Genomic DNA, 221,296 nt, shown 5'->3' with positions numbered 1-221,296 from the left:
GGGCGGAGGGAAACGGTGAGACTCCTATGGGACGTGTGGGACAGGTGAGGCCCCGGAAGGCGTAGCCTGAGGAGACTCAGCGCCCGCCCCATGGAAAGCGAACCTTTTCCCGGAGCCCTGCACGCATACAAACATTTTGTAATGAATTCTTTTTTTGATGGATATATCAACACTAAACTTTAACAGAGGCATTCTTTTAAAAGAAATTGAACTCTCTCATTGAAAACGATTACAATGTGTTATAGAATAAAAAACAATTGTTGAAGAAGAACAATTTCAGGTTATTGAACACCTGATTTTTTTAGAACTAAATTGCCAACGTTGGCAAAATGTAATGAGGGGTGAAGAAATGAAAATTGCATTGGCTCACTTTAGAGTAGGCGAAACCGATGGGGTTTCATTGGAAATGGAAAAATGGAAGACGACTTATGAAAGTATGGGGCATGAAGTCGTCATGTTGGCAGGAAGTGAAGGCCAATCAGAAGCTTATGTGATCGAAGAGATGCACTATAAGCATCCGGAAAACTTGAAGTTTGTTGAAAATGCTTATAAAAAAATAAAAGATTATTCATCTGCAGACGCCATGAAAGAAGACATGTTGGATTACGCAAATAGAGTCGAAGAGAAACTTGTCGCTTTCATCCAGGACGAAGAAATCGACCTATTGATTCCAAATAACATTTTATCGCTTGGCTGGAACCTGCCGGCAGGATTGGCATTTACCAATGCGATTGAACGGACAGGGGTAAGGACGATCTGTCATCACCATGATTTTCACTGGGAGAGGGACAAGTATCAGAACCCGACGGCCGATTTCGTAAAAGAGTGGCTTGGACAGTATTTCCCTCCTGTTTCTCCGCGCATCAGCCATGTGGTCATCAACAGCCTGGCTCAAGATGAGTTGAAAAAGCACTATGATATCGATGCGACGGTTGTCCCGAACGTCTTTGATTTTCAACGAGAGCCATGGAGCATAGATGATTATAATGAGGATTTTCGTGAGACGTTCGGCATTAAAAAAGAAGATGTCCTCATTCTGCAGGCGACTAGAATTGCAGAAAGAAAAGCGATTGAATTAGGCATCGACTTTGTCGCCAAATTACAGGATCAACTGCAGGAAGGAACCACCTTATATAATGGTCAGCCTTTCACTGCATCGAGTGAGGTCGTGTATGTACTCGCAGGGCTTGATGAAGCAGAACCGGAATACATTCAAGCTTTAAAACAAAAAGCTGAAGATCTTGGTGTAAAGATGAAATGGATCAATCATTCCATTGACCATTCGAGGTGGCAGAAAGAAGACAGAAAAGTTTATTCCTTATGGGATGCTTATGCTGCCTGTGATTTCATTACCTATCCGAGTATTTTAGAAGGTTGGGGCAATCAGCTGCTTGAAGGAATGTTTGCTAAAAAGCCGCTTCTTGTATATGAATATCCAGTTTTTGAACGTGATATCAAGCAGAGCGGAATCAAGTACCCTTCCCTCGGAGCTGAACATCAAACAACTTCCCAAGGGCTTGTCGAAGTGGATGATGAGGTGATGACTCAGGCAGTACGAAATTCAGTAGAAATCTTGACCAGCCCTGATGTTTATGAGGAAGTGGTCGAAACCAATTTCCGAATCGGGAAAGAATTGTATTCCTATGAAGCCTTACAAACTTATTTATCCAATGTTTTACAAGAAAAATTAAAACAATAATATTCTGAAAAGAACCTTGACACTTCTATTTGAAAACGCTATCATGAAGGCAAGATAAATGCCAACGATGGCAAAAGGAATGTTCTCGAGATGAGCAAAGTAACAATCAAGGATGTTGCTAAAAGATGCAACACTTCCGTGCGCACAGTGTCAAGAGTCGTGAACAAGGACCCGAACGTCAAGAAAGAAACGCGGGAGAAAATCCAAGCCGCGATTGATGAAATGGGATTCCAAGTCAATGCGATTGCACGATCTTTGAAAGCGAAGAAAACGAATCAAATCGTTGCTTTCGTCGATCGTCACCATGGATTATATTGGGGAGCATTTCACAATGAAGTTTTACAAGAGCTCCATAAGCTTGCTAAAGAGAATAACATGAGGATGGTCATCTCCTCTTCTTCAGCAGATAGTTTCGAAGAGGATGAAAACGATGGTTTTTATCTAGTCAAGCACAGCTTATGTGATGGGGCCGTCATGTTCGACACGAAGCCAGGAGATAAACGGGTGGATTACTTGAAAAAGTATAATGTTCCATTCGTCATCGTGGGGAAAGACACAGGGAATTATGACACGCCATTTGTGGATTTGGATAACGAATATGCGGGCTACTTAGGTGCGAAGCATATGTTTGAAAAAGGATATCGCAGCTTCGACTTCCTTCTCGGGGACGGAGCATTCACAGTCAATCATGACCGGGCTGTCGGTTTCCGACGCTTCTGCGAAGAAAAAGGACTGCAGACGAATGAAACCCACTACGATGTGTCCAGTATGGAGAGTGCCTATCACATCACAAAAGAGATCGTGCAGAAGAAGAAGCTTGAAGGGCTGTTCGTTTCAGGAGATGAAAGAACCCTCGGTGTCTATCGGGCATTGAATGAGGAAGGGTACACGATTGGCGAGAACTTTGGCGTCATGAGTATCGATAATGTGAGGATGAGTGAGTACATATATCCACCGCTCACGACCATCGATCAGTCGATCCCCACTTTCATCAAACAGGCCTTTGATATTCTGATGACTCAGATCAAAGACGTAAAGCCTGCTGCAAAACGTATTTTCATTACACCGGAAATCGTAGATAGAGAGTCTCTTTGAAGGGATTCTTTTACTAATTAAATGCCAACGATGGCAATAAATTTCAAAGGGGATGTAAGTGTGAAGCATACGAAGTTGTTTTTAGTCTTGTTGCTCAGTTTGACTGCATTAGTGGCTGGATGTTCTTCTTCTGGTGAAGAAACCTCTGGTAATGATGATTCCAGTGGTGAAACGGACATTAAGATGCAAATCGTCTGGGGTACCGACTCTGGACGTGGAGAAGCAATTCAGACGATCGTCGATGAGTTTGAAAAAGAAAATGAGGATATCAATGTAGAATTGGTTTCAACGACACAGAATAACCAGAAATTATTGACTCAGGTCCTTAGTGGACAGGCTCCGGAAGTTCTTCAGGTTCCATACCGTGAAGTTCGTAACCTCGCTTCTGAAGGCGCATTCATGGATTTGACGGATGAGTTCTCTGATGATGCAGAAAACTTCTATGATGAACTGGTCAACCTTGGTACAGTCAACGATAAGCTTTACGGTTTCCCTTGGTTGGGACACACAATCCAGTTGGTTTATAACAAGACGATGTTCGAAGAGGCTGGAATCGACGGCCCTCCTGAGAACTGGGATGAACTCTATGAAACTGCCAAAAAGCTTACAAAAGATACAGATGGTGACGGAAAAATCGACCAATACGGTCTAGGTCTTGTAGGAAAACAGCACCCGGATGTTGCGTGGCTGACAAACATGTTCGTCAATCAGGCAGGCGGTGAAATTGTTAAAGAGTCAGGCGATGGATACAAAGTTGCGCTGAACTCTCCTGAAGGAAAAGAAGCGTTGAAGTTTTATAAAAAATTAGTCAATGAAGTAGCTCCACCGGATACAGGAAACAAAGATGGCGGCGGCGTCATGGCCGACTTCCGTAACGAAGTGGTCGCTATGGAATTCCAGGGCCCATGGGGAATCACGGATATTTGGAAAAACGGCAATCCATTCGAGGTTGCAGCTGCTCCCGTACCAGCTGGACCAGAAGGACGTGCAGCTGACTTAGGACCATATATGCTGTCTATCCCTGATACCGTTTCAGGTGATAAAGCAGAAGCTTCTAAGAAGCTGATTGAATTCCTAGGTTCCAAGAAAGCACAGGAAATGATCATGCTTGGTGAAAAAGGTGATGATGGCGAATATTATCCATTCCGTGTTCCGATGCGTAAGGATCTAGCTGACTCTGATTACTTCCAGGAGCACCCTGAATTTTTAGTCTTCATCGAAGGGCTGAAGTACCCGAGTATTTCTTCTCCGGTAGAGGCATGGGCACGTGTAGAACAGGAAGTCTACCAATCTCAGCTTAACCAAATGGTGACAGGAGAGAAATCAGTGGAAGAAGCTCTTGAAACCGTCGAAGAAAAAGGGAATAAGATTTTAGATTCTAAATAATAGGCAGTAAGGAGTGAAAGGAGCTAGGGCAGGGTTCTAGCTCCTTCCTTATTTGCCCTTCACCAAAGAAAAGGAAGTGAGCTGGTAACATGAAGCGATTTGATTTGCGTAAAACGGATTGGACTGGCTATGCTTTTTTGGCACCAGCCCTTCTCATCCTTTCCTTATTTGTCATGTATCCGATTGTCTGGGCATTCATTGCCAGTTTCAAAACCATCAATCCGATGGAGATGAGACAAACCGGACTGTTCAATATACCGGGTGAATTCGTAGGCCTGAACCAATATATCGAAGTTTTCAAAAATGACTTATTCATCAAGTCCCTATGGAACACGGCCTATTACGGAATCGTCTATATTCCGATTACTCTAGTCAGTTCAGCTCTATTGGCGATTTTCGTAAACCGTCAGTTGAAAGGGATCAATTTTTTCAGAACGGTCTTATTCATTCCATACATCATTTCCATTGTAAGTGCCAGTTTGATTTTCCTGTTCATTTTCAACAGTGATCAAGGGCTCGTCAACGCGCTGCTTTACAAATTCGGAATTGATGGACCGAACTGGTTTTCCAATTCATTATTAGCGATGCCGGTCATCGCCATCATGAGTGCTTGGAAGAAAATCGGTTATTTCATGCTTATTTACTTAGCTGGATTGCAGAATATCCCTCACAGTCTTTATGAGTCTGCGGATATTGATGGTGCCACTCCGTTCAAGAAGTTCTGGTATATCACATGGCCGTTGCTCGGACGTATTACCCTTGTCGTATCCGTCCTGCTTATGATTGATACGTTGAAAGTCTTCCAGGAAATTTACGTCATGACAGGAGGAGGACCTGGGGATTCAACAACGACGGTTCCATTCCTGATTTATAACGAAGCCTTCCAGTTCTTCCGTATCGGAACCGCATCCGCAATGTCTTACATTTTGTTCTTGATCATCATCGTCATTACGGTGTGGCAGAAACGCGCAGTGGATAAGAAGCTTGGATAAAGGCGAGGAGGATTGTACTTATGAAAACGAAACACCCGATTTTATTGCAAGTATTCATGTGGACGTTAACGGTCATCTTCTTGATGCCGATCTATTGGCTGTTCATCTCCAGTGTGAAGTCGGATAGAGAAATCACTCAATTTCCTCCGACCTTTTGGCCGAAGGAATTCCATTGGGAAAACTTCCCGTTGATTTGGGATCGCTTGGACTTTACACAAACGTTCTGGAACTCGATACTCGTAACGGTTTCCGCAACGATTTTAATTACGATTTTTGCGACTATGGCTGGATATGCCTTATCGAAAAAGCATATTTTCGGTAAAAACGTGTTGTTCATGATTTTGGTCGGAACGATGACGGTGCCACCTCCGGCACTGCTGCTGCCTTTGTATTTCATCATCATCAAGCTCGGCATGTATGATTCATTGATCAGTTTGATCATCCCGTTCGGGGTCACTGTGTTCGGAGTATTCTTCATGAAACAGTATATCGATGATGTTCCTGATGAGTTATTGGAAGCCGCCCGGATCGATGGCTGCGGTGAATTCCGCATATTCTTCCAGGTCGTCCTGCCTGTCATCAAGCCGGCCATTACGACTCTAGTTATCATCGAATTCGTCAATAACTGGAACTCGTTCACGATGCCGCTTGTTTTGCTTCAGTCCGAGGACAAGTTCACCCTCCCTCTGAAGCTTGCGATGCTGTCCAGTGAGTCGGTTGCGATTCCTTGGTCACAAGTCCTTGCTGCGAACTTGCTGACGATTGTTCCAGTCGTCGTCTTGTTCATCGTGTTGCAGCGTTTCTTCATAAAAGGAATTATGGATGGAGCTGTTAAAGGGTAAAGAAAGAAAGACTGTCTCTAAGGAGGCAGTCTTTTTTGTGTCGCGATGATTGTAAAGGGGTATGCTTTTCATAGAGGAGGATGTTACATGAAGAAGTTGCTGCTTACAGGTTTCGAACCTTTTTTGAATTTTTCTATCAACCCTACGATTCCGATCGTAAATGAGATGGATGGGAAGGTGATCGGTAAGTTTACAGTGGTCGGAAAAATACTGCCTGTAGATTTCGAGAGAGCAGGCGGGGACCTTGTCGGGTACATAAAGGAGCTGCAGCCGGATGTGGTGGTTTCTTTAGGTCTTGCTACCGGCCGTCATAAAATGACTCCAGAACGGATTGCAATCAATTGTAACGAAGGAGAGGCGGATAACGAGGGAAGGGTTTTATCAGGGGAGAAGATTCAGCCTGACGGTCCGGATGGGATTTTTTCTACGCTTCCCATCAAGGATACTGTTGAGAAATTAAATGAAGCAGGTTTCCCGGCTGGGATTTCCAATAGTGCCGGTACGTATTTATGCAATCACATCATGTACCAGGGACTCTATCATCTGCAAAGCCAGAGTAAGAAAATTCCATTCGGATTTGTTCATATCCCTGCTTCTCATGGATTAGCAGTGCAACATAAAGAGCTTCCAAGCTGGTCGCAGGATGATTTAACAGAGGCTGTGAAGGTAATGATTGAAAGTTTATAATTAGGAAAACCCTCATCCGTTCGTTGGATGAGGGTTTTGTTTATGCATCATGTTCTACTAAAGAGAAGCCGATATATTCGAGAGCGGACTGAAGACTGTTCACTGTTTTGACATTTAACTGTAAGAGCTGTACGTTGTCAGCCTCGTGTTTAGCAAAATGGGGTGTGATTCCGGTAATGATCGGTTCGACTCCCATGATCTCAAGTGACTTGACCATGTTGATAAGCTCTTGAGGAAAGTTTCCATCCACGACAATCAGTCCTGAGACATCGATGACGAAGTATTCCGTCTCTTGTTCAGTCGTGTAGGTGAGAACATCGCTGGTAATTTTATCTGACCGGTGTTGATCGATGATTCCCTGTACAGAAAGGACTGCAATTCCTTCCGTTATAGGTATGATCGGCACATTCAGTAGTGCCATGTTATACTTTGTCTCATCCAACTCGATCAGGTGAGAGAGTACACCAGCCATGGACTTCAGAAAATCGATATCTTCGCCGTCGAACTCTTTTTCTTCTTCATCCATCACACACAATGTACCAAAAACTTTGCCATGCGTATCGTTCAGTGTGACACCGAGGAATCCTTTGACGTTCAATTGAGAGGTCGCTTCCATCTCTCGTGTCAGTTCATCCGTAGTTAGATCCGTGGTGGTCATGGCGTTGTCTTCATTGGAAATGACATATTGACAATATGTACCACTGTGCTCAACCTCGTATCCTTCAGGGATGATGACTTCATCATCGTTATAGGAACTGAGAATTGTAGTCGACTGATCGCCGCGCTTCGTCACGTAAGCTGTATTGACATTCAACTGTTTACTGATGATTTTGAAAATCTTTTTCGAAACTGTTTTCAACGAATCGAAGTCTGAGAGTTCTAAATTGTATTCACCGGGCAAATATTTGCCTCCTTAAGTGTTTCAAGCGATTTGGTCATTTACGGCCATTAGTCCAGTCTAACATATTCACTTTGGGGTCTGATAAGGGGGCAGAGGAGGATATTGGTGGAAAAGGAAGTATATCAGCGGAATTTTGTATATATGAGCGAAAAATACATTTTATCGGCAAGAAAAGATTTTTATCAGCCAAAATAGAAATATATCGACCACACCTAATAAAAAAGAGTGGGCCGAAGCCCACTCTTCCAATTTATGAAGTTACTGCTTCCTGTTTGCCTGAGTCATCTTTCTTACTACGAGCCATCTGCCATACAGCAATACCTGCAAAGACAGCCAGCCCGATAAGGGAAATGACGATGTTCGGGTAAACAAGCATCAGACCACCGACAATCATGGCGATTCGCTCAAACCAATTGACTTTGGTTATGAAGTAGCCGATCATGGCGGCACTGATACTGGCCATACCGAGCATAGCGGTCGTAAGGGCCAGTGTGACATTCAAGAAGTTTGCATCACCTTGTAGCAGTAGTATCGGGTTCGATACGAATACATAAGGGATGATAAAGGCGGCAATCGCCAGTTTGACGGCGGTGACACCGGCCTTCATCGGATTCGCTTTCGCGATACCTGCTCCTGCATATGCAGCGAGACACACAGGTGGAGTGATATCGGCAACAATACCGAAGTAGAATACGAACATGTGTACAGCGATGACTGGAACGTCAAAGGCAAGCAACGCTGGTGCAGCCATCGTTGCGGTTACAACGTAGTTCGCAGTCGTCGGCAGACCCATACCAAGGATAATACAAGCGATCATTGTAAAGAACATGACAAGGAAGAATTGACCTTGTGCAAGATCGATGATTCCACCTGCAATTTTTGGTCCAAGACCTGTCGTCGTCACAGTTCCCGCAATGATTCCTGCAGTCGCACAGGCTGCGATGACGGGAAGGGCGACACGTGCACCTTCTTCTAGAATCTTAATGATTTCTTTTGGTGACATCCGTGTTTCTTTACGGAAGAAACTGATGACAAACGCTGTTCCGATTGCGAAAAGAGCTGCGTATGTCGGTGTAAATCCTGCTAATAGGAAACCGATGATGATCACCAAAGGAAGGAACAAGTCAAGTCGCTTTACGAGATTACTCGTTTTTGGAAGTTCCTCTTTAGACAATCCGCGGATTCCTTGTTTACGAGCTTCGAAGTGGGTACCTAAGAATACCCCACTGAAATAAAGGACCGCCGGAATAATGGCAATGACGATGATATCGTTATAAGGAATTCCTGTATACGATGCCATGATGAAGGCAGCAGCACCCATGATCGGTGGCATCAATTGTCCACCTGTAGAAGCGGATGCTTCGGATGCAGCGGCAAAGTGAGGCTTGAAGCCTGCATTTTTCATCATCGGAATCGTAAAGGATCCAGAACCTACGGTGTTGGCAACGGAACTACCGCTGACCATTCCTTGCAGTCCACTTGCTGCTACGGCAGCTTTTGCCGTTCCGCCGGTGTACTTACCAGTCAGACGCAGAGCGATGTCATTGAAGAATTGACCAATGTTCGTTTTGACCAAAATGACACCGAAGAAGAGGAATAAGAAAATGTAGGTGGATGAAATTTGAATCGGAATACCGAAGATTGCACTGGAGCTGAAGAACATTTCAGATGCAAGCGTCGGCCAATCATTCCCCGCATGTCCGATGACCGGGATGTAGTTTCCGAAAAGACCATATAAAAGCGCCAAAATCGCAATGATGACGATTGGCAGTCCAACGACACGGCGTGTGGCTTCAAGTAATAGAAGAATACCGGCCGTGGCTACGATCTGGTCCATATAGGTGAAGCCGAAAATGATGGCTTCGTTAATTAAACGGTCGTAATTTTGAATGATGTAAAAGTTCGTATAGAGTGCAGCACCTGCAAATAGAACATCATACCAAGGGATTCCTTTTTTCTTCGTCCATGTAGATTTCATTGGATAAAGGAGATAAACCAAACACAATGCGGCACCTAGGTGGACCGCTCCTTGGATCAATGATACGTATGCGCCGCGATAGGCCGTATATAATTGGAAAATAGTCAAGGCGGACCCTAGGACAAGGATGACCCATCCCCATGTACCTAAGTTCGTTCGAAAGGCACTTTCCTTATCATATTTGGCCATCAATTCCTGCTTGTCGACTTCTGGGTTATCGTGTGTAGTCAAGTGTCTTTCCTCCGTTTCCCACTTGGTAGTCTAAGGCGAAAGAACCGGACAAATGAATATGTCCGGTTCCATCTATCATCGACTATTATTCAAGAATCCCTGCTTCTTTGAAGTACTTCTCAGCACCTGGGTGAAGCGGAAGGTCTTGTGCACCTTTCAATGCACTATCTTTTGTAATCATGTTAGCTTGAGCGATTGTCATTTGATCTGCATTTTCGTAAAGAGATTTTGTAATCTCATATGCAAGGTCTTCACTGATTTGTTCAGTAGAACCGATCAGAAGTGCCATCGCAGTGATGGTTTGAACCGGCTCTTCCTGCCAATCATAAGTTCCCGGCTCCATTGTGTACGCTTCGTACTGGCTGTTTTCAACAACTTTATCAAGAGCTTCTCCTTCGATGTTCAGGAACTTCACGTCTTTCGTAGCTGCGTGCAATTCGTCTGTTGTAGAAGATGGAACACCTACAACCGCGAATGAAGCATCGATTGTACCGTTTTGAAGTTTACTTTTCGCATCGCCGAATCCTTCTTCGAACGCTTTGTAGTCGCCTTCTTTAAGACCGTATGCTTCAAGAACCATTGTTGCAGCTTCACGAGTCGCTCCACCTGGAGGTCCTACCGCTACACGCTTGCCTTTAAGGTCTTCGATTGACTCAATTCCTGTATTTCCAAGAGTTACGACTTGAAGTCCTTCAGGATAAAGGGATCCGATGACACCGACTTTGCTGACATCTTTTCCTTCGAAATCTCCGTTACCTTCAACTGCATTGATCATCGTCGTGTTCTGAGCGATTCCCAATTGGAATTTACCAGCTTGTACTTTAGCGATGTTCTCAACAGAAGCACCAGATTCAACTGAGCTTACGTCAAAGCCTTCTGTTTCAATCGTATCTTTCAAAAGGTTGGACATTTCTCCGCCAAGTGGGTAGTAAACACCGCCGACACTACCTGTACCCATAGTAAGGTTTGTCTTAGCATCTCCACCGGCTGCTTCTCCGCCTTCACCTTCGTCAGCAGATCCGCCACCGTTTCCGCCTTCGCCGCAAGCAGCTAGAAGCATGCTCAATGCAATCAGAGTAATTAAACTGAATAATGAGAATTTCTTCATCTTGTTACCTCCTAATTTTTTATGTAGTTTTGACTGTTTGGCAGGATCGGTTAAAGACCGCCAAATCAATGGATATCGCTTTCATCATTTTTTAGTTTACCGTTTTTTTTGAAAAATTACAAGAATAGAGTGAATTCGGGAAACGCTTTCAAATATCCTTTTAGATTATAATGATTATTGGTAATTTTTCGACAAAAGTTGTACTATGCAAAGTGAAAGGGTTTTTAATGGTTACAAAATTAAACAATTGACTTTTTCAAGTATCTGCATTAAAGAAAAATTTTATTCAAAAATCTTTGCTACTATAAAAAATTACGACGTTTTCATAAGGGGTATATTGAATGAATAAACAGGTTTCATTGAAAACGAAAATCAGTGCACTTGTCATAACGTTGATTGTTTCCATTGTCTTAATTCTTTCCGGAGTCTTTGCCTATTGGGAAAAAAGGGAGACAGAAGAGAAAATGGGTCAGCTGGCTCTTCAGGCAGCGACAACCATTTCTTTTATGCCGGCCATTCAAAAAGCCTTCGATCGGGAAGATCCTTCTGAAGTGATTCAGCCGATTGCACTGAGTGTTCAAAAACAAGTCGGCGCGGAGTTCGTAGTGGTAGGAAATGAACAAAGCGTACGCTATGCCCATCCCGACGCGTGGAAAATCGGAAAAAGGATGGTGGGAGGAGATAACGATCGTGCATTGAAAAACGGGGAGTATTATATATCCAAAGCAGAAGGGACTCTCGGTCCATCACTACGGGGAAAAGCTCCGATCATAGATGAGAATGGAGAAATCATCGGTATCGTTTCTGTAGGATTTTTAATTGAAGATATCAATTCAGCCATTTGGTCGAAGCTGATGGATATTGCAGGTATCTCAGTCGGGACACTTCTATTGGGGATGATGGGAAGTTTTGCACTTGCGAAAAGTATCCGCAAAGACACGATGGGACTGGAACCGTTTCAAATCTCATCTTTATATAGGGATAGGGAAGCTATCCTATCTTCTATTAAGGAAGGAATCATCTCCATTGATGAGGACGGGCACGTATCCATGATCAATCAGTCAGCAATGAAACTGCTCGACATTGATGAGGACACGACTCAAAAACCTATAAAAGAGGTCTTTCCGAATACCGAGCTCATGCGTGTGTTAGAAACAGGAGCACCGGAAATGGACCAGGAAATGCGATTGAAAGACAGGGTCGTCATCGTCAACCGCACACCGATCATGGCGGAAGGGCGTGTAGTTGGAGTCGTAGCAAGCTTCCGGGATAAAACCGAAGTCAGGGAAATGGTCAATGCTCTTTCAGAGGTGAAAAGATATTCTGAAGACTTGAGGGCTCAAACACACGAGTATACGAATAAAATGCATGTGCTGCTTGGATTGTTGCAGCTGCAAAACTATGAAGAAGCCTGCAGTTTGATTGAAAGTGAATTCGTAATGACCCAGTCACAGAACCGAATTCTATTCGATCAAATCGAAGATGATACAGTTCAGGCCATTTTGCTTGGAAAACTGAGTAAAGCTTCTGAAAAGAAGGTGGAGTTTTCCATCGATGATGAATCATCGATTCAGAGTATACCTGCGCATATCAATCGGTCCAAGCTGGTGACTATCTTGGGAAATGTCATTGATAATGCTTTCGAAGCGCCCAAGAATCAGGTTGATAAACAGGTAACTTTCTTTGCGACGGATGTTGGGAATGAGCTTGTTTTCGAGGTGAAGGACAATGGTCCGGGAATATCGGAGAAAATGATACCTTATTTATTCGTTCGTGGTTTTTCAACTAAAGAAGGAGAGCACAGAGGATTCGGACTTGCCAATGTCAATGAAATTGTAGAGGAGTTGGGAGGAACCATTGAATTGTCCGGATCAGAGAATGAAGGTACGATATTTTCTATTTTTATACCGAAAGAAAAAGGAGAGGTTTCATGATCACCGTTGCTATAGCCGAGGATGATTTCAGAGTAGCGCAGCTTCACGAAAAGTTCCTGGCAGAAGTGGAGGAAGTAGAAGTGGTTGGAAAAGCGTTGAATGCAGAAGAAACTTTAAATATGGTGAAGGCGCACAATCCTGATCTACTCTTATTGGATGTGTATATGCCTGACCGCCTAGGAACGGAGCTTTTACATACATTGAGGGAACAGGCTCCTTCACTCGATATCATGATGATCACTGCGGCCAATGATAAAACCATGATTGAAAAATCTATGAAGTATGGAATCATCGACTACATCATCAAGCCTGTTTCCATGGATCGGTTCAGAAAAACCTTGGAAGCTTATAAGGAAAAGAAACGGATGATCGAGTCAGCTTCAACGTTCGACCAGACGATGGTGGATCAGTTGATCGGAAATACGAAATCGACACACGCTTCGAATTGGGCAGATGTCCCTAAAGGTATCGATCCTCTGACACTGGATAAAATGAGGGAAATGTTGAATTTGGAAGCCTCCGGGGTGACAGCCGAACAGGCGAGTGAAAAAATGGGCGTTTCCAAAACGACAGCAAGAAGATATTTGGAATATCTCGTTTCATTAAATGAAGGAAAAGCAGAAATGCGCTATGGAAAAGTAGGAAGACCGGAAAGGAAATATATGATGAAATGACAACCTCAGCAAAGAGGTTGTTTTTTTGTGAATTTTATTTGGTTTATTCATTTAATGTTGTTTAAACGGGTTATTTTGAAAACGGTTACATAAGGCGGTTTCCCTTTTATGATGTATGTACAACTAATTGAAAAGGGGAGAATCATATGAAGAAGCTTTGGGGTCTTGCCATTTTATCTTTACTTGTATTTACGGTCGCTTGTGGGGAACAAAGTTCCGGTACCACGGAAAGTGACGGAGAGTGGAAACCGGACGGAAATATTGAAATCGTCGCACCAGGTGGCGCTGGTGGTGGCTGGGATACGACCGCCCGTAGTGTAGGAAAAGTATTGGAAGATCAGGAGATTGTAGAAAATGATGTTGCTGTCGTAAACAAACCTGGCGGTGGCGGAGCGGTCGGCTGGTCGTATATCAATAGTACGAACAGTCCTGAGAATATCTTCGTCTCTTCTCCTCCACTGATTTTTGTTCCATTGAATGGTCAGTCGGATTTGTCTTATGAAGATTTTACACCTCTATCCAACATGATTGCCGATTACGGTGCATTTGCAGTTGCGGATGATGCGAAATGGAACAACTTGAATGAACTGTTTGAAGATATGAAAGCAGACCCATCGAGTGTGACTGTAGTGGGCGCATCTTCTCCTGGTTCCATGGACCATATGCAGTTCGTCAAAGTTGCTAAAGCAGCGGGTGTCGATATTCAGAAGATCAAATATGTTTCTGCACAGGACGGTGGTGCATTGACACAAATTTTGAATGGTAGTGCAGATGTGTATTCCACTGGTGTCGCTGAAACCATTGAACAAGTGAAAGCCGGGAAAATCAAAGTATTGGGTGTCACGTCTGAGGAACGTTTAGAAGGAGAAGTCCTGTCCACATTTGAAACAGCGAAAGAACAAGGAATTGATACGACGTTCGTCAACTGGAGAGGTTTCTTCGGACCGAAAGATATGTCGCCTGAAGCCGTGGCTTATTACGAAGAAAAGTTCAAAGAAGTGAGTGAATCTCATGCATTCGCCGATATCCGTAGTAAGTATGGATGGGATGAAATGTACATGGATAGTGAAGCGTACAAAGAATTCCTGAAAGAACAGACAGAAGAACTAGGCAGCCTGCTTGAGGAATTAGGACTTGGCAAATAAACGTTGGAAATGATCGGGAAGGTCTGACGATGGTCAGGCCTTTTCGTTTAAAAAACTCTCGTCTCGAAAGTAGGTGAATGGGATGTTGAAAACGATGAACCGAAAAATCAGTGTGGTGCTAATCTTATTCAGTGCCGGTTATCTTTATTTAAGTTATAACTTGAAGGAGTATCCATACGTACCCGTAGATTCTGACCTTGTTCCGAAAGCATTGGGATTTGTATTGATTGGGCTTGCTGTCCTCTTGTTTTTCGATAAATCTTCAGAAGAAGAAGGAGAGAAGAAAAAGCGGACTGTCCCGAAAAAGGAAATAGGTGTCATGGCTGCTGTCGGCGGAATGATTTTTATTTATATCCTATTATTCGAGGTAATCGGATTTTTACTTGCGACAGCTTTATTCATCTTCTTTTGTTCATGGTTTTTAGGTTATGACAAATGGGTGAGCAATGTATTGGTCTCGCTCATATTTCCTTCAGCTCTCTATTATTTGTTCAATTACTTGCTACAGATCCGCCTGCCGCAGGGGATCTTACCATTTTAAAAGGTGTTGATGAAACATGGGTGCTTTAGATGGCTTGATGCAGGGGTTTCAGGTCGCATTCAGTTGGGAAGGAATTTTGTTTGTATTAATAGGTGTCGTTACAGGCACGTTGATTGGTATGATGCCGGGACTTGGGCCGATCAGTGCGATTGCTATCATGATTCCGGTGACCTATGGAATGAATCCATCCAGTGCGCTGGTCATGATGGCAGGTGTCTACTACGGAGCTGTATTCGGTGGGTCGACGTCATCGATTTTATTGAATGCCCCGGGAATATCCGGTACGGTCGCGACGTCATTCGACGGCTATCCGATGGCCCAGAGGGGAGAGGCAGGAAAAGCGCTGGCCGTCGCGGCCATCTCTTCTTTTATCGGAGGAACAGTTTCAGTTGTATTATTGATGTTATTTGCGCCGGCGCTCGCGAGTGTAGCGATTTCCTTTGGACCTCCGGAGTATTTTGCTCTGATGTTCCTGGGATTGACGGCGATTTCAAGTCTCTCTGATGGTTCTACTGTAAAAGCGTTGATTTCAGCGACCCTCGGATTCATGGCTGCGACGATCGGAATTGATGCTCAAACGGGGACGAACCGTTTTACATTCGGGAATCCGAATTTGATGGAAGGCATCGATTTTCTAGTGATTGCGCTCGGACTTTTCGCTTTGGCGGAAGTGTGTTTTTTGATTTTGAACCGGAAGGACAAATCACTGAGCAAGCAGAGTGATATCGGAAATTTGAAACTCAGTCGTGACGATTTCAAGGAAATGAAAGGTCCTATGACGCGTCAATCGTTTTTAGGATTTCTATTAGGCGTCCTTCCTGGTGCAGGTGCGACCATCGCGTCCTTCATCGGATATATTACGGAAAAAAGAATTACGAAAAAGCCTGAGGAATTCGGGAAAGGATCGATCAAAGGCCTTTCCGCTCCGGAAACGGCAAATAACGCAGCGACGAGTGGTGCGTTCGTTCCCTTGTTGAGTCTTGGTATCCCAGGTTCAGGGACGACCGCTGTCATGCTTGGAGCGTTTCTTGTCATGGGAATCCAGCCAGGGCCTTTGCTGGTACAGGATCGCCCGGACGTTTTCTGGGGAATCATTGCCAGTATGTATATCGGAAACGTCTTCTTATTAATTTTGAACCTGCCGTTGATTCCATATATCGCGAAGATCTTGAAAATTTCACGCCCATTGCTGATTTCACTGGTCATCATTTTCAGCTTGATCGGCGTGTATTCGATTAGCTTCAGTACATTTGATTTGTACTTGCTGCTTGCTTTCGGCTTACTGGGCTATTTGATGAGGCTCTTTTCATTTCCGGCCGCGCCGTTCATTCTCGCATTCATCTTAGGTGGCATGATGGAACAGGCCCTTCGTCAAGCACTGACGGCTTCAGGAGGCAGCCTGCTGGTACTCGTCGAAGACCCGATTTCGGTCGGACTGCTTGCTGTAAGTTTTCTATCGTTTATCGTCCCGTTCATTCGTAAGAAAAGGGAAGACAACAAACAGAATCAAGACGCAGCGTGAATCAATCCTCTCTGTCCTTTGGATGGAGGGGGTTTTTTCTGTGCAATGCTCCTCCTATGATTCACTTTAATAGATGGCTCTGTTAAAGACTGTTGTTGATATTTTAATTGATATCTAAATCGTCGACACGTCTGGGAACGTTCTTTAACCAGAGTATGGGAGGGAAGGGAAAACAGTCCGCTTTCCGCGGGGAACGCTGAGCCTCCTCGAACTTTTCGTTCTCCGGGGTCTCACCATGTTCCTTATTCCCGCAGGAGTCTCCCTGTTTTCCCTTCCCTCCCATTCATAGCTAGTGTAATGGGTCTCCATTTATAAAGGTATATGGCCTTTCCGTTCCACCTATTTTGAAGAGGTGGACTTTTAGAATGGCGAGACTCCTGTGGGATGAAGGTACATCGTGAGACCCCGGAAGGCGTCAGCCTGAGGAGACTCACGGTACCCCACGGAAAGCGAGTCATTCTAAAAGTCCGCCTCATACAAATTCAAGGACGGATTGAGCTGATACAAGCTCACATGAGAAATAACAACACTAAGCAAAAACAGAGGCTAATAAATAGTATATTGTAAAAAGATTCATAACTTTATATAATGAAGAGAAGTGTTGAACTAGAAAATTTTGGAGTGGATGATGAATGAGTCGTGCTTTAAGAAAGAAGAAAAAGAGCTGGTGGTGGAAACTCCCTCTTTTATTAGTCGCTTTGGTCGTTGGAGCCGGTGCTGTTTATACGTATACCATTTATAGTGGGGCAAAAGAGACGGTCGATGCGAGAATGCATAAAGAAGTGGCTTCGATCGATCATGTCGTAACGAAGAAAAAGCTGAAAAATAAAGAACCATTGAACATACTTTTATTAGGCGTCGATGAAAGGCAGAATGACCGCGGACGTTCCGATGCCTTGATGGTGCTTTCCCTTGACCCGGATAACGATCGGAGTCAATTGGTCAGTATCCCGCGTGATACGCGTACGGAAATGGTCGGCGATTCGTCCCAGGCTGGAAAACTGGACAAGATCAACCATGCTTATGCATTCGGTGGAGCAGATATGGCGATCAGTACGGTTGAGAACTTTTTGGATATCGAACTGGACTACTATGTGAAAGTGAACATGGAAGGACTGGCTGATCTTGTTGATGCTGTGGGCGGCATTACGATTGATAATCCGATTTCATGGACAGAGGGGAACGGCGAAACGTTTGCAAAAGGCTCTTTGACTATGGATGGGGATAAAGCTCTCCGTTACGTGAGGATGAGATATCAGGACCCTAAAGGGGATTTAGGCCGTAACGAAAGACAGAGACTGGTCATTAAAGGAGTCATCGATTCCGGAGCTCAAGTCGGAGCGGTGAATAAAATCGGTGATGTCATGGATGCTCTGGGTCATAACGTAACGACGAACATGGATTTCGGCACTATGAAAGATTTGGTATTGAATTATCGTACTGCTCAGAAAAACATGACGACGTATCAAATGACAGGGAGCGGCACGAAGATCGGCGGAATTTACTATCTGCAGGTGTCGGATTCCGAGATTCATAATGTTCAACAGATGATCAAAGAATATAATTCATAGGATGGACTGCCTCTTCGCAGGCAGTTTTTTTGTTGGATTTTTTTAACCTCTATTCTGAAGTGCTTGACCTTCAAGGTACTCTACTTCCTTATGAATTATATACTTAATATTTTCAGCTGAAGACATCGTTATAAGGCAGTTGTAGGATTTTTTGTGACAGATGGAGAAGAATTCGGTATAATCGTTTGATGGACATCTAGAGAGGAGAATCAACATGGCGAAAATTGGACGCAACGAGCCTTGCCCGTGTGGAAGCGGGAAAAAGTATAAACAATGTTGTAGAAATAAAAAGGTAGTCGAACTGCCGAAAAAAATTGTGAAAGAGGAACTGAACCAGCACTATATGCAGTTCCAGGAATACGTAAGAAAACATTATCCTTACCTTCTTCCAGCGCATGCGCCGCGTACGGATGAAGAAAATATAGAACAGCACCTTTTCTTGATTTATAAAGGGATTGTTGAACCGTTGGAGGAAGGCGGAACAATTGTTGATCCGTTCATTGAAAAGCTTGAGAAAACGGTAACCCGACCAGCAACACTAGAATCTCTTCAGCAGTGGAGACAACCTGTAGTAAGTATGTTTGAGTTGAAGGAAGAAGGTTCAGAGAATATCACAGTAGAGGACTTATTTGACGGCGAAGTTTATGAAGTCACTCGTGACAGCATTCCTGTCGACCATATTCCAGACTCTCCTTATTACTTGGGAATTCTGATGAAGTGGGGAGACGTCTATCAATCCATGCCGCTTGCTGTTCCAGATGTAAAAGCATCTTATGACCAGTTCATGGAAGCATTCGAACAGGAATACAAAGAAGCAGAAACTTCTTTGAGCAAGCACGAATATTTCGTTCAGACATTCCTGGAGCAAATGAAAACATGGCTCTACCGCGAACACTTCAACGAATTTGAACAAGTGGAAGAAGTGTGGGAAGGCCGTCCTCAGGAAGTGGAAGTTCTCAATCAGTTGAAGGAAAACGTAGATGAAGAGGTACAGCAGGAAAATGCCTTCACCTCCCTGAAAAATCTATGGATCACGTACTGTGAGGAGAAACGTCCGACAATCCGAAAAGCTGGGGTGTTCGCCGCAGCGTTGGATTATCTAATGATGGCAACGCCTTATTTTGAATTCAATAAAGATGTAACGAAAAAAGAAATTGCTGAAAAATACGGTGTAAGTCCGAACAGTATCACGAAACGAACGAAAGAGTTCGATGAATATATCGGAGAACTGACTGCACGCAATCAACAGCAAGCATAATGAGAGCTCTGCCTTAATGGCAGAGCTTTTTTTGTGGGGCGGGTGGCTTTTTATCAGCGGAAAGGTGGAGGTTATCGGCGGAAATTTGATTTTATCAACCAAATTCGACTGTTTATCAACCAAACTCCACTATTTATCAGCGAATAAACAAATTTATCGACCAAACTCTCTTGATGGCTAGGCGGATAGTTCCATTCTTCTCCACCATATGATGAAATTCATACTATTTTTCCCAAAGTTGGTTTTTGTTTCCTGGAGTTGGGAAGTAAGGATAAAAAGCGTGAATTTCCAAAAGGATGGTAAGTGTGTCTGTAAAGAACCGAGAAACGAATGAATCCATCATCGACAAAGTTGAGGGAGGTGTGAAGGAGTCCGCACGCTTCATTCGAGAAAAGGCACCGACAGTTTCTAAAATCATTAAAAAGTCGGACGACCCTGAGGAAGCGAAAGAACGAACCCAGGAAGAAGCGGCTGAAATGATGAAGGATCAATTCCAGTCCCATTTGCAGAAAAAGGCGGAGAGGAATGCAGAAAAGGTACATTCGAAAGCTGAAGAGGCGAAAGAATCTGTGCAGGAAAATCTGCTTCAGCTGCGAGAAAGAATGGCTGCCTTAAAAGATTCCGGGCAGGAACTTCAAAAGAGAATGCGTCAGAGCAGCTCGGACAGAAGAGTCAAAGGTGTGCAGGACATTAAAGGGATCAGCCATGTGAAAAGTGCCACCCAGATAAAGGGACCGAACGAAGTCAAAGGATTGTCGGATATCAAAACCTATCATTCTTAAAAACTCGAAAGGAGAATGGCATTGGCTATACAAAAATCAAATGATAGCTCCAGCCTTGCAGAAGTCGTTGATAGAATTTTGGATAAAGGAATCGTCATTGATGCGTTTGCGCGGGTATCTGTGGTAGGGATTGAACTGATCACGGTAGAAGCTCGCGTCGTGGTGGCTAGTGTAGACACGTGGCTTCGATACGCGGAAGCGGTCGGGCTGCTTCGAGATGAAGTAGAAGAAGAAGGTTTAGGAGGACGTTTAGGTGAAGGCGGCTCTTCTTCCTACCAATCATCTAATCAACAAAGCGGATTCAGTATATAAGAGGAGTGAGAGTTGGCGGCGGACGTCAACTCTCACAGTCTATGAGAAAGGTGTTTCTTGTTTATGAAAATACTTGATACGGTGACTACATTTTTTCAAGATAACATAGCTCCGCCTCACAAAATCATTTCGGCAAAAAAGAACGAGGAAGGGTGGAGAGTACTGGTAGAGGTCATAGAAGAAAAAGATTATATGCGTAAATACGCCAGAGACCAGATGATCGGCCTTTATGAAGTGTTCCTTGACGATGACCATGAAGTGACCGGGTTCTCAAGGGTGAGTTTAAGATACCGCAGTGAAATAGAAGAAACGGTTGAGCAATAAGGGGGACGGTTCTGTATGTCACGATTGACCCGAATGAAACAGAAGGCATCCAATCAGCAAGACGTCTATGACCACCCCTTTTTTCGTAGTTTGATCCGCCGCTCCCACCGTTATTTATCTGCTGGTTACCCGATTCATTACACGGGTCCTTCCGGGATTGGGAAGACGACGCTGGCCGTGCATGTGGCCAAAAGTCGAAACAGACCAGTGACGCTGATCAATGGAAACAGGGATATGTCCAATGAAGATTTAATCGGTGCTTTTAAGGGCTATAACCGTAAGAAACTGAACGATAATTTTGTAAAACAAGTTCATAAGGTCGAAGAAAACGTGACGGAAGACTGGGTGGAAGGGAGATTGTACGAAGCGGTGAAAAATGGTCATACCGTCGTTTATGATGAATTCACCCGCTCCAGTCCAGATACAAATAATCTTTTTTTGTCCGTCATTGAAGAAAAAATCCTGCCCTTATACGGAGCAAAACGAAAACAATCTCATATTGAGGTCCATCCTCATTTTTCGATCATTTTCACTAGTAACCCTTCGGAGTATGTGGGAGTCTATGAAACTCAGGATGCCCTTCTTGATCGGATGATTTCTCTGCCGTTTGAGACGATGGGTAATGAAACAAGAGCTGAGATACTCATGCAGCAGACGTCCATTGGAAAAGGAGAGGCGGGAAAAATCGTCGATCTCATTGGAAACGTGAATGCGTTATGTCGTGAAGGGAGTCAGACCGTAAGTTTGAGAGCTTCTCTCATGATGGCGGATGTGATCATGAAAAATGATATACCTGTGGATGGTGAGAATGAGGAGTTTCAGCAGTTGGCCTTGGATGTGTGTTATTTTCATTTGAAGTTATGTTCAAAGCGCGAGGAAGATGTAAGGAGCCATATTTTAAACGTTTGCAAGCAGGTGTAGGAGGAAAAAGGATGGAAGATCGAACAGGAATATATGTATTTTGTTGTATACAGACTGAAGAGGAAAAAGACTTTGGAACGATCATGTTTCAAGATGAGGAGCGGGCCGTTTTTACGATTCACCATAAGGATGCAGCTATGGTGGCTATGGAAGCCCCGGTAAAAATCTATCACCCTGACAAAACCAACTTGATGATGCACCAGCAGGTGATTTCACGTGTGATGAATACAGAAAATACGGTCGTTCCCATCAGTTTCGGAAATGTGTTTCATACGGTAGAGGATACAGAAGTTCTGCTTGAGAATTTATATCCTCAATTAGAAGAGTTGTTCCCTAAAGTGAAAAACAAGATTGAAATCGGTTTGAAAGTGATTGGGAAACAAGAATGGCTGGAAGAACAAATCCATCAGGATGAACGAGTTATCAAGCAAAAAGAAACGGTGGAAAGAAAGTCGGAAGCAGCCGGTTATTTCGATCGGATCAAGCTTGGTGAAATGGCAGAAGACTTTTTCAAAGAAACTCAAAGAAGAGTGGAAAACAGCATTCATCACCCGCTCGTCCAAATTTCTGAATCCTCGAAAACGAACGATACGCTGGGGGAGAAAATGTTGTTAAATGGCTCTTACCTGATCGATCGTGAGAAGGAAGAAAAATTCGATCGGGTTGTCAATGAATTGCACGATGAATGGAAGGAAAGTGTTGATTTTAAATATACAGGACCTTGGCCTGCGTACAATTTCATTAACATCAAATTGAAAGTGGAGGAACCTACATGATCCACAAATTGTTCACTTCCCCGATCGATCTCGTGGTCAGAGTCGGCAAACATGTGAAAGAAGAAGTGGATAAGGAATTGTACGATTTAGAACATATTCAAAAAAAGCTCGTTCAACTGCAGATGATGTATGAGCTTGAGGAAATATCAGAGGAAGTTTATGAATCTCAGGAAGAAGAATTGCTGCTGCGTTATGAAGTGGCGAAAAGAAGAGAGATGGAACAGTGGGAAAAAATGACGAAACGCAACTAGGAACGAGGGATGTCTTGCATGGCGGAACTATTATACTTATACGGGGTTGCTCCGGCCGGTAAAAATAATGAAGCTTTTTCAGATTTAATGGGGATTGATGGTGAGCATCCGCTTTTTACCATTGGATTCGAGGATTGTATGGCTGTCGTTTGCCGGCTGGATGAAAGCGATTATGGTGAAGAAATAATTGAAAAGAAGACGAAGGAGCTTGACTGGATTCAGGAAAAAGCTTTTCACCATCATGAAACATTGTTGAAGCTGAGAGAACGTACGAATATTGTCCCAATGAAGCTTTTTACCATTTACCAAAGTCAAAATCGATTGTCTGATGTGGTTCAGGCACATCGTGAAGATTGGAATGAACTTCTGACTGAGATTGCAGGCAAAGAAGAGTGGAACTTGAAGATATACTGCGACCCAAATCGGTTGAGAGGAAATATAGAAAAAAATCATCCTGATGTTTTGAAAAAACGGGAAGATATCGCCGGTATGAGTCAGGGCATGCAGTACTTACAGAAGAAGAAGCTCGACGGGTGGATCGATCAAGTGGTCGAAGAGGAACAGCTGACTTTTTCTAAACAAATGCATGACACGTGGAATGGATGGGCGGACCGTTTTATGGAAAAGAAGATTTGGAAAAAGGACGTGACGGGAAAAACGGAAGAGATGTCCTGGAACGGGGCTTATCTTATTTCTTCGGAGAATGTAGAAACTTTCCTGGAGCTCGTTACGGAGGCAAACGATCGCCATAGAGAATCAGGATGGAAAATTGAGGTGACGGGTCCTTGGCCCGCCTATCACTTTGTGACTCTCGCAAAAAGTGAGGTTTGATGGATGTCACACAGAGAACAGTATGAAAACAAGGAAATCGCTTTGATCGATATTCTGGATACAGTTTTGGATAAAGGGGTGGCAATCCAAGGAGATATCGTCATATCCATTGCAGGCATCGATCTCGTTTATTTAGATTTACGTATTTTAGTGTCAGCGGTAGAAACGCTGGTTGCCGAAGAAAAAGACCCGTTGACCTCAAAGAAACTCAAAGAAGAAATGGAGGCGCTTAGTCATGTCACAAAGTAACTTCGAACAACAACCTTTGAAAAGCGGGCGGATCAACCTGGATCCTGAAGGGGCAGAACAAGGACTGGGGCAGCTGGTTTTGACAGTGATCGAACTGCTGCGTCAATTGATTGAGCGTCATGCCATCCGCCGAGTGGACGGGGGGACGTTGAGTGATGAGGAGATTGAGAAGCTGGGTCTCGCTTTAATGAATCTGGAAGTGAAAATGGATGAGTTGAAGGAAATCTTCGACTTGGAAGATGAGGATTTGAATATCGATCTCGGTCCTCTAGGAAACTTATTGTAGAAAAGGGGGAAAAACATGTCCATCGAACACCCCACCCAATCCAACAGCATTGTAGACGTTTTGGAAACCGTATTGGACAAAGGTGTCGTCGTAGCCGGTGATATCAAGGTCGGGCTTGCTGATGTTGAACTTCTGACTATAAAAATCCGCCTGATCATCGCCTCTGTCGATAAAGCCAAAGAAATCGGGATGGACTGGTGGGAAACCGATCCTTATTTGAGCTCTAAAGCGGCTGAGCAAAGTACGGAAGCTTTGGAAAAAGAAAATAAAGAGCTCAGGCAACGTCTGGAACATCTGGAAACAAAAATGCACAACCATACTTATGCTGAGAAAGGATGATTCAAATGGAAGAAACAAAAACAGTGTTGAACCAATCCGCGCATCAAAAAGAGAGTGGGATAAGTGAGACGAATAAAAAAATAATCGGAGCAGTGGTAGGAGGTGTCCTCGGCGCTGCCGCAGGATGGTTAACTCAGTGCTCCTCTCAATCTAAAGATGGAGAGGCTCCTACATTGAAGGCGCGGGCACGTTTTGGTCTTGCAAACTTGAAGAATAAATCCAAGCAGGTAGTGGAACGTTTCCGAACTTCAGGTGACCCAGCGACTCCTCTTTTAGGTGAAGCTTCAAACGCTCAGGAAGCTCTCCCGGAAGTGGCAGCTTCCAAAGAAATGGAGGAAATGCATGCCCCTACAGTAAAGCCGAAAACAGAGCTTTCCCAACAGGATGATACTGAAAAATCATAACCAGGAGGAATCCTTATGGACGATTTACTTTTGACTTATGTGAAAGCGGCCAATCAGAAAGACTTTTCTATCGACCTTACACTTAATGTGAATGGAGCCCTTGTGACAGGGACGACGGTTTCAGCGAGTAAGTATCTGCAATCGCTCAGTGAATCACTGGAAGAGGGCGATGAAGTTTCCCAGGCCATCAGTGAAAAATTGGCGGAAGCCAGTCAGTCCGCGGAAGAGCGTGATCAAGAAGATGTGCGTTTCGTCCACTTGAAAAACGCGCAGGTCTATAATGGTGATGCTCAACCGACGCCTTCAGAAGAAGAGTTTTATTGGCGCGGCAAGGTTGAAGAGGTGGATGGATTCTTTTTAGGTAAAATTGACGCGAAGGATTAGGCGCTGGACCTTTGGGTATCAGCGAAAAACTGGATTTATCAGCTGAAAATTAAATATATCAGCGAAAACTCTAATTTATCGACCAAACACAAAAAGGCCCGTACCTGACATCCAGGCACGGGTCTTGTGCTTACAATACTTTACTTAAAAACTCCTTCGTACGAGGGTTGGTAGGATTTCCGAAAATGACATCCGGTGTGTCCTCTTCCATTATGATTCCCTCATCCATGAAGATGACACGGTCGCCCATTTCGCGTGCGAATCCCATTTCGTGAGTCACCACAACCATGGTCATTCCCTCTTTAGCGAGGTTTTTCATAACGGCGAGAACATCTCCGACAAGCTCGGGGTCAAGGGCGGAGGTCGGTTCGTCAAACAGCATGATTTTCGGTTCCATCGCGAGCGATCGTGCAATGGCTACCCTCTGCTTTTGTCCGCCAGATAAACTTTCAGGATACATCTCAGCTTTGTCTTCCAGGCCTACTTTCTCAAGCAGCGGCATCGCAGCTTTGATGGCATCATCTTTTTTGACACCTTTGATCTTAATTGGACCTAGTGTAATGTTTTCAAGCACGGTCATGTGCGGGAACAAGTTGAAGTGCTGGAACACCATTCCGACTCGGGAGCGGATTTCGTTGATATTTACTTTCTTGTCGGTCAGGTTGTCGTTTTCGATGAAAACATCTCCTGACGTCACTTCCTCAAGTAGGTTGAGGCACCTCAACAACGTACTTTTACCGGAACCGGAAGGGCCGATGACACAGACGACTTCTTGTTCTTTCACTTCCAAGTCGATGCCTTTCAACACTTCGTTTTTACCGAATGATTTATGCAAATCTTTGACTGTGATCATCATACGTCAAGTCTCCTTTCGACTTTTCTCAAGTAAAGCGCGGTTGGAACCGTGATGGCTAGATACATGAGACATACCATCGTCAGCGCTTCGAAAGCTGCGAATGTAATCCCGTAGTATTGCTGCCCCATGTAGAGCATCTCACCAACGGCGATTACAGAGAACAAGGACGTATCCTTCAAACTGATGACGAATTGGTTACCAAGAGGTGGAATCATACGGCGGAACGCTTGTGGCCATATGATATAACGCATCGTCTGGCCGCGTGTAAGTCCGATAGACCGGCCGGCTTCGTTTTGACCTTTGTCGATCGAGTAAACCGCACCACGGACGATTTCCGCGATATACGCTCCTGCGTTGACCGCAATAGCAATGATTGATGCGGTAATTTTATCAATGTTGAAGCCGAGTAAATCGGGTAGACCAAAATAAATGAATAAGATCTGTGCTAAAATCGGAGTTCCCCGCAGTGCTTCTACATAAATGGAGGAAAGTACATAAATGATTTTGTTTTTTGATAGACGCGCAAGTCCTACGATGGCTCCGAGGATGAAGCCGAAGAACAGGCCGACGCCGGTGATGAGCAGGGTATAGACCAAACCTTCCAATAGGAAGGGCATGACCCTGACATAGTGCGACTCTAAGAAAGCTTCCATATCCAGTGACTCCCCTTATCTATGACTGTTTTGTATTGCTGGGTAAGTGTTCTTTACAGGGTAGAAAAGCGTAACAAGTTTGACACCTGCTACGCTTTTCCGGTTATGCTATCATTCAGATGATTCTGTACCGTACTTACGCTCACCAAACCATTTCTCATAAATATCATCGTATTTCCCGTTGTCGATCAACGTTTGAAGTGCTTCGTTCACATCTCCAACAAGTTCAGAACCTTTCGGGAATGCGATTCCGTATTGTTCACCTTGTAGAATGTCTCCGACAGTTTTCAGTTCACCTTTAGAGTCGTTGGCTACATAGTATTGAACGTTCGGAACATCATACATAACCGCGTCGACACGACCGGACTGAAGATCCATGTACGCTTCCACAATACCTGGGAAAGTTACGACTTCAGCTTCCGGGTGATTGTCTTTTAAGTACGTTTCACTTGTCGTACCGGAACGGGTAGCGACTTTTTTACCAGCCAGATCATCTTCCGATTTGATTTCTGTGTTATCTTTTTGAACAGCCAGCATCAAACCAGCATCATAGTAAGGATCAGAGAAATCGATTGTTTCTTTACGTTCTTCTGTAATCGTCATTCCTGCAATACCGATATCATAACGTTCGGACTGCATTCCAGTAACAACACCATCAAACTTCATCGACTCGATTTCAATATCGATTCCCGCTTCATCAGCGATGGCGCGGATCAAGTCCATATCGAATCCTTCCATTTCTCCTGTTTCTTCATTCAGGAATTCGAACGGAACGAAGTTGTTATCTGTTGCGACGGAGTATGTTTTATTTTCTGAATCTCCGCCTCCACATGCAGCTAAGAATAAAACTGCAATCAAACTAATAATAAGTGCGTACATCTTTTTCATAAATCGTGCTCCCCCTTCAGTTAGTCATATACTATTATCTCAAATTGTGTAACAAATACAAAAATTCAGAAATATCAGCAAAGTGGAGAAAAACATTGAAATACTAGAATCCATGCAAAAATATAGCTAATTTTCTTTCAATTTCGCTTTATTCTACTAAAATACTCCTTATTACTCATTTAGTAGTGCATTTTATACCATATTTTTCTTTTTATTATGAAAAATTTGTAACTAAAATCTAGGTCTGAACGACTAAGATAGTGAAAGGGGGATACGTATGAGAGCGCTATATTTAGGACTGATATTGTTATTACTGGCTGGTTGTGGGACATCATCGAGCAATCCGGATGAAGACAATGCAGCAAAATCAAATACTTCGGAGAAAAAAGAAATCACCTGTGATCGTTCGTCGATCGAAGGACAGACCTTTGAAGATTTATCTGAAGAAGAGCAGAAGATGTATCCGATCGATCAGGTTGATTCAGCTATTAAGAATGAAGAAATGTATAAAGTGAGTGCGATTCAAAATGTAAGGCAGGAATTTTTACGGGAGAAATTGTCGGAGCAAGGTTTGGATGTTCCATCACTGTTTGAGATTGGGAACATGTATATGGTGAAAGGGACGATCGTCATTCAGTTGAAGGAGAATGTGGAAAAAGAAGACGCCGTTATAAAGGTTGTAGAACAAGTGAAGCAGCACTTTAATGATGACGCCATAATTGTCCAGAAGGTAGATTTTTCGCAGCGAGAGTTAGAAAACATGCAGGATCAGTTATATGAAGCGATTGAAGATCGCCCTTCTATTAAAGAGGTGTGGAATTCGCTTGGCACCTGCACTCCTGGAAATGCTATTGAAGTAGGCGTAAAGGAAGAGTTGAGTGAAGAGGATTTATCTTATTTGAAAGAACAAGTCGAAGCCAGGATTTTACTCGATGTGTGGGTCGATGAACTGATAGGGTATGTCGTAGATACTCGAGACGATGAAATGCTCGTGAATTCCATCTGGTTCTCGAATGCACCTTCAGGGGTGGAAGTCGGCGATCGAGTTCATGTGAAGTTCGGGAACGTTGCTGAGTCCTTACCTGCTCAATCTTCAGCATGGAAAACTGAAATTCTTGAAGAAGATGCTTGGGGAGAGGCTGATTTGAGTGTCGGTGAAGTGATCAAGGAAGCCAAGGATAAAGCTGAGAAAGAGATTTATGGCATCAGTGAATTAGAGTATAAGATAGATGACGATGTTTGGGTTGTGTACGCTCAAGGCGATGGAGAGTTCACTGTTGAAGTGGAGGATCAGTAGATAGGAAGAGTCTTGCGTAGGGGGCGCAGGGCTCTTTTTTATGTTTATCAGCGACTTTTTAATTTTATCGACCAAATGGGCAGGTTTATCGGCGGAAAATTAATTTTATCAGCGCAAATCAATTTTTATCGACCAAACTGTCCAAATCCAGTTCATAGACGCTGCTTTTTCTCATGCCTACCCTACGTGAGCCAGTAGCCTGCAGGATGCGCTTGGTAGTCGAAGGCGATGACAATTGTAAAAAGCGTCTTGCTTGAGCGTTGGTAATTTTCTTACCTAAAAGTAGAGCATAGTCTCTCAGGGAGTGAATATGAGCATTTTTACTTTTATGCTTACACTTCCCGCAGTACCAGCCCCCGTAAAGTCGAGTCATTCCAAGAGTTCCGCAGTCCTGGCAGTGTACTCCGGTCATCACATCCCGCTTGCCTATTTGAAAATGCGCTGCAAAATCATATGAGAATGGTTGATGGTGGTGGAGTAATGCTTGAGATAGCTCGTGGATATCTTGGTGAGTACGTTTTTCATGTAAACGTTCAATGATTTCTATATTCTCTGGCAGATTATAAGTGCGGATTACTTCGGGGGCGGCGGAATGAATGACGCAGTGTGGATGACTGTTGGCAACGAGGCAATGAATGGGGAGAAGGGGAAGGTTTCGATTAATCAGCCACTTTTCCAACTGGCGTTTATGACGTTTGACTTGTATTAATGGATCATTGAAACCCTGCACCTCATCATTCCATTCCCGCCGTACTTGGTTATTCTCATAAAATAGTTCTCCAGCATAGTATTTCGCTTCAATCAATAAAATCCACCGGGAGGTAAGAATGAGAGCATCATTTTGAAAGTAGTGAGTACCGTCGAAGAGTCTCAAGTCATAGTAAATAGAGAATTGGTCAGGGAGGAAAGACAGAGGGTGGCGCAAGGCGTTTTCTCCTTTATAGCCTGCAAATTCAATCGCTAGTTTTTCTTTTACAGCTGGGAGATGAGTATGAGAGCAAGGGAGTCTTCTTTCCAACGCTTGGAGCTGCTCGATGCGGAGAGGGAATATGAGGTCTTTTCTAATCATGACATCACACCTTTCTGATCTCTATCTATTAGACGGCTAAGGTGTGTTTTCCTTTTTATCGGCGGAAATTGCATTTTATCAGTCAAACCGGTCCTTTAATCAGCGATTCACCCCTGTTTATCAGCGGAAAACAAATTTTATCGACCAAACCACAAAAAGTGATCCAAAACGGACTCCAATCCGATAGCTTAATACAGAACTCCTACTCTGAGTGTGGTAAGATGGCGATATCTATGAGTTAAAGGGGTGTGCTATGAGTAATCGTGATGCAGAGCTCTATCAGAAGATGATCGACGGCGACAAGCAATCACTTGAAGCCCTCTACGATAAATATGAAAAGCTATTATATTCATTTGTCATCAAGCTGTCTTCTGATGAGACGTTAGCCGAAGAAGTGTTACAAGAAGTATTTATAAAACTGTGGACACAAAAAGCGAAGTACGACAACACGAAGGGGAAGTTCTCGTCTTGGCTTGTGACCATCACTCGATATACAGCGATCGATCAAATACGAGGAAACAAAAAGCACAATGTTTCCTTACAGGAAGAAACCGATGTGCCTGAAGAACAGACGCAATCCACGGAAGACCTGGTGGAATGGAAAGAAAAGAGTGCTGTCATGAAACAGGCGGTCCAGAAATTATCCGATGACCAAAAACAAATGGTGGACCTATTTTACTTCAAAGGATTAAGCCAGAGTAAGATCGCTGAACAGTGTAATCTCCCTCTCGGTACGGTAAAAGGGAGACTGAGGCTTGCCTTGAAGCATCTGAAAGAGCACGTATCAGCATTGGAAGGAGGGATACGCGATGCGTAACGAATGTGATAAGGTGTTGGATTACTTCAATGATCAACTATCAGAGAATGAAAAAGCACAGTTCGAGCAGCATTTGGAATCTTGTTCAGAATGTCGTGAAGAGCTCGAAGAATTGCGTGAACTTACTGCAGATCTGCCGTTCAGTTCTGAACCTGTCGACCCTCCGGAAGGTATGAAAGATCGAGTGCTGGGTGCTGTATTTGAAGAAGATGAGCCTGTTTCAAACGAGGAAGATCCGGTTGTCTACATGGACGAGCACCGAGAACAAAAACAGGAACAGGTGCCAAAACAGTCGAAGCGGCCATGGGTGGTCCGTGGATTGGCAGCCGCACTCATCCTCTCATTAGTAGGAAACCTCTATGCTTTAACTAATAATGGACAAGAACAGGTTTCCGACCCGGAACCCGAACCGCCTCAAATAGAGGAAAGTACCGATCAAGTGGCTAAGCGGGTACAGTTGAAGGGTGAGAATACACAAGCGAACGCCACTGCTGCGATGATCCGCCAAAATGAGAAAGAATTGTTGACGATACAGGCTGAACAGCTCACGCCTCTACAAGGGGAAGAAGTTTATCAAGTCTGGTTGATTCAAGGAGAAACGCCTTACCGCGCAGGTACATTTGTCGCCAATGAAAATGGCGAAGGGGCTGTCGCCTTTTCCATGGACCAATTGCCTGAGGACGTCGAGTGGGATGCCGTTGCCGTATCTAAAGAACCGGATGCGAACAGCGAAACGCCACAGGGCGAAGTCGTCATGAGTTCAAGCTTATAATAGATGAAATCCTGAAATCGTATAACGGTTTCAGGATTTTTTTATTTGCCACGAACCGTTGCCGTGACAGCGTTCTAAGAAGTTGAGAATCTTAAATTCAAAATTTTTTCAGAAAAAAGTGATCCAATCTATGATCTCTCTCGATAGCTAAGTGAATAAAAAAATAACAAGGAGAGTGGATCGATTGAATATGAACATGAAAAACGCATTTCTAGCTGTACCGTTGAGTGTATCCCTATTAATACCTACTGGATTGAACGTCGTAAGTGCCGAGGACCATGCGAAGCCATCCGTTACGACTGAAGCTGTTGAGCTTCGTTCTACATTAGACAATCTACTTAGTGAACACGCCTACCTTGCTGTTGAAACGATGAGAAAAGGTGCAGAAGGTGCCCCGGACTTCAAGGAAGCGGCTGGAGCTCTTTCAGCGAATACGGAAGACTTAGCTGGAGCGATTTCATCTGTATACGGTGAAGAAGCTGGAGAGAAATTCAGCAAAATGTGGACAAGCCATATCGGATTCTTTGTGGACTATGTAAAAGGAACAGCTGAAAACGATGAAGAGAAGAAACAAAATGCATTGGATGAATTGAGTCAATACCGCCAGGACTTTTCACAATTCCTTGAGTCCGCTACAGGTGAGCGCCTGGAAGCTGATGCATTAGCGGAAGGACTGCAAATGCACGTCAACCAGCTGATCGGAGCTTTTGACAGCTATGTAGTGGGAGACTATGCAAAAGCGTATGAATATGAACGTGAAGCGATCAACCACATGTACGGTGTGAGTAAAGGTCTATCAAGCGCGATTGTGAATCAATTCCCGGACAAATTCAACAATACGAAAGCAGTCACACCTGCAGCCGACCTTCGTTCCAACTTGAACCACTTGCTGAGCGAGCACGCAGGACTTGCCATGATGGCGATGCAGAATGGAATCGAAGGATCTGAAGACTTTAAAGCTTCCACTGAAGCTCTCGCTGCCAACACGGATGACCTTGCTGCTGCAATTTCATCCATTTATGGTGAAGAAGCAGGGCAGCAATTTGAGAAAATGTGGACCGGTCACATCGGTGACTTTGTAACCTACGTCCAAGGAACGGCAAAAGATGATGCAGCACAAAAAGAAAAAGCGATGGAAGCTTTGAAAAACTATCGTGCTGACTTCTCTCAATTTTTAGAAACAGCAACGGAAGGCCGTCTTGATGCCGATACACTATCCGGTAATCTGCAGCAGCACGTAGATCACTTGATCAACACGTTCGATAGTTATGTTGAAGAAGACTACGCTGCGACTTATGAACAGTTGAGAGAATCTTATGCTCACATGTTCGGTGCTTCCAAAGCCCTATCTGGAGCGTTCGTCAGCCAGTTCCCTGATAAGTTCGCTATGGAAATGCCTTCAGAAATGCCGGATACCGGAATGGGTGGTACAGCGGATTCCAACAGTGACCTGTGGATCTTCGCTTCTATTCTGGCATTGATCAGTGCATCTGCACTATTCTATCGCAAACAAGCGAAACAATAAGGGTAAAGAGAGGTGAGCCTCTCTTTCCTTCTTAAATAAAGGAGCATGCAGCTATGAAACGGTATCACTTATCGATCCAAATCCTGATGGGGGTGATCCTCACCCTGTTAGTCGCGTGTGGCGGCACTGACTCCCAGGTGGTGTCAGACACTGCTGAACAGGTCTCTGCAAAAGAAAACGATCAATCCTCTGAAAATGTAAGAGAAGAAGCAACCATGCAGAAAAAAAAGCAGGGAACCTATGCAGACCCGATCATTAAGGATGAAGATGTAAGTGTATCGCCCAAACGGCTGCAAATTCCTGCTATTGACGTCGACACCGATATTGAAAATGTCGGGCTCCTCGATAACGGGCAAATGGGAGTCCCGGAACAAGTCGAGAATGTAGGATGGTTTGAACCAGGGGCCAAACCAGGAGCACGTGGCAGCTCTGTCCTTGCGGGTCATGTGGACAGCAAGACAGGCCCGGCCGTGTTTTATAACTTGCAGAAGTTGAAAAAAGGAGATGAGATCTTTGTGACCGGCGAGAGCGGTGAACGTCTCACCTTTGTCGTTACAGGTAAAGATGTCTTTCCTCAATATGAAGCACCTGTAGAAGATATTTTCGGCTATACGGCTCGTCGCAGTCTGAAGTTGATTACTTGTACAGGAGAGTTCATCCGTTCCAAAGGCGGGCATCAGGATCGCCTCGTCGTTTATACAGAACTGAAGCAAAGTGAATCATGAAATGGGGGTACCACCTTGAGCATAAGGCATGCTTGAGGTGGTATTTTTTTATCAAACTAAAGGCATGTATTGGGTGGATTCGAATTATATCCTTAGGCTTTTTTACCTTAGCTGGCTCTTGAAATCCTTAACCTCTTTGTTTTCAGAAAAATAAAAAAACTACATTGATGGTTTGGGGAACAATGTAGTATACTGTCAGAAGTATGTAAACGCATACATAGAATACCAATTTCATAAGAGGAGGGTTTTTGTGAGTGGAATATGGCTTGCGGTTGTAGGGATGCTTGTTTTTTTCTTAGGGTATAAATATTATTCCAAGTTCATCGCTGAAAAAATCTATCGTTTGGATCCGAATTATGTCACACCTGCTCATCGGTATAAGGATGGCGTGGACTTCGTTCCGACAAATAAATTTGTCTTATGGGGGCACCATTTCACATCTGTAGCTGGAGCAGCACCGATTGTCGGTCCTGCGATTGCTGTTTACTGGGGATGGCTTCCCGCAGTGTTGTGGGTGCTGCTAGGTACGGTGTTTGCAGCGGGGGTTCATGACTTCGGAACATTGGTGTTATCGGTCCGTAACAAAGGGCAGTCTGTCGGTACTTTAGCAAGCAAACTGATCGGGCAGAAAGCGAAAGTCTTGTTTTTATTCATCATTTTATTGTTAGTTCTTATGGTCAACGCTGTTTTTGCGTGGGTCATCGCTAAATTGTTCATTTCCTTCCCGGCAAGTGTCGTTTCGGTTTTCATCCAAATCCCATTGGCGATATGGATCGGGTACAGTGTTTATAAAAAGAAAGGCAACATGCTGCTGCCATCGATCGTCGCATTGGCGGTCATGTATTTGGCGGCGGTTGTCGCAAGCTATGTTCCAGCTATGCAAATCGACCTCGTTAAATATTTCGGAGGCGAAGGGGCCACTTCATTCTTCGGATTGAGTGCAACTTCCATGGCGTTTTTCGCCTGGATCATCGTGTTGATGGTGTATGTATACATTGCATCCACTTTACCGGTATGGAAGCTGCTTCAGCCCCGTGATTACATCAACTCCCACCAGTTGATCGTCGGACTTGGCTTGCTTTATCTGGGGCTTTTGTTTACAAATCCGGAAATTACCGCTCCTGTGACCAATGCGTCTGCGGATACTTCCTGGTTCCCGTTATTGTTCATCACGATCGCTTGTGGAGCCATTTCCGGGTTCCACGGATTAGTGTCATCAGGAACTTCGTCCAAACAATTGAATAATGAAGCAGATGCGCGTTTCGTCGGTTATCTCGGGTCAGTCGGAGAAGGTGCACTGGCTTTAGTCGCGATCATAGCCGTTGTCACATTCTTCCCGACAGCTGAACAATTCACGGCGACTTACAGCGGCTTTGCTGCTGCGAGCGGAGCCGGCTTGGGTGTATTCGTTCAAGGAGCTGGACAGCTCGCTGCTGGATTAGGCATCCCGGCTACGGTTGCGTCGACGATCGTATCCGTCATTGTCGTCAGCTTCGCGGCTACAACGCTTGATTCATCCGTCCGTCTGATGCGCTATATCATTTCTGAACTAGGCGCGGAATATAAAATCACACCGCTTACGAAGATGCATGTGGCGACGACGACAGCGGTCGTTTCCAGTGCTGCTTTGACATTGATTCCTCAAGGGCCGAGAGGTTTTGGTTCAGGAGGGTACCTGCTTTGGCCGTTATTCGGTACATCCAACCAGCTGTTAGCCGGAATCAGTTTACTTTTGATCTCTATATGGCTGAAACGTCAAGGAAGGAACTACCTTCCAACAGTCATTCCGATGGTATTCATCATGTTCATGACTTTGTGGGCCATGATTTCACAAGTGGTGACGAAATGGGCACCTTGGGCGGCTGAGAGTGACTGGATGCTCTTCACATTTGGTGCTATCATCCTCGTATTCACTTTCTGGATTTTGGTAACGGCTGTTGCTGCTTTAAGAAAAGGTGACCAGGATCAAATACAAAGAAGTGCGTAATAAAATTGAGAACAGCCGTACACCTTCGTACGGCTTTCTTTTATTCGAGGAGGGGGTTCTATCATCGAAGTGATGATCATCCGTCCGGAAAAAGAAATCGGTATGGGGTGTTGTGGAGGAGTCTGCAGTGATGAAGATGGACTCGTCCACATGGAGGATGAGTTCAAACATCATGATGAAGAGCGCATGCGGCTCGGGGAAATTTATCAGCGAACTTTAAATGAGTATGGAGATCGTGTCGATATCATATTTTTAGATCCGAGAAATCTTCTTGCCATCCTTATGTACTTTGTAAAACAAGCGAGGAAAAAGCAGATAAACAAGAGAACAGCTCTTAAGAATATCCTATTTCACATGAAATATGGAGCCATTTTTATAAATGGTCGAATGACTGAGAGTTTTTCCGATTATGAGAGACAGCTGAGAATTCAGATCCAGGAGTAAGGAGGAAAAGGCGTGAAAAAGAAGCCTACGTTGAAGAGACTGATCGAACTATATGACGAAATGCTGAGTCTCCCTCATAAACAGGAAGTAGCGAGGGAACTGCGGGATGAAGATGATTTGTTTCTTCTTCTCGTTTATTCAGACATGCTCGGTATACCGAATCCAGCGTTTTATTACACGCTGGAGCTTTATCCTCACATCGTCGAGAAGTTCCATGACTGGCATTTGAGGATGGGGATGGAAAAGTCCCCATTGGACGGAATACGCTGCTGTTAATAGAAAGGTTGGTAACTTCATGAATCATTTGTCGAAAAATCAAATTCTGTTTGTCGGGGGGAAAGGTGGAGTCGGAAAGTCGACCACTTCGGCTGCAATAGCGATGGCTTTTGCCAGGGAAGGGTTCAAAACTTTAGTCGTATCGACGGACCCCGCCCATAATCTCGGGGATATTTTTCATAAAAAAGTGAATCACGAGAAAACGAAGCTTCAAGAAAATTTATGGGGAATCGAAGTTGACCCAGCGCGTGAATCTAAACGATATATTGAAGGCGTAAAGGAAAACCTGCAGGGTCTTGTGAAGTCGAAAATGATTGAGGAAGTCCATAGGCAGATCGATATGGCGAGTGCATCTCCCGGTGCCGATGAAGCGGCTTTGTTCGACCGTTTGATTTCTATCATCCTGGATGAAGCGGAAGACTTTGATAAAATCGTTTTTGATACAGCACCTACAGGACATACAGTCCGATTACTGACATTGCCGGAGCTGATGGGAGTATGGATCGACGGGATGCTTGAAAGGCGGAAGAAAATCAATGATAACTATACCCAGCTCCTTAATGACGGGGACCCGGTCGATGATCCAATTTATGATATTCTGCAGAAAAGAAAAGAGAAATTCGCAGCCGTTCGAGAAATCATTCTCGATGAAGAAAGGACAGGGTTCATCTTTGTGTTAATTCCTGAACGCCTGCCTATATTGGAGACCAAACAAGCGATTCAGCAGCTTGGAAAGCACGACCTTCCTGTTCATACGCTGGTTGTCAATAAAGTGCTGCCTGAACATGCAGATGGAGTTTTTCTAGAGAAAAGAAGGCAGCAGGAAAAAACATATTTGAATGAGATTGAGCGTACATTTGCGAAGCAGGAATTGATACAGGTTCCTTTGTACGAGGAGGATGTATCGGATTTAGAGAAATTAGGGGTTTTTGCTGATCAATTGAGGCATATGGTAATGGTATAGCAAAGCAAAGACATGACATGAATTTGGTCATGTCTTTTTGTTTTACTATAGTAAATCTAATTTGGGTATAGATCTATTCGAATTAGGTATAATTAACTACCAGCATGACATTGGAATGATTTTTGTCTTTTTTTGTCGGGTTATATAGGATTTATTTCATATAAACAGAAATTATATAGTAGTATTTTTTTCTAAATTCAGGGAGGGGTGTTTTTGAATAGTGGAAAGATCCGGATTAACCAATGCTTATCTTGATATAGAGAGCTGGATGAATGAAAACGAATCAGTCATTTCCTACAAGGGTACAAATGATAAACAGTTACTGGATTTAATGAAAGATTATCAGTCAATTTTTACAGAGCACCTGAATCTCCTTCCTATGAAAGATTATTTTCAATTCATTGAGGCTCTGAACTTAGAAGCGGAGAAGGAATCTTACGAAAGGTTACTCTTTCTTTATGAAAGAAAACGAATGATCAAAGATCTGCTTGAAAGGTGGAACGAATTTACATCAAAAAGGGTGGAAGGTTTTTATACGTTCAATGAACACTTGAACCCTTTGAAAAAGTTATATGATGATACTTATCCTAAAAGTGAAAAGCAGAAAGAATCATTCCAATCTTTGATGATCCGTTATGATGGTCTCCATGTACTGTACGAATCAATTACGAAAGAAGTGATTCCCAACTATGAAGGCAAGCTATCTACTTGTTCGTACAATAAAAGAGAAGTAGAGAAAATGAAAGAAAGACACCTTAACTTAGAGAATTTCAGCAAAAGAAGTAAATTCGTATATGAATCATACGTAAAAGACTATCATTCCTCGGTTGAAGAATTGAAATCATCCTATTCATCCTATTACCAGGCAGTGAATGACTTCAATTTGAAATGTATCAAGTATAGGATTGATTTGAATGAGTGGATAAGAGATCTAATTCGGTCTATGGAAAATTATTATGATCACACTAAAAAATCATTATTAAAACAAATAGCAGAACATCTAAATGACCATTTAACAATCGTAAAGTTAAAAGAGATTTCATATCTTCTCACACTAGATGAACAAGTTCGTGATCTTCTTCACTCTGTTTTCGATAATAGTATACAGGAAGAGTCCGATTCAGAGTGGCACGATAAGGTAAAGGAGCAATATGACAGCCTTTATGTGAATCGACATTCTCACCTTACAGACCTGACGAAAAAATGGGTGGGATCATTATTCACTGAACCGGAGTGGGAAAATAAAGGTTTGGACATAGATCGAAAAGCATTTCAAATTGATATGAAACTTACAGAAGAAGAACGGGAATTCCTGGACGAAATCTATTTGAAAGCTTGAAAGATAATACAAAAAAAGAAATCCGCTCTGTTCATCTCTCTTAAGGATGACTGGAGCGGACTTCTTTTTATCAATCTTATTCTTTTTCATATACAAAGTAACCGTATGGGGCGATGGTTACATGAGATTCATTCACCGTCGCTCTTTCTTCCATTTCCAATTTCCGTTTCACTCTATTGTCAAGAGTAACTGATTTCAGCTGCTGCGTCGGATTCATGATGAAGACGATGGTCTGCTCCTCTTTCTGCTTCTCATATACAAGAACATCCTCGTGTTCCTTGAAGCGGAAGCGGCTTTCATTACCGAAGGCTTTTTCGGATTTTCTGAGGGAAATCAGTTGTTGGACAAATTGGAATAGATCCGTGTCCTGTTCGTCTTTTTCCCACACCATACACTTCCTGCAGTCAGGGTCTTCTCCGCCGGTCATACCTATTTCATCCCCATAGTAGATACAAGGGGTTCCTTCAAATGACATTTGGAAAAGGTACATCAGTTTGACGGCATCTTTGTTTCCCTCAGCAAAGGTCAATATTCTCGGCGTGTCATGGCTGTCCAGCAAGTTGAAGGAAACCTCGTTGACGTTTTGAGGGTACATATGTTGAACATGAGTGATTTGATCTTTGAACTGTTCGAGAGAATACTGTTGTGTGAAATACTTCAAAACCGCATTGGTAAATGGATAGTTCATCACAGCATCGAATTGATCCCCCTGCAGCCATGGCATGGAATCATGCCAGATTTCACCTAAGATGTAAGCTTCCGGTTTAACAGATTTGACTGTCCGTCTGAAATCTCTCCAAAACGCATGGTCCACCTCATTGGCCACATCGAGGCGCCACCCGTCAATATCGAATTCTTCAATCCAATATCGTGCGACATCAAGAAGGTATTTTTTTACCTCCGGATGTTCTGTGTTCAGTTTCGGCATATGTGATACAAAAGCAAAGGCGTCATAGTTTGGGTGTGGTTCTGTTTTCACTTCCTGCTCCCACATGTGGAACCATTGGTAATAAGGTGAGTTTACGCCATTTTCCAAAACATCCTGGAATGGAGCAAAATAATAACCGCTGTGGTTGAAAACGGCATCCAGCATCACGCGGATACCCCGCTTGTGACATTCCTGGACGAGGGTACGAAACGTCTCTTTATCACCGAACTGAGGGTCGATTTCCATATAATCAATCGTATCGTATTTATGATTGGAGTACGCTTTGAATATGGGGGTGAAGTATAGACCGTTGATCCCGAGTTCTGTTAAATGATCAAGATGATCGATCACTCCTTGGAAATCACCGCCGAAGAAGCTGTCCGGTTTCGGATCTTCGCTTCCCCATGGCACTGTTCCTTCAGGATTCAATTCTGAATTACCATTTCCAAAACGTTCAGGGAAGATTTGATACCAAACAGTGTCTTTCACCCATTGAGGAGAGGTGAAAACGTCCTTCCTATTTAGGAATGGAAAGCAGAAATGGTAGGCGATATCATCAAGCGGAACTTCCTCGTAAAATCCTTTTTCCGTGTAAACAGCTTTCTCCTTTTCTGTTTCCAACACAAAACAATACCTTAAACGACGGTACTCTGGTTTGATTTCAACGAACCAGTAATCGAACAGCTGGTCACTCCCGCTTTTTTCCATGGTGGTTTCATCTGTCTGCCATTCTCCATCTTCCCAAATATAAGGATCTCCGTGGATGAGGACCACATGATCAATATCATCTTTTTTCGTCCTTAATTGGATATGCAGGGTATTTTCATCGTACGGATACGCATAATTGTTTTTTGGTCGGTGGTACACGGCTTCTTTGAACATCAATGAACACTCCTTATGAACAATCGCTTGCACAATCATTTATCTATCATTCTTTTATCTTCTAAATTATAGAAAGTGAGATAGGAAGTCAATCTATTCAATGGAAGCGATTTATAATTATAGGGACGGTAGTTACAGGAAACGATCATAGTAGAGAAAAATTTATAAGAAAACGCTTGCAATAATAATAGAGGTTAGTATAATGAGAATTACGAAGTGTGCAATCGGTTTCACAAATATGGCACACACTTCATAAACAGGTTTCATTTATTTAAGGGGGAAAAAAGGATGAAGAAGTGGTTAAGTGTTTTGTTCATAGCTTTTCTTACGGTCGGGCTGCTTGCTGCATGTGCACCTGAGCGTGAAGAAGAAGCAAATTCAAGTGGTTCCGAGAATGAAGGAACAACTTCTGAAGATGGTATGCCGGAAAAACCAGAAAAGCTGGTCATTTGGGAAGACAATGAAAAAGGTGTAGGTCTTGAACCGGCTATCGCAAGCTTCGAAGAAGAGCATGGCATCAAAGTAGAATTCAAAGAATTGGATATGTCAGATAAAATGCGTGAGCAGCTGCGCCTGGATGGTCCAGCTGGTAAAGGTCCGGATGTATTGACGCTTCCACACGACCAAATCGGTCAGTTGGCGATTGAAGGATTGATTTCTCCATTAGAATTCGATAGTTCTGTAACAGATATTTACACAGATGCTTCTATTTCTGCTCAAACATACGATGGTAAGCTTTACGGTCTTCCGAAAGCTACAGAAACACCAGTATTCATTTACAACAAAGAACATATGGAAGAAGCTCCGGAAACATTTGAAGAGCTTTTTGAATTCTCCAAAGAATTCGGAGAAGAGAAAGAATATGGTTATCTAGCCCTTTGGGACAACTTCTATTTCGGTAACGCAGTCATCGCTGGTTACGGCGGCTATGTTTTCGATAAGACTGACGGGAAGTACAACCCGCAGGATCTTGGTTTGAACAATGAAGGCGCTGTTGAAGGTGCTGCGTACATCCAGAAATGGTATGAAGAAGTCTTCCCATCTGGAATCGTAGGCGAAAGCGGCGGTTCTGCGAAAGATGGTCTTTTCCAAGAAGGTAAAGTCGCTTCCATGATGGACGGCCCTTGGGCGTTCCAGACATTGAATGAAGCTGGAATCGATTATGGTGTCGCTCCACTTCCGAAGCTGCCTAACGGTGAGTATCCGGAAACATTCGTAGGGGTGAAAGGCTGGCACGTTTCTGCTCAATCTGAAAACAAGAAATGGGCAGAAGAGTTGGTGAAATGGATTGCGAACGAAGAAAACGCAAAAATCCGTTTTGAAGAAACAAACGAAATTCCACCGGTCAAATCTTTGATTGAAGATCCGGTTATCGCAGACAACGAAAAAGCTCGTGCTGTTGCCGTTCAATCTGAGCGCGCGACTCCAATGCCGAACATTCCAGAAATGAGTGAGGTTTGGGAGCCGATGGCACAAGCACTTCAATTGGTCGCAACAGGTAAGTCTGAACCTGAAAAAGCTTTGAATGAAGCGACAGAAACAATCAAGAGTCAGATTGAATTGAATCACTCAGGAAATTAAAGATGAAGAGCAGTGCCCGGCTCTCGGGCGCTGCTTTCATTTTTCAAAGGGTATGAAGAACTTATATGTCTTTTATAAAGAGAAAGGAGACTGAAGATGGGGGATCAGGGAAATCAATATTCCGGCAATCATCGAAAAATCGCCCTGGCGTTATCGGTAATTCCTGGACTTGGACAGTTTTATAATAAGCAATGGCTCAAAGGAATAGTCTTTCTCGTTTTGACAGCATCTTTTTTCATTGCTTTCTCAGATTTGATCCAGTACGGTTTTTGGGGATTAGTTACACTTGGAACGGATACACAGTTCGATCATTCCATCGTTCTTTTAGTGGAAGGAATCCTGACTTTAATCGTCACTGTGCTGGGATTAGGAATTTATGTATTCAACTTAAGAGATGCTTTCAAAGTGGGCAAGCAGAGGGATAAAGGAGAAAAGCCAAACTCCGTGCGCTCCCAATATCAAAACTTGGTCGGCGGTGGTTTTCCGTATTTAATGATGACACCAGGTTTTTTACTGCTGATCTTCGTGGTCATCTTCCCGATTTTATTTGTCATCTTATTATCTTTTACGAACTATGACTTATATCACTCTCCACCGGCAAACTTAGTCGACTGGATCGGATTCCAAAACTTCATTGATATCTTCAAGATTCCGATTTGGCGGGAAACGTTCTTCAGTGTTCTTGCCTGGACAGTAATATGGACATTCGGAGCGACCACACTTCAAATTGCGTTAGGGATTTTCCTTGCTGTTTTGATGAACCAGAAAGGAATCATTTTCCAAAGAACGATCCGTACGATTTTCATTCTGCCTTGGGCTGTTCCAGCATTCGTATCCATCCTCGTATTCGCTGGAATGTTCAATGAAACATTCGGAACGATCAACAATGATATCCTGGCCATTTTCGGACTCGGGAACATACCTTGGCTGACGGACCCGACCTATACGAAAATCGCTTTGATCATGATTCAGACATGGCTCGGTTTCCCATTCATTTTTGCCATGGTGACCGGCGTTCTGCAATCGATTCCAAATGAATTGTATGAAGCGGCAGACGTTGACGGAGCAACAATCATGCAGAAGTTCAAGAGCATCACCCTGCCACTGGTTCTTTATGCAACGGCTCCAATATTAATTACTCAGTATACGTTCAACTTCAACAACTTTAATGTCATCTTCCTGTTCAACGGCGGTGGTCCTGCAGTTCCCGGCCAAAACGCCGGCGGGACGGACATCTTGATTTCCTGGATCTACTCGTTGACGATGACATCCGCACAATACGGGAAAGCAGCTGCCATCACGATGATCCTATCCTTGATTGTCATTGTGGTCGCATTGTGGCAGTTCAGAAGAACAAAATCATTCCAAGAAGAGGATATGATGTAATATGACTACTCATAAAAAACAAAGAATTGTACAATTGACCTTGTCCTATCTTGTAATTGTGGCGATGATCGCGATCATCTTATATCCGATTCTCTGGATTGTAGGCTCTTCTTTCAATCCGGGGAACAGTTTGTCCGGCTCGTCCATCATTCCTAAGGATGCGACGCTCGCCCATTATAAAGAGTTGTTCGACCTTGAGAAAAGCGATTACTTACGCTGGTACTGGAATACGATGAAGATTTGTATTCTGACTATGATATTCTCTGTGATTCTCGTTTGTTTGACGGCGTACTCTTTTTCACGTTTCCGTTTTGTGGGTCGTAAGAATGGATTGATGACGTTCTTAATTCTCCAAATGATTCCGAACTTCGCAGCGTTGATCGCTATTTATGCCCTGGCGAACCTGACAGGACTTTTGGATACACATTTGGCGCTTATCCTCGTTTATACAGGTGGAGCGATACCGATGAATACGTACTTGATGAAGGGTTACTTGGATACCATCCCTAAGGAGTTGGATGAATCCGCGAAAATCGACGGTGCAGGAAACTTCCGTATCTTCTGGCAGATTGTCATGCCGTTGGCAAAACCGATGATTGCCGTTATTTCACTATTCACATTCATCATGCCGTTCACGGACTTCATCCTGGCTCGGATTTTACTTCGTACAGAAGAAAAATTCACGTTGGCCGTCGGTCTTTACGAATTGATTGCCGATCAGTTCGGTAACGAATTCACGAAGTTCGCCGCTGGTTCTGTGTTGATCGCTGTGCCGATCTCTCTCTTGTTCTTGTCATTACAGAAATATTTCGTTTCTGGATTGACTGCAGGAGGAACGAAAGGATAAGTTGTTTAAAGAAACGGAAGGGAGTTGAAAAACCTGCCTTCCGTTTCTTTTGATTTGGGGTTTCGGTCCGCTTGGTTATCAGAGGTTGGGAGGGAAGGGAAAACAGTCCGCTTTCCGCGGGGAATGGTGAGCCTCCTCGAACTTTTAGTTCTCCGGGGTCTCACCTTGTTCCTTAATCCCGCAGGAGTCTACCTGTTTTCCCTTCCCTCCCATTCGAAGTTGATGTGGCGGACTTCGCTTTATAAGGGTTTTGGAGAGTCATTTCCAAAGCCGCCTCACATGAATTTTTCGACAGAAAGAGCTGACCCAACTGACATGTGAGATTACCCCACCAACCATTAACAGACCCTTTGTCTTTTAAAAAGGTGTGCAACAGTGGAAAGAACATTTTCTTATCCTTAAGTGTATGAGTTGAAAAGAATCAACGATATAAATAACAATATTGATGAAGAAAGCTTTAAAACTATGAAGTTAGGTTACAATGATAGATAGATATGTACATTGGATTTAGCTTAAGAAATTGTAGGTGATGGAAATGGCAGTGACTATTAAAGATGTGGCCAAAGTGGCGGGGGTCGCCCCTTCTACGGTGTCACGTGTAATCGCTGATCATCCGAGAATCAGCCCGGCTACGAAAAAGAAAGTGAAAAAAGCGATGAAAGAGATGGGGTACCACCCTAATGCAAGTGCAAGAAGTTTGGCGAACAGATCGAGTCAATCGATAGGCGTCGTCATGCCTTCAAGTGCAGATAAATCATTACAAAACCCTTTTTTCCCGGAAGTACTTCGTGGTCTAAGCAGTGTAGCCCATCAAACGGACTACTCACTCGTACTATGTACCGGTGAGACGGATAAGGAGATGCTCGAAGGGGTGGAGCGGATGGTATATAGCAACCGAACCGATGGTATCATTCTTCTTTATTCACAGGTAGATGATCCGATTGTAAACTTTCTACTCGCCCAGGACTTCCCTTTCTCCATCGTAGGAAAGCCTTCCGACCGGGTGGATGAAATAACCCATGTGGATAACGACAATGTCCGTGCCGGCAAGGAGATTACCAAACATTTAATCGATCTTGGACATGAATGTATTGCTTTCATTGGTGGTTCAATGGACAGGGTTGTAACTGTGGATCGAATGCGTGGGTACCAGCTGGCTTTAGAAGAAGCGGGGCTTCCTTATCTGGAGGAGTATCGAGTACACACCGAGTTCCTTAAATCCGGAGGACAAAGAGCAGTGGAAGAGCTGCTCTCACTACCTGAACCTCCGACAGGACTGGTAGTGGTCGATGACTTGATGAGCATCGGGGTCATGAACATGCTTGAAGAATGCGGGAAACGTGTCCCGGAAGATGTTTCTTTAGTGAGCTTCAACAACGTTTACTTATCTGAACTGACCAGACCTCCACTTACCACTGTGAATATCAACATTTATGATTTAGGTGTACAGGCAGCCAAAGGTTTGATTGCAAAGGTGAAGGATAAGTCCGAGCCAGCTAAAAGAATCATCGTTCCTTTTGATATTGTGCATCGTTCGTCAGCAAAAGAAAAAGAAAAAACGTCTCCAAGCCCTTGAACAAGGGAGGAGGCGTTTTTTATATTGTCATGGAATAACTGATATTTTCCGGGTGGTGAGCATAGGGTATTAACAGACTTCCTGTAAGGAGGGAGCTGTCCATGCACAACCGAAACTTCATTGTTTTTATTACATTATTTGTTTTGATTCTGATCGGGGGATCTATAGCTGCCTATCTTTATACAAGCCCGAGCAATCAGGCGAAAAATACAGTTGAAACCTTTTATGACTTTGAAAAGGAAGGGAATTTCTCAAGCTCATGGAAACTTTTCCATCCATACATGAAAGAACGGTTCGATAAAGGACACTACATACAAGACCGGGCGCATGTGTTCATGAACCATTTCGGGGTAGAGACGTTTACGTATACTCTCAAGAGCAGTGTTGAGAAAATCAACAGTTGGAAGCCGGATAAGGAAGCTAAAGCGATAGGACCGGTTTATGCTGTAACAGTCGTTCAAACGTTCAAAGGAAAGTATGGCCATTTTTCGATTCAACAAAAAGTCTTTGTAAAAAAGGAAAAGAAAGAGTGGACAATTCTCTGGGATTATAATAAATAGTTTACCTCTTATAAAAAAGGAAGTAATAAAAAGGGGTTTTCTGGGAATGGAATTATATTCTATTATGCTGAATAATCACTTTTACAAGAATAGTTACAAAGGATTGCTTCTATGAGTTCTAAGGTTCAAACTAAAAATGTTAGAAAGTACGCCTATCCTGGTAGATGTGACCACCTATCATCTCAGATATAAATTTTAGGCAAGGGAGAATATATGAAGAAAACACTTATTTTTGCAATAGCTATACCTATCATTTTAACGGTAGGCTTCAAAGGTTATAAAATGGCTTCAGGTTTCTTAAATGCCCCTCGTTTAGGTGAAGATAAAATACATGAGGTTTTAGAAGAAAATATAGATGGTGATTTCATAATAGGAAAGATCGATAGACTTCCGGAGGCTGGAGAATACGTTGTTAAATATGAAATCAAAAATGATGAATGCAAATATAACAGTGCCTGGATAAATCTTTATGAAGAGATAACAGAAAATATTTCGTATATTTGCTATTAATTTAATTATTGATGCGAAACGTTAAATCTGAACGGAGTAAAATAAAATTGGCAATGAAAAATAAACATCGGTTGAACTGTAACCCTTAAAATGGACAGTTTAATGAAAAGCGCTAAGCTACTAATAAGTGACCTCGGTATCAAACCGGGGTCATTATTTTGTAGAGGGCATCAATAACATTTATGAATATAGTATTGCGAGATGTAGATCGTAGTTTTAAGTATGATTTACAATAGTTTTACATTTTGTTAGAAAAATATAACATTTCATATTACAATGGTGGAGCGTGAAAAACATAATAATAATAAATTTTTTAGGGTGAATTAAAGTGTATAAAAAAGTTTTTCAAACATTTCCTTTACTACTTGTATATATTTCAGTATTTTCACTACTTTATGCAGGTGTCAGCTTGGCAGGAAACTCTAGCTGGGGAAGTGTTGTAGATTCGGTGCAATTACATACGTTTTCTATAGTAGGATCCATAGTAGGAATATCTTTAATTGTTTGGTGTTTAACTATTTGGTACTTATCTAAATACGAATGGTTTGTTAGAATAATTGACTCTAAATTTTTTAAATTGCTATCTACTATAGTTTTTTCTATATATGTAGGTGGAATTTCAGCCTACCTATTCCTTGCTTTTCATATTGATATCGAAAATATAGGACGTACAACAGAGTGGCTGCAACAATATCCTCAACGATTTGGTTTTACATGGTTTATATTGTCCTTGCTTACTTTGGGGCTGATCCTCTTAATTGGTGAAGTGTATATGGGGGCTGGAATATCTTTGGTCATTTATTTTGTAATAGCCATTGTCAACTATTACAAAAAAATTTATCGAAGTGAGCCACTTTTTCCAAACGATTTCACTCAAATAGGTCAATTGAATGAAGTAATTCCATTCGTTTCAAAGTCTATTCCACTTTTGTACACCTTGATGATCATTTTGATCTTAGTCTTCTCTATTTTTGTCTGGTATAAGTCCCCTAAATTGAAAGTAGGATGGATTACAAGGCTCTTTTTATTAATTCCAATTGCTTATCTTATCTATTCTTTTTTATTATATGAAGATACATTTACTGAAAAATATTACGATAAATACACATCGATAATGCCATGGAACCAGCAAAACAATTATTATTATAATGGTCCTGTCATAGGTATGATATCCAATATCAAACTGGACATTGTAGAGAAGCCTGGAAAATATAATCGTGAAGTTATGGCAAATACGCTCAACGAAATTAAGGAAGTCGCAAAAGATGATAAGGGGAGTCAAAAAGAATTTCTTCCAAATATAGTTTTTCTAATGAATGAAACATTCTGGGACCCTACACAACTAGATGTTAAATTTTCTGAGGATCCAATGCCGAATATCAGAAGGCTTATGACCATAAATCCCTCAGGAACATTATTCAGCCCTTCGTTCGGCGGGGAAACTGCTAATGTGGAATTTGAAGCATTGACGAGTTATTCTATGGACTTCATCAATCCAGGCGGTAATCCTTTTAACCAGTTATTAGCTAACCAAAAATATCCTTCATTCGTAACTTATTTGAATAACAGAGGTTATTTTAGTGAGGCTATTCATCCTAATAGTGGGAATTTATATAGGCGTAAACGTGTCTATCCTAATTTAGAGTTCAATCGATGGAAGTTCCTTGAAGATATGACTTATACAGAAAAAGATAACAAGCAATTCGTTTCGGATGAGTCTGTTGTTAAAGAATTGCTATCGACAATTGAAGAGAAAGATCAGCCCGCATTCATCCATGCTGTGACTATTGCCAATCACCTGCCTTATGATGCTGATAAATATAAAGGTGGTAGTACAATTGAGGTAGAAGGCGAGGGACTGTCTCAAGAATCAAAGACGAGGATAGAAGTCTATGCTGAGGGAATAAAACGGTCAGATACAACCATTCAGAGGTTATATGAAAAGATTCAATCGATGGAAGAGCCGACATTAGTGGTATTTTTTGGAGACCATCTACCTTCTATTGGTGCGAATTTGAAAGCATTCAAAGAAACCGGATTCGGAGATGAAGAGAGTCAACAAAAGATGTCAAAATTTTATGAGACACCTTTGTTATTCATGTCTAACTTTGACACTGGTTTACCTCAAGAAATTGGAACGGTAAGTCCGATTTATATAGCCCCTATGGTAACAGATTCATTGGACTTTAAAACTCACTTGTTTTATGAATATATGAATGAGATGAAACAAGAAATCCCAGCTTTCAAAGATCTTATTTATATTGATAAGGAGGCAGGTACAGTTCATTCCATGGGTGAACTCCCTTCAACAACGAAATCATTGTTACAAGATTATCATAGGATACAATACGACACATTAGCAGGCAAAGAGTATATACTTGATACTCTATATGACTGAAAAACAGAAATAGAAATGCGCCCTTCGGTACAAAACCGCAGGGCGCATTTTTTAAGCTGCATCTTCCTCGTCTTCCTCATTTTCTTCATCATCATCTTCTAAGCTTTCAAAACCATCGACTTCAAAGATTTCAACAGTGTTTGATGGTAGAGGAATAGACAAGATGCCTTCTTCATTTTCGTATTCTTTTTCGGAAAGCAATGACTCCAGCTCCAGATCATCACTGCCAGAATAAAAGCCAGCTATATTTAAACTGCGTTGATTAGAGCTTTTATTAAACAGGATAAGCACTCGTTCATCTTCCAGCACACGTTCTAAGACCATGACATCTTCATCTGAATAAAGAATGTTCATGTCACCGTGTGTCAAAGCTTCATTGTCTTTTCTTATCTCGATCAATTGCTCGTAATAGGCTTTTAAGTCTTGATTTTGTTTTTCTTCATCCCAAATCATCATTTCACGGTAGTATCTGTCCTTCCACTCATTGACTGCGTTATGATCTCCACTTTGAGATAATCCTACTTCATCCCCGTAATAGATGATCGGGGCGCCTGGCAGGGTAAATTGCAGGGTGGCTGCCATTTTCATCGTTTCCACATTTCCATCAGCTTCATAGATAAAGCGAGGCATGTCGTGGCTGTCGAGGAATGTGGCAGGCAGATATTCCTGGCCATATGTGCTGCGTATCGTTTTCAATGAGTCAGCCAGCTGATCCATAGAATCATTTTTTATAAAAGTATCATAGATGGCCGATTGAGTAGCAAAGTCAATCGCCCCATCCAGTTTGCCTGTGTAGGAATCGATGGTATCCAGGTTGTCCCAAATCTCACCAAAAATGAATGCTTCTGAATCAATCTCTTTCACTTTATGACGGAAATCCACCCAGAAGCTTTGGCTCGGTCCTTTTGCATAGTCTAAACGGAAGCCATCCACACCGATGTCCTCCATCCAGAAAGAAACGACTTCATTCAGCATGTAGTCCCGCACTTCCGGGTTGTCGTTGTTCAGTTCTGGAAGTTCTTGAATGCCATAAAACGTTTCATACCTTTCCGGCCATTTCAAGAATGTATACCAGTCATAGTACCGGCTGGACTCTCCATTATCCAAAGCATCCTGGAAAAACGGGTGTTGATTGGAGGTGTGATTCGGTACCAGGTCGTAAATGACTTTGATATCCCGCTGATGGGCTTTGTGGACGAGTTCCTTCATTAACTCATTGTTCCCAAAGCGTGGGTCGATGTTCATAAAGTCCGTCGGATGATACCCGTGAGAATATGGCCCTTCATAGATCGGAGAAACCCAAATGGTGTTTATTCCTAAGTCATCAATGTAGTCAAGCTTTTCTAGTAACCCTTGAAGGTCTCCTCCCATCCATCCTTTCAACTGCTCATCGTAAGGAATGGTCTCATTCACGGAGGTGTTGTTTTTGCTGCTTCCATCATGGAAGCGATCGACGAACACCTGATAGATGATAGATTCTTTCGCCCATTCTGGTGATTGGAAGTCGTCCACGTAATAGGCGAACTCCGTAGCTTTTTGAGAATAAAGAACGTCATTATCTGCAAATTGAGAGCCTTTGATAGCAGAATTCCATACATCAATTTTGTATTTGACTCTCGTTTCATTCGCTTGTGCAGGAATCGTGCCTGTGAATGTTGTCGTGTGTAAGCCATCTTTAGTGGTTTTATCAATGACGCTCAGCGCTGAGACCTGCCCACTTTGAGCTTGTCCGCGTTTTCCTTTTGGTGTCGTACCATCAGTAGTGAAATAAATAGCTCCATTGTCCACATTTCCGTAATGATCCACTTTGACTGTCACTTCGACAGCATCATTCTGATCAGGGGTATATGGGGAATAATTGAAATCATGAGTGATGTCCTTGGCAATCGGAATATTCACCCAGTCTTGTATGCGATCTTCATACGTTTGGTTTTCTTCAGCGAATGTGACTGTCCTGGGTTGGTCTCGTTCTTCTTTGTAAGGTTCTCCACCAAGACTGTATAAATAAGATAAAGTTTCACCGGGTTCTCCATAAACGGTTACTTCATATTTTCGTTCACCGGTTTTAGTTAAGGGGGCCGCTGTATAATTGAAATTATTTTTACTAGAAGCAAGGGTAGGGGTTACCCAGCCCGGTGTTTCTTCAGGCACAGTCACCTCTAACGTAAGACTTCCAGCTTGTGTAGCTGCAAAATCTACATCTACTGTTCGCATTTCTTGGGGATAAAAGGTGAAAACATAATCCCCATCCTGTGGAGGGGTATAGGACAAGTTGCTTCCACTCATCCAGTTTCCATCATACACATACTTGAATTGAACCTCTTTTCCACCTTCTAATGCAATAGGTTCACTTTTCCATACACCATTTGCGCCGTCATAATGAAGAGGGTTATCATTTGAACCCCAATCAAGCGACGCTGCGTTTCCGCGTAAGACGACGGAAGAGTACTGTTGTTCTTCAGCCTTTACCACCTTTTGTGCAACCGGTTGCGCAAATGACACTAAAAAAACTAATAAGCTTATAAGCAAAATCCAACTTTTTTTCAAGGCAGCTCCCTACTTTCTAAATGGTTTCTTTGCAATCGCTTACATTATAAAGGAAATGATTTCCTTTGTCTACAAGGCTATGGTTATATCTTCCTCTCAAATGAGAGTGTGAATCAGGGGGAGAGCACAGGGCCTCAGACAAACAACAGCCTGGGCCAATACCCGAATAGCTTCACATATTCAGAGAAAGCTATAAATTCTTCTACTTTAGATAGACCATCTTTCGGATTGAAGAATGATGATGCGAAGGAATAGGTAAGTTCAATCTGGTGATCGTAGATATCGTCAAAAGTCATTCGGGTTCTCCGCGAATGATAGTCACTGGTCACGATGATTGCGGATTTGATATTTTTTCTTTCCACAATCTCTTTGGAGAAGAGTGCATTATCGAATGTGCTTGTAGCATGAGGCTCTGAAATCAAGTCGTCCTCAGGAACCCCGAGCTCTGTTGCCTTTTTAACAGTAGTCCATTGGTGTTTCGAATTGGTAAGGATGATTTTCTCTCCCCATCCATTTTCATAAAGTTCTACGGCTTTCTCCATCCGCTCTTTACTGCCGCTGAGAAGGATGATTGCTTCAGACGGCTTCGCATCGCTTTTTATTTCCAGGTAATCAGCGCCGAGAATGAACGGGAGCATTAAAATCAACACACATAGCATAAAGGTGGAGGCTAGTGTAAGAAGTATGTATTTCTTTATTTGTCGGATGGAAAAGTTCAATGGATGACCGCCTCTCTACATTATGGAATATTTTACTATAACTCTTTAGACTTAACATTAAACCATATTTTGAAAATTTATAGGGATTTGACACTTGTAATTTCTTGTCGATTAGAGTAACATTATCTGTAAACCTTTTTATTAGAATTGTTTGTTAATTTGATGAAAGCCGATTCAACGCTGTTGAAAATGTGGTAGAGGAAGGGTAGGAAAATTATGATCAAGCCTGATGAACGAGTAGCAACACCTGGTCAAGTCGTAACTTTTGAACGGAATGATATCACTTTTACAGGGAAAGTCATCCCTAGTCAATGCCAACGGTCGGTTATTGTTGATTTGACAATCATGGATAACTTGGATGAAATCGATTTTGAATACGATCGTACGGTGGTTGCCCATACAAATTACCGTATTATAGACTAATAAATCACTGTAACCCCCTCTCCTCTGAGAGGGGGTTATTTATAGTGAAGGTCTGCTGTCATAAAAGAATATATTGTAAAATATTAAGCTTAACCTGAATATAGTGCAAAATGCTGTAGGAAGTTATAGGAAATTGTACTACTATAATAGATGAGGATTAGGAGATGTGCGAATCGCTTCTGAATCAACAAGGGAAGGGTGAAGTGGGTTGGCACAACTAAGCAGACTATTTTTAGACATGGAAGAGTTATCTGTTTTTGGCAGGTACAGTGTTCGTATTGATCAGACGATTGTCATCGAACCGAAACGCCAATTGACGGAGACTACATTCAGGAGAATTCAGGAAACGAAACCAGTCATTCATCATATCAGTATCAAGGACGCAGGAGTGAAGCCTTTTCTTGAGTTCAAAGGTCCTTACAGATTCAAGAAAGTGAATGGCGTGCTGGTTTTTGAGAGAGTTGCTTCCTGATGATGAAATGATGAAAAAGCCCGTTTGAGAGTAGATCTCAAACGGGCTTTTTACGTTCAGGCAGAAGTTTGGTTAGATTGTTCTTTATCCGGGGCTTTGACCAGCCCCAGCTCTTTCTTCAATTTCGTTTGAATTTCTTTCAGCCCTTCATCTGAGGGGACAAAATAATACAAACCATTTTCCAGGCGTTTATTCTCTCCTTCAATCGAGTAGGATTGTGTCGTTGATTTTTTCGATGAAAAAACTTTTTGGATTGAATAAAGTTCTCTCGGTGATAAGTTTGTGGACACATTCTCTCCCAGTACATCCGCGATGTCTCCGGCTTTGAACAGTGTACCTGCAGAAATCGCTTCATTGATGGCCGCTCTTATGAACTGACGCTGACGTTCTTCACGAGGATAAACCAAGTTCGCTTCCCTTTTCCTCATACGTACAAAGGCAAGTGCTTCTTCTCCATCCATCACCATCGGGCCTTCATCGAACTCGATTTTCTTATACCAATCCAGGCTGCTTCGTTCCCAGAAAGATTCTTTGACATCCACTTCTACCCCATCCAATAAATTCACAATCTCTATGAATCCATCAAAATTGACTGTTGCGAATTTATCAATTGGAATGTCGAGATATTCTTCTACGGTTTCGACCGTCAATCTTTCACCACCATACCCCGACACTTCTCCCATTGAGTAGGCGGCATTGATTTTATGCTGACCTGCATATTTTCTTCCGACTTTCTCCTCTGGAATCGTGACTCTAGTGTCGCGCGGGACGCTGGTCATAGTGATTTTGTTCGTTTTAGGATCGAGGGTCATCACGATTTGCGTGTCTGCCCGTCCGGCTTCGCCGTTTGTCGAATAATCTTCAACGCCCATTAATAAAATAGAAATTGGGTCATCACCGATATCTACGGCTTCTTCTCTTTTGTCTGATTTGTCTCCTCGATTTAAATCCGTAAACGCTGCTGTATAGACTTGAGAAACGAAGTAAAATCCGCCACCGATCAACAGGGCGAACATGATCAATATTGTTGCAATACGTCGTCTTTTCTTTTTTATATTACGTCTTCGAATACGTTCCATTCTTTTGCTCATGGTGTTCACCTCACATACTAACCAATCTCTCAACTTCTTATTCTATCATATATGAAAACACCCGAAGGACATATTTCTATGGAAGGAAAAAGTGTAAACCGCTTGTCATATATAGGTATTTGGTATCGGATAATTGGAATGAATTATCGTTTTTAACAAGAAAATCATACTAATTGGATTTTTTGTTCTTTATAGTGGGAATGAAATCCATGTAGGAAAATGTTGAAGGAGGAACCGTATGTTTCGAAAATCGTTTTTTTATAGTCTTTTTATTTTGTTTTTGGTCTGTACATTCATAACCCCTGTGTCCAAAATGAGCGCGGCGGAAGAAGTACAATCTATAGCGGATGTGAGAAAAAGCAAAGGTGGAGCTCAGGTAGCTGCCAAAGGTGTTGCAACAGCCTCATTTGATGTAGGAGGGGAAACCAACCTCTACATACAAGATGATACTGCGGGTATTGTCGTGAGAGCAGAGGGATTGAATATTGAGGTTGGTGATCGAGTTCAAGCGAGTGGAGAATTCTATGTACATTATGGTTTAGAGCAAATCCAGTCTGACTCTTCCCAAGTGAAGGTTCTAGAAAAAGCAGGAGAACCCGAAGTTAAGAAAATCACTTCTTCTGATTTTGGAGAAGAAGTGGAGGCGGAGCTTGTTCAGGTAGGACCGGTGGAAATTACACAGGTCGATCAATATGGGAACTACACAGCTGAAGATAAAGAAGGAACATTCATAATTCAGCCTCAAGTCGAAAAAAGTCTTGAAGTCGGGAAGACTTATGAACAGATTCAAGGAGTAGTCAGTTACAGTTACGGAGATTACAAGCTGCTGCCCCGCAGCTCCTCCGATATCGTTGAAAAGATATTTTCTGTGACAGCGACCCCTGATTCCGGTGGAGTGGTTACAGGAGAAGAAGTAGCCCTGAACACAGCGGAACCTGGAGCAAGCATTCATTACACGGTAGATGGCTCGACTCCGAATGCAGACAGTCAGAAATACACAGGTCCAATAGAAATCCAGGAAGACGTTAAAATTAAAGCAGTAGCTGTCCGTGAAAACGGGGAGCTAAGTGAAGTCTCTACCTTTGCTTACACGGCTTTAGAGCCTTTGGATGAACTGGAGATCCATGACATCCAGGGGGCAGGACATATCTCTCCTTATGCAGGGAGTGTCGTTGAAGGAGTCGAAGGTGTGGTGACAAAAGTCGATGGAAAAAACACTTTTTACATGCAAAGCCTGAACCCCGATGATGATATCGCCACATCAGAAGGGATTCTTGTATATAACAAGTCGCATTCTTTAAAAGTAGGCGATCATTTAGAAATCACAGGAAAAGTCAAAGAATGGCGTGAAGATGGTTTTAACGATGCTGATGATTTGCTGACGACTGAAATATCAGCGTATGACGTCAATGTATTGTCATCCAGCCATGATCTCCCTGCCCCTGTAGTCATTGGAGAAGACCGTGAACAACCGACAGAAGTGATAGAAAACGATGGAATGGATTCATTCGATCCAAAAAAAGACGGATTGGATTTCTATGAAAGCCTGGAGGGGATGTTAGTCGAGCTTCCTGAGCCGAAAGTGAGCGGCCCGGTCAAATATGATGAGCTCCCTGTGTTTGTCGAAGCAAGTGAAGATCAACTGTTTACCAGAGCGGAAGGGTTATTGATTTCTGAAGAAGATCTTAATCCGGAACGTATTTTAGTGGATGTTAAAGGCTTAGGGGTCCAGGCGAAGACCGGTGATTATTTTGAAGAAAGTATCACAGGGATAGTCAGTTACGATTATAGTAATTTCAAAATTCGTCCGACCGGTGATTTCCCTTCTATAAAAGATGGAGGAACAGAGCGGCAGGAAGCGAAATTGAAAAACAATAAAATCAAACTGACTGTAGCCAGTTATAATGTTGAAAATTTCTCAGCCGAAACCAAACCTGAAAAAGTGAAGAAAATCGCTTCTTCCATTGTCGATCGATTGAATACTCCCGATATCATCGGACTGATTGAAATGCAGGACAATAATGGTCCTGGAGATGATGGAACGGTGGATGCAAGTGAGAGTTATCAAAAGTTGATTGATGCGATTAAAGAAGCTGGTGGACCTTCCTATGAATTTACTGATATCGCCCCTGAAGACAAAGAGGATGGCGGGCAGCCCGGTGGAAACATTCGTGTCGGATTCCTTTACAATCCCGATCGAGTTTCTATGCCGGAGAAGCCTGATGGGGACGCGACTACAGCAGTAGATGTGAAAGAGGATGGCTTAACTCTAAACCCTGGAAGAATTGATCCGACAAACGGAGCTTTTTACGACTCCAGAAAACCGCTGGCAGCTGAATTTGTATTCAATGGTGAAAAAATTGTTGTCGTTGCCAATCATTTCAATTCCAAGGGTGGAGACGACGCTTTATTCGGATCTTCTCACCCGGTAGAATTGAACTCTGAAAAGCAGCGCCTTCAGCAAGCGATTGTCGTCAACAAGTTCGTGAATAAAGTGGATGAAAAAATGAAAGATGCGAAAGTTGTGGTTCTAGGGGACCTGAATGACTTTGAATTCTCTTCCCCTATTGATACCCTTGAAGGCAATGTGCTGAAGAACATGATGGAAGAAGTTCCTCATGAAGAACGGTATACGTATATTTATCAAGGCAATTCACAAGTGCTGGATCACATATTAGTCAGTCACAATTTGAAAAAAGACACCAAAATCGAAACCGTAAACATCAACTCGGATTTTTCTAAGGAATCCGGCCGGGCAAGTGACCACGATCCAGTCCTTGCTCAAATCAAAATCAAGAAAAATAAAGCCAAGGATGATGAAAAGTGGTTCAGCTGGTTTGATGATTTTTGGAATCAATATTTCGGTGAAGTGGAATTTGAATGATAAAAAAACTCCCCGTGCTGCACGGGGAGTTTTCTCTTTATATTTCTTCTCGTTCTAGGATGAGATAGTTCATTTCTTTTTTATCGATGCTGTTGTAGCGCTTGGCGTTGAAAGCGTAGAAAATGATTCCTATCAAGATCCATATTCCAAGTGCCATATACGATTCTTTTCCTAAAGAGGCCGGTGAACCTGGGAATAACAGCAGTACAAGGAACCCTAGTGCGCTGATGACCCCGATCAATGATAAGAGTTTCTTACCTGGAGCCACGACATCTTCCTTACTTTTGGAAGCCTGGCTTGGGGACCAGCGGAAGAATTTATAGGCCGTCGCTGTACAGAAGAAATAAGCGATGGCTACACCGGTGGCCGACATATCCACTACCCAGAGCAGCGCCTGTCTTCCGAACCAAGGGGCGATCAGACAGACCACCATCGTAAATAGTATTCCTACATAAGGCGTGTGATATTTGGAATGAAGCTTTCTGAACATGTTCGGTAAAATCCGGGCACGGCCCATAGCAAATGTCAAACGGCTGGCTGAGATGTAGAAACCGTTCAGTCCAGTAAAGATTCCCATAGTAACAGCGATGCCGATGACAAATACACCGATTCTTCCCATATAGCTTTCAATGGCGTCTCCTGTACCCCAGACAGAATTACTGGCTTCAATATCAGCGAGCAGCTGCTGCCAAGGCATCGTACTTGCCGTGATTAAAATCATTGCGCTGTAGGCAAGGCCGGCAGCTAAAAGTGACCAGATGATCAGACCGAACGCTTTTTTAGGTTCGAATTTGAATTCTTCAGCCGCCTGCGGGATATTATCGAAACCGACGTAGGCGAAAGGTGCGAGCGCCAGAATCGATAGGATGGATGCGATGGCAGCCTGGTCAGGTTTGAAGGCCGGCGTGATATTTTGGACACTCGGTCCTTCTGTAAAGATCGCACCCAAGGCTAAAAGTGTAATGCCTGCAATTAAGATTAAGCTGAATACAAACTGCGTCCGACCGGAAAAGCTTGCTCCGCGAATGTTTAAAAAGGCAAATAAGATAAGTGCAATACTTGCAATCGCGATTTGAATAATGGAAACTTCATATCCTGCGACAGTGTATAGATTACCTGTCCGGACAAGCTCCGGGAATAGAAATTTAGCTAAAAGTGCCAAAGCAGATGCGTTCAAAGCGACGATACATATATATCCGAGCGTCAAAAACCATCCGGCAATAAATGCGAAACTCCGTCCGAATCCGATATAAGCGTATGCGAATTCTCCCCCTGTGACGGGGAATTTTTCAATAAGGAAGCCATAACTTACTCCGATCACCATCATAAGGGCTGCGCCTAACAAGATACCAATGACAACTCCGAGAGGTCCTGCCTGGCTGATCCAGTCCGTCGGAAGGACGAAGGCTCCCCAGCCAATCGCAGATCCAAAGGCAATGGCCCAGACCCAGTGAGGCTTCAAAGATCTTTCAAGTTTTTTTCGTTCTCTTTTTTCCATGTGACGTTAATCCTCCTATTTGTTAACCATACGCACCGATTTTACGTATACTTCCGGCTGTATGCAAATGTTCTTTTGTATATAACTCCATTAGGGTTATATTGACTACTTGATTAACGTTCAAACATAAAATGATGATTTTCTTTAAAAATCGTCATTTTTTTGATGACCCCCTCAAAGTGTTACAAGGGTAGCGAAGAAGTATAGAGATTTTCATGCCACCAAAAAAATAATGCTGAGTAGTGAAACTTTAACCAGTTTGAATCGTCTAGAATATAGAAGGTTTATATATGGAATAAATTTACTTTTTTCTATTCGTTTGAAGTTTATTTACTCGCAAATTCGGCTAACGGGTAATGAAGAAAAAAATATATATTCGATTGCCCGTTCTTGTGCTATAATCTTCTAAGATTTAGTGTTCGACAATAACCAACATCTATGCAATGCATGATGGAAAAAATATATCAGCTTACAACGTGTCGGAGAGGACATAATAAACCTGAGGAGGGTCTTTATGGAGTATAAGGCCTTGTTATTCTGCTTTATTGCTTCCATTTTAATCACACCGCTTGTTAAAAAAATCGCAATTAAAATCGGTGCGACCGATCAGCCCAACCATCGTAAAGTGCACAAGATCGTAATGCCCCGTTTAGGAGGCTTGGCGATATTCTTAAGTTTTGCGGCGGGCCTGCTGTTTTTCTTCCCGGAAAGCAATTATACATGGCCTGTATTCATAGGAGCGACAATCATCATCATCACGGGTGTCTTAGATGATATGAGAGAGCTCTCCGCTAAAGTGAAGTTAGGTGGACAACTCCTCGCTGCTGTTGTCGTCGTTCTTGGTGGTGTCCAAGTGGGGTACATCAACCTTCCATTCGGCGGGCAGCTGGAATTCGGTTACCTCAGTATTCCGATCACGATCCTTTGGATTGTCGGGATAACCAATGCCATCAATCTGATTGATGGTCTCGATGGACTTGCTGCCGGAGTTTCATCAATAGCTCTTCTTACGATTTCAGGAATGGCGATCACCATGGGGAACGTATTCGTAGTTTTCGCAGGGTTAATGATGTTAGGAAGTACCTTAGGTTTTCTTATCTACAACTTTTACCCAGCCAAAATATTCATGGGGGATACCGGCGCATTATTTTTAGGTTTCATGATCAGTGTCCTGTCCCTGCTGGGCTTTAAAAATGTAACTTTATTTTCTTTCATCATTCCAGTTATTATACTAGGTGTTCCGATTTCAGATACACTATTTGCCATCGTTCGCCGTGTAATACAACGTAAACCGTTATCAGCACCGGACAAGTCCCATTTACACCATTGTTTGATCAATTTAGGTTACAGTCATCCGGAAACTGTATTGATGATATATGCTGTTAGTGCCTTATTCAGTCTAGCAGCTGTGATTTTCTCACAAGCAACCATGTATGGGTCCCTGCTGGTCATTGGAATGCTGTTCCTGATGATTGAACTGATTGTCGAAATGACAGGTTTGATCGGTAAGGATTATAAGCCGATTCTCAACTTTATCAGGGATTATCGTAAGCGATAAAAAAGCTGTCTCTTTTGAGACAGCTTTTGTCATTCCCCGGGAAATATTTCGTCGTAAATTAAGGAAATTTGAAAAGGTGTTCCTGAATGTTGAGGAACGCCTTTGTATTACATAGAGGAATCTTGTTCGTCATCTTCTGCAAATGAATTCATATTTCCTTGATTTTCTGGGGATTCTATATCCAGATGGGTCCTTAATTGTTGTTGTGCAGTCAAAAGGCTGTCTTCCTGTACGTTGTAATACCAAACGCCATTTTTCCTCATTCCTTCACCTTTAATCTGCATTTTGTTAAAAGATAACCCTTCTTTGGTAAGGAAGTAATCTTTATAACTGATCATTTCATCGAAGGATAAATTTGTTTTGAGGTTGTTATTGATGGAGTCGATAATCCCGCTGAAATTACCAATCGCATTTTCTGACATTGCCTGGCGGATGATTTCCTGTATCAAGTCCATTTGACGCTGGCCACGGGCCAGGTCACTGTCATACTTTCTCGTCCGTGCAAGCGCTAAGGCTTCTTCACCATTCAAATGCTGGTATCCTTTTTTCAGTTCAATAGCTCCTGATTGGTCTTTACTATTTTGTTCTTTGATATCAAAAGGAACATTATACGTAATCCCACCTATGGAATTGACGACTTCTACAAATGAGTTGAAATTGAGCCTCACATAATAATCGACAGGGACATTAAACATGCGCTCGACCGTTTCCACAGTCGCATCGATACCTCCGAAAGCATGGGCGTGGGTGATTTTATCCTTGTAGCCGACTTCAGGAATGTAGGTGTAGGAGTCACGGGGGATACTGACCATTTTGATGGATTTTTCATCGTCATTGAACGTCGCTAAGACGAGTGCATCAGACCTTGCATGTTCTGAAGTGCGCTGCTCACTGTCATCAATACCTACAAACAGAACGGATGTGTGATCTTTAGCAGGGTTTACGACTTTCACGCGCTTGTCCGATTTTTTACCCCGGTCCAGAGCCTGGTGGGAGTCGGTGGCTGTCTGCTTCACTTTATCCGTAATATACGCAGCATACCCGGCAGCGGCTCCCACTCCCGACAGGAGAATGAAAGCGAGAGCCCAAATGACATACTTCACTTTTTTGCGACTCATGATGTTCGATTACCCCTTTATTCTGGAGTGACATCAAATTCTACATACGATGATTCTCCAATAGTGATTTGAGCTTGGTTGCTTGTTAAATCGACAATCCAGCTTTCAAATTCTGTTTCTTGACCACTTTCTACATATATTATTAGTTCCACATTCTCCAGGTAATTAATCGTATCCAGCGTATATTTCGAATTACGGACTTCATTTTCAAGTTTTCCAAGCAGGTGATAATCGACAGTCACTTTCATTTGTTTCATCAATTGCCTGCGGACGACGCCGGTCGCATCGATCGCTGTCGATGTCGTACCACCATATGCCCGGATTAAACCGCCTGCGCCTAATTTGATTCCGCCGAAGTAACGGGTCACAACGACTGCAGTATCTTTCAATCCCCTCTTTTTCAAGACTTCAAGCATTGGAACTCCTGCTGTGCCGCTCGGCTCCCCGTCATCATTCGCTTTCTGAATCAAATCATGCTCACCGATCATATAGGCAGAGCAGTTGTGGGTCGCATCGCTATGCTTCTTTTTGATTTCCTGAATGAAAGCCTGTGCTTCCTCTTCTGTTTCACATCTTCTCACGTACCCGATGAATCGGGATTTTTGGATAATAACCTCTTCGGATCCTTCAGTTTTGACTGTATGATAAGTTTCTAACATCGTTGTCCAACCTCCTAATTTTTCATTATATAACCCGGGGTTCTATCCGGCAAATGAAGGAATCTTATGTATGAAAATAGAAATACTTACTAGATTTCGTAATCGAACACCCCCATAAAAATACTTAGGTAAAACGAATGAGTGTGTTGTGAATATTGATGGAGGGACTTTGATGAGTGATAAAAAATTTAGGGATTTCGCACTTGATCATATCATAGAAGAAATGATAGATACGGTATCCAATAGTAAAGATGAGATCTTTGAAATTGGAGAGGATTCCCGCCATGAGTTTGAAAAGCTGAATCAGGAATTATTAGAGACAAAAGAAGAAGTATTGTCTTTGATCAATGAAGGCGATCTTCTTGAGAGAAAAGTACGCTTATCACGAGTGCGCTTATCTGAAGTGAGCAAACAATTCCAGAAATATTCCGAAGAAGAAATCCGTAAAGTGTACGAGCAGACCCACAGTCTGCAGATGGATTTATCAATGAACCGAGAGAAAGAAAAACAGCTTCGTGCCCGCCGTGATGATCTGGAGTTCCGATTGAGGAATTTGGATGAAACGATCGATCGTGCGGAGGCATTGGGTGGCAAGATTTCAGTCGTATTGAATTACCTGAAAGAGGATTTCAAACAAGTCTCAAACGTGCTGGAAGATGCAAAAGAAAAACAGAAATTCGGTCTTCAGATCATTGAAGCACAAGAGGAGGAAAGGCGACGCCTTTCCAGAGAAATCCACGACGGCCCGGCTCAGATGCTTGCGAACGTCATGCTACGCTCAGACCTCGTAGACCGTACATATCGCGAGCGCGGTATTGATGAAGCATTAAGTGAAATGAAAAGTGTTCGAAAGATGGTCCGCTCAGCTTTATATGAAGTGCGGCGTATCATTTACGATCTGAGGCCGATGGCTTTAGATGACTTAGGGCTGATCCCTACTTTGAAAAAATACCTGGCCACCATCGAAGACTATAACAACATTGAAATCCAGTACACGTCCCTCGGAGAAGAACGGAGACTAGAACCTAAATATGAAGTCGCTCTTTTCCGTTTGATTCAAGAAGCTGTACAGAACGCAGTCAAACATGCGGAAGCCACATTCATCCATGTGAAGATGGAGATGAGAGGAGAGACCGCAACGATCTTGGTCAAAGATGATGGGAAAGGATTCGATCCGAATAAAACAAAGAAAAACTCATTCGGAATCGTAGGGATGAAAGAAAGGGTAGAAATGCTGGAAGGTGAGCTTTCTATCGAATCAGGTATAGGAGAAGGGACAAAGGTCACGATTCATTTACCAATTAATAGATAAATTTAGGAAGAACTATGTAAATGGACATGAATCGTTTATAATAGGAGTTAGATAGGATTAGGGTTTATAAAAAAGACGTAGAGATAAAAGATAGAAAAAGAGAGAAAACAGATTAGGGTATACCATTGTAAGTAATAGGAGGAAGAGACTATGACGACCAGAATCGTTCTTATTGATGACCACAAATTGTTCAGAGAAGGCGTAAAAAGAATTTTAGACTTTGAATCCAGTTTCGAGGTCGTGGCGGAAGGGGACGACGGTTCATCCGCACTTCCATTGATTGAGCAGTACATGCCGGATGTTGTATTGATGGATATCAATATGCCAAGCATGAATGGAGTCGAAGCTACAGCAGAAATCTCAAAGAAATACCCAGAAATCAAAGTGATCATTCTTTCCATCCATGATGATGAGAACTACGTGACACATGCATTGAAAACAGGGGCAAAAGGCTACCTTCTTAAAGAAATGGATTCTGATGCGTTGATTGATGCAATCAAAGTCGTGAGCGATGGTGGGTCTTACCTGCATCCAAAAGTGACACACAACCTTGTTGCTGAGTATCGTCGTCTATCTGAAAATAAAGGTAACAACGCTTATCGTACCATCGAGTACCGCAAACCACTTCATCTGCTGACTCGTCGTGAGTGCGAAGTTCTTCAGCTTCTAGCAGACGGTAATAGTAACCGGGGTGTTGCAGAGGCGTTATATATCAGTGAAAAAACGGTTAAAAACCACGTAAGTAATATTTTGCAAAAGATGAACGTGAATGACCGTACGCAAGCGGTCGTCACCGCCATCAAAAATGGCTGGGTAGAAGTCATTTAAATGCAGTGATGAATAGGCATCGGATTAGGATGAAGTATTCCTGGTCCGGTGCCATTTTCATTGCGTCAGAATAACCCTGAAAACAATCAAGCTTAACCCTATGATTCCATGGATACAGATAGACAGATTTCCAGTTTGGTGGTGCAATGCATGAGGGGTTCATGTAGAATGATAGTACAAGAGAATGGAAAATACATACTTATACATTCGCGATAAGGAGATGAATATATAATGAAAACAGCGGTACTTACCGATAGTACAGCTTACCTGCCCAGGGATATCCGCAAGGCCAAAAACATACATATGGTGCCGTTAAACGTCATTTTTGGTCATGAATCCTATCAGGAAGAAGTCGACATAAATGCAGATGATTTCTACGATATGGTCAAAGAAGGAGAAAAGCTTCCTAAAACATCACAGCCTGCGATTGGTCTGATGACTAAAAAACTCGAAGAACTCGCTGAAAATTATGATGCGGTTGTAGCGATCCACCTTTCGAGTGGCATCAGCGGAACCTTCCAGGCGATGAATACAGCCTCTGAAATGGTGGAAAACCTGGAGGTGCATGTGTATGATTCGGAAATCAGCTGTCTCATGCAAGGGTTTTATGCATTGGAAGCGGCCGAGTTAGCAGAAAATGGAGCGACGCCGGAACAGATTTTGACTCGTATGGATGAAATGAAACAGACGATGAATGCCTATTTCATGGTCGATGACTTGAGTCACCTGAAAAGAGGTGGCCGGTTGAATGGTGCCCAGGCTTTTGTAGGCAGCCTCCTTCAAGTGAAACCGGTCCTTCACTTCGTAGATACGAAGATCGTCCCATATGAAAAAATCCGTACAAGGAAAAAAGCAATCAGAAAAATCATCTCATTATTCGAGGAATTGGTCAGTGAAGGCGGGCAGTACAAAGCCTGCATCATTCATGCCAACCGCCCAGATGAAGCAGTAGAGATTAAGAAAGAAATTGAAGAAAAACATGATAATGTCGATATCGAGGTCAGTTATTTCGGTCCTGTCATCGGAACCCACCTTGGGGAAGGTGCCATCGGCCTCGGCTGGTACCGAAAATCCTGATAATAAGTAAGCACCTGTTTGTGAGACTCGGACAGGTGCTTATTTTTAACAGGAAGGTGATGACATGCTGAAAGACTTTTACAATTATTTTGTCCCCCGTTTCGATTGGATCCCCTCATCCAAACCCTCCCATTCTCATTCTCATCCGGAACTTGCCGGAAAACTCCTTCAGAGAAATGAACTCCATGTGCCGGAAGAACAACTGAAATACCTTATTCCACAGTCTGTCTTAACCGAAGTTGATGCGATTGAGCGCTTTGTCTGGGGCTATCAATGCCGACGCTGCGGGAATCGCAAGCATGATCTGTTTGCAAAAATGCCTCATGCAAATTGCGGGAAGGAGTGTGTGTATTGCCGTCACTGCATCCAGCTCGGTCGTGTGATGGATTGTGAACCCTTATATTATGGCAGCTCTTCCTTTCAATGGCTGGAATACAGCCGTCCGTGTCAATGGGAAGGAGAGCTTTCTCACCATCAGGAAAAAGCTGCAGCTGAAATAACGAAAACCGTCCATCACGGAAAAGGTGAACTGCTTGTATGGGCCGTCTGCGGTGCGGGAAAAACAGAGATGCTCTACCCTGGACTGACACTTGCTTTGGAAAAGGGGAAGCGGGTATGCCTTGCGACGCCAAGAGTTGATGTTGTAAGGGAGTTGTATCCACGATTCCAAAAAGCTTTTCCGGATGTAAAGATCCAAGCGCTCTATGGAGATAGTGATGAGAAAAGAGGAGATGCACCTTTCCTCGTTGCTACTACTCATCAGCTCTACCGTTATGCCCATGCTTTTGATGTAATCATTATTGATGAAGTGGATGCTTTTCCTTATCATAATGATCCAACTCTCCATTTTGCGAGTAAAAGGGCTGCAAAACCAGATGCATCGATCATTTATTTGACCGCGACACCAAGAAAAAAATTCAAGAGAAGAATCAAATCTGGAAATCTTCCTTCTGTCTTCATTCCACGACGCTTTCACGGTCATCCCCTACCAGTTCCGACACTGAAAATGATGTACAATCTTCCAAGCTACTCAAAAAGAAAACTTCTCCCACCTGCCATCCTGAACACGATCCGACGTCAGCAAAGTACGAATCGTCAATTGTTGTTGTTTTTTCCTTCCATTAAAAAAGCGGAGGAAACCGCTCGAACCTTATATACCAGAGGGTATCAAGTGAAGTCCGTCCACTCAGAAGATCCTGACCGGGAAAGAAAGATTCTACAGTTTCGCAATAAAGATTACCGCATCCTGGTGACTACCACGATTTTAGAGCGGGGAGTGACTTTTTCTTCGGTTGATGTTTTCGTGATCGATGCCGGCCATGAAGTATTTGATGAAGCGGCCCTTGTACAGATTGCCGGACGAGCGGGGAGGAGTCCTGAAGACCCTGATGGAGAAGTCATCTTTTTCCACAGCGGAAAAACGAATGCTCTTCTGGATGCCGTCGATCACATTCGTGATATGAACCGATTGGCGGATCGGTCATGAGGTGTTACGTTTGTCATCAAGAAATCATGCTGGTAGTGACGTGGGATACGTTCTGGAGACCGCCGAAGAAAGAAAAGATATGTAACGATTGCTTAGATGAAATGAAAGTGCTTGGTGAAGCGGGATGCCCCGTCTGCTCACGTGAAGACAGCACAGGGGTTTGTTTCGATTGTAAACGCTGGACAAAATCTCATCCTGATCTATTGAAAAGAAATACATCGGTCTACCACTATAATGGTTTTGCCAAAGATTTAGTGGCGAGATGGAAGTATAGAGGAGATTATGTGTTGATCCAATCAGTGGAAGAACAAATCGTTAAGGCTTTTGACGAGGCTGGTTATCGTAATTGGCCTCTTATCCCCATCCCTTTAAGCGATGAACGAGAAAAGGAACGAGGGTTTAATCAATCGGAAGCAATCATCGAGTTGTTGAACAAGAGCCCTGTCCAAGCTTTAGTAAGAAGTCATTCAGAGAAACAATCCAAAAAAGGAAGGCTTGAACGGATTCATTCCCAAAACCCGTTTACGCTTGTTGAACCTATATGTAAACCTGTCGTCCTTGTTGATGATATATATACTACGGGAACTACAGTCAGGCATGCGGCTTCATTATTGACAGAACAAGGGTGTCCCGAAGTCTATTCTTTCACGGTTTTCAGATAATTCTGCTTTCCTCCTTCGGATTCCGATGTTTAATCCGATATAATAGTTAAAAGAGATACTCAGGAGGCGACGCCGATGGGAGAAGTAGCGAATTGCCCGCACTGCAATGCCATTTTTTTTCGAGGTCCTGCGACGATGTGCAAAGACTGTATGAAAAAAGAAGAAGAACAGTTTCAGGCGGTTTATGCTTTTATGAGGATTCGAAAGAACCGTACAGCTCAAATCTCTCAAATCGTTGAGGGGACAGGGGTTCCGGAAAAACAGATTCGTAAATTTGTAAAACAGAAACGTCTGCATCCGGCGCAATTTCCAAGTTTATCTTATGAATGTGAAAAGTGTGGAGGACCTATTCAAGACGGTCGTATCTGCTTAGATTGTATTAAGGAAATTGAAAGTGGACTTAAGCAGGTGGAAAGAGATAAAGAACTATCCGAAATGAAAAAACAAGCTGCAAAGATGACCTATTACTCTGTAAAAGATGATTGAAAAATACCTTAAACAATAGATCTTGTTGGACGATATAAGAATAAAGAAGGAGTCGTAAGAAAGGTGAAAGAGGTGAACTTATGAAGATCAATGGTCCGAACCATACAAACTTCAACCCATATAAAAAACAAATTCAAAAACAATCCGGGATGAAAGAAATCCAATCACAAAAAGATAAAATAGAGATATCCCATCAAGCCAAGCGCATGCAAAGTTCTGAAAAAGCGGACCCTGCGAGACAAAAGCTTGTCAATGATATCAAAATGGAAGTGGATGCAGGAAACTATCAAAAGGATGCAAAGTCCACCGCTGAAAAAATGCTCGATTTTTGGACCAATAAGTCATAGAGGAGAATTTGTGTGACCATCAATACTGTCGTTCAGCATATGAACCACTTAAAAAAACTTCATGACAGTCTGCTCGTTTTATCAAAAAAGAAAACGGACGCATTGAAACAAAACGATGTGAACGGAATTCAACAACTGCTCATTCAAGAAAGAAAGCATGTCCAAGCGATCAGCCAAGTGGAAAAGAAACGGGAGATGGCCGTGAGTGACTGGTATCGTGAGCGGGGAGAAATTCCTTTATCTGCCACGGTATCTGAAATGATCGAACAATTGGATGGCGGAGAAAAAGCAAAACTGAATGAAGCTTATGAGCGGTTGATTTTCGTATTGTCCGAATTGAAAAAGCAGGAGCAGCTGAATTCTGAGTTGACTCACCAATCTCTGCAATTCATCAATTTATCCCTGGATTTACTCCAACCCTCCCTCAATACAGTGAATTATTTTAACCAAACCGGAACAGCTTCAGATGTGCAGCCTAAACGATCCGTCTTTGATTCAAAAGCATAGAAAAGAGGAGAATTCACTATGGTATCAACTTTTCATGGACTTGAGGTGGCCAAGCGGGGGTTATTCACCCAGCAGTCAGCTCTGTATACAACAGGTCATAACATCTCAAATGCGAATACAGAGGGATACACGAGGCAGAGGGTGAATTTCGAGCAGACTTCCCCTTACCCGGCAGCAGCGAGAAATCGTCCTGAAATGCCGGGGCAGATCGGTCAGGGTGTTCAAGCAGGAACCATCGAACGGGTCCGTGAAGAGTTCATCGATGTGCAGTTCAGGAATGAGAACCATAAAGTCGGTTTTTATGAGTCTATTTCAGGTGCACTGGAAAAGATGGAAGAGGTCATGAATGAACCCTCTGAACAAGGTTTATCCAAAACGATGGATCGCTTTTGGCAGTCGCTTCAGGATTTAGCTGTGAACCCTGAAAATTCAGGGGCACGTTCAGTTGTCCGCCAGCGAGGCATTGCGTTAGCAGAAACATTCAATTACCTGGATGGATCACTGAAGGCGATCCAAAAAGATATGAAAAACGAAATCAACGTCGTTTCAATGCAGATCAATTCGTTATCCAAGCAGATTAACAGTGTGAACCACCAAATCGGGGAAATTGAACCTCATGGGTATGTACCGAACGATTTGTATGACCAAAGGGACAGGCTTTTAGACGAAATGTCCAAATTGGTCAATATCGATGTCAGCTATTCTCCTTCCAGCACGAAAGGGTCTGCGGATCCTCTTGCTCTTGGAAAAGCAACCGTCCGGCTTGCGAATGAAGATGGCACTCCTGTGCAGCCGAATATCGTTTTAGTCGATGGAAAAACAGAACAGGTGAATGACGTGAGCGTTTCCTTCAATGAAACGAGGGGTCAAACGCTCGTCAATCAAATTACTGTCGGCGATCAAAAATATTCAATGAATGAATTCAAGGCCAATGGGAAGTTGACAGGGCTTATGACGGCTGTGGGGTATATGGGAAATACACCAGATGTAGAGGCATATACGATTTCCGAGTCTTATTCCATGGATGGATCAACGGATGCTTCTCTTCCCAGCAAACTGCACGGGGAGACGTTGACGATTTCAGGGACAAGGGCGATTGCTGAAGATCCGGGTTATCAAACCAGCCAGCAGTTTTCCGTCACGATTGAACCGGATGAAACATTAAAGAGTTTAGCTGATAAAATCAACAACTCAGGCCAGGGTGTCACAGCAACGGTCGAGGAGCATGACGGCTCTCAACAGCTGGTTTTAAAATCTCAGTACGTCGGTAAAGAAGCAGCCTTGAATGTTCAGCCTTCTGATGCTGCTTCTGCACTTGGTGTGCAGGGTGATTATCAGGGTTCGAACAACTTGAACGGTGTCTTTTCGAATATGTTGGCCAACCTCGATCGGATGGCATCTGCGTTTATGACCGAGTTCAACCGTGTCCATCAAGGTGGGGAATCGCTGGAAAGCATGAATAATGGTGACACTCCCCCGCCATTCTTTTCATTCGGTAAATCTCTGCCTCCTTCGGTGAAGGACGGAGTTTATCGTGGCTTATCCGGATCGATCCAAATTTCTGATTCGATTCGCAGGGACTTGGATGATATCGCTGCTGCCAAGACCAATAAAAATGGACAGGCATTTGCCGGTAATGGAGATAATGCTCAGGCGCTCGCAGATGTCAGGACAGAAGCGTTGGATCTTTTAGGGCAGGAAACGAGTGTCGCTTCTTTTTACGAAGGGATGATCGGCAGTATGGCGGTGGAAGCTCAGGAAGCCAATCGTCAGCATGAGAATTCTGAAACGTTAAGACAATCGGTGGAACAACAAAGACAATCCGTCAGTTCTGTATCGCTTGATGAAGAAATGACGAATATGGTCAAATTCCAGCATGCATACAATGCGGCAGCCAGAAATATCACCGTCGTCGATGAAATGATGGATCGAATCATCAACCAAATGGGCCGAGTGGGGAGGTAAGTGATTGACGATGCGTATTACACAAAGTATGCTTTCAAACAATATGCTTCGTAACTTGAGTAAAAGTTATGAGAATATGGATAAATACCAGCAGCAGCTATCGACAGGTAAGAAAATCCATCGTCCTTCCGATGATCCTGTCATAGCGATGAAATCGGTCAACTACCGGACGCAGAAAACGGAAATTGAACAATACAAGCGGAACATGACCGAAGTGAACATTTGGATGGATAACTCTGACTCTTCTCTTGATAAAGCGACGAAGACGATGCAAAGGATTCGTGAGTTGAACGTCCAAGCGAGTAACGGCACTTATGATTCCGGTCAAAGAAAGAATATAGCGAAAGAAGTCCAGCAGCTGGTCGAACATATGGAGAACATCGGTAACTCCAAAATCAATGGAAAATACTTATTCAATGGGGCAAACACGAAAACAGCTCCAGTATCGGTCAAAGAAAACACTTTTCCCGATAACAGTGATCCAGTGAAGATGGAGGTTTCCCAGGGAGTTTTTCTGAAAGCCAATGTCGATGGCACGCAGGTTTTCAATGAAGAACTGTTTAAGGACCTGAATGAATTCGCCTCTACTTTAGAGAGCGGTTCTGAAAAAGATCTCGATCAGTTTATTTCCAAGTTAGATGGTCACATTGATAATATCGTTAATGAACGGGCAGATCTCGGGGCGCGGATGAACCGGGCGGAACTCGTAGAAGATCGTTTAGAAACCCAGGAAATCATTGCGAACCGCGTTCTTTCAGATAATGAGGATGCAGAGCTTGAAAAAGTGATTACAGATTTGAAGACACAGGAAAGTGTCCACCGTGCAGCCATGGGTGTTGGAGCACGGATCATTCAACCGACATTGATGGATTTTTTAAGATAAGCTATCTGAATTTCAGGTAGCTTTCTTTTTTAAGGGGAGGGATCGTTATGGATATGCCAAAGCTGCAACTGCAAACTCAGCAAGCAAAACTTACACTCAATACGAACCCTGCCCGTCATGAATATCATCAACAAAAAGCTGAACAAAGTATTCAGCAGCCAAAAGCAGATCTTAAGATTGAGCAAAAACCGGGGAAATTGACGATCGATCAATCGAATGCCTGGCGTAACCTTCATTTCAAATCGGTTTTTGAAAGGACGCGGGAAGTGGCGGATGATGCCAACCAGAAATGGCTGGAGGGCATCGGACGTATGGCAGAAGAAGGCGATGATTTGATGCGTGTGGAGAATGGTGGAAATCCCGTTGCTGAACATGCGAAAAACAATTCAGTGATGAATTTTACGTATCTTCCAGGGAACACTCCGACGTACGATTTAGTCAAGGCGAGGTATGAAGCGAACCCTGCAGTGATCGAAGTTCAGAGGAATGATCCAATTATTGAAGCCACTCCCAGATACCCACAATTCGAATATCAACGAGGCTCGGTGGATGTCTCACTAGCTCAACATGCAGATGTTAAGATTGACTGGAAAATTTAATTTCGTATAAAGGAAGGGACCTATGAAAATCGAAACGAAATATTTTGGTGCGATTGAAATAAACGAAGAGCAAGTCATTCAATTCAAACAGGGGTTGCCGGGGTTCAAGGATTACAAGGAATTTGTGCTCCTTCCACTTGAGGAAGCTCCTATTTATAAAGTTTTACAATCGACGAAAGAAGAGGGACTTGCTTTTATCCTCGTCAATCCATATGTATTCTTCCACGATTACGCTTTTGATATTGACGAACAGTCTAAAAAAGAACTGGACTTGAAACTGGCGGAAGACGTGGAATTATATTCTGTAATGACGTTGAAAGACCCTTTTAATCAATCCACAATTAACTTGCAAGCTCCAATCATCATCAACCAACAAAACAGAGATGCGAAGCAGCTAATCTTGAATCAATCTGATTATCATACGAAGCACTCCATCACATCTAAAGAAGAAGCAGGTGAATCCCATGCTCATTCTAAATAGAAAAAAAGATGAATCAATCAGAATCGGTGATGATATTGAAATTAAAGTGATCTCTGTTGAAGGCAATCAGGTAAGGATCGGAATCGATGCCCCTTCTGATATGGAAATTCATCGTCAGGAAATCTACTTTGCGATTCAGGAGGAGAACAAAGAAGCTGCTTCACTTAATAATGATTTAATGAATTTATTAAAAAATAATAGTCCAAAAGATTAAATGAAACCAGAAGTCGTCCGATATAAGAAATGTAAAGCCAAGCATTTCAAAAGTCGGCCGACTTTTTACTTGGTCAAACTTTTTACAATCCCACAAGGACGTGGGGTTCAAAAATCAAGGAGGATGATTTAATCATGCGTATTAACCACAATATCGCAGCGTTGAACACGTATCGTCAATTGGGTCAAGCGAACAAAGGTATGGAAAGCTCCATGGAGAAACTTTCCTCCGGCCTTCGTATCAACCGTGCAGGAGATGACGCAGCTGGTCTTGCAATCTCTGAGAAAATGAGAGGTCAGATTCGTGGTCTTGAACAAGCGGGTCGTAACGCTCAGGATGGAATTTCAATGATTCAAACTGCTGAAGGTGCTTTGAATGAAACTCATTCTATCCTTCAGCGTATGAGAGAGCTATCTGTACAATCTGCGAACGAAACAAACACTTCAGATGATCGAGCTGAAATTCAAAAAGAAGTTAATCAACTGATTGACGAAATAGATCGTATTGCAAATACGACTGAATTTAACACGAAGAACCTTTTAAATGGTGAAGCTTCTGGTGTACAAGTCAAAACTGGTGATAATAATGTTATTTCAACTAGGTTAACAGGTGCAAACACATATGAAGGAACATTAAGTGTGAACGTAGACACTGCAGCTGTAGCACAAGTGCAAACATCTGTAGGTGGTACAAATGCTAATGCAGTAGCTGTTGATTTTACAGGTGTGAATGGAACTGATACATTAGCAGGTACTTTTGACGCTGGAGGAAATACAGCATTTGGTGGAGATGAATCACTTACCATCTCTCAAAATGGAAAGAGTATTAGTGTGGATGTAGCCGGTACGGATACATTCAACCAAGTTGTTCAAAGGCTGAATCAATCTTTTGAAGATCAAGGAATGTCAGTAACGGCTTCGTTTAGTGCAACTAATGCAGATAATGGGTTAGTTCTAACTTCAACTAAAGCTGGTTCAGACTATGATATTACTGCTACAGAAAATAACTTTGATAATGGCGCGACGTTTGGCTTTGGAACTGGAGGTACAGGTGCAGGCACAGCTTCAGTAGATGCTGTGGTTACTCTACAAGATTCTGTTTCAAATACAGACAGTGCAAACATTACTGTTTCAGGTGACACGGTTAGTTTAACAACTGCTGATGCAAACCTAGGTTTAAACAACCTTGAGATTCAACTAGAGCAAGGCGCTCTTACAGCAACAGGAGATGGTAAAGCGACTGTTGAAGTTGGTCAAGGTGGAGTCATGATGCAAATTGGTGCAAACCAAAGTCAAAGCATGGCAGTCAATATCAATTCAATGAATGCGAATAAGATTGGTTTAAATAGTGATGTTTCCTCTACATTCTCAAGTATCTCAGCTTTAAAAGGATCAGGGGTATCTACTACTACAAATGCCGAAAAGGCGATTACCTTAATTGATGACGCAATACAAGAAGTGTCTTCCGAACGTTCTAAACTAGGTGCTTACCAAAACCGTTTGGATCACACAATCAATAATTTAGGTACATCTGCTGAGAACTTAACAGCTTCTGAATCTCGTATCCGTGACGTTGATATGGCGAAGGAAATGATGAACCAGACGAAAGAAAGTATTCTTGCTCAAGCTTCCCAAGCTATGCTTGCTAAAGCCAACCAAAACCCACAAGGAGTTCTACAACTTCTTCGATAATTATTTTAGAGACCTATCATTTGATAGGTCTTTTTTATTTAATCTATTTACTTTTCAACCGATAATGTATATAAGGTGATATACTCAAGGAAGAGTAGAATTATATGTTTCAAGGATGAGTGAAAGGTGAACGTTAGTAATTCCAACGTTTTTTTCCTCATCCTTTTTTAATTTTAAAAAAAGATGAGTCAAATAGTTAACAAATGATAGAAACAACCGATATAATGAATGAGAAAGAAAAATTTTACAATAATGTATTTTATTACATTAAAACAGTCTAGCTCATGGATGAGTTAGAAAAATACGAAACACTCAAGGATGAGTAATAGACCTGTAGTCTCGAAATGAGCTGATAGGTTTATTTACTCATCCTTTTCATTACTAAGCTTTAAAACATCAGGGAGGTAGTGTTTTATGTTAGTTATTGGAAGAAAACCTGGAGAATATGTGATGCTTGATGATAACATCATGGTGAAGGTGGTTAAAAGTGAAGATGGACACCTTCGACTTGCCATTGATGCCCCAAAAGAAGTTTCCATTACACGTGGTGAATTATATGAAAAGAAAAATAAATAATATTCGATGAAACTCATGGACGAGTTTGGAATAGAGAAGGCATGGATGCGTATCCACTTCTCTTCACCAAACTCGTCTTTTTTTTATGATTTGCTTCTGAGTTGTTATCCAGGGCCCGGTTAGCGACTCGGATCAAATAGATAGGTGGAAAAGGATGTCCACCTGAAAACATTCCAGGGAGGAAATAATAATGAGAATTAATCACAACATTGCAGCGTTGAATACGTATCGTCAATTGGGACAGGCAAACAATGCAATGGGAAATTCAATGGAAAAGCTATCTTCTGGTCTAAGAATTAATAAGGCTGGAGATGACGCTGCTGGTCTAGCAATATCAGAAAAAATGCGTGGGCAAATTCGTGGGTTAGACCAAGCACAACGAAACTCTCAAGATTCAATTTCTTTGATTCAAACTGCTGAAGGTGCACTTAATGAAACACACAGTATTTTGCAACGTATGCGGGAATTAGCTGTTCAGTCATCCAATGACACTGCTACTGCAACTGATAGAAATGAAATTCAAAAAGAAGTTGATCAGTTAGCTCAAGAGATTACAAGAATTTCTAATACTACTGAATTTAACACAAAGAATTTATTAGCAGGTGGACATAATTCTAAATTCCATATAGGAGCTAATGCTGATCAAAATATTCAAATGCAAATTGGGTCAATGGATGCTTATTCTCTTGGTGTAGCTGGGCAAACTGTGAATGCAGATAGTTTTAGTGGAGGAACCTCTGGTATTTCGGGGATAACAGAACTTGGTAGAGGCTTTGCAACAGGCACTGGATATAATATTGACGTTTCCAAAACTGATGCAGCCTATAGTACTGCTCTCCAAGATCAGTCTGTAACAGGAACGAAGAATGTTGCTAGTTCAGATGTAGCAATAAATCCTGCTACAAACTATACTGGAACCACAGATAAAACTTTCCAAGTGAAAGTAACTGCTGAATCAGGGAATAATGTTTCAACTATTGAATATTCTACTGATGGAGGTTCAAACTGGAACTCTGTTTCTGGTGTAAAAGGCGCGACGGATACTAGCTTTAACCTAGGAGATGGATTATCTCTTACAATTAATGATGGAACAGCAGCAGGCGACTATGTTGTGAATGATACGTATACTTTTGCTGTAACAGCTGCATATGCTGACTTACAATTGCAGGATTCAGGTAGTACAGATATTGGTTCAGCGACTCGAGTATATAATGGAGATACAAGTGCTCAGGTAGGTAATCTGGCAACTGGAGAAACTCTTAAGTCTAACTTCGCTTTTGGAAGTTTGACAGATGCACAATCAGCTACATTTAATTTAACAGCTAATACTTCTTCAGCAGCTACTACAGATGCTAACGGTAATGTATCAGTTAACGCAGTAGCCCAAGCGGGGATAGCAGTTAATACTCAATCTTCTGCTAATTCAGCTATAACCTCTATAAATAATGCTATTGAGAATGTTTCAGCAGAACGCTCTAAGTTAGGGGCTTACCAAAATCGACTTGATCATACAATCAATAACCTAGGTACTTCTTCTGAAAACCTTACTGCTGCTGAATCTCGTATCCGTGACGTCGACATGGCTAAAGAAATGATGAACCAAACGAAGCAATCTATACTAGCCCAAGCATCACAAGCCATGCTTGCCAAAGCCAACCAAAACCCACAAGGAGTTCTACAACTTCTTCGATAATCTTATTAGTTCTAAAAGAACCCCAAAACCGGGGTTCTTTTTTTATGAAAACATTTATTTACCTTTTAAATTTAAGACATTTGACCGATATAAAATACAAAGAGAATAAAAGGATAGGGAGTTGTTGAAGGTGGATATTAGAAATACTACAGCCCAATCACAACTTTTGCAGAGAAACATCACCCCTGTTGGTGAAAAAACTTCTGTGCAGGAGAAAAAGCCAGTCAAAACAGAGGGTAGAGAACACGAGAATAACAGATTAACCGAGTTTGATAAAAAAGTAGATAAAGAGAAATTAAAACAAGTGACAGACAGCATGAACGAATTTTTAAAGCCTTCCGCGACAGCACTTCGTTTCCAGTTCCACGATAAGTTGGAAGAATATTATGTTTCGATTGTGGATGAAGAATCCGGCGAGGTCGTGAGGGAAATCCCTCCTAAAAAAATGCTGGATCTCTACGCTTCGATTGCGGAGTCGCTTGGTTTTATTGTCGATCACAAAATATAAGAAGGTGATAGTGTGAGTGATATGCGAATCGGGGGACTTGCCTCCGGGATGGACACCGATAAGATCATCAGCGATCTCATGAAAGCTGAGCGTATGCCTTTGAACAAGATGGAGCAGGACAAGACCTGGCTTACTTGGAAGCGCGATGCGTATCGTGATGTGAATAAGCAGCTGCAGGAACTTGATACTTTAGCTTTTGATATGAAGCTTCAATCGACTTATAACTCTAAGAACGTCACTTCGTCCAGTTCAGCAGTATCCGCTACAGCATCTGCTTCAGCTGGAAATGGCGATTATACGTTAAGCGTCGATCGTTTGGCTACGTCAGCTTATAACTATAGTGAAACGAAAATGACCAAAAACGGAGAGGCATTCGACCCGGATGCCAAGCTGAGCACCCAGGGAAACAATTTGAAAAACGGGGTCACTCTAGGTGAGTCTTTTAATCTAACAACTTATAATGCAGATGGTACGAAGAATGAAGCCACCTTTGAAGTGACCGGGGATAAATCGTTGAATCAAATTTTGAAGGAAATCAGCAATTCTGACCTTGGAGTCCGTGCCTTTTATGACAAGAGTGCTGATAAAGTCATGATTGAGCGGACGAAGACAGGAGACTTCAACCAAAGTGGTGAGTTTTCCGGAGCTGAAATCGGTTTTGATAACACCAATAAGTTTTTCACTGAAACCCTTGATATGACACCTGCTGAATTCGGAGGAGAAGACGCCCAGTTCACATACAATAACGGACTGGTCATTAATTCTCATTCCAATAATTACACATTGAATGGTGTGAACTTTAAATTCAATGAAGTCACGACAGGAAATGTGAAAGTCAATGTGTCAAATGATGTAGACAAAGCGGTTGAAAACATCGTCGAGTTCGTCGATAAATACAATAAGATCATCGAAGATCTGAATGGAAAAGTCGAAGAGAAAAAGTACCGTGATTTTCTGCCACTGACCGAGAAGCAGAAAGAAGACATGGAAGAGAAAGAGATCGAACTTTGGGAAGAGAAAGCAAAGAGTGGTCTGCTTCGTAATGATTCTGTCATCGAGAGTGGTTTGAACAGCATGCGTTCCAACTGGTACACGCCGATCACCAATGACGGTGAGTACAGCATGATGTCGGAAATCGGCATTACGACTTCTTCCAACTACCGTGATAATGGAAAGCTCTTGATCAATGAGGATGAATTGCGTAAAGCACTCAATGATGACCCCGAGTCCGTGCAGAAGCTTTTTGCAGGCACAGAAGCCAATCCAGGTGTCGCCAGAAAAATTGAAGAATCCATTGAGAATACAATTGGATCGATTGAGCGAAAAGCAGGTAAATCCACATCGCTTGATAATAATTTCCTACTCGGTCGTCAAATCAAAGACCTTGATAAAGAAATGGACGATTTCCAAAACCGGCTCAACGATATCGAAGACCGTTATTGGCGCGAATTCGGTGCGATGGAAAAAATGATCCAGAAAATGAACCAGCAATCTGCATATATAATGCAAAACTTTTCATAAAGGAAGTGTAGAATAGATGTCTATTCAAGCCTATCAAAATAACTCAGTTGAAACGGCCTCCCCGGGTGAATTGACGTTGATGCTTTATAATGGCTGCATCAAGTTCATCAAATTGGCCCGCACGTCTATGGAGAACAATGAGATTGAAAAGAAAAATACAAACATTCAAAAGGCGCAGAACATCATTCAGGAACTGATGGTGACGATGAATCAGGAGTATGCGATCAGCAAGCAGATCATGCCATTGTATGATTATATGTATCACCGCCTGATTGAGGCGAATACGAAAAACGATGTGGCTATCTTGGATGAGGTGCAGGGCTTGACCGAAGAGTTCCGTGATACGTGGAAGCAGGTCATCTTGAAAACGCGCCAGCAACAGCATGGCAAAGGTGCTATGGCGAAGTGAGTCTCTGGAAGGAATTTTTAACCCTTACAGAAAAGCTGGATGAAACCGTTCATCAGACAGTGACGGAAAAAAACCGGTCCACGATTCTTGATGACGTAGATTTACTATTGGACCAGCGATCTGATTTGATTCAAAGACTTCCTCAACCGGCTGACTCGGAGATGGTTTTGCTGGATGAAGTGAAGAAAAGAGACTTGAAAATCAACCAGAGGTTGGAGTTTCTTCTCAGTGGATTGAAGCAGGACATGCGAAATATGAAAAAGCAGAAAACGAGCAAACAACGATATACCAATCCCTATCAAAGCGTGTCTAGTTTCGACGGCATGTACCTCGACCAAAAAAAGTAGCAGGTGATTTTTTTGTCACAACTAACCATGAATCAAACCCATATGCTGAATGAATACAATCAACTCTTGGATACACTTAGTGAGGCCTTTGAATATTTGGAGACTCATATTGAAGAAGAAGCACCCCCGCAGGCACAGCAGGTGTTTGAAGATCTTCTGATGGCTTTTGGGCAGGTGACGGACAGTCATGGACAAATGCTTATCCTCTTCCGTGAAGAAAAAACCGTCCATCCATTAATAGACGATTTTCATGACATCGTAAATTTATTGCAGTCATGGTTTGTTAAAGAAACCAACCTGCAGAAAAAGCGGCTGCTGGTAGAAAATGTCGTACCGGTTTTTGAGAGCTGGAGAACACGGATGCAGGCTTTCTTAAACCCATATATCGTTCATTAGATAAACGTCCCCGAAAATGGGGGCGTTTTTTGATGGGCAAATCCTTTCATGATTAAGAACCCCTTCACATAAAAATAGTTGAGACCAATTGTGGGGGTGTATGAATGACAACGAATGTGGCTTTCAATAAAGATTTAGCGCTTAATTTATTGAAAATCGCTCGCCTTGCGAGTACTCAATATGAAAAACACAATAAGTTTCCCATTCCGAAAGGATACCGACTTATCAAAAGCTTTAAAGCGAGCGCACTTGGGAAAGAAGAGTGGTTCGGTTTCATCATTGCGTCCAAGCATTCCATCATCATTTCTTTCCGTGGAACAAAATCTCCTTTAGACTGGCTGGTCGATTCAGAAGTGGGCCAGGTTTCATTTCATGGTGGGAAAGTTCACCGCGGCTTTTTATCGGTTTATAAAAGTTGTAAAAAGCAGATATTTCATGCGTACAGCCAGCTCATACAAAACACAGAAGACAAGACGCTATATATTACCGGCCACAGCTTAGGGGCAGGTTTAGCTACGTTACATGCACTGGATGCAGAGCTGAGTGATATCGGATTTAAAAAAATCGTCATGTACAACTATGCGAGTCCGAGAGTCGGCGATCGACACTTTGCGTCCATCTATAATGACCATGTACTCTATAGTGTGCGTTTTGTAAATACGAATGACCTCGTTCCGAAACTTCCGGGTGAAGTGGTCAAACGAGAAGGTCAGACGTGGTATTATACGCACGTCCATTCTGAAGTCGATTTCACATTGAAGTATCTGCCACATTCAGTGAAGTTCAATCATTCATTCGGGGCTTATAGAAAGGGAATTAAACGCCTTTAAAATGAAAGAGAGACGTTTCGACCTCTAATTCTTTGTGTCTATCTTTTCTCTTATAAACACTTTGTTTCCGTCAAATCCTTCCTTCCAAAACTGGCGCCAACCCCCGTAAATACAGCAATTCCATCAATTACCTGCTAAAAATCGACAAAATATTTAGAAAGTTTATGCAGGAAAGGCGCTGGGTATGATAGAATATATATCACATAAGGATGAAAGGAGGACACTTCTTATGCTACAATACACCATTCGCGGTGAGAACTTAGAAGTGACGGATTCAATCAAGGAATATGTGGAGAAAAAGGTGGGCAAGCTAGAGCGCTACTTTGATACTCCTCCGTCCTCTGAGGTACACGTTAATTTAAGTGTTCATAATGATGAGCAGACTATCGAGGTCACGATCCCGATGAAGAATCTTCTTCTACGGGCAGAAGAACATCATGCAGACTTATATGCTGCCATCGACCTTGTGGTTGATAAATTGGAACGACAGATTCGTAAGCATAAAACAAAAGTGAATCGCAGGTTCCGTCAAGAGGGTGCTCCGAAATACGTCTTTGCAGAGCTTGAGCGTGAAGCTCAGCAAGAGCGAAGCGAAGATGACAGTGATTTTGACATTGAAATTGTAAAAACGAAACGATTCGATTTGAAACCGATGGACAGTGAAGAAGCTGCCCTGCAAATGGATATGCTTGGTCACAATTTCTTCGTATTTACAAACGCAAATACGGATGAAACCAACATTGTTTACAAACGACGAGACGGCCGCTATGGCTTGATTGAAACTTAATAAACTATGAAAGTCGAAACACCTCTGCTCAGCAGAGGTGTTTTTCTGTTTTTTGTATCCCTACTTACTTGAAAATTGAAGTTTGCCTTTACATACTTTCGATATTTAGATAGATAAACACCTTAAAAGCCATGTTTTATATATTTCACTACAATTCCAACACATGGTATAAAATAGTTAGAAAATTCAATCAGGAGGAAGTGCTATGAAAAAGACATCACATTACCAACAATATGAGTACCTTTACGATCGTTTGAAGAAGCAGGAACAAGCAATCGCCCAGCTGGTCGAAATCATAGGATCTCTAAATCGAACCGTTGGCGAACTGAAAGAGCACCATAAAAATATGGAACAACCGGTTTCCTCATCTCTAAACCTCTGATAACCTCCCCATTAGTAAATACTTCTGAAAAAATCAATAAAAGGATTGCGTATTCCTAAGCTTTTGAGGTAAGGAAAGTCATTGAAAGTTAAAGAAGGAAGCACTTTCGATGAGAAGGATGCGGTGGAAATGTGGAGACTCCTGCGGGAATAGCGGAAGTGGTGAGACCCCGCAGTGAAACGAGGAGGCTCACCGCCGCCCGCGGAAAGCGTAACATTTCCACCGCATCCTTTCACTGCCTCTGGAACATAGAAACAATCATGAACAAACCCTCTAAAAAGACAGCGCCCTACATGTATTCCGCTCAGTAGTTTTATTGTAAGTCCGCTTCCCTTAGTGTTATGATAAGAGATGGATTATACTATTCAACCGAAGTGTGAAAACAATAGAGGAGCGGTTGCAATGCTTGGTACTTTAAAGAAAATTTTTGGAGACGGAAATACGCGTCAGCTGAAGCGTCTGGAGAAGATTGCTGATGACATCGAGGCGGTGGAATCAGACTATGAAAAACTATCTGATGACGAGCTCCGTCAAAAAACTGAAGAATTCAAACAACGCTATGAAAAAGGCGAATCACTAGATGATATGTTAGTGGAAGCTTTCGCGGTCGTCCGTGAAGGTTCAAAACGTGTATTGAACATGCGTCCATTCAAGGTACAGCTGCTGGGAGCCATTGCCCTTCACGAAGGAAACATCGCTGAGATGAAAACTGGTGAGGGTAAAACCCTTGCTTCAACAATGCCAGCTTACTTGAATGCCATCACTGGCAAAGGGGTTCACATCATCACGGTCAACGATTACTTGGCAAGCCGTGACGCTACAGAGATGGGTGAACTATATAAATTCCTGGGCCTTACCGTAGGTCTGAACTCCAATGGCATGTCCAAGGAAGAAAAACGAGAAGCTTATCTTGCGGATATCACTTATGGTACGAACAATGAGTTCGGGTTCGATTACCTTCGTGACAACATGGTGTTGTACAAAGAGCAGATGGTACAGCGGCCATTGCACTACGCCATCATTGACGAGGTCGACTCGATTCTGATTGATGAAGCACGTACACCATTGATCATTTCAGGTACTGCTTCCAAATCAGCGGATCTCTATCAATCTGCCAACTCCTTCGTACGTCTTCTTGCTCACGAAGAGGATTATACGTATGATGAGAAAACGAAAAACGTACAGTTGACAGAGGAAGGTATCAATAAAGCGGAACGTTTCTTCAAGATTGAAAACTTGTTCGATCTTTCTAACGTCTCCTTGATTCACCATATCAATCAGGCTTTGAAAGCCCATACGTCCATGCAGAGGGATACGGATTATGTGGTAGAAGAGGGAGAAGTCGTCATCGTCGACCAATTTACCGGTCGTTTGATGAAAGGACGCCGTTATAGTGATGGACTACACCAGGCCATTGAAGCGAAGGAAGGTCTGGAAATCCAGAACGAAAGTATGACCCTTGCGTCAATCACATTCCAAAACCTATTCCGTATGTATGACAAGCTGTCAGGGATGACAGGTACAGCGAAGACAGAGGAAGAGGAATTCCTTAATATTTATAACATGCGTGTTATCGTCATTCCGACAAACCGTGAAATTGTCCGTGACGATAAGGCTGATCTTGTCTATAAGACGATGGACGGCAAATTCAAAGCGGTGGTTGAAGACATCAAGGAACGTCATGAAAAAGGACAGCCGGTTCTTGTCGGTACAGTAGCCGTTGAAACGTCCGAAATCATTTCTCGTTACTTGAACAAAGCGGGAGTTCCTCACAATGTCCTGAACGCCAAAAACCACTTCCGTGAAGCTGAAATCATTGAAAACGCCGGGCAGAAAGGTGCAGTGACCATCGCCACCAACATGGCTGGTCGTGGTACCGACATCAAACTTGGTGATGGTGTGAGAGAACTTGGCGGTCTTGCGGTCATCGGTACCGAACGTCACGAATCACGCCGTATCGATAACCAGCTGCGTGGTCGTTCCGGACGTCAAGGTGACCCTGGTATGTCACAGTTCTACTTGGCGACTGATGACGAATTGATGCGTCGATTTGCATCCGATAACATCCGCAGTATGATGGATCGATTAGGTATGGACGATTCCCAGCCGATTGAAAGTAAAATGATCTCACGAGCTGTCGAATCAGCTCAGAAACGCGTAGAAGGGAACAACTTTGATGCGCGTAAGACGATTCTCTCTTATGATGATGTCCTGCGTCAGCAGCGTGAAGTCATCTACAACCAGCGTTATGATGTACTCACATCAGAGAACCTTCGTGATATCATCGAACAGATGATTGAGCGTACGGTCAAACAGACGGTGCAAGTGCACACGAGTGAAGAAGAGGAAGAGAACTGGGATCTGGAAGCTCTCGTTGAGTATCTACGTGCCAACTTGCTTCATGAAGGTGACGTAACCGTTTCTGATCTGAAAGGAAAAGTTCCTGAAGAAATGGAAGAACTCATCATGGAGAAAGTGAAGATGCGTTACGATGAAAAAGAAGAAGAGCTTACTTCTGAGCAGATGCGTGAGTTTGAAAAAGTCATCCTGCTTCGTACGGTCGACCAGAAGTGGATGGATCACATCGATCAGATGGATCAACTACGCCAAGGGATCCATTTGCGTGCCTATGGTCAAAACGATCCGCTTCGTGAATACAACTTCGAAGGTTTCCGTATGTTCGAACAAATGGTTGCAAACATCGATGAAGAAGTTTCCCGCTATGTGATGAAAGCTCAAATTCGCAACAACCTTCAGCGTCAGGAAGTAGCAGAAGGAGCGAAAGCCGTTTCTGGAAGCGGTGAAGAAAGCAAAGAAAGTAAAAAACGCCAGCCTTACGTAAGAAAGGACAATGTCGGTCGTAATGATCCGTGTCCTTGCGGAAGCGGCAAGAAATATAAGAACTGTCATGGGAAATAAAGGTGTAGGGCACTCTCTTCAAGAGAGTGTCTTCCCTTGTCTTTGTACATTATTATAGGAGTGATAGATATGGATATGGCAGATATTCGCCACCAGTTAGACAATTCAGCTAAGCGATTAGCGGACTTCAGGGGGTCTCTTTGACATCGATCAAAGAAAGACCCGCATTGCTGAATTAGAAGAAGAAATGACGATGCCTGGCTTTTGGGACGACCAAACGACAGCGCAGAAAGTCATCGATGAAGTAAACGGCCTCAAGTTCCTTGTGCATACCTTGGAAGAGCATGAAGAGACACATGAAAACTTGGAAGTCTCTTATGAACTGGTCAAAGAGGAAGAAGATGAGGACCTGCTTGAAGATTTAGTTGAACAGATTCAAGAACTGGTCAAAGGCTTGAATCAGTTTGAACTGGATATATTACTCAGTGAACCTTACGACAAGAACAATGCTATTCTGGAACTCCACCCGGGTGCTGGTGGAACCGAATCTCAGGATTGGGCGAGCATGCTTCTCCGTATGTATACCCGCTGGGCGGAACGAAAAGGTTTTTCTGTCCAGACGATGGATTATCTTCCTGGAGAAGAAGCTGGAGTGAAAAGTGTTACGTTATTGATTAAAGGTCACAATGCCTACGGTTATCTGAAAGCAGAAAAAGGTGTCCACCGTCTCGTGCGTATTTCTCCATTCGATTCTTCCGGCCGGCGTCACACTTCGTTCGTATCCTGTGATGTCATGCCTGAATTCAACGATGAAGTGGAAATCGAAGTCCGTACAGAAGACTTGAAAATCGATACGTATCGTTCCAGTGGTGCTGGTGGTCAGCACGTCAACACGACGGACTCTGCTGTCAGGATTACACACACACCGACGAATACGGTAGTTACATGTCAGTCGGAGCGTTCTCAGATTAAAAACCGTGAACAGGCAATGAAAATGCTGAAAGCGAAGCTTTATCAATTAGAGATTGAAAAGCAGCAGCAAGAGCTTGATGAAATCCGCGGAGAAAAGAATGAAATCGGCTGGGGAAGCCAAATCCGCTCTTACGTGTTCCACCCGTATTCCATGGTCAAGGATCACCGTACGAATACAGAAGTAGGTAATACGCAAGGCGTCATGGATGGTGACCTGGATAAATTCATCAATGCTTATCTTCGTTCTACGATGGATAATAAGTAAGACAAAAGACTCTCATTCAATTGAGAGTCTTTTATTTATAGGATTTGATAAAGCGTTTCGAGGCTTTTGGTGAGTGGGTGGGGCTGTAGAAAACGACTCGCTTTCCGTGGGCATGTGGTGATCTTCCTCAGGTTATTAGCTTTAAGGAATCTCTCCTATCATGTACATCCCACAGAGTCTCCATTTATTAAGTTTGATATATTGAATAACTTGAAAAATAGGCAAGTTAACACCGTTTAAAATTTACTTTTATCACAATAAAAATAATTTTGAGAGTCAACTTCGGAAAGGGGCACCGGGGAAGGGTGAGACTCCCGCGGTAAAAGGAAACAGGCAAGATCCCACTGGCCTCAGCCCGAGGAAGCTTGCCGGTTCCCCGCAGGAAAGCGAATCCTTCCCCGGTGCCCCTACACTACACAAGGAGCTACAATTATAATTCAACCACTACATGCTAAATAGTTGTTAATTTATATAAGTTTAAGTAAAAAACTATAATCACTTCTTTACTAACTTTTATCAATTTGGCTATCCATTTCCAACTATTTTTGCTATTATGAAATGAGAATACATACCAAATCAATTACAGGCGGTGAATGTGTAATGAAAGTGAAAAAAGCCATCATCCCAGCTGCTGGACTGGGAACGCGTTTCCTTCCAGCTACGAAGGCGATGCCTAAAGAAATGCTTCCGATCGTCGACAAACCGACGATCCAATATATCGTAGAAGAGGCCATCAAGTCAGGCATTGAGGATATCATCATCGTGACAGGAAAAGGGAAACGTGCGATCGAAGATCATTTTGACCATGCTTTAGAACTTGAAGACAACCTTTATAAAAAAGGGAAATTCGACTTATTAGAGGAAGTACAGCAAACTGCTAAAGTGGATATCCACTACATTCGTCAAAAAGAGCCGAAAGGTCTGGGTCATGCGATCCATTGTGCACGCAAGTTCATCGGCGATGAGCCTTTCGCTGTGCTTCTTGGTGATGATATCGTACGTTCGGATGAGCCTTGCTTAAAGCAATTGATGAATCAGTATGAAGAAACTCATTCCTCTGTCATCGGTGTGAAACAGGTGCCGAAAGAAGAGACCTACCGATATGGTGTCATTGCTCCGAAAGAACAACAGGGACGCCGTTATGAAGTCGAGCACTTCGTAGAAAAACCTGCTGTCGAGGATGCACCGTCCAACTTGGCGATCATCGGACGTTATGTGTTCACTCCTGAAATCATGGAACTGCTCGGTACCCAGGAAGTGGGCGCAGGCGGTGAGATCCAGTTGACGGATGCGATTGAGCGTTTGAATGTGGAACAGCCGGTTTATGGCTATGAATTTGAAGGGGACCGTTATGATGTAGGGAACCACCTTGGTTTCATCGAAACGACCCTGGCGGTAGCTATGGAGCGTGAAGATCTCCGTGACGATGTCCTTGAGTTGATGGAAGAAGTACTTCAAAAGCAGAATGCGTTAAAATCATAATTTCTAAATCAGCACCGCGGTGAGTTAATACTCATCGCGGTTTCTTTTTGGGGGATACTGAGAATAGTTGTTCTTCGTTTCTTTAGCGTGTTAATACGTTATCCCGCTCTCGTTTACACTTCAGTAGGGGAGTGTTATACTCCTAACGGTTTTATAGATATATGTACGAATAGGGAGAGAAAATCAACATGATGATGGCAAAAAAGTATCGCAGGGAACCCCTGCCACCACTACTTAGAAATTTGATTGAATATAGTCTTGTTATTTTAGGTTCATTTTTTGTGGCTTTAGCTTTCAACGTTTTTCTATTACCGAATAATATCGCATCAGGCGGTGTTGCGGGTATAAGTACAATCACCAAAGCTGTTTTTGACTGGGAGCCTGGAGTCGTGCAATGGGTGCTCAATATTCCATTGTTCATCATCGGAGTTGTCATATTAGGAAAGAACTTCGGTTTAAAATCGTTTGTCGGAACGATTGTACTACCTTTGTTCGTCCTGTTGACGAGTGACATTGATGCAGCTACGGATAACTCTTTACTCGGGGCGATCTTTGGCGGCATGGGTGTCGGTCTGGGTCTTGGAATCGTTTTCCGAGGTCGTGCATCTACAGGTGGAATCGATCTCGCAGCACAAGTGGTCCATAAGTTCACCCACCTTCCACTTGGCATCAGCGTTGCTCTGCTGGATGGTATGATTGTCGTGACATCTGCGCTCGTATTTTCACTAGAAGAAGGGTTGTATGCATTGATTGGTTTGTTTGCAACGAGCCGGACCATCGATTTTGTACAAGTCGGTTTCAATACTTCAAAAAATGTCATGATTATTACAGAATATGTCGAGGATGTGCGTGATTCGATTTTCGAGGAAATCGATCGAGGTGTGACTGTGTTGAGCGGAGCTGGGGGATATACGGAACGTGAGCGCCGTGTTGTCATGTGCGTCGTCCAGCAAAATGAATTCATTAAATTGACACAAACCGTCAAGATGGTCGATCCGGGGGCATTCGTCGTAGCGATGAATGCAACAGAGGTTCTCGGGGAAGGTTTCAAAACGACATAAGTCGGTTATAATACCTCTATACTGTTTTAGTGATAAGGGGGTACCGATGACATGAAGAAATTACTTTTCGCACTTTTATTTGCCATGGTCCTTGTCTTAGGCGCATGCGGTGGCGGCGGAGACGAAGGGACATCTGAGGACACATCTGAAGAGCCTGCAACGGAAGAAAAAGCCGATGAGGGTACAGAAGATACGACTGGAGATGATTCAGGAGAAGGTACAGAAGGTGGCGGTGAGGGTACCGTTGATACGGCTGCCGCTGAAAAAGCGTACCAGAACAACTGCTCCAGCTGTCACGGTGGTGAACTGGGCGGTGGATTTGGACCGGCTCTGGCACAGATCGGGTCAAAATACTCTGCTGATGAAATCGTGAACATCATTAAGAATGGACAAGGAAGCATGCCTGCTCAAGAGCAAGTTTCCGACGAAGACGCCCAGCTGATTGCAGGCTGGTTGGCGACGATGAAATAAAGAATACTTACGTAAGGAAAAGTCCGGCTTGGTGCCGGGCTTTTTTAGTGTATAGACAATTGAAAAGGAAATGTAATATTTTTTGTCTAAAAATATCGAAAATGAATGTTATAATAGAGGTGTTTTCAGATAAAAGACATAAAGAAATAAACGAAAGTATAAGGTGATTGAAACTATGATAGATATGCAGGGCGTATATAAGACTTACCCCAATGGTGTGACTGCGTTAAACGGTCTGGATGTAAAAATCGATCAAGGTGAATTCGTATATGTTGTCGGTCCGAGTGGAGCCGGGAAATCGACGTTTACTAAATTGATCTACCGTGAGGAAAAGCCTACTAAAGGAACGGTAAAAGTCATCGATTATGACCTATATTCCATGAAAGAAAGAAAAGTACCTAAACTACGTCGACAAATTGGTGTCGTTTATCAGGATTTCAGGCTGCTACCACAATTGACGGTTTATGAAAACGTCGCTTTCGCTTTGGAAGTGATCGAGGAGAATCCGAATAACATCCGCCGCCGGGTGATGGACGTTTTAGATCAAGTTCGTCTAAAAAACAAAGCTCGTTTCATCCCGGATGAATTGTCAGGCGGTGAACAGCAGAGGGTATCGATTGCTCGTGCCATTGTCAACCATCCTAAGATTCTGATTGCCGATGAGCCTACGGGTAACCTAGACCCTGATACTTCCTGGGAAATCATGCACATTTTAGAGGAAATCAATGAAGGTGGTACCACCGTCTTAATGGCTACCCACAGTAAAGAAATCGTGAACACGATTCGTAAGCGTGTCATCGCGATTGAGGATGGCATGATTGCACGTGATGAAATGAAAGGTGATTACGGCTACGAATTTTAATGGCGATAAGCTGTCTCATGATATGGGGCAGCTTTTTAATTTCCCATTGATTGAGGCTGATCCATGACTATCGAGTTCACAGTTTATTCATGGACGTGACATTATCCCGATTTTTCCAATAAAAAGGTTTTCATTTACAGCAATAGATTCTATAATTATGTGGACATGCTAAGCTGAGTTTTGGCATACGTTAGAACAGTTAGAAACACACATTTACGGTGAAGGTTCTTATTTGCTAGTATAGAAACAACATTGAATTTATTAACAGAAGGGTGAATGCGATGAATATTAAACCGCGTTCGATAGCGCTATTGATGGCGTTGGCGGTCCTATTGGGAGCTGCAGGTTCTTACATAGGCATAGAGTACTTCGCAAGCAGTGATCAAAAGACAGAGGAAAAAAGCGGGCAGATCGCGAATGCCGATCAAGGCAATTTTGCCAGTCTTTCTGAAGAAGAGCGTAAAAAGCTTCTTGAAGATATGGCAGGAAGCAAAGAGTTGAAAAAAATATCCCAAGCTTATGGCATCATCAAGGATAATTATGTCAGTGAGGTCAATAAGGATGAGTTGATTGAAGGTGCGATTCAGGGGATGTTGGATACGCTGGAGGATCCATATAGTGTTTATATGGACAAAGAAACGATGGAACAATTCAATCAATCCATTGAGTCTTCCTTTGAAGGCATCGGTGCCGAAGTCAGTATGGTTAATGACAAAGTGACGATCGTCGCTCCAATCAAAGGTTCACCAGCAGAAGAAGCTGGACTGAAACCCAATGACCAAATCATCAAAGTCGATGGTGAAAGTGTCAAAGGCCTTGATTTATATGAAGCTGTGCTTAAAATCAGGGGCGAAAAAGGAACAGAAGTCTCACTTCAAGTTGAGCGTCCTGGCGTCAGCGAGCCATTGAACATAAAGATTACGCGCGATGACATTCCTTTGGAAACGGTCTATACAGATACGAAGAAAGTGGACGGAAAGAACGTCGGTGTCATCGAAATCACCTCCTTCTCTGAAAAAACATCTGAAGAATTCACTCAAGCGCTGGAAAAGCTTGAAAAAGAAGGGATGGAAGGACTCGTGATCGATGTCCGTGGAAACCCAGGTGGGTTGTTCACAGATGTCCAGGAAATCTTAAAAGAATTCATTCCGGATGACAAGCCGATTGTACAGGTCGAAGATCGTAAAGGTGAAAAGTCTCGTTACTTCTCCGATACGAAAGAGAAGAAAGACTACCCGGTTACTGTGTTGATGGATGAAGGCAGTGCTTCTGCATCTGAAATATTAGCTGCAACCATGCATGAAGCCGGCGGCTATGATTTAGTCGGGACGAAGAGCTTCGGAAAAGGTACCGTCCAGCAGGCGATTCCGATGGGCGATGGAAGTACGATCAAACTGACATTGTTCAAATGGTTGACGCCGGATGGCAATTGGATCCACGAAAAAGGCATCGAGCCGACAGTCAAAGTGGAGCAGCCGGACTACTTTTATACCAATCCGGTGGAAGTGAAGAAGCCTTTGAAGGTCAACGATAATAATGAAAAAGTGAAAAATGTCCAGAAAATGCTTAAAGGACTTGGGTATGACCCGGGTCGGACAGATGGATATTTCAGCAAAGCGACTGAAGATGCTGTGAAAGCCTTCCAAGCGGATGCCGGTCTTTCTACTACAGGTGAAGTAGATGAAAAAACTGGCGGTAAGCTTGAAGAAGGCATCATCAAAGAAGTGCGGGACGAAGATAACGACCGTCAAATGAAGAAAGCGTTGGAGGTACTGTTCAAATAAGCAGGGATTTGACTATCCCATCACGAATTATATCCGTAGTCTATGACTGCGGATTTTTTCGTGAACATCGGAGAGGAGAATCATGTTGGATGTTTGGTTGGTAGAGGTGTTGTATGGTTTAGGTAGAATATTTACCCAGCCCTTTATATATATGGCAATCATTATGGGAGCAATTGTATCAAGGCGAAGAATCAAACGTGAAAGAAAGCAGTTCGGCATTAAAATATTCAATCCTTTTGCAGAGTTTCAAGGTACATGGGGCACTGCGTTGGTTGCAGGTATGGTCATATCCGTCTTTTCCCTCATCGGAGGAATGGTGGTCACGTGGCCGTTGCTGCTCTTAGTTGCAGCCGTCACTTTCATAGTAAGCCTGCCGCTTAAACTCAAATGGTATTCATCGGTTTATATTATTGGAATAAGTTCCTTCGTCATCTTCGGTTTATCTTACATACCTGACAAGTACCAGGAGCTATCCTGGATCTCTACATTGCAATCCACGCCTTTCAGTCTTCTAGCTGTGTTATTGAGCGTCTTGCTATTTGTAGAGGCGATACTGATGTTGAGAACTACGCCTCATCAATCATTTCCTGAACGTATTAAAGGGAGAAGGGGAATGTGGATCGGGCAGCACCGGGGGAGAAAGTTGGCGGTCGTTCCATTTTTGGCTTTCCTGCCTGTCGGTAGCATTGAGCCTCTTTTTCCATGGTGGCCCCTTTTATCCGTCGGAGGAGAAAGTTACGGTTTGATCGTCATTCCATTTTTAACTGGATGGGAATGGGTGGCACGCGGGCAATCCCCTGTGCATGCATCGAAAACGATCGGGCGTCATATCTTTCTCATGGCATTAGTAGTCACAGGGGTGACGATAGGAGGCTTCTACCTGCCAATTCTCTCTCTTGCGGCAATCGCCATCGCCTTAGCAGGTCGTATAGTCATATACACGAGTCATCGAATGAGAGAAGATCGAAAGCCATTCTTCACTTCTCATTACAGAGGGCTCCGCATACTAGGGGTGCTGCCTGGAAGCCCTGCAGAACAAATGGGATTGATTCCGGGAGAACTGATTGAGCGGGTCAATGCGCTTCCTGTGGGAACAGAAAATCAATTCTATGAAGCTCTTCAAGTGAATGGAGGGTTCAATAAAATTGAAGTACGTGATGAGTGGGGAGAGAACCGCTATGTCCAACGCGCCTTATATGAAGGAGAGCATTTTGAATTAGGTTTGGTGTTCGTGGAACCGCCGACGCATGAAAAGTCCGTCGGATTCTTCGGTCAAGTGTAAAATATTGTCGAAATAAGTAGAGACAGGTGACCTGGGTCATCTGTCTTATTTTATTAGAAAAATATTTTACCCTTCATTCAACCTATGGGAACACTGACTTTTGATTCGGGTGGGGGTATGAAGGTGTGAATTTACTAGTATCCATACACTTGTATTTTATTTATAATAAAAGAAAAGATTAACAGGAGGGGAAAATTATTGGGAAATCATACACCTCTTTCTGGAACAATCTTTCTATCTAAACTCATCACTCAATATGCCTACTTGCATGAACGGACAGTTGGCGATCAAGCCGGTGAGTACATTAAGCAAATTGGGATTAAAACAGGAGAGTGGATTGAGTCCTTTTACAGTGATAAAGAGGAGCTGTGGTCTCCTGACCGATATGCAGAAGTCATTGTGGACTTGAAAAATTCAATCGGGGGACATTTCCAAATTTCTGAAGTGTATCATGACCGGGTCGTCGTAAAAGCTAAGGCTTGTCCTTTTGGGGATATTGTCCAGGACGCCCCTCACTTATGTATGATGACATCAAGTGTTTTCGGCGGAATTGCAGCGAGAAGAATGGGGTATGGGAAGGTTAATCTCAGAAAAAGAATAGCTTTAGGGCACCAAGGTTGTGAAGTCGTAGTCTATTTCCAACCCACAGACGAAGAAGAGGGTGTCGAGTATAAAGACATTCCGGTCACCCCTGTGAATGGAAATCCATTCATTTGGGAAGAAGAGACGATCCAGCATTTGAATGAGGAACTACGTAAAAGTGACGAAATGGTTTTAAAACTTTTAGATGAACTTGAAGATTTACAGAGGCAGATCAAGGAAAAGGAAATTGAAACACTTAAAATGGACTAGCCTTCTTTCAATTGATAGAAATTTAATGTAGATTGTGTTTCAAAACAAGGTCTTGTGTAACAGAATTTGGTGCTGTAGACCTGTCTTCTGTAAGGATTGCATATCGGTATGAAAAAGGGGAATGGTTTACTGTAAGTCAATATCATTACAGGAGGGGTTTCGAATGATGTGGCTGCTGCTCACGATCCCTGTATCTTTGATTGCTCTTGCTGTGTACTTTGAGAGACGCGGCAGGCGCCAGGCTGAAAGAGACCATTTGACCATGAAAGATCATCAAGTTTTGCAGGAAGATTATATAACTCATGGTGCCGGGAACCAATCTACAAAACCAGAACATTTATAAAAGATCTAACCGACCAAATGACTGCGGCCATATTTATTGGCTGCAGTTTTTTATGGTCATTAATCTATCATTGAAAACGATTCTCATAATCATTGACACACCTCTCTTATACCCATAAACTAGAAATAGTGAATAAATCGATTTCATACTACATGGATCATGTGCCGGTATAAAGGAGAGGCGAGTTCATGGATACTCTTTTAGCAAATAATCTTACATTAGGATATGGCGATTCCATTATCATAGATTCATTGAACGTTACGATCCCGAAGGGAGAAGTGACGGTTCTTATCGGAGGGAACGGCTGTGGGAAATCTACATTGCTCCGTTCTATGGCTCGCTTGTTGAAGCCGAAAATGGGAGAAGTCGTCCTTGATAATGAAGATATATCAAAAATGAAAACAAAAGAAGTAGCGAAAAAAATGGCGATTCTGCCTCAAAGTCCGACGACACCTGAAGGTCTCAGTGTTTATCAACTGGTGAAACAAGGCCGTTATCCTTATCAAGGGTTGACTAGAAGATGGTCAAAAGAAGATGAAGCTGCTGTTGAAAAAGCTTTGGAAGATACCAATATGACGGAAATGAGAGACCGTGCTGTCGATTCCTTATCTGGAGGTCAGCGTCAAAGGGCTTGGATTGCTATGACGCTTGCTCAAGATACAGACACCATCCTATTGGATGAGCCGACGACTTATTTAGACATGACCCACCAAATCGAAATCCTCGATTTACTGTTTGATTTGAACCAGGAGCATGGGCGGACAGTGGTCATGGTCTTACATGATATCAATCTGGCTTGTCGTTACGCTGATCACTTGATAGCCGTAAAAGATAAGACCGTTTTTGCACAGGGAAGACCTGAGGAGGTTGTCACCTGTGATTTGATGCAGCATGTATTCAATATGACATGTGATGTGAGGGAGGATCCATTATTTGGAACACCGATGTGTATCCCTCATGGAAAAGGGCGCTGTTTGATCAAACAAGCACAAGCCGAAGCGCAGACGAAAAAAGCTACAATTAGTTAATATTACAGAGCAATGGGTCTAAGAACCCATTGCTTTTTTTGTTTTTTTATTAATTTAGTGTAAATAAATGAATGAAATGTTATGATTATTTTAAATATAGGAATATTTGATTAGATAAGGCGGTACTCTGAATATGATGGAAAACCTCAATCCGATAAAGAAGAACTTTTCCGATCAAGTCCCTCGTGAGCAATTGATCCATACCCTCATGGAGGGGGTTTCTGACTTTGTTTTTTTGATGGAAGTGGACGGTCCCCGGCTCTTCAGGTATATGCATATGAATGAGGCTGCAAAAGACCATCACAATTTCGGTGAATTGACGTGGCAGAATAAGTACATAGATGATCTCTTGGATGAACCTAGTGCAAAAGCACTGAATGATGAGTATGAAAAAGTGGTCCTCACCAAAAGTGCCGTTACGTATGAAGATAAAATGTACATAAATGGGATCCCTTTCATGGGGCATACCTCTTTGACTCCTCTAATTGATGATTATGGTGAGGTCACTCACATACTAGGCATCACTCGTGATGTTACTGAACTGTTCGAAAAAAAGAAAGATCTGGCTGAAATTAATGCCGTTTATCGATCCCTCATGGAAAATACGTCTGACGCAATTTTGATTGTTGATGCGAAAGGAGAACTGATTGAAGCCAACTCCGCTTTTGAGCAGCTTTATGGATACGCTAAAAAAGAGCTCAATGCCAGCTGGTTCCCATTTGTTCCGGATCATTTGAAGGATGAGGCTGAATCGTTGATTCATAAAGGGTTGAACAATGAGGAGATCTCCAGTTATCAAACGATACGTAAGCACAAGTCCGGCAGATTCATCGACGTTTCCATTACGGTAGCGCCTATACAGAACGACGAAGGTAGAATCATTGGTCTGAGTTCGATTATTCGGGACGTAACATCAGAGAAAAAAGCTAAAATGGAATTGCGAGCCAGCCGTTCCAGGTACCGCTCGTTATTTAAACATAACCCCCATCCTATTCTGACTTTAAAATTGGATGGAACCATTACCAAAGTGAATAAAGCTGTTTTGGAAATGACCGAAACCAGTGATGAGCGATTAATCAATACGTCGATTTTAGACTGGGTCCCGTATGCTCAAGTCGAATTAGTTCAAAAACAGTTGAAAGATAGTTTGGAATTTGAAAATGTGATGTTTCAAACGCGTTTCAGTGTAAAAAACGAAGTGAAAATCGTGAACGTCTATTTGGTTCCTATCCATAATCAAAATAAAAAGGAAGGTTTATATGCCCTCTTAGAGGACATCACAGAAAAGGAGCATGCTTCAGAAGCAATGCGGCAAAGTGAAGCGAAATTCCGGTTGATTGCTGATCATTCCAATGACCTGATTTCCGTCCTGCTTCCGGATGGAGAAATCAATTATGCCTCTCCTTCTCATGCCAAGTTTTTGGGGTTTGACCCAACAGGATACAGCCTCTTAGATATGGGGACCATTCTGAAAGAAGAGGATTTAAAGAAAGTGAAATTGGCTTTTCAGCAGTGTCAAAAAGATTTTAAACCTTTCACTGTTGCTATGAAACTGTTGAATAAACACAAACAGTGGGTCTGGTTTGAATGTCTTGGAACACCTGTTTTGGATGAACAGGGGGAAGTGAGCAAAATTGTAGTCGTCTCCCGTGATATTTCAGAGCAGAAGTCGTATGAAGATCAATTGAAGAAGTTTGCTTTCTATGATTATTTGACAGGTCTGCCAAACAGAAGGTTATTCGAGGACAGAGTTGAAGAGACGATTACCAATAATAAACGCAACCAAAAGGAGTTCGCGCTACTCTATTTAGATGGAGACAGTTTTAAGAAAATCAATGACCAATATGGGCACGATAGTGGCGATGAATTTTTACGGATGATGGCTGCTCGGATGAAAGCGAGACTCCGAAAAGGAGATGCAGTGGGAAGGATCGGGGGCGATGAGTTTGCAATCCTTATGCAGAATTTCACTTCAAAAGATGAAGTGAGGCGATTTGCCAACCTTCTTCTAGATGAATTAAAAGTGCCTTATTTCCTGGATGGCAAAGAAATCGTATCTACATTTTCTATCGGTGTGGCCTGTTTCCCGGAAGATGGAGAGACGCTGGATGATTTATTCCGTACCGCCGATCAAGCTCTTTATCATGGAAAAAGAAGTGGAAAAGATCGTGCGTCCTTATATGAAGATATTTAAAAGAGTCCGGAGAAACTGATATCTCCGGACCTTTTATTTATTCAGGAATTTCGTTCAGGTCTTGGATGATATAAGTAGGTTCGACTCCAAGCTCCGGCCACTTTTGCTCTTTCCGGTTGACCCAGGCGGTGTGAAATCCGTAGGAAGCTGCACCAGTGATATCCCATGGGTTGCTTGAGAAGAAAAGAATTTCATCTTTATCATATTCAAGCTCTTTTTGAGCAAAGTGGTAGGCGTCGGGGTGTGGTTTATACACCTGGGCGTCATCTGCGCTTAACAAGTCGAATGTCTCTTCTAATTGATTGTGTTCAAGTAATGGTTCAAGCATGGACCTCGTCCCATTTGAAAAAATCGTGAATTTCTTATCCGGGTGTTGTTCAGAAAGGTGACTGACTTCAGAATAAGGCTGTAGTTTTTCATATTGTTTCATCAAGTCGTCTACGATTTCGGATTTGATTTCAACTTCACTTATGGACAGGGCATCCAAAAGGGCCCACCGGGTGATTTCTGAGAAAGGTTTATACCCATTGATCAACTGCCTTACCAGAAAGTAATGGATTTGGCGGTCTCTCCACTGCTGGCTGATCGTCGATCCTTTATCAGGATAATGTTCATGAATTCTTTCCATAACAGAGTGGACATCGAATAATGTTCCATATGCATCAAATACATAAGCTTTATAACTCATTAATAAGCTCCTTCCTTTCGTAGTCGTTTCCCTTTAAACAAAACGGATAAACAAGTATGTTAGTAAATGAGGGGGAGGACTGATGAACACACTGCACCATGCCTATTGGACGTTTTTTGCTTCCCGGAAACAGCGTTTCACCCGCTGGTTCGTGTTGGGAGGTATTTCACCAGATATCGTGTATTATGTAATGTTTTTATATTTATGTGTGGAAAGGAATGCTTTACAAGTCATAGATGATCCTGATCCACTCAAGTCCTTATTCCAGCTTGTCCTGGATTTGTTCGAGCATCCTGTCGTTTTTGTTCTGAGGCAGGTTGGACACTCATTGTTTGTTTGGATTGTCGTATTCATCATCATCCTGTTCTGGCAGGGACCACGCCTCACGAAATGGACGGCACTGATGTATGGATGGCTCGGCCATGTCATCCTGGATTTATTGACGCATGTGGAAGATGCCGTTCCTGTTTTTTATCCTGTGAGCAGCTATGTGTTCAGGAGTAAGATTTCTTATTGGGATGACGAATACCATGCAGAGATTTTTTCATTAATCAATATTATTCTGATTGTGGCTTCTGTCCTCTACATGTTGTATGAAAAAAGGAAAAGAAAACGCAAGTTCACAAAAAGTTCATGACAATGTCCTGGATTGCCATTCTCTAACCTTTGGTGTTCATGGTATGATGGCAAGGGACATGTATGTTTTAGAAGTCGTCATTTTTGAATAGAGAAAGGGTAAGACGATGAAGAAATTCTCCATTTTGACTACGTTCGTAACCTTTCTGGCACTGATCCTTGGTAATTTGGTTGTAGCAACCGATTCAGGGGATGCGTGCGGGACGTCTTGGCCGTTTTGTAATGGTGCGGTCATTCCTGATTTTACGGACTATCATGTAATTATTGAATATTCACACCGTTTAATGGTTCCATTACTTGCGTTTTTGACTTTGATCAACGCTTTGGGAGCTTTATATAAACATCGCAGAAGAAAATCCGTTTTTATTTTATCCATCTTGAGTCTTGGTCTGCTCGTTTTCCAATCATTGATTGGAGGTTTCAATGTTTTACTGGGTACTCCTCCGGGGTTCACGACGCTGGATGTGACCTTCAGTCAAATCCTTCTTCTAGTGCTGGTGCTGTTAAGTTACAGCCTGCATGAGAAGAAAATTGAATTGAACCGGACGAGCTGGGCTACGATTTCAATGAGTTATCGTGCCTTCCTGATCGGTTTCAGCTTGTATATTCTACAAGTCATACTGGGGGCTTTTTTCAAGCACAGCCGGGCAAGCAATGTGATGATGGACATCCCTGCAATGGAATACTTGGTTCGTAGTGAATCCATAGCGAACATGATTTATTCCATCCATATGACAGCCACTGTCGTCATTCTTGTAGCCGCGGTATGGTTTGTCATTTACGCATCAAAATTCAGGTATCATATCACCTTATCCTGGCTTTATTTGATCAGTATACTGTTGAATGCTGTCGTCGGTTTTGTCATCGTGGTGACTGGAAATATCGTGATAGCCTCGTCTATACACATGATTCTCTCAACAATCACCACGGTCATAGGTGCAAGCATTCTCGGTGGTTATTGGTTCAAACTCCAAAAGAGAACGGTAAATGCTTAACTAGAAGTTATCAAACGCAGACAAAAAGGGTGTCCGGACTGTTTAAGGTCCGGACACCCTTTTATTTTTTGTCTCTATTTATGATACAGCTGATCAACAGTAAACAGAGTCATCACTTAAACAATTCTTTTATTTCTTCTTCACTCAACGAAGTAAGCATCGACTCACCTGGCTGGATGATTTGGTTGACGAGATCCCGTTTCTTTTGTTGAAGTTGATAGATCCGTTCCTCAATCGTTCCTTCAGAAATCATCCGGATGACTTGGACGACTCGATTTTGTCCGATTCGGTGAGCTCGACCTGCAGCTTGTTCCTCTATAGCTGGATTCCACCATAAGTCATAGAGGACGACGGTGTCTGCACCGGTCAAGTTCAGACCTGTACCTCCTGCTTTCAATGAAATGAAGAAGGCGTCTTTTTCACCCTGGTTGAAGCGGTCGACCATTTCCATCCGCTTTTCAGATTTCGTACTACCATCCAGGTAAAAGCCGTCGATTCCAGCGCTCATCAAGTCTTCATGAAGAATGGAAAGCATGCTTGAGAACTGGGAGAATATGAGAAGGCGGTGACCGCTCTCCTTCAATTCTCTTGCTAACTCACGCAATTGATCGAGTTTACCGGATCCACCCTCATAATTTTCCAGGAATAGTGAGGGGTGGCAGCAAATTTGCCGTAAACGGGTCAGCCCAGCGAGAATTTCCAGTTTTCCTCGTTGTATGCCCTTCGTGGCAATCGTCTCTTGAATATCATTTTGTATCCGCTCAAGGTATCCCAGATAAACTTCTTTTTGTTCACGGGTCAATTCAGAGTACTGCACCGTATCGATTTTGTCCGGCAGTTCGTCAAGCACTTCTGTTTTCATTCGACGCAGCACAAAAGGACGAGTCATTCGTGCGATCTTTTCCGGTTTCATCTGCAGGAATTTCTTTTTACTCGTGTAAAAGCCAGGCATTATGATGCGGAAAATCGACCACAGTTCACTCAATGAGTTTTCAATCGGGGTGCCGCTCAAGGCGAACCGGTGCTTGGCTTTTATCATTCTGACAGCTGAAGCTGTTTTCGTCGTTTCGTTTTTGACAGCCTGTGATTCGTCCAAAATCATGGCATGAAAACTCTTATCTTTATAAAATTCCGCATCCTGTCTGATCAACGGATATGATGTGATCCAGACGTCTGCAGAAGATGCTTTTTCAAATGCCTCTGCCCTTGTTTGAGGGTCTCCGGAAATAATTTGCACGGATAGTTCAGGTGCGAACTTCTCCACTTCCTTTTTCCAATTGTAAATCAAGGAAGCAGGAGTGATGATGATGGCCGGATGTTCCATCAATCCTTCTTCCTTTTCATTGAGAAGGAATGTGATGGTTTGTATCGTTTTTCCTAACCCCATATCATCGGCTAAAATTCCTCCCAATCCGTACGTTGATAGGGACTTCAACCATCGGAATCCGGTCATCTGATATGGACGGAGATCTGCCTCTAGGCCTTCAGGTTTTTCAATTTCAAAGGATTGCGGTGTTTTCAGGCGTTCCACAAGCTCACTGAAATGACGATCGCGTTCAGCTTCCGTCGTTTGAAGTGCTTCTTCAACTTGCAAGCTTCTCATACCTGAGACTTGGACGTGACCATCCTCGATATCTTTTGCAGTCAAATCCAGCTCTGTCGCCAGGCGTTGAAATCTTTCAAAGGAGTCGGAATTCAAGGAAAGTAAAGCACCGTCGGATAGACGATAATACTTTTTCTTTTCGATGGACGCTTTCAAGGCTTGGGATACATCTTCAGAACTGATTCCTGCAATCTCGAAACTGATGTCCAGCCAGCTTCCCGGATTTTCCATCTCGACCTTCGGTTTCAACTCGTGATGGGAATGGTCCATCAGAGATCGAACGGATGAAGAGAGAAAGACATCGGCATGTTGTTTCAACTTAGGTAAATACTCGAACAGGAAGTTGTCTAATTGATCCTCATCCTCGATGTACACCATTTCACCGTCATATTTGAATTCCGCAAATTCAATGATCTGCATGATCGCCTGCTCCGTTTGACTTTCACGCTGGATGATCGTCTGATTGTTTTCCTTTTCACTTTTGAACGGATCGATCACTTTATCTCCATATTTGAATTGGATTTGGACCGTCAACGTCCAGTGGTGAAAATCAAGATAAACCTCTGCTTTCAAAGGGTCCTGGACGATTTTCTCTTGTGCGGAAGGTTCCAGCCTCACATTTGCGATCGTTTCCAGTTCAGGAAGTACATAAGAAACAATACCCTCCATATCATCGTGGCTTACGGTGTGATTGCCGTTGGAGTTGTATGGAAACAACGTATGGAGAGTTTCGATGATTTCTTCCTTTTGGGCGTCAAGAGTATAGAATATCCCGTCTTTATATAATAGGTGGTACTCAGAAAGGTAATCGAAGCTTTTCAAATGATTCAAATGCATATGAAAATGCCCGCGCTCTTCTGATATATAAAATGAAAGGTCAGGAAACTCCTCTTTGAATTGAATAGGTCCCAAGGATTCTCCTTTTTCAATCAACTCCGCACTTTGTGCTTCGAGTAACGGAAGCATCTTGTTCACCATCGAAGGCGGAATTCTTAAAGTCTTCTGCTCGGAAAAGTTCCATTGTTGTTCATAAAACCGTTCCTGTTCGTATGCTTGATAGAGCAGCTCAAGAAGCTTCAGGTCTTCTTCCATTAATGAATGTTCTGCTGGGTCGTAGGTGAACTTCTTCGTAATTTTATAGGCTTGTCCCTTATGAATATGATCAAGAAGCTCCCGGATGTTTTTAATTACATAGGGATAGTCTTCACCGAATTTGATTTCAACGCTTAGGTTTCTAGTACCTAATATCGATTGATAATGAAGGTAATAGTTGACTTGTATAGGCTTTTTCAATTCATCAGTCGAACGATTTTCCTGTCGCTGCCGAAACGTCTCGAACAATCTCACAGCAAATAACCGGTCATTACTTCTGGACATTTCCTGGTCGCGGCTGCCTTTTTCAGCAAGCTTCGGAGCCAGCTCTTCCAGTGCTTTTTCTCGGATTGCAATCAGGACAGCTGCGATGTGCTTGCACGTGTAGTAGGTGTTGTAGGCCTCGCATTCGCACGTTGCTTCCACATCGTCATCTTCAAAAAAGAAAACGCGTACCTCATAATCATGAGTACCCGTTACGACGGCGCGCCATGAACGAATGGCGCTGTTATGAGAGAGGCCATAAACTTTGCCTGTTTCATAATAATGTTTTCCGCGAGTATAAAAGGTATTTCCGGTTATTTTTTTTATATCTTTAGGTTGTAATAAGTATGTCTGCATAAATGGCATCCTTACTCTTTCGTTTTACTTTTAGTATAACAGGTTTGAAAAGGCGATATTTACCTAATTTTGTCACACCTTTTGTCTGCTGCACCGATTCATTTTAGATTGATTTTACCGCATGGGTATGCTAACTTTCAAAGTATGAGTTTATGTTCGAGGTCGACCGCTCATCTGATGAGCGATTTTTTTATGGCTCTATCCATTTATGAGATCCTTACTTAATAAAAGGATAAAGCTGCAATAGGAGGCAGAAGTCCAATGTAGGCGTATATCCTACCTTTAAAAAAGCAAACCGAACGAACATGAAAAATGGAGGATATGACGATGAGTATACAAGAAGAAATGCAAAAACGCCGGACGTTCGCAATCATTTCCCACCCGGATGCCGGAAAAACGACAATGACTGAAAAAATGCTGTTGTTCGGTAACTTGATTCGTTCAGCAGGTACAGTCAAAGGAAAAAAATCAGGCAAGTTCGCTACATCTGACTGGATGGAGATTGAGAAGCAGCGTGGAATTTCCGTTACGTCAAGTGTTATGAATTTTCCCTATAAAGGATATCAAGTCAACATCTTAGATACACCGGGGCACGAAGATTTCAGTGAAGATACGTACCGTACGTTGACGGCTGTCGATAGTGTGGTCATGGTCATCGATGGAACAAAAGGGATCGAAGCTCAAACGTTGAAACTTTTCAAAGTTTGTAAGATGCGTGGCATTCCGATTTTCACATTCATCAACAAAATGGACCGTGAAGGACGGGACCCGTTCAGCTTGATGGAAGAAATCGAAGAGACACTGAATATTGAAACGTATCCTATGACTTGGCCAGCAGGAATGGGGAAACGTTTCCGTGGAGTATTCGACCGTAATAATAAGGAGTTCGTACACTTCTCAGGAAATGAAGAGGAAACGTATATTCCTTATGATGAACTTGATCAGCATCCAGAAATCACTGAAGATGCAAGTTTCGTAGAAGCACAAGAAGAGATGGAACTTCTGGAGGAAGCAGGAGACAACTTCTCAATGGATAAAGTGTTGAAAGGAGATCAGACGCCGGTCTTCTTCGGTAGTGCCCTGGCTCCATTCGGAGTGGAAACTTTCTTTAATACATTCATTGATATGGCGCCTGAACCGGCTCCACGTAAATCCACAGAAGGTGTCGTGTCCCCGGATCACGAAGAATTTTCAGGATTCATTTTCAAGATCCAAGCGAACATGAACCCTCAGCACCGCGACCGTATCGCCTTTGTTCGTGTGTGTTCAGGAAAGTTCGAACGTGGAATGAACGTGACACTGTCCCGGACAGGAAAATCGTTTAAACTGGCTCAGTCGCAACAGTTCGTCGCTTCTTCCCGTGGAACAGTGGAAGAAGGCTATGCCGGAGATATCATCGGAATTTATGATCCGAACGTTTACAGGATCGGCGATACGATCGTAACCGGCAAATCGAATTTTGAATATGATGAGCTGCCACAGTTCCCGCCTGAACTATTCAAAAAGGTCACTGCAAAGAACGTCATGAAATCCAAGCAGTTCAAAAAAGGGTTGGAGCAGCTTGTTCAAGAAGGTGCGATCCAGTTATTCAAGCGTTACCGTTTTGAAGATTACATCATCGGTGCTGTCGGTGAACTTCAATATGAAGTGTTTGAGTATCGAATGAAGAATGAGTACAACGTTGATGTCGAATTGACATCGATCGGGGAGCGTATCCCACGCTGGTTAAAAGAAGACCAAGTGGATGAAACGTTATTCGATGAGCGGAATATGCTTGTTCAGGACCGTGAAGGAAACCCTCTTGTCTTGTTCAAGAACGACTTCTCCCTGCGTTGGTTCCAAGACAAAAACCCAGATATTGAATTGACGGACTTGTTCGAGGTCAATCAATATAACCAGACATTCGAATAAGAATTACAGAAACCACTACATGTATTGTAGTGGTTTTTTTGCACTCAACAGTCAAGTGTCAGCCTAAAAGACAACCTTCTACAACGGGGTGATCTTGCTTCTAATGACTTTTACCAAGTATTACTAATCAGCCAACATTCTAGGGTGGGAGTATAATTTTTAGGTGGTGTTAGAGCCACTGTGTTTCCGTTCTTCTGACTAATGAAAGGAGGTCCGGGAAGTTGCGAGACTCCTGTGGGATGAAAATGGTCGGTGAGATCCCGGAAGGCGGAAGCATGAGGAAGCTCACCACATGCCCACGGAAAGCGAGTGATTTCCCGGACCTCCTGCTCCTAACCAGGGAAAAGGAAACAATCTCACTTTAAAAATGCACTCTTTCGTAATCCATCTTCTCTTCGATAAATCAGTGAAACCGAATGTTTGTTCGTTTGATGTTAGAATGGTAGTATATTGTGGTAAACTATTCTTGATAAGTAAGGAACGGAGGTTTTCGTCGTGGAGAATAAGTTTGAATTAGTATCGTCCTACTCTCCCCAGGGAGATCAGCCTAAAGCGATTAAAGAGCTGGTTGATGGAATCAACCGTGGAGAAAGGTATCAGACTTTACTCGGTGCTACAGGTACGGGTAAGACGTTTACGATGTCGAACGTGATTCAACAAGTAAACAAACCGACATTGATCATTGCCCATAACAAGACACTGGCCGGACAGCTTTATAGTGAATTCAAAGAATTTTTCCCGAACAATGCTGTCGAGTATTTTGTGAGTTACTACGACTACTATCAGCCGGAGGCATATGTGCCTTCTTCAGATACATTCATAGAAAAAGATGCAAGCATCAATGATGAAATCGATAAATTAAGACACTCGGCTACATCTGCATTATTTGAACGGAATGATGTGATTATCGTGGCGAGTGTTTCTTGTATTTATGGATTGGGTTCTCCAGACGAATACCGCAGTCAAGTCCTTTCTATACGTATGGGAATGGAAAAAGATCGTGATGAACTATTAAGAAATCTTGTCGATATCCAATATGCACGGAATGACATCGACTTTCAGCGTGGAACGTTCAGGGTCCGGGGAGATTCAGTAGAAATCATACCGGCCTCACGTGAAGAGCACGCCATTCGTGTGGAATTCTTCGGAGATGAAATCGATCGTATCCGTGAGATTGATGTACTGACAGGTGAGATTGTAGGGGATCGTGAACATGTAGCGATATTCCCGGCCTCTCACTTCGTCACCCGAGAAGAAAAAATGAAAAAAGCGATCAGAAATATAGAAATAGAATTGAATGAACGTCTTAAAGAATTGAAAGACCAAAATAAACTATTGGAAGCTCAGCGGTTGGAACAGCGGACCAATTATGATTTGGAAATGATGCGTGAAATGGGATTCTGTTCTGGAATCGAGAACTATTCACGCCATCTCACTTTCCGTGAAGAGGGAGCAACTCCTTATACACTGCTTGATTATTTTCCTGATGATTTCTTAATGATGGTGGATGAATCGCACGTTACACTTCCGCAGGTTCGTGGAATGTACAACGGCGACCGTGCCCGCAAGCAGGTCTTGATCGATCATGGTTTCCGTCTGCCTTCAGCTTTGGACAACCGTCCGCTTCAATTTCCTGAGTTTGAGAAGAAAATCAATCAAGCGGCGTTCGTGTCCGCTACACCAGGACCATATGAACTGGAGCATACGCCTTATATGACAGAACAGATCATCCGTCCGACAGGGCTGCTTGATCCTGAAATAGACGTAAGGCCGATCCAGGGACAGGTGGATGATTTAGTAGGGGAAATTCATAAGCGGAAAGACAAAGGAGAAAGAGTCCTTGTTACGACATTGACGAAAAAGATGTCCGAAGATCTTACTGCATATTTGAAAGACCTCGGAATCAAAGTGGCGTATCTGCACTCAGAAATCAAGACTCTTGAACGAATCGAGATCATCCGCGATCTTCGTGTCGGCAAGTATGATGTACTTGTCGGAATCAACCTGCTAAGAGAAGGCCTTGATATTCCTGAAGTTTCTTTAGTGTCCATTTTGGATGCGGATAAAGAAGGTTTTCTTCGTTCAAGCCGCTCACTTATTCAAACGATCGGACGTGCTGCACGTAACGAAAATGGCCGAGTCATCATGTATGCAGATAAGATGACGGATTCTATGCAGTATGCCATCGACGAAACATACAGACGACGAGAAAAACAAATCGCCTACAATGAAGAGCATGGCATCACGCCGAAGACGATCAAGAAGGAAGTCAGGGATGTCATCAAAGCAACAGCAGCTGCTGAAGAAGAAGAAGTTTACGATACAGGTAAGAAACCATCAGAAATGACGAAGAAAGAGCGTCAGGAACTGATCGACAATATGGAAACAGAAATGAAGCAAGCGGCGCGCGACCTGGATTTCGAGCGTGCGGCAGAATTACGAGATATCTTATTGGAATTAAAAGCGGAGGGATGATTTCAGTATGGCTAGCAAAAACATAAGCATCAGAGGTGCCCGGGCTCATAACTTGAAAAATATCGACATTGATATTCCTAAGAATAAACTGGTTGTCATGACCGGTTTATCAGGCTCGGGTAAATCATCTCTGGCCTTCGATACGATTTATGCGGAAGGACAGCGACGTTATGTCGAGTCCCTCAGTGCATATGCGAGACAATTTTTAGGACAGATGGATAAGCCGGATGTCGATTCGATTGAAGGACTTTCCCCAGCCATTTCAATCGATCAAAAAACAACCAGCCGAAACCCGAGATCCACTGTCGGGACGGTCACCGAAATTTATGATTACCTGCGACTTTTATTTGCGCGTATCGGCCGCCCGACATGCCCGAAACACGGAATTGAAATCAGCTCTCAAACGGTTCAGCAGATGGTCGACCGTGTCATGGAATATCCGGAACGGACGAAGCTGCAAATTTTAGCACCTGTCGTTTCAGGTCGAAAAGGCGAGCATGCCCGTGTATTCGAACAGCTGCAAAAAGAAGGGTATATCCGACTTCGTGTGAATGGTGAAATGCGCGAAATTTCCGAGGAAATAACGCTTGATAAGAATAAAAAACATTCCATTGAAGTGGTCGTGGATCGAATTGTCGTTAAAGAAGGCGTCGAGGGTCGCTTGTCTGATTCTGTTGAAACGGCGTTGAAATTAGGCGGTGGTCATACAATTGTCGATGTCATCGGTGAAGAAGAACTCATGTTCAGTGAACACCATGCATGTCCGATCTGTGGCTTTTCCGTAAGCGAACTGGAACCTCGGATGTTTTCTTTCAACAGTCCCTATGGTGCCTGCAGCCGCTGTGACGGACTGGGTACTCAGCTGGAAGTGGACATCGACCTCGTCATCCCTGATTGGAATAAGTCACTGAAGGAAAACGCGATTGCGGCGTGGGAGCCGGCAAGTTCCCAGTACTATCCTCAGCTGCTGCAGAGCGTCGCCAACCATTACGGCATTGATATGAACTGTCCGATCAAAGACCTGCCTAAAGAGCATATGGAGCGCGTTTTGTACGGAAGCGGAGATGAAAAAATCCATTTCCGATATGAGAATGACTTCGGAAAGGTAAGGGAAAATGAAATCTTCTTCGAAGGTGTAATCCCGAACATCTCCCGTCGATACCGTGAAACAAGTTCTGATTATATTCGGGAGCAAATGGAAAAATACATGGCTCAGAAGCCGTGCCCGAAATGTAAAGGCAACCGCTTGAATGAAGAAGCATTAGCGGTGTTGATCAACGGAAAGCATATCGGAATCACTACAGATTACTCTGTGACGGAAGCGAAAGAATTCTTTGAAAGCCTCGAACTGACGGAAAAAGAAGAGACCATTGCCCGAATGATTCTAAAAGAAATTTGCGAACGTTTGAGTTTTCTTGCCAATGTCGGACTGGATTATTTGACGCTTTCCAGATCGGCAGGAACGCTTTCTGGTGGTGAGGCGCAGCGGATTCGCCTTGCGACTCAAATCGGCTCTGCATTGACAGGCGTTCTTTACGTATTGGATGAGCCTTCCATCGGTTTACACCAGCGGGATAACGACCGCCTCATCAATACGCTTAAACGAATGAGAGACTTGGACAACACTTTGATTGTCGTCGAGCATGACGAAGATACGATGCTAGCTGCCGATTATCTCATTGATATTGGTCCGGGCGCTGGTGCCCATGGTGGAGATATCGTCACTCAAGGAACTCCAAAACAGGTCATGAAGAGTAAAAAGTCGCTTACAGGACAATATTTATCAGGTAAAAAGTTCATTCCGCTTCCGGCGGAACGAAGAAAGCCTGACGGGCGCTATTTGGAAATCAAGAAAGCGGAAGAAAACAACCTGAAAAAAGTCGATGCCCAAATACCTTTAGGCGTGTTCACCGCTGTGACAGGGGTTTCCGGATCAGGAAAAAGTACCTTGATTAATGAAATCTTATACAAATCTCTTTCAATGAAGCTTCATAAAGGAAAACAGAAGCCCGGGAAACATGAAACGATCGAAGGAATTGAACATTTGGATAAAGTCATCGATATCGATCAGTCTCCGATCGGCCGTACTCCCCGTTCCAATCCGGCAACTTATACGGGTGTGTTTGATGATATCCGCGATGTATTTGCACAGACGAATGAAGCTAAAATCCGTGGATATAAAAAAGGGCGCTTCAGTTTCAACGTCAAAGGCGGACGCTGTGAAGCCTGCCGGGGAGATGGAATCATCAAGATTGAAATGCACTTCCTCCCTGATGTCTATGTGCCTTGTGAAGTTTGTGACGGAAAACGATACAATCGTGAAACATTAGAAGTCAAATACAAAAACAAGAGCATTTCCGATGTTTTGGAGATGACGATCGAGGAAGCTTTGAATTTCTTTGCAAATATTCCTAAGATCAAGCGCAAACTACAGACAGTTGCAGATGTAGGCCTTGAATATATCAAGTTGGGGCAGCCGGCTACAACCCTGTCCGGAGGAGAGGCTCAGAGGGTGAAACTTGCCAGTGAACTACATCGCAGGTCTAATGGTAAATCCTTCTATATCCTGGATGAGCCGACGACTGGTCTTCACGTAGATGATATATCCCGTCTGCTGAAAGTACTGCAGCGTTTAGTCGAAAATGGAGATTCCGTACTCATCATCGAACACAACCTGGATGTCATCAAAGAGGCAGACCATATTGTGGACCTCGGCCCGGAAGGCGGAGAAAATGGCGGACAGATCATCGCATGCGGCACGCCGGAAGAAGTCGCAGAAGAATCTCGTTCCTATACAGGCAAGTATTTAAAACCTGTCTTAGAACGGGACAGGAAACGGATGGAGAAGAAGCTGCAATCCAAGCAGAAAGTGACCAATAAGTAAATGTTTTGACGCTGGGCAGCCTATTCAGTATCGTTAAACAAGAAATGTTTGACGGGAGGAATTGTTAGTGAAAGCAATCGAACAAGAAATCGTGCAAAATAAAATCAATGACTTTGCAGATAAAGATGTGTACGTACACTTAGAAACAACGAATGGCGCATACGCCAGCCATTTCAATGAAAATGCTTATAACGTCGGTGCATTCATCCGCAATGCCAAGGTCCGTTACCAGCATGGAAAAATCGTAAGTACCGGTGGCTCCTACCGTGTAGGCTTGAAGCTCGATCTTGGATGGGTCTATGCGGAAGGTGTTACGGACTTCGAAATTGATGATAAGGATCGTTTGTTGATGGCAGGGCATGATCGTGAAGGCCGGTTGATGGTGGCTTTGGAAATCAGTGAAACACCATTTTCCAATGAGGCTGATGTCCATGAGTAATCAACACGTCCTGGTCATTTTTCCACATCCAGACGATGAATCATTCGGCGCATCAGGTACAATCACCAAGTTCAGAGATGAAGGAGTTCCTGTCACTTACTTATGCGGAACACTGGGAGAAATGGGAAGGAATATGGGGAATCCTGTATTCGCCAACCGTGAAACCCTTTCTTCATTCCGTAAAAAAGAATTGGCAGAAGCAGCAAAGCAGCTGGATATCGATGTCGAGTATCTCGGCTATCGTGACAAAACCCTTGAATTTGAACCGGTCGCTCAGATGGCGGACCATTTGAAACGGAAAATATCCGAGTATAAAGCGACTACGGTCATCACCCATTACCCTGGGTATGCAGTTCACCCTGATCATGATGCTCTCGGAGCTGCAGTTGTAGAAGCTGTCCGTCAAATGGATTCGGATGATAGGCCGGAAGTTTGGATGCATGCAATTTCAAACGATCATGAAGAAGAAATAGGCGAACCGGATATTGTATATGATATCGAGCCGTACTGGGACCGTAAGCTGGCTGCGATTAAAGCCCATTTATCTCAAGCGGATGGGATGATGAGTTTAATTCAAAGTACAGACCAACAGTCCGAACAGTTGGAACGGTTGAAGAAAGAGCGGTTCTACAAGTATCGATTTAAACAGTAATTTCTACGACACCTTGAGAAGGACACACCTTCTTGAGGTGTTTTTTTATAGTTTTTGAAACCTTACCAACGGGAAAGCTGTATTAATAGATAAAGGAGTGGATGCTTTATGAATGAAGAACGCATGAGAGTACTTAAGATGATTGAAGAAGGGACAATATCTGCCGAAGAAGGAAGCAGACTTTTAGATTCATTGGATAAAGAGAAGTCTGAACCTGCGAAGAGTGATAAGAAAACCTATGGCATCAGAAATTTTTTAGAAGATGCGGTTGAAAAAATCAGGAACGCGGACTTTGACTTATCCTTCGGTGATTATGTGGAGTTTACCTATGAAACAGAAACAGAAGATGTAGATTTTAAAGACATCGATCTTTCAATAGCTAATGGTGGAGCAAAAATAGAGTCCTGGGGTGAATCGCACCTGAAAGCGGTCTACGACATCAAAGCTTACCAAGTGGAAAACGAGGAAGAGGCTAGAGAGAGGTTTTTAGCAGATAATCAATTTGAAGTTAAAGGAGATTTACTCCGTATTGCAAGTCCGTCTAAAAAAATCAAGACGAATATCCACTTATACATTCCTGAAAAGTACTATGATTTTATTAAAATGAAACTTTCCAATGGAAGCTTGGATATGAGAAATGTCAAAGCGGATCACATGCATCTCAAAACGGCGAACGGCAAAGTGCAGCTGGAATCTGTGAATGGAGAAAGTTGTAAGATAGGAACAGTCAATGGAGCTGTCCGGGTGACAGAAGGAAAGTTTGATACGTGTGAAACAGATACCGTAAACGGTTCTATAACGTTACGAGGTGAATATGGTAAAAGTGACGCATCCGCTATCAGCGGCAGCATCGTAGTCGAGCATACAGGAGGGCGTGCTCATACAGGTTTTTATAAAACGGGCACTGGAAGTGTAGACATCACGCTGCCGAAACATAAGCAGATCGATGGTGTGCTGCGTTCCAGTATTGGAAAAATCGACTGCCAGCTGGATAACTATAAGATTTTAAGTGATAAAAACGAAGTAGTGAATAAGAAGCTTGAGTTCGAAGCCTTCGAGGAGTTTGGAGAAAGCTTCCACGTCGAGGCAGAAACTAAAACCGGTACCGTGACCGTCAAGCGGGCATTGTAATTGAGTGATTGACAGCAGGGGGGAGGATGTCTTCTTTTTCAGGTAAAACACTGTAATAGAAAGAGGGGATACTATGAAAAACTGGCTGATGCATATCATAGTCAATGCTATTGCCATCATAGCCGTCGGTGCGTTGTTTGAAGCCGTTCAAATCGATGGTGTGGTGGGAGCATTGCTGGCAGGTTTCATTCTTTCCATTTTGAATGCAATTGTCCGTCCTATTCTCGTTATTTTAACACTGCCGATTACGATTCTTTCCCTTGGGTTGTTCCTGCTGGTCATCAACGCGATCACTCTCGTGTTAACAGACCTTCTTCTCGGCAGCACATTTAACATTGACGGGTTTGGAATGGCTTTCGTCGCCGCCATCATCATTGCCCTGATCAACCTTGTATTGAACAGCCTGATCAAAGATATGAAATAAGCACAAACACGAATGCCTGTGCAAGTCATTGAACTTGTGCAGGCTTTTTATGTTCAGTCTCTGTTAAAGTCTGGTGTTGATATTTTGATGGTCCACCCGTCGGGAATTGTGGTTTCGGTCCGTTCTTTGCTAAGAGTATGGGAGGGAAGGGAAAACAGTCCGCTTTCCATGGGGGACGCTTGAGTCTCCTCGAACTTCGTTCTCCGGGGTCTCACCTTGTTCCTTTTTCCCGCAGGAGTCTACCTGTTTTCCCTTCCCTCCCTTTCCCAGTTGGTGTAACGGACTTCTTTTTATAAAGGTATATGACTTTTCCATCCCTCTAAGCCCGTACTTTGTTCAAAGGAATACTTCTATAGGATGAAGGAATCGTCTGGGAGACGTTGAAGAGATTCCATCGAACACGAGTCTCATTCCCAAGGCTGCCTCATACAAATTTTAGGACAAAAAGCTGATATGAGCTCACATGAAAAAAAGCAAAACTCCAATCCATATCAGAGCCTATATATAAATAATCCCAAACTAAAATAAGGCATCATTCACACACTCCTCTAACCTCTGATTCCAACTATAATAGCGGCTGTAATCCCTCGTATGTCCATGGATAGTAAAAACATGCTACAATAGGGGGCAGGAATTGAAGGAATTATAAGGAGGTCGTGGTACCACATGAGTAAGGTTCGCACCGAAGATTTATTAGAACAATTCAAATTGGAATTGATTGCAGGTGAAGATGGTATTCACCGTGAAATACATACGAGCGATATATCTCGCCCTGGTGTCGAGATGACGGGGTATTTCAAATTTTACCCGAAAGATCGTCTTCAGCTGTTAGGAAAAACAGAGCTTTCCTACTTCAATGAACTGAACCAGGAGCAGAGGCAGGATCGTGCTGAGAAACTGTGTACGGATGTGACGCCGGGAATCGTTATCACACGGGGGATGGATATTCCAGTAGAGCTGCACACAGCAGCGAAAGAAGCAGGGGTTCCATTGATGCTTTCCCCATATAAAACGACGAGAGTCATAAGCCGTCTGACGAACTATTTGGAGTCCAAATTTGCTCCTTTCACAGCGATTCACGGTGTTTTGGTCGACATCTACGGGATAGGTGTATTGATTACCGGTCAAAGTGGTGTGGGTAAAAGTGAAACTGCACTTGAACTTGTAAAACGTGGACACCGCCTTGTCGCTGATGACAGCGTTGAAATTCGCCAGGAGGATTATGATACTTTAATCGGAAACAGCCCCCCGCTTATCGAGCACTTGCTTGAAATTCGCGGATTAGGCATCATTAACGTCATGACTCTCTTCGGTGCTGGAGCCGTTCGAAGTTATAAGCGGATCACGCTAGTCATCAACTTGGAATTATGGGATAAACAGAAACAATATGATCGTTTAGGACTTGAGGAAGAAACTATGAAGATCATGGACGTTGAAGTACCGAAAGCCACCATCCCGGTCCGTCCAGGTCGGAACTTGGCTGTCATCATAGAAGTGGCGGCGATGAATTTCCGCTTGAAAAGAATGGGAGTCAATGCCGCAGAAGAATTTTCTGAACGTTTGACGAACGTCATCGATCAGGACCAATTGAAAGAGTAAGGAGGAATTTTCAACATGAGTTGTACGGCAGAGTCCTTAGACCGTGTATTCCTTCAACTTGGTCCTTTATCTATATATTGGTACGGCCTGATCATCGCGACAGGGGCCTTTTTGGGGCTGTTGATCGCAACGAAGGAAACAGAACGTCTAGGTTTGAAAAAAGATTATATGGTCGATATTGTCGTCTATGCTATTCCGGCGGCTATCATCTTCGCACGATTGTATTATGTCATTTTTGAATGGGAACGTTATGTCGGCGGACCTTGGTGGAAAGTGTTTGCCGTCTGGGAAGGCGGTATCGCTATCCACGGAGCATTGATCGGTTCCGTGTTGACCGCTTACTTGTATACGAAACTTAAAGGCTTGTCCTTTTGGATGATTACCGATATAGCTGCGCCAAGTATCATCCTTGGTCAGGCGATCGGTCGGTGGGGAAACTTCATGAACCAAGAAGCCCACGGCGGGCCGGTATCTGAAGCGTTCTATAATAATTTCATGCAGTATCTGCCTGGATTTATCAATCAGCAAATGTGTATCGGAGGAACGTTATATCACCCCACGTTCTTATATGAATCCGTATGGAACATTCTAGGTTTCATTTTCTTGTTGATTCTGAGACATAAGTTCAACCCTCGCCGCGGAGAAGTATTCTTGAGTTATGTCATTTGGTATTCCGTCGGTCGATTCTTCATAGAAGGAATGCGGACTGACAGCCTTTATCTATTTGGAGAGATCCGCACGGCTCAATTCATATCGATCGTTCTTGTCGTCTTAGCGATCGCTGTCATGATTTATCGCCGTAAGACTGGAATGGCAGATAAATATTATGACGGAAAGAAAGTAAAATAGGGGAGAGTACCAGAATGAAAGGAATCATGAAACGAGGAGCCGGGAAAGGGATATCTCTTACTTGGACGCTTGGAAAAGTGATTTTTCCAGTTACCTTGATTGTTACGATCCTTCAGTACACGCCTGTCCTTCCGTGGGTAGTTGAAAAACTAGAACCGCTCATGAAGTTCATCGGCTTATCTGGAGAAGCTGCAGTCCCTCTTGTCGTCGGAAACTTTTTAAACTTATACGCAGGGATTGCAGCGATCATATCGTTTGAATTCACCGTCAAAGAAGTGTTCATCCTGGCGGTCATGATGTCCTTCTCCCACAACTTACTCATCGAATCGACAGTTGCCAAAAAGGTTGGTGTAAGCTGGTGGTTCGTCGCAGGAGTCCGTCTGAGTTTGGCATTCCTATCGGCCGTTTTGATCAACCTCCTTTGGAAAGGTGGGGGTGAAGTAGCTAAATACGGCCTTGCCCCTGAGAAAACTTCTGACCCTGGTGGATGGGGAGAAATCATCTGGCAAGGGTTTCAGACAGCATCCATGGGTGTTTTGCAGCTGGCGCTCATTGTCATCCCTTTGATGATTTTCATGCAATACCTCCGGGAAAAAGGTTGGCTGGACCTTTTTTCCCGGTGGGTTGCCCCTGCCACACGTTTCCTTGGTATGGAGCGGAATACGTCCATGACCTTAGTTGCCGGACTCACCATCGGTCTTGCTTATGGAGCAGGTTTGATGATCCAGGCAGTGGAAGAGGATGGGGTTTCCAAAAAAGATATGTATTTAGCGATTTTGTTTTTAGTTTCTTGTCACGCTGTCGTAGAGGATACGTTGATTTTCATTCCTTTGGGCATACCGGTGTGGCCTCTATTGGCTATCCGTTTAGCTACAGCGATCATTTTGACGGCGGGTGTCGGTTTCGTTTGGAACAGATTACAACAGCAGAGGAAGGATACTTCTTATGAAAATAAATACCATACTTTTTGATTTGGATGGAACGTTGATCGATACGAACGAGTTGATCATTGCTTCTTTCATGCATACGATCGAGCAATACGGAGACCGGGATTATGGAAGGGATGAAGTCCTCGATTTCATCGGTCCCCCTCTAAGAGACAGCTTGAGAAAAATCAACCCGGATCGCGTCGAAGAAATGGTCGAGACATATCGTAAACACAACATTGAAAACCACGATTCGTATGTGAAAGCGTACGACGGAGTGGTGGAAACCATCCGAAAGCTGAAGGAAGAAGATTATCGTTTAGGCATCGTGACGACAAAGATGAGAAATACGGTCCAAATGGGGCTGGAGTTGACGGACCTTGACGGGCTGTTTGAAACGGTCGTCACCCTGGATGACGTAGAACATGCCAAGCCTCATCCGGAGCCGATTTTGAAAGCTCTGGACCAATTGGGTGTCAAAACATCGGAAGCGATGATGGTCGGAGATAATACGCATGATATCGAAGCAGGGAAAAATGCTGGTACAAAAACTGCTGGAGTGGCATGGACGGTCAAAGGGCGAAAAGTTCTGGATGATTTGAACCCTGATTATATGCTTGAAAATATGAGAGAGCTGATTGAAATTACAGGAGGATGACGGATGAGAAACACAGAACGCTATGAAGTGAAAGGAGCTAATTCTTTGTGGCACGTATATAAAACGGTGCCATTCTTCAAAGTGGTCAAAAACTTCATCGTCATCCAGCTTGCAAGATATACGCCATTTCTCGGCATGAAGAACTGGTTGTACCGTACATTTCTGAAGATGGATGTAGGGGAGAAAACCGCCTTCGCCTTGATGGTCATGCTCGATGTCATGTACCCGGAGCGGGTCAAAGTCGGGCGCAATAGTGTCATCGGGTATAACACGACGATACTGGCTCATGAATATTTGATCCAGGAGTACAGGCTTGGGGATGTCCTCATTGGAGATGAGGTGATGATCGGAGCCAACACCACCATTTTACCTGGTGTGAAGATCGGTGATGGTGCCATCGTATCAGCAGGTACACTCGTCCATAAAGATGTTCCTGCAGGAGCATTTGTAGGTGGCAATCCGATGGCGGTCATCTACTCCAAGGAAGAAATGGATGAACGGAGAAGACAGGATGATTTTTTCAATAGAAAAGAGGGATCTTCATGAACTTCAAAGACCCTGTATTACCTGCTGTAAAGACCGTGAAAGAGTTTGAAGCCCTTCTCGACAGTGAGACAGAAGTGATCATTCTCCTCGAAAGTCGTCTGGGCCTTTTAAGAAAACTTGTAAAAGTCGGTCAAAAAGCGGGGAAGAAGATTTTCGTTCATGTCGATTTGATTCAAGGGTTGAAAGCGGATGATTTCGGAATGGAGTATATCGGGCAGGAAGTGAAGCCGGACGGAGTCATTTCCACTAGAGCGCATGTCATACGTCAGGCAAAAAAATACGAGATGGTCAGCGTGCAGCGATTGTTTTTGATTGATAGTCAAGCGATTGAACACAACGTTAAACTTATGAAAAAGTCCCAACCTGATTATGTAGAGGTTTTACCTGGCGTTTTACCGGGAATGATAAGAGAGATTAAAGCCCGTCTGGGTATTCCTGTCATTGCCGGTGGACTCATTCGTCATGCAGATGAAGTCGACGAGGCTATTGAAGCAGGAGCTTCAGCTGTATCGTCTTCACATAAGGATTTATGGCGGTTTTCGCATGATACATAAATCTTTCCTTAGCTGAAGCACTCACCTAGATGTCACACAATTGTCCATCATGGACATTGTGTGATTTTTTTAAAGGCGGGCGTAAGGAAAGGGGCTTGCTGCCATGACAGAATTCATGGGAGAACTGGTCGGAACTATGATCTTAATCATTCTCGGTGGCGGGGTCATAGCCGGTGCCAACTTGAAACATACAAAAGCCGAAGGTAGCTGGGTACTGATTACCGTTGCCTGGGGACTGGCTGTCGCCATGGGGGTGTATGCGGTCAAGCAGGTGAGTGGGGCACATATCAATCCTGCCGTAACCCTTGGTTTAGCTACGGTTGGCGACTTTCCATGGTCGAAAGTACCGATGTACATCGTAGCTCAAACAATGGGAGCATTTATCGGTGCCTCCATCGTCTATTTCCACTACATGCCTCATTGGAAAGACACAGAAGACAAATTAGCGATGAGGTCGGTGTTTTGTACCGATCCTGCGATTCGAAGCCCCATTTCGAACCTGGTCAGTGAGGTCATTGGAACATTTGTGTTGGTCATCGGGATTCTTTTCATCGGTGCCAATGAATTTACAGAAGGGTTGAACCCATTGATTGTAGGACTGTTGATTGTAGCTATCGGTATGTCTCTCGGAGCAACTACGGGATATGCCATCAATCCAGCACGTGATTTTGGTCCGAGACTTGCTCACGCGCTGCTGCCGATTCCGGGTAAAGGGAGTTCGGATTGGGGATACGCCTGGGTTCCGATTATCGGACCTGTAATCGGAGGCATGTACGGCGGTTTGTTCTACGAAGCGATTTTTAAGGCGAACATGACCGGGTGGTTTTGGATTTCTTCACTTCTCATCATCGCGTTATTGTTCGCATCCATGAGGGTGGAGTTGAAAAAAGTCAAAGCGGCTTAAATAGTGTTAATGTTCAATGACGAATAAACTGCATTAAGATTTTTTGGATGATCCCTGTATTAAACAGCGTTAAAAAGAAGACTCTGTTAAAGTTCCGTGTAGAATTATAGGTTCGGTCCGTTTTTTGAACAGAGCATGGGATGGCAGGGAAAACAGTCCGCTTTCCGCGGGGAACGCTTTAGCCTCCTTGAACTTCGTTCTCCGGGGTCTCATCTTGTTCCTTTTTCCCGCAGGAGTCTACCTGTTTTCCCTGCCATCCCGTTCGTAGTTGGTGTAACGGACTTCGGCTATGGCCTTTCCGACCCTTCTACTTGGAAGAGGCGGCCTTGGGAATGGCGAGACTCCTGTGGGATAAAGGTACATCGTGAGACCCCGGAAGGCGCAGCCTGAGGAGGCTCACGGTACCCCACGGAAAGGGAGTCATTCCCAAGGCATCCTCACACAAATTTTAGGACAGAAAGAGTTGGTATAAGCTCACATATGAAATAACAACACGAAGCAATAACAGAGCCAAAAAGAAGAGTAGGAGGAATTCACGATGGAAAAGTATATTTTATCAATCGATCAAGGCACGACTAGTTCGAGAGCTATTCTTTTCAACCAGGATGGAGAAATTGTGGAAACCGGACAAAAAGAGTTCGAACAATATTTTCCAAAGCCAGGATGGGTAGAACATGATGCGAACGAGATTTGGACTTCTGTATTAAGTTGTATGGCAGATGTGTTGAGAAAAGCGGATGTCAATCCTGAGCAAGTAGAAGGGATAGGGATCACCAACCAGAGGGAAACGACCGTGGTCTGGGATAAGAATACAGGCAAGCCTATTTACCGTGCTGTCGTGTGGCAGTCCCGTCAAACGCAGGGGATTTGTGATGAGCTTCGTGAGAAAGGGTTGAATGATACTTTCCGAGACAAGACAGGCCTTCTATTAGACCCTTACTTTGCTGGTACAAAAGTGAAGTGGATTCTTGATCACGTCGATGGCGCACGGGAGAAAGCAGAAAACGGGGATTTGATGTTCGGAACGATCGATACGTGGCTGATTTATAAATTGTCAGGTGGAAAAGCGCATGTGACCGATTATTCCAACGCATCACGGACCTTGATGTATAATATTTTCGACTTGGAATGGGATGACGAGCTCCTGGACATCCTGGAGGTGCCGAAAAGCATGCTCCCGGAAGTTAAACCATCCTCAGAAGTTTATGCCCATACGGTCGACTATCATTTTTATGGAAAAGAAGTGCCGATCGCTGGAATAGCTGGAGATCAGCAGGCTGCATTGTTCGGTCAAGCCTGCTTTGAAAAAGGAATGGCCAAAAATACTTATGGAACAGGCGGTTTCATGCTGATGAATACAGGGGAGGAAGCAGTCAAATCTGAAAACGGATTGTTGACGACGCTCGCCTGGGGTGTGGACGGCAAAGTTGAATATGCTCTGGAAGGGAGTATATTCGTATCTGGATCGGCCATCCAATGGCTCCGTGACGGTCTCAAAATGATTGAAAGCGCTCCTGAAAGTGAAGAAATTGCAGGAGAGGTCAACTCGACAGATGGAGTATACGTCGTTCCAGCTTTTGTTGGACTGGGCACCCCATACTGGGATAGTGAAGCTCGTGGATCTGTATTCGGATTGACCCGTGGAACGACGAAGGCGCATTTCGTCCGTGCCACATTGGAATCTCTTGCCTACCAAACGAAAGATGTCGTCGATGCGATGGTGGAGGATTCTGGAATCGAATTGAAAAAGCTGCGCGTAGATGGTGGAGCTGTCAAAAACAACCTGCTTATGCAGTTCCAGAGTGATTTATTGGATGTCACCGTGGAACGTCCTGAAGTGAATGAAACGACCGCTCTTGGAGCTGCCTATCTTGCTGGACTTGCAGTTGGTTTTTGGGAAAGTAAAGATGATATCAGGAAACGCTGGGAAGTAGAGCGTGAATTTGATCCGACGATGGATCAAAAGAAGAGAGAAACTCTCTATAAAGGATGGCAGAAAGCGGTCGAAGCCACCCGGGTTTTTAAAACAGATTAAATGGTGGACAGAATCCACATATCTGTTACAATGTAAGCAACAAGTTAATGCAAACGGTCGGAGATACGGAGAGACCACGAAACTTTATGCTGGGCATAAAGTCTTTCGTGGTCTCTTTTTTTATTCCCGTCATCGATGATGTGTGTAAAAGGACATATTTCTATGCAGATTAGGGAATAAAGGTATCATATGACATTGAAAAATTTGAGCCATCATATAAAAGGAGAGATCGGAATGACTTCATTTTCTAGTTACGAAAGAAACGAACAATTTCAAAAACTGACCCAGGAAGAGTGGGACGTCCTTGTCATCGGAGGAGGAATTACCGGCTCAGGAATTGCATTGGATGCAGCCAGCCGAGGAATGAAAACGGCGGTAGTGGAAATGCAGGACTTTGCTGCCGGTACATCAAGCCGTTCCACAAAGCTTGTCCATGGCGGTTTGCGTTATTTGAAACAATTTGAAGTGAAAATGGTGGCCGAAGTAGGAAAAGAACGGGAAATCGTTTATGAAAATGGACCACATGTCACAACTCCGGAATGGATGATGCTTCCTTTCCACGAAGGAGGAAATTTCGGTCCATTATCTACGAACCTCGGCCTTCGTGTTTATGATTATTTGGCTGGAGTGAAAAAGTCAGAACGTCGTACGATGCTTACTCCTGAAGAAGCGATTGAGCGGGAGCCGTTGGTTAAGAGAGAAGGTCTCAAAGGTGCAGGAGTCTACGTAGAATATAAAACGGACGATGCCCGCCTTACGCTGGAAGTGATGAAAAAAGCGGTTGAGTATGGAGCATGCTCAACGAACTATGCGAAAGTCGTCGACTTCATCTACAACGAGCATGGTACATTGAGCGGAGCGAAAATCGAGGATACCGTCACTGGTGAGCAATACCATGTAAAAGCCAAGAAGATCATCAATGCTGGTGGTCCTTGGGTGGATGAACTACGCGAGATCGATGGATCTAAAAAAGGGAAAACCCTTCAACTGACAAAAGGTGTCCACCTCGTTTTCGATCAATCCGTATTCCCGTTGAAGCAGGCGATCTATTTCGACAGCCCGGATGGTCGTATGATTTTCGCTATTCCTCGTGATGGAAAAACGTATGTAGGAACGACCGATACCAAATATACAGAAGAAATTGCTCATCCGACGATGACCGAAGAAGACAGGGATTATATTTTGGATGCGATCAAGATGATGTTCCCTACGGTTGAGGTGACAGCGGATGATGTGGAATCAAGCTGGGCCGGCATCCGTCCATTGATCCATGAAGAAGGGAAAGACCCTTCAGAAATCTCCAGAAAGGACGAGATCTTCATTTCGGATTCAGGTCTCATTTCAATGGCTGGAGGTAAGCTGACCGGTTACCGGAAGATGGCGGAAACAGCTGTCGGTATCGTAAGAGATCAGTTGATGGAAGAGTACGGCATCCGTTACTCGGATTCGGAGACGAAACACATGCCGATTTCCGGCGGGGAAGTGAACGGATCGAAAGGTTTCGAACGCTTTAAGACCGAACGTATCAACATCGGGCAGTCTCTTGGATTGAGTGAAAAACAGGCGGATCGGCTCGTGCGACTTTATGGAGCGAATGTAGATAAAGTGTACGGCATTTATAAGAACCGTAAGCAAGATGCAGAAAAAGAAAATATCGATCCGGTTGTTTTTGCTCAACTCGTATACGGCTTGGAAAACGAATTGACTTTCAAACCGGTCGACTTCTTCGTAAGACGTACAGGAGCGTTGTTCTTTGATATTCAATGGGTACACGATCATAAAGAATCAGTTATTGAATTCATGGCAAAAGAACTGGGTTATTCAGATGAACAGAAGAAACAATATACGGATGAATTGAATCTTCTTTTGGAAGAAGCAGACACTCCAGTTGAGTATGTGAAGTAAGATACTGAAGCCTCCCACAAATCATGTGGGAGGCTTTTTTCTGGACTCATTAAATAGAGTATTTTCATTGAAATGAAACTTCTGCACGTTCCCATCCGTAATCATTGTGAGAGGAGGAAGTGAAATGACAGATGTCAGAGAATTGATTGAAAAAGACGGAAAACGTCAACTCATAACAGGAGCCTGTTTGGCTGCCGTATCTCTTATTTTTATTATCGGATTTTTTACATATGATCCAGGAAGCACTGTCCTTGCATTCTTGTATGGTCCTCTATTTGCAATCAGTGGGGGGAGATTGATTCAAATGGGATATCGGGATATACAAAAAGCGAAACGCACCGAGCGTGCCCTGAAGGACGATGAAGATATATTTTTTGATAAGGCGCCCGCCCGCATGTACATAGGAGCGAATGAAAAAGAAGCCGGAGAATCTCATATGTATGATATGAATAAACAAATTTATTTCTCAGTTCAAGAGAAGACGAGAAGCAGACACAGCCTGGTTTCTTTCTTTGCCACCTTTCTTTCCTATGGTTCAATTCGACCTGCGGATTATAAGATGAGGGCCGATCATGGAAAGGAAATCTATCATCTGGAGAAAAAGGGTGGATTCACCTGGAGGGGCTATGTCCAGCAGATGGATGGAACCTATGTCGCATACACGAAAGAAATGAAAAATAAATCGACGGGACAAAAAGTCTACCGGTATATTGAGAAAAATTATGTCCGTTGGAGTGCAGAGGGAGATCCTGTGATTGGCCATTTCACCATCAAGGATCAGGATGGAAATGTGTGGGCGGTCATGAAAGAAGGAGCTATTCCACGTGAAGCAGCTGACGACTTCAATGATGTATACGGTTCTCTGATCGAGTGGAAAAAGCGGGATGACATCCCGCATTCCCTGGTCGCCTTTTTATTTTTGCTGCAAACCAGGTACCGCTGAGTATAGACACCTCTATTTTGTTGAGATTAAACAAATAGAGGTGTTTTTTGTTTCTAAGATTACGCAGAGAAACTTTATATTTTTTCCCCTGATCATCCTAAATAAGACATAATTCGGAAAATTCGTTCAAAAAACACACCAAAGGCAGGTTAACACCCGTTTTTCGTCTTAGTTTCTGCTATGATGAAAGAGGGAAACCATGGAGTATTAATGATTGACGGTATATCTTCATTTTGTTAGCATGTTAACATATTAGCGAAGTAAAGGATTTGTCGAAAGGAATGAATTCCATTGGTAAAGCGTTTAATGTTTGAAAAACCACTGGGAATGCGCGATACGCTTCCCTTTTTTTATAGACAAAAAGCAAAAGTAAGAAAACAGTTATCGGAAGAAATCATTGCCCACGGCTACTCCTTTATGGACACGCCTTTTCTTGAATATCACGAAACAGTGGGAGAAGTGAGTGCAACCTTGGATCAGCAGTTGTTCAAGCTGCTGGACCAGCAAGGGCACACGCTCGTACTGCGTCCGGACATGACAGCTCCCATAGCACGCGTAGCTGCTTCACAATTGAAGAATTCTGAATTTCCTCTTCGTCTTGCCTATGATGGACCGGTTTTCCGTGCTCAACAGACGGAGGGTGGAAAGCCTGCACAATTTGAACAAGTGGGGACAGAATTGATCGGCGATCATTCATCGTTCGGTGATGCAGAAGTGATCGCTTTGTTAGTCGATTCGTTGAAAAAAGCAGGTCTTGACGATTTCGTCATTACCGTAGGTCACATCGGTTATGTAAAAGCTTTTTTCAGTGATCTTCTTGAAGATGACGATGAAACGATCGATCGTCTATTAGAGTACCTATATAGAAAAAATTATGTAGGGTTTAGAGAAGCCGTTAAACAACTCTCGATCAAACACGATAAACAGCAGGCTCTGCTTCAGCTTCTTTCCCTTCGTGGAGGAGAAGAAATCTTCGAATCAAGCCGATCACTGGCTCGTAACCAATCGTGTATGCAGGCGGTCAATGACTTGAAACAGCTTTATCGTCTATTGAAACAACATGGAGTGGAGAAGTATATCCAATTCGACTTGAATTTGATCAGTCACATGGATTATTACACCGGCATTCTATTCGAAGGCTATGCTCCCAATCTTGGAGCGCTGCTATGTAATGGCGGGCGCTATGATGCGTTACTGCCTTCCTTCCAGCTCAATGCTTCCGCGACCGGTTTCGCGATCCACGTAGAACGTCTGGTAGAAGCGCTGAATGAAAGTGAAGATAACGATGAACGTATAGGAATCATCGTAGATGACGACTCGTTCCAGCGAGGGATGCAAAAAGCGAAGGAATACAGAAAGAATGGATATTCTGTATTGCTTCAACATGTTGATCAAATCCCGGATGTTCAATCATTCAAGCAGGAATTAGCAAATACAGAAGATATGACAGAGGCTGGGGGTGGACAGGATGAGTAACAAACTTACCATTGCTATGCCGAAGGGACGCATTTATGAAGAAGCGGCAGAACTTATGAAACAGGCCGGTTATGATTTGGGAGCGGACCAGGATGAGTCGAGGAAATTGATTCTTGAATTTCCGGAACAAAACATTCAAATCATGATGGCGAAACCGATGGACGTTGTCACTTATGTAGAGTATGGTGCTGCAGATATCGGAATTGCAGGTAAAGATGTGCTGCTCGAGCAGGACCGGGATGTTTATGAAGTCCTGGATTTGAAAATCAGTCCTTGCTATGTAGCAGTGGCAGGCCTGCCTGATCAGCCGATGAACCGGATTGCGCCTAAAATCGCTACGAAATATCCGAAAGTCGCTTCGGATTATTTCCGAGAACAAGGCGAGCAGATAGAAATCATTCCATTGAATGGTTCGATTGAATTGGCGCCGCTGATCGGTTTGGCGGATCGAATTGTCGATATCGTGTCTACCGGCCGCACGCTTAGAGAAAATGGATTAGTCGAATACGAAAAGATTGCAGATATCACATCCCGGTTGATCGTAAACCCTGTCAGCTATCGATTGAAAAGTGAGGAGATCGACCGGATGGTAAATAAATTGAGTGAGGTCATGGAAGGGGAAGAAGTATGAAAATCATCCGAAAAAGTGACCGGATCAATCTAAGACGTACAGTCGATCAAGGGACCGAAGAACAGAGAAAAATTGTCCAATCCATTATCCAGGATGTGAAAGAAAACGGTGATCAAGCCGTTTTATCCTATACAGAGCGTTTTGACGGTGTGAAACTTGATGATTACAAAGTGACCAGCGAAGAATTTGAAGAAGCGTATGATTCACTGGATGGAGAATACGTGCAAATTTTGAAAGAAGCCGCAGACAATATCCGGGCTTTCCATGAAAAACAATCGACGAAATCATGGTTTGACACACAAAGTAATGGAACGATCTTAGGACAAAAGATCACACCGATCGATGCTGCAGGTGTATATGTTCCAGGCGGTACGGCCGCATATCCTTCATCCGTTTTCATGAACATCATTCCAGCGCAAGTCGCGGGTGTGGAGAGGATTGTGATGGTGACTCCTCCCGGGAAGGATGGAAAAGTACCTGCGGGAGTGCTCCTATCCGCTCATATTTTAGGTGTGGAAGATGTTTATAAAGTCGGCGGCGCTCAGGCAGTAGCGGCTCTGGCTTACGGTACGGAATCGATTCAAGCCGTCGATAAAATCACAGGACCCGGGAATGTATTCGTTGCGCTCGCAAAGCGTGAGGTTTTCGGAGATGTCGATATCGATATGATTGCCGGTCCCAGTGAAATTGCCGTCTTAGCTGATGATACGGCTGAAGCTGCAGAAGTGGCAGGGGATTTACTATCGCAGGCTGAGCACGATGCAAGGTCTTCAAGCGTTCTTGTCACCACCAGTTCTTCATTAGCTGAGCAGGTCCAATCGGAAGTAGAGAGGCAGCTTGCCGACCTTCCGAGAGAAGAAATTGCAAGGAAAAGCGTTGAAGACTACGGCATGATCATTCTTTGTGAAACGTGGAATGAAGCAGTAGAAACCATCAATGAAATCGCTCCTGAACACTTGGAAATCATTACGGAAGATCCATTTCAAGAGTTAGGAAGAATCAAGCATGCTGGAGCGATTTTCCTCGGGCCATACAGTAGTGAACCGGTCGGGGACTACTTTGCTGGACCCAATCATGTGCTTCCGACCAATGGAACGGCTCGTTTTTCAAGTCCATTGAACGTCGATGACTTTGTGAAAAAATCGAGTGTGATTTCATACAGTGCACAAGCTATGAAGGAAAATGCTGATAAAATTGCCAGGTTCGCACGGTTGGAAGGGTTGGAAGCCCATGCGCGCGCCGTGGAGATACGTAAGGAGCGATGGAAATCATGAATGATCGAAAAGCTGAAATCAAGAGAAAGACGAGAGAGACAGATATCGAGTTGGAGCTTTCCATAGATGGACAGGGAAGCTCCGACTTGGACGTACAAACGCCATTTTTATCCCACATGTTGGAACTTTTCGCTAAGCATGGGCTTTTCAATTTGACAGTCAAAGGTCATGGAGATGTTGAGGTGGATGACCACCATTTGACCGAAGATATCGGAATCTGTCTCGGACAAGCGTTTCGTGAAGCGGTAGGGGACAAACACGGCATGAAACGTTATGGATCCATGACGCTGCCGATGGATGAAACGTTAGTCACGGTAGCCGTGGACTTGAGTGACCGTCCACATTTCGAATGGAAGGCTGAGCTGCCAAAAGGGCGTGTCGGTACGTTTGATACAGAAAACGTCCATGAATTTTTCTGGAAATTTGCAGTAGAAGCTCGAATGAATTTACATATCGTCCTTCATCATGGTCATAATACGCACCATATCATTGAAGCGATGTTCAAGGCTTTAGCCAGAGCACTGGATGAAGCGACTCAAATCGATCCTCGTGTCAAAGGAGTACCGAGTACGAAAGGAAGTTTATGATGATAGGAATCATTGATTACGGAATGGGGAATTTATTCAGTGTTTCAAAAGCTTTGGAGCGTCTGGATGTCCCTTATAAGGTGGGAGACCGCCCTGAAAAAATCTCTGAATGTGACGGATATATTCTTCCCGGCGTCGGAGCGTTTCCTGATGCGATGAAAGCTTTGGGGGACCATGGATTCATCACATTCATCAAGGAGAAAGTGAATGAGGGCGTGCCTATTTATGGGATCTGCCTGGGTATGCAGCTTTTATTTGAGTCCAGTGAGGAAGGTGGACAAACGGAGGGGCTTGGTTTATTTCCTGGAACCATCGTCAAGTTTCCTGGTGTGGATGAAAACGGCAATTCTTATAAAGTCCCACATATGGGGTGGAACAGGTTGAACATTCATCAACCGGATAAGGGGTTACTGAACGAAGTCGGGGAGGACTTTGTTTATTTCGTCCACTCGTTTGTCGTTCAAACCGATCACCCTGAAATTTTATATGCAACCTCTGACTATCATTTAGAGGTTCCTGCAATCATTGGAAGAGGAAATTTAGTAGCCAGTCAATTCCACCCTGAAAAAAGTGGAGAACCTGGCATGCGGCTCTTAGAAAACTTTTGTAAAGTAATGGTCAAACAGTGAGGAGTTTTTAAATGAGTTTTACAATCTATCCGGCTATCGATATGAGAGATGGAAAATGTGTACGATTGGAACAAGGGGATTTTGATAAAGAAACGGTATATGGAGAAGATCCATTTGAAGTAGCTAAAGAATTCGCAGCAGCAGGTGCTTCATGGATTCACATGGTAGATCTTGATGGAGCGAAAGAAGGTTCCAAACAAAATGCTGGTCATGTGTTGCGGGTAGCGAATGAGTTGGATTGCCGCGTTCAAATCGGTGGAGGAATCCGTTCTGAAGAAGATGTCCGCTTTTATCTGGATCAAGGCGTCGACCGTGTCATCATCGGTTCATTGGCAGTAAGGGATCCGAAATTGACGAAAAGCTTGATCCGAAAATACAAAGAAAAAATAGCGATTGGTTTAGATGCGAGGGACGGATATGTCTCAACAGAAGGGTGGCTTGAGTCTTCAGAAGTGAAGGCGGTCGACCTTGGACTTGCATTAGCGGAAGAAGGAGCGCAAACGTTCATCTACACGGATATTGCGAAAGATGGAATGCTTTCAGGTCCGAATGTACAGGAAATCGTACATTTAGCTAAGGAGACGGGTGTGGATGTCATTGCATCTGGTGGAATCCAGGGTCTTGCGGACCTTCAAGTGTTGAAGCAGTACCAGACGCAGCATGTAATCGGTTCTATTGTCGGAAAAGCTCTCTATTCCAACCGCTTCAGCTTGTCAGAAGCCCTAGAAGTGGAGGAGTCCTGATGTTATCCAAACGAATCATCCCGTGTTTAGATGTAAAGGACGGGCGAGTCGTCAAAGGCATTCAGTTTGTGGATATTCGTGATGCTGGAGATCCGGTGGAGCTGGCTAAAGTCTATGATGAACAAGGAGCGGATGAGCTCGTATTTTTAGATATTTCTGCAAGTCATGAAGGAAAGAAAACGATGATTGATGTCGTTCGCTCTGTTGCGTCTGAACTGGCCATTCCTTTTACGGTTGGAGGAGGTATCCGGACGCTTGAGGATATCAAAGAAACTCTCCGGAATGGTGCCGATAAAGTTTCGCTCAACTCATCTGCAGTCCAACGCCCTGAATTGATTACTGAGGGGGCAGACTACTTTGGAAGCCAATGTATCGTTGTCGCCATCGATGCTCGTTATGATGAAGAATTGAAATCATGGCGGGTCTATACACACGGGGGAAGAACTCCGACGGACTGGGAAGTGACCGAATGGGCGCAGGAAGCGGTACGTCTGGGTGCTGGTGAAATCCTGCTGACGTCTATGAACAAAGATGGGGAAAAGACTGGTTTTGATCTTCCGCTCCTTGAGGCTGTCCAAAAAGTAGTGAGTGTCCCTGTCATCGCTTCAGGCGGTGCGGGTTCGAGTGAGCATTTTTATGAAGTATTCACCGAAGTCGATGCAGACGCAGCATTGGCTGCATCCATATTCCATTACAAAGAAACTTCTGTCATGAATGTAAAAAGCTATTTGAAAGAGAGAGGAGTGACCGTCCGATGAATATAAAAGACATCAAGTTTGACGAAAAAGGTCTCGTACCTGCCATTGTCCAAGATGCACGCTCAAAATCCGTTTTGACTCTGGCTTACATGAGTAAAGAGTCTTTAGAAAAAACGCTGGAGGTCGGAGAGACTGTATTTTACAGCCGATCCCGCCAGGAGCTATGGCACAAAGGTGAAACATCCGGCAATATTCAAAAGGTCAAAGAAATCCGTTATGATTGCGACCAGGATGCTCTCCTCGTTCAAGTCATCCCTCAAGGCCCGGCTTGTCACAAAGGAGATTACAGCTGTTTTTCTGAAAGATTGACTGAAGGAAGTACATCTCCGAAAGAGGACCGTTATTACATTTTAGATCAGTTACAACAAGTGTTGGCTGAAAGAAAGTCGACGCTGCCTGAAGGCTCCTACACAGCGCAATTGTTCCAGGAAGGTGTGGACAGGATTGCGAAAAAGATCGGTGAAGAAGCGGGTGAAGTCATTATTGCTGCTAAAAATGATGACCCGGAGGAAATGGCGCTTGAATCCGCCGACCTTCTCTTCCACCTTTTACTTCTTCTGACAGACCGAAATGTCTCCTTGGATGAAGTACTGAATGTATTGGAAAAACGTCATTCTTGAATAAAATGTACCAAATTCCTCCTACTTCTAAATGCATTTCTGTGTTATACTGCTTTATTAGTGAGATTGTAACGGAATTAGGAGGACGGTCATGACGACATCACTACAAAGTGCAGCAGCTCAAGATCAGTCGAATATCATCCCTTTTTTACCATCAGGGAAGTTTTATTTCTCTCATGGCATACAGGCATTTCAGAAACGCCGTTTCAATGCAGCCGTCAAATGGTTGAAAAAAGCGATCGATACTTCGCCTGATGAACCTCTTTACCAATGCCAGCTTTCTGTCGTATATACAGAAGTAGGCTCTTACCATGCGGCGAATCAATTGTTGAGTGAGGTTCTGACGAAATTCGGAAAAGAGTATGTAGATTGCTATTATCTTATGGCGAATAATTATGCTCATTTAGGGCTGTTGAAAGATGCTAAAAAGTATGCAGACACCTATATGGAGTACGCAGAAGACGGAGAGTTTGAGGAAGCGGCTCAGCAGTTGATTGACATGTTGGAGTCGTTGGATGAAGATGACGAAGATGATGAATGGGCTTTTGATGATGAAGATGAATTACTGATTTATCAAGAAACAGCTTTCTACCACCTTGAGCATGAAGAGTGGGAAGAAGCTATTGGCGTCCTTCATGAGATGATGCAGATGTTCCCTGAATTCACTACCGCAAAGCATAAATACGCATACGCCTTATTTATGAGCGGAGAAGAATCAGAGGCTGTTGATATTGAGGTGGATTGTCTTGAAAAAGAGCCTTCCAACATTCAAAGTCACGTCAACTTGGCAACCTTTTATTTGGAAATGGACAAACGTGACGAAGCCCACGGACACGTCGAGCTCTTGAGAAATGTATTCCCTATGCATGAACAGCAGAAGCTGGCTATTGCCGAAACTTTGGCGCGGGCAGGGTTATATAAGGAAGCAGTCGAGCGATTCAGTGTTTTAAGGGATAAACAAGTAGTTCGTCGGAAAGTCTATTATAAATGGTACAGTATTGCCTCATATCATACAGGAGATCCATCCAAGGCCCTTAACCTTTGGGAAAAAGGCTGTAAACAGTTTCCGAAATTGAGCCTTGATGGTGGACCTTGGACAGAACGCTGATCACAGACTGTGCAGGTGGTTGGGAGGAGTACCTCTCAACCTTTTGCATGTTTGAAAATCAAAACAATTCCAGCCTGTCATGAAAGTTTTTGATGGGATCCAGGCCCATTGGACTAGTTTTCAAGCACATTAATGGACGGTTTTCGTATGATTTACTATGATATGAACATGAAAAGTTAGAAGTTTATTGGAAAAGCAAGGAGCTGATGACCTATGACAGAAGAGCGTATTTATGATGTAATCATCGCAGGTGCCGGTCCAGCTGGAATGACAGCTGCTGTCTATACTTCTCGTGCCAACCTCGATACTCTCATGCTTGAGCGTGGAGTACCGGGTGGTCAAATGGCCAACACAGAAGATGTAGAAAACTATCCTGGATATGAAAGTATTCTGGGACCGGACCTATCAAATAAAATGTTCGAGCACGCAAAGAAATTCGGTGCTGAATACGCATATGGCGATATAAAAGAAGTTGTGGATGGAAAAGAATATAAAATCGTAAAAGCAGGGAAGAAAGAATATAAAACCCGTGCGCTGATCATTACCACTGGTGCTCAGTATAAAGAGCTCGGGGTACCTGGTGAAAAAGAATTAGGCGGCCGCGGCGTATCTTACTGCGCTGTTTGTGACGGTGCCTTTTTCCGAGACAAAGAGCTGGTTGTCGTTGGTGGCGGTGACTCTGCTGTCGAAGAAGGTGTCTATCTCACTCGTTTCGCAAGCAAAGTAACGATCGTTCACCGTAGAGATGAACTTCGTGCCCAGAAGATCTTACAAGACCGCGCATTCGACAATGACAAAATTGACTTCATCTGGGATACCGAAGTGAAATCCATCAATGAGAAAGATGGAAAAGTGGGAAGTGTCACTCTCCACAACAATAAGACAGATGAAGAATATGAGTTTGAAACGAACGGAACATTCATCTATATCGGAATGATTCCACTAAGCACTCCTTTTGAAAGTCTCGGCATTACGAACGAACAAGGATATATCGAAACCGATGAGAAAATGGAAACGAAAGTTCCGGGTGTGTTCGCAGCTGGCGATATTCGTGAGAAAGAGTTACGTCAAATCGTGACAGCTACAGGCGATGGCAGTATTGCTGCTCAATCGGCTCAGCACTATATCGAGAATCTTCTAGAAGAACTTAAGCCGGTCAATAAATAAAGTCATAACATTTTAACTCTTCTGTAATACGAGTGAAATATTATTACGTTATAATGGTGATGATTAATTGACCCCCTTTAATAGATAGAATCTCTATTGGCACAGGTGCTTTTCACCTGTGTTATTTTTTTGGGCATTTTCAGGAGTATGAATCATAATATTGTAGGGTTCGATCTATTCGGTGTATAATGAGGGGAGATGTCCTCTGGAAAGAGAATGAGGTGACAGCTTATGCAACGTGTAGCCAATTGTATTCTAAAAGTAGATGACCATGTTCTCATGTTGAAAAAACCAAGAAGAGGCTGGTATGTAGCTCCAGGTGGGAAAATGGAATCTGGTGAAAATATCAAGGATTCTGCTGTCCGGGAATTCAAGGAAGAAACCGGCCTGTCCGTGGATCAGCCTGAGCTTAGAGGTTCGTTCACATTCATCATGCGTGATGGGGAGAAAACGACCCATGAGTGGATGATGTTTACGTTTTTCAGCACAAGTTATACAGGAGAACTTCTTGATGTCAGCGAAGAGGGGGAACTCGAGTGGGTTCCTGTTGATGAAGTCCTTCAAAAGCCTATGGCTGAAGGAGACCGTCATATCTTCAAACACATATTAAACAGTGAAGAACAAATTTATGGAACATTTGTATATACGACGGATTTCAAACTGATCGATCAGGATATGGATCCGTCCCGACCCGACTAATGAGGAGCGATCGATTATGCCTGAAGATGCTTACAGTACTCAATTAGTAATTATAACTGGGATGTCAGGAGCAGGGAAAACCGTAGCGGTCCAAAGCTTTGAAGACCTCGGTTTTTTTTGTGTGGACAACCTTCCGCCCGCTTTACTGCCTAAATTTTTAGAGTTGATGAAAGACTCCAGCAACAATATCCAAAACGTAGCTTTAGTGATGGACTTGAGAGGGAGAGAGTTCTTTGAATCCTTGTTCGATTCGCTCGATCGTCTAGGCAATGAAGATTGGATACAAGAACATATACTCTTCCTGGATGCAGATGATCAGTCGCTGGTCTCCCGTTATAAGGAAACGAGGAGGTCTCATCCATTAGCTAAAGATGGGCTGCCTTTAGATGGAATCCGTAAAGAGCGAAGGATGCTTGATGAACTGCGTGGACGCTCTCAAACGATCATTGATACATCAAACCTGAAGCCGAAAGCGCTGAGGGAACAAATCATTGAAAAGTATCGTGAGAAAGAACAACAGGTGTTTTCCATCCAGATGGTTTCTTTCGGGTTTAAATACGGGGTACCGATTGATGCGGATTTGATGTTCGATGTGCGTTTCCTGCCGAATCCTCACTACGTTGAACACATGAGGGATTTGACGGGCCTTCATACGGATGTATCCTCTTATGTCTTCAAATGGTCAGATACTCAGAAGTTCCTGGAGAAATTGAAAGATTTGCTGCAATTCATGCTTCCTCAATATAAAAGGGAAGGAAAAAGCCAGCTTGTCATAGCAATCGGATGTACAGGAGGCCAGCACCGGTCTGTAGCTCTTGCTGAATATTTCGGTGAGTACTTTTCCAGTGATTTCAACACACATGTCACGCACCGGGATATTGAGAAAAGGAAAGGGAAATAGCAGATGGCTCAATCAAAAAAGCCCAGCGTAGTCGTCATAGGCGGTGGGACAGGAATGCCTGTGCTGCTGCGCGGGTTAAAAAAATTGCCGGTGGATTTATCTGCGATTGTCACAGTAGCAGATGATGGTGGTAGTTCCGGCAGGCTCAGGAATGAACTGGCCATTCCGGCTCCCGGCGATATTCGGAATGTCGTCGCTGCCTTATCGGATGCTGAACCTATGCTTTTAGAACTGTTTCAGCATCGATTTGCCCATGGAAACGGGTTATCCGGTCACTCCATGGGAAATCTGCTGCTTGCCGCTATGGCTTCCATGTCCGGAGATTTTTATAAAGGAATCAAAGAGATATCAAGAGTCTTGAATGTTAAAGGTCATATTTACCCGATCGCCAATCATTCAATGAATCTTCATGCTGAGTTGGAAGATGGGACCGTAGTCACTGGAGAATCGAAGATCCCCGAGCAGAATAAGAAAATCAAACGGGTCTTTGTCAGTCCTAATCCAGTGCAGCCTCTGCCTGAAGCGGTCGATGCAATCAAGACTGCAGATTTGATTGTCATTGCGCCGGGCAGTCTGTACACAAGCATCTTACCGAATATCATCATTCCTCAAATCGGGGAAGCTTTGAAGGACACGAAAGCTAAAGTTACTTATGTGTGCAATGTAATGACCCAAAAAGGGGAAACTTCAGGGTACACGGCTGCCGATCATTTGCAAGCCTTGGTGGACCACATCGGTACTGGAGTCATCAATTCCATTATTGTTCATAATAAACCGATCGACCAAGGAATGAAGAGTGTTTATGCAAAAGAAAAGGCTGAACCGGTCGTGTATGACATTGATCGTCTCAGGTCAATGGGAATCGAAATCATTGAAGAGGACATTATAGACCATAGTCAAACGATGTTACGTCACGATACAGATAAATTATCCAATCTTTTATATTCGATGCTTTAAAAGGTGACTTGTGGTCAGAGGGGGTGTACATCTATGTCATTTGCATCAGAGATCAAAAAAGAACTGACAAACGTAGAAGCAGAGTCATGCTGTATGGAATCGGAGCTGGCAGCTCTTGTCCGTATGAACGGGACCTTTTCTTTATCCAATAGAGAATATATTCTGGATATTCAAACCGAAAATGCAGCCATCGCAAGAAGAATCTACATGCTCATCAAACAGCTCTATCCTTATCCTGTTGAACTGCTCGTTCGTAAGAAAATGCGCCTCAAAAAGAACAATGTTTACATTGTCAGGATGAAGGAACAGGCGGATCAAGTCTTAAATGACTTGGAGATTCTGGATGGACCTTTATCGATTAATCCAGATATTCCAGAAAAATATATGAAAGATACATGCTGCAAGCGTGCTTATCTGAGAGGCGCTTTCCTCGCCGGCGGGTCTGTGAACAATCCAGAGACCTCCTCCTATCACCTGGAGATCTATTCTTCGGATGAGGAACACAACGAAGCGTTGTGTAAGCTTATGAATCAATTCGGACTAAGGGCGCGTACGCTTGTCCGTAAAAAAGGGTACATTACCTATTTGAAGGAAGCTGAAAAGATCACAGAATTGATCAGCAATATCGGTGCTCATCAAGCCTTGTTTAAATTCGAGGATGTTCGGATCGTCCGTGATATGCGTAATTCCGTCAACCGTTTAGTCAACTGTGAAACAGCTAATTTGAATAAAACAATCGGAGCCGCATTCCGACAAGTTGAAAATATCAAATTTATTGAGCGTACGGTCGGATTGGATGCGCTGCCTGATAAGCTGCAGGAAATTGCTTCACTCCGCCTTCAATACCAGGATGTCTCTTTGAAAGAACTTGGGGAATATGTTTCTGGAGCACCTATCAGTAAGTCAGGAATCAATCACAGACTGAGAAAAATTGATGAATTCGCGGATAAGGTCCGCAAAGGGGAAGTTACAGAAAGCTCTCGAAATTAATGTATTCAAGTTGGATTCATGCTATAATGGTAAACAATTATTAACGCTCTCCCTTTGGGAGCGTTTTTCTTGAGCGTTTTGAATGCGCTTTCGAAATTGGCACAGAGCAGGAATGAGAGGAGAATGAACGATGATTGAACGGACGATAAACGTAGAGTTGGATACAGGTCTTCAAGCAAGACCGGCAGCTCAATTCGTGCAGGAAGCGAACCGCTTCAATGCCGATGTTTTCATTGAAAAGGATGAAAAAAGAGTCAATGCCAAAAGTATTATGGGATTGATGAGCCTCGCCATAGGCACAGGCGAAGAAATTAAGCTGATTGCTGATGGCAGCGACGAAGAAGAGGCATTGGAGAAGTTGGAATCATTTGTAAAAGCAGAGTGATTTTATCACCCTGTTTTGTGAATAAATGAACGTACTTTTGTTTTATATTCATTGTGAAGAGTACAAATAAAAAATCCGCTGCTGGTGCAGCGGATTTTCGATTATTTATCTGTAGTTTTTTCCATAACCTTATCGATTAAGCCATAATCTACAGCTTCGTGTGCAGACATGAAGTTGTCACGATCCGTATCACGTTCGATGACTTCGATAGGCTGCCCTGTGCGTTCTGCAAGGATTTTGTTCAGCTTCTCACGCATCTTGATGATTCGTTTTGCGTGAATTTCGATATCTGAAGCCTGTCCCTGGGTACCGCCAAGAGGTTGGTGAATCATGACTTCACTGTTAGGTAAAGCATAACGTTTACCAGGCTCTCCAGCGTTCAGCAGGAAAGCACCCATGGATGCTGCCATACCTGTACAGATGGTAGATACATTCGGCTTGATGAACTGCATAGTATCGTAGATGGCCATACCAGCTGTGATAGAGCCGCCGGGAGAGTTGATGTACAAGGAAATGTCTTTTTCCGGATCATCTGCTGCCAGGAACAACAATTGCGCGACAACGGAGTTTGAGATGTTGTCATCAATCGGGCTCCCAAGCATGATGATACGGTCTTTAAGTAAGCGGGAGTAAATATCGTAAGCACGCTCTCCGCGATTTGTCTGTTCAATTACTGTAGGGACTAAATTCATGTGATTTCCTCCTTATCATCAATTGAAATTTGATGGAATACATTTATCATACAATTAAGGTCAATGAAGGTCAAACAAAAACAATCGACCTTTTTCTCAGAACACCTGCTACCATCATTCCCTAAAAATATTTAGATAAACATAGATAGAATAGAAAAATTTCTCAGCTGCTCTGGCGTTTATTTTCTTTAAATCTATTGCTTTTTTTTAGTATCATCCCTATAATATTAAATGCATGTCAATTTGCGCCCGTAGCTCAGTCGGATAGAGCGGTGGTTTCCGGTACCACGTCTGTCGGGGGTTCGAATCCCTCCGGGCGCGCTGATTCAAAGAAGCTTCTCTGTCAAAGACAGAGAAGCTTTTTTGGTTCTATTAAAATCTGCTGTTTATTTCCCTCTCCGAATCTAAAGTGCTAACACACCTCTGTGTTCTAAATCCACCCTAAGTTTTTGATAAGCTCAACATCCATTTTATAGGTTCACAACTAATTAATAAGGGTGTTATATCTTTTTCACTCTAATAACTAAGAAGATTCCGAAGCAAATTATGGAAAGGATCCGCTTTCCTGCGGAGGAACCGGCAAACTCCCTCGGGCTGAAGCCCTGTGGGGCCAGAGCCTGTTTCCATTTCCCGTGAAAGTCTCCCCCTTCCCTGACGCCCCTGTGCTCCAGGATGCTTGAAGTTCAATTTTTCATTCCCTCATAGATTTCGATAGCTTAAATAAACGATTATATTATGGTAGTTTTCACAAGTGAGTACATGTGTTATAATATACGAAATAATCAGACTTTTCGCTCAGGTATAAGAAAAGGAGTGTCTATGAAGAATATAATCCGTTACAAATTGTTGGCAACAGAACTCATTTCTGAAGATCGCCGGATTCATGTTTTCGATATGCAGCAACAATTGAAGCTGTCGTTCAATTATGAATCTCTTAAACGGACACGAAGACATTATGCGTGCGAAGAGTTACTCGAATTTTTACAGAAAAGAGAGCTTAAAATAGAGAATGGTTTTTATGATAAACAAGAACACGCTTCCTAAACGTGTTCTTTTTTTGTACCATTTATAATGTGAACCGATGGCAAGGAGGTCAGATGATTGAATACGATCGTTATGTATACTAAAAAACAATGCCCATTATGTGACGAAGTCGAGAGCCTTGTCGGTTTGATGGCATCCAGTTATGAAATAGACCTTGAAGAAGTGGATATCGAACAGGATGATCGGCTGTTAGAGAAGTATATGTTTGAAGTCCCGGTCCTTGTAGTGAATGGAGAGGAGATCGGGTATGAGGCAATTGATTATTTATCTTTAGAAAAACGGTTACATAAAAAAAACGGGGGCTAATGCTTGCGTGCCCGTCCCCCCACTGTTAATATGAAAAAGTGAAAAGGATATTTTTTTGCAGCTGGCGGGACAGAATATGACTAGCTGGGACATAAATATCCCGGAGGTAATGGTGAATTTGAGTTAAAGGAGCTTTTTCATGCGAGCGTTGATCGACTTACAAAAGAAATTGTTCCCTGATGTCTTGGACATTATGCAACGCCGTTATCAACTGTTGCACTTCATTCAAATCATGGAGCCTGTAGGCCGCCGTGCTTTGTCTGAAAACATGGATCTCGCTGAACGTACAGTTCGAAGTGAAGTGGATTTCCTGAATAAGCAAGGGGCCGTGGAAGTGACTTCCAGGGGCATGCATTTGACGTATGAAGGCCAAAATATTCTTGAACAACTTGCTGAGTTCATCAAGGATGTAACAGGAGTCAAGGTTTTGGAACAGCAATTAAAGGATAAATTAAAGCTAGACCACGTCGTTGTTGTTCCAGGAGATAGCGATCAGCTCGATTGGGTAAAACATGAAATGGGAAGAGCCTGCGTCCAGTATTTGAAAGGGCATCTGGCAGCCGGTGAAGCCATTGCCATCACAGGTGGAACGACGATGGCTGCAGTTGCTGGTGCGATGACTCCATTAACCGGCGCGGACCGCTGCTTGTTCGTACCTGCCCGAGGTGGACTGGGAGAACGAGTAGAAAATCAAGCGAATACCATTTGTGCCGAAATGGCGAAAAAAGCTCGTGGAGAATATCGATTGTTGTATGTTCCTGACCCATTAAGTGAAGAATCATATCAGACGATCATAGAGGAACCTTCAATAAAAGAGGTTCTTGATATCATCCGCAATGCAGAAATCGTCATCCATGGCGTCGGTGATGCTCTGACGATGGCTGAACGAAGAAAAACGTCAGCTAAACAGCTGGAGATCATCAAAGAACGCCAGGCCGTGGGAGAAGCCTTCGGATATTATTTCAATACCAAAGGTGAAATCGTTCATAAAGTCCGTACGGTAGGTCTTCAACTCGAAGACTTGAAGCATGCAAGACATGTGATTACGGTCGCGGGTGGTCATACGAAAGCTCAAGCCATTGCATCTTATTTTCAACCGGGACAGAGCAATGTCCTGATCACCGATGAAGGTGCTGCACAAGAGTTAATAAGGGAGCATTCCCTTTAAATAAATCTTTTTTATACATTCTAAGGAGGAATTTTGCATGACTGTAAGAATTGGAATTAACGGTTTTGGTCGTATCGGACGTAATGTTTTCCGTGCTGCTTTGAACAATGAAAACGTAGAAGTAGTGGCGGTCAACGACCTTACTGACGCGAATATGCTAGCTCACCTACTACAATACGACACTGTACACGGAACTCTTTCTCAAGAAGTTTCAACAAACGGTGACAACCTTATCGTAGGTGGAAAAGAAATCAAAGTTCTTTCTGAAAAAGATCCAGCTCAACTTGGTTGGGGAGATCTTGGTGTAGATATCGTAATCGAATCTACAGGTCGTTTCACTCAGCGTGACGACGCGAAGAAACACATGGATGCAGGTGCGAAGAAAGTTATCATCTCTGCTCCAGCTAAGCAGGAAGACCTTACTATCGTAATGGGTGTTAACGAAGATCAGTATGACAAAGATGCTCACCACGTAATCTCAAACGCTTCCTGCACAACGAACTGCCTGGCACCATACGCTAAAGTTCTTGATCAGAAGTTCGGTCTTAAGCGTGGTATGATGACTACTGTCCACTCTTACACAAACGACCAGCAAATTCTTGACCTGCCACACAAAGACTACCGTCGTGCGCGTGCAGCAGCTCAAAACATCATCCCAACAACTACAGGTGCTGCTCAAGCAGTTGCAAAAGTTCTTCCAGAGCTTGATGGCAAGCTTAGCGGTATGGCTATGCGTGTTCCAACAGCAAACGTATCCATCGTAGACTTCGTTGCTGAACTTGATAAGAACGTAACAGCTGAAGAAGTGAACGAAGCGCTTAAAGCTGAAGCTGAAGGTAACCTTAAAGGAATCCTTGGCTACAGTGATGAGCCTCTAGTTTCCACTGACTACAACGGAAACACTCACTCTTCCATCATCGATGGTCTATCTACTCTTACTCTAGAAGACAACATGGTAAAAGTTGTTTCTTGGTATGACAACGAAACTGGTTATTCCAACCGTTGTGTAGACCTAGCTGTTTACATCAAGAACCAAGGACTGTAAAAAGTAAGAATCAATAAAAAGAATTAAAAAGAACGTGGAAAAGGAGGAGGTCTCATGTCCTCCTCCTTTATCCATTTCTAATGGTCCCTGCTTTTAGGCGTTTTCATGGATTGCAAGCGTGGAAACGTACATATGGGCAGGCGATGAACCTGACCACAAACCAAGGAGGTTGTCTTTCATGAATAAGAAAACAATCCGTGATGTTGAAGTACAAGGGAAAACTGTGTTTTGCCGCGTCGACTTCAATGTTCCGATGAGCGGTAAAGAAGTAACAGACGACACACGAATCAAAGCAGCACTGCCGACAATCAAACATTTGACAGGCAACGGTGCCAAAGTGATTCTTGCCAGCCACCTGGGTCGTCCAAAAGGAGAAGCTGTCGAAGAGCTTCGTCTAGACCCTGTTGCCAACCGTTTGAGTGACCTGTTAGGTCAGACGGTTACGAAAACAGATGAGGTGCATGGTGACGAAGTGAACCAGGCACTTTCTGAAATGGAAAATGGCGACGTTCTATTGATTGAAAACGTCCGTTTCCACCCGGGTGAAGAAAAGAATGATGCAGACCTTGCTAAAGCGTTCGCTGATATGGCAGACCTTTATGTCAACGATGCATTCGGTGCTGCACACCGTGCTCATGCGTCAACAGCAGGTGTAGCTGAACACCTTCCGGCTGTCGCAGGTTTTCTTATGGAGAAAGAAATCAATGTATTAGGACAAGCGCTATCCGATCCTGAACGTCCTTTCACTGCCATCATCGGCGGAGCGAAGGTCAAAGATAAAATCGGAGTCATCGATAACCTGATTGACAAAGTCGATCATTTGATTATCGGCGGCGGACTTGCTTATACCTTCATAAAAGCACGTGGCTATGAAATCGGTAAGTCTCTTCTAGAAGAAGACAAAATCGACTTGGCTAAAGAATATATGAAAAAAGCAGAAGATAAAGGCGTGAACTTCCACATGCCTGAAGATGTAATCGTTGCTGACGATTTCTCTGATTCTGCGAATACGAAAGAAGTCGGAATCGACAGCATCCCTTCTGATTGGGAAGCGCTGGATATCGGACCGAAAACAAGAGAGAAGTATGATCAAATCATCAAAGATTCCAAGCTCGTCATTTGGAACGGCCCTATGGGCGTATTCGAGCTTGAAACATTTGCAAACGGAACAAAAGCGGTCGCAAATGCACTTGCTAACACCGAAGGTTATACTGTCATCGGTGGTGGAGACTCTGCCGCAGCCGTTGAAAAGTTCGGTTATGCTGATGACATGGATCACGTATCCACAGGAGGCGGCGCTTCCTTGGAATTCATGGAAGGTAAAGAACTTCCAGGTGTCGCTCTACTAAACGATAAAGAATAGGAGAGGTGAAGGAAACATGCGTAAACAAGTGATTGCAGGAAATTGGAAAATGAATAAAACCCACCGCGAAGCGGAAGATTTTATTCAAACGACAAAAAATGAAGTGCCTTCTTCTGACCAGGTGGAGTCAGTCGTATGTGCACCGGCTCCTTTTCTTCAGAAGCTCGTTGAAGAAACAGAAGGTACAGACTTGAAAATCGGTGCTCAAAACATGCACTTTGAAGAAAGCGGCGCATTCACTGGTGAAGTAAGCCCGGTTATGCTGAAAGAGCTTGGCGTCACGTATGTCGTACTTGGCCACTCCGAACGTCGTGAAATCTTCAACGAAACAGATGAAGATGTGAACAAAAAAGTCCATGCTGCTTTCAAACATGGTCTGACTCCAATCATCTGTGTCGGTGAAACGCTTGATCAACGTGAAGCGAATCAAACAATGGATCATGTAGAAGCACAAGTGAAGAAAGCGTTGGAAGGCTTGACGAACGAACAGTGTGCACAGGCGATCATCGCTTATGAGCCAATCTGGGCGATTGGTACTGGACGTACGGCTTCTGCTGAGCAGGCGAACGAAGTATGTACACACATCCGTAAAGTTGTCAGCGAGTTCGTCAATGCTGAAGCTGCAGATGCAGTCCGCATCCAATACGGAGGAAGCGTTAAGCCGGCAAACGTCGAAGAGCTTCTGTCTCAATCCGATATTGATGGTGCACTAGTCGGCGGAGCAAGCCTTGAAGCTGATTCCTTCCTAAAACTTGTGGAGGCAGGTAAGCATGAGTAACAAAAACTTAGCAGCATTAATCATCCTTGATGGCTACGCTCTTCGTGATGAAGAGTTCGGAAACGCCGTCAAGCAAGCGAACACCCCGAACTTTGATCGGTTTTGGAACCAGTTCCCTCATTCCCAATTGACTGCATGTGGAGAGGCTGTAGGCCTTCCTGAAGGACAAATGGGGAATTCGGAAGTCGGTCACTTGAATATCGGTGCAGGTCGCGTCGTTTACCAAAGTCTGACACGTATCAATCTTTCCATCCGAGAGAGAGATTTCTTTGAGAATGAAGTGATGCTGAACGCTGTCCGCCATGCGAAAGCGAAAGGCAAAGCCCTTCATATCTTCGGTCTATTGTCAGATGGAGGTATTCACAGCCACATCAACCATATGTTCGCAACTCTTGAGTTAGCTAAGGAAGAAGGCTTGGAGCAAGTTTATATCCACGCTTTCCTTGATGGACGTGATGTAGGTCAACAATCTGCAAAAACGTACATCAAACAGACTCAGGAAAAAGTTGAAGAACTGGGAATCGGTCAAATCGCTACGATCTCAGGTCGTTATTATGCGATGGACCGTGACAATCGCTGGGATCGCGTGAAAAAGGCTTATGATGCCATCGCTTACGGCGAAGGACCGAAGCATAAGGATCCCATTCAAGCGATCGATGAATCCTATGAAAAAGAAGTGTATGATGAATTTGTTGAACCTGTGGTCCTTACAGACGACCAGGGAGAAGCACTTGGAACGGTAGAAGATGAAGATGCCATCGTGTTCTTCAACTTCCGTCCAGACCGTGCCATCCAGATTTCACGCACTTTTGCTAACGATGATTTCGAAGATTTCGACCGTGGTGAAAAAGCTCCGAAGAACCTTCATTTTGTCGGGATGACTCAATACAGCGATGCTGTGAACAGTAAAGTGGCATTCCCACCGAACAACTTGAAGAATACAGTAGGAGAAGTTCTGGCAGACAATGACATGAAGCAGCTGCGCATTGCTGAAACAGAGAAATACCCACACGTCACATTCTTCATGAGTGGAGGACGTGAAGAGAAGTTTGATGGGGAAGAGCGCATCCTGATCGATTCTCCTAAAGTTTCCACTTACGATCAAAAACCTGAGATGAGCGCTTATGAAGTGACGGATGCTCTGCTTGCTGAATTGGATGCAGAGAAGCACAATGCGATCATTTTGAACTTTGCCAACCCGGATATGGTTGGACACTCAGGAATGCTTGAGCCGACCATCAAAGCAATTGAAGCTGTCGATGAGTGCTTAGGCAAGATCGTAGATAAAATTCATGAAAAAGGCGGACACGCCATCATTACAGCAGACCACGGAAACTCTGATGAGGTGACGACCTCTGAAGGAGATGCCATGACTGCTCATACAACAAATCCAGTTCCTGTCATCGTCACTAAAGAAGGCGTAGAACTGCGTGACGGAGGAGTATTGGGTGACTTATCACCAACTCTATTGAAGTTACTCGGCGTCGAACAGCCGGAAGAAATGACAGGACAATCATTAATCAAATAACAAGGGAGAGATAATCAATGCCTTACATTACAGATGTTTATGCTCGCGAAGTCTTAGACTCTCGTGGTAACCCAACTGTAGAAGTTGAAGTTTATACAGAATCAGGTGCTTTCGGTACGGCACTAGTACCAAGTGGTGCATCCACTGGTGAATACGAAGCGGTAGAACTACGTGACGGAGATAATGAGCGTTACCTTGGAAAAGGCGTTCAAACTGCTGTAGATAACGTAAATGAAAAAATCGCTCCAAAGCTGCTTGGAATGGACGTAACTCAACAAGTGATCATCGATAAAATGATGATGGAACTTGATGGTACTGAAAACAAAGGTAACCTGGGTGCAAACGCAATCCTTGGCGTTTCCATGGCTGTCGCTCACGCTGCAGCTGACGTTGTCGGTCTTCCACTTTACAAATATCTTGGAGGATTCACAGCAAGCACTCTTCCGACACCTATGATGAACATCCTTAACGGTGGAGAGCACGCGGACAACAACGTGGACATCCAAGAGTTCATGATCATGCCTGTAGGTGCTCCTACATTCAAAGAAGCTCTTCGCATGGGTGCTGAAATCTTCCACGCTCTTAAGAAAGTTCTTAAGAACAAAGGTTATAACACTGGTGTTGGTGATGAAGGTGGATTCGCTCCGAACCTACAATCCAACGAAGAAGCTCTTTCTACAATCATCGAAGCGATTGAAGCTGCTGGTTACAAGCCGGATGAAGAAGTTAAACTTGCAATGGACGTAGCTTCTTCTGAAATCTTCGAAGATGGCAAGTACAACCTGAAAGGTGAAGGCGTGGTACGTACTTCTGAAGAAATGGTTGACTGGTATGAAGAGCTTGTTAACAAATATCCTATCATCTCTATCGAAGACGGTCTTGATGAAAACGACTGGGAAGGTACAAAACTTCTTACAGACCGTATCGGCGACCGCGTACAGCTGGTCGGTGACGACTTGTTCGTAACGAACACAGAGAAGCTTGGCCGTGCAATCGAGCAGGGCGTAGGTAACTCTATCTTGATCAAAGTGAACCAAATCGGTACACTTACTGAAACTTTCCAAGCGATTGAAATGGCGAAGCGTGCTGGTTATACAGCTGTCATCTCTCACCGTTCCGGTGAAACAGAAGACGCGACGATCGCTGATATCGCTGTTGCTACGAACGCTGGTCAAATCAAGACAGGTGCTCCATCCCGTACAGACCGTGTGGCGAAGTACAACCAGCTTCTTCGTATCGAAGATCAGCTGCTTGGAACTGCTGAATATGCAGGCGGAAAAGCTTTCTATAACTTGAACAAGTAATTGTTCCCACATGAAGCCTCCCTGATTTCAGGGAGGCTTTTTTATATGGTAAAATAAAGTTCAGAAAGAGATCTTGGGAGAGCAGATAGAATGAAACGTATACTTAAAATCCTGCTATTGATTTTGCTGGGCTATAGCGTGTACACGGGATACAGCCTCTGGACATATGGCGCTGATGATCATATTCCTGAAGCAGACGCAGCAATCGTCCTTGGCGCCGCCCAATGGAATGGGAAGCCAAGTCCTGTATTTGAAGGAAGGTTAAAACAAGGAATAGAGTTATATAAAAACGATAAAGTGGACTACCTGGTCTTTACAGGTGGTATGAGCGAAAATGCCGCCTCTTCAGAAGCAGAAGTCGGAATGAAATATGCGTTGAATCAAGGAGTCCCTAAAGAAGACATCTTAATTGAAAGCCAGTCCGCCGTGACAGTCGACAATTTGATTAACGCTAAGAAAGTTGCTGATAACAAAGGGATTGATTCTTATTTGCTGGTAAGTGATCAATTTCACCTGAAAAGAGCGGTAGGCATGGCAGAGGATCAGGGGATGGATGTCACAGGCGTTCCTACAGCATACTCTGCTTATGAAACCATGGAAACAAAAATGCCGTTCTTCGTCCGGGAATGGCTTTATATGATGATGCACCAATTGACACACCTTTTCGAATAGGTGTGTCAATTGATTATGACTTTTACAGGAAAATCCGTGGCTTCTCGCTAGAATGAAGCAGATTCTCTCTTTTATTTATCCGGCCCATCTCAGAATGGGATTAACCAAGTTTTTTCTAATGGGGAGTGGCATTGAAATGGATCTTCAAACTGCGATTAAAGAACGTCGTTCCATCCATGATTTTCAGCCTCAGGAACTGGAGAGCGGCTTAATGAAGCATATATTTTCACAAGCTTCATGGGCACCTAATCACCGTATGAAAGAACCATGGAACATCACTGTCTTTCAAGAAGAAGCAAAAATCGATTATGCTGACGCAGTGCTTGACAGTTATGTAAGGAATGGTTTTTTTGAGGGGTATGAAAACGGGAAAATAAATTCAATGAAAAAAGGCATACGTGATTTTTTAGTCTCTATACCCCACCATGCTTTGGTTTATCTGGAAATAGATAAAGACTCACATAAGTTTGAAGAAGACTATGCAGCGGTTTGCGCTTATATCCAAAATGTTCAACTATTAGCATGGGAAGAAGGAGTGGGGACGTTATGGACGACAAGTCCTTACTTGAATGATCCGCTTTTTGCTGAAGATCTTGGGCTGCCGCCGTCAAAATATAAGCTTGCTGCTGTCTTACAAATGGGGTACCCGAAGAAAGTTCCGAAATTTAAACCCCGATCGCCTATTGAGGAAAAGTGCACGTTTGTCCATCAATCCTGGAAGAAATGATGAATAACGAATGAAATATTGGCTCTGTTAAAGTTGATTGTTGATATTTTAAACGATTACTAAATAGTCCCTGTCTGGGATTAGGTGTTCGGTCCGTTATTTACTCAGAGCATGGGATGGCAGGGAAAACAGTCCGCTTTCCGCGGGGAACGCTGAGCCTCCTCGAACTTCGTTCTCCGGGGTCTCACCTTGTTCCTTTTTCCCGCAGGAGTCTACCTGTTTTCCCTGCCATCCCGCTTGTGGTTGGTGTAACGGACTTCGGTTATGGCTTTTCCGACCCTTCTACTTTGAAGAGGCGGCCTTTTAGAATGGCGAGACTCCTGTGGGATAAAGGTACATCGTGAGACCCCGGAAGGCGAAGCCTGAGGAGGCTCACGGTACCCCACGGAAAGGGAGTCATTCTAAAAGGCCGCCTCAAACAAATTCCAGGATAGAAAGAGCTGATATGAGCTCACATGTTAAATAACAACACCAAGCAATAACAAAGCCTTAATATTAAAGAACAAAAAAGCTGACACCATTTAATTGGCGTCAGCTTTTTTATGGTCTGGTTCATATTTGTCGGCTTTTTCGGGAAGTGGGTCGATTGTGTGTTTATATTCGTAGCCTTTGGAGACGGCAAAACCGAACATGGCTGCAATACCGAGCACGATACCTACACAAACGATCATTATTATAGTAAAGGTCATTTCAACACTTCTCTTTCCTTAGAACATGGAGGGGAAGCGAATGCCTTCCCACATGTCCTATTGTGCCACATATATGAGCAGATTACTACTTGGATTGAGTCTTTTCTTTGACGAACTCAACAACTTCTTCCGCTGTTCCCATTGAAAGGATTTCTTCTTTATAAGAAGCCATTTCTTTCTTGGAAAGATCACGGATTTGTGTACGAGCCGGCAGAATGGACGTCGCGCTCATACTGAATTCATCCAGACCAAGTCCCAGCAGGATCGGGATTGCGATTTCATCTCCAGCCATTTCACCGCACATGCCGGCCCATTTGCCTTCTGCGTGTGCTGCTTCAATCACATTATTGATAAGGTTCAAAATAGCTGGGTTATACGGCTGGTAAAGGTATGATACGCGTTCGTTCATACGGTCAGCAGCCATTGTATATTGAATCAAGTCGTTCGTTCCGATACTGAAGAAGTCCACTTCTTTAGCGAATTGACGGGCAATCACAGCAGTTGCTGGAATTTCGACCATCATACCAACTTCAATATCATCAGAGACCTGATGTCCTTCTTTGACCAAGTTTTCTTTTTCTTCATCAAGAAGTGCCTTCGCTTGGCGGAACTCATCCAGCGTAGCGATCATAGGGAACATGATTTTCAGGTTTCCATGAACGCTTGCACGTAGAAGTGCACGCAATTGGACACGGAAAATGTCATCACGTTCAAGACACAGACGAATCGCACGGTAACCAAGGAATGGGTTCATCTCATCTGGAAGGTCCAAGTAACTCAGCTCTTTGTCTCCACCGATGTCCAGTGTACGAACGACTACTGGTTTGTCACCCATTTGCTTCAAGACGGAAGAGTAAGCATCGAACTGCTCTTCTTCTGTCGGCAGCTGACTTTTACCCATATAAAGGAATTCTGTACGGTAAAGACCAACGCCTTCGCCGCCATTCTCAAGAACACCTTCAACGTCATCCGGTGTACCGATGTTTGCGACAAGCTCGACATGATCGCCTTCAGAAGTCACAGTAGGCTCATCTTTCAGCTTCGCCCATTCCTGCTTCTGCTTCTCAAAGTCTGCCTGTTTTTGTTTGTATTCTTCAATCTGCTCATCTGTAGGGTTGACGATGACATCCCCGCTGATTCCGTCGACAATGATCATGGAATCCTTTTCAGACTGGGATGTGATATTTTTTGTTCCGACTACAGCCGGGATTTCCAATGAACGGGCCATGATAGCGGAGTGGGAAGTACGGCCACCGATGTCTGTCGTGAACCCTTTGACAAACTGTTTGTTCAATTGGGCTGTATCAGACGGAGTCAAATCATCAGCGACAATGACGACTTCCTCGTTGATCAGCGCTGGATCAGGGAACGTCACGTTCAACAATTGTGCCATGACGCGTTTCGTTACGTCTTGAATGTCAGCAGCACGTTCACGCATATATTCATTGTCCATGTTTTTGAACAAGTCGATGAACATATTCGCTGTTTCATCCAATGCAGCTTCTGCGTTGACGTTTTCGGTCTTGATTTTATCTTCAATCGGCTTGATCAATTCAGGATCGCTGAGAACAAGCAGGTGAGCGGAGAAAATCTCGGCATGCTCATCACCGAGGGATTTTTTCGTGTGCTCTTTAATTTTCTCGAGCTCAGATTTAGAGACCTCAAGTGCTTGATGCAGTCGTTCTACTTCTGTTTCTGGTTGTTCAACTTTCTCTTTGCTGTAAGACAGGTCCGGAGCCTCCAGTGGATATACTTTCGCAATCGCGATTCCACTGGAAGCTGCAATACCTTGTAAATGTGTCATAAAGTTATTCTCCCAACCCTTCATTCTGCATTGTCGTAGTAAGATGATCGATCGCTTCCTGCTCATCGCTTCCTTCTGCAGTGATTTTGACTTCTGCTCCTGCAGGGATGCCAAGGCTCATGATTCCCATGATGGACTTCAGGTTCACAGCCTTTTCTTTATAATGTAAGTTAATGTCAGCTTCGTATTTACCCGCATTTTGGACAAGCACAGTTGCCGGGCGAGCGTGTACGCCGTCATTAGAAGTTATAGTAAATGTTTTTTCTACCATATTGATTTCCTCCTAAGAAAGTATTTTATTTTGAGATACCCTAACTCTATCATTTTAAGCCTTTTGCAGGTCTTTTTTCAACAATCCTACAGCAATTGCTCCAATAATCGAGCCGACTGCAATCGCTAAAATATATAGCAGCGCTTTCATGACTCCACCTTCGACCAAGCCGATGACGATGATGCCTCCGTGAGGGGCAGTCAAGTTGATGCTGAACCATGTAGTCAACGCTCCAGCGATGGCAGATCCTGCAACCATGGATGGAATGACTCTTGCAGGATCCGCAGCTGCAAACGGTATCGCACCCTCCGTAATGAAGAAAGCTCCAAGAGCATAAGCGGTTTTCCCTGTCTCGCGCTCTTGTTCAGTGAATTTGTTTTTGAAAAGAGTTGTCGCTAAAGCCATCGCTAGTGGAGGAACCATTCCGCCGGCCATAGCAGCAGCAATAAACTCATAGTTTCCTGACTCCAATGTAGCGAGGCCGAATGTATAAGCCGCTTTGTTGATCGGCCCTCCCATATCGACAGCCATCATCCCTCCTATGATGATTCCGACAAGTGCTATGTTTGCACCACTGAGGCTTTCCAGCCAAGAGAGTAGACCATTGTAAATGCTCGTCAGACTCGGGTTGATCAAGAGCATGATCATTCCTGTTCCGAAAATCGCTAATACTGGATAAAAAAGCACGGTTTTCATCCCGTCGAGAAAAGCAGGCAGTCCATCAAGCATCCGTTTTATTCCAAGTGTCAAGTAACCCGCCAGGAAACCGGCGATCAATCCGCCTAAGAATCCTGAGCCGTTACCGGCACCTTCCACGCCTGAAGTGATGGCAATCAACCCGCCGATCATCCCCGGGGCGAATCCAGGTCGGTCCGCTATACTGTAAGCGATGAAACCGGCTAACACTGGTACAAGCAGATAGAACGCATTAGCTCCGCCGATCGTCATCAACATTTCAGCAAATCGGTTGTATTCGTCGCTGGAAGGATCTGCGGCATTGATACCGAAAAAGAAAGAAATCGCAATTAGAATCCCGCCGCCAACGACAAAAGGCAGCATGTGGGAGACACCGTTCATCAAGTGCTTATAAAATCCTGTCTTTTGTTTTTTCTTATTTGTCCCCTCTGAGGATTTCTCACTGCTATGGTAAATATCTGCTTCTTTATTCTGTGCTTTTTTCAAAAGTTCTTGCGGTTCGTGTATCGCTTTTGCTACCGGAACTTCAATCACATGTTTACCGTTGAAGGGGCTCATATCGACTTTGGTATCTGCGGCTACGATGACAGCATCAGCTTCTGCAATATCGTTTTCTGTCAGTCGGTTTTTTACACCGCTGGAACCATTGGTCTGGACTTTGATTTGAATATTCATTTCTTTCGCTGTCGCTTTAAGCTTGTCTGCGGCCATGTACGTATGAGCGATTCCTGTCGGGCATGCGGTGACAGCTACGATTTTTCCGCTCCCATCGTCCGTCGAAGTTTCCTCTATTTCTTCTTCTGCCTCTTTTTCATTGATGGCCTGGATGACCTCATTTTCAGAACTTGCGTTTTCCAGGCGTGTACGGAACTTGTTATCCATCAAATATGAAGAAAGGCGGGACAATGTTTCAAGGTGAGTGTTGTTCGCGCCTTCAGAAGCTGCAATCATGAAAAACAAGCGGCTCGGCTGCCCGTCCAATGATTCATAATCCAAACCATTTCGGGAGCGTCCAAATACGATCGCAGGTTCTTTGACAGCAGAGGTTTTTGCATGCGGAATGGCAATACCTTCGCCGATCCCTGTCGTACTCTGCTGTTCTCTTGCTTCAATAGCCGCTTTGAAAGCTTCTTTATCGTGAAGCTTATCGGCTTCATCCATTTTTTTGATCAGCTCATCAATGGCTTCAGATTTAGAGGAAGCTGTCATATTCAAAACGATGGTCTCTTTTGTCAACAAATCAGTGATTTTCACTGCGGTCCCCTCCTTAGTGAATAAAAGAAATCTCTATGTTCTCCAAAACTTCAGAAACATGTTTTTCCTCGCATAAATCATCTTGAAAGGCAGTCGCACTGCCGGCCGCCACCCCGAAGCGGAAAGATTCTTCAATCGACCTGCCTTGAGTCAGGCCTGCTAGAAAACCTGATACGACGGAATCCCCGGCCCCGACAGAGTTTTTGACGACTCCTTCAGGTACATTCGCATGGAGTGTTTTGTTTTCTCCTATATAAATCGCTCCCGATCCGCCCATGGAAACGATGACATGTTCTACACCACTCTCAAAAAGCTTTCTGCCATAATGGACCGTTTTTTCTATAGAGTCGATCTCCGTTTTGAATAGTTCTCCAAGCTCGTGGTGGTTAGGTTTCAAAAGGAAAATCCGTTTACCTATCAGACCTTCGAGTGCCTTTCCTGAAGTATCAGCCACGAACTTGGTGCGGTTCTTCGCGCATATGTCAGCGATGGTCATATAAAAGTCCGGTGGTAGAGTGGAAGGGACACTTCCTGCTAATACAAGAGTGTCTTTATCGGTCATCTCATCCACCTGCTTCAACAATGCTTCCTGTTGATCGGTTGTCAGCTCAGGACCCGGACCGTTGATTTCCGTTTCGTCGCTGCTTTTCAGCTTTACATTGATTCTTGTGTCTATATCGGTATCAATAAATCGATGTTCGATTCCTTCTTCACTCAAAAACTGCTTGATGAAGTTTCCTGAAAAACCACCTGTAAACCCTAGAGCAATGGTTCCGACCCCAAGTCTTCTCAACACTCTGGATACATTGATTCCTTTTCCTCCAGGATAAAAAGAGGTGTTGTGAGCTCGATTCAGCGTTCCGGATTCAAACTCCGGAACGTTCATGATGTAATCGATGGATGGATTGAGTGTGCAAGTATAGATCATGTGATCACAACCTTTATACTCGTCATTTCTTTAAAGCTCTTCAATTGATCTCCCTTGTAATTGGTGATGATATCCGCTTCGTTCAAATTTGCGAATTTACTGAAGGAAACTTCCGTAAATTTGGAATGGTCAGCCAATACGTACCGCTGACGTGATAAATTAAGTGCCGTTTTTTTCAAAGCTGCTTCCTCAGGATCAGGTGTGGTGTATCCATCATTTAAAGAGATGCCATTCGTTCCCATAAAGCAAAGATCGAAACGGTACTGCTTCAAATTTTCAAGAGCGTTCGTACCTACGACTGCTTTCGTGCGGTGTTTGATATATCCTCCCAGTATATAAGTCGTAATAGAGTGATCCGTCAAAGCATCGAGATGGTTGAGACCATTCGTGACTACAATGATGTCCTTCCCTTGAAGGTGTGGGATCAGATGATGGGTGGTGGTCCCCGCATCAAGAAAAATGCTGTCTCCCTCCTGGACCAAAGAAGCGGCTTGTCTGGCTATGGCTTCTTTTTCGTTATGAAGCTTCGTAATTTTTTCTTTCAACGTCGGCTCTTCACTTGCCCTTTGTTTAAGGGAGGCCCCGCCATGGACACGGCGCAGCTGTCCTTCTTGTTCTAGTTGATCCAAGTCACGCCGGATTGTGGATTCTGAAGCATCTGTATGTTGGACAAGATCTTTCAATTTAACGATCTGCTTTTCCTCGAGAAGGTCTAAAATAAGACGGTGTCGTTCTGTAGTCAGCATGTCGTCCGCTCCTTCATTTAAGTTCTTGTTCTTTATCATAATGGAAGCCTTTTCATAAATCAACCATAAACATTCAAAAACAATCAAAAATAATCAAGATAACTTTCATAATCAGTCAAAACGCTCGCTGGGAGGATCAAGTAGATACAAATGGAGGAACAGGGGATGAAATTATCTTGATGAGTACAGCCTTCTATGCTACATTTAAACTAGTCATTTGTACGTTTTTAGGAGGTGTTGGCACATCATGGAAACACTCGCAATTACATTATTAACAATCGATACCATTGCATTAATCGTATTAGTACTTTTACAATCTGGAAAAAGTGCCGGGCTGTCAGGTGCAATATCTGGTGGCGCGGAGCAGTTATTCGGAAAACAAAAAGCACGTGGAATCGACGCTGTACTGCACAAGGCGACGATTGTCACAGGTGTTCTTTTCTTTGTTCTGGCGTTTTTAGCTGCTTACATTTTAGGGTAATAATCAATAATGAATGGAAACCGCGCTGTTATAAAAGCGCGGTTTTTCTATATCAAATGGAAAAAATGCCAGCAGGGTATGATTTTGGTAAAATAGAAAACGCTGATGATTAGAATGAAATCTTTAATTAAGGAAATAGATGAAGTAAGGAGAGAAAAGTTATGAAGATCAAACAACCTCAACCGTTTACGTTTGAGGAAGGAGAACGTGCGGTATTATTACTACATGGGTTTACCGGCCATTCTGCGGATGTCCGGATGCTTGGGCGTTTTCTTCAAAAACACGGATACACGACTCACGCTCCGATTTACCGCGGGCACGGACAAGAACTGGAAGCGCTCATTGATGCCCGTCCTGAAGATTGGTGGGCGGATGTGCAGGAAGCTTTGAATCATTTAAGGGAACTCGGATACGAAAAGATAGCGGTAGCCGGGTTATCGCTGGGCGGCGTGCTTGGCTTGAAGCTTGCTTATTCCGAGCCTTTAAAAGGGCTTGTGACGATGTGCGCACCGATGTTTTTTGATAATGAAAAGCAGTTGACTCAAGGGTTTGAATTTAAAGCGCGTCAATACAAACAATTAGAAGGAAAAGATAAAGAAACGATTGATCGTGAAGTAAAGGAAATGCTTGATGACTCAGAAGAGATGTTCAAGGAGCTTGGGAAGTTCATCACTTCCGTTCATGATGATGTCGATCAAATTTACACTCCGACCTTCGTCGTCCAAGCCGAAAATGACGAAATGATCAATACAGACAGTGCAAATTATATATATAAACAAGTAGAAGCGGACCAAAAAGATATCAAATGGTATAAGAACTCTGGACACGTCATCACAATGGATAAAGAAAAAGAACAGCTTCATGAAGATATACTTGAATTTCTTGAATCCCTGGATTGGTCTTAAGTTTCAGAGTCAGGTCCTTCATACTTAAAGGAGGTAAGGCATATGAGTGCAGAATTAAAACAAAACATTTTAGATTTTTTTAAAGAAACAGCTTCCAAACCTCTATCCGTCCAAGAATTAGAAGAAACATTGGAACTCGAACATGCCGATGATTTCAAGAACCTCATGAAATCTCTGAACGAGCTTGAGGAAGAAGGCGAACTGGTACGGACTCGTAAAAACCGATTCGGTTTACCAGAAAAAATGAATTTGATACGTGGACGGATTCAGATGCATGCGAAAGGTTTTGCTTTTTTGATACCAGACGACGAATCCAAGGATGATGTATACCTGCATCATTCTGATTTGCAATCTGCTATGAACAACGACAGAGTACTCGTCCGAATTGAAAAGCGGAAAGAAGATGGTACCCGCCCGGAAGGAACGGTCATCCGTATCTTAGAAAGGGCCACAACAAGAATTGTAGGTACCTATGAATCAAGTCGTAATTTCGGCTTCGTCATTGCTGATGATAAACGCATTCCAAATGACATATTCATTCCGAAAGGGCAGACGAACGGGGCGGTAGACGGCCATAAAGTTATCGTGAATATTACGAAATTCCCAGAAGGGCGCATGAGTGCTGAAGGGGAGATCGTCGACATCTTAGGCCATAAAAATGATCCGGGTATCGATATCATTTCCATCATCCATAAACATGGAATCAAAACGGATTTCCCTCAAGAAGTTCTGGATCAGGCTGCGAATACACCCGATCAAATCAGTGAAGATGAAATTAAAAACCGTCGCGACCTGCGTGACGAAACGATTGTGACGATTGACGGAGCTGATGCCAAGGACCTGGATGATGCCGTAACGGTCAAGCAATTGGAAAATGGCCACTATAAGCTGGGTGTGCATATCGCAGATGTTACTTATTATGTGGATGAAGGTTCTGCCATCGATCAGGAGGCAAGGGAGCGCGCGACAAGTGTTTATTTGGTAGACCGCGTCATTCCGATGATTCCTCACCGCCTATCCAATGGGATATGCTCATTGAACCCACAGGTGGATCGTTTGACCCTTTCTTGTGAAATGGAAATCGATCAGGATGGTGAAGTCGTCAATCATGAGATTTTCCAAAGTGTCATCAAGACGAATGAACGTATGACATATAAAGATGTCAACAGCATTTTACAGGACGAAGACGAAGATCTCATCAACAAATATAAAGAGTTGGTTCCTATGTTCCGTGACATGAAGGATCTGGCTCAGCTGCTCAGAGACAAACGGATGAACCGGGGAGCCATCGATTTCGACTTTAAAGAAGCCGGTGTCGTTGTAGATGAAGAAGGAAAAGCGGTGGATGTCCGATTGAGAGAACGTTCTGTAGCTGAACGTTTGATCGAGGAATTCATGCTGGCTGCCAACGAAACGGTTGCAGAGCATTTCCACTGGATGGACGTACCGTTTATCCACCGTATCCACCAGGATCCGGATCCGGACAAACTGCAGCGGTTCTTCGAGTTTGTCGCTAATATGGGGTATGTCGTCAAAGGGACAGCCGAAAGTGTTCACCCTCAAGCCTTACAGAAAGTGCTCGAAGAAGTGAAAGGGACGCAGGAGGATATGATTATCTCCAAGCTGATGCTCCGCTCGATGCAGCAGGCGAAATATGACCCTCAAGGTGTTGGTCACTTCGGTTTAGCGACCGATTTCTACACGCACTTCACTTCTCCGATCCGCCGATATCCTGATTTGATCGTACACAGATTGATCCGGACTTATTTGATCGAGGAGAAGCTTGATTATCAGACGAGAAAGCATTGGAAAGATCAAATGCCTGAAATCGCCCGCCACTCTTCAGAAATGGAAAGAGCTGCGGTGGATGCTGAGCGCGAAACCGATGATTTGAAGAAAGCCGAATACATGCAGGATAAAATCGGTGAAGAATATGAAGGAGTCATCAGCTCCATCACCAGCTTCGGGATGTTCGTGGAACTTCCGAACACGGTCGAAGGGCTGGTTCATGTCAGTACGCTGACAGATGACTATTATCACTTCAATGAGAAGCAGTTTGCCATGATCGGCGAACGGACAGGGAATGTGTTCCGCATCGGTGATGAAGTCACGATTCGAGTTACAAATGTCAACATAGAAGAAAGAGTCGTCGACTTCGAGATTGACGGGATGAAACCGAGGAAAGAACGACCGCGTCCGGCTCGTCCAAAGCAGATCAAAACTGATAGAAACCCGAAAAAGAAAGACAAGAAAAAGAACAAACAAAAAGGTAATAAACCTTTTTATCGGAATAAAGGCGTTCCTAAGAAAGGGAAGAAAAAGAAGAAGAGCTGAAAAAAGCGCGGGGGTATAACCCCGCGCTTTCCTTTTATATATGAATGACTTGTTTGACTTGATCGATATCCTTTTCGTTTAAATATTGGCTTGTTCGGAAAATATCTACGTTTACATAGTAAGACCATTTGCTCAGTTCTTCTTCGTCGATTTGGCGGTTGTTCAAAATCTTACCGTCCTGCTCAGAACACACATCATAAGAGACGAAAAGCTTCCCTTCCATTAATTCACGGTCATAGGAAATGGAAACGATCGTCCAACGGTCTTTTTCTACCTGGGTCCAATCGTCAGCCAGGATGTCTTCTAAGGTCATTTCAAAAACGTTCGGTTCATTATGATCGAAAAACCTTATCTTCCCTTGTTCATCCTGAACGATATATCCATTCTGGCTCCAACCTTTTCTTCTCAAAGCGCATCCTTCTTTTAACAGCTCAGCCGATTGCTTAAAATCCATATCTATATTCCTTTCTTAAATGAAATCTTCACGTCTAGGATTTTATTGATTTAAAGGGGTGCTGTCAATCATTTTAAGCCTATTTTCATAGGGAATTTGTATGAAAACGCTTTTTCATTTTTTCTTCCATTTTCCGTACATCAGCCAAGGAGGCTGAACCAGAAAGGGAGCCAATTCGGGGATCTTGTTGAAGCCATCATCGGAAAAGTCGATCCAGCAGCCGGCATTGTCAGGATTTTTATTCCAATGGTCCAGGATTGTCTCAAAAAAACCTGGCTGCTCATAATGGTCGTCCCACATGTATTTGACGTGTGAGTATGTATACTTCTTCGTATCATTTTTAACCATGACAAACCGGGAACCTTCATGATTTTGATAAAATGTCGTTTGATTCAAATAATCCTCGGTGAATAACTCCTTATCCAGTGGCAGAGGGTAATACGCTTCATATGGGAACATGCGGTCCTGCACTTGTGGCTGTGAGAGGAGAAGTTCCTTTTTTGTGCTTAGATTCGTAATTTCATTCCAAACTTTACCTTCGGTGTGATCGGTTAGTAGTTCAGGTCGATTCAAGATCAAGTAATGGAGGACATGATGTTGGTGAAGCCCGATCTTCTCCAGTCCCCGTCGCGCAGAATCATTATCCACGTGTGTGTTCGCACCTATCCATGAAATTTTGGGAGAAGTTTGTAACTGGTTCATCACATGATCCAATACGATTGTTGAATAACCTCTATTGAAGAATCTGCGGTCTGTCCGGAGCCTCCCGATCATGGCGAATTTTCCGTCTCCAAACAAGCTGTATCCCGCAATGGAATAGATACGTTGATCGTCAAACAGACCGAATAATCGATCGGATTCTGATGAAACCAAACGTTCAAAAACCCTTATGATATAGTCATCCTGGATACCTGTCTCCATGTCCTTGAGTAACGATAAATGGTCATACGACAATGGTTTTACATATATATCTTGTTTCATCGGAATCTCCTTTTTCAAATTGTTAATGTAATCATCCCACAAGTGCCGGTCAAATTCACCATTCAGGGTTTAGATTGGATTCATTTGTGACATTTGATAAAATAGAACTTACGCAATAGAGGAGGATACCGTTATGCCAAGAGGACAAGGAAAAACCATTGCACAAAATAAAAAAGCACGTCATGACTTTGCTATAGAAGAAACGTTTGAGGCAGGCATTGTTCTGCAGGGGACAGAAATCAAGTCGATCCGTAATGGTCGTATCAATTTGAAGGACAGCTTCGCCCGAGTCGTCAATGGTGAAGTATTCCTGCATAACATGCATATTTCACCTTATGAACAAGGAAATATTTATAACCATGACCCGACGCGTGCCAGAAAGCTATTGCTTCATAAAAAAGAAATCAATCAGCTTATCGGTCAGACCCAGCAGAAAGGGTATTCTCTCGTACCATTGAAAGTTTATATCAAGAACGGCGTCGCTAAGGTTTTAATTGGTGTCGGTCGAGGGAAAAAGAAATATGATAAACGTGAAGATCTCAAACGTAAACAGCAGAAACGAGAGATCGATCGTGCAATCAAGGAAAGTCTGCAATAGTGCAGGACTTGAAAAAATATATAATTGTGCTATAATGATTATTGTCGCTCATGGCGACGAGAGATAAGAGCTTGACTCTTTATCCTTAATCCTAACGGGGACGTTACGGATTCGACGGGGATAGGTCGAGCTCGGGTTGCAAGTCGAGGCGACGACTCGTTAACCGTCATTTGCCTAAATATAACTGGCGAATCTAACGAAAACCTAGCTGTAGCTGCGTAAGTAGTCTATAGCTGATCCTTCCTGGCATCGCCCGTGTGCTAGATGAAGGGTCTCAAACTGAAGCGGGCTACGCGTTTTTCCACCGCCTGAGGAAAAGCGAAGAGACTAATCAGGCTAGCTCCTCGGAAGCCTGTCGGTAGGCCGAAGAGGAAGTGAAATATAATATATCGACTACGCTTGTAGAAGCCCGAGTGCCGATATCTCCGGACGTGGGTTCGACTCCCACCGTCTCCACCAATACATATATTGGTGGTTTTTTATTATTATCGAAAATTTTCAAGGTTTAATGACCACAGACTTATATAAACCTAAAAAAACACCGCACTGTTCAGTTCAGTGAGGTGTTTTTTGTCTTCTTATATTATCCTCTCTCAAGTGGAAGTGTCATGCAGCGGATGCCTCCGCCCCCTTTTTCCAATTCGCTTACATCTACTTTGATTTTTTCTTTCTTCTTCCATTTATCATGATATTGGAACAGCTTCTGTTCCGCTTGACTGCTGATTAAGAGCGTGTCCGGGTTAATGTTGAGGAAATTCAGATCCGCCAATGTATGTTTGATTTCATCCAGCCAAACCACTTCGAATCCATGGCGTTCTATAAATTCATGACTCATGGAGAAACAGCTGCTCTTGTCAGAAAGAATTTGAATAGGTAAATATCGAATGTAACTTTTTGCGACAAATAAATCTCCACCGACGATGTTGGCGTTCATATCCAAGTGGAGGGTTTGGGCTTGGCGTGGCAGGTCAATAACTCCAATCTCAGAAAAACCTGCTTCAAATATGGATTCTATCGCATTCTCTATACTTTCCATACTTGTTCTCAACCCTGTGTTGATCAAGACGGCGTCTGAATTAAGAACGAAGACATCCCCATACTCAAGTGCGAGCCATGTCTTTTTTACGTCGATAGGAAAAACGCTTGAAGTGAACCACTTTTGGAAGAGTTGATGAGCAATTGTATATTCGGGTTTTCTCATGGAAGTGCCCGGTTCTCCAGGGAGGAGTGTGTTCCCGAAGACGCATGCTAAATCTCTTACATAATGTCTGTTAATCAATTGTTGATGCAGAGCCATTTGATTTCCTGGAATGTAAGAGTTGTAGTCGATCACCTTCACTCCTGCTGATTCCAATGATTGAACCATCTTCTTATGACAGTCCAACGCCTTTTCGGCTTGTACAGGCTCGATCCATTGAACCATATCTGCCGTCTGTTGATTGGGTATATCCAGATGTGTAGGCGAACAGACGAGTACTTTTTTCAACTCTTCGTGTTCGCTGAAACATGAGGGTGTGATGTCCATTCGCTTTCCTCCTCATTTGTATCTTCATTACTTTCCCCATGAGTGGGCACATTCATTCGAAGGGAGGTACATATTCAAAGTGGTTTTTTTCCACACTAATGATAGTCGTATAAGGAGAGGAAACCATATGAAAAAATGTATGAAGTCAGAGGGGCATTTGAGTTGGTGGCAGATGTCACTCATAGGTGTCGGGTGCATTATAGGAACAGGATACTTCTTAGGTTCAAGTATAGCGATTCAACAAGCAGGAACTTCTGTATTGTTCGCTTACTTATTTGCAGGGATGGGAACGTGGATTGTTTATCAATCACTGGCGGAAATGACGGCGTCACACCCTGAGAAAGGATCTTTCCGTACGTATGCAAAGCAGGCGTTCGGTCCTTGGGCGGGTTTCAGTACGGGCTGGGTGTATTGGTCTTCAGAAATGCTGATCATGGGGAGTCAACTGACTGCATTGGCGATTTTTGCTCAATTCTGGTTTCCTGATTTTCCTGTGTGGATGCTGGCTTGTGTTTTTGCTGCTTTGGGTCTCCTGGTCATCTTTGTGGGCGTTCATTTTGTGGAGCGGATGGAAAATGTATTCGGAATCATGAAGGTGGCAGCGATCTTCATGTTTATTCTTATCGCTGGAGCGGCGATGACTGGAGTTTTGGGAGAGGGAGGAGGGTCGGCCGCTGATGGGGGTGGGGCCGCTTTTACTGATATAAAAGTCACTGGTTTATGGGTAGCATTTCTTTACGCATTTTATGCATTTGGTGGGATTGAAGTTATGGGGCTGATGGCCGGGGAGTTGAAGAATCCGAAAGATGCACCGAAATCCGGGAAGCTCATGCTGGTGGTATTGACCGTTCTATATATCGCTTCCATTTATTTAGTGACCAAACTGACAAATCCGAATGAAATCCATGCGGATGAGAGCCCATTTTTGACGGTATTGAAGCCGTTGGAACTTCCGTTTGTGCCACATGTGTTCAACAGTATTTTGATTATTGCAGGATTCTCTACCCTTGTGGCCTCCTTATATGCAGTCACAACAATCCTGGTGACTTTGGCGGAGGAAGGGGATGCACCTGAAATGTTCGCAAAAAAAGGGAGACGGGACATACCCGCCTCGGCTTTTTTGTTGACTGTATTTGTAGTGCTTCTCTCAATTCTTGTGGCATTACTTTTACCAGAAAAAGTTTTTGAGTACTTAACCACAGCTGCCGGTTTAATGCTTCTTTATACATGGGTGATGATTTTGTTCTCATACCGGAAGTTGATGGACACGAAGCTTTTCGCTGAAGTGAAACTCTGGCTTGCTGTCCTGCTGATTACAATTGCAGTCAGTGGTACATGGATGGATGAGGTGAGTAAACCCGGGTTATTCATCAGCGCAGGGTTCATCGTGCTCATAGCGCTTGCTACTCTGATGAAACGGAGAAAACAGGGATTTAAGAACGGTTTTTGATCTCGTTTTTCATGGTCGAGAATGGGCATCTGGACATTGATGTCTCATCATCTCTCAGGAAATATTGTTTCCATTCATGATTATCCTCCTGACCATACCATTTCAAGTCGGGGTGGGGTCTTACCCCATCGTACTCCAATAGGCGTTTTCGTATGACATTCTTCAATTTCCTTCCGAATGGCGTGTCAGCATTAATATCCTCAAATACCCACCTGGGTTGGAACGCTAATGCGAAAAAAGGGAAGTAACGACTTTTTCGGATGGTGTGCGCAGGAGTGGCGCAAAAAGCGAAGTATGGCTCTCCTTCAAAACAGAACTCCCAGTCATGGTGATGGGGGTTTTTCGGTATGTCTTCCGGCCATGCAGAACCATCATAATGATGAATCCTGTTCAATAACGACCAAAACAGGTGTTGAAAACTTTCGATATCATATTCATTCTGCTTAGAGGTTTCGAAGAAAATAACAATCGAGGCATATCTTCCGGTATCTCTCGAAATGGTTCCGTATTCCTTCAATGCAGCGGAAACGCGTTTAATTGAGGACTCTTCTTCGGGGTTGCCGGCGAAGCAGAAGCGTAAAGAATCTTGAATGAAACCTTGTATACCAGGCACACAAGGATAGGGGTTTTCTTTATCGGTCATCGTCTTTGCAAATTCTTCGTATGCGGACTGCTGCCAAGGTTCAAGATCATCCTTGTGCTTTTCAATCCAACTTTTTGAATGCAACAGCATGAATCGTCCCTCCCAATAAGTCTACAAAGTATCCTATTAGAGAGGGAACGAAGGGGTGTTTGTCTTATCCGAACAATAACTGAAGAGCTTGTACACCAAAATAAACACCGAATCCGATCAAAACGATGCCCGAAATGATTGAGATTCCTCTCAGTATTTTCGGCTTTACCCATTTTCTCGCACCTGTCGCCAAGCTTGCCATCGTGATGTCCCAAAGGGTGATACCTAAGAATATTCCGCTGCTATAGAGGAGCAGTTGGGAAGTTGAATAAGAGGAAGAGGACTGAGCAATCATCGATCCATAAATACCGAGCCAAAATAATATGTTCAGAGGATTGGAAACCGCCATCAAAAAACCTGTCTGAAAGGAACGCCATTTAGGCTCATTCTTTCCGCTGTTTTTCGCCTTAGTAAGTTCTCCAGACTGTAAAATACTCTCATAGCCTGTATAACATAAGACAAAAAAACCGAATGACCATAGAAAAGCTTTGATCATAGGGGTGTCAACGAATTGAGCGATCCCGAAATAAATCAGAAGCATGAAAATACCGTCTGCAATCATCCCGCCGAATCCTACAAGCCATGCATGCCAAAAACCGAAACGGATCCCCTTGTCCAACTGGGCAGCATTGATAGGGCCGATGGGAGCCGATAAGGAGAGACCTAATAATATGTAACTGAAAAATAAACTCATCATCACTCGTCCTTTGCTGGTTTTCATTTATATATATGGGGGGAAGTTGCTGTGTATTAACAAAAAACAATGCTGGAGGGTAAACGTACATACTCTCCAGCATGTTCATTATTGCAAAGGAGGTTCTTCATTCACCTGAGAGTAACTTTGAAGCATTCGGCTCATATCTTGTTCTTTTAATTTCGGAACTTGATAAAATCCATGCTTGTTTTGATAAAGGAATAGTTCATAACTCATTTCAATCAAGTTCGGGACGGAGTCAGCGGTTATACGACGCAGTACAGGGTTTGTCATTTCGAGTGATGTCATCGTGAACAAGGAAGCGAGTGCTTTCAATTCTCCTAACAAATATGCCGAAACTTTTTCATCTGTAATTTCATCCATCGATTGTATCGGTTTTTTCGGCTCTGAGGGAGTCACCCCATAAGTGACACGGTTATTTTGTTGCATTTTATAAGTCTGGGTCGGAACAGAAGGGTCCTTCCCTGATGAAAAACTTTCCACAATCGTATTATACAACTGAGCGGTAAATTGTTGTTGTCTGTTTAAAAGCGTCATCAATTCCTGATCCTGAACATAGGATGCGTACATTTTCTGATGGTCCAGGAAAGAAATGACGCTAGTAATGACTTCATGTGCATCAAAAATTTCATGACCACCATGATTGATTACAGGTGGCGGAGTATCATTTCCGGGATTTCGTTTTTCTTTCATGCATCTTTCCTCCTGTGAAATAAGTCGTCATCTTAAGCATACCCTCTCTAATTTCAATCATGTATCTGTTATAAGTCGAAAAACGTGGTATAATGTTTTAAAATTGTTTATTCAGAACTGTGTGATTTATAAAAATTCTTCAATTGTCGCAAAGACCATGTTTTACGAGTTCATATAGTTTGAAAAGGGAGATTTAAACGATGAAGCTTTGGATGAGAAAAATATTTGTAGTACTGATATCTGTATTGACTTTAGGGCTTTATGTACCACCGACAGATTTACATACGGATGCCGCAGATAATAAAGAGGTTTCAAACCACGACCAGTCTTTGGCCAGCGGATCGATTGGTGAACAGGAAGATGTGGACGAAGGGCAAGAATCCTATGACGCAGTCGTCGATCCTATCGAAGAACTTGCAGAACGTGCGAAAGCACAGACCGTTGCAAAAATGGGACCGCGTATCATTCAGAAAGTAGATGAGGACATGACGCGAGAGATTCTGCCGAAGATTGAAGAAGTAGTAGAATCCATTATTTCTCAAGGCGATGAAGATGAAATTCCTTACTATGAAATAACGGAAGAGTTGGTTCCTGGTTACGGGGAAAAGATATTCAATCTCGTCAACTATAAGACAGGAGAAGAAATCGCCCGTTTCCACGTCAGACGTGACAAACGGCCTGGCGAAGGGTATTGGTTCAACTTTCATTACCACATGAAGGCCGATGAGTTCGTCAAACATCATACAATCGGAGAAATTTACTGGGAGAAGAATACTCCACCAAAGTGGATGTCGTAATATACAATTGAATGTTAGTGTTCAAACAACAGCTCATTTTTGGGAGACAGGCATGTCATGTCTGGTCTAAGGAATGGGCTGTTTTTTCTTCTGGTAATCCATCGTTGATATGAACTTTCAACACCAAGCATTAACAGAACCAAAAAATAAAGAGAGCCCCGTGGAGCTCTCTTTATTTTTTTAACTTTTTGTATAGATAAGTGTGAGGGTTCTCATTAATGACTGGAGTTTTAGGAAGATCTTTCTTTTTATGTTGGTATACGGATGCTTTATTGATGATTTGAGCCAGCTTATCCTGAAGAGGTACGTTCAGTTTGAACTCTACTCCATAATCATAAGTTTCATGCTTCATCTCATTTTTCCAAACGACTTTACCGAATACATCCAACGTTTCACCCATTAAATGTATTTGAAACTTCATTTTTATATCAGGTCGAACAGGCAAGTTCAGAGAAGATGTGAACTTCAATCCTCCAACGCTGATGTCCTTGATCATTATTTCTGTTTGACCTGTCTGTACAGCTTTGCCACGAACTTCAGTAATGAGCATATTTCCTTTCAAAGGCGCAGCAAATACGAGGCGGAAATATGAGCGGCGTTCTTCTTTCTGTTTCTTCTCTTTTTTAATTTTTGGAGGCACAGTTCCTCTTTCTAACAAGGGAAGGAGTTCTTCAGCTTTTAGCGGTTTAGAAAAAATGTACCCTTGCGCTTCGCTGCATTCAATTTGTTTAGTAAAAGCCAACTGCTGTTCATTTTCAACACCTTCTGCGACAACATTCATTCCCATTCCGTTCGCCATATATACGATTGTAGCGACAAGGTGCTCATCTTTATTGATCGAGGTTTCTCCATTTGTACCTTCGGTGGACTTTTCCCCCACCTTATCCATAAAGCTTTTATCGATTTTAATCGTTTCAATAGGAAACTTACGGATATAACTGAGGGACGAAAAGCCTGTTCCGAAATCATCGAGGGCCATTTTTACTCCAAAACCACGAAGCTTTTCCATCGCCTGAAGAACAATTTGTTCGTTCTTCATTAACGTAGTTTCTGTCAGTTCTATCTCCAGCCATTTTCCCTCCACGTTGTATCGTTTTAAACATTCTTCGGTATGATCGACTAACCTTTTCTTTAAAAAGCAGAGGGGCGATACGTTGACGGAAATCAAGCGTTTTGGTAGTCCCTGCCTTGTCCATTCGTCGAGTTGCTTACACGCCTGTTCTATGACGTAATAGGAAATATCTGTGATGAGATGGCTTTCTTCTGCAAGAGGAATGAATTCATTCGGGCGTACAACTCCCCATTCTTTGTGATTCCACCGTATAAGGGCCTCAAACCCGTTGATTACACCTGAAGATGGGTTTACACGTGGCTGATAATAAAGTTCAAGTTCTTCCTGTTTTATCGCCTGTCTTAGGTCTTTTTCCAATACATATTTTTTATATGAAACCAAGTCATTGGTTTGATAATGGACTTGATAGTTATGGCCTTCCAACTGTTTCGCACGCTGCATGGCGAACATAGCTAATTGGATAAGATGATTAGGGTCTGTGTCATCGTGAGGGAAAAAAGTGATACCAATGCTTATGTTGATATACAATTCATAATCTTTGATGTGGAAATGAGGGTCGATGTTGTCTAATAAGTGTGTTGCTAAATCATAGACTGCTTGTTCATCATGGAAATTTTTATACACGATGGCAAACGTACTACCGCTTATTCGAGCCAAATAAATGTCCTTCTTCGCTAAAGAACGGAGCTTGTCTGCGACTTGTAGTAAAATAGCATCTCCGATTTGGAACCCTAAAGTTTCATTGATGGAAGAAAAACGCTTCAGACCAAGATACATCAGGGCATAAGGGGTATTAGGTTCGGAACTTAAAGTAGTAATGGTTTCATGGAAGTGGTTTCTATTGAATAATTGTGTCAAATAATCGTGGGAAGCATTGAAGGTTTGCAGCTCTTCGATGGATTTAGATACTGTAATGTTCCGCACAAAACTGAAAAACTGAGTGATCTCTCCTTCAAGGTTGAAACGGGGGAAAGATTGAGTTTCCAAATGAGAGATGACTCCCGTTTCATTCACGAATCTGAATTGATAAAAGACAGCATGACCTTCTCGCAATTTTTTCAGCTGAGAATGGACAAAGTCTTTATCTTCAGGATGTATTTTTTCCATCCATAAATCATGATCATCGATAAACGACTGCCGTGCCATATCAAAAATGTCTTCCGTGCCACCGGATACATACGTTATTTTCTGCTGCAAGAAATCATATTCCCATACTAAAAAGCCTTCAAGACTATCGTACATATGGGTGATCTGTTCCTTTTCAACAGATTGCTTCATTTCCCATTCCTTTTCATTCGTGACATCACGTGCTCCTCCGACAAGAAGTATTTCACCATTCAGTGTCATCGTGAACTTCCAGGAAGCTTCTATGTATCGTATCGTACCGTCAGTCAAAACGGCTTTGAAATCTGTCTCTCCTTCTGTTTGTTCAGCAATCGATTTTTCTATAGCTTTAGTTACCTTTTCCAAGTCTCCAGGAGCGATGCGGTCCAAAATGAGCTGAAGGGTCCATTCAGTCTCTTCTTTTTTTGGCAGAGAGAATAGTTCATAAATAGATTCCGATACTTTGAATTGCCCGGTACTGTATTCATATTCCCAGCTCGTTATATCCCCGGACTGCTGTGCGATCGAAAGTGAGTCCTCAGTAATGGATAAGTCATTTTTAAGGTGAAGGTCAGGGGTCGTATCTTTGATGATCAGGTATGCGCCAATCACATCATTTGAATCTTTGATTGGAATAGATGTGACTTCAATGTTGAGGATATAAGAATGAGCAGAGATCTGCAGTGTTGTATAGGAGTTCATCCCTTGTAACGAGGAGTCGATCATTTTCGTTAATTGCTGTGTCTCACCTTCTGTAAGGTGTTCGAAAAGGTCTGGACTCGATTCTTGATAGCCGAGGAGGTGATTAAAATTTTTATTTTGATAAACAGGATTAAGATTCTTATCAAAGACATAGACGATCTCAGGGTGTCCTTCTAAAGAAGAAGTGAAGATGTTCAAAAGATTATTTTGGGACATAGGGCTTATGTCATTAGTGGATTGGTTTGTTTTTTCTGTTAATATTTTTCTTCCCATATTTTATCCTCCATTCCTGAGCGTGAAACTATTTTACTATATCATAATAGAATGATGTCGAAAAATAAAGAATTTTATCCAATAATGAACAATAGTTTAATATAACATTTTTTATATTATATGGAACTTTATGGTTTTTTTGTAGCAATTTAACTTTTATTAGAACAACAGGATTGGAAAAAGGGGGGAGTGATCACAAAAAAAGCATCCAGTTTGATTACTGAATGCTTCTCTTTCATTACATTATAAATTACTGCTCCGGGTCTTCACCTATGATTCTGACTTCACGCTCTAAATCAACACCGAATTTTTCTTTCACCGTTTTTTGGACATGTTCAATCAATGAAATGTAATCTGACGTTGTCGCATTGTCTTTATTTATGATGAAGCCTGCATGCTTTTTAGAAACTTCCGCTCCGCCGATATTCGTTCCCTGGAGGTCACTGTCCTGGATCAATTTCCCTGCAAAATAACCGGGAGGGCGCTTGAATACACTGCCACATGAAGGATATTCCAATGGCTGCTTGGATTCACGCTTATAAGTCAAATCATCCATGACTTCTTTGATTTCTTCATATTTGGCAGGTTTCAAGTTGAAGGTCGCTTCCACTACGATATCTCCATTATCGGGGATATTGCTGGTCCGGTAATCCAAATCAAGTTCAGAAGCCAGGCGCTTGACCAGATTTCCTTCACGATCGACGACGTACGCATAATCCAGCACGTCCTTGATTTCACCACCGTATGCTCCTGCGTTCATGTAAAGAGCGCCTCCTACAGTGCCGGGAATCCCACAGGCAAATTCCAGTCCTGAAAGATGTTTCTTCAAAGCGTAACGAGATGCATCGATAATGCGGGCGCCACTTTGAGCCACAAGTGTATTCCCATCGGTCGAAATGTCGTCCAAATGCTTCAAGTTAATGACAATTCCTCTTATTCCCCCATCTTTAATGATCAGGTTCGATCCATTTCCAAGGAGTGTGAAAGGGATGTTGTCCTCATTAGAAAGCTTGACGACATTCTGCACTTCCTGGAATGAAGTTGGAGTGATGAAAAAATCAGCTCTGCCTCCAAGTTTCGTATAGAGGTGATCCTTCAAAGGTTCATCCATTTTTACGTTTTCTTCTTTTACAAGGTCTAATAATTTATTATAAATTTTCCGTTTGTTATCCATAACCATCAGTCCCATTTTAAGATGTTCATCCTTAAGCAGTTTATAACAAATGCAAAGGATTTCAAAGTATTTGCAATAGACTTCGGTCGTTCTGTCCATATTTTATGATTTTTATCTAAAAAAGTTTACTTATTAAAAACCATACGATTTTCATTTTACCATAGATGAAGGTAGGACATGGGAAGGATATTATGGAGCCTCGCATAGTTTCCGGTTCCTGACGAAATATAAGAGAGATAGGGAGGTGTTTGAAATGGCATTGGATGTTTTGTGTGAAGTAAAGAATTGTGTTTACAATCAAAATGGGAAAACCTGCGGGGCGGATCGTATTTATGTGGTCAGTCATAAAGGAGAACAAGCCCATAATAGTGAAGAAACGGATTGTAAAACTTTCGAGCCTGCTAACTTATAAATGACTCCTGACTCAGAAGTGCTTACTTTATGACGAAGTAAGCACTTTTTCATTTGTAAGCGTTTTATTAAAAAGAAAGTTCGGTATTTTCAGAAAAATCATTGCTATAACCCGGACAAGTTAGTATCATCATGGTAAGTTGTTTCCGGAAAGACAATCCATGAACGCAGTAAACATAAAGGTAAAAGGAGTGGCAGTGATGGAAAAAACAAAAAAAGACCTACGTATAAACAGTAAAGTCATCAGTGAAGGAGTCAACCGTGTACCGAACCGGTCTATGCTCAGAGCAGTAGGCTTTACAGATGAAGATTTTAAGAAACCGATGATTGGAGTGGCCAGTACTTGGAGCGAGGTCACCCCTTGTAACGTACATATCGATCGTTTGGCACGTGAAGCCAAAGGTGGTGCCCGAGATCATGGAGGAGCGCCGATGATTTTTAATACGATTACCGTGGCAGATGGAATAGCGATGGGTCATGAAGGCATGTTTTATTCTCTGCCAAGTCGTGAGGTCATAGCGGATTCCATCGAAACAGTGACGAATGCAGAAAGGCTGGACGGACTTGTTGCCATCGGCGGCTGTGATAAAACGACTCCTGGATGTTTGATGGCGCTCGGTCGATTGAATATTCCTTCCGTATATGTGTATGGCGGGACGATTCAGCCAGGAAAATTGAATGGCGAAGATATTGATATCGTTTCATCTTTTGAAGCTGTCGGTCAGTACCACCAAGGGGAAATTGATGAAGAACAACTCCATAAAGTCGAGTGCAGCGCGTGCCCTGGAGCTGGTGCATGCGGGGGCATGTACACAGCGAATACGATGGCATCTGCTGTGGAAGCTTTAGGGATGAGTATTCCAGGATCCTCTTCTACCCCGGCGATCGCAGATTATAAGGAGGAAGAGTGCAGACAAGCAGGTGAGATGGTTGTTCAGCTGCTGGAAAAAGATATCTATCCTAGAGATATCATGACAAAAGAAGCGTTTGAAAATGCGATTACTGTCGTCATGGCACTTGGTGGTTCCACAAACGCATTCCTTCATTTATTGGCAATGGCTCACTCGGCAGACGTCGACTTGAGCTTAGATGATTTTGAACGCATCAGACAAAATGTTCCGCATATCGCAGACATGAAACCGAGTGGGAAATATGTAATGCAGGATTTATATGAAAGCGGTGGTGTCCCTGCTGTCATGAAACTTTTGCATGAACATGGACTGCTGCATGGGGATTGCTTGACTGTAACGGGTAAAACCGTGGCGGAAAACCTGGCTGAGGCACCTCCATTGAAAGAAGGGCAGAAAGTCATCATGCCGATTGAAGAACCAATCAAACCGAAAGGACCACTAGTGGTTCTGAAAGGGAACCTCGCTCCTGAAGGGTCCGTTGCGAAAATGTCCGGTCAGAAAATCAGCCGTTTTGAAGGGCCGGCACGCGTATATGACAGTGAAGCAGAAGCGACCCAGGCGATTGTCGATGATGAAATCAGAGAAGGCGACGTCCTTGTTGTCCGTAACGTAGGTCCTAAAGGAGGGCCGGGAATGCCTGAAATGTTATCCATCACGGCAATGATCGTCGGAAAAGGATTAGGAGGAAAAGTGGCACTTCTGACTGACGGACGTTTTTCAGGTGGATCCCACGGATTCGTCATCGGTCATGTGGCACCTGAAGCCTTTGTCGGTGGACCTGTAGGATTGTTGGAAAATGGAGATACGATAACCATCGATAGTGAAACACAGGAGATCAACTTCGACGTGAGTGAAGAAGAGTTGGAAGAGCGTCGTAAGAATTGGAAACGGCCTGAACCGAAACATCAAAGAGGTATGCTGGCGAAATATGCACGTTTAGTTTCATCTTCAGCAAAAGGGGCGGTCACAGATCTTGATTTGGATGAATAACAAAAAAACTCTCCGGGAGCATCATTGCTGCCCGGAGAGTTTTTTTATTCCATAACTACCCTCTGACATTCTCAGGAATTTTGCCTTCTTCCACGTATTCTTTAAGGAATTTCCCTAACAATTCCTCCCATCCTCCAGAGTAATTTTCTTTCCATTCTGGATCGATCAGACCGGAAACATCATGTGAAAGGGTCAGAATTGTTTTTGAATCTTTTTCTTCCAATGAATAAGAGTAAGCGCCGTTGACAGCTGTGTTCATCCCCAATAAGCCTTGAAAGCGAAGTTCATAAGGAGCATTCACATAAGTGACTGTTCCCCATAGTGCGGCATGATCCTCAGAGGCTTTTTCGACGAATTGCCCTCCGAGCTTAGGGTCAAGATAAAGAGTGGAATCCTCCCCGCATAACCGGTAGGCCCACCACTTGTCAATATCCTTAGTGAGTGAATCAAAAACTTTGGAAACAGGCGCATCAATTGTGATTTTTTGCTCAATTTGAAAAGCATCATGCTTCAGGTTGTGCGGTTTTTCCATGTCATTATTTCCCCTTTCAATATTGTTTTTTAAAGCAAGCATAGAGCCTGCCATTGTGGATTGGTATTGATTCATCCATCGGTTGTGAATCTCCTTTAGTGGAACTGCATTCAAGTAGTTTTCCCTGTTTCGGCCTTCTCTTCTCACAATAATCAGATTAGATTCTTCCAGTTGTCGCAAGTGTTTCATCACTGCGTATCGACTCAAGTCTTCGAATTGATCGCTCAATTCACCAGTTGTTTTTGGACCGTCTTTTACAAGGTCCAGGATCTGTCGGCGTACAGGATGGGATAAGGCTTTGAACGTCCGGGTCAACTCCTCCTCTTCATACATTTATATACTCCTTTATGTTACTTTTTAGTAACATTTAATATGTGACTTAATAGTAACATGTATACGAAAGAAAGCAAGGTTCAGGCAATGGTAATTTTTAGTCATTTATGGGATGATATCGAAAAGTACTAAATCAAGGGAGATGAGAAGATGACAAAACTGGCGTTGGTACGTCATGGGAGTACGGCTTGGAACAAGGAGAAGAGAGCGCAGGGAACAGCAGATATCCCGTTAGATGAGGATGGAAAATCCGATGCTGCAAAACTAGCCGAACGTTTGGCGGGAGATGTATGGGATTTGATTATAACGAGTCCTCAGACAAGAGCAAGACAAACAGCAGGAATCATAGCCGATCGTTTGAAGATGAATGTTTTGGAAGATGATCGTCTTCGAGAAGTTGACGGTGGTCAGATCGAAGGGACGACAGAGGAGGAAAGAATTGAAAAGTGGGGGAAGGATTGGCGGTCTCTAGAATTAGGAATAGAAAAGCCGTCAGAAGTCCAAAAACGAGCGAACGATTTTGTTGAAGCAGTAATGGATGAACATCCTGAAGAAAAGGTGATTGTCGTTACCCATGGTGGATTGATTCAACATCTCCTGCATGTCATACGACCTCCCCAGGAAAAAGTACATATGAAAAATACATCATTGACTGAGGTCCACCTTGAAAATGGAAAGTGGAATTGCCATCGGTTCAACTGCACCCTGCACCTTGAATGAACTTGGTATTAAGAAAGCGGCTCTCTTACGAGGAGCCGCTTGTTTCATTTATTCTTTTGAAAAGTTAAGATCCCAAGTGATTCCAAATCGGTCTTTCACTTTTGCGAATGTTGCGTTCCAAAATGTATCTTGCAATTCCATTAAAACTGTACCTTCTTCTTTCAAACGGTCATAAATTGATTGGATTTCTTCAGTACTTTCTAATTCTAATGCTAAAGAAATATTACTTCCGACTTCCACTTTTTGATCGAGGAAAGCATCAGAAACCATGAAGAAGAGGTCACCAGCTTTGAAGCGGGCATGCATGATTTGCTCATCCAACTCTTTTGGAGTTTCAAATTGGGCTTCCCCAAACGTCTGAACGTCTGTGATTTCTCCACCGAAGACTTCTTTATAATAATTCAATGCATCCATCGCCTGGCCGTTGAAAGTGAAATAAGGTGTCGCTTGGTGTTTCATTCAAACACATCCTTTTAATAGAATTGAGTACCACACATACATGATTGTACCCCTTTCCCATATTTAAAACAAGAACATTCGTTCTATATTTCGCACTTTTCCGAATATTGTTCGAACTGCACTTTCCATTGGTCCATTTTCTGAAGGGCGGCTTCATCACGTTTAATTTCTCCAGGTTTCACAGCGTTCCCTATTACATAATCTTCAAAAGACATATGTACGAAGTCAAAAATGTGACCGAATTGTTGTATGAGGGGGAGTCCGGTGGTTTTTGGGTCACTGCCTCCGGTTAATACGACATAAGCTTTTTGCTGTGCGATGCGTTCCTTGAATGGAAAACGGTTGTCTCTCATGTATTGAGACCAACGATCGATAAAGACTTTCATTTGTCCGGACATTCCGAACCAGTAGATCGGAGTAGCGAAAATGATCACGTCATGCTCCAAAAATACTTTCAACAGTTTCTCGTAATTATCATCTACGCGCGGGAATCCTTCTGCGGTATGCCGCATATCTGCAATGGGTTTTATATGATAATCACTCAGGCGAATGGTCGTATGGTCTACACCTTCTAAGGATTGATTCACCAGGTATTCCGTGTTTCCATCGGGTCTTGAACTTCCAAGTAACTTTAAAATTTTCATAGAATTGCTTACTCCCTGCTTCCTAAAGTTTTAGTAAGAAGAGTATATCATTGCTTGTGAAATTGTAGTTAAAGAGCTGCTCTAATAAGTTCGCAAGCTTTTGAATAGCGTACTGGGAAGTTATCTTGTTAGAATAAATATACTTTTTATTTAAGGGGAGCTTTATAAATGAAGAACTTTTTACAATATAACCCTACGAAATTATACTTCGGAGAAGGGCAAGTCAAACAAATATCAGAAGAACTTGAAAAAGGACAGTCCGTATTAGTGGTATACGGTGGTGGCAGCATCAAGAAGAATGGTGTCTATGATGCAGTCATGACTGAGTTGGAAACAGCTGAGGCAACCGTCTACGAATTGACAGGAGTGGAGCCGAATCCTAGATTGACGACCGTGCAGAAAGGCGTGGACCTTTGTAAAGAACATGGGATTGACTTCCTTCTGGCTGTAGGAGGCGGAAGCGTCATCGATTGCACAAAAGCGATTGCGGTGGGTGCGAAGTATAGCGGTGATCCTTGGGACTTGATTACCCAAAAAGCGCCTATCGAGTCTGCGCTTCCACTAGGAACAGTGCTTACGCTTGCGGCTACAGGGTCAGAGATGAACATGGTTTCTGTTATTTCCAACTGGGAAACAAATGACAAACTAGGATGGGGTTCACCATTGGTTTATCCTCGCTTCTCTGTCCTGGATCCGACCTATACTTTTTCTGTGCCGGAGCACCAGACCGTTTACGGCATCGTAGACAGTATGTCGCATGCTCTTGAACATTATTTCCACCGAACTGAAAATACTCCGATGATTGATGGATTCATTGAGTCATTGCTCCGTACAGCTATTGAAACCGGGCCAAAACTGTTAGAAAAACTGGATTCCTATGAATACCGTGAAACGATGATGTACTTGAGTACGACTGCTTTCAATGGCACGTTAATGAACGGAACAGATGGCGGCGACTGGGCAAGTCACCGTATTGAGCACGCTTTATCTGCTGTGTATGATATTCCGCATGGTGGAGGACTAGCCATCTTATTCCCGAACTGGATCGAGCACGTATTGGAAGATGATCCATCACGTGTCAAACAGCTGGCTGTGAATGTTTTTGGAATCTCCCCTGAAGGAAAGAGTGATTTGGAAACCGCGCGTGAAGGCGCGCAGGCTCTCCGTGATTTCTGGGATTCGCTCGGTGCGCCAAGTAAACTGGCTGGTTATGATATTGATGATTCTGACTTCGATCAGATTGTTGAAAAAACTTTCATCAAACCCGGTGTCGGAACGTATAAACAATTAGACGAAGATTCTGTACGCGATATATTGAAACGCTCACTGTAATGGTTGAAGAGGCTTACTTTTTGTAAGTCTCTTTTTCATTTATAAGGTAAGATAGAGAAAAAGGAGTGGATGCGCATGATAGAAAGACTACAAGCGCTTGAAAGAAGGCTTGCTGGTCATTCCAAACAAGAGTGGGTAACTCAAGAAATAGGAAAAATGCGGGCAGGAATCCGGGGTGAAAGTTCTCTGGATTACCATCTTCATTTTATTAAGGAGGATTACTATAAATTAAATAGTATTCGGTTATTAGGTGGCGACTATTATTTTCAAATGGATTGTTTATTGGTGAATGAAAAAAGAATCATACTCATTGAAGTGAAGCACATGGATGGAGAATTACATTACGATGACTCCTCCCATCAACTTTTACAGGTGAAGGATGGTTGTAAGAAAGCTTATCCTGACCCTCTGCTTCAAGTTAAGCGTCAGGCTCATCAGTTGGAGAAGGGGATCAAAACACACTCTCTGCCCTACATACCGATTGAACCTTATGTCGTTTTTACTCATCCCTCTGCTATTTTATCTTCTTCCCATCCACGTGTTTTCCCGAGCGACTATCTTCCGTTTAAATTAAATGCTGATAATGATCAGCATTGTAAGTCTGTATGGACTGAACAAGAGCAGCATTTATTCATCAAAAAATGTGAGCAATCTCATGCTCCTTACAGTTACGATGTTTTTCAAAGGTTCCAATTGAAAGATGATGATTTGCTTCAGGGGGTGTTATGTGACAATTGTTCAACTGTAACTATGGATAAAGTCTACGGCGGCTGGAAGTGCAGCAAATGTGAGAGTTTCTCTAAAGATGCCCATTTCACTGCCATGAAGGATTATTACTTGTTAATTGGTGATACGATATCCAATCAAGAATTAAGGCGGTTCCTCAGGCTGAAGTCCAGAGATACTGCGCGACAGTTAATGATTGATATGAATATCAAACCAATTGGGAGGACACGAAATATAAGATGGGATTTGAAAAGTAAATTTGTGCAATAATTATTCAATACCTGCAATCATCTGTTCAAAATCCGCAAAGAAGAACTGAAACCCCGCAATCATCTGTTCAAAACCTGCAATACCAGCTTGAATACCTGCAAACAGCCGCTGAAAACCTGCAATTCACCCCCGCCAGCCCACCAACAAAAAAATCCCCCCTTCCTACTAGATAAATTTCTCATTTCAAAATAAACTTAAAGTAGCAACAAAACGCCTATAAAAGGGAGATGGCCAAATGAATAATCATGAAATCGACTACAAGCTCTATGGAGATGACATGCAGTTCGTCGAAGTGGAACTCGACCCGAATGAAACGGTCATTGCTGAAGCAGGAAGTTTGATGATGATGGATGACCAGATTCGGATGGAAACGATTTTTGGAGATGGGTCCTCAGAAACTGGCGGCTTGATGGGGAAATTGATCGGAGCAGGTAAGCGTGTCATTACCGGGGAAAGTCTTTTCATGACGACCTTCACGAATGAAGGATTAGGGAAGAAACATGTTTCTTTCGCCTCACCCTATCCAGGGAAGATCATTCCGATGGACTTGAGTGAGCTCGGCGGAAAGCTGATCTGCCAAAAGGACTCTTTCCTTGCAGCAGCGAAAGGAGTTTCCATCGGCATAGAATTCCAAAAGAAGATTCGTACTGGATTCTTCGGAGGAGAAGGCTTCATCATGCAGAAGCTTGAAGGAGATGGAATGAGTTTTATCCATGCGGGTGGTACGATGCACAAACGACAGTTACAACCGGGTGAGACGCTGCGTGTAGACACGGGCTGTCTGGTAGCGATGACAGCAGATGTCGATTATAACGTAGAATATGTTGGAAAAGTGAAAACCGCCTTATTCGGGGGGGAAGGGTTGTTTTTTGCAACGCTTAGAGGACCAGGCACGGTTTGGGTACAGTCCCTGCCGTTCAGCCGTCTGGCAAGTCGAGTGTTTGCTGCCATGCCGCAAAAAGGTGGAGAAAATAAAGGAGAAGGCAGTATTGCTGGTGGATTATTCGATATTCTTGGCGGCGATCGTTAAAAGCGGAAGGTAACTCCTTCTGCTTTTTTTATCACCTTTATTGGGCGAATTAATATGTTATGATATCAACTATTTTTGTGTGTGGCACAAAAATCAGGAGTGAGATCATGCCGGCAATAACAGGTGAAGAGTATAAGAAGAGAATCGGCGCGATGAAATCGGAAGTATGGTTAGATGGAAAAATGGTGGAGGGACCGATTACCGAACACCATGCTTTTCGAGGAGCTATTCAAACGCAGGCGGAACTTTACGATTTGCAACATGATCAAAAAATAAGTGAAACGATGACTTTTTCATGCGAAAAAACAGGAAATAAAATCGGTGCGTCTTTCATGATCCCTAAATCGACCGCAGATTTAGTGAAAAGAAGAAGCATGATACAAGAGTGGGCCCGTCATTCAGGCGGCCTGATGGGAAGAAGTCCGGATTATATGAACACCGTTCTTGCTTCCTTTGCAGCTTCAGTAGATGTGTTAGAAGGGGAAGAGAACTGTTATCCTGATCGTTTGCTGAGGTTTTATGAATCAGCACGGGAGAAAGACTGGTCTTTCACTCATACGTTTATCAATCCTCAATCCAACCGGTCTAAGCTCGCTTTTTTAGAAGAAGATGTAACAAATGCTCGCATTATAAAAAGATTGGAGCAGGGATTGGTGATCAAAGGGGCAAAACTGCTTGCTACCCAAGGCGGGATGACGGATGAGATTCTCGTTTTCTCAGCTCCTGGGGCTCAAGAGCGGTGTCATGCGTATGGTTTCTCCATTCCTTGTGATACTCCCGGTCTGAAATTTGTTTGTAGACAGTCTTTCACTCATAATGAATCTTCCTATAACGCTCCACTGTCTTCCCGGTACGAAGAAATGGATACGATCGTTATTTTCGATGAGGTTCTCGTCCCCTGGGACCGTGTTTTTCTGCACGATAACATTAAAGCTGCCAATCAATTTTACACTCAAGGAAAGTTTGTACCCTTCACCTTGCATCAGATCGTCTCCAGGCAGATCATAAAAACCGAGCTCCTGTTAGGGATTGCGAATCATATTGTTGAAACAATCAACATCAGTGAATACCAGCATGTCCAAAGCAAAGTTGTTGAGATTATTAAAGGACTGGAATCGATGAAAGCTCTGCTTCACTACGCAGAGAGCAATGCCGAGACAGATGAAGCAGGCATAGTTATTCCATCACGTAAATCTTTGTATGTGGCTGTCAACCAATTCCAGGAACTGTATCCCCGATTTACTGAGATCATCCAGCTGCTTGGAGCAAGCGGCATGATGACGATACCGCATGAGGCAGATTTTAAAAGCTCGATCGGAGAACAATTGGATCATTTTTTACAAGGGGTCGATAGAAAAGGGGAGGAAAGGGTAAGGCTGTTTCGGTTAGCTTGGGATATGACGATGAGTTCCTTCGGTTCCAGGCAGACTCTTTATGAACGGTTCTTTTTCGGTGATCCCGTCCGACTTTCACAGGCGATATACCAAATATATGACCATCAGCCTTCGATGCATTTTGCGGCGAAGATAATGAAGAAAAAAAGCTGACATGAAAAGTGTCAGCTTTTTAGCGTTTTGTATTGCTTTTCTTAGCTTTTTGTTCCAATTGTGAGGAAGGCTGTTGATCTGCTACATCCTGTGATAGCCCTTGAGGATTGACGGTAGGCGGTTCTTTCCGTTTGTCTGCATTGCTCTTTTTACTCATTCACTAACACCTCCATTCGTAGTTTAAGTAAAGTAAAGAAGATTATCCGAACGAAAGCTCAGATTCGAATCGTTTTTTTGATTTTGCAAAAGATAAACAAAAGAAGAAGGAGGAATGACGGATGAATCAAAAGAAAAACACCAATGAAGATAAATGGAAACAGGATGCAGAATTTTCAGAAGGATTATCCATTACTCAAGAGCAGGTGAACGACACCCTTGCTGAGGGAACCATTGATGGGAAAATCGATCAAGTTGATAAAAATGGCCGATTGATCAGCCATGATGGAGAAGAAATTAAGAAAAGAAGTGAGTGATAGAGATGGCCAGGAGAAATAAGATTTTAGTTCCTGAAGCAAGAGAAGGGTTGGATCGGTTGAAAGCTGAACTGATGAATACGGCCACTCCCGATCAAGCGAAATACGAAATTGCTGAAGATAAGGGAATACCATTGAAACATGGATATAACGGTGATTTGAGCACAAGAGATGCCGGGAAACTCGGCGGGTCGATAGGTGGTCAGATGGTCAAGGAATTAGTCAGAAGAGCTCAACAGGAGTTACAGGATAAAAAGTAAAAAAACCCGCCGATGTGGCGGGTTTTTCGGTTATACGGATATTTCAGACAAGTGGTTTGTGAGTTTTTGTGCAAACGAACGACACTTACTTTCATCTTCCTCATCACTTGGATTCATTTCAATTTTCAATCCATCCGCAATAAGAGTTGCCCCACATTGTCTTACTCGTTCTTGAATGGTATCTACAGCGCCGCAAAAGTGGTTGTAAGAGGTATCTCCAGAGCCGAATACACCCACTGGAATGCCGGTCAAATCCTCTTCTTCAAGCTCTTCATAAAAGTCCTCTATTTCAAATGGGAGATCTCCATCATCCCACGTGTAGGTACCGATGAACGTCGCGTCATAGCCGCTGATGTAAGTAGGGTCAATTTCCATTACATCTTCTATAAATACGAGGTGACCTTCTTCCTCTAAATAGGATTGAAGGAGGTCAGCAATTTGTTCTGTATTTCCTGTGGTGCTGGCAAAGCATATAAGTATCTTGGCCATAATCAAACCTCATTTATGTTTGGTATAAAGGAGACGATTATCTATCTCCTGTTTAACAACATTGTAGTTGATAACAATTCTCATCGTCAAGGTGCATGGTGTGTCAGAAGGAGCGTTTTTATGTTTGATTTTTCCTGAAGATGGGAAACGTTTTACCAAGAATCCAAGAAAGGTGGGAAGTTGTTTTTATGAGTCAATATCGTTTAAGTGATGTAGAAGTAGGTCAAAATTACAAAGCGAAAGAACTGGATAGTTTTGTTTCAACGACTGATGTAGTGGTATTGTCGAACAACGAATCTCAATTGTTCACGGATCCTGAACGGGAATACAAAGTAGTGAATGCTTTTGAAGGATTCTTTGAGCATTCCTCTGAAGATGGGGAAAAGTATTATCGAGAAAAGACTGCTTTTGTAGTAGAAAAAGTTTAATCAAATCGATTGACTAGGGCATCCATTCAAAGGATGCCCTTTTGCGTGTCATTAATATCTCAATTTCATAAGAATGTTTCTGATTTCCTCGTCTTGTAATAACGTTTGCTCATATTTCTTTGTAATTTCAGTAAGCGCTACGTCGTGATAAAAGAAATCTGTGAAGAATTTGACCAAAGGGTTGGATTTGGTATTGATCCCGTGCCATTCTCCATCTTCTACTCCAGCAAAAAGAAGTTCCTCTTCATCAATGATGATGATTTGGTGCCGTTCCAGGGCGTCATGCTTCTCATCAGGAAGCAGAATATGCATATCTCCCATCACAGAATCCATTTCACCGATAGATAAAACTTCAACCTTCACTTGTTCGTCATGCTTCTTTTTAAGGATGGGAAGCAGAGCGTTCAAACCATCCGACCACCCGGATACATAAATGCTCCTCTTCGCTTTACTTACAATTTCTTCAGCCAGAGAAGCGATGGCAGATTCGTTTTTTATCGTCCAAACTCGATCATCGACTTGAGGAAGTTTATATTCATGATTTTTAAGCTCCTTCACATTGGCTTGAAAATCAGCCGTCAACTTCTCAATCGTGGTTTCTAATGGAAGAGCTGAATACAGCTTCTTTTTTCCTTCAAAGGAGCTTAGAAGCAATCCTTTATCAATCATGCGGTTCAAAACTTCGTAAACCTTTGACTTAGGGACTTGTGAATGCTTTACAATCGTGGCTGCATCGAGAGGGGACACACTGGCCGTCAAAACTTCGAAAACCTGGCTTTCATAACTTGTAAAACCGAATTTTTGTAACATCCTATACCTCTTCTCTAACAACAGTACTTGCTTAAAGAATACATGGTAAATTTCATTTCGTAAAACGAGTAAAAGATCCCCTTGTATTCTTCTCTTTATATGGTTACCATTGTAGTGGTAACTTAACTCGAAAGGATTAATGAAATATGAATAAAAAAGTATATTTGTTGGCACTCGTATCTTTTGTCGTTGGAACAGTTGAGTTGATCATCGGTGGTACGCTCGATTTGGTGGCTGCAGACTTGAATGTCTCGATCGGACGTGCAGGACTTTTAATTACCATTTTTTCATTAGTGTTTGCTATTGCATCACCGGTTCTATTGACAGCAACGGCTGGTGTAGAACGTAAAAAGTTGACGTTATGGACGTTGCTCATCTTTTTCCTTGGTAATATGATCGCTTTTTGGAGTCCCAGCTATATGGTGTTGATGGCGGCAAGAATCATCACCGCTGCCAGTGGTTCTTTGCTAGTCGTATTAGGTGTAACGATTGCGTCATCTATCGTAAAAGCGGAATATAGAGGTCGTGCAATCGGGGTCATCTTCATGGGGATCAGTGCTTCTCTAGTGTTAGGAGTACCGATTGGATTGACGATCGGAAATGCGTTCGGTTGGAGAGCACCGTTCCTGCTGATTTCTGTATTGACGTTACTCTCAATGGTCGCTGTTGGAATATCATTGCAGAAAATACAACCGAAGCCGGTCATCTCTGTCAAAGAGCAAATCCGGACACTCAAAGACCAGAAAATCTTTTCTGCTCAATTGACGTCGTTCCTGTTCTTGACAGGACACTTGACCTTGTATGCATACTTGACTCCGTTTCTGAAAGATATCATGGGGTTGAACGGCTCATGGGTGAGTATCGTTTATTTCATTTTCGGTGTGGCCGCTGTTTTAGGTGGCGGAGTCGGAGGAATGCTTTCGGATAAATTAGGTTCTCAAAAAAGTATCATCGGAATCATCATTGTTTTTGCAATCTCAATATTCATGATTCCTTATGTGACTTTTTCACTTCCATTATTCCTGATGGTTATGGTCGTGTGGAGTGCTTTAAGCTGGGCGATTACACCGGCACAGCAAAATTATCTGATCGCTTCTGCTCCTGAATCATCTGATATCCAGCAAAGTTTGAACAATTCTGCTTTACACTTTGGAATTGCAGCTGGTTCTACCGTAGGAAGTGTTGTAATTGAACAGTCTTCTGTCGTTCATAATGCGACGGCAGGTGGAGTTTTCGTACTGTTGGCACTAGCAGCTGCTTACTTCTCCATTACAAGAGGAAGAACTGTCGTAAGCACGAATACTGTACAACAATCATAAGTGAAAAAAGACCGGCGCCTCTCTATCCATTTGATCTGGATACTGAGGTGCTGGTCATTTTTTTATACACAAAATCCTTATTTAATCTCACCTCATCAGTTCCAATGGTTCATTCTTTTTTCTTCTTACTTCTAGAATAATCGTCGGTTATGAGGAAGAAACTAAGTATGTCCACTGAAGAGGAGGGATGATCTCATGGGTAGAGATGAACACCGTAACAAAAAAGGGAAAAATAAATCTAAGCTGCCTCAAACTCCCGAAAACCAAAAAACAGACGGTATCGATGTAGAGTTTTCTGAAGAAATCGCTGACCGCGATGATATGGAAGCCTTGAAGCGTAGTCAAGAAGCGGACCGTCGTGCACGCCATAGAAAGAAATAAGATCTTACCTCAGGTCATGACAATGGGCCTGGGGTATAACCTTTATTCAAGAAGTGCAGGTCAACATAAAAATTTTTTGTACAGTTTAAATTGTTTGAACTTTTCTGTCTTTATGCTATAATACCTAATTGTGAATCAGACGAAAGTCATCGATGACGCTAACATTTGAGGAGGACATCTAATGGAAAAATTACGTAAATGGCTCCCTGCATTATTCTTGGGGCTGGTATTAATTCTGGCTGCCTGCGGAAATGGTGAATCAGATTCCGGAGAAAATGCAGAAGGCGATTCAAAAGATGCTAAAACAGAGTCAAAAGGTACAGTAAGTATTGGAATGAACAACTGGGCTGAAAACGTAGCCGTATCAAATATGTGGAAGCTGATCCTTGAAGAAAAAGGATATGAAGTGGAATTGAAACAAGTCGAAAAAGGTTTCCTTTATGAAGCTCTATCTGCTGGTGATTTGGATATCGGGATGGAAATCTGGCTGCCGCACACAGACAAGCCTTTCTATGAAAAATATGAAGATGAAATTGACTGGCGTGCTGAATGGTACGAGGGAACTGAACTAGGCCTTGTGGTACCGACATATATGGAAGATATCAATACGATAGAAGATCTTAAAAATACAGATGCTTTTGAGAAAAAAGAAATTGTAGGAATCGACGCAGGAGCGAGCCTGATGTCCCTGACCGAAGAAGCCATCAGTGAGTATGATTTGGATTATCAGCTTCTTGCTTCTTCTGGTCCTACAATGACGACTGAATTGAAGAATGCAATCGAAGATGAAGAACCGATTGTAGTAACTCTTTGGAAACCTCACTGGGCATTCGCTGAAATGGACCTTAAATTCCTGGAAGATACAAAGACAGTATATGGAGAGTCTGAAAACATCTCTTACGCTGCACGTAAAGGTCTTGAGGAAGACAACCCTACAGTTGTAAAATGGTTTGATAATTTCAAGATGAACGATCAGCAGCTTGGCAGCTTGATGGCGGTAATAAATGAATCTGACAGCCCTGAAGAAGGCGCGCAGAAATGGATTGAAGACCATCAGGATGTTATTGATGAATGGACGAAGCAATAATTCTATTGAAGCGGTTTACTCTAAATGGAGTAAATCGCTTATTTTTTTATGAATGATGCAGAATATTCTGATATAGTGGAAAAATAAGTAATAATAGGAGGTTCTTATGTCTATTCATCTTGAGCAAGTTCGAAAAGCACAAGAAGCTATATCACGAGTTATTGTAGGAAAACCTGAAATGATTGAGCTGCTTTTTACAGCCATGATCTCTGATGGACACGTATTGTTAGAAAGTGTACCGGGATCAGGAAAAACAAAGTTAGCCAAAAGCTTTGCCAAAGTGATGGATGCAAAATTTTCACGAATCCAGTTTACACCTGAGGTGCTGCCAACAGATGTTACGGGTATCCAGTTCTTCAATCCAAAAACTAAAGAATTTGAGCTTAGGGAAGGTCCGGTAATGACTAATGTTCTGTTAGCGGATGAAATCAACCGTGCTACGCCTAAAACACAGTCAAGTTTGTTGGAGGTCATGGAAGAAAAACAAACAACTGTTGATGGAGAAACTCTGGATATAGATCCACCCTTGCTTGTTATTGCTACACAGAACCCAGTAGAAGGAAATGTAGGAACTTTTCCTTTACCGGAGGCTCAACTTGACCGCTTTCTCTTCAAGGTGGATATGGGGTATCCTACAGAGGAAGAAGAGAAGAGTATCTTACGTACATACCAAACTGAAGAACCTTTCGATGCCCTTAAACCGATGATAAAAAGAGAAGATATCCTAGAGCTTAGAAAACAAGTGAAAGAGGTTTTTATAGGGGATGACACCTTAAATTACCTCTTATATTTAGCCAGAGCAACAAGAAATACAAAAGATGTGGAATTGGGCATAAGTACTCGAGGGGCTATGGCATTAATGAGAGCTTGTCAGGCTGGAGCATTACTGAAGGGGAGGGATTTCATCACTCCTGAAGACGCAAAAAAGTTAGCCCCTTTTGTATTTGAACATCGACTCATATTATCGATGGAAGCATCTATAAGAAAAATGAAAGCTGAAGTGCTGCAGGAAATTATTGAGCAGGTTCCAGTTCCTGTGGAGGCAGGTGGAAGAGTTTGATTCAATGGAAGAAAATAACGAGGGAAGAAGAACATAAATTTTATGACTATCTATTAATTCTCCTTCTTTTGACTGGAGGAATCGGATTATATATCAATGGGGGGATGGTTTTAGTTCCTTCATGTCTGCTTTTAACCATCTGGACAGCAAGCAAGCTATATGATCACTTTAGTGGAAATGGCTTTGTATTGCAGGAAGACCGTAGTTCAGTTCGTTTATTTCCTGGAGAAAAGTCCTCCTTGGTTTTCAGATTTCGGAACACTTCCAGATTTCCTCTATTAAATGGAGTAATTTCTTTTCAAACCAATCCTATTATCCGTAGTGAGGAAGATCTGTCTCACAGGAATCCAAAAGGAAACATCTACCGATTTCCTCTATCGTTTTTGTCACGAGGAGACAAGCAGGTAAGAGTCCCGATCATTGCTGAATCCAGAGGTGTAACAAAAATTACTGACCTGACCTATCATTTTCCCCATTTAACGAAATTGACAGATTTATCGATGAAATATACCTCTCCTTATTACAAGGAAATCATTGTTTATCCAGAGATGAAGCCTGTCTACGGATTAGAAGACGTTTATCATCTGCGGCCTGGAAAACAATTATCAACTGTATCCCCATATGAAGACCGTCTTACACCAACAAGTACCAGGGAGTATGTACCACAAGACCCATTCCATCGCATTCATTGGAAAGCAAGCGCTAAAATGAACGCTCTGCAATCCAAAGTCTATGAACGTAATGTGGATTATAGCTGGGCGATACTAGTGAATATTGGGGAACGTACACGTCTCGGAAATGTGCATGTGTCGGCACTTTTGGAATCCCTGCTTTCCCATGCAAGTTTTCTATGTCACACAGCGGCTGAAAAAGACTATCCTTATGAACTGATGATCAATGGAAAGAGACCTCATCAGCGGCCTTATTTACATCAAAGGGAAGGGACAGGGAGAGACCACTTGAAAAAATCGATCGAACTTCTTGCGAGAGTGAGTAAAGATCAAAATTTGATGGCCTTTGAAGAGATGCTGCACCGTTTTAATCTCCAAGTGTCTAAAGCGAAGGGAGTTTTGATATTGGGAGAAATGACGGAGGAATCATACCGCTACGTCTCTGAATGGGTGGCAAAAGGATTGAATGTTTACACTCTGGTCAATGAAGGTGATTACGCTACAATGAAGCCTATAAAAAAAGGGATGAATAGTTATGTCAGGACGGAGTAGTCTTCTTGCTGTCAGTTATAAATTTTTGGCTGAAGGTCTATTCTTTTATTTTATCTTCTACATTGTTGCCCAATGGACAAGTTTAACTATTTCCTTTTTGCCGTATCTATTTCTCATCCTATTCACATTGGTGATATTAGCAATTTCTTCTAAGTATAGAGGTCACTCGCTTCTTTTCTTATTAGTCTGCATTGCAGTGATTGGACTGGGATATCTACTGAATTTAAATATCGTGGTCACTATCATAACGGGAACCTTTTTCATTTATAGATACATACGAATTGAACAAGACGCCTTCAATAATAACGGAACAACTATTTTGTTCCTGACTACTATCATCGGATTTGTAACATCTTTGTTTTTTAGAGAATTTGAGTTGGTTTTAATGCTTGTTCTTCAATACTTCGTCGTTTTAGGTGGATCCTTCCTATTTCATTATGCTCAGGCTTCTGGTCGAGAAAACAAAATAAAATGGCAGTCCTTCTTATTGGTGACATTTTTCTTCATGATCAGCATGGCTGTTTTCTTATACATCCTCCAACCATTGCGGATCATGCTTGGAAAGGTCCTTACGATTTTCCATTCTCTCTTATTAGGTGGACTGGATGGAACGATTCAATTATTGAATTGGATGGGTTTTGACTTTGCACTATTTCAACCTTTAAAGCAAGGGACAAAACCAACGCTTGATATGGATAATTTAAAAGATTCCTCAATTATAAATAATAAGGATTATGATGGCGGAACTGCACAAAAGATAGCCGAAGCTACGGAAACAGGAATGTTCATTCTGATAATAGTTATCTCACTGATTGTACTTTATGTCATGTACAGGTTCAGGAAAAGAGGGACAGGCTGTATAGCAGAGAATCAAGATGGGAGTTATCAGGGTTTAGTATCGAATAATCAGATCGATTATTCTTGGATTCCATTCAATTTCAAATATTCCCGTGCACAAGGGGGAATAAGGAAGGAATTTGAGCGATTTGAAGCGTTTGCAGATGAATATGGTTTGGGAAGAGGAGCGAATGAGACCGTAGACGAATGGTTCAAAAGAATAGGTCTTAGAGGAAATGCAGAGGTTTATTATGAAGTACGGTATGGTCAGAAAATTATTGAAAATGATGAGCTGAAGAGGTTCATTCAAATAATCACTCAATGGGAACAAGAGCTGAAGGAAATGAAAAATAGAGAAAAGTAATATTTAAAAGTTTACGCACTCCTTTTTCAGGAAACATATTACTAGAAGTCATTCTAAACACTTGAAAGGAGTCGCTGTTTTATGGATTTAAATAAAGAAATCAAGAAATTAGAACAAGTACACCTGCAAAAACCACAAAAAGTTTTTACTATGTATCTAAACACCGACCCTTCAGACCCTGATCAGCAAGGCGGGGAATGGAAAATACATTTGAAAAACGGGTTGAACAATTTTGAATCCTATCTGCAGGAAGATGGAGATTCAGATGAAAAACGTAACTATTGGGCTGTCAAAGAAAAGGTAGAACAGTTCATTGAAGAAAACGAGCAGCACTTTGCAAAAAGTGTCGTGCTGTTTGCTACAGGGGACGATACCGTTTGGTTTGCAGAGCGTTTCCAAATGCCTGTGAAAACAGAATTTTATTGGGAAGAAACGCCTGTACTGGATCAACTGAAAAAGATGCAGAGTGAATTCCCTAAAACCGGTATTGTTTTGACTCAGAAAAATCAAATCAAGTTAATTGATGCAGAATTGGGTAATTTGAATGATACACAGTTGTTCGAATTGGACTTGGATACGGATGATTGGAGACAACACCAAGGGCCTCACCGCGCTCAGCCTTCCATGGGCTCAGGTGGTGCAAAGAACTCCAAGCAGGATCAGTTCCAGGAGCGTTTTGAAGCAAACCGCTACCGCTGGTATAAGAGTATCGCACCGAAGATTGATAAAATGGCCAAGGATTACGGCTGGGAAAAAATCTATCTCGTTGGTGATAAAGAAGAGTTGCGTGACTTGCAGGATCACATGAATAAAGAAGCAGATGAACTTATTAACAAAAACCTGCTTGATCATGAAGAAATGCATGTCATTGATGAAGTCGTTCAATATTAATAAAGTAAAGCGCCGGAGTTTCCGGCGCTTTTTTTGTATTTTCTCTTCCATTCAATCGTTATACAACCAAATAATTAATATGGTAAAATACTATATAGATAAAATGATAGAATGGAGAATTATTTATGTTTGTTGTAGACTCCACAGTAACTGTACCTGAACATAAGGCGGACGATTTGATAGAGATTTACAGAAACCGCTCCCGTCTCGTTGATGAAGCAGAGGGTTTCTTATCTTTCCAACTACTTCAAAATGACCGGAAACCCGGAGAGTTGACGGTTCATCTGGAATGGGAGTCAAAGCAAGCGTATTTGAACTGGGCTCGGAGTGAACAATTCAAGAAAATACATGAGTTGGAAAAGCAATACCCTGATCAAGAGCTGCAGGGCATTGTTCCCAAAGTAAAGAAATATGAGGTCGTTGCTGAATGAATAGAGAAGAGAAAGAATATTTGGTTTCTAAAGTGACGGATGAAATCTATCAAGCTTATCCATTTTTATGGGAGAAGTTTGGTGAAAATGGTATTGAGCGTACGAAAGAAGATAACTACCATCACCTTGATCACTTGGCGGCTGCTTGTGATATGAAAAGTGAAGTGCTTTTTATCGATTATACGAAATGGCTCAACAATGTTTTGACTTCCAGAGGAGTTGACAGCCATTTAATCGTTGACAATTTCGAAAGGCTGCTAAGATTGTTAGGGGAAAAATCGTGGGATTCGCAGGACGAAGTTATCTGCTATAAAAACTATTTACAGTCTGCTATTGAACATATGCATACTCTTTGGCATGAGGAGGAATAGCATTGATTAACCATCATGAGACCCTTGCTCATTTGTTTTTAGACGGCGAAGAGGAAAAAGCTTTAGAATATGTTGAAACTTTATTAATCGATCACCCACAATTATATTTATTTGAAGATATTCTTACTCCAGCTATGTATTATATCGGAGAACTGTGGGAAAAAAATAAAATAACCGTTGCAGACGAGCATCTAGCGACTGGAATATGTGATTTCATCATTTCTAAGCTTGAGACGAATTTATCTGAAGGAGTCAACTCCTCAAATAAGCAGCCGAAAGTCATGTTATTTGGTGTGGAAGAAGAGCAGCATTACATAGGCTTGAAAATGGCAGCTAACACTTTCAGAGCGGAAGGCTGGAAAGTCAGGTATCTGGGACCCAATCTGCGGCTTGAGCATTCATTGAGTCAGCTTCATAAGTTCAAACCTGATGTAATAGGTATATCAGCCGCATTATCCTACCGTTTGTCTACTCTGAAAAACATCATACACGAATTGGCTCATTTGGATTGGAGACCCAAGTTGTTGATAGGGGGACGTATGGCAAAGTCTTATGGCTTGAGTGATTTGGAATCCAATCAAGTCATAGTAATCAGAGATTTGAAGCACCTTGAAGAGTGGCTCCAAGAGGGAGTGGAAAGTATATATAATGAAACGAGTTGAACAATCACTACCCCTACCTTTTTATGTCATTGATAAGAATTATAATATTGTCGGCTATTCTAACGAAGCGGAAGAAGAATTGGGGCTCGCCAATAATTTTCTCCAACTACTGGACGAAGAAAGTCATGAGAAATTTCAGAAGATGGTACGACCGGAAACTATAAAAGTTACGGTTGAAATTAACTTCAAAAAAAGTGGAGGAGAATTCCAGCTCGCCGATCTGCATGTTTTGTGGGATAGTGACCTGCATGCAAAAGTTTTAGTTCACCTCAAAGGCAATCAACTGCAAAAAGTGACGGAAAGCTTAGCTAAATTAAGGTCTCGTCTGAATGAGAGCAACCTCCAGCTGCTTGAGGAAAAGGAAAAGCTTGAAGAAGCAGTCAAGCAGAACAATCTATTGTCTGCACCATTTATAGAATTAAACGAAGAGACGGCACTGATTCCGCTGTTCGGTAATCTTACTGAAGAAAAATTATTTGCAGTTGAAGATCATATTGTTCGTTCTGCACAAAAAGAAGGCATCGATCGGGTGTTTTTTGACTTTACAGCTGTGGGAGAATTGAAAAGAGAAGGAATTACTGTATTAAATAATGTCATCTCCTCTTTGTTCTTAATGGGTGTCAAGGTCAAAATCATCGGAGTTAAACCGCAGCAGGCAAGAGAGTTGAAAGAGATGCCTTTACCTTCTGAATTGAATTTTATGAGTACCCTCCAAGAGGCCATACAAAAATATTGTACGAATTAGACCTTTCCTTAAAATAAGGAAAGGTCTTTGTTATAAGATGATCAAAACACCAAGTATGGTTGCTCCTATGGAAGTTAGTAAGTAAAAAAATGCTTCTTTTCTTTCCCCTTGGCTGTAAAGGTGAAAGACTTCATAGCTGAAAGTAGAATAGGTGGTATAACCTCCGCAAAAGCCTGTGGCTGACAATAACCAGAGCCAGTCGGCCACATCTGTTTGGCGGTGCCACAGGATCAGGCCGCCAAGCAAGAGTCCGCCGGTGAAGTTGGCAAAAAATGTCCCCCATGGAATTTGATTTGATTTGTTCAATCGATGACTGATCTCCAAACGTAAGATTGCACCTGCCATTCCACCAATAAAAACAAATAATAAATTCATTTGATCACTTTCTCCCCCCACTTATGGCCGGCAAAGGTCATCAACAAACCTCCCACCACCGTAAGCCCGATATACAAAGAAGATAAACCAATAGATTGGTTCGAAAGATGAGCAAATTCTACAGTAAATGCTGAGAAAGTCGTAAAGCTCCCGATCAGACCGGTGGTAAGAGCTTTTTGAAAGACAAGGTTGATTGTGAAATATCTCTTAAAAAATTGATATGAAAAACTAAGTACAAAACATCCAATAAGGTTAATCATCAACGTGCTTAAAGGAAATCCGCTTTTATATGGGAATGTGTGGGTGATGAGGTAACGGAAAACCGCTCCTAAGCCGCCGCCTAGAGCAACCCCTAAATAAATTGTTTGTCTCATCTTTTACTCCTTTTTTCCCTTTATTTTTTGTGAATAACAATCGCTCCAAAACCTCTTTTTACATAACAACTACTAGAATAATTACTGTATCATAATTTTTAACCCCGTCGGTCTAAAAAATCATTTCTGTCATTGCCTAAAACTGATTTCTCCTGCTTTTTATACACTTAGAAGTTATAAGCCACCTAAAATGTGGAATATGACTTATAAGGATATTTTTACAATAAAAATTCATTTGAATAACAATACCAAGAAAGGTGGAAAAATCATGCAAATGACATTAGAAGTGAATGGAATGACTTGTGAACATTGTGAAAAAGCTGTCAAAGGGGCCCTGGAAGAGTTAGAAGGTGTCCATGGAGTAGAGGTTCATTTGGAGAGCGGTAAAGTGGACGTTACCTATGATGAAGCCTTTGTTTCCAAAGGGTTGATGAAAGAAGCGATTGAAGCCCAAGGATATGACCCGGTAGGATAAAATAAAAGCCCGGCACCGCCGGGCTTTTGTGAATTCTATTGAATGGTGTAAGGGAGTTGGGATTTGTAGCCCGTAAATTGTTGATAAGCCTGTTGGATTTTCTGCTCCTGCTCCTGCTCAACGCCGTACCATCCGTTTTTGAACATCAAATTATAAAGATTTCTTTGGCAGTCCTGAGTTTCCTTAAAAACAGTAGCTAAATCTTGATAAAGCGTCTGGTTGCTTGCTTCATTCAAGGCGATGTTATAGGACGCTGTCATGTATTTTTCTGTAGCAAGTTGGTCATTCAGAAAATCACGCTCATTCATTTGTGGCGTTTTTGGTATTTCCGTTTCAGGGTTTTGAATTTTGTTGGAAGATTGGTTCATTTCAAAGCCTCCTCAATTAATTAGGTTTCTGCATTTGTGTTTGCTGTTGAGTGTCGAGGTGGGAAAGGATCTTGTCATAATGCCTTTGGTGCATTTGTCCCGCTTCCTCTAAAGCTGCTTGAATTTCAGGCATTTGGCAATTCTGAGCAAAAAAGTGTGCTTTTTTACAAGCTAATAAATTCCATGACAGCATATCAGAGATGTAAAGTTGGTCTTTAGTGCTTACTATGTCAGGAACTTGGGGCATAGGCTGTGCCTGCTGCATGGAAGACGGTTGATTTTGTTGTTGCATGAGAATAACCTCCTTATTTAGTCATGCTTAGTATGACCGCTATAAGAGGTTCTATGTCAGAAATTATTTGTGAAGGGAGAACATGTACGAAATTGTCGAATTTCTTATAAATGTTGTACCCAATTGTTATAAAAGGTGATAAAATAATGATGGAAACGGTTACAAATAGTTCTAGATATTTATGTAGAAAGGATTATGAAAAATTATATTTTATAATCCTGAGCAGTAGGGGGAGTTAGGTATGGAACAATTGTTGCGTAATTTCTTTTTATTTTTATCCAAAAACCGCTTTTTTACAAAATTGGCGAAAAGATACGGTTTAAGATTCGGTGCTGGACGATTTGTGGCCGGTGAAACGATTCCTAACGCTGTTGACACGATTAAGAAACTCAATGACCAGGGAATGTCAGTGACCATTGACCACCTTGGAGAATTTATAGATAGTGAAGATGAAGCACGTGAAGCTGCCGACGGCTGTATCGAAGCCATCAAAGCTATTTCTGAGCACCACTTGGATTCTCAATTATCCTTGAAACTTACTTCTATGGGTCTTGATATATCTGAACAGCTCGTGATGGACAATATGAGGCGGATTTTAGATGTAGCAGAAAAAGAAGATGTCTTTGTCACGATTGATATGGAAGATCATGCTCGTTGTGAAAAGACATTGGACATCTTCCGTAAACTTCGTTCGGAGTACGAGCATATCGGTACAGTACTGCAGTCGTACCTTTACCGCACTGTAGACGACATAAATGCTTTGAATGAATATAACCCTAATCTTCGTTTAGTCAAAGGCGCCTACAAAGAGTCGCCGAAGGTTGCATTCCCTGATAAAAAAGATGTTGATGATAACTACAAGGAAATCATCAAAATACATTTGTTGAACGGGAATTATACAGCTGTGGCTACTCATGATGATGAAATGATTGAATATACGAAACGACTAGTTGAACAACATGGAATATCCAAAGACCAATTTGAATTTCAAATGCTGTACGGCATCCGAGTGGAGCGTCAGGAAGAATTAGTTGAAGAAGGCTATAAAATGCGCGTATATGTCCCTTATGGCAACGACTGGTACGGTTACTTTATGAGAAGATTGGCTGAGCGGCCTGCCAACGTAGCATTCGTTCTTAAAGGGGTTTTCGGTAAGTAAGGTAAGGAGTCCTGGACAGGGCTCCTTTTTTATAAAGGGAAGAGCATGGATCTGCCTTTTTACTACATTCTCAACAACATTTTATGAATTAATCAATATAATAAATGTAGCGCTTTATAGGAATTTGGAGAATGATGCACACATTTACAAAATAATGTAACAAAAAGGATTGCGAAATATCTGAAAATATTTTATATTGTAAGTAGATACCATTCGAACCAACATATTTTTTTGGACAAAAAATGAATGAGTATTCATTCAAGTCTTAGGAGGCACATGTATGCAGCGAAAAATAAAACGTGCAGCTGTCCTTGGCTCAGGTGTCATGGGAGCGGGGATTGCGGCTCATTTAGCAAATGTGGGTATACCGACGCTTATGCTTGATATTGTTCCAAAGGAACTGACTCAGGCAGAAAAAGCAAAAGGGTTATCTTTGGAAGATACAGTAGTGCGAAACCGTATTTCAATGAATAACAAGGCAGCTTTGAAAAAGCAGAAGCCGTCTCCATTAACCAGTCAGTCAAACCTTGATCTCATTGAGGTCGGGAATATGAGTGATGATATGGAAAAGCTTACGGATGTAGACTGGGTCATCGAAGTCGTCGTAGAAAACCTGGATGTTAAAAAGAAAGTGTTTGCAGAAGTGGATCGATACAGGAAAGAAGGGTCCATTATAAGCTCTAACACATCAGGAATTTCAATTGAAGCGATGTCTTCAGAATGCAGTGAAGACTTCCGAAAACATTTTTTAGGGACTCACTTCTTCAATCCACCTAGATATTTGAAGTTGTTAGAAGTCATTCCAACTAAGGATACGGATCCTGAAGTGTTATCTTTCATGAAGCAATTCGGTGAAGATGTATTAGGAAAAGGTGTAGTGGAAGCGAAAGATACACCAAACTTCATCGCCAACCGTATCGGTACTTTCGGTTTGCTGGTCACTGTGCAGCAGATGCTTGAAAAAGGCTATTCGGTAGGGGAAGTCGACTCTGTAACAGGGCCTTTGATCGGTCGTCCGAAAAGTGCCACGTTCCGTACTCTTGATGTCGTTGGACTGGATACATTCATTCATGTGGCGAACAACGTTTATGATCAAGTGGATGGAAAAGAGAAAGAAGTTTTTGAAGTACCCGCCTTTATGAAAGAAATGAATGAAAAGGGCTGGCTTGGTTCGAAGTCAGGTCAGGGGTTCTTTTTGAAGAAGAAAGGCGAAAAAGGAAGCGAAATATTACAACTGAATCCTGAAACTCTGGAATATGAAACGAGAAATAAACTAAAGACCAAAGCTACTGAATTAGCCAAAAATGAAAAAGGATCCAAACGCAAAATAAAAGCGCTCGTCTCAGCTAAAGGAGATCGTGCAGGAGACTTGATCTGGTCGATTTTGAAGCCGGTGTTACTTTATTCCGCTGAGCTGCACGGTGAAATTGCAGATGATGTTCCATCTATAGATGAAGCTATGCGCTGGGGATTCGGATGGGAACTTGGACCTTTTGAAGTCTGGGACGCGATCGGCTTGAAAGAGTCCGTCGATCGAATGAAGGAAGAAGGCGAAACCATTCCATCCTGGATCGAAGAGATGCTTGATCAAGGATATTCCACTTTCTATAAGGCAGAAGAAGGAGCAGTTCATTTTTACCACAAAGGAAACTATGTACAGCAGACGTTTAATGCCAAGGAAATCAATATCAAGCGATTGAAGCAGACGAAAGAAGTGATTAAGAAGAATGCAGGAGCAAGTTTGATAGACCTTGGAGATGGAGTTGCAGGACTTGAGTTTCATTCTCGCAGTAACGCTATCGGGCTTGACATCATCCAAATGATCAATTTTGCGATTGACCATGTAGAAGAAAATTACGAAGGGTTGGTCATTGGAAACCAGGCGAAGAATTTCTGTGTAGGGGCGAACCTCGGGATGATCCTGATGGAAGCTCAAGATTACAATTTCTTTGAAATAGAAATGGTCGTCAAGAACTTCCAGGATGCCATGATGCGGATGAAATATTCCGATAAACCAGTCGTTGCTGCACCGTTCGGAATGACTCTTGGCGGGGGAACAGAAGTCTGTCTGCCGGCGTCATCGATTCAAGCTTCACAAGAAACTTATATGGGGTTAGTAGAAGCTGGTGTCGGATTGATTCCCGGCGGTGGAGGAAATAAAGAACTGTATATCAAACACTTAAGAAACATCCCCGAAGGCGTAGACTTCGATCTTCAAAAAGTGGCCATAAGCGTCTTTGAGAAAATAGCTATGGCGAAGGTGTCTACATCAGGTGAAGAAGCCCGGGAGAATGGCTTCCTTGATAGCAGGGATGGAATCAGTGTAAACGGTGACCATTTGCTGCATGACGCCAAGCAGAAAGTTCTCGGATTGGCACGTTCAGGATATACCGCACCGAAACGGACAAAAGTGCCCGTAGTTGGAGAACAAGGATACGCAACCATGCTATTAGGAGCAAAATCATTAGGTTTAAGCGGTTATGCGAGTGAACATGATTTGAAAATCGCTGAGAAGCTGGCTTTTGTACTGGCTGGAGGTCGATTGAAGGAAGGAACACTCGTCGATGAACAATATTTATTAGATTTAGAACGTGAAGCTTTCCTTAGTCTAGTAGGAGAGCCTAAATCCCAGGCACGCATGCAGCACATGCTTGTAAAAGGGAAACCATTACGTAATTAATTAAAGGGGGAAGGACCTTGAAAGAAGCAGTCATTGTCGCTGGAGCAAGGACACCGGTCGGACGTGCGAAAAAAGGGGCACTCGCCAATACCCGTCCTGATGATCTAGCAGCATTAACCATTAAAGAAACGCTGAAAAGAGCGGGTCATTATGAAGGTCCGATTGATGATGTCATCATAGGATGTGCGATGCCTGAAGCGGAACAAGGGATGAATATGGCGAGGAATATCGCAGGCCTTGCTGGATTGCACCATAAAGTTCCTGCCATTACGATCAACAGGTATTGCTCTTCAGGATTGCAAAGTATCGCTTATGCTTCTGAAAAAATCATGCTGGGCCATAGCAACGCTGCCATTGCAGGCGGAGCAGAGTCTATGAGTCTCATTCCAATGGGCGGTCATGTTATTAAGCCCAATATCCAACTGGTGGAACAAGCACCGGAATACTATATGTCCATGGGACACACGGCTGAGGAAGTCGCCAGTCGATTCAATATATCGAGAGAAGATCAAGATGCATTTGCGGTCCAGAGTCATGAAAGAGCTGCAAAAGCACTGAAAGAAGGACGGTTCAACGATGAGATCGTACCTGTTGAAGTCGTTGAGCGTACCCTCGGATCTGATAACAAAGTCAAAGAGATAACGAAAACTTTCTCTTCCGATGAAGGCGTCAGACCTGGTACAACTTCTGAGGTTCTATCGAAGTTGAAACCTGCTTTTTCAACTACAGGGAGTGTGACAGCAGGAAACTCTTCACAAATGAGTGACGGTGCAGCTTCTGTATTGGTCATGGATCGAGAGAAAGCAGAGGCAGAAGGACTTTCACCGCTGGTGAAATTCCGCTCTTTTGCTGTAGCAGGTGTCGAACCTGAAATCATGGGAGTAGGACCGATAGAAGCAATCCCGAAAGCATTGAAAATGGCGGGACTTGAATTGTCTGATATTGGACTGTTTGAACTGAATGAAGCTTTTGCTTCCCAGTCCCTTCAAGTAATAAGAACACTTGGTCTTGATTCTGACAAAGTGAATGTCAACGGTGGTGCTATTGCTCTTGGCCATCCGCTTGGATGTACGGGTACGAAATTGACCTTGAGTCTTATTCATGAAATGAAACGACGTAATGAACAATTTGGTGTGGTGACGATGTGTATCGGCGGCGGAATGGGAGCTGCGGGAGTGTTTGAGCTAATTTAAAGGAGGAAACACGGATGAGTGATTTGAAAGAAATGATCAAAGGCGGCGGGTTTATCGTCGAGGATTTATCGGCTGAGGATGTCATTACACCGGAGGATTTCACTGAAGAGCATTTGATGATAGCTAAGACAACAGAGGATTTCGTAGCGAAAGAGGTTCTTCCAAAAGTAGAGAACTTGGAGAATCATGAATTTGAACACTCTGTGGATTTACTGAAAAAAGCAGGGGAGCTGGGTTTGTTAGGAGCAGATGTACCTGAAGAATATGGAGGATTGCAACTGGATAAAATCAGCTCCTCCCTTATTACAGAGAAATTCTCTAGAGCCGGAGGGTTCTCCGTTACACATGGTGCCCACGTAGGAATTGGATCTCTACCGATCGTGTTTTTCGGAAACGATGAACAAAAGAATAAGTACCTGCCTGCTTTGGCCACTGGAGAGAAGATTGCTGCTTATGCACTTACAGAGCCAGGTTCTGGTTCAGATGCCTTGGGTGCGAAAACGACAGCTAAACTGAATGAAGCTGGAACCCATTATATTTTGAATGGAGAAAAACAGTGGATTACCAACTCTGCATTCGCTGACGTATTCGTCGTATACGCGAAGATTGATGGCGATAAATTTACGGCTTTCATTGTGGAGAGAGACTATCCAGGAGTATCTACAGGTCCTGAAGAGAAGAAAATGGGAATCAAGAGTTCATCTACTCGTACCCTTGTTCTTGAGGATGCAGAAGTACCGGCTGAAAATGTTCTTGGCGAAATTGGCCGTGGTCATGTCATTGCTTTCAACATATTGAACGTCGGAAGATATAAGCTTGCCATCGGTGGAGTGGGAGGATCGAAGCGAGCGATCGAATTGTCAGTGAAATACGCTAAAGAAAGAAAGCAATTCAAGACACCGATTGCAAGCTTCCCTCTGATTCAAGAAAAAATGGCTTCTGTAGCAGCCGATACGTATGCAAACGAGAGTGCAGTCTATCGCACGGTAGGACTGTTTGAACAAAGCATGGGTAAATTATCTGAAGAAGCCTTGAAAGATGGCGCAGCCGTAGCGAAAGTTATCGCCGAATATGCGATTGAGTGTTCTTTGAATAAAGTATTCTGTACAGAGCTATTGGATTTTGCCGTTGATGAAGCGGTTCAAATTCACGGTGGATACGGTTTTATGGCAGAGTATGAAGTTGAACGTATGTACCGCGATTCAAGGATCAATCGTATTTTTGAAGGAACAAACGAAATCAACCGGATGATCGTACCAGGCACACTATTGAAGAAAGCGATGAAAGGTGAACTGCCTTTATTGCAAAAAGCTCAAGCTCTGCAGGAAGAAATCATGATGATGATGCCTGAAGAACCTGGGTTGGAACCATTGGAGCAAGAAAAACATTTATTGAAGAATGCAAAGAAAATCGGTTTGTTAGCTGCTGGACTTGCAGCGCAGAAGTTCGGTGAGAAGCTGGAAAATGAACAGGAAGTACTTGTGAACATTGCGGATATTGTAGGAGAAATCTATAACATGGAATCTGCAGTGTTACGTACTGAAAAAGCGATGAATAAAACTGGTGAAGAAAAGAATAAGCAGAAGCTTCTTTATACGCAAGTTTACGTTCAAGAAGCATTCAACAGAATTGAAGCACATGCGAAAGAAACATTGATTGCTTCTGAAACGGGTGACACGCTGAGAATGATGTTAGGAGCCATGCGTAAACTGACTCGCCATACTCCAATCAATGTCATTGCCAAGAAGCGGGAAATTGCAGCTAACCTGATTGAAGCTGAAAAGTATATCGTATAAACTTATTCCCAAACCTCTGTTTCGACTTTGTTCGAAGCGGGGGTTTTTCCTTGAAAACAGAGTTTGAGAACCCTGCTTTGAAAGTTTAATGGACATCGCCGTTCTATCTCAGCCCCCATCGATCCCCTTAGGTATTCCCTTTTGTGAAACTGGTTTAGGATAAACCATGAAAAACCAATTCTCATTATGGTAAAATGGAATGGAACATAGAAAAGGAGGAGATCCTCTTGGCATTAACCTTCTATTGGTACCCCAATTGCGGTACGTGTAAAAAAGCGAAGAAATGGTTGGATGAAGAAGGAGTAGATTATACTTCTGTACATATTGTCGATCAGACTCCCTCAGAAGCTGAATTGAAATCATTCGTGGAGAGAAGTGGACTCCCGGCTCGGAAATTTTTTAATACGAGTGGAAAGAAGTATAGGGAGTTGAACATGAAGGATAAGCTGAAGGATGCGACTGAAGAGGATATGATCCAGTACCTGGCATCTGACGGAATGCTGATCAAGCGCCCTATTGTCACAGATGGTGAAAAGGTCACTGTCGGTTTCAAACAAGAGCAGTTTGAAGAGAATTGGAGTAAGTGAGCAGAACATTGGAAATAAAAGCGTTCAGCTTTTATGTTTATACATGTTGCTAAATCATTACAATTATTGTGGAGGGATTTTCATGAGTTTACCAAAAGACTTGCGCTATTCTGAAGAACATGAATGGGTAAAAGAAGAAGGAGAGAGAGTACGTATAGGAATTACGGACTTTGCTCAAGCCGAACTAGGGGACATCGTTTTTGTTGAGCTTCCTGAAGTAGGCGATGAACTTGAAGCAGATGAACCTTTTGGTAGCGTGGAATCTGTTAAAACGGTTTCTGAACTGTACGCACCGGTCAGCGGAAAAGTCGTAGAAGTGAACGAAGATTTGGAAGATAGTCCAGAATTCGTAAATGAATCACCTTACGACAAAGCGTGGATGGTCGTCGTTGAACCGAGTAATTCTTCTGAATTGGAAGAGTTGATGACTCCGGAACAATATGAAGAAATGATCGATGAAGATTAATCATCGTCTTCATTAATGAACAGCTGTACAGGCAGGGCTACATAACAACCCCTTGTCTGACATGATCACGTATCATAATAATCATGTTCAGACCATGTCCGTCGGCATGGTCTGTTTCTATATAGTGGGTGAGTATATATGGATGGAGAAAGAATTGTAATCGTCGAAGGGATTACAGACAAGAAGAAATTGAAAAAGGTGTTAGACGAGGACATCGAAATTATTTGCACCCATGGTACCCTAGGGATAGAGCGGATGGAAGAGCTGATTTTCGAATTCAATTTGGACGAGAGAACGGTTTATATACTTGTGGATGAAGATGACTCTGGATACAAGCTGAGGAAACAGTTGACAGAGGAACTGCCTCATGCAGAGCATATTTATATTGATAAAGCATTCAGAGAAGTTGCTGCCACTCCAGAACCGGAGCTGGCGAGAGCTCTACTAAGCAGACACTTCACCGTAAAGCCGATCTATTTAATTTAGGAGGTTCACCTTGCAAGAACTGGATCATCATAATGCAGGAAAGCAAATACAAGAAAGACCAGATGGATACATTTTTGTGCACAGTCCATTTTGTGCTACATGCCATCTGGCAAGAAAAATGCTGGATACTATCGAAGTCACTTATGGACGAGAGCTTTTTCATGAGTTCAACGCTTCCCTTCACCCTGACCTCATGGAAGAGTACAAAATCGAGAGTGTACCTTGTTTATTAGTTACCAAGTATGGATCGGTGATAGAAAAGATATATGCTTTTCATTCTGTACCTTTCATGTATGAGAAGATTGCTGAATATGTAATAAAATGAATGAATTTCCCGGGAAATGGCGTACGATTCCTGCCCAAAATAAAAGGAAAGGCTCCTCCTTATCAAGAATTTATTAACAGATAAAAGGAGGAGTTTTTTTATGGTTGATTTTGTATATGATTGGGTAACACAAGTCAATGACCGTAACGATTTACTGCCGATTTGGAGAGAACGCAACCTTGACCTTGTCCTTCAGACAGAACATCAATCAGTAAATGTAGCCATCGATCATTCGGGTGTCTCCTTGAGACCCTCTCAAAAAGATGAAGCCATTTTTTTGAAGGCTCCTGAAGACATTATTGAAGAACTGCTTCGAGGTGAAAAGAAATTGACATCGATCAGCTCAAACCACTGTCATATCGAAGGTGCATACAACCATATTTTGTTCGTGGAATCTCTCCTTTTTCTATCTTCTAAATGAGTTGTCCAATTGATTCAACAATTTCAAGAAAGTCTGCCTTATCTCCAAATTGACGGTGAATATTTCCATATTGGTCAATGATGACAGTTGTCGGGACCCCTTGACTACCATAACGTTCATAGATCTCACGGCCATCGTCCATCAGAGTAGGCTGGGTTAGGAATTTTTCTGCGTATTCAATTCCATCTTCGACGTTCCGTTCCCTTCCTGTAACATTGATTGTCAACATTTTCACTTTTTCATGATCCATCGTTTTATACAATTGTTCTTTCTTGGGAAGGTCCACTCCACAATCCGGGCACCAGGATGCCCAAAACGTAAGGACGACCACTTTTCCCAGATCTTCTTCAAGAGTATAATTTTTGTCAGAATTTATATACGGTAGTTTGAAATTCGGTGCTTGCCTCAAATGAAATCTCTCCTTTTTATTGACGTTTTCCTAGCCCCATGCTAACATATCAAATAATTTCATAGCGACATCTTCACTTATCCAGAGAGGCAGAGGGACTGGCCCTACGAAGCCCAGCAACCGGTCATAGGACGGCACGGTGCTAAATCCTGCAAAGCATTTTGCTTTGATAGATGAGGAGAGTTAAAGCTTACGTGCAATCTCTTCATCCAAATGAAGGGATTTTTTTATTTTCTTTTTTCCATTTTATCAACTTCACTTTTTTCTAATAAGAAAACTAAGAACAAAATTTCAAAAGTAAAAAATTAAAAAATTGCAATTGACACACTATTCGCACGGTGATAGAATCCATATTGCAGCACTTAAACGAGTTAAAGCAATAACAATTTAATATATTAAAATTCTTATCCAGAGTGGCGGAGGGACTGGCCCTATGATGCCCGGCAACCATCAAGATAATCTTGACAAGGTGCCAAATCCTGCAAAGTCTGAAGACTTTGAGAGATGAGAGAACATTGAAAAAGCTTATAAAAGCTCTTCTGTTCTCTTGAATAGAAGAGCTTTTTTTAATGTGAGGGGGAACAGCATGATATCAATCAAAGGTCTATCCAAAGTATTTCAAACAAAAGATCAAGCAGTCACTGCCGTCGACAACCTTGATTTAACTATAGAAAAAGGAGAAATTTTCGGCGTCATCGGATATAGCGGAGCAGGAAAAAGTACATTCATTCGACTTTTAAACCGTTTGGAGGACCCCTCTGCCGGGTCAGTAGTCATTGATGATCGTGATGTCGCATCATTGAAGAAGAAAGAATTAAGATTAGCCAGACAGGATATCGGGATGATTTTCCAACATTTCAATCTTCTTTGGTCGAGGACAGTCCATGACAATATCGCTTTTCCATTGGAAGTTGCAGGTGTAGCAAAAAAAGAACGAGACCAAAGGGTTGAAGAGTTGATTGAACTCGTCGGTTTAGCTGGGCGTGGTCAATCCTATCCTTCTCAATTGAGTGGGGGTCAGAAGCAGAGAGTGGGCATTGCACGTGCACTGGCAAACAAGCCGAAAGTTCTCCTTTGTGACGAAGCAACTTCAGCGCTTGATCCTGAAACCACGGATTCGATTTTGGATTTACTAGTGGATATTAATCAAAAGTTGAATCTTACGATTGTATTAATTACCCACGAAATGCATGTGATTCGTAAGATCTGTCATCAGGTGGCGGTCATGGAAGGAGGGAAGATCGTGGAGCAAGGGGATGTTCTTGACGTTTTCCTTCACCCTCAAAAGAAAGTCACAAAAAGATTTGTCGATCAAGTGATGGGGGACCCGGAGAAAGAAAATTCATTGAACTTGATCCACGACACTTACAAATCCGATAGCATACTAAAGCTCCACTTTGTAGGTGAGAACACTAATCAAGCTCTAATCAGTGATATATCAAGAAAGTTCAATATAGATGTGAACATTTTACATGGGAAAATTACTCAAACCCAGAAAGGGGCGTACGGCACGTTATTCGTCCAATTTTCTGGTGAGCAAAACGAGATTGAAAACGTTGTGGGTTATATCCAATCTACGACAGTCGAGGTGGAGGTGAACCCAAGTGCTTGAATCTTTATTTCCTAACGTTGAGATGGAAGATATGCTGACAGCAACGTATGAAACCTTATATATGACGATCATTTCAGTTGCAGGGACATTTATCCTAGGTCTGATGCTTGGTTTGTTGCTCTACTTATCCAGTCCGGGTGGGTTGTGGCAGAACAGGACTCTGAATATGGTAACGGCCTCGACCGTCAATGTACTAAGAGCCATCCCCTTCATCATTTTAATTTTACTACTTTTCCCGTTTACTGACTTTTTAGTGGGAACGATTCGTGGACCGAAGGCGGCTTTACCGGCATTAATCATTGGAGGGGCACCGTTTTACGCGCGATTGGTGGAAATAGCTTTGAAAGAGGTGGACAAAGGGGTGCTTGAGGCAGCCAAAGCAATGGGGGCCAAGTATCGCAGCATCATCTTTAAAGTCCTGCTTCCGGAATCGATGCCAGCCCTGATATCAGGCATTACTGTAACGGCCATCGCTTTAATCGGTTACACGGCCGTCGCAGGTGCAATCGGTGCCGGTGGACTCGGAGACTTCGCCTATTTTTATGGTTTTCAGCGGAGTGACTGGGATGTCGTTTTAGCTTGTACGATTCTCATTATCCTGATTGTATTCCTATTTCAATTCGTCGGGGACTCACTCTCACGTCGATTGGATAGAAGATAAAATCTTACTATATATAAAGGAGAGTAAAGAATGAAAAAATTATTTGCCGTATTATTTGTTTCTGTATCCGTACTATTACTGGCTGCTTGTGGGTCATCTGAAGGAAGTGCAGCTGAAGATGGTCTTGGGGATTCAAAAGAAATCAAAGTAGGCGCGACAAGTGTTCCACACGCTGAAGTATTACAGAAAGCCAAGCCAATTTTAGAAGAACAGGGGATTACACTTGAGATTGAAGAGTATCAGGATTACATTCTGCCGAACCAGGATTTATCTGAAGGAAGAATAGATGCAAACTATTTCCAGCACATCCCTTACTTGAATGCGCAAAAGGCGGAACATGATTTTGACTTTTCAAACTTAGGCGGAATCCACATTGAACCGATGGGGATTTACTCAAAAAATATTAAAAAGTTGGATGAGATAGAAAAAGGAACAGAAGTGATCATGAGCCGTTCAGTTGCCGATCATGGTAGAATTCTTTCCTTATTAGAAAGAGAAGGTCTCATTAAACTTGATGAAAACGTAGATAAAGTAGATGCTACGGTTGACGATATTGTAGAAAATCCAAAAGAATTGAAATTTTCTGCTGGTGTCGATGCAGCCAACCTGCCTCAAAATTATAAGCTTGAAGAAGAAGCACTTGTAGCAATCAATACGAACTATGCGATTGAAGCAGACTTAAACCCAAGTGAAGATGCTCTGATTCTGGAAGGATCCGAGTCTCCATACGTAAATGTCATTGCAGCTAAAAGCATCAATAAAGATGCAGAAGCTCTTAACACGTTAGTTGAGGTTTTACGATCTGAAGAAATTCAAACTTTCATCAAGGAAGAATATAAGGGTGCTGTCGTTCCGGTCGATGGTACAACAGAATAACGGATAAAAAGAGTGGCTGCTGTTTATACTAACGGCAGTCACTTATTTATTAGGGAGGTATACACACATGCAAGAACAACAAATGAATTGGACACAGACGTACTTACATGATTATAAAGAAGGTATGGGACTTTTTTCTGAGCAGATGCCTGAAGTAGCTCATCAGTTCAGTGAATTCTCTGAAGCGTGTTTTAAAGAGGGCGAATTGTCCAAAAAGCATAAACAACTCATGGCGTTAGGAATCAGCATAGTAGCCCAGGACGAGTATTGTATGATTTATCATACGAAAGGCTGTGTCGATCAAGGAGCAACAGAAAAAGAAATCCTGGAGGCTTGTGGAGTAGCTGCTGCGTTTGGCGGTGGAGCGGCACTGAGCCAGGCGGTCACGTTAGTTCAACATGCTTATTCAGATTTATCTAACAAAGTGAATTGATTGATTATTCAGTAAAATGAAGCAAAAGAAAAGAATAAAGCCTATATATACAAAGTAAGCGTTTTTTATACAGGTATTTGAATGTATATAAGGAATTTCACGTTTATTTACCATTTGTTGGGGTATATTACTTGTGGTAGTCTGAATTGTGTAAATAATCTGAAAGGGTGGATTCGTTATTCATAACGATCTGAAGATGAACTATACTGCTGAAATGGAAAAAGCCATGCATCAAGCGCATAACATGGGTTATGCGGAGTACAGCAGAAACATTGACAACCGCTTGAAGATTGAAGTGAAACGCCAGCGTGAATTTGAGCAGTGCAAGCAGATGTTATCGCAGGTAGGACCACAACTGCATAGATAAACTCCATCGATCAGGTGACCTTTAGTTGCCTGATTTTTTCATGTTATAATTGGCTTTGCAGTGGCTGGAAAAGGCTGAAAAACCTTTTGAAATACAGGATTCATCGAGGTTTCATTACAATAGGAAAAAGTTGATATCAGTTTCTATATGATATAAGATTGTAATGAGAATAAATTGAGAATGGTTCTTTGATCCATATTCAACCAGCACATTTTCATAACAATAGATACTGGAGGTATTAACTATGGCAGGATCAACTTTAGAAATCAAAGATCTTCACGTAGAAATCGAAGGTCAGGAAATCCTTAAAGGCGTAAACCTTACAATTAACGGTGGTGAATTCCACGCTGTAATGGGACCTAACGGAACAGGTAAATCTACTCTTGCTTCCGCAGTAATGGGCCACCCTAAATATGAAGTAACAAAAGGTGAAATCCTTTTGGATGGAGAAAACGTTCTTGAAATGGAAGTAGACGAACGTGCACAAGCTGGATTATTCCTTGCTATGCAATACCCTAGTGAAATCAGCGGAGTAACAAACTCTGACTTCTTGCGTTCAGCTATCAATGCTCACCGTGAAGAAGGAGACGAAATTTCTCTTATGAAGTTCATCAAAGAGATGGACTCTAAAATGGATACATTAGATATGGATAAAAACATGGCACAGCGTTACCTTAACGAAGGTTTCTCTGGTGGTGAGAAAAAGCGTAACGAAATTCTGCAGTTGATGATGATCCAACCTGCAATTGCGATTCTTGACGAGATTGACTCTGGTCTGGATATCGACGCATTGAAAGTCGTTTCTAAAGGAATTAACGAAATGCGTAACGACGACTTCGGCTGCTTGATCATTACCCACTACCAACGTCTTCTTAACTACATTACACCGGATCATGTACACGTCATGATGCAAGGTCGTGTTGTTAAATCAGGCGGACCTGAATTGGCTCAACGTCTTGAAGAAGAAGGCTATGAGTGGATCAAAGAAGAATTAGGCATCGAAGACGAAACCGTCGGTCAAAAAGCGTAATTTAGATAGGAGGGTTAACATGACAGTAGAAGTCTCACTACCATACGATAAAGAGTATATCACTCAATTTTCACAAGGTATGCAAGAGCCTGAATGGATGAAAAACCTTCGTCTGAGCGCCTTGGAAAAATCTGAATCTCTACCTCTTCCAAAACCGGATAAAACAAATATCCAGGGATGGAATTTCACAGACTTCAGCCACAATGTAGAAGGAGATAAAATCGAGTCTTTAGATTCCCTTCCGGCTGAAATCCAGGACTTCTTAGATAAAGAAAAAGACCAGCACAACTTGGTGATTCAACGGAACCATACTGTTGCGTACGGTACCATCGATCAGAAGTTGAAGGATCAAGGTGTCATCTTCACAGATATGGCTACAGCCCTGCGTGAACATGGCGATTTGGTTGAGAAATATTATATGAATGACGCGGTTCACATGGACGAGCACCGTCTGACAGCGCTTCATGCAGCGTTGATGAACGGAGGCGTATTCCTATACGTTCCTAAAAATGTTCAAATTGAAGAACCAATTCAAGCGATTTTCTGGCAGGAAGATCCGAAAGCGTCATTGATCAACCACATCTTAGTCGTAGCGGAAGAAAACAGTTCCGTAACGTATGTGGAGAACTATATCTCCAATAATAAAGAAGAACAAACTTCTGCAAACATCGTAACTGAAGTGATTGCGAAAGATGGAGCAAAAGTTTCCTTCGGAGCTGTCGACAACTTCGAAGCAGGTACCACCGTGTACACAAACCGCCGTGGTGTTGCATATCGTGATGCAGTCATCGAATGGGCACTCGGTCAAATGAACGAAGGGAATACTGTATCTGAGAACATCACCCACTTGATTGGTGACAATTCTCACTCCAACGCGAAGACTGTTGCGATTGGACGCGGCTCTCAGAAACAAAACTTCACAGCCAATATTACACACTTCGGTAAAGGTTCCGATGGTTACATTCTGCAGCACGGTGTGATGAAGGATAAGGCTTCCGCCATCTTCAACGGAATCGGCAAAATCGAACACGGTGCTTCTAAGTCAAACGCTGAGCAAGAGTCTCGCGTATTGATGCTTAGTAAGGACGCTCGTGGGGATGCAAACCCGATTCTATTGATTGACGAAGATGATGTAACTGCAGGCCACGCAGCTTCTGTAGGGCGTGTAGATCCTATCCAGCTTTATTATTTGATGAGTCGTGGAATTTCTAAATTTGAAGCGGAACGTCTGATCATTCACGGCTTCCTTGCTCCAGTAGTTAAACAACTGCCGGTAGAAGCGGTGAAACGCCAACTTACCCAAGTGATTGAAAGGAAAGTATATTAATGGATGTAAAAGCGGTACGTGATGAATTTCCGATTCTACATCAGGAAGTGAACGGTCATCCGCTCGTATACCTCGATTCATCAGCAACGTCTCAAAAGCCAGTCAAAGTGATTGAGAAACTGGATGAATATTATCGTGGTTACAATTCCAATGTTCACAGAGGTGTTCATACACTTGGTACAAAAGCCACAGATGAATACGAAGGGGCCCGTGAAAAGGTAAGACGTTTCATAAATGCTTCCAGTACTCAGGAAGTGATCTTCACCCGAGGAACGACGACGGCAATCAATACTGTTGCGGCAAGCTATGGTCGTGAAAACCTCTCAGAAGGTGATGAAATCGTCATTACGCCTATGGAGCACCATAGTAATATCATTCCTTGGCAGCAAGTAGCGAAAGAAACAGGAGCTACTTTGAAATATATGCCGTTGCAGCCTGATGGCACGATAGATTTGAATGATGCTCGTGAAATCATTACGGATGACACAAAAATTGTGGCAATCATGCATGTCTCGAACGTACTGGGTACAATCAACCCGGTTAAAGAAATCGCTCAGATTGCTCATCAGCACGGAGCGGTCATGCTCGTTGATGGTGCACAAAGTGTTCCACACATGTCTATCGATGTTCAGGATTTGGATGCAGATTTTTATGCTTTTTCCGGTCATAAAATGTGTGGTCCAACAGGTATCGGTGTTTTATATGGGAAAAAATCGCTTTTGAATGAAATGGAGCCGGTAGAGTACGGTGGGGAAATGATTGATTTCGTCAACTTGTATGACTCTACGTGGAAAGAGCTTCCATGGAAGTTTGAAGGTGGTACTCCAATTATTGCAGGAGCTGTAGGCTTGGGAGCTGCGATTGACTTCCTGACTGATATCGGTTTGGATGAAATCAAAGCTCATGAGCAGAAACTTGCCGATTACGCAATGCAGCAAATGGAAAAGATCGAAGGCATGCAAATCTATGGCCCCAAAGAAAGAGCGGGATTGGTGACGTTCAACTTATCTGATGTTCACCCTCATGATTTGGCAACGGTCCTCGATGCTGAAGGAATCGCAGTACGTGCAGGTCACCATTGTGCTCAGCCGTTGATGAGATGGCTGGAAGTATCAGCGACGGCACGTGCGAGTTTCTATCTGTATAATACAGAAGAAGAAATCGATCGACTTGTTGAAGGATTACAAACAACAAAGGAGTATTTTGGCGATGTCTTTTAATAACTTAGATACGTTATATCGCCAAGTCATCATGGATCATTACAAAAACCCTCGTAACAAGGGTTCTATCGAAGGCGATCATATGACCGTCGACATGAATAACCCTACGTGTGGAGATCGTATTCAAATTCAATTGCAAGTAGACGACGGAATCGTCAAGGATGCAAAATTTGAAGGAGAAGGATGCTCAATCAGCTTGGCTTCTGCTTCCATGATGACTCAGGCTATCAAAGATAAACCAGTTGATGAAGCGTTGAAAATGTCCGAGATCTTCTCAGACTTGATGCAGGGGAATGAAGTGGAAAACGAAGGTATCGACTTAGGAGATATTGAAGCTCTTCAAGGAGTGTCCAAGTTCCCAGCCCGTATCAAGTGTGCCACATTGGCATGGAAGGCAATGGAAAAAGGTGTAGATGAAGAGAAACAAGGATAAGCTTGTTTCAATACCAAAAGGAGGTATATACCATGGCTAAAAAAGCGCCAGAAGTTGGAGAGTACCAATATGGGTTCCACGAGAAAGATGTATCCATCTTCCGTACTCAAAAAGGCTTGACGAAAGAAGTCGTAGAACAAATCTCCAATTATAAAGAAGAACCAAAGTGGATGCTTGATTTCCGTTTGAAGTCCCTTGAGCAGTTCTATAAAATGCCAATGCCGCAGTGGGGTGGCGATTTATCTGAGCTGAACTTTGACGATATCACTTATTACGTAAAACCTTCAGAACGTTCAGAGCGTTCTTGGGATGAAGTACCTGAAGAAATCAAGAATACCTTCGATCGACTAGGTATCCCTGAAGCAGAACAGAAGTATCTTGCAGGTGTATCTGCACAGTATGAATCTGAAGTGGTTTACCACAATATGGAGAAAGATCTTGAAGATATGGGTGTCATTTTCAAAGACACTGACTCTGCTCTTAAAGAAAACGAAGATATCTTCCGTGAGTATTTCGGTAAAGTGATTCCTCCATCTGATAACAAATTTGCGGCTCTGAACTCCGCTGTATGGTCTGGAGGTTCATTCATCTATGTTCCTAAGGATACAAAAGTGGAAACGCCTCTGCAGGCTTACTTCAGAATCAACTCTGAAAACATGGGACAATTCGAGCGTACTCTGATCATTGCAGATGAAGGCTCTTCTGTACACTATGTAGAAGGCTGTACAGCGCCTACGTATTCCTCCAGCTCCCTGCACAGTGCGGTAGTTGAGATCTTTGTAAAAGATAATGCATACTGCCGTTATACAACGATTCAGAACTGGGCGAACAACGTTTACAACCTGGTTACGAAGCGTGCAGTAGCTGAGTCTAATGCTACGATGGAATGGGTAGACGGTAACCTTGGGTCCAAGCTGACGATGAAATATCCAGCTGTTCTCCTTAAAGGAGAAGGAGCTCGTGGGATGACCTTATCTATTGCACTAGCTGGTAAAGGTCAGCACCAGGATGCCGGAGCGAAAATGCACCACCTGGCGCCGAACACATCTTCTACGATCGTATCTAAATCCATCTCCAAGCACGGTGGTAAAGTAACGTACCGTGGAATTGTACAATTCGGACGTAAAGCAGAAGGTGCACGTTCCAACGTAGAGTGTGATACGTTGATTATGGATAACGAGTCTACATCAGACACGATTCCATACAACGAAATCATGAACGAAAACATTTCTTTAGAGCACGAAGCAAAAGTATCTAAAGTGTCTGAAGAACAACTATTCTATCTGATGAGCCGTGGAATTTCTGAAGAAGAAGCGACAGAAATGATCGTAATGGGCTTCATCGAGCCATTCACGAAAGAGCTTCCTATGGAATATGCGGTAGAAATGAACCGTCTGATCAAATTCGAAATGGAAGGTTCCATCGGTTAATTACAACAAGATTCAAAACCGTGCGGATGATAATACATCCGTACGGTTTTTTTAGTTTGTGTATCGCTGGTATCTGTAGATAATTAACTTCTTGATAAGCAATTAGAGATATCCGTTTTGGGACATAGCTGTTATGCTTCTGCGCACTCTTTTCGTTGTCAAACGGTCAGCTGGCTTGTAAACCTTCAAACATATTGTCTATGGCTCTTGATAATGTGATATTGATTTGGATGAAGTTTTATTAACCTTCACTCAACTTTCATAGAGACTGGAAAGGTCTACAAAGAAAGGACAACGAATGTTTTATGAATAGAAAACATGATACTATAATAATATCTATTAAGAGATAAAGGGTGTTTAGATTGATGATCGTCGTCTTATTTTTAATTGGTTTACTTACAGCGTGGATCGGCAGTATAGCTGGACTGGGCGGCGGTGTCATATTAGTGCCGGCTTTGTTGTTCCTCAGCGATCATTTCGAGTCTTTCAATTGGGTTAATCCTCAGTCGATTGTTGGGATTTCTCTTGTTGTGATGATCTTTACAGGAATGTCATCTGCTATATCTTATATCAAACATAAAAGAGTCGATAAAAAAATCGGGATGCTCTTCTTGATCGGAAGTATCCCTGGTGGAATATTTGGGTCCTGGCTGAATCAGTTTTTTAAAACAGACAGCTTTTCTTTGATTTTCGGTGTTGTCATGATTGCTGTGTCGCTGCTTTTCTTCATCCCACGTAAACCAATCTCCATATTTCAACATGGAATGAAAAGGGAAAAAGTTGTGAATGGGAAGAGTTACACGTATCAAATGCCTCTGGTCATCGGCTTGATCTTATCGTTTGTAGTCGGTTTATTGTCGGGGCTGCTTGGTATTGGAGGCGGTTCTTTGATGGTTCCAGCCATGATTCTGCTTTTCCAGATTCCAGCGCATATTGCTACGGCAACTTCTATGTTTATGATTTTCTTTGCGAGCATATCAAGTTCGGCAACTCATGTGCTGTTAGGTCATGTTGAATGGGCCTATACACTTTATTTCATACCAGGAGCGTATATTGGCGGAATGTTAGGAGCCAGGATGAATCGTCGAATGAATGGACAAGCTGTAGAATGGTTCTTAAGGATTTTATTGATATTGATCGGGATCCGCTTAATATGGCAGGGGATCGGATAAGGAGACTGATGATGAAGGAGAAACTATTTCTTTATTATACAAGTGACCTACATAGTCATTTTGAGAATTGGCCTCAAATCGTCGGTTACTTCAATGAACAGAAAATAAAACATGAAAGAAAAAATGAGACCTATTGGTTATTGGATAATGGCGACCATGTAGATCGTTTTCATCCGATTGCTGAAGGTCTGATGGGTAAAGGGAATATAGAACTTCTTAACAGAGCAGGCTATCACGTTGCGAACTTAGGCAACAACGAAGGAATTACCTTATCAGAAGAAAATCTATTTCACTTATATGATCAAGCAACCTTTGATGTGGTGTGTGCGAATCTCGGTTATGGAAAGGAACCTCAACCTGAATGGTTGAAACCCTATAGAATCCAGACCTCTGAAAAAGGAACTAAAGTTGCCATCATTGGACTTACGGCACCTTTTGAGACGTTTTATAAACAGATTGGATGGAAGGTGTATTCTCCATATGATGTATTGGATGAGCTCCTTCCAAAAGTGAAGGAAGAAGCAGATATTATTGTGCTCTTATCTCATTTAGGTATCAATGATGATGAGGAAATAGCCCGGAGATATTCTGATATAGATATCGTGATCGGAGGGCACACGCACCATCTCTTCCAAAATGGTGAATACATTCAAAATACAATTCTCACTGCAGCCGGAAAGCATGGGACACATCTGGGTGAGGTCTTCATCGAATGGGATATGGAGAAAAAGCAGATCACCAAAAAAGAAGCTTATGCCATTCCTACTGAACACTTAAAGAAAGATGAAGAAGTGAATGATCAAGTCAAGGGGATGCGTAACGAAGCTGTACAACATTTGAGAGAACCCGTGACAACTTTAAAAGAGCCATTGTCCGTCGGATGGTTCCAGGAAACACTATTGATGAAAAGATTGACGGAGGAGTTACAAAAGTGGACAGACGCTGATATCGGGATGTTGAACGCAGGCGTGCTATTGGATCATTTAGAAGCAGGTGAAATCACCTTCGAAGATGTTCACCGTATTTGTCCTCATCCAATGAACCCTTGCAAAGTGGAATTAAAAGGGGATGAGTTGTTAGAAGTCATAAGAGTTGCTCATACAAGAAAATTGACGGAAATAAGGTTGAAAGGATTCGGCTTCAGGGGGGAAGTGATCGGTAAAATGGTCTTCTCCGGTTTGGAAATCGAAAGTAATGAAGGAAAAGATGGAGAAATTCATGTAAAGCGTGTAACTAAAAATGGCGAACCGATCGATTTAGATAAAGTGTATACCCTTGCGACAGCCGATACATTTACGTTCGGCAGGCTGATTCCCGAAATAGCTTACTCAAAAAAGAAAAAATACTATATGCCGGAGCTGTTAAGAGATTTATTGACAAGAGCACTAAAAACATTCCGGTAAACGAGTGTCTCAACCAATTTTGAATGCCTAAACCCTTCCTTGACCACATATAGATAGGTCAGGAGGGGTTGTTTTATGGTAAAGAAGGGTGTGACAGAAGGGGGTTCGATCGGAAAACGGATTGTAATCACCTTCCTATTATTCTTATTATTTACAGCCTTGAGTCTATGGCTGATTAATCGTGGAATTACACCAGCATTAATCGGTATTGCTGAAACGAAAACACAACAATATGCCAGGGATGCAATCAATGAAGCTGTAAATAAACAAATCGCTGAAGACTTGCAGTTCAATGATCTAGTTAAAATGGAAAAGGATTCGGATGGAAACATTGTATATATGGGCTGGAATTCAGTCGTTGTAAACCGAGTTCTCAGAAACACCACTTATCGAGTACAAAATTTTTTGAAGAGGATGGAACTAAATGAACTTCCTATGGAAGACACGGCTTTAGAACCGGACCTGGATCCAAATATGACACAGGAGGAGGTCGGGGAGCAGCCGGCCACACTGATTGAAATCCCCATAGGTCAGGCCACCAACAATTCTATTCTCGCTAACTTAGGGCCTAAGGTTCCTGTACAGCTGCGCGTCATTGGAGATGTGCAATCCAATTTCAAAAGTGAAATCACTGAATATGGAATAAATGCGGCGTTGTTTCAGCTCTCTATTCACGTGGAGGTAAACGTTCGAATCGTGATTCCATTTTCTACAGAAACAACTACGGTAGTGACGGATATTCCGATCGATACGTCAACCATATTAGGGGAAGTTCCGAATTTTTATGGGGGTATGGGAGAGAATAGTGAGTCTCCATCTTTTTCCTATCCAATGGACCCCTTGCAATAATTGCTTTGGCTTGATAGAATGACAAAGAATTAAATATGCGTGACCTTATCAGATCGGTGAGGTAGAGGTGCAAATGTCATTAGTAATCAATGGGAGTTCTGACAAACGTTGATCATTGATGAAAGGGATGTTTGCCGAAGCTCATGGTAGTGGTGTCAGGCTATCCTGAGCTGGTGTAATTTCTGAACAAGGGATACACTGTCATGCATGCTTTTTAGGTGCATGGGGCGCTACTGATCGAAATGGAGGATAATCGAATTGCCGCTAATGTGCAATGATGGATTATTGTCTATCATTGTCTTTTTTTATTCCTCATTTTAACTCCACAGTAGCCTTCCATCCCGTAGACATCAAAAGATATACGGAGGGGAACATTATGGAAGGAACCATTTATTCTTTAATTCCAGCATTACTTATGCTTTTACTTGTGCTATTCACAAGAAAAGTAATCTTATCCCTGGGTGTAGGGATCATTGTCGGAGCTTTCATGCTCACACAAATGGATATCGGATCAGGACTTGCTTTAATTTGGTCCTTATTTTCATCTATATTCATCAGTGACGGATCACTGAATACAGGAAGCTTATACCTATTAGGCTTTTTATTCCTATTAGGTGTGACGACTGCCTTTATGACAGCTTCAGGCGGAAGCCGTGCATTTGGAAAATGGGCAGTAAAAAGAATCCGTACCCGTCGGGGTGCAAAATTAATTCCAGCAATACTAGGGATCGTTATTTTTATTGATGATTACTTCAATGCGCTCGCAGTAGGTCAGGTTGCCAGGCCGGTAACTGACAGATATCAATTATCAAGAGCTAAACTGGCATATTATATTGATTCAACATCTGCGCCTGTAACGGTCATATCTCCAATTTCAAGTTGGGGCGCTTATATCATTGGTACAATCGGGAGCATTCTGGCGGCGAATGAAATCACAGATTACCAAGCACTACAGGCATTCATTTTGATGATTCCAGCCAACTTTTATGCTTTTGCTGCATTGTTGCTGGTATTCTTGACGATTTTCTTGAAGTTGGATATTGGACCGATGCGCAAACATGAAGAGCGTGCATTGGAAACAGGACAATTGACGAACCCTGATAAAGGGGATGTCCCTGGAGATCTTAACGATGAGTTTAAAGAGCATGATAACGGGAAGATTTCTCATTTGATTCTTCCAATTGTCGCACTTGTTCTTGGAACTGTCGTTTCTATGATCGTAACAGGAGTGAATAACTCTGGAGAGCAAGTCGATATCTTATCGATTTTTGCAAATACGAATGTTAATATTTCGTTGTTCATTGGTGGATTGTCAGCTGTAATCCTAGCAGGAGTGTTATATACTGGTCAGGCTCAACCGAAATCTTCCATGGGCCATGTATTTATCGAAGGATTGAAAGCAATGCTTCCGGCCATTTATATTTTGGTTTTTGCATGGATGATCGGTGATATCATCAGTCAACTGCAGACAGGAGAGTATTTGGCGAGTGTATTCAGTCAGGCGGATATCAGCATTGCCTACCTGCCGTTCTTGATATTCATCATCTCCGGCTTTATGGCATTGGCAACAGGAACGTCCTGGGGTACATTCGGGATCATGTTACCGATTGCCGGCGAAATTGCTGCTGTAACTGAGCCTGCATTTATTCTGCCTGCTCTATCAGCTGTTCTTGCGGGTTCTGTCTTCGGAGATCACTGTTCACCGATTTCTGATACTACGATCTTATCTTCTACAGGTGCAGGATCGAATCATATTGATCACGTAATGACACAGCTTCCATATGCCGGTATCGCAGCATTAGCTGCATCTGTCGGTTATATTGTATTGGGAATGACAGGTCAAGTATGGATTCCGTTATTCATCACCCTGATTTTAGTGGTGGTCATAGGAATAGCGATTCATTACTTTAGTCCTTCGTTGAAAGTGGAAAAAAATTAAATGGTTAGAGTTAAGATAAGCGCAAATCCCTGCGCTTATCTTTTTTTTAGCTTATTTTGGAAATCATGAATATTCAAAATAAATTTTGACAAGCATGTGAACGATGGTTATAATTTAAGCAGAAATAGTCAGAAATTATCAATAATTTCGACAAAGGTTTTTGCCTCAAGTAGGCGAAAGCGGGGGTTTTATTACAAAGGAGGTCTTTCACATGGAAAAACGTGCACAATGGGGAACGAGAGCCGGATTTATTCTGGCTGCTGTAGGGTCAGCAATCGGCCTTGGAAACATATGGCGATTCCCTGCAACAGCTTATGAAAACGGCGGAGGGGCATTCTTCATCCCTTATTTATTCGCCCTGTTAACTGCGGGTATTCCGCTATTAGTTATGGAATTTACAGTGGGTCATAAGTTTCGTGGATCTGCTCCGTTATCCTTCTTCCGTATGAACAAGAAAACGGAATGGCTTGGATGGTGGGCTGTACTTGTTGCTTTTGTAATCTCGACTTATTATGCAGTCGTAATCGCCTGGGCAATGTCGTACAGTGTTTTTGCAGTCAACCTTTCCTGGGGAGAAGACACAGAAGGCTTCTTATTTAGTGATTATCTGAACTTATCTGTAGATCCTGGTCAAACAGGAAGCCTGGTACCCGGCGTCTTTATTCCTTTAATATTTGTTTGGTTAGTCACACTCGGCGTTCTATTCGCAGGTGTCAAAAAAGGAATCGAGAGAGCAAACAAAATCTTCATTCCTACACTTGTTGTCTTGTTTTTGATCATTGTACTTAGAGCAATCACTCTTCCGGGTGCTGCTGAAGGTTTGCAGACGTTTTTCGAACCGAATTTCGAGTCCATCACTTCCGGGAAAGTCTGGGTCGCTGCATATGGACAAATTTTCTTCAGTTTATCTATAGCGTTTGCAATTATGATTACTTACTCCAGTTATCTTCCGAAGAAATCGGATATAACTAACAACGCATTCATTACAGGTTTCAGTAACTCCAGCTTCGAATTATTAGCTGGTATCGGAGTTTTTGGTGCTTTAGGTTTCATGGCAACGCAGAACAACGTCCCTGTTGAGGATGTTGTAAGCGGTGGAGTAGGGTTAGCGTTTGTGGTCTTCCCTCAGATCATAAATGAGTTTCCTGCATTAAATGGACTCTTTGGGTTCTTATTCTTCATATCCTTAGTTTTAGCTGGATTGTCTTCTTTGATCTCAATTACAGAGACTTACGTAGCAGCGATTAAAGAAAAATTCGGGATTTCCAGAGCAGCCGCAGTAGGTTTTGGCGGAGGATTATCTGCAGTTCTTTCAATCCTGTTCGCCACTCAGGGCGGATTGTTCTTCCTGGATGCTGCCGACTACTTCATCAACCAGTTTGGTATAGCTTTCGTAGGTTTGGTGGAAGTAGTAGTAATTGCTTGGTTCCTGCGTAACTTGAACAGCTTCCAATCCCATGCAAATGGAATTTCTGATTTGCGTCTTGGTGGCTGGTGGAAGATATGTCTTGGCGTCATTACACCAGTTGTTCTAGGTTACATGATGTTCGATCTATTCAAAACAAACTTGTTACGTCAGTTTGAAACTGAAACAGGAAACTACGGTGGATATACAGATGCCTTCATCCTTTATAGCGGCTGGTTTGTAGCTGCTTTCGCCATTGTAGTAGGATTCATCATGATGACGAAACGATGGAGTGCTGAGGCTCTTGAGGATTCACACAAGGAGGTAGGCTGATATGACAGCAGGTGCAATTGTAATGATGATTATTGGTATTGTCGTGATCTGGGGAGGACTTGCTGCAAGTATTACAAATGCAGTAAAGAAATCCAAACAATAGTCTTGAAATGAAAAGCGTCGCACTCAATCGAGTGCGACGCTTGTTTTATTTAGCCATTCGTTCCCATTTTCTTAAATAAGGGTAGGGGTCAAAGGACCATTCGGTTTTTCCGTTGTCTTTATACATCCCATAATGCAAGTGGGGAGGAAACTTTCCAGACGTACCTGGAGGGCCGTATCCGGATGCGCCTACACCACCTATGACGTCACCGGGTTTGACTACGTCCCCGACTTTGACATCTTCAGCAAAGCTGTGAAGGTGGGCGTAGTAATGGTAGATATTATAAATATCCCGGATACCTATCCGCCATCCACCATACCTGTTCCAGCCTTTCATTTCTACAACACCATATGTCGTGGATTTAACGGGAACTCCGTAGTTGGCAAAAATATCTGTCCCTTCATGAATTCTTCTTCCACCGAATCCTCTCGCGTCCCCCCATGTGCTTCGGTAACTGTAGTTCGCATGCGTTGGTAACGGAAAATCCCGGTCAGTAAGAGCTACGGTTTTGAACTTTTTGAATACCTCAGCCGTATTCATGATCGTCTGTACAGTAAGGTCCCGTTTGTAGTAATTCCAAAGAGCTATTTTTATATCTTCTCTCGCTATTCCATAAGAGTTGATATAGTTACTAATTGACCAAAGGATATCTTCATCATTTTCAATATCCGCTTTCCCATCCCCGTTGCCATCTGTGCCCCATCCATTGGGGAAAATCCCGCGGGGTATGCTTTTTCCAGTATCATGCCCATACCAAAACATAGGATCGATTTTAATCGCTGTTACACGGCCTTCATCTGGGTCATCGTGAATTTGTCTTTCGAATTGATCTATGGCCGCAATATATTCCCACGGAATACCTGAAACAGCAGAGGTTTTTTTATAAAGTGCCATTCGTCCATCACTTTCATCATCTGCATATATTGGAGTTTCCCACATGTGACTGATGATGAAAAGGAGGAAGAAGGCTGAAATCAATTTTCTCATTTTTACTCACCTACAACGTTTGATACCTTTAGCTTCAACAAAACCCCACTGGTTATGAT

General features: G+C 42.9%; 223 protein-coding genes, 1 tRNA gene, 1 other RNA gene and 3 riboswitches. Of the genes, 182 read left to right on the top strand and 43 right to left on the bottom strand.

The window, feature by feature from the left end; all coding sequences use genetic code 11:
- Positions 1–349 precede the first annotated feature (349 nt).
- The 6 genes from LCL89_RS11885 (at position 350) to LCL89_RS11860 (ending at position 6,701) form a co-directional block, all read left to right on the top strand.
- The gene (locus LCL89_RS11885; RefSeq protein ID WP_224810272.1) at positions 350–1,699 is read left to right on the top strand and encodes a glycosyltransferase family 4 protein; all 1,350 of its coding nucleotides are present in this window, start codon (positions 350–352) and stop codon (positions 1,697–1,699) included.
- Positions 1,700–1,789: 90 nt separating this feature from the next.
- On the top strand, positions 1,790–2,794 hold the full coding sequence (locus LCL89_RS11880; protein ID WP_224810271.1) for a LacI family DNA-binding transcriptional regulator: 1,005 nt from the start codon (positions 1,790–1,792) through the stop codon (positions 2,792–2,794).
- A 30-nt stretch (positions 2,795–2,824) separates the two neighbouring features.
- A complete protein-coding gene (locus tag LCL89_RS11875; protein WP_224810270.1) occupies positions 2,825–4,180 on the top strand; it encodes an ABC transporter substrate-binding protein in 1,356 nt (451 codons plus the stop codon).
- Positions 4,181–4,269: 89 nt separating this feature from the next.
- A complete protein-coding gene (locus tag LCL89_RS11870) occupies positions 4,270–5,172 on the top strand; it encodes a carbohydrate ABC transporter permease (protein ID WP_197317427.1) in 903 nt (300 codons plus the stop codon).
- Positions 5,173–5,192: 20 nt separating this feature from the next.
- Entirely contained in the window at positions 5,193–6,014 is an 822-nt protein-coding gene (locus LCL89_RS11865) for a carbohydrate ABC transporter permease (protein WP_224810269.1), read from the top strand.
- Between the two features lie 87 nt (positions 6,015–6,101).
- Positions 6,102–6,701: a pyroglutamyl-peptidase I gene (locus tag LCL89_RS11860; protein ID WP_224810268.1), complete on the top strand. Its 600-nt coding sequence runs from the start codon at positions 6,102–6,104 to the stop codon at positions 6,699–6,701.
- Positions 6,702–6,741: 40 nt separating this feature from the next.
- Here the strand turns inward: LCL89_RS11860 and LCL89_RS11855 are convergent, their stop codons facing one another.
- The 3 genes from LCL89_RS11855 to LCL89_RS11845 all read right to left on the bottom strand — a co-directional run bounded on the left by LCL89_RS11855 (position 6,742) and on the right by LCL89_RS11845 (position 10,919).
- Positions 6,742–7,602, bottom strand: coding sequence for an STAS domain-containing protein (locus LCL89_RS11855; protein WP_224810267.1), 861 nt, complete (start codon positions 7,600–7,602; stop codon positions 6,742–6,744).
- A gap of 250 nt (positions 7,603–7,852) precedes the next feature.
- Positions 7,853–9,769 carry a TRAP transporter permease gene (locus tag LCL89_RS11850; RefSeq protein ID WP_197317723.1) on the bottom strand — a complete coding sequence of 639 codons (1,917 nt, stop codon included), beginning with the start codon at positions 9,767–9,769 and terminating at the stop codon, positions 7,853–7,855.
- 127 nt (positions 9,770–9,896) lie between these two features.
- Positions 9,897–10,919, bottom strand: a complete 1,023-nt coding sequence (locus LCL89_RS11845; RefSeq protein ID WP_224810266.1) for a TAXI family TRAP transporter solute-binding subunit — start codon at positions 10,917–10,919, stop codon at positions 9,897–9,899.
- A 341-nt stretch (positions 10,920–11,260) separates the two neighbouring features.
- Here LCL89_RS11845 and LCL89_RS11840 point away from each other — a divergent pair, with 341 nt between their 5' ends.
- From LCL89_RS11840 to gvpU, 19 genes are all read left to right on the top strand, one after another.
- On the top strand, positions 11,261–12,853 hold the full coding sequence (locus LCL89_RS11840; protein ID WP_224810265.1) for an ATP-binding protein: 1,593 nt from the start codon (positions 11,261–11,263) through the stop codon (positions 12,851–12,853).
- Positions 12,850–13,527 carry a response regulator gene (locus LCL89_RS11835; RefSeq protein WP_224810264.1) on the top strand — a complete coding sequence of 226 codons (678 nt, stop codon included), beginning with the start codon at positions 12,850–12,852 and terminating at the stop codon, positions 13,525–13,527. The genes LCL89_RS11840 and LCL89_RS11835 overlap by 4 nt, the downstream gene beginning before the upstream one ends.
- Before the next feature lie 146 nt (positions 13,528–13,673).
- Positions 13,674–14,672: a tripartite tricarboxylate transporter substrate binding protein gene (locus tag LCL89_RS11830; RefSeq protein WP_224810263.1), complete on the top strand. Its 999-nt coding sequence runs from the start codon at positions 13,674–13,676 to the stop codon at positions 14,670–14,672.
- 82 nt (positions 14,673–14,754) lie between these two features.
- On the top strand, positions 14,755–15,213 hold the full coding sequence (locus tag LCL89_RS11825) for a tripartite tricarboxylate transporter TctB family protein (protein WP_197317435.1): 459 nt from the start codon (positions 14,755–14,757) through the stop codon (positions 15,211–15,213).
- A 16-nt stretch (positions 15,214–15,229) separates the two neighbouring features.
- Positions 15,230–16,735 (top strand): tripartite tricarboxylate transporter permease, encoded by a 1,506-nt coding sequence (locus tag LCL89_RS11820; RefSeq protein WP_224810262.1) that lies wholly within the window; start codon positions 15,230–15,232, stop codon positions 16,733–16,735.
- Positions 16,736–17,367: 632 nt separating this feature from the next.
- A complete protein-coding gene (locus LCL89_RS11815; protein ID WP_224810261.1) occupies positions 17,368–18,306 on the top strand; it encodes an LCP family glycopolymer transferase in 939 nt (312 codons plus the stop codon).
- A 214-nt stretch (positions 18,307–18,520) separates the two neighbouring features.
- Positions 18,521–19,564 (top strand): SEC-C metal-binding domain-containing protein, encoded by a 1,044-nt coding sequence (locus LCL89_RS11810; RefSeq protein WP_224810260.1) that lies wholly within the window; start codon positions 18,521–18,523, stop codon positions 19,562–19,564.
- Between the two features lie 305 nt (positions 19,565–19,869).
- Complete coding sequence (locus LCL89_RS11805; protein ID WP_224810259.1) at positions 19,870–20,346, top strand: hypothetical protein; 477 nt, start codon at positions 19,870–19,872, stop codon at positions 20,344–20,346.
- A gap of 21 nt (positions 20,347–20,367) precedes the next feature.
- Complete coding sequence (gvpJ, locus tag LCL89_RS11800) at positions 20,368–20,658, top strand: gas vesicle protein GvpJ (protein ID WP_197317440.1); 291 nt, start codon at positions 20,368–20,370, stop codon at positions 20,656–20,658.
- Positions 20,659–20,721: 63 nt separating this feature from the next.
- The gene (gene gvpO / locus LCL89_RS11795; protein ID WP_197317441.1) at positions 20,722–20,982 is read left to right on the top strand and encodes a gas vesicle protein GvpO; all 261 of its coding nucleotides are present in this window, start codon (positions 20,722–20,724) and stop codon (positions 20,980–20,982) included.
- 15 nt (positions 20,983–20,997) lie between these two features.
- Positions 20,998–21,903 carry a gas vesicle protein GvpN gene (gene gvpN, locus LCL89_RS11790; protein ID WP_224810258.1) on the top strand — a complete coding sequence of 302 codons (906 nt, stop codon included), beginning with the start codon at positions 20,998–21,000 and terminating at the stop codon, positions 21,901–21,903.
- Between the two features lie 11 nt (positions 21,904–21,914).
- The gene (locus LCL89_RS11785; RefSeq protein WP_224810257.1) at positions 21,915–22,679 is read left to right on the top strand and encodes a GvpL/GvpF family gas vesicle protein; all 765 of its coding nucleotides are present in this window, start codon (positions 21,915–21,917) and stop codon (positions 22,677–22,679) included.
- The gene (locus tag LCL89_RS11780) at positions 22,676–22,930 is read left to right on the top strand and encodes a gas vesicle protein GvpG (RefSeq protein ID WP_224810256.1); all 255 of its coding nucleotides are present in this window, start codon (positions 22,676–22,678) and stop codon (positions 22,928–22,930) included. The genes LCL89_RS11785 and LCL89_RS11780 overlap by 4 nt, the downstream gene beginning before the upstream one ends.
- 18 nt (positions 22,931–22,948) lie before the next feature.
- Positions 22,949–23,761 (top strand): GvpL/GvpF family gas vesicle protein, encoded by an 813-nt coding sequence (locus LCL89_RS11775; RefSeq protein WP_224810255.1) that lies wholly within the window; start codon positions 22,949–22,951, stop codon positions 23,759–23,761.
- A gap of 3 nt (positions 23,762–23,764) precedes the next feature.
- Positions 23,765–24,010, top strand: a complete 246-nt coding sequence (locus LCL89_RS11770) for a gas vesicle protein (protein ID WP_224810254.1) — start codon at positions 23,765–23,767, stop codon at positions 24,008–24,010.
- The gene (locus LCL89_RS11765; RefSeq protein WP_197317447.1) at positions 23,997–24,296 is read left to right on the top strand and encodes a gas vesicle protein K; all 300 of its coding nucleotides are present in this window, start codon (positions 23,997–23,999) and stop codon (positions 24,294–24,296) included. Before LCL89_RS11770 ends, LCL89_RS11765 begins: the two co-directional genes overlap by 14 nt.
- A 15-nt stretch (positions 24,297–24,311) precedes the next feature.
- The gene (locus tag LCL89_RS11760; protein ID WP_224810253.1) at positions 24,312–24,635 is read left to right on the top strand and encodes a gas vesicle protein; all 324 of its coding nucleotides are present in this window, start codon (positions 24,312–24,314) and stop codon (positions 24,633–24,635) included.
- 5 nt (positions 24,636–24,640) lie between these two features.
- Positions 24,641–25,039 carry a hypothetical protein gene (locus LCL89_RS11755; RefSeq protein ID WP_224810252.1) on the top strand — a complete coding sequence of 133 codons (399 nt, stop codon included), beginning with the start codon at positions 24,641–24,643 and terminating at the stop codon, positions 25,037–25,039.
- 15 nt (positions 25,040–25,054) lie between these two features.
- The gene (gene gvpU / locus LCL89_RS11750) at positions 25,055–25,423 is read left to right on the top strand and encodes a gas vesicle accessory protein GvpU (RefSeq protein ID WP_224810251.1); all 369 of its coding nucleotides are present in this window, start codon (positions 25,055–25,057) and stop codon (positions 25,421–25,423) included.
- Between the two features lie 130 nt (positions 25,424–25,553).
- On the opposite strand, the gene LCL89_RS11745 is transcribed toward gvpU, so the two are convergent.
- The 3 genes from LCL89_RS11745 to LCL89_RS11735 form a co-directional block, all read right to left on the bottom strand.
- The gene (locus LCL89_RS11745; RefSeq protein WP_224810284.1) at positions 25,554–26,276 is read right to left on the bottom strand and encodes an amino acid ABC transporter ATP-binding protein; all 723 of its coding nucleotides are present in this window, start codon (positions 26,274–26,276) and stop codon (positions 25,554–25,556) included.
- A complete protein-coding gene (locus LCL89_RS11740; protein WP_197317451.1) occupies positions 26,276–26,932 on the bottom strand; it encodes an amino acid ABC transporter permease in 657 nt (218 codons plus the stop codon). Before LCL89_RS11740 ends, LCL89_RS11745 begins: the two co-directional genes overlap by 1 nt.
- A 111-nt stretch (positions 26,933–27,043) precedes the next feature.
- Complete coding sequence (locus LCL89_RS11735) at positions 27,044–27,820, bottom strand: glutamine ABC transporter substrate-binding protein (protein ID WP_224810250.1); 777 nt, start codon at positions 27,818–27,820, stop codon at positions 27,044–27,046.
- Positions 27,821–28,097: 277 nt separating this feature from the next.
- Here LCL89_RS11735 and LCL89_RS11730 point away from each other — a divergent pair, with 277 nt between their 5' ends.
- Positions 28,098–29,117, top strand: a complete 1,020-nt coding sequence (locus LCL89_RS11730; RefSeq protein ID WP_224810249.1) for a DUF3221 domain-containing protein — start codon at positions 28,098–28,100, stop codon at positions 29,115–29,117.
- Between the two features lie 118 nt (positions 29,118–29,235).
- On the opposite strand, the gene LCL89_RS11725 is transcribed toward LCL89_RS11730, so the two are convergent.
- Positions 29,236–30,186, bottom strand: coding sequence for a nuclease-related domain-containing protein (locus LCL89_RS11725; protein ID WP_224810248.1), 951 nt, complete (start codon positions 30,184–30,186; stop codon positions 29,236–29,238).
- Positions 30,187–30,439: 253 nt separating this feature from the next.
- Here LCL89_RS11725 and LCL89_RS11720 point away from each other — a divergent pair, with 253 nt between their 5' ends.
- The 9 genes from LCL89_RS11720 to LCL89_RS11680 all read left to right on the top strand — a co-directional run bounded on the left by LCL89_RS11720 (position 30,440) and on the right by LCL89_RS11680 (position 39,035).
- Complete coding sequence (locus tag LCL89_RS11720) at positions 30,440–31,003, top strand: RNA polymerase sigma factor (protein WP_224810247.1); 564 nt, start codon at positions 30,440–30,442, stop codon at positions 31,001–31,003.
- The gene (locus LCL89_RS11715; RefSeq protein ID WP_224810246.1) at positions 30,996–31,775 is read left to right on the top strand and encodes an anti-sigma factor; all 780 of its coding nucleotides are present in this window, start codon (positions 30,996–30,998) and stop codon (positions 31,773–31,775) included. The genes LCL89_RS11720 and LCL89_RS11715 overlap by 8 nt, the downstream gene beginning before the upstream one ends.
- Before the next feature lie 190 nt (positions 31,776–31,965).
- Positions 31,966–33,300 carry a copper amine oxidase gene (locus LCL89_RS11710; RefSeq protein WP_224810283.1) on the top strand — a complete coding sequence of 445 codons (1,335 nt, stop codon included), beginning with the start codon at positions 31,966–31,968 and terminating at the stop codon, positions 33,298–33,300.
- 53 nt (positions 33,301–33,353) lie between these two features.
- Positions 33,354–34,025, top strand: a complete 672-nt coding sequence (locus tag LCL89_RS11705) for a class F sortase (protein ID WP_224810245.1) — start codon at positions 33,354–33,356, stop codon at positions 34,023–34,025.
- 250 nt (positions 34,026–34,275) lie between these two features.
- On the top strand, positions 34,276–36,012 hold the full coding sequence (locus LCL89_RS11700) for a carbon starvation CstA family protein (protein WP_224810244.1): 1,737 nt from the start codon (positions 34,276–34,278) through the stop codon (positions 36,010–36,012).
- Between the two features lie 69 nt (positions 36,013–36,081).
- Positions 36,082–36,456, top strand: a complete 375-nt coding sequence (locus tag LCL89_RS11695) for a hypothetical protein (RefSeq protein WP_224810243.1) — start codon at positions 36,082–36,084, stop codon at positions 36,454–36,456.
- Between the two features lie 60 nt (positions 36,457–36,516).
- Positions 36,517–36,732, top strand: coding sequence for a cory-CC-star protein (locus LCL89_RS11690; protein ID WP_197317726.1), 216 nt, complete (start codon positions 36,517–36,519; stop codon positions 36,730–36,732).
- Between the two features lie 19 nt (positions 36,733–36,751).
- Positions 36,752–37,696 carry an ArsA family ATPase gene (locus LCL89_RS11685; protein WP_224810242.1) on the top strand — a complete coding sequence of 315 codons (945 nt, stop codon included), beginning with the start codon at positions 36,752–36,754 and terminating at the stop codon, positions 37,694–37,696.
- A 220-nt stretch (positions 37,697–37,916) separates the two neighbouring features.
- A complete protein-coding gene (locus tag LCL89_RS11680) occupies positions 37,917–39,035 on the top strand; it encodes a hypothetical protein (RefSeq protein WP_224810241.1) in 1,119 nt (372 codons plus the stop codon).
- A gap of 76 nt (positions 39,036–39,111) precedes the next feature.
- Here LCL89_RS11680 and LCL89_RS11675 read toward each other — a convergent pair whose 3' ends face one another.
- Complete coding sequence (locus tag LCL89_RS11675; protein ID WP_224810282.1) at positions 39,112–40,845, bottom strand: glycoside hydrolase family 13 protein; 1,734 nt, start codon at positions 40,843–40,845, stop codon at positions 39,112–39,114.
- A 288-nt stretch (positions 40,846–41,133) separates the two neighbouring features.
- Here LCL89_RS11675 and LCL89_RS11670 point away from each other — a divergent pair, with 288 nt between their 5' ends.
- The 7 genes from LCL89_RS11670 (at position 41,134) to LCL89_RS16845 (ending at position 49,703) form a co-directional block, all read left to right on the top strand.
- A complete protein-coding gene (locus tag LCL89_RS11670; protein ID WP_224810240.1) occupies positions 41,134–42,426 on the top strand; it encodes an extracellular solute-binding protein in 1,293 nt (430 codons plus the stop codon).
- Positions 42,427–42,522: 96 nt separating this feature from the next.
- Positions 42,523–43,812 (top strand): carbohydrate ABC transporter permease, encoded by a 1,290-nt coding sequence (locus LCL89_RS11665; RefSeq protein ID WP_224810239.1) that lies wholly within the window; start codon positions 42,523–42,525, stop codon positions 43,810–43,812.
- Position 43,813: 1 nt separating this feature from the next.
- Positions 43,814–44,659, top strand: a complete 846-nt coding sequence (locus tag LCL89_RS11660; RefSeq protein ID WP_224810238.1) for a sugar ABC transporter permease — start codon at positions 43,814–43,816, stop codon at positions 44,657–44,659.
- Between the two features lie 535 nt (positions 44,660–45,194).
- On the top strand, positions 45,195–46,235 hold the full coding sequence (locus LCL89_RS11655; RefSeq protein WP_224810237.1) for a LacI family DNA-binding transcriptional regulator: 1,041 nt from the start codon (positions 45,195–45,197) through the stop codon (positions 46,233–46,235).
- Between the two features lie 101 nt (positions 46,236–46,336).
- On the top strand, positions 46,337–46,795 hold the full coding sequence (locus LCL89_RS11650) for a hypothetical protein (protein WP_224810236.1): 459 nt from the start codon (positions 46,337–46,339) through the stop codon (positions 46,793–46,795).
- A 213-nt stretch (positions 46,796–47,008) separates the two neighbouring features.
- Complete coding sequence (locus LCL89_RS11645; protein WP_224810235.1) at positions 47,009–47,305, top strand: hypothetical protein; 297 nt, start codon at positions 47,009–47,011, stop codon at positions 47,303–47,305.
- A gap of 328 nt (positions 47,306–47,633) precedes the next feature.
- A complete protein-coding gene (locus LCL89_RS16845; protein WP_224810234.1) occupies positions 47,634–49,703 on the top strand; it encodes an LTA synthase family protein in 2,070 nt (689 codons plus the stop codon).
- Positions 49,704–49,754: 51 nt separating this feature from the next.
- Here the strand turns inward: LCL89_RS16845 and LCL89_RS11635 are convergent, their stop codons facing one another.
- Both LCL89_RS11635 and LCL89_RS11630 read right to left on the bottom strand, forming a co-directional pair.
- Positions 49,755–52,205 carry an alpha-amylase family glycosyl hydrolase gene (locus LCL89_RS11635; RefSeq protein ID WP_224810233.1) on the bottom strand — a complete coding sequence of 817 codons (2,451 nt, stop codon included), beginning with the start codon at positions 52,203–52,205 and terminating at the stop codon, positions 49,755–49,757.
- Between the two features lie 179 nt (positions 52,206–52,384).
- Entirely contained in the window at positions 52,385–52,909 is a 525-nt protein-coding gene (locus tag LCL89_RS11630; protein ID WP_224810232.1) for a YdcF family protein, read from the bottom strand.
- A 276-nt stretch (positions 52,910–53,185) separates the two neighbouring features.
- On the opposite strand from LCL89_RS11630, the gene LCL89_RS11625 reads away from it, so the two are divergent.
- Both LCL89_RS11625 and LCL89_RS11620 read left to right on the top strand, forming a co-directional pair.
- The gene (locus LCL89_RS11625; protein ID WP_224810231.1) at positions 53,186–53,392 is read left to right on the top strand and encodes a YkvS family protein; all 207 of its coding nucleotides are present in this window, start codon (positions 53,186–53,188) and stop codon (positions 53,390–53,392) included.
- A gap of 208 nt (positions 53,393–53,600) precedes the next feature.
- Entirely contained in the window at positions 53,601–53,864 is a 264-nt protein-coding gene (locus tag LCL89_RS11620) for a hypothetical protein (protein WP_224810230.1), read from the top strand.
- Between the two features lie 56 nt (positions 53,865–53,920).
- Here LCL89_RS11620 and LCL89_RS11615 read toward each other — a convergent pair whose 3' ends face one another.
- Positions 53,921–54,955, bottom strand: a complete 1,035-nt coding sequence (locus LCL89_RS11615; RefSeq protein ID WP_224810229.1) for an LCP family protein — start codon at positions 54,953–54,955, stop codon at positions 53,921–53,923.
- Positions 54,956–55,193: 238 nt separating this feature from the next.
- Here LCL89_RS11615 and LCL89_RS11610 point away from each other — a divergent pair, with 238 nt between their 5' ends.
- A complete protein-coding gene (locus LCL89_RS11610) occupies positions 55,194–57,839 on the top strand; it encodes a chitobiase/beta-hexosaminidase C-terminal domain-containing protein (protein ID WP_224810228.1) in 2,646 nt (881 codons plus the stop codon).
- A gap of 37 nt (positions 57,840–57,876) precedes the next feature.
- Here LCL89_RS11610 and LCL89_RS11605 read toward each other — a convergent pair whose 3' ends face one another.
- The gene (locus tag LCL89_RS11605; protein ID WP_224810227.1) at positions 57,877–59,337 is read right to left on the bottom strand and encodes an APC family permease; all 1,461 of its coding nucleotides are present in this window, start codon (positions 59,335–59,337) and stop codon (positions 57,877–57,879) included.
- A gap of 514 nt (positions 59,338–59,851) precedes the next feature.
- On the opposite strand from LCL89_RS11605, the gene LCL89_RS11600 reads away from it, so the two are divergent.
- Complete coding sequence (locus LCL89_RS11600) at positions 59,852–60,895, top strand: glycosyltransferase family 4 protein (protein ID WP_224810226.1); 1,044 nt, start codon at positions 59,852–59,854, stop codon at positions 60,893–60,895.
- A 107-nt stretch (positions 60,896–61,002) separates the two neighbouring features.
- Here LCL89_RS11600 and LCL89_RS11595 read toward each other — a convergent pair whose 3' ends face one another.
- Together LCL89_RS11595 and LCL89_RS11590 are read right to left on the bottom strand one after the other, a co-directional pair.
- Complete coding sequence (locus LCL89_RS11595; protein ID WP_224810225.1) at positions 61,003–62,013, bottom strand: LCP family protein; 1,011 nt, start codon at positions 62,011–62,013, stop codon at positions 61,003–61,005.
- 17 nt (positions 62,014–62,030) lie between these two features.
- Positions 62,031–62,672, bottom strand: a complete 642-nt coding sequence (locus tag LCL89_RS11590) for a YigZ family protein (RefSeq protein ID WP_224810224.1) — start codon at positions 62,670–62,672, stop codon at positions 62,031–62,033.
- Between the two features lie 172 nt (positions 62,673–62,844).
- Between LCL89_RS11590 and LCL89_RS11585 the strand changes: the two genes are divergently transcribed.
- The 36 genes from LCL89_RS11585 (at position 62,845) to LCL89_RS11410 (ending at position 98,114) form a co-directional block, all read left to right on the top strand.
- The gene (locus LCL89_RS11585; RefSeq protein ID WP_224810223.1) at positions 62,845–63,984 is read left to right on the top strand and encodes a sensor histidine kinase; all 1,140 of its coding nucleotides are present in this window, start codon (positions 62,845–62,847) and stop codon (positions 63,982–63,984) included.
- A 150-nt stretch (positions 63,985–64,134) separates the two neighbouring features.
- Positions 64,135–64,812, top strand: coding sequence for a response regulator (locus LCL89_RS11580; RefSeq protein WP_197317477.1), 678 nt, complete (start codon positions 64,135–64,137; stop codon positions 64,810–64,812).
- 231 nt (positions 64,813–65,043) lie between these two features.
- A complete protein-coding gene (locus LCL89_RS11575) occupies positions 65,044–65,889 on the top strand; it encodes a DegV family protein (RefSeq protein ID WP_224810222.1) in 846 nt (281 codons plus the stop codon).
- 64 nt (positions 65,890–65,953) lie between these two features.
- The gene (locus tag LCL89_RS11570; protein ID WP_224810221.1) at positions 65,954–67,375 is read left to right on the top strand and encodes a DEAD/DEAH box helicase; all 1,422 of its coding nucleotides are present in this window, start codon (positions 65,954–65,956) and stop codon (positions 67,373–67,375) included.
- Positions 67,372–68,037 carry a ComF family protein gene (locus LCL89_RS11565; protein WP_224810220.1) on the top strand — a complete coding sequence of 222 codons (666 nt, stop codon included), beginning with the start codon at positions 67,372–67,374 and terminating at the stop codon, positions 68,035–68,037. Before LCL89_RS11570 ends, LCL89_RS11565 begins: the two co-directional genes overlap by 4 nt.
- A gap of 75 nt (positions 68,038–68,112) precedes the next feature.
- The gene (locus LCL89_RS11560) at positions 68,113–68,523 is read left to right on the top strand and encodes a TIGR03826 family flagellar region protein (protein ID WP_224810219.1); all 411 of its coding nucleotides are present in this window, start codon (positions 68,113–68,115) and stop codon (positions 68,521–68,523) included.
- 80 nt (positions 68,524–68,603) lie between these two features.
- Positions 68,604–68,870 (top strand): flagellar biosynthesis anti-sigma factor FlgM, encoded by a 267-nt coding sequence (gene flgM / locus LCL89_RS11555; RefSeq protein WP_224810218.1) that lies wholly within the window; start codon positions 68,604–68,606, stop codon positions 68,868–68,870.
- Positions 68,871–68,882: 12 nt separating this feature from the next.
- The gene (locus LCL89_RS11550) at positions 68,883–69,377 is read left to right on the top strand and encodes a flagellar protein FlgN (protein WP_224810217.1); all 495 of its coding nucleotides are present in this window, start codon (positions 68,883–68,885) and stop codon (positions 69,375–69,377) included.
- Positions 69,378–69,395: 18 nt separating this feature from the next.
- Positions 69,396–71,342: a flagellar hook-associated protein FlgK gene (gene flgK, locus LCL89_RS11545; RefSeq protein WP_224810216.1), complete on the top strand. Its 1,947-nt coding sequence runs from the start codon at positions 69,396–69,398 to the stop codon at positions 71,340–71,342.
- Positions 71,343–71,352: 10 nt separating this feature from the next.
- Entirely contained in the window at positions 71,353–72,225 is an 873-nt protein-coding gene (gene flgL, locus LCL89_RS11540; RefSeq protein WP_224810281.1) for a flagellar hook-associated protein FlgL, read from the top strand.
- A 47-nt stretch (positions 72,226–72,272) separates the two neighbouring features.
- The gene (locus LCL89_RS11535; RefSeq protein WP_224810215.1) at positions 72,273–72,824 is read left to right on the top strand and encodes a DUF6470 family protein; all 552 of its coding nucleotides are present in this window, start codon (positions 72,273–72,275) and stop codon (positions 72,822–72,824) included.
- A gap of 22 nt (positions 72,825–72,846) precedes the next feature.
- Entirely contained in the window at positions 72,847–73,305 is a 459-nt protein-coding gene (fliW, locus tag LCL89_RS11530) for a flagellar assembly protein FliW (protein WP_224810214.1), read from the top strand.
- Positions 73,289–73,519 carry a carbon storage regulator CsrA gene (gene csrA, locus LCL89_RS11525; protein WP_224810213.1) on the top strand — a complete coding sequence of 77 codons (231 nt, stop codon included), beginning with the start codon at positions 73,289–73,291 and terminating at the stop codon, positions 73,517–73,519. Before fliW ends, csrA begins: the two co-directional genes overlap by 17 nt.
- Before the next feature lie 134 nt (positions 73,520–73,653).
- Positions 73,654–75,210 (top strand): flagellin N-terminal helical domain-containing protein, encoded by a 1,557-nt coding sequence (locus LCL89_RS11520; protein WP_224810212.1) that lies wholly within the window; start codon positions 73,654–73,656, stop codon positions 75,208–75,210.
- A gap of 414 nt (positions 75,211–75,624) precedes the next feature.
- Positions 75,625–75,786: a carbon storage regulator gene (locus tag LCL89_RS11515; RefSeq protein WP_224810211.1), complete on the top strand. Its 162-nt coding sequence runs from the start codon at positions 75,625–75,627 to the stop codon at positions 75,784–75,786.
- A gap of 190 nt (positions 75,787–75,976) precedes the next feature.
- On the top strand, positions 75,977–77,479 hold the full coding sequence (locus tag LCL89_RS11510; protein WP_224810210.1) for a flagellin N-terminal helical domain-containing protein: 1,503 nt from the start codon (positions 75,977–75,979) through the stop codon (positions 77,477–77,479).
- A gap of 130 nt (positions 77,480–77,609) precedes the next feature.
- Positions 77,610–77,987: a flagellar protein FlaG gene (gene flaG / locus LCL89_RS11505; RefSeq protein ID WP_224810209.1), complete on the top strand. Its 378-nt coding sequence runs from the start codon at positions 77,610–77,612 to the stop codon at positions 77,985–77,987.
- A 21-nt stretch (positions 77,988–78,008) separates the two neighbouring features.
- Positions 78,009–79,508 carry a flagellar hook-associated protein 2 gene (locus LCL89_RS11500; protein ID WP_224810280.1) on the top strand — a complete coding sequence of 500 codons (1,500 nt, stop codon included), beginning with the start codon at positions 78,009–78,011 and terminating at the stop codon, positions 79,506–79,508.
- Between the two features lie 16 nt (positions 79,509–79,524).
- Positions 79,525–79,917: a flagellar export chaperone FliS gene (fliS, locus tag LCL89_RS11495; protein WP_224810208.1), complete on the top strand. Its 393-nt coding sequence runs from the start codon at positions 79,525–79,527 to the stop codon at positions 79,915–79,917.
- Positions 79,914–80,264 carry a flagellar protein FliT gene (locus LCL89_RS11490; RefSeq protein ID WP_224810207.1) on the top strand — a complete coding sequence of 117 codons (351 nt, stop codon included), beginning with the start codon at positions 79,914–79,916 and terminating at the stop codon, positions 80,262–80,264. Before fliS ends, LCL89_RS11490 begins: the two co-directional genes overlap by 4 nt.
- Before the next feature lie 12 nt (positions 80,265–80,276).
- Positions 80,277–80,660 (top strand): hypothetical protein, encoded by a 384-nt coding sequence (locus LCL89_RS11485; protein WP_224810206.1) that lies wholly within the window; start codon positions 80,277–80,279, stop codon positions 80,658–80,660.
- A 104-nt stretch (positions 80,661–80,764) separates the two neighbouring features.
- Positions 80,765–81,490 carry a lipase family protein gene (locus LCL89_RS11480; protein WP_224810205.1) on the top strand — a complete coding sequence of 242 codons (726 nt, stop codon included), beginning with the start codon at positions 80,765–80,767 and terminating at the stop codon, positions 81,488–81,490.
- A gap of 229 nt (positions 81,491–81,719) precedes the next feature.
- Positions 81,720–82,277, top strand: coding sequence for a ribosome hibernation-promoting factor, HPF/YfiA family (gene hpf, locus LCL89_RS11475; RefSeq protein ID WP_197317496.1), 558 nt, complete (start codon positions 81,720–81,722; stop codon positions 82,275–82,277).
- A 205-nt stretch (positions 82,278–82,482) separates the two neighbouring features.
- Complete coding sequence (locus LCL89_RS11470) at positions 82,483–82,659, top strand: hypothetical protein (protein WP_224810204.1); 177 nt, start codon at positions 82,483–82,485, stop codon at positions 82,657–82,659.
- Between the two features lie 402 nt (positions 82,660–83,061).
- A complete protein-coding gene (secA, locus tag LCL89_RS11465; RefSeq protein ID WP_224810203.1) occupies positions 83,062–85,578 on the top strand; it encodes a preprotein translocase subunit SecA in 2,517 nt (838 codons plus the stop codon).
- Positions 85,579–85,647: 69 nt separating this feature from the next.
- Positions 85,648–86,755, top strand: a protein-coding gene (gene prfB / locus LCL89_RS11460; protein ID WP_197317499.1) for a peptide chain release factor 2 whose coding sequence is annotated in 2 segments (ribosomal slippage) — positions 85,648–85,719 and positions 85,721–86,755 — 1,107 coding nt in all. Because the reading frame shifts where the segments join, the coding sequence is not laid out codon by codon here.
- A 600-nt stretch (positions 86,756–87,355) separates the two neighbouring features.
- Positions 87,356–88,237 carry a UTP--glucose-1-phosphate uridylyltransferase GalU gene (galU, locus tag LCL89_RS11455; RefSeq protein WP_197317500.1) on the top strand — a complete coding sequence of 294 codons (882 nt, stop codon included), beginning with the start codon at positions 87,356–87,358 and terminating at the stop codon, positions 88,235–88,237.
- Between the two features lie 194 nt (positions 88,238–88,431).
- A complete protein-coding gene (locus LCL89_RS11450) occupies positions 88,432–89,298 on the top strand; it encodes a YitT family protein (protein WP_224810279.1) in 867 nt (288 codons plus the stop codon).
- Between the two features lie 51 nt (positions 89,299–89,349).
- Positions 89,350–89,769 carry a cytochrome c551 gene (gene cccB / locus LCL89_RS11445; protein WP_224810202.1) on the top strand — a complete coding sequence of 140 codons (420 nt, stop codon included), beginning with the start codon at positions 89,350–89,352 and terminating at the stop codon, positions 89,767–89,769.
- A 175-nt stretch (positions 89,770–89,944) separates the two neighbouring features.
- A complete protein-coding gene (gene ftsE, locus LCL89_RS11440; protein ID WP_197317502.1) occupies positions 89,945–90,631 on the top strand; it encodes a cell division ATP-binding protein FtsE in 687 nt (228 codons plus the stop codon).
- A 281-nt stretch (positions 90,632–90,912) separates the two neighbouring features.
- Entirely contained in the window at positions 90,913–92,415 is a 1,503-nt protein-coding gene (locus tag LCL89_RS11435; RefSeq protein ID WP_224810201.1) for a S41 family peptidase, read from the top strand.
- 85 nt (positions 92,416–92,500) lie between these two features.
- On the top strand, positions 92,501–93,697 hold the full coding sequence (locus LCL89_RS11430; protein WP_224810200.1) for a PDZ domain-containing protein: 1,197 nt from the start codon (positions 92,501–92,503) through the stop codon (positions 93,695–93,697).
- Positions 93,698–93,895: 198 nt separating this feature from the next.
- Entirely contained in the window at positions 93,896–94,549 is a 654-nt protein-coding gene (locus LCL89_RS11425) for a methanogen output domain 1-containing protein (protein WP_224810199.1), read from the top strand.
- A 163-nt stretch (positions 94,550–94,712) separates the two neighbouring features.
- A complete protein-coding gene (locus LCL89_RS11420; RefSeq protein ID WP_197317506.1) occupies positions 94,713–94,892 on the top strand; it encodes a hypothetical protein in 180 nt (59 codons plus the stop codon).
- A gap of 188 nt (positions 94,893–95,080) precedes the next feature.
- Complete coding sequence (locus LCL89_RS11415; protein ID WP_224810198.1) at positions 95,081–95,920, top strand: ABC transporter ATP-binding protein; 840 nt, start codon at positions 95,081–95,083, stop codon at positions 95,918–95,920.
- 133 nt (positions 95,921–96,053) lie between these two features.
- A complete protein-coding gene (locus LCL89_RS11410; protein ID WP_224810197.1) occupies positions 96,054–98,114 on the top strand; it encodes a sensor domain-containing diguanylate cyclase in 2,061 nt (686 codons plus the stop codon).
- 37 nt (positions 98,115–98,151) lie between these two features.
- On the opposite strand, the gene LCL89_RS11405 is transcribed toward LCL89_RS11410, so the two are convergent.
- Complete coding sequence (locus LCL89_RS11405; protein ID WP_224810196.1) at positions 98,152–98,802, bottom strand: haloacid dehalogenase type II; 651 nt, start codon at positions 98,800–98,802, stop codon at positions 98,152–98,154.
- A gap of 82 nt (positions 98,803–98,884) precedes the next feature.
- Here LCL89_RS11405 and LCL89_RS11400 point away from each other — a divergent pair, with 82 nt between their 5' ends.
- Both LCL89_RS11400 and LCL89_RS11395 read left to right on the top strand, forming a co-directional pair.
- On the top strand, positions 98,885–99,439 hold the full coding sequence (locus LCL89_RS11400) for a metal-dependent hydrolase (RefSeq protein ID WP_224810195.1): 555 nt from the start codon (positions 98,885–98,887) through the stop codon (positions 99,437–99,439).
- A 106-nt stretch (positions 99,440–99,545) separates the two neighbouring features.
- Positions 99,546–100,433 (top strand): COX15/CtaA family protein, encoded by an 888-nt coding sequence (locus tag LCL89_RS11395; RefSeq protein ID WP_197317511.1) that lies wholly within the window; start codon positions 99,546–99,548, stop codon positions 100,431–100,433.
- Positions 100,434–100,545: 112 nt separating this feature from the next.
- Here the strand turns inward: LCL89_RS11395 and LCL89_RS11390 are convergent, their stop codons facing one another.
- A complete protein-coding gene (locus tag LCL89_RS11390) occupies positions 100,546–103,749 on the bottom strand; it encodes a DEAD/DEAH box helicase (RefSeq protein WP_224810194.1) in 3,204 nt (1,067 codons plus the stop codon).
- A 327-nt stretch (positions 103,750–104,076) separates the two neighbouring features.
- Between LCL89_RS11390 and LCL89_RS11385 the strand changes: the two genes are divergently transcribed.
- The 33 genes from LCL89_RS11385 (at position 104,077) to LCL89_RS11225 (ending at position 137,509) form a co-directional block, all read left to right on the top strand.
- Complete coding sequence (locus tag LCL89_RS11385; RefSeq protein WP_197317513.1) at positions 104,077–105,660, top strand: peptide chain release factor 3; 1,584 nt, start codon at positions 104,077–104,079, stop codon at positions 105,658–105,660.
- A gap of 495 nt (positions 105,661–106,155) precedes the next feature.
- Positions 106,156–108,135 (top strand): excinuclease ABC subunit UvrB, encoded by a 1,980-nt coding sequence (gene uvrB, locus LCL89_RS11380; RefSeq protein ID WP_197317514.1) that lies wholly within the window; start codon positions 106,156–106,158, stop codon positions 108,133–108,135.
- 7 nt (positions 108,136–108,142) lie between these two features.
- Positions 108,143–111,019, top strand: a complete 2,877-nt coding sequence (gene uvrA, locus LCL89_RS11375) for an excinuclease ABC subunit UvrA (RefSeq protein ID WP_224810193.1) — start codon at positions 108,143–108,145, stop codon at positions 111,017–111,019.
- A 67-nt stretch (positions 111,020–111,086) separates the two neighbouring features.
- Positions 111,087–111,458 (top strand): YojF family protein, encoded by a 372-nt coding sequence (locus tag LCL89_RS11370; protein WP_197317516.1) that lies wholly within the window; start codon positions 111,087–111,089, stop codon positions 111,456–111,458.
- Positions 111,451–112,110: a bacillithiol biosynthesis deacetylase BshB2 gene (bshB2, locus tag LCL89_RS11365; RefSeq protein WP_224810192.1), complete on the top strand. Its 660-nt coding sequence runs from the start codon at positions 111,451–111,453 to the stop codon at positions 112,108–112,110. The genes LCL89_RS11370 and bshB2 overlap by 8 nt, the downstream gene beginning before the upstream one ends.
- A gap of 108 nt (positions 112,111–112,218) precedes the next feature.
- The gene (locus tag LCL89_RS11360; protein ID WP_224810191.1) at positions 112,219–113,241 is read left to right on the top strand and encodes a DUF4097 family beta strand repeat-containing protein; all 1,023 of its coding nucleotides are present in this window, start codon (positions 112,219–112,221) and stop codon (positions 113,239–113,241) included.
- A 73-nt stretch (positions 113,242–113,314) separates the two neighbouring features.
- Positions 113,315–113,665 carry a phage holin family protein gene (locus LCL89_RS11355; RefSeq protein ID WP_224810190.1) on the top strand — a complete coding sequence of 117 codons (351 nt, stop codon included), beginning with the start codon at positions 113,315–113,317 and terminating at the stop codon, positions 113,663–113,665.
- 12 nt (positions 113,666–113,677) lie between these two features.
- The gene (locus LCL89_RS11350; protein ID WP_224810189.1) at positions 113,678–113,848 is read left to right on the top strand and encodes a hypothetical protein; all 171 of its coding nucleotides are present in this window, start codon (positions 113,678–113,680) and stop codon (positions 113,846–113,848) included.
- 483 nt (positions 113,849–114,331) lie between these two features.
- Entirely contained in the window at positions 114,332–115,264 is a 933-nt protein-coding gene (hprK, locus tag LCL89_RS11345) for an HPr(Ser) kinase/phosphatase (protein WP_224810188.1), read from the top strand.
- 15 nt (positions 115,265–115,279) lie between these two features.
- A complete protein-coding gene (lgt, locus tag LCL89_RS11340; RefSeq protein ID WP_224810187.1) occupies positions 115,280–116,113 on the top strand; it encodes a prolipoprotein diacylglyceryl transferase in 834 nt (277 codons plus the stop codon).
- A gap of 14 nt (positions 116,114–116,127) precedes the next feature.
- Positions 116,128–117,084: a nucleoside recognition domain-containing protein gene (locus tag LCL89_RS11335; protein ID WP_224810186.1), complete on the top strand. Its 957-nt coding sequence runs from the start codon at positions 116,128–116,130 to the stop codon at positions 117,082–117,084.
- Positions 117,059–117,697, top strand: a complete 639-nt coding sequence (ppaX, locus tag LCL89_RS11330) for a pyrophosphatase PpaX (protein ID WP_224810185.1) — start codon at positions 117,059–117,061, stop codon at positions 117,695–117,697. Before LCL89_RS11335 ends, ppaX begins: the two co-directional genes overlap by 26 nt.
- A gap of 3 nt (positions 117,698–117,700) precedes the next feature.
- Complete coding sequence (locus tag LCL89_RS11325) at positions 117,701–118,243, top strand: acyltransferase (RefSeq protein ID WP_224810184.1); 543 nt, start codon at positions 117,701–117,703, stop codon at positions 118,241–118,243.
- Positions 118,240–118,797 carry a glycerol-3-phosphate responsive antiterminator gene (locus tag LCL89_RS11320; protein ID WP_197317525.1) on the top strand — a complete coding sequence of 186 codons (558 nt, stop codon included), beginning with the start codon at positions 118,240–118,242 and terminating at the stop codon, positions 118,795–118,797. Before LCL89_RS11325 ends, LCL89_RS11320 begins: the two co-directional genes overlap by 4 nt.
- A 103-nt stretch (positions 118,798–118,900) precedes the next feature.
- Positions 118,901–119,701 carry an MIP/aquaporin family protein gene (locus LCL89_RS11315; RefSeq protein ID WP_224810183.1) on the top strand — a complete coding sequence of 267 codons (801 nt, stop codon included), beginning with the start codon at positions 118,901–118,903 and terminating at the stop codon, positions 119,699–119,701.
- A gap of 538 nt (positions 119,702–120,239) precedes the next feature.
- On the top strand, positions 120,240–121,736 hold the full coding sequence (gene glpK, locus LCL89_RS11310) for a glycerol kinase GlpK (RefSeq protein WP_224810182.1): 1,497 nt from the start codon (positions 120,240–120,242) through the stop codon (positions 121,734–121,736).
- Between the two features lie 234 nt (positions 121,737–121,970).
- Positions 121,971–123,641: a glycerol-3-phosphate dehydrogenase/oxidase gene (locus tag LCL89_RS11305; RefSeq protein WP_197317528.1), complete on the top strand. Its 1,671-nt coding sequence runs from the start codon at positions 121,971–121,973 to the stop codon at positions 123,639–123,641.
- A 124-nt stretch (positions 123,642–123,765) separates the two neighbouring features.
- On the top strand, positions 123,766–124,584 hold the full coding sequence (locus tag LCL89_RS11300; RefSeq protein ID WP_224810181.1) for a hypothetical protein: 819 nt from the start codon (positions 123,766–123,768) through the stop codon (positions 124,582–124,584).
- 291 nt (positions 124,585–124,875) lie between these two features.
- Entirely contained in the window at positions 124,876–126,060 is a 1,185-nt protein-coding gene (locus tag LCL89_RS11295; RefSeq protein ID WP_224810180.1) for an ATP phosphoribosyltransferase regulatory subunit, read from the top strand.
- Entirely contained in the window at positions 126,053–126,691 is a 639-nt protein-coding gene (hisG, locus tag LCL89_RS11290) for an ATP phosphoribosyltransferase (protein ID WP_224810179.1), read from the top strand. The genes LCL89_RS11295 and hisG overlap by 8 nt, the downstream gene beginning before the upstream one ends.
- Positions 126,688–127,965, top strand: a complete 1,278-nt coding sequence (gene hisD, locus LCL89_RS11285; protein ID WP_224810178.1) for a histidinol dehydrogenase — start codon at positions 126,688–126,690, stop codon at positions 127,963–127,965. The genes hisG and hisD overlap by 4 nt, the downstream gene beginning before the upstream one ends.
- Positions 127,953–128,552, top strand: a complete 600-nt coding sequence (gene hisB, locus LCL89_RS11280) for an imidazoleglycerol-phosphate dehydratase HisB (protein WP_224810177.1) — start codon at positions 127,953–127,955, stop codon at positions 128,550–128,552. Before hisD ends, hisB begins: the two co-directional genes overlap by 13 nt.
- A complete protein-coding gene (hisH, locus tag LCL89_RS11275; protein ID WP_224810278.1) occupies positions 128,552–129,181 on the top strand; it encodes an imidazole glycerol phosphate synthase subunit HisH in 630 nt (209 codons plus the stop codon). Before hisB ends, hisH begins: the two co-directional genes overlap by 1 nt.
- A gap of 11 nt (positions 129,182–129,192) precedes the next feature.
- Entirely contained in the window at positions 129,193–129,924 is a 732-nt protein-coding gene (gene hisA / locus LCL89_RS11270; protein ID WP_224810176.1) for a 1-(5-phosphoribosyl)-5-[(5-phosphoribosylamino)methylideneamino]imidazole-4-carboxamide isomerase, read from the top strand.
- Entirely contained in the window at positions 129,924–130,682 is a 759-nt protein-coding gene (gene hisF, locus LCL89_RS11265; RefSeq protein WP_224810175.1) for an imidazole glycerol phosphate synthase subunit HisF, read from the top strand. The genes hisA and hisF overlap by 1 nt, the downstream gene beginning before the upstream one ends.
- Entirely contained in the window at positions 130,679–131,302 is a 624-nt protein-coding gene (hisIE, locus tag LCL89_RS11260) for a bifunctional phosphoribosyl-AMP cyclohydrolase/phosphoribosyl-ATP diphosphatase HisIE (protein WP_224810174.1), read from the top strand. Before hisF ends, hisIE begins: the two co-directional genes overlap by 4 nt.
- A gap of 91 nt (positions 131,303–131,393) precedes the next feature.
- The gene (locus LCL89_RS11255) at positions 131,394–132,410 is read left to right on the top strand and encodes a tetratricopeptide repeat protein (RefSeq protein ID WP_224810173.1); all 1,017 of its coding nucleotides are present in this window, start codon (positions 131,394–131,396) and stop codon (positions 132,408–132,410) included.
- Between the two features lie 213 nt (positions 132,411–132,623).
- Positions 132,624–133,577 carry a thioredoxin-disulfide reductase gene (gene trxB / locus LCL89_RS11250; protein WP_224810172.1) on the top strand — a complete coding sequence of 318 codons (954 nt, stop codon included), beginning with the start codon at positions 132,624–132,626 and terminating at the stop codon, positions 133,575–133,577.
- 231 nt (positions 133,578–133,808) lie between these two features.
- The gene (locus LCL89_RS11245) at positions 133,809–134,276 is read left to right on the top strand and encodes an 8-oxo-dGTP diphosphatase (protein WP_224810171.1); all 468 of its coding nucleotides are present in this window, start codon (positions 133,809–133,811) and stop codon (positions 134,274–134,276) included.
- 16 nt (positions 134,277–134,292) lie between these two features.
- Positions 134,293–135,177 (top strand): RNase adapter RapZ, encoded by an 885-nt coding sequence (rapZ, locus tag LCL89_RS11240; protein WP_224810170.1) that lies wholly within the window; start codon positions 134,293–134,295, stop codon positions 135,175–135,177.
- 3 nt (positions 135,178–135,180) lie between these two features.
- Entirely contained in the window at positions 135,181–136,134 is a 954-nt protein-coding gene (locus LCL89_RS11235) for a gluconeogenesis factor YvcK family protein (RefSeq protein ID WP_224810169.1), read from the top strand.
- A gap of 33 nt (positions 136,135–136,167) precedes the next feature.
- Positions 136,168–137,124: a DNA-binding protein WhiA gene (gene whiA, locus LCL89_RS11230; RefSeq protein ID WP_197317543.1), complete on the top strand. Its 957-nt coding sequence runs from the start codon at positions 136,168–136,170 to the stop codon at positions 137,122–137,124.
- 130 nt (positions 137,125–137,254) lie between these two features.
- The gene (locus LCL89_RS11225; protein ID WP_197317544.1) at positions 137,255–137,509 is read left to right on the top strand and encodes an HPr family phosphocarrier protein; all 255 of its coding nucleotides are present in this window, start codon (positions 137,255–137,257) and stop codon (positions 137,507–137,509) included.
- Between the two features lie 101 nt (positions 137,510–137,610).
- Here LCL89_RS11225 and clpP read toward each other — a convergent pair whose 3' ends face one another.
- Positions 137,611–138,201 carry an ATP-dependent Clp endopeptidase proteolytic subunit ClpP gene (gene clpP, locus LCL89_RS11220; protein ID WP_197317545.1) on the bottom strand — a complete coding sequence of 197 codons (591 nt, stop codon included), beginning with the start codon at positions 138,199–138,201 and terminating at the stop codon, positions 137,611–137,613.
- A gap of 245 nt (positions 138,202–138,446) precedes the next feature.
- Here clpP and LCL89_RS11215 point away from each other — a divergent pair.
- The 11 genes from LCL89_RS11215 to LCL89_RS11165 all read left to right on the top strand — a co-directional run bounded on the left by LCL89_RS11215 (position 138,447) and on the right by LCL89_RS11165 (position 148,136).
- Positions 138,447–138,522, top strand: a tRNA-Arg gene (locus tag LCL89_RS11215).
- A 498-nt stretch (positions 138,523–139,020) separates the two neighbouring features.
- Complete coding sequence (locus LCL89_RS11210) at positions 139,021–139,245, top strand: hypothetical protein (RefSeq protein WP_197317546.1); 225 nt, start codon at positions 139,021–139,023, stop codon at positions 139,243–139,245.
- A 57-nt stretch (positions 139,246–139,302) separates the two neighbouring features.
- Positions 139,303–139,551, top strand: a complete 249-nt coding sequence (locus LCL89_RS11205; protein ID WP_224810168.1) for a glutaredoxin family protein — start codon at positions 139,303–139,305, stop codon at positions 139,549–139,551.
- 139 nt (positions 139,552–139,690) lie between these two features.
- Positions 139,691–140,719 carry a sugar-binding transcriptional regulator gene (locus LCL89_RS11200; RefSeq protein ID WP_224810167.1) on the top strand — a complete coding sequence of 343 codons (1,029 nt, stop codon included), beginning with the start codon at positions 139,691–139,693 and terminating at the stop codon, positions 140,717–140,719.
- 37 nt (positions 140,720–140,756) lie between these two features.
- Positions 140,757–141,764, top strand: coding sequence for a type I glyceraldehyde-3-phosphate dehydrogenase (gene gap / locus LCL89_RS11195; protein ID WP_224810166.1), 1,008 nt, complete (start codon positions 140,757–140,759; stop codon positions 141,762–141,764).
- A 178-nt stretch (positions 141,765–141,942) separates the two neighbouring features.
- Positions 141,943–143,127, top strand: a complete 1,185-nt coding sequence (locus LCL89_RS11190; protein ID WP_224810165.1) for a phosphoglycerate kinase — start codon at positions 141,943–141,945, stop codon at positions 143,125–143,127.
- Positions 143,128–143,143: 16 nt separating this feature from the next.
- Positions 143,144–143,905, top strand: a complete 762-nt coding sequence (tpiA, locus tag LCL89_RS11185; RefSeq protein ID WP_197317551.1) for a triose-phosphate isomerase — start codon at positions 143,144–143,146, stop codon at positions 143,903–143,905.
- The gene (gene gpmI / locus LCL89_RS11180; protein WP_224810164.1) at positions 143,898–145,433 is read left to right on the top strand and encodes a 2,3-bisphosphoglycerate-independent phosphoglycerate mutase; all 1,536 of its coding nucleotides are present in this window, start codon (positions 143,898–143,900) and stop codon (positions 145,431–145,433) included. Before tpiA ends, gpmI begins: the two co-directional genes overlap by 8 nt.
- A gap of 17 nt (positions 145,434–145,450) precedes the next feature.
- Complete coding sequence (gene eno, locus LCL89_RS11175) at positions 145,451–146,737, top strand: phosphopyruvate hydratase (RefSeq protein ID WP_224810163.1); 1,287 nt, start codon at positions 145,451–145,453, stop codon at positions 146,735–146,737.
- Positions 146,738–146,827: 90 nt separating this feature from the next.
- A complete protein-coding gene (locus LCL89_RS11170; protein ID WP_224810162.1) occupies positions 146,828–147,409 on the top strand; it encodes a YdcF family protein in 582 nt (193 codons plus the stop codon).
- Positions 147,410–147,545: 136 nt separating this feature from the next.
- On the top strand, positions 147,546–148,136 hold the full coding sequence (locus LCL89_RS11165; protein ID WP_224810161.1) for a nitroreductase family protein: 591 nt from the start codon (positions 147,546–147,548) through the stop codon (positions 148,134–148,136).
- Between the two features lie 521 nt (positions 148,137–148,657).
- Here LCL89_RS11165 and ytzI read toward each other — a convergent pair.
- From ytzI to LCL89_RS11135, 6 genes are all read right to left on the bottom strand, one after another.
- Positions 148,658–148,807 (bottom strand): YtzI protein, encoded by a 150-nt coding sequence (gene ytzI, locus LCL89_RS11160; protein ID WP_224810160.1) that lies wholly within the window; start codon positions 148,805–148,807, stop codon positions 148,658–148,660.
- A gap of 103 nt (positions 148,808–148,910) precedes the next feature.
- On the bottom strand, positions 148,911–150,629 hold the full coding sequence (gene ptsP / locus LCL89_RS11155) for a phosphoenolpyruvate--protein phosphotransferase (protein WP_224810159.1): 1,719 nt from the start codon (positions 150,627–150,629) through the stop codon (positions 148,911–148,913).
- 4 nt (positions 150,630–150,633) lie between these two features.
- The gene (locus LCL89_RS11150; protein ID WP_197317558.1) at positions 150,634–150,900 is read right to left on the bottom strand and encodes a phosphocarrier protein HPr; all 267 of its coding nucleotides are present in this window, start codon (positions 150,898–150,900) and stop codon (positions 150,634–150,636) included.
- Between the two features lie 54 nt (positions 150,901–150,954).
- Positions 150,955–152,850: a PTS fructose transporter subunit IIABC gene (locus LCL89_RS11145; RefSeq protein ID WP_224810158.1), complete on the bottom strand. Its 1,896-nt coding sequence runs from the start codon at positions 152,848–152,850 to the stop codon at positions 150,955–150,957.
- Positions 152,851–152,863: 13 nt separating this feature from the next.
- Complete coding sequence (gene pfkB, locus LCL89_RS11140; RefSeq protein WP_224810157.1) at positions 152,864–153,778, bottom strand: 1-phosphofructokinase; 915 nt, start codon at positions 153,776–153,778, stop codon at positions 152,864–152,866.
- Positions 153,775–154,524 carry a DeoR/GlpR family DNA-binding transcription regulator gene (locus tag LCL89_RS11135; protein ID WP_224810277.1) on the bottom strand — a complete coding sequence of 250 codons (750 nt, stop codon included), beginning with the start codon at positions 154,522–154,524 and terminating at the stop codon, positions 153,775–153,777. Before LCL89_RS11135 ends, pfkB begins: the two co-directional genes overlap by 4 nt.
- A 247-nt stretch (positions 154,525–154,771) precedes the next feature.
- On the opposite strand from LCL89_RS11135, the gene secG reads away from it, so the two are divergent.
- The 3 genes from secG to rnr all read left to right on the top strand — a co-directional run bounded on the left by secG (position 154,772) and on the right by rnr (position 158,244).
- Entirely contained in the window at positions 154,772–155,005 is a 234-nt protein-coding gene (gene secG, locus LCL89_RS11130; RefSeq protein WP_197317562.1) for a preprotein translocase subunit SecG, read from the top strand.
- A gap of 161 nt (positions 155,006–155,166) precedes the next feature.
- On the top strand, positions 155,167–155,910 hold the full coding sequence (locus tag LCL89_RS11125) for an alpha/beta hydrolase (RefSeq protein ID WP_224810156.1): 744 nt from the start codon (positions 155,167–155,169) through the stop codon (positions 155,908–155,910).
- A 42-nt stretch (positions 155,911–155,952) separates the two neighbouring features.
- A complete protein-coding gene (rnr, locus tag LCL89_RS11120; protein WP_224810155.1) occupies positions 155,953–158,244 on the top strand; it encodes a ribonuclease R in 2,292 nt (763 codons plus the stop codon).
- Between the two features lie 34 nt (positions 158,245–158,278).
- On the opposite strand, the gene LCL89_RS11115 is transcribed toward rnr, so the two are convergent.
- Both LCL89_RS11115 and LCL89_RS11110 read right to left on the bottom strand, forming a co-directional pair.
- A complete protein-coding gene (locus LCL89_RS11115) occupies positions 158,279–158,698 on the bottom strand; it encodes a Thoeris anti-defense Tad2 family protein (protein WP_224810154.1) in 420 nt (139 codons plus the stop codon).
- A 114-nt stretch (positions 158,699–158,812) separates the two neighbouring features.
- Positions 158,813–159,679 (bottom strand): GNAT family N-acetyltransferase, encoded by an 867-nt coding sequence (locus LCL89_RS11110; RefSeq protein WP_224810153.1) that lies wholly within the window; start codon positions 159,677–159,679, stop codon positions 158,813–158,815.
- A 133-nt stretch (positions 159,680–159,812) separates the two neighbouring features.
- Here LCL89_RS11110 and smpB point away from each other — a divergent pair, with 133 nt between their 5' ends.
- Positions 159,813–160,277, top strand: coding sequence for an SsrA-binding protein SmpB (smpB, locus tag LCL89_RS11105; RefSeq protein ID WP_197317567.1), 465 nt, complete (start codon positions 159,813–159,815; stop codon positions 160,275–160,277).
- Between the two features lie 96 nt (positions 160,278–160,373).
- Positions 160,374–160,736, top strand: a transfer-messenger RNA (tmRNA) gene (ssrA, locus tag LCL89_RS11100).
- A gap of 124 nt (positions 160,737–160,860) precedes the next feature.
- Here the strand turns inward: ssrA and LCL89_RS11095 are convergent.
- Positions 160,861–161,802, bottom strand: a complete 942-nt coding sequence (locus LCL89_RS11095; RefSeq protein WP_224810152.1) for an arginine deiminase family protein — start codon at positions 161,800–161,802, stop codon at positions 160,861–160,863.
- Positions 161,803–161,929: 127 nt separating this feature from the next.
- On the opposite strand from LCL89_RS11095, the gene LCL89_RS11090 reads away from it, so the two are divergent.
- On the top strand, positions 161,930–163,252 hold the full coding sequence (locus tag LCL89_RS11090) for an amino acid permease (protein ID WP_224810151.1): 1,323 nt from the start codon (positions 161,930–161,932) through the stop codon (positions 163,250–163,252).
- On the opposite strand, the gene LCL89_RS11085 is transcribed toward LCL89_RS11090, so the two are convergent.
- The 3 genes from LCL89_RS11085 to LCL89_RS11075 form a co-directional block, all read right to left on the bottom strand.
- Positions 163,236–163,985, bottom strand: coding sequence for a YqcI/YcgG family protein (locus tag LCL89_RS11085; RefSeq protein ID WP_224810150.1), 750 nt, complete (start codon positions 163,983–163,985; stop codon positions 163,236–163,238). The genes LCL89_RS11090 and LCL89_RS11085 overlap by 17 nt on opposite strands.
- A gap of 64 nt (positions 163,986–164,049) precedes the next feature.
- Entirely contained in the window at positions 164,050–164,679 is a 630-nt protein-coding gene (locus LCL89_RS11080) for a LysE family transporter (protein WP_224810276.1), read from the bottom strand.
- 108 nt (positions 164,680–164,787) lie between these two features.
- Positions 164,788–165,393 carry a spore coat protein gene (locus LCL89_RS11075; protein ID WP_224810149.1) on the bottom strand — a complete coding sequence of 202 codons (606 nt, stop codon included), beginning with the start codon at positions 165,391–165,393 and terminating at the stop codon, positions 164,788–164,790.
- 200 nt (positions 165,394–165,593) lie between these two features.
- Between LCL89_RS11075 and LCL89_RS11070 the strand changes: the two genes are divergently transcribed.
- Entirely contained in the window at positions 165,594–166,190 is a 597-nt protein-coding gene (locus tag LCL89_RS11070) for a YpjP family protein (RefSeq protein ID WP_224810148.1), read from the top strand.
- 172 nt (positions 166,191–166,362) lie between these two features.
- Here LCL89_RS11070 and LCL89_RS11065 read toward each other — a convergent pair whose 3' ends face one another.
- Both LCL89_RS11065 and murB read right to left on the bottom strand, forming a co-directional pair.
- The gene (locus tag LCL89_RS11065) at positions 166,363–169,341 is read right to left on the bottom strand and encodes an EAL domain-containing protein (RefSeq protein WP_224810147.1); all 2,979 of its coding nucleotides are present in this window, start codon (positions 169,339–169,341) and stop codon (positions 166,363–166,365) included.
- A 250-nt stretch (positions 169,342–169,591) separates the two neighbouring features.
- On the bottom strand, positions 169,592–170,515 hold the full coding sequence (gene murB / locus LCL89_RS11060) for a UDP-N-acetylmuramate dehydrogenase (protein ID WP_224810275.1): 924 nt from the start codon (positions 170,513–170,515) through the stop codon (positions 169,592–169,594).
- A gap of 253 nt (positions 170,516–170,768) precedes the next feature.
- On the opposite strand from murB, the gene LCL89_RS11055 reads away from it, so the two are divergent.
- Together LCL89_RS11055 and ilvD are read left to right on the top strand one after the other, a co-directional pair.
- Complete coding sequence (locus tag LCL89_RS11055) at positions 170,769–170,927, top strand: DUF1540 domain-containing protein (protein ID WP_197317576.1); 159 nt, start codon at positions 170,769–170,771, stop codon at positions 170,925–170,927.
- Between the two features lie 199 nt (positions 170,928–171,126).
- On the top strand, positions 171,127–172,827 hold the full coding sequence (gene ilvD / locus LCL89_RS11050) for a dihydroxy-acid dehydratase (RefSeq protein ID WP_224810146.1): 1,701 nt from the start codon (positions 171,127–171,129) through the stop codon (positions 172,825–172,827).
- Positions 172,828–172,882: 55 nt separating this feature from the next.
- On the opposite strand, the gene LCL89_RS11045 is transcribed toward ilvD, so the two are convergent.
- On the bottom strand, positions 172,883–173,692 hold the full coding sequence (locus LCL89_RS11045; RefSeq protein ID WP_224810145.1) for a helix-turn-helix domain-containing protein: 810 nt from the start codon (positions 173,690–173,692) through the stop codon (positions 172,883–172,885).
- A gap of 150 nt (positions 173,693–173,842) precedes the next feature.
- Between LCL89_RS11045 and LCL89_RS11040 the strand changes: the two genes are divergently transcribed.
- A complete protein-coding gene (locus tag LCL89_RS11040) occupies positions 173,843–174,412 on the top strand; it encodes a histidine phosphatase family protein (protein ID WP_224810144.1) in 570 nt (189 codons plus the stop codon).
- Between the two features lie 48 nt (positions 174,413–174,460).
- Here LCL89_RS11040 and LCL89_RS11035 read toward each other — a convergent pair whose 3' ends face one another.
- Together LCL89_RS11035 and LCL89_RS11030 are read right to left on the bottom strand one after the other, a co-directional pair.
- Complete coding sequence (locus tag LCL89_RS11035) at positions 174,461–174,871, bottom strand: VOC family protein (protein ID WP_224810143.1); 411 nt, start codon at positions 174,869–174,871, stop codon at positions 174,461–174,463.
- 83 nt (positions 174,872–174,954) lie between these two features.
- A complete protein-coding gene (locus LCL89_RS11030; protein ID WP_224810142.1) occupies positions 174,955–175,515 on the bottom strand; it encodes a flavodoxin family protein in 561 nt (186 codons plus the stop codon).
- 168 nt (positions 175,516–175,683) lie between these two features.
- Between LCL89_RS11030 and LCL89_RS11025 the strand changes: the two genes are divergently transcribed.
- From LCL89_RS11025 to hpaB, 4 genes are all read left to right on the top strand, one after another.
- The gene (locus LCL89_RS11025; protein ID WP_224810141.1) at positions 175,684–176,847 is read left to right on the top strand and encodes an iron-containing alcohol dehydrogenase; all 1,164 of its coding nucleotides are present in this window, start codon (positions 175,684–175,686) and stop codon (positions 176,845–176,847) included.
- A gap of 75 nt (positions 176,848–176,922) precedes the next feature.
- Complete coding sequence (locus LCL89_RS11020; protein WP_224810140.1) at positions 176,923–177,843, top strand: nuclease-related domain-containing protein; 921 nt, start codon at positions 176,923–176,925, stop codon at positions 177,841–177,843.
- 235 nt (positions 177,844–178,078) lie between these two features.
- Positions 178,079–178,873, top strand: a complete 795-nt coding sequence (locus LCL89_RS11015) for a TIGR00266 family protein (RefSeq protein WP_197317585.1) — start codon at positions 178,079–178,081, stop codon at positions 178,871–178,873.
- Between the two features lie 107 nt (positions 178,874–178,980).
- A complete protein-coding gene (gene hpaB / locus LCL89_RS11010) occupies positions 178,981–180,420 on the top strand; it encodes a 4-hydroxyphenylacetate 3-monooxygenase, oxygenase component (RefSeq protein ID WP_224810139.1) in 1,440 nt (479 codons plus the stop codon).
- Between the two features lie 19 nt (positions 180,421–180,439).
- On the opposite strand, the gene LCL89_RS11005 is transcribed toward hpaB, so the two are convergent.
- Complete coding sequence (locus tag LCL89_RS11005) at positions 180,440–180,577, bottom strand: hypothetical protein (RefSeq protein WP_197317587.1); 138 nt, start codon at positions 180,575–180,577, stop codon at positions 180,440–180,442.
- 121 nt (positions 180,578–180,698) lie between these two features.
- Between LCL89_RS11005 and LCL89_RS11000 the strand changes: the two genes are divergently transcribed.
- Both LCL89_RS11000 and LCL89_RS10995 read left to right on the top strand, forming a co-directional pair.
- Positions 180,699–180,893: a YozQ family protein gene (locus tag LCL89_RS11000; protein WP_197317588.1), complete on the top strand. Its 195-nt coding sequence runs from the start codon at positions 180,699–180,701 to the stop codon at positions 180,891–180,893.
- A gap of 5 nt (positions 180,894–180,898) precedes the next feature.
- Positions 180,899–181,153, top strand: coding sequence for an alpha/beta-type small acid-soluble spore protein (locus LCL89_RS10995; RefSeq protein ID WP_224810138.1), 255 nt, complete (start codon positions 180,899–180,901; stop codon positions 181,151–181,153).
- Positions 181,154–181,183: 30 nt separating this feature from the next.
- On the opposite strand, the gene LCL89_RS10990 is transcribed toward LCL89_RS10995, so the two are convergent.
- Positions 181,184–181,642 (bottom strand): flavodoxin, encoded by a 459-nt coding sequence (locus LCL89_RS10990; protein ID WP_197317590.1) that lies wholly within the window; start codon positions 181,640–181,642, stop codon positions 181,184–181,186.
- Positions 181,643–181,830: 188 nt separating this feature from the next.
- Between LCL89_RS10990 and LCL89_RS10985 the strand changes: the two genes are divergently transcribed.
- Positions 181,831–182,070 (top strand): hypothetical protein, encoded by a 240-nt coding sequence (locus LCL89_RS10985; RefSeq protein ID WP_197317591.1) that lies wholly within the window; start codon positions 181,831–181,833, stop codon positions 182,068–182,070.
- A gap of 51 nt (positions 182,071–182,121) precedes the next feature.
- Here the strand turns inward: LCL89_RS10985 and LCL89_RS10980 are convergent, their stop codons facing one another.
- Entirely contained in the window at positions 182,122–182,880 is a 759-nt protein-coding gene (locus LCL89_RS10980; RefSeq protein WP_224810137.1) for a TrmB family transcriptional regulator, read from the bottom strand.
- Positions 182,881–183,026: 146 nt separating this feature from the next.
- Between LCL89_RS10980 and LCL89_RS10975 the strand changes: the two genes are divergently transcribed.
- From LCL89_RS10975 to LCL89_RS10925, 11 genes are all read left to right on the top strand, one after another.
- Positions 183,027–184,199 (top strand): MFS transporter, encoded by a 1,173-nt coding sequence (locus LCL89_RS10975; protein WP_224810136.1) that lies wholly within the window; start codon positions 183,027–183,029, stop codon positions 184,197–184,199.
- A gap of 195 nt (positions 184,200–184,394) precedes the next feature.
- Positions 184,395–184,580: a YfhD family protein gene (locus tag LCL89_RS10970; RefSeq protein WP_197317594.1), complete on the top strand. Its 186-nt coding sequence runs from the start codon at positions 184,395–184,397 to the stop codon at positions 184,578–184,580.
- A gap of 181 nt (positions 184,581–184,761) precedes the next feature.
- Positions 184,762–185,667, top strand: coding sequence for a glycine betaine ABC transporter substrate-binding protein (locus tag LCL89_RS10965; RefSeq protein ID WP_224810135.1), 906 nt, complete (start codon positions 184,762–184,764; stop codon positions 185,665–185,667).
- Positions 185,668–185,773: 106 nt separating this feature from the next.
- Entirely contained in the window at positions 185,774–186,727 is a 954-nt protein-coding gene (locus LCL89_RS10960) for an AAA family ATPase (protein ID WP_224810134.1), read from the top strand.
- A gap of 383 nt (positions 186,728–187,110) precedes the next feature.
- Positions 187,111–187,950 (top strand): DUF58 domain-containing protein, encoded by an 840-nt coding sequence (locus LCL89_RS10955; RefSeq protein ID WP_224810133.1) that lies wholly within the window; start codon positions 187,111–187,113, stop codon positions 187,948–187,950.
- Positions 187,951–188,182: 232 nt separating this feature from the next.
- Positions 188,183–189,151: a hypothetical protein gene (locus LCL89_RS10950; RefSeq protein ID WP_224810132.1), complete on the top strand. Its 969-nt coding sequence runs from the start codon at positions 188,183–188,185 to the stop codon at positions 189,149–189,151.
- 81 nt (positions 189,152–189,232) lie between these two features.
- Positions 189,233–190,042 carry a VLRF1 family aeRF1-type release factor gene (locus LCL89_RS10945; RefSeq protein ID WP_224810131.1) on the top strand — a complete coding sequence of 270 codons (810 nt, stop codon included), beginning with the start codon at positions 189,233–189,235 and terminating at the stop codon, positions 190,040–190,042.
- Positions 190,043–190,167: 125 nt separating this feature from the next.
- On the top strand, positions 190,168–190,473 hold the full coding sequence (locus LCL89_RS10940; protein ID WP_197317597.1) for an antibiotic biosynthesis monooxygenase family protein: 306 nt from the start codon (positions 190,168–190,170) through the stop codon (positions 190,471–190,473).
- Positions 190,470–190,844 carry a hypothetical protein gene (locus tag LCL89_RS10935; RefSeq protein ID WP_224810130.1) on the top strand — a complete coding sequence of 125 codons (375 nt, stop codon included), beginning with the start codon at positions 190,470–190,472 and terminating at the stop codon, positions 190,842–190,844. The genes LCL89_RS10940 and LCL89_RS10935 overlap by 4 nt, the downstream gene beginning before the upstream one ends.
- Positions 190,845–190,846: 2 nt before the next feature.
- On the top strand, positions 190,847–191,506 hold the full coding sequence (locus LCL89_RS10930; RefSeq protein WP_224810129.1) for a cobalamin B12-binding domain-containing protein: 660 nt from the start codon (positions 190,847–190,849) through the stop codon (positions 191,504–191,506).
- Entirely contained in the window at positions 191,493–192,251 is a 759-nt protein-coding gene (locus tag LCL89_RS10925; RefSeq protein ID WP_224810128.1) for an STAS domain-containing protein, read from the top strand. Before LCL89_RS10930 ends, LCL89_RS10925 begins: the two co-directional genes overlap by 14 nt.
- A gap of 30 nt (positions 192,252–192,281) precedes the next feature.
- Here LCL89_RS10925 and crcB read toward each other — a convergent pair whose 3' ends face one another.
- Together crcB and LCL89_RS10915 are read right to left on the bottom strand one after the other, a co-directional pair.
- Positions 192,282–192,626, bottom strand: coding sequence for a fluoride efflux transporter CrcB (crcB, locus tag LCL89_RS10920; RefSeq protein ID WP_224810127.1), 345 nt, complete (start codon positions 192,624–192,626; stop codon positions 192,282–192,284).
- Positions 192,623–193,000 carry a fluoride efflux transporter FluC gene (locus LCL89_RS10915; RefSeq protein ID WP_224810126.1) on the bottom strand — a complete coding sequence of 126 codons (378 nt, stop codon included), beginning with the start codon at positions 192,998–193,000 and terminating at the stop codon, positions 192,623–192,625. The genes crcB and LCL89_RS10915 overlap by 4 nt, the downstream gene beginning before the upstream one ends.
- 268 nt (positions 193,001–193,268) lie before the next feature.
- On the opposite strand from LCL89_RS10915, the gene copZ reads away from it, so the two are divergent.
- A complete protein-coding gene (copZ, locus tag LCL89_RS10910; RefSeq protein ID WP_197317603.1) occupies positions 193,269–193,475 on the top strand; it encodes a copper chaperone CopZ in 207 nt (68 codons plus the stop codon).
- Between the two features lie 35 nt (positions 193,476–193,510).
- Here copZ and LCL89_RS10905 read toward each other — a convergent pair whose 3' ends face one another.
- Entirely contained in the window at positions 193,511–193,843 is a 333-nt protein-coding gene (locus tag LCL89_RS10905) for a spore coat protein (protein WP_224810125.1), read from the bottom strand.
- Positions 193,844–193,859: 16 nt separating this feature from the next.
- On the bottom strand, positions 193,860–194,135 hold the full coding sequence (locus LCL89_RS10900) for a hypothetical protein (RefSeq protein WP_224810124.1): 276 nt from the start codon (positions 194,133–194,135) through the stop codon (positions 193,860–193,862).
- Positions 194,136–194,376: 241 nt separating this feature from the next.
- Between LCL89_RS10900 and LCL89_RS10895 the strand changes: the two genes are divergently transcribed.
- From LCL89_RS10895 to LCL89_RS10855, 9 genes are all read left to right on the top strand, one after another.
- Entirely contained in the window at positions 194,377–195,294 is a 918-nt protein-coding gene (locus LCL89_RS10895) for a proline dehydrogenase family protein (RefSeq protein WP_197317606.1), read from the top strand.
- A 280-nt stretch (positions 195,295–195,574) separates the two neighbouring features.
- Positions 195,575–197,974, top strand: coding sequence for a 3-hydroxyacyl-CoA dehydrogenase/enoyl-CoA hydratase family protein (locus tag LCL89_RS10890; protein ID WP_224810123.1), 2,400 nt, complete (start codon positions 195,575–195,577; stop codon positions 197,972–197,974).
- A 17-nt stretch (positions 197,975–197,991) separates the two neighbouring features.
- The gene (locus LCL89_RS10885; protein WP_224810122.1) at positions 197,992–199,167 is read left to right on the top strand and encodes an acetyl-CoA C-acetyltransferase; all 1,176 of its coding nucleotides are present in this window, start codon (positions 197,992–197,994) and stop codon (positions 199,165–199,167) included.
- Positions 199,168–199,181: 14 nt separating this feature from the next.
- Positions 199,182–200,963: an acyl-CoA dehydrogenase family protein gene (locus LCL89_RS10880; protein WP_224810121.1), complete on the top strand. Its 1,782-nt coding sequence runs from the start codon at positions 199,182–199,184 to the stop codon at positions 200,961–200,963.
- Positions 200,964–201,190: 227 nt separating this feature from the next.
- A complete protein-coding gene (locus LCL89_RS10875) occupies positions 201,191–201,550 on the top strand; it encodes an arsenate reductase family protein (protein WP_224810120.1) in 360 nt (119 codons plus the stop codon).
- 82 nt (positions 201,551–201,632) lie between these two features.
- Positions 201,633–202,016 (top strand): glycine cleavage system protein GcvH, encoded by a 384-nt coding sequence (gene gcvH / locus LCL89_RS10870; RefSeq protein WP_224810119.1) that lies wholly within the window; start codon positions 201,633–201,635, stop codon positions 202,014–202,016.
- A gap of 138 nt (positions 202,017–202,154) precedes the next feature.
- Positions 202,155–202,502: a toprim domain-containing protein gene (locus tag LCL89_RS10865; protein ID WP_197317612.1), complete on the top strand. Its 348-nt coding sequence runs from the start codon at positions 202,155–202,157 to the stop codon at positions 202,500–202,502.
- Between the two features lie 10 nt (positions 202,503–202,512).
- Entirely contained in the window at positions 202,513–202,827 is a 315-nt protein-coding gene (locus LCL89_RS10860) for a thioredoxin family protein (protein WP_224810118.1), read from the top strand.
- A gap of 100 nt (positions 202,828–202,927) precedes the next feature.
- Entirely contained in the window at positions 202,928–203,248 is a 321-nt protein-coding gene (locus tag LCL89_RS10855; RefSeq protein WP_224810117.1) for a hypothetical protein, read from the top strand.
- Here the strand turns inward: LCL89_RS10855 and LCL89_RS10850 are convergent.
- Positions 203,241–203,657: a TlpA family protein disulfide reductase gene (locus LCL89_RS10850; protein ID WP_224810116.1), complete on the bottom strand. Its 417-nt coding sequence runs from the start codon at positions 203,655–203,657 to the stop codon at positions 203,241–203,243. The genes LCL89_RS10855 and LCL89_RS10850 overlap by 8 nt on opposite strands.
- 74 nt (positions 203,658–203,731) lie before the next feature.
- Positions 203,732–203,837, top strand: a riboswitch (SAM riboswitch).
- A 221-nt stretch (positions 203,838–204,058) separates the two neighbouring features.
- Positions 204,059–204,168: riboswitch (SAM riboswitch) on the top strand.
- Positions 204,169–204,243: 75 nt separating this feature from the next.
- Between LCL89_RS10850 and LCL89_RS10845 the strand changes: the two genes are divergently transcribed.
- The 16 genes from LCL89_RS10845 (at position 204,244) to LCL89_RS10770 (ending at position 220,250) form a co-directional block, all read left to right on the top strand.
- Positions 204,244–205,269: a methionine ABC transporter ATP-binding protein gene (locus LCL89_RS10845; RefSeq protein ID WP_224810115.1), complete on the top strand. Its 1,026-nt coding sequence runs from the start codon at positions 204,244–204,246 to the stop codon at positions 205,267–205,269.
- The gene (locus LCL89_RS10840; RefSeq protein WP_224810114.1) at positions 205,262–205,930 is read left to right on the top strand and encodes a methionine ABC transporter permease; all 669 of its coding nucleotides are present in this window, start codon (positions 205,262–205,264) and stop codon (positions 205,928–205,930) included. Before LCL89_RS10845 ends, LCL89_RS10840 begins: the two co-directional genes overlap by 8 nt.
- A 30-nt stretch (positions 205,931–205,960) precedes the next feature.
- Positions 205,961–206,806 (top strand): MetQ/NlpA family ABC transporter substrate-binding protein, encoded by an 846-nt coding sequence (locus LCL89_RS10835; RefSeq protein WP_197317618.1) that lies wholly within the window; start codon positions 205,961–205,963, stop codon positions 206,804–206,806.
- 67 nt (positions 206,807–206,873) lie between these two features.
- Positions 206,874–207,239: a carboxymuconolactone decarboxylase family protein gene (locus LCL89_RS10830; protein ID WP_197317619.1), complete on the top strand. Its 366-nt coding sequence runs from the start codon at positions 206,874–206,876 to the stop codon at positions 207,237–207,239.
- Between the two features lie 196 nt (positions 207,240–207,435).
- A complete protein-coding gene (locus LCL89_RS10825; protein ID WP_197317620.1) occupies positions 207,436–207,606 on the top strand; it encodes a hypothetical protein in 171 nt (56 codons plus the stop codon).
- Between the two features lie 244 nt (positions 207,607–207,850).
- The gene (gene sufC, locus LCL89_RS10820) at positions 207,851–208,636 is read left to right on the top strand and encodes a Fe-S cluster assembly ATPase SufC (protein WP_197317621.1); all 786 of its coding nucleotides are present in this window, start codon (positions 207,851–207,853) and stop codon (positions 208,634–208,636) included.
- 19 nt (positions 208,637–208,655) lie between these two features.
- Positions 208,656–209,963 (top strand): Fe-S cluster assembly protein SufD, encoded by a 1,308-nt coding sequence (sufD, locus tag LCL89_RS10815; RefSeq protein ID WP_197317622.1) that lies wholly within the window; start codon positions 208,656–208,658, stop codon positions 209,961–209,963.
- Positions 209,963–211,183: a cysteine desulfurase gene (locus LCL89_RS10810; RefSeq protein WP_224810113.1), complete on the top strand. Its 1,221-nt coding sequence runs from the start codon at positions 209,963–209,965 to the stop codon at positions 211,181–211,183. Before sufD ends, LCL89_RS10810 begins: the two co-directional genes overlap by 1 nt.
- On the top strand, positions 211,173–211,616 hold the full coding sequence (gene sufU, locus LCL89_RS10805; RefSeq protein WP_224810112.1) for a Fe-S cluster assembly sulfur transfer protein SufU: 444 nt from the start codon (positions 211,173–211,175) through the stop codon (positions 211,614–211,616). Before LCL89_RS10810 ends, sufU begins: the two co-directional genes overlap by 11 nt.
- 32 nt (positions 211,617–211,648) lie before the next feature.
- Entirely contained in the window at positions 211,649–213,046 is a 1,398-nt protein-coding gene (gene sufB, locus LCL89_RS10800; protein ID WP_197317625.1) for a Fe-S cluster assembly protein SufB, read from the top strand.
- 362 nt (positions 213,047–213,408) lie between these two features.
- Positions 213,409–214,218 carry a sulfite exporter TauE/SafE family protein gene (locus LCL89_RS10795; protein ID WP_404813427.1) on the top strand — a complete coding sequence of 270 codons (810 nt, stop codon included), beginning with the start codon at positions 213,409–213,411 and terminating at the stop codon, positions 214,216–214,218.
- An 11-nt stretch (positions 214,219–214,229) separates the two neighbouring features.
- Positions 214,230–215,621, top strand: a complete 1,392-nt coding sequence (locus LCL89_RS10790; protein WP_318245621.1) for a bifunctional metallophosphatase/5'-nucleotidase — start codon at positions 214,230–214,232, stop codon at positions 215,619–215,621.
- A 75-nt stretch (positions 215,622–215,696) separates the two neighbouring features.
- Positions 215,697–216,470 carry a sporulation protein YunB gene (gene yunB / locus LCL89_RS10785; RefSeq protein WP_197317627.1) on the top strand — a complete coding sequence of 258 codons (774 nt, stop codon included), beginning with the start codon at positions 215,697–215,699 and terminating at the stop codon, positions 216,468–216,470.
- 54 nt (positions 216,471–216,524) lie between these two features.
- Positions 216,525–216,711, top strand: a riboswitch (Lysine riboswitch).
- A 135-nt stretch (positions 216,712–216,846) separates the two neighbouring features.
- Positions 216,847–218,409, top strand: coding sequence for a Na+/H+ antiporter NhaC family protein (locus LCL89_RS10780; RefSeq protein ID WP_224810111.1), 1,563 nt, complete (start codon positions 216,847–216,849; stop codon positions 218,407–218,409).
- A 211-nt stretch (positions 218,410–218,620) separates the two neighbouring features.
- Entirely contained in the window at positions 218,621–220,147 is a 1,527-nt protein-coding gene (locus tag LCL89_RS10775) for a sodium-dependent transporter (protein ID WP_224810110.1), read from the top strand.
- Position 220,148: 1 nt separating this feature from the next.
- The gene (locus LCL89_RS10770) at positions 220,149–220,250 is read left to right on the top strand and encodes a methionine/alanine import family NSS transporter small subunit (RefSeq protein WP_197317630.1); all 102 of its coding nucleotides are present in this window, start codon (positions 220,149–220,151) and stop codon (positions 220,248–220,250) included.
- Between the two features lie 45 nt (positions 220,251–220,295).
- On the opposite strand, the gene LCL89_RS10765 is transcribed toward LCL89_RS10770, so the two are convergent.
- The gene (locus LCL89_RS10765) at positions 220,296–221,237 is read right to left on the bottom strand and encodes a M23 family metallopeptidase (protein WP_224810109.1); all 942 of its coding nucleotides are present in this window, start codon (positions 221,235–221,237) and stop codon (positions 220,296–220,298) included.
- Positions 221,238–221,296 lie beyond the last annotated feature (59 nt).

This window comes from Halobacillus yeomjeoni, from assembly GCF_020171525.1.
In the GTDB taxonomy this organism is placed as follows: Bacteria; Bacillota; Bacilli; order Bacillales; family Halobacillaceae; genus Halobacillus; species Halobacillus yeomjeoni.
The sequence above is the reverse complement of the archived record's forward strand: the minus strand, read 5'-3'. Positions and strand labels throughout refer to the sequence as shown.

What these genes read in the sequence shown, in the direction of transcription:
- LCL89_RS11885 (WP_224810272.1), top strand. Translation starts at nt 350, where the DNA reads ATGAAAATTGCATTGGCTCACTTTAGAGTAGGCGAAACCGATGGGGTT.
- LCL89_RS11880 (WP_224810271.1), top strand. Translation starts at nt 1,790, where the DNA reads ATGAGCAAAGTAACAATCAAGGATGTTGCTAAAAGATGCAACACTTCC.
- LCL89_RS11875 (WP_224810270.1), top strand. Translation starts at nt 2,825, where the DNA reads ATGGCAATAAATTTCAAAGGGGATGTAAGTGTGAAGCATACGAAGTTG.
- LCL89_RS11870 (WP_197317427.1), top strand. Translation starts at nt 4,270, where the DNA reads ATGAAGCGATTTGATTTGCGTAAAACGGATTGGACTGGCTATGCTTTT.
- LCL89_RS11865 (WP_224810269.1), top strand. Translation starts at nt 5,193, where the DNA reads ATGAAAACGAAACACCCGATTTTATTGCAAGTATTCATGTGGACGTTA.
- LCL89_RS11860 (WP_224810268.1), top strand. Translation starts at nt 6,102, where the DNA reads ATGAAGAAGTTGCTGCTTACAGGTTTCGAACCTTTTTTGAATTTTTCT.
- LCL89_RS11850 (WP_197317723.1), bottom strand. Translation starts at nt 9,769, where the DNA reads ATGGCCAAATATGATAAGGAAAGTGCCTTTCGAACGAACTTAGGTACA.
- LCL89_RS11845 (WP_224810266.1), bottom strand. Translation starts at nt 10,919, where the DNA reads ATGAAGAAATTCTCATTATTCAGTTTAATTACTCTGATTGCATTGAGC.
- LCL89_RS11840 (WP_224810265.1), top strand. Translation starts at nt 11,261, where the DNA reads ATGAATAAACAGGTTTCATTGAAAACGAAAATCAGTGCACTTGTCATA.
- LCL89_RS11835 (WP_224810264.1), top strand. Translation starts at nt 12,850, where the DNA reads ATGATCACCGTTGCTATAGCCGAGGATGATTTCAGAGTAGCGCAGCTT.
- LCL89_RS11830 (WP_224810263.1), top strand. Translation starts at nt 13,674, where the DNA reads ATGAAGAAGCTTTGGGGTCTTGCCATTTTATCTTTACTTGTATTTACG.
- LCL89_RS11825 (WP_197317435.1), top strand. Translation starts at nt 14,755, where the DNA reads ATGTTGAAAACGATGAACCGAAAAATCAGTGTGGTGCTAATCTTATTC.
- LCL89_RS11820 (WP_224810262.1), top strand. Translation starts at nt 15,230, where the DNA reads ATGGGTGCTTTAGATGGCTTGATGCAGGGGTTTCAGGTCGCATTCAGT.
- LCL89_RS11815 (WP_224810261.1), top strand. Translation starts at nt 17,368, where the DNA reads ATGAGTCGTGCTTTAAGAAAGAAGAAAAAGAGCTGGTGGTGGAAACTC.
- LCL89_RS11810 (WP_224810260.1), top strand. Translation starts at nt 18,521, where the DNA reads ATGGCGAAAATTGGACGCAACGAGCCTTGCCCGTGTGGAAGCGGGAAA.
- gvpO (WP_197317441.1), top strand. Translation starts at nt 20,722, where the DNA reads ATGAAAATACTTGATACGGTGACTACATTTTTTCAAGATAACATAGCT.
- gvpN (WP_224810258.1), top strand. Translation starts at nt 20,998, where the DNA reads ATGTCACGATTGACCCGAATGAAACAGAAGGCATCCAATCAGCAAGAC.
- LCL89_RS11785 (WP_224810257.1), top strand. Translation starts at nt 21,915, where the DNA reads ATGGAAGATCGAACAGGAATATATGTATTTTGTTGTATACAGACTGAA.
- LCL89_RS11780 (WP_224810256.1), top strand. Translation starts at nt 22,676, where the DNA reads ATGATCCACAAATTGTTCACTTCCCCGATCGATCTCGTGGTCAGAGTC.
- LCL89_RS11775 (WP_224810255.1), top strand. Translation starts at nt 22,949, where the DNA reads ATGGCGGAACTATTATACTTATACGGGGTTGCTCCGGCCGGTAAAAAT.
- LCL89_RS11770 (WP_224810254.1), top strand. Translation starts at nt 23,765, where the DNA reads ATGTCACACAGAGAACAGTATGAAAACAAGGAAATCGCTTTGATCGAT.
- LCL89_RS11765 (WP_197317447.1), top strand. Translation starts at nt 23,997, where the DNA reads ATGTCACAAAGTAACTTCGAACAACAACCTTTGAAAAGCGGGCGGATC.
- LCL89_RS11760 (WP_224810253.1), top strand. Translation starts at nt 24,312, where the DNA reads ATGTCCATCGAACACCCCACCCAATCCAACAGCATTGTAGACGTTTTG.
- LCL89_RS11755 (WP_224810252.1), top strand. Translation starts at nt 24,641, where the DNA reads ATGGAAGAAACAAAAACAGTGTTGAACCAATCCGCGCATCAAAAAGAG.
- gvpU (WP_224810251.1), top strand. Translation starts at nt 25,055, where the DNA reads ATGGACGATTTACTTTTGACTTATGTGAAAGCGGCCAATCAGAAAGAC.
- LCL89_RS11745 (WP_224810284.1), bottom strand. Translation starts at nt 26,276, where the DNA reads ATGATCACAGTCAAAGATTTGCATAAATCATTCGGTAAAAACGAAGTG.
- LCL89_RS11740 (WP_197317451.1), bottom strand. Translation starts at nt 26,932, where the DNA reads ATGGAAGCTTTCTTAGAGTCGCACTATGTCAGGGTCATGCCCTTCCTA.
- LCL89_RS11735 (WP_224810250.1), bottom strand. Translation starts at nt 27,820, where the DNA reads ATGAAAAAGATGTACGCACTTATTATTAGTTTGATTGCAGTTTTATTC.
- LCL89_RS11730 (WP_224810249.1), top strand. Translation starts at nt 28,098, where the DNA reads ATGAGAGCGCTATATTTAGGACTGATATTGTTATTACTGGCTGGTTGT.
- LCL89_RS11725 (WP_224810248.1), bottom strand. Translation starts at nt 30,186, where the DNA reads ATGATTAGAAAAGACCTCATATTCCCTCTCCGCATCGAGCAGCTCCAA.
- LCL89_RS11720 (WP_224810247.1), top strand. Translation starts at nt 30,440, where the DNA reads ATGAGTAATCGTGATGCAGAGCTCTATCAGAAGATGATCGACGGCGAC.
- LCL89_RS11715 (WP_224810246.1), top strand. Translation starts at nt 30,996, where the DNA reads ATGCGTAACGAATGTGATAAGGTGTTGGATTACTTCAATGATCAACTA.
- LCL89_RS11710 (WP_224810283.1), top strand. Translation starts at nt 31,966, where the DNA reads ATGAACATGAAAAACGCATTTCTAGCTGTACCGTTGAGTGTATCCCTA.
- LCL89_RS11705 (WP_224810245.1), top strand. Translation starts at nt 33,354, where the DNA reads ATGAAACGGTATCACTTATCGATCCAAATCCTGATGGGGGTGATCCTC.
- LCL89_RS11690 (WP_197317726.1), top strand. Translation starts at nt 36,517, where the DNA reads ATGCTGAGTCTCCCTCATAAACAGGAAGTAGCGAGGGAACTGCGGGAT.
- LCL89_RS11685 (WP_224810242.1), top strand. Translation starts at nt 36,752, where the DNA reads ATGAATCATTTGTCGAAAAATCAAATTCTGTTTGTCGGGGGGAAAGGT.
- LCL89_RS11675 (WP_224810282.1), bottom strand. Translation starts at nt 40,845, where the DNA reads ATGTTCAAAGAAGCCGTGTACCACCGACCAAAAAACAATTATGCGTAT.
- LCL89_RS11670 (WP_224810240.1), top strand. Translation starts at nt 41,134, where the DNA reads ATGAAGAAGTGGTTAAGTGTTTTGTTCATAGCTTTTCTTACGGTCGGG.
- LCL89_RS11665 (WP_224810239.1), top strand. Translation starts at nt 42,523, where the DNA reads ATGGGGGATCAGGGAAATCAATATTCCGGCAATCATCGAAAAATCGCC.
- LCL89_RS11660 (WP_224810238.1), top strand. Translation starts at nt 43,814, where the DNA reads ATGACTACTCATAAAAAACAAAGAATTGTACAATTGACCTTGTCCTAT.
- LCL89_RS11655 (WP_224810237.1), top strand. Translation starts at nt 45,195, where the DNA reads ATGGCAGTGACTATTAAAGATGTGGCCAAAGTGGCGGGGGTCGCCCCT.
- LCL89_RS11650 (WP_224810236.1), top strand. Translation starts at nt 46,337, where the DNA reads ATGCACAACCGAAACTTCATTGTTTTTATTACATTATTTGTTTTGATT.
- LCL89_RS11645 (WP_224810235.1), top strand. Translation starts at nt 47,009, where the DNA reads ATGAAGAAAACACTTATTTTTGCAATAGCTATACCTATCATTTTAACG.
- LCL89_RS11630 (WP_224810232.1), bottom strand. Translation starts at nt 52,909, where the DNA reads ATGCTATGTGTGTTGATTTTAATGCTCCCGTTCATTCTCGGCGCTGAT.
- LCL89_RS11625 (WP_224810231.1), top strand. Translation starts at nt 53,186, where the DNA reads ATGATCAAGCCTGATGAACGAGTAGCAACACCTGGTCAAGTCGTAACT.
- LCL89_RS11615 (WP_224810229.1), bottom strand. Translation starts at nt 54,955, where the DNA reads ATGAGCAAAAGAATGGAACGTATTCGAAGACGTAATATAAAAAAGAAA.
- LCL89_RS11610 (WP_224810228.1), top strand. Translation starts at nt 55,194, where the DNA reads ATGTTTCGAAAATCGTTTTTTTATAGTCTTTTTATTTTGTTTTTGGTC.
- LCL89_RS11605 (WP_224810227.1), bottom strand. Translation starts at nt 59,337, where the DNA reads ATGGAAAAAAGAGAACGAAAAAAACTTGAAAGATCTTTGAAGCCTCAC.
- LCL89_RS11600 (WP_224810226.1), top strand. Translation starts at nt 59,852, where the DNA reads ATGGAGTATAAGGCCTTGTTATTCTGCTTTATTGCTTCCATTTTAATC.
- LCL89_RS11595 (WP_224810225.1), bottom strand. Translation starts at nt 62,013, where the DNA reads ATGAGTCGCAAAAAAGTGAAGTATGTCATTTGGGCTCTCGCTTTCATT.
- LCL89_RS11590 (WP_224810224.1), bottom strand. Translation starts at nt 62,672, where the DNA reads ATGTTAGAAACTTATCATACAGTCAAAACTGAAGGATCCGAAGAGGTT.
- LCL89_RS11585 (WP_224810223.1), top strand. Translation starts at nt 62,845, where the DNA reads ATGAGTGATAAAAAATTTAGGGATTTCGCACTTGATCATATCATAGAA.
- LCL89_RS11580 (WP_197317477.1), top strand. Translation starts at nt 64,135, where the DNA reads ATGACGACCAGAATCGTTCTTATTGATGACCACAAATTGTTCAGAGAA.
- LCL89_RS11575 (WP_224810222.1), top strand. Translation starts at nt 65,044, where the DNA reads ATGAAAACAGCGGTACTTACCGATAGTACAGCTTACCTGCCCAGGGAT.
- LCL89_RS11570 (WP_224810221.1), top strand. Translation starts at nt 65,954, where the DNA reads ATGCTGAAAGACTTTTACAATTATTTTGTCCCCCGTTTCGATTGGATC.
- LCL89_RS11565 (WP_224810220.1), top strand. Translation starts at nt 67,372, where the DNA reads ATGAGGTGTTACGTTTGTCATCAAGAAATCATGCTGGTAGTGACGTGG.
- LCL89_RS11560 (WP_224810219.1), top strand. Translation starts at nt 68,113, where the DNA reads ATGGGAGAAGTAGCGAATTGCCCGCACTGCAATGCCATTTTTTTTCGA.
- flgM (WP_224810218.1), top strand. Translation starts at nt 68,604, where the DNA reads ATGAAGATCAATGGTCCGAACCATACAAACTTCAACCCATATAAAAAA.
- flgK (WP_224810216.1), top strand. Translation starts at nt 69,396, where the DNA reads ATGGTATCAACTTTTCATGGACTTGAGGTGGCCAAGCGGGGGTTATTC.
- flgL (WP_224810281.1), top strand. Translation starts at nt 71,353, where the DNA reads ATGCGTATTACACAAAGTATGCTTTCAAACAATATGCTTCGTAACTTG.
- LCL89_RS11535 (WP_224810215.1), top strand. Translation starts at nt 72,273, where the DNA reads ATGGATATGCCAAAGCTGCAACTGCAAACTCAGCAAGCAAAACTTACA.
- fliW (WP_224810214.1), top strand. Translation starts at nt 72,847, where the DNA reads ATGAAAATCGAAACGAAATATTTTGGTGCGATTGAAATAAACGAAGAG.
- csrA (WP_224810213.1), top strand. Translation starts at nt 73,289, where the DNA reads ATGCTCATTCTAAATAGAAAAAAAGATGAATCAATCAGAATCGGTGAT.
- LCL89_RS11520 (WP_224810212.1), top strand. Translation starts at nt 73,654, where the DNA reads ATGCGTATTAACCACAATATCGCAGCGTTGAACACGTATCGTCAATTG.
- LCL89_RS11515 (WP_224810211.1), top strand. Translation starts at nt 75,625, where the DNA reads ATGTTAGTTATTGGAAGAAAACCTGGAGAATATGTGATGCTTGATGAT.
- LCL89_RS11510 (WP_224810210.1), top strand. Translation starts at nt 75,977, where the DNA reads ATGAGAATTAATCACAACATTGCAGCGTTGAATACGTATCGTCAATTG.
- LCL89_RS11500 (WP_224810280.1), top strand. Translation starts at nt 78,009, where the DNA reads ATGCGAATCGGGGGACTTGCCTCCGGGATGGACACCGATAAGATCATC.
- fliS (WP_224810208.1), top strand. Translation starts at nt 79,525, where the DNA reads ATGTCTATTCAAGCCTATCAAAATAACTCAGTTGAAACGGCCTCCCCG.
- LCL89_RS11480 (WP_224810205.1), top strand. Translation starts at nt 80,765, where the DNA reads ATGACAACGAATGTGGCTTTCAATAAAGATTTAGCGCTTAATTTATTG.
- hpf (WP_197317496.1), top strand. Translation starts at nt 81,720, where the DNA reads ATGCTACAATACACCATTCGCGGTGAGAACTTAGAAGTGACGGATTCA.
- LCL89_RS11470 (WP_224810204.1), top strand. Translation starts at nt 82,483, where the DNA reads ATGAAAAAGACATCACATTACCAACAATATGAGTACCTTTACGATCGT.
- secA (WP_224810203.1), top strand. Translation starts at nt 83,062, where the DNA reads ATGCTTGGTACTTTAAAGAAAATTTTTGGAGACGGAAATACGCGTCAG.
- galU (WP_197317500.1), top strand. Translation starts at nt 87,356, where the DNA reads ATGAAAGTGAAAAAAGCCATCATCCCAGCTGCTGGACTGGGAACGCGT.
- LCL89_RS11450 (WP_224810279.1), top strand. Translation starts at nt 88,432, where the DNA reads ATGGCAAAAAAGTATCGCAGGGAACCCCTGCCACCACTACTTAGAAAT.
- cccB (WP_224810202.1), top strand. Translation starts at nt 89,350, where the DNA reads ATGAAGAAATTACTTTTCGCACTTTTATTTGCCATGGTCCTTGTCTTA.
- ftsE (WP_197317502.1), top strand. Translation starts at nt 89,945, where the DNA reads ATGATAGATATGCAGGGCGTATATAAGACTTACCCCAATGGTGTGACT.
- LCL89_RS11435 (WP_224810201.1), top strand. Translation starts at nt 90,913, where the DNA reads ATGAATATTAAACCGCGTTCGATAGCGCTATTGATGGCGTTGGCGGTC.
- LCL89_RS11420 (WP_197317506.1), top strand. Translation starts at nt 94,713, where the DNA reads ATGATGTGGCTGCTGCTCACGATCCCTGTATCTTTGATTGCTCTTGCT.
- LCL89_RS11415 (WP_224810198.1), top strand. Translation starts at nt 95,081, where the DNA reads ATGGATACTCTTTTAGCAAATAATCTTACATTAGGATATGGCGATTCC.
- LCL89_RS11410 (WP_224810197.1), top strand. Translation starts at nt 96,054, where the DNA reads ATGATGGAAAACCTCAATCCGATAAAGAAGAACTTTTCCGATCAAGTC.
- LCL89_RS11405 (WP_224810196.1), bottom strand. Translation starts at nt 98,802, where the DNA reads ATGAGTTATAAAGCTTATGTATTTGATGCATATGGAACATTATTCGAT.
- LCL89_RS11400 (WP_224810195.1), top strand. Translation starts at nt 98,885, where the DNA reads ATGAACACACTGCACCATGCCTATTGGACGTTTTTTGCTTCCCGGAAA.
- LCL89_RS11395 (WP_197317511.1), top strand. Translation starts at nt 99,546, where the DNA reads ATGAAGAAATTCTCCATTTTGACTACGTTCGTAACCTTTCTGGCACTG.
- LCL89_RS11390 (WP_224810194.1), bottom strand. Translation starts at nt 103,749, where the DNA reads ATGCAGACATACTTATTACAACCTAAAGATATAAAAAAAATAACCGGA.
- LCL89_RS11385 (WP_197317513.1), top strand. Translation starts at nt 104,077, where the DNA reads ATGAGTATACAAGAAGAAATGCAAAAACGCCGGACGTTCGCAATCATT.
- uvrA (WP_224810193.1), top strand. Translation starts at nt 108,143, where the DNA reads ATGGCTAGCAAAAACATAAGCATCAGAGGTGCCCGGGCTCATAACTTG.
- bshB2 (WP_224810192.1), top strand. Translation starts at nt 111,451, where the DNA reads ATGAGTAATCAACACGTCCTGGTCATTTTTCCACATCCAGACGATGAA.
- LCL89_RS11360 (WP_224810191.1), top strand. Translation starts at nt 112,219, where the DNA reads ATGAATGAAGAACGCATGAGAGTACTTAAGATGATTGAAGAAGGGACA.
- LCL89_RS11355 (WP_224810190.1), top strand. Translation starts at nt 113,315, where the DNA reads ATGAAAAACTGGCTGATGCATATCATAGTCAATGCTATTGCCATCATA.
- LCL89_RS11350 (WP_224810189.1), top strand. Translation starts at nt 113,678, where the DNA reads ATGCCTGTGCAAGTCATTGAACTTGTGCAGGCTTTTTATGTTCAGTCT.
- hprK (WP_224810188.1), top strand. Translation starts at nt 114,332, where the DNA reads ATGAGTAAGGTTCGCACCGAAGATTTATTAGAACAATTCAAATTGGAA.
- lgt (WP_224810187.1), top strand. Translation starts at nt 115,280, where the DNA reads ATGAGTTGTACGGCAGAGTCCTTAGACCGTGTATTCCTTCAACTTGGT.
- LCL89_RS11335 (WP_224810186.1), top strand. Translation starts at nt 116,128, where the DNA reads ATGAAAGGAATCATGAAACGAGGAGCCGGGAAAGGGATATCTCTTACT.
- ppaX (WP_224810185.1), top strand. Translation starts at nt 117,059, where the DNA reads ATGAAAATAAATACCATACTTTTTGATTTGGATGGAACGTTGATCGAT.
- LCL89_RS11325 (WP_224810184.1), top strand. Translation starts at nt 117,701, where the DNA reads ATGAGAAACACAGAACGCTATGAAGTGAAAGGAGCTAATTCTTTGTGG.
- LCL89_RS11320 (WP_197317525.1), top strand. Translation starts at nt 118,240, where the DNA reads ATGAACTTCAAAGACCCTGTATTACCTGCTGTAAAGACCGTGAAAGAG.
- LCL89_RS11315 (WP_224810183.1), top strand. Translation starts at nt 118,901, where the DNA reads ATGACAGAATTCATGGGAGAACTGGTCGGAACTATGATCTTAATCATT.
- glpK (WP_224810182.1), top strand. Translation starts at nt 120,240, where the DNA reads ATGGAAAAGTATATTTTATCAATCGATCAAGGCACGACTAGTTCGAGA.
- LCL89_RS11305 (WP_197317528.1), top strand. Translation starts at nt 121,971, where the DNA reads ATGACTTCATTTTCTAGTTACGAAAGAAACGAACAATTTCAAAAACTG.
- LCL89_RS11300 (WP_224810181.1), top strand. Translation starts at nt 123,766, where the DNA reads ATGACAGATGTCAGAGAATTGATTGAAAAAGACGGAAAACGTCAACTC.
- hisG (WP_224810179.1), top strand. Translation starts at nt 126,053, where the DNA reads ATGAGTAACAAACTTACCATTGCTATGCCGAAGGGACGCATTTATGAA.
- hisD (WP_224810178.1), top strand. Translation starts at nt 126,688, where the DNA reads ATGAAAATCATCCGAAAAAGTGACCGGATCAATCTAAGACGTACAGTC.
- hisB (WP_224810177.1), top strand. Translation starts at nt 127,953, where the DNA reads ATGGAAATCATGAATGATCGAAAAGCTGAAATCAAGAGAAAGACGAGA.
- hisH (WP_224810278.1), top strand. Translation starts at nt 128,552, where the DNA reads ATGATAGGAATCATTGATTACGGAATGGGGAATTTATTCAGTGTTTCA.
- hisA (WP_224810176.1), top strand. Translation starts at nt 129,193, where the DNA reads ATGAGTTTTACAATCTATCCGGCTATCGATATGAGAGATGGAAAATGT.
- hisF (WP_224810175.1), top strand. Translation starts at nt 129,924, where the DNA reads ATGTTATCCAAACGAATCATCCCGTGTTTAGATGTAAAGGACGGGCGA.
- hisIE (WP_224810174.1), top strand. Translation starts at nt 130,679, where the DNA reads ATGAATATAAAAGACATCAAGTTTGACGAAAAAGGTCTCGTACCTGCC.
- LCL89_RS11255 (WP_224810173.1), top strand. Translation starts at nt 131,394, where the DNA reads ATGACGACATCACTACAAAGTGCAGCAGCTCAAGATCAGTCGAATATC.
- trxB (WP_224810172.1), top strand. Translation starts at nt 132,624, where the DNA reads ATGACAGAAGAGCGTATTTATGATGTAATCATCGCAGGTGCCGGTCCA.
- LCL89_RS11245 (WP_224810171.1), top strand. Translation starts at nt 133,809, where the DNA reads ATGCAACGTGTAGCCAATTGTATTCTAAAAGTAGATGACCATGTTCTC.
- rapZ (WP_224810170.1), top strand. Translation starts at nt 134,293, where the DNA reads ATGCCTGAAGATGCTTACAGTACTCAATTAGTAATTATAACTGGGATG.
- LCL89_RS11235 (WP_224810169.1), top strand. Translation starts at nt 135,181, where the DNA reads ATGGCTCAATCAAAAAAGCCCAGCGTAGTCGTCATAGGCGGTGGGACA.
- whiA (WP_197317543.1), top strand. Translation starts at nt 136,168, where the DNA reads ATGTCATTTGCATCAGAGATCAAAAAAGAACTGACAAACGTAGAAGCA.
- LCL89_RS11225 (WP_197317544.1), top strand. Translation starts at nt 137,255, where the DNA reads ATGATTGAACGGACGATAAACGTAGAGTTGGATACAGGTCTTCAAGCA.
- clpP (WP_197317545.1), bottom strand. Translation starts at nt 138,201, where the DNA reads ATGAATTTAGTCCCTACAGTAATTGAACAGACAAATCGCGGAGAGCGT.
- LCL89_RS11210 (WP_197317546.1), top strand. Translation starts at nt 139,021, where the DNA reads ATGAAGAATATAATCCGTTACAAATTGTTGGCAACAGAACTCATTTCT.
- LCL89_RS11200 (WP_224810167.1), top strand. Translation starts at nt 139,691, where the DNA reads ATGCGAGCGTTGATCGACTTACAAAAGAAATTGTTCCCTGATGTCTTG.
- gap (WP_224810166.1), top strand. Translation starts at nt 140,757, where the DNA reads ATGACTGTAAGAATTGGAATTAACGGTTTTGGTCGTATCGGACGTAAT.
- LCL89_RS11190 (WP_224810165.1), top strand. Translation starts at nt 141,943, where the DNA reads ATGAATAAGAAAACAATCCGTGATGTTGAAGTACAAGGGAAAACTGTG.
- tpiA (WP_197317551.1), top strand. Translation starts at nt 143,144, where the DNA reads ATGCGTAAACAAGTGATTGCAGGAAATTGGAAAATGAATAAAACCCAC.
- gpmI (WP_224810164.1), top strand. Translation starts at nt 143,898, where the DNA reads ATGAGTAACAAAAACTTAGCAGCATTAATCATCCTTGATGGCTACGCT.
- eno (WP_224810163.1), top strand. Translation starts at nt 145,451, where the DNA reads ATGCCTTACATTACAGATGTTTATGCTCGCGAAGTCTTAGACTCTCGT.
- LCL89_RS11170 (WP_224810162.1), top strand. Translation starts at nt 146,828, where the DNA reads ATGAAACGTATACTTAAAATCCTGCTATTGATTTTGCTGGGCTATAGC.
- LCL89_RS11165 (WP_224810161.1), top strand. Translation starts at nt 147,546, where the DNA reads ATGGATCTTCAAACTGCGATTAAAGAACGTCGTTCCATCCATGATTTT.
- ytzI (WP_224810160.1), bottom strand. Translation starts at nt 148,807, where the DNA reads ATGATCGTTTGTGTAGGTATCGTGCTCGGTATTGCAGCCATGTTCGGT.
- ptsP (WP_224810159.1), bottom strand. Translation starts at nt 150,629, where the DNA reads ATGACACATTTACAAGGTATTGCAGCTTCCAGTGGAATCGCGATTGCG.
- LCL89_RS11150 (WP_197317558.1), bottom strand. Translation starts at nt 150,900, where the DNA reads ATGGTAGAAAAAACATTTACTATAACTTCTAATGACGGCGTACACGCT.
- pfkB (WP_224810157.1), bottom strand. Translation starts at nt 153,778, where the DNA reads ATGATCTATACTTGCACACTCAATCCATCCATCGATTACATCATGAAC.
- LCL89_RS11135 (WP_224810277.1), bottom strand. Translation starts at nt 154,524, where the DNA reads ATGCTGACTACAGAACGACACCGTCTTATTTTAGACCTTCTCGAGGAA.
- secG (WP_197317562.1), top strand. Translation starts at nt 154,772, where the DNA reads ATGGAAACACTCGCAATTACATTATTAACAATCGATACCATTGCATTA.
- LCL89_RS11125 (WP_224810156.1), top strand. Translation starts at nt 155,167, where the DNA reads ATGAAGATCAAACAACCTCAACCGTTTACGTTTGAGGAAGGAGAACGT.
- rnr (WP_224810155.1), top strand. Translation starts at nt 155,953, where the DNA reads ATGAGTGCAGAATTAAAACAAAACATTTTAGATTTTTTTAAAGAAACA.
- LCL89_RS11115 (WP_224810154.1), bottom strand. Translation starts at nt 158,698, where the DNA reads ATGGATTTTAAGCAATCGGCTGAGCTGTTAAAAGAAGGATGCGCTTTG.
- LCL89_RS11110 (WP_224810153.1), bottom strand. Translation starts at nt 159,679, where the DNA reads ATGAAACAAGATATATATGTAAAACCATTGTCGTATGACCATTTATCG.
- smpB (WP_197317567.1), top strand. Translation starts at nt 159,813, where the DNA reads ATGCCAAGAGGACAAGGAAAAACCATTGCACAAAATAAAAAAGCACGT.
- LCL89_RS11095 (WP_224810152.1), bottom strand. Translation starts at nt 161,802, where the DNA reads ATGGACATCACACCCTCATGTTTCAGCGAACACGAAGAGTTGAAAAAA.
- LCL89_RS11090 (WP_224810151.1), top strand. Translation starts at nt 161,930, where the DNA reads ATGAAAAAATGTATGAAGTCAGAGGGGCATTTGAGTTGGTGGCAGATG.
- LCL89_RS11085 (WP_224810150.1), bottom strand. Translation starts at nt 163,985, where the DNA reads ATGCTGTTGCATTCAAAAAGTTGGATTGAAAAGCACAAGGATGATCTT.
- LCL89_RS11080 (WP_224810276.1), bottom strand. Translation starts at nt 164,679, where the DNA reads ATGAGTTTATTTTTCAGTTACATATTATTAGGTCTCTCCTTATCGGCT.
- LCL89_RS11075 (WP_224810149.1), bottom strand. Translation starts at nt 165,393, where the DNA reads ATGAAAGAAAAACGAAATCCCGGAAATGATACTCCGCCACCTGTAATC.
- LCL89_RS11070 (WP_224810148.1), top strand. Translation starts at nt 165,594, where the DNA reads ATGAAGCTTTGGATGAGAAAAATATTTGTAGTACTGATATCTGTATTG.
- LCL89_RS11065 (WP_224810147.1), bottom strand. Translation starts at nt 169,341, where the DNA reads ATGGGAAGAAAAATATTAACAGAAAAAACAAACCAATCCACTAATGAC.
- murB (WP_224810275.1), bottom strand. Translation starts at nt 170,515, where the DNA reads ATGGATAACAAACGGAAAATTTATAATAAATTATTAGACCTTGTAAAA.
- LCL89_RS11055 (WP_197317576.1), top strand. Translation starts at nt 170,769, where the DNA reads ATGGCATTGGATGTTTTGTGTGAAGTAAAGAATTGTGTTTACAATCAA.
- ilvD (WP_224810146.1), top strand. Translation starts at nt 171,127, where the DNA reads ATGGAAAAAACAAAAAAAGACCTACGTATAAACAGTAAAGTCATCAGT.
- LCL89_RS11045 (WP_224810145.1), bottom strand. Translation starts at nt 173,692, where the DNA reads ATGTATGAAGAGGAGGAGTTGACCCGGACGTTCAAAGCCTTATCCCAT.
- LCL89_RS11040 (WP_224810144.1), top strand. Translation starts at nt 173,843, where the DNA reads ATGACAAAACTGGCGTTGGTACGTCATGGGAGTACGGCTTGGAACAAG.
- LCL89_RS11035 (WP_224810143.1), bottom strand. Translation starts at nt 174,871, where the DNA reads ATGAAACACCAAGCGACACCTTATTTCACTTTCAACGGCCAGGCGATG.
- LCL89_RS11030 (WP_224810142.1), bottom strand. Translation starts at nt 175,515, where the DNA reads ATGAAAATTTTAAAGTTACTTGGAAGTTCAAGACCCGATGGAAACACG.
- LCL89_RS11025 (WP_224810141.1), top strand. Translation starts at nt 175,684, where the DNA reads ATGAAGAACTTTTTACAATATAACCCTACGAAATTATACTTCGGAGAA.
- LCL89_RS11020 (WP_224810140.1), top strand. Translation starts at nt 176,923, where the DNA reads ATGATAGAAAGACTACAAGCGCTTGAAAGAAGGCTTGCTGGTCATTCC.
- LCL89_RS11015 (WP_197317585.1), top strand. Translation starts at nt 178,079, where the DNA reads ATGAATAATCATGAAATCGACTACAAGCTCTATGGAGATGACATGCAG.
- hpaB (WP_224810139.1), top strand. Translation starts at nt 178,981, where the DNA reads ATGCCGGCAATAACAGGTGAAGAGTATAAGAAGAGAATCGGCGCGATG.
- LCL89_RS11005 (WP_197317587.1), bottom strand. Translation starts at nt 180,577, where the DNA reads ATGAGTAAAAAGAGCAATGCAGACAAACGGAAAGAACCGCCTACCGTC.
- LCL89_RS11000 (WP_197317588.1), top strand. Translation starts at nt 180,699, where the DNA reads ATGAATCAAAAGAAAAACACCAATGAAGATAAATGGAAACAGGATGCA.
- LCL89_RS10995 (WP_224810138.1), top strand. Translation starts at nt 180,899, where the DNA reads ATGGCCAGGAGAAATAAGATTTTAGTTCCTGAAGCAAGAGAAGGGTTG.
- LCL89_RS10990 (WP_197317590.1), bottom strand. Translation starts at nt 181,642, where the DNA reads ATGGCCAAGATACTTATATGCTTTGCCAGCACCACAGGAAATACAGAA.
- LCL89_RS10985 (WP_197317591.1), top strand. Translation starts at nt 181,831, where the DNA reads ATGAGTCAATATCGTTTAAGTGATGTAGAAGTAGGTCAAAATTACAAA.
- LCL89_RS10980 (WP_224810137.1), bottom strand. Translation starts at nt 182,880, where the DNA reads ATGTTACAAAAATTCGGTTTTACAAGTTATGAAAGCCAGGTTTTCGAA.
- LCL89_RS10975 (WP_224810136.1), top strand. Translation starts at nt 183,027, where the DNA reads ATGAATAAAAAAGTATATTTGTTGGCACTCGTATCTTTTGTCGTTGGA.
- LCL89_RS10970 (WP_197317594.1), top strand. Translation starts at nt 184,395, where the DNA reads ATGGGTAGAGATGAACACCGTAACAAAAAAGGGAAAAATAAATCTAAG.
- LCL89_RS10965 (WP_224810135.1), top strand. Translation starts at nt 184,762, where the DNA reads ATGGAAAAATTACGTAAATGGCTCCCTGCATTATTCTTGGGGCTGGTA.
- LCL89_RS10960 (WP_224810134.1), top strand. Translation starts at nt 185,774, where the DNA reads ATGTCTATTCATCTTGAGCAAGTTCGAAAAGCACAAGAAGCTATATCA.
- LCL89_RS10945 (WP_224810131.1), top strand. Translation starts at nt 189,233, where the DNA reads ATGGATTTAAATAAAGAAATCAAGAAATTAGAACAAGTACACCTGCAA.
- LCL89_RS10940 (WP_197317597.1), top strand. Translation starts at nt 190,168, where the DNA reads ATGTTTGTTGTAGACTCCACAGTAACTGTACCTGAACATAAGGCGGAC.
- LCL89_RS10935 (WP_224810130.1), top strand. Translation starts at nt 190,470, where the DNA reads ATGAATAGAGAAGAGAAAGAATATTTGGTTTCTAAAGTGACGGATGAA.
- LCL89_RS10925 (WP_224810128.1), top strand. Translation starts at nt 191,493, where the DNA reads ATGAAACGAGTTGAACAATCACTACCCCTACCTTTTTATGTCATTGAT.
- crcB (WP_224810127.1), bottom strand. Translation starts at nt 192,626, where the DNA reads ATGAATTTATTATTTGTTTTTATTGGTGGAATGGCAGGTGCAATCTTA.
- LCL89_RS10915 (WP_224810126.1), bottom strand. Translation starts at nt 193,000, where the DNA reads ATGAGACAAACAATTTATTTAGGGGTTGCTCTAGGCGGCGGCTTAGGA.
- copZ (WP_197317603.1), top strand. Translation starts at nt 193,269, where the DNA reads ATGCAAATGACATTAGAAGTGAATGGAATGACTTGTGAACATTGTGAA.
- LCL89_RS10905 (WP_224810125.1), bottom strand. Translation starts at nt 193,843, where the DNA reads ATGAACCAATCTTCCAACAAAATTCAAAACCCTGAAACGGAAATACCA.
- LCL89_RS10900 (WP_224810124.1), bottom strand. Translation starts at nt 194,135, where the DNA reads ATGCAACAACAAAATCAACCGTCTTCCATGCAGCAGGCACAGCCTATG.
- LCL89_RS10895 (WP_197317606.1), top strand. Translation starts at nt 194,377, where the DNA reads ATGGAACAATTGTTGCGTAATTTCTTTTTATTTTTATCCAAAAACCGC.
- LCL89_RS10890 (WP_224810123.1), top strand. Translation starts at nt 195,575, where the DNA reads ATGCAGCGAAAAATAAAACGTGCAGCTGTCCTTGGCTCAGGTGTCATG.
- LCL89_RS10880 (WP_224810121.1), top strand. Translation starts at nt 199,182, where the DNA reads ATGAGTGATTTGAAAGAAATGATCAAAGGCGGCGGGTTTATCGTCGAG.
- gcvH (WP_224810119.1), top strand. Translation starts at nt 201,633, where the DNA reads ATGAGTTTACCAAAAGACTTGCGCTATTCTGAAGAACATGAATGGGTA.
- LCL89_RS10865 (WP_197317612.1), top strand. Translation starts at nt 202,155, where the DNA reads ATGGATGGAGAAAGAATTGTAATCGTCGAAGGGATTACAGACAAGAAG.
- LCL89_RS10855 (WP_224810117.1), top strand. Translation starts at nt 202,928, where the DNA reads ATGGTTGATTTTGTATATGATTGGGTAACACAAGTCAATGACCGTAAC.
- LCL89_RS10845 (WP_224810115.1), top strand. Translation starts at nt 204,244, where the DNA reads ATGATATCAATCAAAGGTCTATCCAAAGTATTTCAAACAAAAGATCAA.
- LCL89_RS10835 (WP_197317618.1), top strand. Translation starts at nt 205,961, where the DNA reads ATGAAAAAATTATTTGCCGTATTATTTGTTTCTGTATCCGTACTATTA.
- LCL89_RS10830 (WP_197317619.1), top strand. Translation starts at nt 206,874, where the DNA reads ATGCAAGAACAACAAATGAATTGGACACAGACGTACTTACATGATTAT.
- LCL89_RS10825 (WP_197317620.1), top strand. Translation starts at nt 207,436, where the DNA reads ATGAACTATACTGCTGAAATGGAAAAAGCCATGCATCAAGCGCATAAC.
- sufC (WP_197317621.1), top strand. Translation starts at nt 207,851, where the DNA reads ATGGCAGGATCAACTTTAGAAATCAAAGATCTTCACGTAGAAATCGAA.
- sufD (WP_197317622.1), top strand. Translation starts at nt 208,656, where the DNA reads ATGACAGTAGAAGTCTCACTACCATACGATAAAGAGTATATCACTCAA.
- LCL89_RS10810 (WP_224810113.1), top strand. Translation starts at nt 209,963, where the DNA reads ATGGATGTAAAAGCGGTACGTGATGAATTTCCGATTCTACATCAGGAA.
- sufU (WP_224810112.1), top strand. Translation starts at nt 211,173, where the DNA reads ATGTCTTTTAATAACTTAGATACGTTATATCGCCAAGTCATCATGGAT.
- sufB (WP_197317625.1), top strand. Translation starts at nt 211,649, where the DNA reads ATGGCTAAAAAAGCGCCAGAAGTTGGAGAGTACCAATATGGGTTCCAC.
- LCL89_RS10790 (WP_318245621.1), top strand. Translation starts at nt 214,230, where the DNA reads ATGAAGGAGAAACTATTTCTTTATTATACAAGTGACCTACATAGTCAT.
- yunB (WP_197317627.1), top strand. Translation starts at nt 215,697, where the DNA reads ATGGTAAAGAAGGGTGTGACAGAAGGGGGTTCGATCGGAAAACGGATT.
- LCL89_RS10780 (WP_224810111.1), top strand. Translation starts at nt 216,847, where the DNA reads ATGGAAGGAACCATTTATTCTTTAATTCCAGCATTACTTATGCTTTTA.
- LCL89_RS10775 (WP_224810110.1), top strand. Translation starts at nt 218,621, where the DNA reads ATGGAAAAACGTGCACAATGGGGAACGAGAGCCGGATTTATTCTGGCT.
- LCL89_RS10770 (WP_197317630.1), top strand. Translation starts at nt 220,149, where the DNA reads ATGACAGCAGGTGCAATTGTAATGATGATTATTGGTATTGTCGTGATC.
- LCL89_RS10765 (WP_224810109.1), bottom strand. Translation starts at nt 221,237, where the DNA reads ATGAGAAAATTGATTTCAGCCTTCTTCCTCCTTTTCATCATCAGTCAC.